This is a genomic window from Wolbachia endosymbiont of Tribolium confusum (assembly GCF_020405475.1).
In the GTDB taxonomy this organism is placed as follows: Bacteria; Pseudomonadota; Alphaproteobacteria; order Rickettsiales; family Anaplasmataceae; genus Wolbachia.
Map to the genome: position 1 here is coordinate 115,343 of NZ_JAIZNT010000001.1, position 230,686 is coordinate 346,028.

Below are 230,686 nucleotides of genomic sequence, written 5' to 3' on the forward strand. Positions count from 1 at the left end.
TTTTGCAATATTGTAAACTATGTTTTTTGAATCAGCCGAAAGTTCTGATTTTTCTACAAGATAACGTACGTGACTTTTTTCATCAGCACGATAAAATGCCTGCAATCGTTTTCGTAATGCGTTAGGTTCTTGTATAGAACTGATCATAATTATCTACAAAACACCCTTTACCATATGTAAGGTAAGATTATATCATAACTTTGCATCGAATAAATTATTATTTAAATAAAGAGCCAGAATCGATTCAAAAAACCTAGTTAATGACTGTGATAGCTCAAAAGGACTGCGCAAGTATATAGCTCAACACTCCACCACTCATCAAGTACTTAACCTCAGTTGCAGTTTGTACACAGCACTTGAGTTGAATGGATTGCTCTGAATCATCCTTTCTTTTAATGATACATTCTAGATTTCCATTTGGTACTACTTCACCTTTTATGCTCACTATCTCACTACCATCAAATATCTTCCTCGTTACTCCATCCTGAAATGCAAGTGGAAGAACACCCATACCGACCAAATTGGACCTATGTATGCGTTCAAAACTTTCTGCAATCACAGCTTTAATTCCCAGCAATGCAGTACCCTTTGCTGCCCAATCCCTACTTGAACCTGTACCATATTCTTTTCCTGCAATGACAACTAATGGAACAGCTTCTCTTTTATATTGCATTGCTGCATCAAAAATTGACATAGTTTCTTGAGAAGGAATATGTTTCGTATAGCCACCTTCAGCGCTCACCATTTTATTTCTTATTCTGATATTAGCAAAGGTTCCACGCATCATTACGTCGTGGTTACCGCGGCGAGATCCATATGAATTGAAATCTTGCGGTTCAACTCCAAGACCTTTCAAATATATGCCTGCAGGACTATTTGAGGCAATATTTCCAGCAGGGGAAATGTGGTCGGTAGTGACGCTATCGCCAAACATCGCTAGTATTTGCGCATTCTTTATATCAACTATGTTGCTTTTATTGTTCTTAGTTGATAAATTATCAAAATAGGGAGGGTTTTGTATGTAAGTGCTTTTCGCGTCCCAATCATAGATCTCACTTTTCTCACACTTTATCTTTTGCCAATGCTCATCACCAGAAAAAACATCCTTATACTTTTGTATGAACATTTCACGCGTCACAACACTTTTAACACAGCTCTCAACTTTATTATTTGTTGGCCATATATCTTTGAGATAAACATCACTTCCATTCTTATCTTTGCATATAGGATCTTTTGTCAGGTCAATTTGTACAGTACCTGCAAGTGCATAAGCAACGACAAGTGGCGGAGATGCTAAGTAATTAGCTTTGACTGAAGGATGAATTCTCCCCTCAAAATTACGATTACCAGATAAAACCGCAGCAACGGTTAAATTTTTGTTTTTAATATCATCCTCTATATCTTTATTGAGCGGACCGGAGTTTCCAATACAAGTTGTGCAGCCATATCCAACTAAATTAAAGCCCAAAGTATTTAGATCTTCTTGTAATCCTGACTTTTCTAAATATTCTGTTACAACTTGTGACCCTGGAGCAAGAGAAGTTTTAACCCAAGGCTTTGATTTTAATCCAAGGTTGACTGCATTACGCGCTACAAGTCCAGCAGCAATCATTACGCTTGGGTTTGAAGTATTAGTGCAGCTTGTTATTGCTGCAATAACTACACTTCCATCTTGGAGTTTATCGCTTTCCTCTGACTCATTAACTGGAAATGATTTAGAAAAAGATTCTGCCACTTGCGAAAGAAAAACCTTATCTTGCGGTCTTTTTGGACCGGCCATTACTGGCTCCACACTCGATAAATTAAGTTCCAGTGTATCAAAGAATGCCAATTCGTCATCGCTACGCCACAGCCCTTGCTCTTTTGCATAGATTTCAACCAATTTAACCAACTCTTTTGGCCTTCCGGTCAAGTTTAAATAATCTAGCGTATTCTGGTCAATTGGAAAGAATCCACAAGTTGCACCATACTCTGGAGCCATATTAGCTATGGTTGCTCTATCTGCCAAAGATAAACAATCTAAGCCATCACCATAAAATTCTACAAATCTGCCAACAACGCCTTTTGCTCTTAGAATATTGGTAATCGTTAGCACTAGGTCAGTTGCGGTTACTCCTTCTGAAAGTCTTCCAATTAATTTAAATCCTACTACCTCTGGAATCACCATACTAATTGGTTGACCAAGCATCACAGATTCAGCTTCTATTCCACCAACGCCCCAACCAAGAACCGATAAACCATTCACCATAGTAGTGTGACTATCCGTACCAATTAAGGTATCTGGATATACAACTCCGTTATCGTTACATACAACTTGCGCTAAATACTCAAGATTCACTTGGTGGCAAATTCCAGTACCTGGTGGTACTACTCTAAAATTTGTGAAGGACGATTCTCCCCATTTTAAGAATTGATATCTCTCCAAATTTCTTTTCACTTCCAATTCAACGTTTTTACCAAATGCGGAAGTGCTCCCATAACTATCCACTTGAACAGAGTGGTCGATCACAAGATCAACAGGTACAGATGGATTTATTTTGCTTGGGTTGCCCCCGTTTTTCTTCACATAATTACGCATTGAAGCTAAGTCAACAATAGCAGGAACTCCCGTGAAATCCTGCATCAACACCCTTGCTGGTTTGTAGCTAATTTCGTGATTAATGTGTTTCTTGACGCAATTTGCTAATATCTTTATGTCATCTAATTTAACGCTTACTCCATCTTCGTTGCGCAATAAATTTTCAAGCAATACCTTGAGTGAACAAGGCAATTTAGTTACATCTGTCCCTAAAAATTTACTAGCAGTGCTAAGGCTAAAGTATTTGTATGACTTTCCGTCAATGTTTAAAGTTGTTTTTGCGTTTAAAGAATTATTCATCGTGTGTAACCATTTTTAAGTGAAAAATCAACTAATGATGTCATTCCAGTGCATGACACACAACTGTACGAACGTCCCGTGTTGCAGTAGAGTAAGCATAACTACCAATGTCATCCCAGTGCCCAGACACTGGGATCCAGAAAATTTGATTGCAAATAAGCACGCTATACAACACTTTTGATGAAATTGAACAACGAAACTGGATCCACAACTGTACGAACGTTGTGATTTGAGAATAATCTCCGCCAGGAAGGGTGTCATCCCAGTGCTTTGGCACTGAGATCCAGAAAACTTAATTTTAAATAAGTACACCAGATAGCTGTATAATAAGAACTGGATTCCAGTGTCACGCACTGGAATGACATCATTTATTATGCAACATCGTGCCACATTGCAACATTCGTACAGTTGTGAACTAGATCCCAGTGTCACGCACTGGGATGACAAGAATAATTTGCACCTGGATGACAAGGATGAAGTACATTTGGATGACAACTGGATATATAGATCACATTCAAAATTATTATGCATATTCTGCTTCATTTCAGATATTTCCTTCTTTGGTACCTCAGTAGCACAGCTATTTTTAGCTATATTACACTGTATTAGTTAAATTTGGAATTACTAGCGCTACTTTTTTGTTGTTGACTTTGCTGCTGATACATAGTTTCAAAATCTATAGGATCTAGCATAAGTGGAGGAAACCCACCACTACTTGTAGCTCTTGCAATTATCTCTCTTGCAAAAGGGAAAAGAAAAGTAGGTCCACCAATAAATAAAGCTTGTCTCACCTCTTCTTCACTTAGCTTTGTAAAGTTTTCTATTGAAAAAATACCGCAATACTTTACCTCGCAAATGAAAGCTATATCATTTTTTACATCTTCATCTTTTACCGTTGCTTTGGCTTCTATATGCAAAGTAATTTCATGAAAAGGCTTTTCTTCACTTATTCCTTTTTTATTTTCTGTTCCTTCTAATTTTGCTGAATTAATATTAACCATTACATTAATATCAGGAGCTTTACTAGAAGGAAGGAATGGCGAATTTGGATTCTCAAACGAAAAATCTTTGACATACTGACCATGAATTTTCATTTTGTGTTGTGACATTTCTTACGTCTCCTTTAATTAAGTTGAGATGTTTAATACTTTCTTATATAATATATCCATTTACAAATGAATAGTAAACCTAACTATAAGTTAATATGAAAAACATATTTTTATCAATAATTAATAATATTTAGATATCTTATGTATCAAGGGGTTCAGTTACCATGATAGAGCTTGTAATATACGCTTTACTAGCGGCGTTTATTTTTTCACGCTTATATAATTCTTTAGGAAGATCATCCAGTCTCAATCTAAAAAAGCTAACAGGTGTATTAGATGTAAGTCAAAGTAAAGAGGATGTGGTAGAAAATATCGAAGATTATACTTATAGCAATGACAAAAGTTCAATAGAAGCTACTTATGAACAAATATTACAAAAAAACAGAGAGTTCTCTATTTTCAATTTTATAGAAGGTTCAAGCATAGCTTTTGAATTAATAATTAAATATTTTAACCAAGGAAATTTACCTCAATTAAAATCCCTTCTGGACAAAGATTTGTATAACAGCTTTGTGGACAAAATTAAACATCGTAAAGAGATACACGAGTCTATAATTGTTTCTATTGTTTTACAAAAAATCTTAGAAATAAGGCTAGTAAAAAACGTAGTATTTATTGCAGTATACTTCCTTTCAGAGCAAATTAATTTTGTTAAGAATAATAAAGGAGAAATCATATCAGGTAGTATGTCCACTATTAACAAAGTTGAGGATGTATGGCAATTCAAAAAAAATATTAATTCATCAGATCCAACTTGGTTGCTTGTTTCTATTAACTACAAAAAGACAAGTATTGATAAAAATTTAACAACAAACGATAAGTAAGGTTGTTGCACTGATGGAGAGCAAGCTACGCGAAATAGTACTTGATACTGAAACTACAGGTCTTGACACTGAATCTGGCCATCGAATTATTGAGATAGGATGTGTGGAACTAATTAATCGTATTCCAACAGGTAAAACATTTCATCGATATCTTAATCCAGAAAGAGACATACCTTACCACTCATTTAAGATTCATGGTATTAGTGAGGAGTTTTTGGAAGATAAACCACTATTTTCAGATGTTGCACTTGAATTTCTTGACTTCATATCTAATGACATTTTGGTAATTCATAATGCTGAGTTCGATGTTAAGTTTCTTAATATGGAGTTAAGTAAGTTAAATGCTGGATTAATTTCCTCAGATAGAGTGCTAGATACATTGCCACTTGCAAGAAAAAAGTTTGTAGGATCACCTGCTTCCTTAAATGCATTATGCAAGCGTTTTGATATATCGCTAGAAGGTAGAGAGTTGCACGGAGCATTAGTTGATGCTCAATTGCTTGCAAAGGTCTATGTTGAACTTACAGGAGGATTGCAAACCTTTTTATTTAACAGTGAATGTGATCAGAGCAATAACTCCACGTTTATTCAGCATAAAGTGCGTAATTTAGCTCGCAGAGAACACTCACCAAGTAGTAAAGAAATTGATGAGCATAAGAAACTGTTAGACAAAATTAATAGTCCACTTTGGAAGGAATATATTGAGTCAATCAACTAATCAATATATAATTTAATTTTTTGGGAACGCTTTAATGATAAAGTCTATAAGGTTATTATCTAGTTTATTGATAGCATTAGCAGCCATTTTTCTTGGTTATTGTTATTTCACTAAAAAGGGTATATTTGCTCCAGCTGTGGTTCAAAACGTAGAAGTCAAGGTAGGTGGGGATTTTTCTTTGATTAATCAGGATGGACAAATAGTACGCAGTGGTGATTTTAAAGATAAGTATATGATGATTTTTTTCGGGTTTTCCTCATGTAAAAAAATTTGTCCTATGAATCTTGGAATAATTTCAGAAACACTTGCAAAATTAGATGAGAAAACTAACAACAAATTACAAACATTGTTTATTACAGTCGATCCTGAGCGCGATAACATAGAAAGGCTTAAAGAATTTCAGCAGCAATTTGACCATAGAATACAAATGCTAACTGGTGAAAGACAGAAAATAGATGAAGTAGTTGCAAAGTATAAAGTATATGCAAGCAAAGTAGGTGGAGAAGAGGAAATTAACCATTCTTCAATAATATACCTTATTGGCCCTGAAGGAAAATATGTCACACACTTTGTAGCTGATTTAAATTCAGATGAAAGTCAATCTGATAAGATTTTGGCTGAAGTAAGAAAATATGTAAGCTGAACTAAAGGGCTATTCGCCTACTTTAAGTTTATGTTAATGGCTATTCTGTTTAAATCGAGTTGTTTTTTCTAATTTTTTCTAGCATCAACTCAGCAGCTTTTTGTTCAGCAATTTTCTTACTAGGAGCGCATGCAGAAACTTTGTCATAACTCTCTATGCAAACTGATATAGTAAATTCAGGATTGTGTGCTGGTCCAGTTTGTTTTACAAGCTCATACTTTGGTAAAGGTAATTTATTTCTCTGAGTCCATTCTTGCAGTGAAGTTTTAGAATCTTGAGGAGGATCGAGGATGTCCTTAGCTAGCTTTTCCCAATGTCGGATAATAAATTTCTCAACACTCTCAAGTCCGCCGTCAATATAAATTGCACCTATTAGTGCTTCAAGCGAATTTTCTAAATTTTTTAAGTTACATTTTCCTCCGTTACAACGTTCACTATTATTCATGATAATAAAGTTACCTAACTCTATTTCTTTAGCAACATTAGCAATGGTACTGCCACAAACTAAATCCGTTTTTCTTTTTGCCAATGCTCCTTCTTTTTCTTCAGGAAACATTTTAAACAGCATAACAGATACAACCATATTCAAAACACTATCGCCCAAAAACTCTAGCCTTTCGTAGCTTACAACCTGGTCTTCGCTATTTCTCTTATTTACGCTTGGGTGGGTTAATGCCTCTTCTAATATTGCATAATCTGTAAATTTATAATTAATAACTTTAGATATTGTATCGTTCAAAACTCTCATATTAATCATTCAATAGAAAAGCACTTTCTACCACCTTTATACCAGAGAATTAGTTTTATTTTATTAAAATAATACCACCACTTCCAAAATTAATGTATACAACCCACCGCTTCAGTAACGTTACTAAATCCATCCCTTCTTACTAGTTCCGCAAGCTCCAGGTTAATTTTGTTCACAACTTGATGCCCCTGGTATACAAGAGCAGTGTATAGCTGGACTAAAGAAGCTCCTGCCTTTATTTTTTCATATGCATCAACACCACTTGAAACTCCCCCACATCCTATCAATAAAATTCTGCTCTTAGTAAGCTTGTACATATCACTCAATAACTCGGTTGAAAGTTGAAACAATGGTCTACCACTCAACCCACCGCTCTCATTATAGTAAAAATCTCGACTTATCGTAGTGTTGCTTACTATTAAGCCGTCAATCTTATATTCTAGTGTAAGCTCAGCGATATTTTCTTTTGTTTGCTGGTCTATATCTGGAGAAATTTTTAATATTATCGGTATGGATTCAGAACTATCGATTGATCTCCGGGTTAGAGTGATAGATTTCAACAATTCAGATAATTCTTGTTTATTGTGCAAATCGCGTAAGTTAGGTGTGTTTGGGGATGAGATGTTCAGTACTATATAATCGCTCTTTCCATATACTATCTTTATTAAGTCAACATAATCGCTTATTTGATCCTTTGATGTACTGTTTTTTCCTATGTTGATGCCAAAAATACAATCATCAAGCTTAGTTTCACTTATCTGTTTAAGAAAATAGTCTACCCCTTTATTATTGAATCCCAATCTATTAATTATTCCTTCATCTTTAATTAACCGAAAAATTCTCGGTTTTTTGTTTCCATATTGGGGATGTTTAGTTACAGTACCAGCCTCAATAAATCCAAAACCAAATGAGAGCATCGGCTTTACAACTTCCGCATTTTTATCAAAACCTGCAGCAAGACCTACAGGACTCCTAAGTTTATTACCAAAAAAGTTTACATTTAAAGACTTCGGTAGCTCTATAGGTTTCCTACAGGGCATCTTTTTTAACGCTGTGATTACCAAGGAGTGAGCAATTTCAGGCGGCAGTAAAAACAATAAATTACGTAATATCATTTTGTAAAACACTTTGCTTATTTTTAGTTTATTTTTTACCATGCAACAAGAATAACTTAGAAAGCTTGAGGTTTATCGAGATAGTAAGTATATAGTTTCTATGAGCAAAAACTAATTTTTCTGAAGGGAAACTACAACTTGATCAGTATTTTTATCTAATAATTCGAGATAGCCAAATTTGTTAATTTGAGATTTTATTAGTATAGGAATCTTATTCCGATTTAAATAAAATCCCTGTTTTGATTGTTTATTAATCCGTAACCTTACATCCCCATTTTTCCAAGCAAGCATCTTATTTATTCCAGATTTTTCTTTACAATTATCTTCATTTATAAATCCTAAGTATTCATCTTCTGAAGAATATATCGCAATCTTGCATATTCTATATCCCACCCAATTCCCTAGATATGGATCAGTATCATCTTTTTCGTAAAGCTCGAACTCTCCTTTGATATATTCCCATGGAGCTCTTGCATCACCTATTTTTTTTAGAAAGAGTACATCCTGATCAAAGTTTATAATGGTCCTTGTATGAAATGTTGTTAAGCTTGTGTCGAATAATAATTGTTCTGTGATGCTAAAATTCTCTTTATCCTTCTGCATATTTTGAAATGATACGATTATCACATCTGCTCCAACTTCTCTTCCATAATTAACATACTGACTAGCACGTCCATGTTTGGCTGTGAACGATGACTTACCTATTAACAGAAAGTCATTAAATAATGCATTATATATAGTCTGTGCACTGTAAGCTGTACCAACGTAAACCGGTTGTTTGTTAGATGCAGGATACTTTTCTGGTGCAAGATGAGTATAAGAGCTCTTTAATAAGTAGTGGAAAGTGCAACTGGTAAGCAAGAAGGACAAACTAATCAATAATAAAACTTTCGTTAGTCTTTTTGGCATTTTACTGCTTATATTTTGAATATAGTATCTTATTTTTTTTAATATTTCATTAAAAGCCACACCTCTTGCCAAAACCTCAGAAGAAAAAACGATTTAACTAAAGTAAGAGGCCGGGACCGGAATTGAACCGGTATAAAAGGATTTGCAGTCCTCCGCATAAGCCATTCTGCCACCCAGCCATTTTTTTATGCGTAGATATTAATTATACCTTTTAGCATAGATAAAGCATCCTCTTTTTTTCTCTGAAAAGTGTTGCGCCCGATAATTGAACCATTACCACCGCCTTGCTTAATTTCTTTTACCTCACTACTTATATCACCCACTGACTTTGACTCACCACCAGAGAAAACTACTATTCTTTTTCCTGCAAAGCAAGACTTTTTAATATATTCAATTCTTTTAGATAATGATTCAATATTTTCTATTTTTTCTCTTTCCAGATGGTTGGTTGGAAGTTTTACTTTTATTATGTTGGCACCAAGCAAAGCCGCTATATGCGCAGCATAAGCAATTACATCAACTGCTGTTTCACCTTCTTTGGAAATCCCTTCACCACGTGGATAAGACCATAGCACCACAGCAAGTCCGAAGGACTTAGCCTCAGCTATAATTTCGCGAGCTTCTTCCATCATATCAAAACATTTAGCAGAACCAGGATATATAGTAAACCCAACAGCCGTACAGCCTAAACGCAGTGCATCTTTTACAGAAGCAGTTATTGCTTGATCAGAAGTTAAGCTTTTTGAGTGTAAGGAGTTGGCACTATTAAGCTTCAAAATAAGTGGAAGCATTCCAGCATATGTTGAAGCACCAGCTTCAATCATACCAAGCGGAGCAGCATATGCACTTACTCCTGAATCAACTGCAAGTTGAAAATGATAATGTGGATCGTAAGCATCAGGGTTAACTTCAAAGCTTTTTATTGGTCCATGCTCAAATCCTTGATCTACAGGGAGGATTACTAACTTGCCAGTACCGCCGAGTTTTCCATGCATGAGAATACGAGTAAGATTTGCTTTTACCCCAGGATTTTCACTTTCGTAGTAACTTAGGATTTGTTTTACTTCTTCACTCATTAATATCTTCAAATTTACTTAAAGTGTAGCAAAAATCATAATTGGAGCAAAGATATTTTTATAATCTTGCTCCAACACCTACACCTATATTTAAAGGTGTAACTTTAGGATCAGTGGTATGCTGTTGTGGTTTTTCTTGAATCAAATCTTCAAAATACATTTTGACAATAGGAAGAACGAGCGGCATAAGTACTAATTTGTAGTCATACCATGCAAATTTTTCCTTATAACTAAATTTTGCATCTTCTTCGTATAAACGCTGAATGCAGTGTTCACTATACAGTTCCGAGGCTTTTATAAAAGTCCTAAGTAAAGCAATAAGTAATAAGTCTAATGCTAAATTAACTATTAGCATCGTTCCATGTTGAGTAGGCCAGCCCTTTTATGCAACTTCCGATATTAAGCTGCACACAGCAAACACTGCTGCAATGCACATCACATAATTATCAGCAGCAATAAGTAGATTGTATCTACGATTTAACCTATCCAGATTTTCTTCTTGTAGACCTCTTTGTTTACTTGCTGCATAAATAATACTACAAAAGGATATAATGAATAACCATGGCCAAATGCATAAAATTTATAAGCAACATTTTGTACCTTACCACTACTCGCAAGCTGTGATAAGCAATATTTGACTTTATGCGATGGCTTAAGTATCAAATCTGCTAATACATAAAATAAAGCCACTCTAATTATAGCCTGCCCTCTACGCGATAGGATCTTATTGATTTTTTCTTGTTTTTCCCCTACTCCTTCTGGTGAAATTGTGTGCATAGAAAAAATTCTTCCTGCTTTTAAAGCATTAAGATATTGCTCTAGCCTATTTTTATCTGCACTAAGTTTTTTAAACTTTTCTTCAGCTGTTTTTTTCTCTTTCTCTCCTACTACTTTATCAGGGTGACATTTTAATGAAGCTTTTCTAAAACGCCGTTCAACTAACTTGAGTATATCATCAAACTCTTGGCTTATTACTTCTTCCGCTTTTATTCCCAGTCTTGAAAATAAATTTTGTAAACTTTGATCACTGTAGTATTGATTTCTTGTTAGACTTGCCACTATAGCCTCATTAAAAAAGGCAAGTATACTGTAAGTTTAATGTTAAAACAAGAATTTTAAGTTATATCAAAAGCAATTCCTTGTTTACCAATATAAATCCTTAGTTTCTTTCCTTTAATCAGTCGACGATTCAATATTTCTTCAGCTAAGTAACTTTTTATTTCTTTTTCAATTAGTCTCTCTATCGGGCGTGCTCCCATTTCTTTGCTATAACCTATTCGTGCAAGATAAGATTTTACTTCTTCTTCCACTGAGCAGCTTATGCCCTTTTGCACAAGTTGTTTTTTCAATTCCTGAATAAATTTATCCACAATGTGCAAAATGACATCCGTATCCAAATCAGAAAAGGAAATAACTGCATCAAGACGATTACGAAATTCAGGGCTAAAAACCCGTTCCATTGCTTTTTCGCTGTCACTAATGTTAAAGTTTTTATACCCAAAGCCAATAGAACTTTTGTTACGTTCAAATGCCCCTGCATTGGTTGTCATAATTAAAATCGTATTGGAAAAATTAACCTTACGTCCGTAAGTGTCTGTAACACATCCATAATCCATGATTTGTAGTAATATATTATAAATATCACTATGAGCTTTCTCAATTTCATCAAGAAGTACTACGCTATATTGATTATTAGATACAGATTCTGTAAGCAATCCGCCTTGGTCGTAACCCACATATCCAGGAGGGGAACCAATCATTCTAGATATTGTGTGAGGTTCCATATACTCAGACATATCAAACCGAATAAGGTTCATACCCATATTTTGTGCTAGTTGCTTCGCAAGCTCAGTCTTACCTACACCAGTTGGCCCTGCAAAAAGATACTTTGCCAAGGGTTTATTGTAACTTCTCAGACCAGATTTAGCAATTTTAATAGAATTAACGAGAAACTCTATCGCTTGCTCTTGACCAAAAATGGCCCTATTGAGATTTTCTTTCAAAGATTTTACTCTTTGCATATCATCAAACCCGCAAGGTACGTTTGTAATCCTAGCGATAGTACTCTTAATGTCTCTACTGTTTATAATTTTTCGCCTGCTTTTTTGTAACTTACAATATGCCCCTGCTTCATCTATAACATCAACTGCTTTATCAGGTAATATTCGCCCAGTAATATACTTGTGTGAAAGTTCAGCTGCAGATTTAATGGCATGTTTCGTGTAATATACTCCATGATACCTTTCATAGTAATGCTTTATACCATCTAGTATCTTTACTGTATCATTAATAGAAGACTCTTTTACATTAATTTTTTGAAACCTCCTCGCTAATGCTTTATCCTTTTCAAAGCTATTGCTATATTCTCTATATGTAGTTGCACCTATACAACGCAACGCACCTCTTGCAAGTGCAGGTTTGAGCAGATTGCCAGCATCAAGAAAGCTGCCACTTGTTGAACCCGCTCCAATAATAGTGTGTATTTCATCAATGAAAAGAATAGCGCCAGGTTTTGCCTCAATTACTTTTATTATAGATTTTATTCTCTCTTCGAAGTCACCTCTATAGCGTGTTCCTGCAAGAAGTGATCCTAAATCCAAAGCATAAATTATGCTGGATCTCAGTGCACTCGGAACACTACCTTCAATAATTTTCAATACCAAGCCTTCAACTATTGTTGTTTTACCAACACCTGGTTCTCCGACATATAAAGGGTTATTTTTTCTGCGTCTTAGTAAGATTTCTATAGTGCGATTTAATTCATAATCACGACCAATGACATAATCTATTTTTTTGCTTCTTGCATAATCATTTAAATTTCTACAATAACTTTGTAGAACTTCTTCATCTTTTAATAATTCACCTTTATTTGCTACAGTAGAGATATCGTTATTCTTATCAAGTTTTATCTTGCGATTAGTTACATATTCTTCTATATCACCTGAATATTTTATATTGGATATGTTATAAATCAAATTAGAATCCTTTGCATTCTGTTTGCGTAATAGCTCTTCAATGTATAAATCTTGCTCAGACAGAATCTCTAATAGAATACTTGCTCCATTTATTTCTTTTCTTCCCAGACGATGAGCTCGTATCATGGCTTTATGTATTATGCGTTGAAATAGCACATCAGGCTCAACTTTATTGACAGTTAATTCGGAGTTGTCTTGTAAAAAACCTTTTGTATTATTACCACGACCATTCCTTAATATAATATTATCTATATTTATGATTTCACCAGCTCTGATGTTACATCTTGATAAAACATAATTTACATCCACATCTTTGGTTAATGCTAGCAACAAATGTTCCACTTTTGCATATTTAAGCTTACAATCAGAAGCAATCTGTAACGCTCTATTTAAACTTGCCTCTAAATTTTTAGAAATCATCTATTCTCTTTAAAAGTGTAAATTTATATATAATTAGTAGCACACAATTATTAAAAAAACTGAAATCTAGCAGCTCGTTGTAGCCAAATTGAATTAAGCTACAGATTATAGTCCACACAACCTAACATTATACCGTTGTGATAATCTCAAAACGTTATAAGCAGCAGAATGAAGATTATCAAATTGTAGGTAAATCTAATTTGGGCTAGCTATATATTCTTTCTACCATCCTCCAATCACTTCACTTTGCAGCAAGTTTACTGGAGCTTTTAAAGAATAGAAGAATAGTTAAGTACATTAATACGCTTTTTCTAGTACTCCGCTTTTCTTCTTAAATACATTGATCTTTTTTCTACCGTATTTAGCCTTTAACGTACTTGGCCTTTTAAAGATCTTTTTGCTGTTACGTTTTTGAGATTGCATACTACAATCAAAATTTGGCTCTCCTTCTTTATCTGCTAGTGCAGGCAGTCTTCTCTTATCTTGAGGTGTAACAAAAGATAATGCAAATCCTTCAGCTCCCGCACGTGCAGTTCTACCTATACGATGAACATAATCAGCTTGCGATTGTGGTACATCATAATTGATAACATGTTGAATGTGCGGAATATCAAGGCCGCGAGAAGCAACATCTGTTGCAACCATGATTTGATTGCGGCCACGACGAAAAGAATTAATGACTCTTTCACGCTTGTGCTGCCTTAAATCACCATGAATTGCCAAAGCGCTATAGTCATCTTTGTGCAATTTGTCAGCCAGCTGATCCGCTCCTCGCTTTGTTTTGACAAAAATAATGATCGATCCTTTGCGCTGACATAATTGTGTAACAAGTTTTCCATATTTTTCTGATTCTGATGCATAAACAACTTCTTGCTTAATTTTTACAGAAGTTGTAGCCTGGCAATCAACAGAAACACGCTCTGGTTGATTAAGATATTTTTCAGTAAGTTTTACTATTTCTCCAGGAAGAGTTGCAGAAAACATAAGAGTTTGCCTTATTTTAGGCAAATGCTTCATAATTTCTTCAATCTGAATTCCAAAGCCCATATCAAACATACGATCCGTCTCATCAAGCACAAGAATACTAACATTCCGAGTAACTAAAGTTTTACGCTCAATATGGTCTATAATACGACCAGGAGTACCTATTATGATTTGTGGTTTTTTCTGAATCTGATTTAGCTGCCTAAAAATAGGCTCACCTCCAATCAACAAAGCGACTCTTAGTACAGAATTTTGAGATAAGAGTTTTCTTATCTCATTTGTTACCTGATGAGCAAGCTCTCTGGTTGGCACGATGACTAAAGCTGAACCAATGCTTGGCTCATTCAGCAATTTAGCAATCAATGGAATAGCAAATGCTAAAGTCTTTCCAGTGCCCGTTTGAGCAGACCCAAGAATATCTTTACCTTGGAGAGCTAAAGGAATCGATTGTATTTGAATTGGAGTCGGGACAAAAAGATTATTTTTATCTAAAGCTTGTATAAGAGAAGCTGGAAGCCCCATTTCATGAAAATTATTCACAATACATTACCCTATTAAAAAGCTTCACGATAGACTAATCTTCCAATCTTAAATTTATTGCAGATTTTTTATCTTCTCCGTTCCTACCACGCTCCTCTTTAAGCTCATAACTTACTCTTTCCCCTTTCATTCCTCTCTTTTTATCCTCTCCGTGAAGTGAATCAGGTTTTATTCCTGAACGTTCTAATGTACTAACATGTACAAAAACGTCCTCACCTTTACCTTCTGGCTTGATGAAACCATAGCCTTTTTCAACATTAAACCATTTTATATTACCAAATTCCATATGGATAACTCCTAAACTACTAACTAATATTATTAATGTGATGAAAAACTTTGAAATTACGATTTAGAATGCCTTAAGCTTAGTTATTGCAACTAAACTTCTATACTCCATAGTCTATTCTTAACATTACATAGTAATATAGTACACAATTATTGTACTTAATGCAACTAAAATTTTTAATCACTAAGTGAACCTGCTACTGTCATTTCGCTAACTTTAATCGTTGGTGAATTAAACTGCCCACAGAAAGTTAGGTCATTTGCAACAACTAAATTGCTAAACATATTTTTCAAATTGTCGGCAACAGTAATCTCGTGTATTGGATACGTTATTTTACCATTTTCTATAAAAAATCCGCATGCACCTTGACTATAATCGCCATTGATTAAATTAACACCAAAACCAAATAAATCAGTTACATATATTCCTTCTTTTACTTCCTCAATTAATTCCTGAAACGATCTATTACCATTTTTGAAATAGAAATTACTAGCTGAAGGAATAATTGCAGCATTACTTGCACGAGTTGCATTTGCGGTCGTTTCCAAGTTTAATTTCCTAGCCGAATATAGATCTAAAATCCAGTTTTGCAGTACTCCATTTTTTACAAATTCATTTCTTCTGCTCATTATTCCTTCCCCGTCAAACGGTCTTGATGTTATACCCCTTGGTAACAATGGGTCATCAATAATGCTAATCTCAGTATTAAAAATTTGAGTATTTAAACTATTTCTCAAAAAAGAGCTATTATTTACAATATTGCTACCATTTATGGCAGAAGCAAAGCTCTTTACTAGCTCCTTTGCTGCTCTTTTTTCAAAAACAACCGGAAATTTGCCTGTCCTGATTGTACATGAACCCAATTGATCTATTGCTCTTTTTGCTGCTTCTTTCCCTATTGACTCCGGTGTTTTTAAATCACTGAAGTTGCATGCTACATCGTAATCGTAGCCTATTTTCATTTCACTCTTTTCTCCAGCAACAACAGAAACCTGATTAACAAAAGTTGACTTACTAAATGAACCAACAAAACCAGAAACGGTTGATAATACTGTATTTACTGAAGTATGTGAAGATGAAGCTCCTTCGGAATTAATAATATTTTTATGTGCAAGAGCTGAATTTTCTGTAGATTCAGTAATTTCTTTTAATTTATCAATTGTTACAACATTATTATCTGAGATATTTAAATCTGCAGAAGAGATATAATTACTGCCATCTACAGCAAAACTAATATAAGGATCTTCCTGGGCATTCTTTGCCATTTCCACCACTTGGCTCACTGCACTACTAAGATTATTCAAATCGTTTGTGGAAATATACGCAGCTTTGTTCTTACCTGCTATAGCTCTAATTCCGACAGTACAGTTTTTAGATTGTGATATTTGTTCAATTTTTGATAGACGCTGAGAAACCGAGGTCTTATTAGTTTCATATATTGTAACTTCTGCGTCTTGATTCTGCTTTTTTATTAGTTTAGTGATATCTGCTGCAATATTTAATATATTCATTTTTCATTCCTTGAGTTTCTATAAAGATTCTGCACCACCTATAACTTCAATCAAATCAGTTGTAATTGCTGCTTGACGAGAACGATTATAAAGTAATGCTAGTTTATTTAGCATTTCTTTTGTATTTCTGTTTGCTGATTCCATAGCAACCATCCTAGCACTATTTTCACTTGCTGCACTTTCAAGTAAAGCAGAATAAAGAGCAGCTGTAACATAATCTTGAGTCAAAGATTTTAAAATAAACTCAATATTTTGTGGTTCATACTCATAGCTGTAATCTGTTAGAGGACTAACTATAGAATTATCAATTAATAATGAGTCTTTACTCCATGGTTTTATCGTTTCTAATATTGGCTTTTGCATGAAGGTATTATAGAATTTACTGTAAAAAACCTTAACTTTATTGTATTTACTTAGATCTATATCACTAACCAAGGCTTCCACACGCTTTAGTGTGATTCCCTTACTATTTTCAACCTTCAAGATATTTTTAGAATTAAATCTATTTTTGCCTGTCTCAAAAGCTTTCTTACCAAAAAAAACAATGTCTACTTTCTTATCATTTGCAATTAATTTGTTTATATGCTCCTGACTGAATTTAACAACAGAGGAGTTAAAGCTGCCACATAAACCACGATCAGATGCAATAATAAATACTAGGAAAGAATCTTCATTATTGATATTTAGAATTCTTGCTAGTAACTCTTGATCCGCTGATAGCGCTAGTGAAGAAATAATGCTATGCAGCTTAGATATATGCAACTTTGAATTTGATAATTTCTTTTGGCTTTGTAATAATTTTGCTGCAGAAACCATTTGCATTATTTTCGTGGTTTTCTGCACAGACTTAATATTTTTAATTCTTAAGGATAATTCCTTTAAGCTCTTCATTTTGTATATAATTCTAATTTATTAAAATATATAACTGGTAATGTCTAAAAACAAGTTTTTTTGACATTGGAGTCAAACCTAACTAAGAAACTCACAGATTTACTGTTTTGAGATAAAGATTATATTAAAGCAATCTCGATGTAAAAGTATCACACCTTATGGAATCTTATAATATAAGGTAAATACAATTAAGACTATTGCAACTTGAGCACTTATAATCCCATTGCTTTAGCTCTTTATTACAATCAGCACATTTCCAACCTGGATCAGGCACAGCTTCTGAGTCCATCTTGTTTAGCCAGTAAATTGCTTGATCATACTCTTGTAGCATAATCTTGAGCTGTACCATAACAAGGTAGATTGATATGTAATGAGCTTTTTTCATAGCAATATCTAAATGCTGACTTGCAAGATCATATTTCCCTAAGCTAATTGAAGACAAAGCAAGCAAGCAATAACTAAAATAATAATCAGGGCGTAAGTTATATAGTCTTTCAGCGCCTTTATTATTTAACTTGATATACATTCTAGCTGATTGAGGAGTAGGATTTACTCTATACTCTTCCTCTAATACTGTGGAAGCTTTTCTGATTTTTTCAAGCTTGATATACAATTCTGCCTTTAAATAATTGATAGGCTGAAAAGTTGCATAATAACTTTGTGCTTTAGCTAAATAATCTATAGCTTTGTAAAAACTTCCTTTACTTTCGTATTGCTTTGCTAAAGCGCAATAAAAAACCGCTAACATCTTTTTACGATCAAAGGGAAGAAAAATATTGAATTTGATAGCTTCCTTTAACTTTGAAATTGCATTTATCCAATCTTCTTGCAATATATAATGCTCTATTTGAAAGGGAATAGACAAAATTTTGTCATTAATTGAACTAGAGCAATATTCTATAAATTTTTGAAAGACTAACCTTTCTTGCTTTAGGTGAATAATCAGTTTATTGATCAGAAGTAGAGCTAAGTTGCGATTTTTACTTGCAATACTCGTTAAATTATGGCTAAAAAAGCTGTAATTTCCCGTTTTACCTGAATTAAAGAGCTTTACTAAAGATAATTTATCACTTTCTTCATTTAGATTTTTAATTAGCTTATTGGTGTTCTCTATATTACCTAAGTCTAAGCTAAAGAAAGCTTCAAAGAGAAGCAATTCTTCCCTACTTCTTCTTCTATTTTTTATGTTAGCAAATGTTGATGAAATAGAAGAACAAAAACGTGCAACTGCAATCAATAAAAATAATAAGACTACGCAAGCAAGAATAACGAAATATAGATCAATACTTATAGTGTAACTGCCTAATTCCAATTTTATTACTTCACCACTTACCTTGATCCATATGCCAAATAAAAACGAAAAAGCAAAAATTATAAAATAAATCATGAGATGTATTGTAATAAGTGACGATATATTATTGAAGTATTCTTGAAAGCTACAATAAAATCATTCAATTTATTAAGCCATGGTTTGAATTCTGGGTATGTTAAGTCACTTATTGCGGTGGCTATGCTCTGCCAATCATTATCGCTTATTAATTCTTCAATTTCCGCAAGCTTTAACCTGAGTGGATCACTACGATCATCTATCTTTATCCAATTTGAAATGATTTTTTTAAACAAGTTACTTTTATTGTAGTTAATAACAGTCATGTTCTTCTCAAAAGACAATTTCAACCCGCGTAAAGTATCTACCTCTTTCAAATTTTCCAATTCATTTACTGCATTTTCTATCTCTGGATCGTCAAGCTCTGATATCAAAGGCTTTATTGAATTTATATGATTATCAAACTTGGCTTCTCGCAATAACGAATTCTTCATCTTAATCACAAGTAGCAGCAACTTTGCGAGGTTCTTATGCCTTAAACTACCATCACCTTGCTCACATTGAGTGTGCAGATTTCTCTTTAAGTCAAATATCCTTTTCTCTACCCTAGATTGATTCACTTCAAGCAATACTCTAAGTTCATCCATCTTTTCCGTTAAACCATTTATACTATTTTCACTTTCTTGCTGATTTATTTTGAAAAATATTATGTTATTTATTGCAATATGGCTAACAAATAACAATATAATTAAGAACCAACCTATGCATTTTTTGCGAGTATCATTCATAACGTAATATCTCCGCTGGGTCTTGTGCAGCTGCCTGCAATGCAGGAGGAATTGTTGCTAAAAATGACAAGAACAATGCAAGTGCAGAAATGTTCACTACATCTTGAGAAACTAATATCACTGGCAAACTTGAAAAAAAGTATATCATAGGATCAAATAGCTTGATGTTGGTAATGTTTTCTAAAAACACTCTAATATTTTCAATATTGAGAGAAAAAACAACCCCTATAATAGAGCCAAGACAAGTTCCTGTAAAACCAATGAGCAATCCACAAGCACAAAATATGCGCATAATGCTTCCGCTTGTTGCACCAAATGTACGCATAATTGCAATTGCAGATTTCTTTTCTTGCACTATCATCATCAAACTTGAAACAATATTGAATGCTGCTACAACTATAATTAAAGTGAGAATTAAAAACATCACATTTCTTTCAGTCTTTAAAGCATTAACATAATGGCTTTGCTGAGATTGCCAACTTTCAGCTCTCATTCCTGTTTCTTTTGCTATAGCGTTTGCTAGCTTATTAGCCATAGCAATATCATCTACAAACACTTCTATATTTCTCACATTATCTTTATAATTAAAAAAAGCTTGAGCTGACTTTATAGGCATATACATTAAGGTATTGTCGTACTCAAACATACCCATATCAAATATTGCTACAACTTTATATTCTTTCATTTTTGGTATTTCACCAGACAGTGCGTCAAATCCTTCAGGTGATATAAGCATAATGTTATCACCATAATCAATATTCAAAGCTTCTGCTAATCTTGCCCCTATTATGATACCTTCATCGAATTTTTCCACGTTACCCATAATTACATTATTCTTAACGATAGTATTATTAAGTAAGTCTTTAGTTGACACACCACGGACTACGCTACCCACAATTCCACCATTTGCTGCAACGATCACTTGATCATTGGTCATAGAAGTAGCTTTTAATACACCTGGGATTTTCTCAATAGATTTTAACACTGCGCGGTAATCTGAATTTATGCTTCTATCAAAGTAAACATTAATATGGCCATTAATGCCAAGTACAGAGTCGAGCAGCTTTGCTCTGAACCCATTCATTACAGACATTACTACTATTAGCGTTGCAACTCCAAGAGCAATACCAATAATAGAAAACAAGCCCATTATAGAGCAAAATCTAGAATTCTTTGCTCGCAAATAGCGAATAGCCATAGTAAATTCAAAGGCAATAGACATTATACTAAGATTTAAATATCATACTTTTTATGCTTCATATAACTGTAATTTTTCCTTTACCTCAAATTAGGTTGTCTAAATCTAGCAAGCTTATAGAATATATTCAATATTCTATATTAAGACCTTCCATATATATCGTCCAATCTTACTATATCATTATCAGATAAAAACTTTCCTACCTGAAACTCAACTATCTCAAGAGGAAATCTTGTACTTTTATTCTCAATTTTATGAAACACCTTCCTTGGAATCTCTATTACATGATTTTTCGTTATAGCATATGTTTTGTCATCTAAACTAACATATCCAACTCCTGATAGTATTATATGGTACTCATCTCTATAGTGGTGAAATTGCTTAGAAGTGCAGCTTAGTGGATTTATAAAAAGATATTTTATAAGAAAATCCTTGTCCATTAAAACTACACTATAAAATCCCCATGGCTTAATCTCTTTCCTTATTGGCTTTACTTCCTTAACTTTATTAATGAACAACATTAGGCTCTTACTTGGCCATTTATAAACTCTACCTAGTAAAATTTTTGCATCATTTTCTGTCATCAAAACTGGCTTTCTTCCTTTGGTTACAACTTGAAACGACTCAAAATTCTTATTAAATCTCTTACTTAACTCTAAAACTGAACCCCAAGTGCCAACATCCATCCAATCGAAATTGGCTTCTATCATTACAATCTTTTCTGCTTTTTCTATCACTAGGTGATCAATAGATGTATCACCCATTCCTGCACAATTTTGCTGTTCTAAATATAGAAATCTCTCTCGTGGTACAAAATGCTTCATACTTTCACAACATAAATTATAGAGAGTCGGAGCAATTTTTTTTATCTCATCTATATAGCGTTTTGCTTTAAACACAAATATTCCAGAGTTCCAATAATGATTATTGTCCAGCTCATATTCAGGCTTTTCTATAAAGCTCTCTACTATGTGATATTTCCCTTTCTGATCATAAACTGCATTTATATAACCGTATTCAGAATTGAATTCATAAGGCTTAACCCCAAAAGTAACTATAGAGTCAGTTTCAGAAGCTAACTTAGACGCTTTCTCAATAGAAACATAAAAACTATTCAAATCACCTATAAAATGGTCTGAAGGCAGAACTAAGATTGTCTCGTTCCTATCGCAGAGAAGCACAGCAATTAGTATTGCTGCCGCTGTCCCAATTTTAACTGGTTCAAAAACTACTTTACATTCTTGTAATGCATGTAATTCCTGCATCAATAATGACTCATATTGTATATTTGTAGTAATGATGGGTGGCATATAATCGCCTTTTAGCCTCAACAAAGTGTTGTGAAACATAGTATTCTGACTAAATATTTTCTGAAATTGCTTTGGCTTAGATAGAGGCCAAAGTCTGCTGCCACTACCACCACACAGTATTACAGGGCGCATTTAATTAAGATATTAATTATTTGATTAATATCTTATACTAACGGCAAAATGCATGCAAGTTTTTATTGTGAGATGATTAAAGTAAAAAGTAATTTAAAGTGATGGTTGACTACGAGCATTATGGAATCCCTACATTTCGTGATGAGTCTTGTCTTCTTTCTATCTCTCTATCAATATGAGGAGTGCTGCTTTTTTGATTAACGGCTGCAGCTATTTTTTTATCAGTTTTGTTTTGCGGCTTCTCCTTTAAGCTTTCTCCAACACCTGATTCTCTGGATTTATCTATACTTTCACTACTTTTATTCAGCGCCTTTTCCAAGTCTCTTTCAATACCTGGACTTCTAGCGTCAAGCTCATCCCATGTGCCCACTATACTGAGTGGCTTATGATCCTTCTTCTTCGGCTTTGGCCTTTCCCCATTTGTAACAACATTAAAGTCGCTTTTTATTTCTTTCCAACATTCTTTCAATTGGTGTTTCCACATAGTAAGATAAGCATCACCATACTTTTTCTCATTTGCTACAAATAATAAAATTGGAACCTTAAGTATTGTAGCTCCCATATTTACTAAATTTTTTACTACCACTGCAGAAGTGAAAAAAAGATAACCAAAAGATTTTGCAACTCGATTTTTTCTAGCTATCAAATTCTCTCCTAATTTTATAGGAATGAAAGTCAGCAGTCTAGCACAAATCTTAGCTAAACCCGCAGCAAAAACAATAGGAACAGATATCAGACTTTTATCTAGCTCTAGACTACCATTTTGATCTCTAATTTCTGAAAAATTAGTGCTTAATTTTTTATAATTACTAGTGTATAGTAATTCTTCATTTCTTCCCTTTTCATCAACAACTCCCTGAACTTTACCCTCTCCATTTTTTACCTTTTTCATTAGCACAGAAGAGTGAGTTAATTCAAACGGATATTTAGGATCATTAGTTTTTTTAGCTTCAAAAATTGGAATATGTTTTTCAAGATCGATTTTTGAAAACTCAAATGGTTTATAGTAGCCATCATAATGCTTAACATCCTTGTTTTTTTCCCGATCAACTAAAAAGTCAATGGTAAAATAGGACCTATCATCCGTTTTCTCGACAAGAGCTAATTCAAAATTTTTCTTGCCATACAAAAGTTTATATATAGTCTCACCATTACTATTCTTACTTTCTACAACTTTCCCAGATTTTACAATCTGATCGTAATTCTTTGGATATTTGCATTTTCTTCCATCTGTATATGTCATTACCTTTCTAAGATCCTTGACATAAATTTGAGATCCAGATGAAGCAAATAAACCTTTTGCTTTAAGCGTAAAATCTGCTACTCCTTTTTTTAACACTCCAAACATGCTGCCAAACCAAAATCGCTATAGTTCAATAATAAAATTAGTAAACTAATAATATATTAACACAGAACTAACAATTTTACAAGAAAATATGCCTATAAAAGAAAAAAGTCGTAAAAGCAAGGACTATATAAGTAATGCTTGATAAGTATTTTATACATGTAATTGTAAAAATCCTTAGAGGTACGCTGTCTATATAATCTTCACACACTACCTGCATTCCAAGAACTGCATGCCAAAAAATGCAAAATACCAGTATAACAAAAAACAAAAGCTCTAGTGGATGATTAATAGCCTGAAATAATTTTTCATTAAAAGATAAAGGGCTATCAACATAAAATGCGCAAGAAAATGAGTAAATAAACCAAGGAAATAAAAATAACAAAATCACCGCAGAAACACGCTGGATCCACCAATGATGTACTGAATTTACAGATTGACTCATATAAATATAAATAAAAAAGCCATAGTAGAAAGAAATAGCATTATTGTTAGTAACATAGCACTTTTTAAAACACTAGCAATTTCTAAATTAAGCCCAGCATCCCACAATAAATGACGAATACCATTAAGAAAATGATACATAAAGCTTACAAAACATAAGATATAAGCTAATTTAGCAACAGGAGTGAACAATAATACATTTAAGCACCTTACTATAATTAACTTAGGGGAGTAAACATATAATATAAAATACCAAGAAAGTATGACTAATAAAAGAAATAGCAAGATACCAGTCAATCTATGCATAATAGAAAAAAAACTAGTAACTTGTACTTTATATATTTGTAAATATGGGGAAAGAGGCCTATTACTCATAAAATTTCGTTATCAAGAAATTAAAAAATAAAGTAGAAGTAAAGACAGCAGTATAGTACATAATGACACTATTATTTGAAATGGCGAATTACGTACAAAGCCTAAGGAGGTAATCCAGCTGCAGATTCCCCTACTGCTACCTTGTTACGACTTCACCCCAGTCACTGATCCCACTTTAAATAACTCCTTCCTTGCGGTTAGGCCATTAGCTTCGAGTGAAACCAATTCCCATGGCGTGACGGGCAGTGTGTACAAGACCCGAGAACGTATTCACCGTGGCATGCTGATCCACGATTACTAGCGATTCCAACTTCATGTACTCGAGTTGCAGAGTACAATCCGAACTGAGATGTCTTTTAGGGATTAGCTTAGGCTTGCGCACCTTGCAACCCATTGTAGACACCATTGTAGCACGTGTGTAGCCCACTCCATAAAGGCCATGATGACTTGACATCATCCCCACCTTCCTCCAGCTTATCACTGGCAGTTTCCTTAAAGTACTCAGCATTACCTGATGGCAACTAAGGATGAGGGTTGCGCTCGTTGCGGGACTTAACCCAACATCTCACGACACGAGCTGACGACAGCCATGCAACACTTGTGTAAAATCCGGCCGAACCGACCCTATCCCTTCGAATAGGTATGATTTCCATGTCAAGAAGTGGTAAGGTTTTTCGCGTTGCATCGAATTAAACCACATGCTCCACCGCTTGTGCGGGTCCCCGTCAATTCCTTTGAGTTTTAATCTTGCGACCGTAGTCCCCAGGCGGAATGTTTAACGCGTTAGCTGTAATACAGAAAGTAAACTTCCCATATTTAACATTCATCGTTTACAGCGTGGACTACCAGGGTATCTAATCCTGTTTGCTCCCCACGCCTTCGCGCTTCAGCGTCAGATTTGAACCAGATAGACGCCTTCGCCACTGGTGTTCCTCCTAATATTTACGAATTTTACCTCTACATCAGGAATTCCTCTATCCTCTTTCAATCTCTAGATTAATAGTTTTAAAAGCAATTCCAAGGTTAAGCCTCGGGATTTCACTTTTAACTTATTAACCAGCCTACGCGCCCTTTACGCCCAATAATTCCGAATAACGCTAGCCCTCCCCGTATTACCGCGGCTGCTGGCACGGAGTTAGCCAGGACTTCTTCTGTGAGTACCGTCATTATCTTCCTCACTAAAAGAGCTTTACAACCCAAAGGCCTTCTTCACTCATGCGGCATGGCTGGATCAGGCTTTCGCCCATTGTCCAATATTCCCCACTGCTGCCTCCCGTAGGAGTCTGGACCGTATCTCAGTTCCAGTGTGGCTGATCATCCTCTCAGATCAGCTATAGATCATTGCCTTGGTAGGCTATTACTCCACCAACTAGCTAATCTAATATAGGCTCATCTAATAGCAATAAATTTTTCCCCCGTAGGGCGTATACGGTATTAGTTGACGTTTCCAACAATTATCCCGTACTACTAGGTAGATTCCTATACATTACTCACCCGTCTGCCACTAAGTTATACCATAGCAAGCTACAATATAACTCCGTTCGACTTGCATGTGTTAGGCCTGCCGCCAGCGTTCATTCTGAGCCAGGATCAAACTCTCAAATTTAGACTCCAACCCATAAAAGGTTGAGGGTACATCGGATAAATCCGACAAAAAATAATTTAGCTTAATACTGCTGTCTTTATTTCTACTTTAGAAATATTTTAATCTCCAACTATTCAAACAACTTTAAGAACATTATTATGTGATATAATCACTATGTCAATATGTTTTTGCAAATCAAAAGCATTAATGTATAAATATATAGCTATTTGGAATATTACCATGAAAAAATACATCTTTCTGCTTGCACTCGTGCCAATGTTAGTTGGCATCACATTATACTTATTGCGCAACATTGACAACACAAAACAATCTATAACTGCAACTGCAGGTGACAAGTTTTACGAAGTATTATTCTTAAAAAAAGATAATAAGTCGCTACTAGAAGAAATAGATTCAAATTGGGAGTATTTAGCAAATTTTGAACGCGCATTCAATCATATCTCAGATTCAATGCCAACAGACACAGCATCTATTATTTATAATGATTTGGCAGACGATAAAGATGCTCCTGATGTTTTGCGTGAGTTAGCACAATACTTAGAAGTAATGAGCTTACTTCACTCCAGCGGTGAAAAAACAAATAAAGATAAAATTAGTAATTTAGAATCAAATGCAGTGTACCCTTATTCAAGCCAAGAAGCTATCGCTATAGTAAAGATACACAGTAACGACATTAAAGGTGCAATTGAAATATTGCATTCATTATTAAATGATAGAGAATGTCCGACTCTAATCAAGGCCAATGCACAAGAATTACTTCGGATATACGAAAATTAAAAAACTTGCTTGCATAATAATTTGGCAGCGCATCTGATGAAATAAAGAACTTTACTTGACAAACTTCCCTATTTTATTATGGCACTAAAAGTATTTATGACTCAAAATTTGTTTTTGACTGTAGGATCAATCACAAAATCCAGTAAAAACTTAGGTGTTTATTGGTAGATTACGTAAAATTATAGCGGTTTTTTAAATTTTTTCTATACTCAGCCAAGTCGCGCTTGTTAGAACATTATTACAGCACCACTTACAGTAATATAGAGTCAAAATTTCACTACTCAGAGGTTCCTTTTACCTTTTTATTTAATAAGACTTCTCTATATTTATAGTTAATATATCAAAAAATAAACTTCACTAGCAGAATGTCATTCTAGCACTAAAATGACAAAAAGAGGATAAAATCGCAATAGCTATGTATCAAGCACCGTTGTATTTTCTCTATATTTTAGATTACTTTGTTTACCCCCCATTCAGCTACGCAGATAGTTACTACAAACCGTAAAGATGTTTCAAAGAAATCTAATTTTTTATCAACTCATACATTTCATTACCAACTTCACAATAAGGTTCTGCAGTTGGATAAAAATAATCAAAAAAGAAATAATCCTTGAGTATTTCTATGCTGCATCCAGAATTATAGTAAGTATCAAGCCTTCCTTTAAATATCAACAAGAGTATCTTTATACTTTTTCCAAATCACCCTCCCCCAAACTGGTCTACGATGTTTGATAGGTATGCATCTCGATCATTTAACCCTTTGCTCTTATATTTACCAAGCATACTTTTCATTTTAGAGTTAAGATCGAATGCTTTTATTTCAAGATCTGCACCTTTCTTCATATAATCTAAATCATTAGCTAATTTTGTATTGAAACTCTGTGTAAGCTTTGCTAGCCAGCTCTCTTGCTTTTCGTCTTTATTAAAGCTAGTACCAAACCAACCTCAGTCACATTTGCAACAATCACATGCTTTACACCATATTAATTTAGAACCAAATGCATTACATATTTCACTAACCGCTTTATTTCAATACTTTTTCTGCTTTAACATTGTTATAAGCAGTGGCACCCATAATATTATTTCCTCGATTATAATGAAAAATAAAATCTCCTTTACCTACGTCTGGATGATGTTTAATTACTGCGTTTAGCTGATTAACTAAACGAAATTTATTGAGGAAATAAGAAAAAATAGGGTTAAGAATTTCAGATGCTGTTGCATATAAAATCGCATAGTTATGACCTTGCTGTTCATAGTATCGATCAAAAAATGAGCATCTCCATGATGACTTAAATTCTTCTAAACCTAAATACTTTGCTACATATTCAACAACAGTAAGGCCATTGCTAAAAATCTTCCTTAATAAAAAGGGGCATTAAGTTTCACGTTTCTTACAAAGGATAAGTTATTAAAATTTCAATAATTACACCATTATCAGATAAACTATCACCCAGAACACAAAAATTTTTACACTTTGAATTAGAGTTATTATTTTTATTTGCCATAACATTCAATATCTAATCATACTGCTCTATGAAGCCTATAAAAAAAGAAAAATAGGGTAAAATTATAGAACTTTGGCTGAATTTTACCTATTTTTTGAGCAGCCCTTCTGCCTTAAAAGAAACCTCTAAGTTTTTTAGCACGGCTTGGATGTTTCAACTTACGTAGTGCTTTTGCCTCTATTTGCCTAATTCTTTCACGTGTAACATTAAAAATTTTTCCTACTTCTTCTAAGGTATGCTCCTTTCCATCTTTACCAAGGCCAAAGCGCATCCTTAGAATTCTTTCTTCCTTTGGTGTTAAAGTTGCAAGAACATTGGTCGTAATGCCACGCAAGTCGGCAAGTATTGCAGCATCCTCTGGTTTAGAAACTCGCTTATCTTCTATACAATCACCGAAGGTACTACTATCATCCTTTCCTGTTGGAGCTTCAAGACTTACCGGATCTCTTGCTATCTTCATAACTTTGCGTATTCTTTCTAGCGGCATCGCCAATTCTATACTCAATTCCTCTAATGTAGGCTCTCTACCCATTCCATGAGTCATCTTTCTTAATGCTTTGTTGATTTTACTGATAATTTCCACCATATGTACTGGTATTCTAACTACTTTAGACTGTTCAGGTATTGCCCTAGTGATTGATTGTTTTACCCACCAAGTACCATAAGTCGAAAATTTATACCCACGTTTGTAATCAAACTTATCCACAGCCTTCATAAGACCAATATTACCTTCTTGTATCAAATCAAGCAGATCAAGGCCTCTTTTTGAATACTTTTTAGCAATCGAAACCACCAGCCTTAAATTAGCCTTAATCATTTCTTGCTTTGCTTGAGAGACTTCTTGTTCATGTTTCTGTATTCTCTTGATTAGCTTCTTAAACTCCTGAACTTTATCTCCTTGTACATAACTCTTAATATTGCTTAAGGCACTAGCTATATACTCATAGCTATCGTTTATAAACCTTAAGAATTTATTTTTTAATTCACCTGTAAAAAGAGATTGATTTTCATTAATCTTGAGAAAACTTATTTCACTAAACTCGTGCTCTAAAAGCACATCATCATAAACATTATAAAAACTTTCTCTATCAATATCGTACTTTCTAGCTTCAGTAATAAGATTAGCTTCTTCAAACGTAATTAGTCTATTTATTTCGTAAAGTTTTTGTGTAATTCTGGTAATAGCAGCATCACTAAACTGAATTTGTAATGCTACAGACCATATTTGATTATATAAATTTTCTAGCTCATTAGAAAAATCTTTAGAATTTTTTTTCAATACCAATGCTTCATTTGTTAAAGCAATGATCTCATCCAATGCCGTGATAACCTTTGGCAATAAATCACTTTCCATTTCAAGAACAGAAATATTTAAGTTAGCTGAACTTATGTCTTCACTCTCATTTCCCTTTTCATCATTACCTTTTTCCTCATCATTAACACAATCTCTAACATCTTCAGCTTCACTTTCTTCTTTATCTACCATATTGAAATCAGAGTTATAAATTGCATCCAGATTTATAATTTCTCTCAGTAAAAAAGTTCCACCACTTAAATCATCACGCCATGTTTTTATCATGTTGAATGCCACTGATGTTTCAATTATTGCACGTAACATGTTATGCTTTTCAGATTCAATTTTTTTTGCTATCTTAATTTCATCTGCTCGTGACAAAAGCTTTACAGAGCTCATATCTTGTAAATAAATCCTTACTGGATCATCATTTTGCACTAAAGTTGTAGTAGTATTCAACGATGTCTCATCATCATCAAGCTTATTACCATCATCATTAGAAGGAGCTTCTTCCTCATCTTCACTACTTTCGAGTATGTTAATTCCAGAGTCTTGCAATAAAGCTATAGTATCATCTATAAAATCAGGTGGAAAACTTTCATCTGACAACTTATCATTTATATCATCAAAAGTGATAAAACCGCCCTTTCTTATACTTTTGGTTACAAGATCTTTGATGATCTTTTTCCTATCTTCCGTACCATTAATAGTTGACATCATTACCTTTACAGTTTATAATTTTATTTCTTATTTATCAAATAAACTTACAATTAGCAAGCTTATAGTTTTATTCTTAATTTATAGTTACTTGCTACTTCATATAGTTTAAGATACTGTCAATTTATTCACACTCTTCTTAATCAACTAATCTCTCCATTCTTACTACTATGGACAATCCAACTGAAAATGTTGCAATTCCAACCACTATAGCAGTAAGCATTAAGACGTGAGGTATAGGATTGGTATATAAGTGAAAATTTGAAGTCAATATAGGAGGTAAAGAACTTTTTACATACCCTAAAGATATGTAAAACAACAAAACAGATGCTTGTAAGACACTTAATCCCATCATTTTCTTGATTAAGTTTTTATCATTCACAATGATATAGAAACCTAGCACCATTAGTATAGTAATGCCTACATAATTATATAGAGTCATTGTTTTTTCTTGCGAGCAAAATTTATATATATGATTAACATGGAAGAAGAGACGGTAAGCAATACACCCAGCTCCACTAAGAAAATACCCAATTTTTGACCTGTTCTACTATCAGCTGACAATATACTATAGGATAAAAAATTTTGGCCAAATAAAACTGTTATAACACCAGCTCCTCCATAGGTTAAAATACCTAGTACGTTAGTAAATTTGATAATAGAGTAAGGTATTGCTTTTAAAGTTGTAGGTATATCAAATAACATAGAATATAACATCATCCCAGAAGCAATAATTATTCCCGCCTGAAAACCTCCACCTGGAGTATAGTCACCATGAAACTGTATGTATAAACCAAACAAAATGATAAAAGGTATCATCAAAAATGTTACTGCACTTAATACCGGATCTTTAATCACTTTCTTTCTCTTCTAATATTAACATTATACAAAGTGCAGCAGTAAAAACTACTATAGTTTCTCCAAATGTGTCATAGCCACGAAAGCTTGCTAAAACAGCTGTCACTATATTAGGAATACCAATAGCTTTTCCAGTATTTTCTACATAATAAGGAGCAACGTGCAAGTGAACTGGAGCATTATGACTGCCAAAATCTGGTAATTGAATCATAAAGTATGATAAACATGCAGTCAAAAATAACATAAAAAAAAGTGTTGTGGGGCTATGAGATAAATTTGCTTTGTAGTTCTTTACCAAAGAGAGTGCTGCAAACGTAAAGACTGTGCTCAATCCTGCACCAACAGAAGCTTCAGTAATTGCAACATCTGGCGCATTCATAATCAAGTACATAAGTGCAATAAGTGAACTAAATACACACATTAGAACAGCACTTACAACCAAATGCTTCGAAAGAACTATAAAAACTGTAACCGTGAGTAACAGCAAAAGTAATATTAGATTCAGTATTTCTAGCATCTTAACCTTCTTTAATAGTCTTTACTTTTATAATAAGTACGCGCTAAAATATAACTGTTAGTTGAATTGGCTATCCATATTATAAAAATCAATAATATAACTTTAATAGTATTGATTGAAAATTCATTTTGCCAAGCAAAACCAATCAACAACAACATTGCGCCACTAGAATCTGCAATACCTGCAGCATGTAGTCTAGTATAGAAATCAGGAAATACTACTACTCCTACGCTTGAAATGACTATTAAACAAACACCTAAAAATATGAGAATGGATGCTACCATAAATTATCAAAACAACATTAATCTCATTAGCGCTATAGTTGACATAAAGCTGATGCTAGCATATAGTAATGCTATATCAATTAAAAAAAAATCATTCAGAATAATCGATATTGCTGTTATGAGCAAAACTACTTGTGTTGATAAATTATTGAATGCTAAAATCTTATTGCACACATCACTTGACCTAAATACTATACAACATAACATTACACTCATACAGAACAAAAGCGCATAGATAGCAATACTAATCATTTGTAAGCTATTATAACCTCTGCAGATTCCTAAATCGGTACTTCTTCACCACTATCTTGATCATCTATTTCATCATCGTGGCTTTCTTGACTTACATCCAGACTTGTGTTAAGTTGATGATCAGAAAAATTTAACAAATTTGCTAGCTTACTTGGACTATTAATATAAGTATTATCTGCGTTTCCTTTCATGTGCTCCTTGCACCTTTTCACCAAAAGGCTAAACAACTCATGAGTATTCACCTTCTTTTCTGCTATTTCATATAAAGAAACTATCGTATCCTTATGATCTTGAAACTTAACCATTTCAACGGGATCACTTGCCCCTGTACTCAAATCATGCGTCCTTTGACTTGCTAGCAGAACCAATTTAAAACGGTTGTGTACCTGTTCTACACACTTTTCTACAATAGACTCAACCATAAAATACTACCTTGATAAACTTTATACTATATCACAAAAAATAAGATGTCAACTTCGGATCTATTGAGATCCAACTCTACATTTTACTTTTTCTTCTTTAGCTTTTACTGATTGATTTTCTGTTATTGTAATTGTTATTTCATGATCAAGCTTTTTCAAAAAACCTAACAGTCTCTCTAAAGAAAAACCACTTGTCTTACCACTTTTAATTTGTGACACCTTTGGTTGATCAATACCAAGTTTCTCAGCCGCACAAGCTTGAGTCCAAGTATTTTTTCCTATAATTTTACTTATTATGCCCAGCAATTTTTTTTTTATTGCTTCACTATCCAGATTGTTTAATGATATTGTTTCCATAATTTTTACTCTCACATACCAATTAGCTTTATTAAGTATTATATCATAATATTTAATATACCAATATATTAATACTATATAATTTGTCAATAACTATAATGATATACTGATACTCAAAATTTTAAATTGACTATAATTTTTATCAAAATACTAGTAATTTCAAACTATTATTTTGTAAAAAACTCACTATTAAAGAGAATAAGTTAAAATTGCAAAGTTTAAAATACAGAAATAATCATTTTACAAACTCGTTTTAGAGACTGTACATGATCTCAAGAAAGGAATAAAGCAGGAGATAGAGTATGTAAATTATGAAAACAGAGCAAGATGAGCAGGAGAAAAACTGAGTAGAGTTCTGTAGAAAGAAACAAAATCAAGAAGATTTAGGATATATTTTACATAGTGTTACAGGTTCTAAAAGTGGCCTTCAGTGAATCAACAATGTTTTCAAAATGGCAAGATTATTTTAATAAATGAAGTAAAAAACATAGCGGAAGTAAAGAAAGTGTTTTGAAACATATATAAAAAAGTAGTTGCAAAGAAACAAATAAAAGAATGTAACTGTCAAGATCTTTGCCGTATTGTCAAAAGGTAAGTCTCTAATACTCTTATAGAAAAGTGTAGACAATTGTGATAAGCAAAATTCAATACTAGTTTACAAATCGTCTTCTTGCTTCCACTGCTTTGCTTCTAAAAAGATTATGAATAGACCCTTATATCCGAAATTTATACCTCTATATTTTAATATAGAGATTCATTTCAATTTTTAAAGTTTCTATTTAATGAGAATGCTATATCATATTCGTAATTTAAATATTTGTTGCTTCTGAAATACTATTTGGTTAGTAAATAAAATCATGTCTAATACAGAAAAAATGAAAAAAGATGTTGCTGTAATTATGGGAAGCCAGTCAGATTATAGCACTATGGTTCATGCTGTTAATTTATTAAAAGAATTGGAAATTTCACATGATGTATTTATAATATCCGCGCATAGAACGCCAGAAAGACTCTTCAGTTTTGCTAAATCTGCTCAAGAAAAAGGCTTTAAGGTTATTATAGCTGGTGCAGGAGGAGCAGCTCATTTACCTGGTATGGTTGCATCGCTTACTTGTTTGCCCGTTATCGGCGTCCCTGTGCACAGTAAACAGCTAAGTGGGCTAGATAGTCTTTTATCCATAGTGCAGATGCCAAAGGGTGTTCCAGTTGCAACAATGTCCATAGGAGAGAGTGGAGCATGCAATGCCGCTATCACTGCTGCATCTATATTATCGATTTCTAACAGTAAAATTGCAGATAGATTAAAAAAATGGAGAGAGAAGCAGACTGAAGCAGTAAAAGAGAAACCAATATTACAATAAGCTTATGGCAATAGTTCTTTTAGATACAAAAACCATAAATCGTATAGCAGCAGGAGAGGTAATAGAAAGGCCTGCAAGTGTGGTAAAGGAATTAGTGGAAAATGCAATAGATGCAAAAAGCTCAGAGATAGAAATTAGAATAGAAAGTGGTGGGCGTAACCTCATTACTGTGATTGATGATGGTAGCGGAGTAAAAAAGGATGATTTAGAACTTGCGTTTATGCGCCATGCTACTTCAAAATTGAGTGACAGTGAATTGATAGAGATCAAGCATCTTGGCTTTAGAGGAGAAGCTTTGCCTTCAATTGCAGCAGTAAGCAGAATAAAATTATCATCTAAGGCAAGCAAAGCAGATCAAGCATGGTCTATAAGGTATGAGGGGGGAGAAAAAATAGGAGAGCTTGTTCCTTATCCTTTATCGATAGGAACATATATTGAAGTACGAGATTTATTTTTTGCCACACCAAATAGACTAAAATTTCTCAAAACCGAAAGGGCAGAAACACAAAGCATTGTTGATATTGTAAACAACTTAGCAATGATCAATTATGGAATTGAGTTTACTCTTATCTCCGATAATAAGAAGCTTCTTAAGTATGCTAAGCAGACCTCATTATTTAGCAGGCTATGCGAAGTAGAAGAAGAATTTCATGAAAACTCTTTGCAAATTAGTGAAGAAGAAGATGACATTAGACTTACAGGATACATCTGTAAACCGACTATCAATCGTGGCAATTCAACTCAAATCTATACATTTGTTAATGGTAGACCAATTAAAGATAATCTACTTATTGGTGCAATTCGTTATGCGTATCACGACCTTATTCCAAGCAATAGATATCCTTTTGCAGCGCTGCACTTAGAGATACCGTATGATCAAGTTGATGTAAATGTGCATCCAAATAAATCAGAGGTAAGGTTTCAGAACAAGAGGCTAATATATGAAATAGTGAGAAGAGGGCTAATAAAAGTGCTATCAAAGAGAATAGATCTTGCAGAAACTGTATTGGCCCAGAATGGAACAACAACGAATCATCTATCATCAGATCCTTTTAGTAAGTCTAGTCCTAAAAATGAATTTTATAGAAGAAGGTCAGATCCTTTTGAAAACCAATTAATGAGAGAATTTACTTCTCCAAATATAGAGACAAAAAGCTTATCAGAACATTCAAAATCGTTTGATTATACTGGTATGCAAAAATCTCCTCCACGAGCAGAAACTATAATTTTGGAAAGGAAACAAACCGATCTAATAAGGGACTATCCACTTGGGTTTGCACACTGTCAAATCTACAATACTTATATTATTGCCGAGGTAAGAGACAAACTAATTATAGTAGATCAGCATGCAGCCCATGAAAGACTAGTATACGAGTGCTTAAAGGAGGAATCAAGTATAAAAAGACAAAAACTTCTTTTGCCTGAAATGGTTGAAATCAAAAATCAAGCTGGAATGGAGATGATTAAAATTTATAAAGATAAACTTTTTGAGATGGGTTTTGAGATTGAAATTAAATCAGAAAATACGGTCTTAGTAAAAGAAATACCTGCAATCTTAGGAGCAATAGATGTAAAAGAGATGATCATTGATATAGTAGATAGGTTAATAGAAATAGAAGATACACTACCTATAGAGGATAAAGTGAATAAAATACTAGCTACAATTGCTTGTCATGGATCAATTAGAGCAGGTAGAAAGATGAAATTGGAGGAAATGAATGAGTTGTTGAGGCAAATGGAAAAAACACCATATTCTGGACAATGCAACCACGGAAGACCAACTTATGTAGAAATGAAACTAAGTGATATTGAAAAATTGTTTGAGCGTAGGTGAGAAGTTATCCTAAATATGTAGGTTAAACAATCTTAGTTTCGTCATCTCAGTGCTCGGGCACACAATAGTACGAACATTGCAATTTTTAGGTAAATTATATAGTAAATGCTATCATTCCAAACCTTGAAAAGGATTTATTATGCAGTTACTCGACTCAAATTAAGTTTCCTAGATCCTAGGCATTGTCCTTCATTTCAATAATTAACGTACAGCTAAAAGACTTGTCAAAAACGACAACAAAGAGTTTAAAAAAGCCAGAAAACTCTGTATAATCAACCGTACTACATAGAGAAAAGAAAGTGTATGATAATATTCTTCGTTTCGAAGATTAATTTGTAAACAAAATAGTTTTGCATTTTTCGATAAGATTAAGTAATATTAGCGTATTATTTATAAAATCAACAATTTTTATGGGCGAGCGTAATCCTTGGAATCTTGGAAAGAAATCGGCAGGTCCGGATAATGAAGATATTTTAAGTAAAGCTGTATCTGATATAAGATGCTTTTTAAATGGCTTAACTAGAAATAGAGGCAAAAAGCCTTATTTCATCATTTTCATTATTTTGCTGCTTTATGTTTGTACTGGCTTTTATATTGTTCACCCTAGCGAAGAAGGCATAGAACTTACTTTTGGTAAATACTCTGATACAGAAACATCTGGTTTGCGTTATCACTTCCCCCACCCTATTGGTAAGGTTTACAAAGTGAACGTTAAGGAAGTAAATCGTGAAGAAATTGGGATTAGTAGCTCTTATGGAAGAGATATAGATCGTGGTGAAGGAGTGATGCTTACTGGAGATGAAAATATAGTCAACGTTAACTTTGAGGTCCAGTGGCGAGTTAGAGACGCCAAAGATTATTTATTCAAAGTGCGGGATTATAAACCTGGTTTTAGCGTTAAAAATGCTGCTGAAAGTGCTATGAGAGAAATAATAGGTAAGAATACGATCTCTTTTGCACTCGAAGGTCAAGGCAGGGCTGAAATTTCCAGAGATACTAGAATTTTATTGCAACAGATTCTTGATGGATATCAAATGGGTATAGAGATTTTATCCGTTCAAATGAAAAAAATTGATCCACCAGAAAAGGTGATTAGCTCATTTAGGGATGTACAAAGTGCTCGCGCAGATAAGGAGCGTACCATAAACGAAGCATACGCTTACAGTAATGATATTATACCTCGTGCAAAAGGTGAAGCAATAAAGATAAAGTTAGATGCAGAAGCATATGAGAATGAAATAATAAATGAAGCGAAAGGTAACGCAAATCGTTTTTTATCTCTTTATGAAGAATATAGACAAAATCCTTCTCTTGTTAAGAATCGTATTTATCTTGAAACTATGGAAAATATTTTTAGCAAGGTAGATAAATTTGTTATAACAGACGATCTGAAAGGTATGTTATCTTATTTACCTCTTACAAATCTAGGAAAATAGTCATGAGTAGTAATATTAAAATTGTTTTTGCTTTTGTATTTGTTGCGTTATTGATTGCATTATCTAATTCAATCTTTGTTGTTCAAGAAACAAAACAAGCGATAGTTATACAATTAGGTAAAGTCGTCAGAGATGTTAAGGACAGTGGTTTATATTTTAAACTACCATTTATAAATAACGTAGAATTTCTTGATAAGAGAATTTTAGATCTAAGTCCTGATAAAACTCCAAGAGAAGTGATAACTGCAGATCAAAAGCGTATTATAGTAGATGCTTATGCAAAATATAAAATAATAGATCCTATTACTTTTTATCAAACTGTGAAAAATGAATCAGGGCTAGTTAGAAGATTATATCCTGTCATAGAAGCTCACATAAGGGAGAATATAGGAAGATTTTCATTAATTAGTTTGTTGAATGAAAAGAGATCAGAAGTTATGCAATTAATTCAACGTGGAGTTTATTCTGAAGCTGGAAAATTTGGCATAGAAATAATAGATGTAAGAATTAAGAGAGCAGATCTACCAGAAGAAAATAGTTCTGCAATATTCCGCCGCATGCAAACTGAAAGGGAAAAGGAAGCAAAAGAAATTAGAGCAGAAGGAGAACAAGCTGGACAAGAAATTAGATCAAAAGCTGATAAATTAAAAAGGGGAATTGTCTCTAGTGCAGTAAAAGAATCACATGAAATAAGAGGCCGTGGTTATGCTGAAGCAACTAGAATCTATAATGAGGCATTCAAGGTTGATGAAGAGTTTTTTAACTTTTATCGCTCTATGAAAGCTTACAGCAAATCATTTGCTGAGGATAATACTAAATTTGTGCTTTCACCAAATAACAATTTCTTGGATATCTTAAATAAGGGATGGAAATAATGAAAAGTAAGATTTTATTGATATTTACATGTTTTTTAATTTCACCTTTTTATCTATATGCTGCTAAGAAATTTAGTGAACCCACAGTAGAAGATAGATGCAGTAATAATCAGATTGCTGATTTGGTAGAAGAACTTATTCCTGCAGTTGTAAATATTTCAAGTGAGCAAATAGTTAAGCAAGAAAATAACAGTAGAACTAAAATTCCCTTTACGCCAAGAAATAATTTCTTTGATGACTTTAGAGAATTTTTCGAGCATTTTGATCAATTTTTTGATAGAGCTCCTAGCATTAATAGAGAAGTGACGTTACTTGGGTCTGGATTTATTATAGATAAAAGTGGAACCATAGTAACCAACTATCACGTTATTAAAAATGCCCAAGATATTACAGTTACTATGAACGATAATACTTATTTCAAAGCAGAAGTTTTAGGCTATGATGCAAAAACTGATCTTGCTGTGCTTAAGATTAATTCTGATAAAGATCTTCCTTTTGTTGAATTTGGTAATTCTGATAAAGCAAGAGTTGGTGATACAGTTATTGCAATAGGCAACCCTTTTGGTTTGGGTGGCTCTGTAAGTACAGGAATTGTGTCTGCAAGATCTAGAGACATTAGTATTGGTACTATGAATGAATTTATTCAAACTGATGCTGCAATTAATAGAGGTAACTCAGGGGGACCACTATTTCATCTAAATGGAAAAGTTATAGGTATTAATACTGCTATTTATTCCCCATCTGAGTCTGGAGGTAACGTGGGTATAGGCTTTGCTATACCATCTAATCTAGCTATTTCAATTATTGACACATTAAAAAGTGGTAAAAAAATAAAACATGGTTGGCTTGGCGTGCAAGTTCAGCCTATAACAAAAGAATTTGCTGAATCCTTGGGTTTAAAAGATATCAAAGGTGCATTAGTTGCAAGCGTAGTAAAGGGCAGTCCTGCAGAGAAAGGAGGAATCAAAGTAGGTGATATACTATTAGAGTTTGACGGCAAAAAAATTGATAGAATGACGCAATTACCTCATATGGTTTCACGAACTGAGCCTGGAAAGAAAGTACAGGTTAAGTTACTTAGAAAAGGTAAAGAAGTCAATATCAAGGTTGCAATCGAGGAATCTACAAATGATGATTCAGGTAATAATCAAGAAGAAAATAAATCAACATCTAGTTATATAAGTGGTTTAACCGTTTCAAATTTGCCAAAAGAACTAAAAAATAATGCACCCACAAAGGGTGTAGTAGTTACTAGTGTAGATAGTAGTAGTAATTCTACACTACGTGTTATTAAGAAAGGTGATATAATTATTCAACTAGATGGAATCGATATTGAAAATACTAATGATTTTCAAAAACAAATTGATTCAGCAGTAAAAAAAGACGGCAAAGATTCAGTAATGCTGCTTATTTACCGCAACGGCAATCAATTTTTCACCTCAATCAAATTGAAGAAGTAGCTATTTATCTAGCTGGTCATGAAAAAATTGCTTGACAAATTTAACTAGCTTCTTTATCCTGAGGGTAAGGGTATTTCTGTAGATTAATAAAATTTATCCCTATACTGAAAACGTTTCCAACGAGGTTATGAAAGAACTAGATTTCAGTATCAAGCACTGGAACGATATCATCTATAAGATGAAAGAGCTGGAGTGGTAAGAAATTCGATAATATAAAGCATTTTTATGCTCAGTTGTAAAAAAACAACTTTCTTTCACAAGTTAATTTATAATTAAATTAGTGTAAAATATAATTATATTTACTGGTCATCATTATTAATTAATAATTAATATCCATAAATTAATTATATCTAATCGCAAAGGGAGGTGGAGATGCGTTTTAAGCTAGAAAAGGAAGATGTTCCTCAAAAAGATTGCAGCAATGTAACTCGTTATGTGACAACTACTCAAATAAGAGTAAATGACAAAACAGCATTTAGCCTACCTAGTATATCTTACATTATCATTGAACAACCTATTAATCAGAATTTTCTAATTCTGGATTTGAAGTATCGTATGACAAGTGCACTAAGCAACTTATCTCAAGGGCTAAAATTAAAGCTAGAAAGGGTAGGAAACGATTACAAATTAGCTTTAGTCACTACCTCTGATAAACCTTATTATTATTACTATGATGGCAAAGATACTATTATAACTACTATTGATCTTATACCTCAAAATTACATAAACGGTATCTATGTTCACACATATAATCCTAACAGATGCAGCGCTGATTATGAACTGCTAGAAAATAGCAAGGTTTTAGTAGATCCAAAAGATATAATTACTAATGAAAATATAAAGCATATTTTAGAAAATCTTAAAAATTCACCTGATAAAAGGCTCGAAATACAAACAGGAGACTATTTTTTTAAGGAATCGCAATATATCTACAGATACTATAAAAGCGCTCAGGTATATGATGCCACTAGTGGCGAGGTTGGCATATTGAATAATGTCGTTCCAGAATTCGATCGTAGAGATAATAATTTCAAGTTATTCCCTTTTCATGAAATAGAGAGCTTGAAAGCACAAGATACCTATTTCGCAGTAAAAAAGTTAGGCAATAGTTATATTGGTTGCATATCGTATGAAAATAGCACATGCAAAAATTTTTATAATTTTAACCCTAATTCTTTTGGGTATGAGCACGATAATAGACCAGGTTCATATCCTTATTATTATAACTTAGAAAATTTTGATAACTTTTTGGAGGTTGATGTGAATATTCAAGAACATATAAATTTAGAAACAGAAATTGAACTTTTAAAACGCAGAATAGAAAGATTAGAACGCACTGGTGTACAAGGCCCTAAAGGTGAGCCAGGTGAAAGGGGACAAAAAGGTGATAGAGGCTTCGATGGAGCGCCTGGTCCTCAAGGTAACAAGGGAGATACTGGATCATCAGGTGCGCATGGATCAAAAGGCGATCAAGGCCCTAAAGGAGAAAAAGGAAATCAAGGCACTAATGGAATAACTCCAAGTATTAATCAAGTTGTTACCGAATTTTCTTCTAACAGAGCCCATCTATATCCTTTAGCAGCAGCTATAATGGAAGAAGATCAGCGTAATTCCATGGGATTTTCAGAAAGAATAGCACATTTTTTTGGTGAGCGTGTAAAGCGAGAAGATTCTTTAAAAGCGTTAGTTAAGGGCGTACAAGGTCCTCTAGGCCAAAAGGGTGAACCAGGCCGTAACGGTGAACCGGGATTAAAGGGCAAACAAGGTGATAAGGGTAACCGAGGTTTTCTTGGCCCTAAAGGTAACAAAGGAAATACTGGAACGTCAGGTGCACCTGGATCAAAAGGCGATAAAGGTATACAAGGTCCTCCTGGCTCTAAAGGAGCAGATGGAGTGCCAGGTGCACAAGGTCCTAAGGGAGAGCCAGGTCTGAGGGGCTTCAATGGTACACAAGGTCTTACAGGTAACAAGGGTGAGCCAGGTACAGGTGGATTAAAAGGAGATATAGGTCCTATAGGACCTCAAGGCATAAAAGGTGAGCCAGGTATAAATGGAACAAAGGGAGATATTGGTCCTAAAGGATTAGATGGAGCCATGGGAATAAAAGGTGATATGGGTGAGAAAGGAGAGATAGGTTCTAAAGGTGACAAAGGAGCAGATGGAGTACAAGGTATATCCGGTCCTAAAGGTAACAAAGGAAATACTGGAACTCCAGGTACAGATGGATTGCCAGGTGCACAAGGTCCTAAGGGAGAGCCAGGTATAAAAGGAGAGCCAGGTCTGAGGGGCTTCAATGGTACACAAGGTCTTACAGGTAACAAGGGTGAGCCAGGTACAGGTGGATTAAAAGGAGATATTGGATCTCAAGGTATACAAGGTCCTCCAGGCCAAAAGGGCGAATCAGGTCGTAACGGTGAACCGGGGTTAAAGGGTGACCGAGGTTTTCCTGGTCCAGAAGGTTCTAAAGGAGATACTGGATCAAAAGGTGACAAAGGTAGAGATGCAATTCCTGAAGAAGTTGCACAAAAATTAATTAATAATGGAACTATTGCTCATCAGGTGCTTGAATACCGTGACCAAGACGGGGATTTAGTGTTAGAGAAGCAAGTTGCAGGAAGAATTATTAGTGATCAAGATATTCAAACAGGAATAGCCATTGCATTAGCTGATAACAGAATGGAAGAGCTAGCAGATGTGTTACTAAGTGATGCTAATCATACATTAGTAGAAAACCTTGCAAATAATACTGAGCTAACACAAAGCATTGCAGAAGAACTAAGGAAAAATCCAGGAGAAGTCCAAGGTCCAAAGGGAGAAAAAGGAGATATAGGTCCTAAAGGATTAGACGGAGCCATAGGAATAAAAGGTGATATGGGTGAGAAAGGAGAGATAGGTTCCAAAGGTGACAAAGGAAAACCAGGCACGAATGGGTTGCAAGGTCCAGAAGGTCCTAAGGGAGAGCCAGGTCTGAGGGGCTTCAATGGTACACAAGGTCTTACAGGTAACAAGGGTGAGCCCGGTATAGACGGATTAAAAGGAGATATTGGTCCTAAAGGCATAAAAGGTGAGCCAGGTATAAATGGAACAAAGGGAGATATTGGTCCTAAAGGATTAGACGGAGCCATGGGAATAAAAGGTGATATGGGTGAGAAAGGAGAGATAGGTTCTAAAGGTGACAAAGGAGAACCAGGTGCGAATGGTTGCAAGGACCTAAGGGAGAGATAGGTTTGCAAGGACCTAAAGGTCAAGTTGGTAGATCTGGTCTTAAGGGTATGCCAGGTCCACAAGGTCCAAAAGGAGATACCGGAGCTCCAGGTGCGAATGGATTGCCAGGTTCCAAGGGAGAAGATGGAATAGGTGCTACATTAGCTGATCAGTTTTTACGTGAGATAAGAAAAGCAAAAAATGAAACTCTGGATGCTAAAAAAGCAGCAGAGGCAGCTAAAAATGCTTCAGAAGGTTTTGCCAAACAAGCTAAAGATACGGAAGATAAGGTTAAAATACTACACAATCAAACAGTGAATCTTACAGGAGAAGCTGAAGATTCTGCTGATCAAGCACTTCAATCTGCAGAAAATGCGGAAGCATTGCATAGTAGCGTAAGAGATATGTTTTGTACAACAAATCCTGCAGATCAAGTTTGCAGTGCACGCAGAAGAAGGAGGGAAACTAAAAAATCATCAGTGACAAGCGGAGCAAGCAGACCAACTTCATTTATATCTCAAGTAATAAATTTCTTTTACCCTGCGGTAGGACAGAACGAATATAAAGTAAAAAATGAAATACAGGAAGTGGCAAAAATAATAGATGCAGCAGATGTTGTAACAAAATTTGAAGAAGTATTGGGAGCAACAGCTGTGAAATGTGGCATTTCAAAGAAAAGTCTAAATTTTGATCCAGTGGAACTGCAGTCAACCATTATCAATAAGTCATTACTTAATGATGAAAATCATAATGAGTTGTTGAAGTTCTTGTGTGTAACTGCAAAAAAATCACTCCCTAATTACAAACAAACTAGTAAATGTTTGTTTACTTTTAAAGATCATATGGAAAAAAGATTAAAAGACAATGAGCAGCAAAGAGCTTTCGTTAATACTGAAAAAATAGTGGCAAATAATGAGCAGCCAAGGAGTTTTATGAGTTATGTCTCTCCTCCTAGTAGCCTAAGTGCCATTAATCAGCAAGTTGTTGGTTATTTAAGGTAATATCATGGAAAAACATATATTTAAAATAGAGGATAAAAATCCGCTCTATAAAAAATTGATTAAACTTCCTGCTGAATATTATATATTAAACAAAAATAGTAAGGTTATCCATTCACATATTGGTCCAATTAAAGTAGAGAATATTAATGGTTTAAAGTTAAGGAAGCAGGGAGATAAAATATCTTTATATGAAGGAAACTTACCCCTGCAAGCAGAAAGATCTCATGAAAGTGGAAACTCTATTAAAGAGGATCTTATTGTAGAACAAGAAGCTATAATAAGTACAAATAGAAACTATATTATAGAAAAGCTTGAATCAAAACCTATCTTGATTTCGCTTTACAACATAAAAGATAGTCCTGACTTTGGCCTCAAATTGTCTGGTAGAGATATAACTGGAGTACTCAATTTTATCAATTTTAACGATGAAAATGACCCAGTACTACAAAAAATTCAAGAAGAAAAAGGTGGACTTTATTTTACAATAGAAGGTGATTATATCTATATATCAGATGAAGAAGGAAAATGTCTTCCAGTATGTAAAGATGGTAGTTGCTATAAGTATCAATACACAAAAAATGAACATGATATATTAGAAATTAGTGAGATATCAACAATAATAAAAAACTTAACTAAAACTGAGCAATGCAGTGCACCAGCTAAGGCAGGGCAGAATTTTACTTTGCAAAAGGGAAAAGAATTATCGGATAATATCTATCAAGCAGATATCATGTTAAACGGTAAGCTTGTAGCTACTTTACCAAAAATAGGTTACTGCATGCTTGATGACCAATTGGTCATACATAATCACGTTACAGAAGAAGAGATAAAAATTCCTAGAGACTTTCATTATCTTAAAGTAGTCAAGTACAGTAGTAATGATGATTGTCAATTAACGTTTTGTAATTTCTTAGGTAATGAGTTTTTTGAACATAAAAAGTACGATTCTCAATACTCAAATGTTCCAAATAAATATCAATATATAAGTTTAAACTGTATGAAAAAGGAATATAAGCCAAATTTCTGCAAGTTACTTAACGATAAACCATCTTTTTTTATTGCAAAAGGAACTACTAATCAAGATTCTTCAGGCCACTGCCCAGCTGATGTATTTGAATTAACAAAAAGTGGAAAAGGTAAGAAAATGGCTACATTAATTGATCAATTTGGCTCTTTCAATAAAGAGGGTAAGTTTCAATATTGTGATTACCATACAAAAGCAGATTACGATATTTATGATTCTTATAAAATTAATAAAGAGTACAAAACAACAGATGAATTTCTCTTCAATGATGACATAGTTCTTTATACTATTCCAGAGCTATCTTAACCACGCACAAAGTATATTATAATTGCTTTTTAAAAGTGAATTTAGTAGAATTCAAAGAAGTGTAAAAATGTATTCTTTTTAGTTTAGATTCGCTACCACTTTGCCACTCGTTAGTACCACAGTGGTTTTGTAATAGAATGCAAGCTGCAAAAACTTACTTAGCAAAATGAGGTAGATGAGAAAAGACAACTATAGGAACAAATGGGTGTCAAGCACTGGGATGACAAGAAAAGAAACACTGGTTTCAATATTTGCATGCATCTGAACAGATACAGATGGCTAAAATATTGAAGAAAGCATACGCGTCAAGTTAAGAGCAACTAGCCTTCTTTGACTTGTCAAGAAAGGTCTTTTTTTCCCCAGATTCTATTATCACATGCTGAAATGACATCTCTTGCTCCTTCACGTTATTATGCAAAAAGCCCTTTGAATTTTTACAGCTTGAAAAATCTTTATAAAATTTACTTTCTTTAAATGCTTTAACCTTCTCCTCATTATTTAGTGAGTCACGTTTAGAAAAATATTCATCTGTAATATAAATATATAAACTAATCAACTCAGGAAAAGTGTAGTCAGTTTTGTTGGAAGACTTTAAACACGTAATGGGCAATTTATGTATATCTTTATCAGCTTTTTTAGAATCAATACATTTATCATTCTTTCTTAATATTATATGCTGCTTGAAAAATTCTTCATATTCCTCAAATCCTTCGAATACTTCTTTTTTTTGGTAATCTTTCCTTCTACCGCTTTGATCTATTTTTTCTATTTTTGTTGCAAGTTGTGCTGGTTGTTTTATCGTCTTGTCTCCCTCTTGATTAAAGTATAAGGTGTAAGGGGTAATTGCATTAATAATTTTGTGTGTTTTCCAATGGCAACCAAAAACCTTTAGTACTAATTTGATTATTGGAGCAAGAAAAATTTTTAATTTCGCTATGAATCCAAAATAATAAAGAGAAGCTTGTTTGAGTGAACTAGCAGCCTTATTAACTATACATCTTAGATGTATATCCTTATCTTTAAAATTTTTATGAACCTCTGCTGCTACATGTCCACCTAAGCAGTTTCCGAACAATATAATATCATCTGGTTTTATACCCTTTTCCAACAAGTTAGTTACAACTGCTATACCAGATTTAACTCTATTGCTACGTATCAGTGAGTTATTTTTACTTAAACCAAATCCAGGATAATTAAAAAGGTATACAGTAATACCTTGATCTGTAGCCCAATCGAAGTTTTGGAAATAATCTTTGCTAGGACTTAATGCTTTATCTCCGCCAATAAAGTATACCAGATGTTTTTCACTTTGATTATTTACATTTTTACCAGGAAGCGTAATTGTCTCTATTTTTATCCCGTTTTGAGTTTTTATAAACTCTCTCTCAGTTTACTCTCTTATTTCTTTCATATTTTAACTCTCACTATAATTATACAAAAAAATCTTAAAAAATCAACAAAATCTCAATTTTATGAACAATATAAACCTTCTCAAATTCATTGAATTATGCTTTCAAACGGTAGTGCCGGGGTGTGAGTATAATGATTATCAATATATAAAAGTCATAGCAGACAGGCTTGAAGCAGCAAGCGCTGGTGAAGCAAGAAGAATAATATTCAATATGCCGCCGCGTTCAATGAAGTCCATTTGTGTAAGTGTTGCATGGCCCGCATGGATACTTGGAAATCAGCCAACTGCAAGAATAATAGTTGCAAGTTATTCTCGGTTGCTTAGCGAAAAGCACTCACTCGATACCAGGTGCATAATGCAATCTGATTGGTATAGAGAGCTATTTCCGAAAGTAGAATTATGCAAAGATCAAAACACTAAATATAAATTTCAAACAGTGCAAAGAGGATGTCGAATTGCAACATCAGTTGGAGGAACATTAACCGGTGAAGGTGGAGATTTCATTATCGTGGATGATCCACTAAGTCCCGCACAAGCTTTGAGCGAAACATTTAGAAAGCGTGCTGCAAACTGGTTTGATCAGGCTTTAGTAACCAGGCTCAACGACAGAAAAAAAGGAGTTATCGTTCTTGTGATGCACAGACTCCATTTAGCATCGAACAAAATGAATCTGTCAAACCAGGAAGAAACTCATCAATTTAAGTTTCTAGTAGTTTTAAGTATAGTTGTGAAGGAAGCGCCTCATGCAGTTATAACCGGAATCTTCACTGGTGCCATAAGTGCCCGTCGTTTAGCATGGTTTTGGAGGAACGGTCAAATCATTGATGGAGTCCTTAGACTACCTCGGTTAGGAGATTGTATTATATCAACCGTCCCAAGCTGAAGCGTTTCCCTGCTATAAATTATATGAAGGAGTTACCATGAAAAAAACAAAAAGTAAATTAGAAATAATGAACCCTAACGCAGCAGGAATAGATGTTGGTTCAGCTATACATTATGTGTGTGTGCCAGAAGGAAGTGATGAACAGCATATACAAAAATTTAGCTGTTTTACAGAGGATCTTCATAACATAGCAAAATGGCTAAAAAAGTGTGAAGTTACTACAGTAGCCATGGAGTCAACCGGAGTGTACTGGATTCCTTTGTTTCAAGTACTTGAATCATATGGACTTGAAGTAAAACTTGCAAATGCAAGACATGTAAAAAATGTACCTGGAAGAAAGTCAGATGTCCAGGACTGCCAATGGCTTCAACAACTACACAGTTATGGGTTAATCGAAGGATCATTTAGGCCAGATAATCAAATGTGTGTATTGCGTAGTTATGTGCGGCAACGTAAAAACTTAATTGAAAATGCTGCTACACATATTAATCGTATGCAAAAGGTGTTGGTACAAATGAATATTCATTTACATAAAGTAATAAGCGATATCACTGGCGTCACAGGAATGCAAATTATTAAAGCAATAGTAGAAGGTGAAAAGAATCCCGAGAAGCTAGCTGAATTCAGAAGTGTGAATATGAAGAACGATAAAGCTACTATAGCAAAAGCATTAACAGGCGATTATAGAGAAGAACATTTATTTGTACTGAAACAAGAATATACAGCATATACTTTTTTTCAAGAGCAAATAACTGAATGTGATAAAAGCATAGAAAATTACTATAAAACATTTGAAACAAAGTCCGATGAGAGTAAAGAGTTAGGTAAGGAAAAAAACAAGTCTAGAAGAGGCAGACCAAACTTCACCTTGCGTGAGAAATTGTATAGGATAACCGGAATAGATTTTACTAAAATTCCTGGATTTGATATACTAACTGTACAAACTATTATTTCAGAAGTTGGCATTAACCATAATAAGTGGCAATCAGAAAAGCACTTTACTTCATGGTTAGGACTTAGCCCTGCTAACAAGATCACAGGAGAAAAAGTATTTGGGACAAAAACTCGTAAAGTCATTAATCGCGCTACAAATGCCCTGCGAATGGCTGCTTATGCTGTGGGAAATAGCAAAAGTGCATTAGGTGCATATTGTAGGAGATTAAAAAGACGGCTAGGAGCAATAAAAGCAATTACTGCCACAGCAAGAAAATTAGCATGTATTTTTTACCAAATGTTGAAATATGGACAAGAGTATGTGGAAAAAGGAATGAGTTATTATGAAACACGCTACAAAGAGAAAATTGTGAAAAATTTGATCAAAAAAGCGCAGGAGTTTGGCTACACATTAGTTCAACAAGAAGAGTTAATTAATGGAGTTTCTTAGGAGAAGATTTAACTGGTCACCTCCTCTGTAAACCAAGAAACATATGGCATCATGTCTGTTTACCAATAATAGCTGAAGATAAGGAGATTATTTATTCAGTTAATAATCATATTCCAGAGCATGAACAGGAAATATACTCAAGAAAAGAAGGTCAATTGTTGTATTCCCTAACTGAAGGAAAAGAAGAAATTGAGATGATAAAAGCTGAACTTGGGAGTTATGGTTTTGCTGCTCAATACCAACAAAACCCTCTACCACTTTCAAGTGGTATAATTAAACGAGAGTGGTTGAAGCGCTATAAAAATTTTCCTGATAGCCTCTTGCATGTAACACAAAGTTGGGATACTGCAATTTCAATAAACAATACAAGTGACTTTAGTGTCTGCACTACCTGGACAAAAGTAGATAATACATTCTATTTACTCGATGTATATCGCGCAAAACTTGAATATCCAAAACTTAAAGAGAAAGTTCTATCGCTGGCTGCAAGGTGGAAGCCACACGCAATTTTAATCGAAGCAAAAGCAAGCGGTCAGCAATTGGTTCAGGAGCTCAGGAAAAACAGTGATTTACCTATTATTCAAATAGTACCACATGATGACAAATTAACTCGATTTCACCGAATTGTCCCAATTATAGAATCTGAGCGGGTTTTTCTCCCTAACCAAGCAGTATGGCTTAGCGACTTTGAGTATGAGATTTTAATGTTTCCAGAAACCCGTCACGACGATCAAGTAGACAGTACCGTGCAATATCTTCAGTGGGTGAGAAACAATATTGCTAGAGTGGTAGCTATACGTTCATTGTAGCTTGAAAAGGTTCCTCGGAATTGTGTATAATTTTTTTAACTGAGCTTATTTAACTTATCCATTTTCTAAATGATATTTTAGGGTTTATTGAAATAAATACTACGCAAAAATTCTATCTCTGGGTGCTTAGATGAATATCTTTATATTAGACGAAAATCCTGTAACTGCAGCACAAATGTTATGCGATAAGCACATAGTAAAAATGCCGCTAGAAACTGCTCAATTGCTTAGCAGTGTTTTTTCAATAGCATTAAAAGAGCCAAATCCTTTAGTCAGCATTACAAACCAGAATATAGAAGTTCCATATAAACTTACTCACAAAAACCATCCTTGTTCTTTATGGGCTAGACAATCAAAAGGAAACTTTGATTGGTTAATAAAACATGGAAAAGAATTGTGTATAGAATATAGCTTGCGATACAAAAGAACGCATAAATCCGAAGAAGTTATAGATTGGTGCGATAATAACAAGGATTTGCTAATATTTCGATCAGCTGATATACAAGCTTTTACACAAGCGTTACCTGATCGATATAAATGTAGTAACCCAATAGAAGCATATAGAGAATATTACCTAAAAGAAAAGATGAGATTTGCTAAGTGGGAAAAAGGTAGAGAAGCACCAGATTGGTTGCTAGACAAAATGCTATAGGTTATAAAATTATCCAAATCGGTCATAAAAAAGGTAAATTGAAGCTACAAAAGCAATGCTGGCTGATAATGTTGATGTTTATCAAGTTTATTGATCTTTCTATTTGTGAGATTAAAGAATTCAGTAAACTGTTATTTCCAGTACATGATGGGCTGCTTGCACTGTAGAGTGTCATGTACACATCTGTACTAACAAGTAGAGGTAAATTCTAAGTCGTTTTAGACATAACACTTACTTTAAAAAACTTTACTTTACGCTGATATTCTAGCGCTTTTCTGTGGTATTTTGTTAGAGTATAATTTGCAAAACTATCTTCCTTGTAGGTTAAAGAATTACACTGCTTTATATGTAACTCTATCCACTCTGCGTAATCCTGATGATCAGTTGCAATAAATATTTCCCCTGTGACAAGTATTTTTTTTGCTAATAAATTTAAAAATTCCGTATTAATTAACCGTCTTTTGTTGTGACTTCTTTTTGGCCATGGATCTGGAAAGAGAATAAAGAATTTTTCAACACTGTTGTCAGGAAAATTGGCAATTAATTCTCTTGCATCTTCTGTCCATATTAAAATATTTTTTATGCTGTGTGCTTCTATGCTTTTTAGCAAGGAAGAGACCCCCTTTAAATAAGGCTCACATCCTATAAATAATAGATCAGATTCATTGAATGCCTGATGGAGCATATTTTCACCATTACCGAAACCTATTTCTACCCGTATTCTTTTTTGTAAGTCTACGATCTTTTTTATAGATTCCTTGCTGTTTTTAATAGAATACTTCTCCAGAACATTCAACTTCAACCTAGATCTTCTGGAAAATGACCTAATCCAATTATTATTCCTAGATAACATATCTTACATAACTTAATCTTTTATAGCTTAAACAATTCTCGAAATGAATTAATGAGAATTTACTTGTCACTAAATTATTAATATTATATAATATATGAGTTCTAATGAAGTTAAAGTTAAAAGGTATGGAAAATATAGTTGCTATCAGGAGGCTATTATCAAATAGGTTCATAGAAGGGATATTTCAAGATCAATTTGATAATCAAGATAATGACTTTTGTGAAGATTCTTTTGCTAACAAAATCAAAGAAGGAGATGTGGTAGAAGGTATAATCACAAGAAGAAATTCTAATGATATTGTGGTTGATGTTGGTTTAAAGTCAGACGGAAGAATTCTGATTAAGGAGCTCAGTTTTAATGATGATATCACTGTTGGTTCGAAAATTAGAGTTTATGTTGAAAGAATTGAAGATTACCATGGTAATGTTGTTCTTAGTCGTGAGAAAGCAATCAGAGACGAAAAATGGAATAAATTGGAAGAAAGCGCAGTTACAAAAGATGAAGTAACAGGAATCATTAAACGCTCAATTAAATGCGGTTTTATTGTTGATCTTGGTGATGGAATAAGTGCGTTTTTACCGCTGAGTCATGTGGATTTGAAGCAAATAAAAGATGCTAATCACCTTATTGAAACTGAACAAAAATTCATCGTTCTTAAAATGGATAAGAAGCAGGGGAATATTGTAGTATCAAGGAAGCTGGTATTAGAGAAATTGCATGCTGGTGAAAAAATTAAGTTTTTAGAATCTTTAAATGAAGGTGATGTAGTAGAAGGCAAAATAAAAAGCATCACTCACTACGGTGCATTTGTTGGCATTCATGAATCAGATACAGTGGGAGTTATAGATGGACTGCTACATATTACAGATATCTCTTGGAGTAATGTAAGTCATCCATCTGCAATTTTTTCTTGTGGTCAGCATATAAAAACTAAAATTATAAAAATAGATAGAGAAAATGGAAAAATCTCCCTGGGTGTAAAACAATTAGGAGACAATCCTTGGCAAGATCTAGAGTCAAAATGTCCAATTAACAGCGTACACAAAGGATGTGTAACGGGTATAAAAGATTGTGGATTCATTGTTGAGATTAAACCTGGGATTGCGGGTTTGGTACACTCATCAGAAATAACTTGGAGCAAGAGTAATTTACCAATTAGTAGTTTTGTAACAATAGGACAAGAAGTGGATGTAAAAATTCTCGGTATTGACATTATTAAAAATAAGATGAGTTTAAGCACAAAAAGGTGCGTAGAGAATCCTTGGCAAGTATTTATTGATAAATATCCTCTTGGTTCTATTGTTTCTGGTAAAGTTAAAAGCAACAATGGTTCACAAATATCTGTGACTTTTGATGATTCTGAGATATCTGAGGACGTAGAAGGAATAATTTATATGCAAAATCTAAGTTGGTCGAAAAACAATTCAGATGAGATAAAAAAGTATAATGTAGGTGATGAAATAGAAGCAAAAGTGATAAGGGCTAACGTAGATCGAACAAGAATTTATCTTGGAGTAAAGCAAATAGAGTATGATCCTCTTGAAGAACTGATAGAGAAAGTTAAAGTAGGGGATAAAATGCAGGTTACTGTAAATAAGAGAGAGGAAAATGGTCTAATCGTTGAAATTGAGAACAATGTAACCCTTTTAGTAGATCAAGAGCATTTACCAGAAAATAAAAAGTTTTCTATATCAGAAAAAATACAAGTTGAAGTAGTAGGTGTTGAAAAATATAATATAATATTATCTGCCAAATAACTTCTTGTGCTTCATATAAATGGCAACGAAATCTGATATAATAGCAAAAGTGGCAGAAAAACACCGTTTGTTAGATAAGGTCATTATAGCAGCCATAGTTGATAGTTTTTTTCGAGTGTTTTCAAACACGTTAAAATATCATAATAGAGTTGAAATCAGGGGGTTTGGTTCTTTTTCAATTAGAAGCTATAACTTGAAAGAAGCAAGTAATTTGACGTCACAGAAGGTTGCAAAACATCAATACTTTAAAACTTATTTTCGTAGCAGTAAAAAGTTATCCCTCTTGATAAATGAATGAAAATCTATATTGTAAATTTGAAAGTTGTACAATATAGCATCATATGCAAGTAGTAGAAATAGTTATACATAATAACACATATAAAATATCTTGCGAAAGTAAAAAGAAGGACCATTTATTACAACTTGCTAATAGCTTCAACAAGTTAGTTAGCTCCATATCTCAAAGAACTGGAGGTAAGGGCTCAGATGCATTAAATTTCTTACTTGCAGCATTGACTCTCGAAGACAAAATTTTAGAATTAACAAAGCGATTAGACGAAATAAATCAAGAATGCAAAAAGTATAGGGAGGAAAAAAGAGTAGAATATGCTGAAGTATTAGATAGGGTAAACAAGATTATTGGGTGCATAAGTGATTAAAGCAAGCAATCAAATCGACTACCTCACTACTCAAATCAGGGGGGAGAAGTTTCTTACGAGTTATGTAACAATATAATTCGCAATCATCAAGATCAACTATTTTTTCGTATTCAATTAGTTCACTTAAGGAAAATTTATCAAGATATTTCAATGCAAAATGCCCTAAAAGTATATCAGTTTCTTTACAACCCCTATGCCAACTCCTATACATCAGTTTTCTTCTTAATAAGGAGATATCTATCATTGTCATCAAACTTTTTTTTAATTTAAAGACTAAACTAAATACTTGTCAAGCAAGGCGCATTTTAATATACTCAACGTTTGATTAAGATTTAAAACATAGGTGGAATTAATTTCTCATCAACTTAGCGCTGGAATATATTATTTTTTATCGTTTTCTTTAATAATTTCTATTATAGTATTCGTGCATGAATGTGGGCATTATATTGTCGCTAAAGCATGCAAGGTTAAAGTTGAATCTTTTTCTATAGGCTTTGGTCCTGAAATTTTTGGTTTTAACGACAAGTCTGGAACTAGATGGAAATTAAGTGCCTTTCCATTGGGTGGCTATGTTAAAATGTTAGGGGATACTAATGCAGCAAGCGTTCCTGTTGATCAACAAAAATTAACTGAAGAAGAAAAATTATACTCATTCCATACAAAACCTCGATATCAAAAAGCAGCAATAGTTTTTGCAGGGCCTTTTGCAAACATGATATTTACCGTTATAGCTTTCACAATATTTTTCAGCGTGGCAGGTTATTATCGTACTCCACCGGTAATTGGTAATGTAATAGAAGAAAGTGCAGCGAAGCAAGCTGGCCTGTTGCCAGGTGACACTATTACACAGATCAATGAGTATAAAATAAAATACTTTGAAGATATTTCACGCGTGATAATGTCAAATCCTGAAACAAGAATTGAAATTAAGTATAGCAGAAATAACGAAGAGTACAGAACTATTCTAACTCCGTTTACAGTTGAGGATAGAGATATCTTTGGCAACATAATAGAAAGAAAAACTATAGGAATTACCTCAATTAATATGATGGGGTTAAAACAGTCATCTTTTCTTGGAGCTGCTAGCCTATCAGTGAGTGAAACCTACCACACTATGTGTTTAACAATCAAAGCACTCTTTCAAATTGTTATTGGCAAGAGAAGTATAAATGAAATAGGCGGGCCAATAAAAATTGCAAAATATTCAGGGCAATCAGCTAAAAAGGGACTTATTATGGTTCTATATTTTATGGCAATTATTTCAGCTAATTTAGCTGCAATTAACTTGCTGCCAATACCACTACTAGATGGTGGGCATTTATTTCATTATATTATAGAAGCAGTTATACGTAGAGATTTGAGTTTGAAATATCAAAAATATGCAGCCACTTTTGGTGCTACCATACTGTTTTTGTTGATGGCAGTTGCAATCACAAATGATATTAGGCATCTTTTTTAAGATACGTATGAAAAAATTATTCCACATGCTAATAATAATCTTTATCTCTTTTCCTACTTTACTTGTTGCTCTAGAAAGTAAGGAAAAAGTGCAGATAAAAGATATAAAGTATATTGGCAATGAGCGAGTAAGTGATCAAACAATAAGGTTTTATACAAAATTAGAACCAGGTAGCTATATAAATGATGATGATATAGATTCAGTTATAAAAAGTTTATATAAAACAAAGTTATTTACCAGTGTTAACGCATATATGGATGATGAAAAAAATTTAGTAGTAAAAATTCATGAGAATCCACTGATTAACAAAGTAATATTGCAGGGCAATAAGTTATTTAATAGTAAAGAGTTGCTAAATAACGTTATCCAGTCAAAATCACTAACTATTTTTACTGAAACAAAATTACAAAACGATTTAATAAATCTAGTTACTCTTTATAGGAACAGCGGTAAAATTGGTGTTAAAATTGTATATGAGCTAGATAAGCTTGGTAGCAATAGAATCAACCTAATTTTTAAGATAAAAGAAGGAAGAACCTCTAAAATTAAGAGTTTACGATTCATAGGCAATAAAAACTTTTCAGCAAATGAGCTAGAGCAAGTTATCAAAAGGTATAGCAATGATATATTTAGTAAGTTATTTAGAGCTATTTTTAAAAGCGGAACTCATTATTCACCTCAATATCTACTGATTAACACAGAACTGCTTGATCGCTTCTATTTATCTAGGGGGTATATTCAAAATAATATCCAACCAATTGTTGAGGTTGATAATAACAACCAAATAGAGTTAACTTTTTTGATTGATGAAAAGCAGCAATACTTATTTGGAAATAATGAAGTTGATATTGAAACTGAGATTCAGGATTTAAGTTTAAGGGAAGAAATATTAGAATTTATCAAAGAGGAAAATAATCAAATATTTAATAGAGTTAAAATTAACAATACAGCAGAAAAAATAAGTAAACATTTAAACGAAAAAGGATATATATTTGCAAAAGTTAATCCAGAATATACACAACATAACAATATTGTGGATGTAACTTACAAAGTGCTACCAGGTAAAAAGATTTATATAAACCAAATTACCATTGATGGCAATGACCGCACTTTAGATAAAGTAATTAGAAGAAAACTTAGCATGGCAGAAGGCGACGCATATAACACATCTGAGATTCAAAAATCACGTAGAAAACTTATATATAGCGATTTTTTTGAAACAGTAAAAATAAATAGTTATATAGTGGATGAAAATACAGTAAATCTTGATTTAAATGTCAAAGAAAAAAGAACTGCCTCGTTATCTTTAACAGGTGGCATGTCTCTTCCTGGTGGAGTATTTGTTAAAACCGATTTCACAGATCGTAATTTATTTGGTAGTGGTAAAGAGGTATCTTTTGCTCTTGAAAAAAGTCAATATGTTCTTTCTACTAGTATAGACGCTGTTGAAAATAATTTTAACGATTCTGATACTTCACTAGGCATGAGTATTTTTTATGAAAAACAAGACAAACCAAACACTACTTTCGATACCTGCAACTGGGGAGGAATAGCAAAAGTATCATATAAAATCTCAGAAAATCTAACCAATTCCTTTCAATATTCTTATAAGTATAATCACATACACATGGACAATAAGGGTGGAAAAGATGAGGATATCTCTGAGATAATAAGAGATCAAGAAGGTGAGTATCAGGTTTCATCAGTGGGATACACGTTAGCGTACAATAAACTGGATAACCTCTATACTCCTAAAGAGGGATATTTATTGCGTTTAAGTCAGGATATTTCAGGATTATGGGGAAATGTAAATTTCCTAAAATCTGAATTCTTATCTTTTTATACACACCCTATATTAAGCAAAATTGATGATGATATAACATTGCGCTTTAAAGTAGCAGCAGGTCATATTTTTTCCTATACTAATAAAGAGCTCAACATTGGCCAGCACTTCTTTAAAGGTGGCAATGAGATTAGAGGATTTGACCTTTCCGGCATTGGACCAAGAGCAGAAGACAAAAATCAAAGCTCATTGGGAGGCAAAACTTATTTTAATTTAACACAGCAAGTAGATTTTCCACTATCTAAATTATACGACTATGCTGGTATCAAAGGCTCACTATTTGTTGACTATGCAACACTTTTTGGTTTAGATGAAAAGAAGGGATATAGTGGGAAATATTACGATAGTAAGCTTATAAGAGTATCACCAGGTTTTGGCTTTTCAATGCCTTCTCCTTTTGGTAGAATTAGATTAGATTTTGGGTTTCCTTTAGTAAAGGAAGCTTATGACATAATACCATCGACAAACGTTAAAATTTCTATTGAAGCGGGGATTTAAATGAAATATATACAGTTATTTACATCAGTTATTGCCTTAATTATTTCCTTATTTGTGGGGTATAAGTTTGTAGGGTATCAACCTCAGAGCACGCTTAATACAAAGGCTGCCATTATTGATAGTGATAAGGTTATCAATGAATCTCTGGCTCTGCAAAATATACAACAACAAATAAAGGAGCAGAATTCTAGATTACAGAAGGAATTTGAAAATGAGTTAGAAAAATTTAAGCCATCGAAAGAAGAATTTGACCTTTTGTCAGAAGAAGCAAAAAAAGAAAAGACAGAACAATTTAGTAAGCATACTGTAAGTGTTAGGGATAATTACGCTAAGAAAATGTCACATTTAGAAGAAAATTATAGAGAAGCAGTAGAAAGTGTCTTTAACAAGATAAAAGAAGTTGCTAAAAAAACAGCAGAAAAAAACAACATAGATTTGGTACTATTTATTTCAAAAAAGAATCAAGTTTTATACTCTATGGATGAAGTAGATTTATCGGATGTAGTATTAAAAAATGTAAACAAGGAAATACCCGAATTTGCTTTGCAAAACATTGAATAGACTTATGCAATGTAATATCAATGATATTATAAAAATACTACCACATTCTTATCCTTTTCTCTTAGTAGATAGGGTTATAGAATGCGATCCTGGTATGAGTATAAAAGCAATTAAAAACGTGACTTTCAACGAGCAATTTTTTATTGGTCATTTTCCTGGCCATCCGATAATGCCAGGAGTTTTGATAATTGAGTCTTTAGCTCAGGCATCTGCTATATGTGTTCTCGGTAAAAAAACAGTAGAAAATAAAGTTGTATACTTTATGTCCATTGAAAACGCAAAATTCAGAAAGCCAGTCACTCCAGGAGATACCTTAATTCTTCAATCTAACTTTGAAGGTTTGCGTTTAGGTGTATACAAATTTAAGTGTGTTGCATCTGTTGGAAAAGAAGAGGTTGCAGGAGCAACAATCTTAGCAAAACTGCAAGATAAATAAAATCTTCATCTATAAGAAACAGTATGTACACTGTATAGTATAAAGATGCAACTGAATTTCAAAATCTCATTTTCAAACTTATACACTCGTAGTGAATTAATAAAGTTAGATAAGGCGTTTTTGGATTACATAAAATCGTGCGATGAAAGCTTGTTTTATTCATTAGTTGAAGCAAGAGAAAAAGCAGCTTCTTCTTCGATGTCATCCCAGTGTTCATCCCAGTGCTTGACACTGGGATCCAGAAAACAAGAAGGATGGATTCCAGCTTGGATGAAAGATGGTTGTAATAGCCAGTTAATAATGGATCTCTCACATTTACTTGATGAATTTATTGCAAAATTTTTCAATATTGAAAAAGAAGTAGAAGAGTTAAAGGAAAAACACAATGACTTTGCTGTAATATACAGATGCAAAAGATTATTTGTTCAGCGTTATGCATTGAAGAAATACACTGATGTAGCAAATATTGATTATGTCACTAACAAATTAAATAGTTTCATTACTTTACCGACAACAGAAAAAAACTTTTCTGAGCAGGTAATGAGTTGGCTTGAAAATAAAGAGGATCACAAAGAAGAAATAGAACTTGCGGCTCAATATGCAGTTTGGAGAGTGAAAAATAAACAGAGTATACTATTTAGCATACATAAGAAAATTGATTACGAAAATCTCGTATCATTCTTGAAAAAAGAAGTAGACGAGGTTGAGGTTCTGTATTCAAATGAGGTGAAAAGAAGATATGGTTTTGATCTAACAAGCAAAAAGGTGAGTTTGAATAAAGCACTAGATAATGCTCACTACTGCATATTTTGTCATAAGCAAAGTAAGGACAACTGCTCAAAGGGGCTAATCAATGATGACAACACTTTCAAAAAGTCTCCACTTAGAGTTGAGCTGCACGGCTGCCCACTAGAGCAGAAAATATCAGAAATGAATCTGGTAAAAAGCGAAGGATACAGCATAGCAAGTCTTGCAATTGTGATGATAGATAACCCATTATGTGCGGCTACTGGACACAGAATATGCAATGACTGCATGAATTCGTGCATATATCAAAAACAAGAACCCGTAAATGTGCCAGCAATTGAAACAAGGATTCTAGATGATGTGCTTAGTTTACCGTATGGATTTGAAATATATTCTCTGCTTAGCCGCTGGAATCCTTTAAATTTTCAGCGTCCATTGCCAAAAGGAAACACTGGAAAAAACGTCCTAGTTGTAGGCCTTGGTCCTGCGGGTTTTAATTTAGCTCATCATTTATTAAACGATGGGCATAACGTTATCGCCATTGATGGACTAAAGATTGAACCTTTGATCGATAATTTACAGCTAATTAAAGATTTTGAACACGAAAAATTGAGTGAACGCACGGCAGATGGGTTTGGTGGAGTGTCAGAATACGGCATTACTTCTAGGTGGAATAAAAATTACTTAAAGATTATTAGATTACTGCTGGAAAGACGTGAGAATTTTGCACTTTATGGAGGCATTCGTTTCGGCAGTACGATAACTGTTGATGACGCATTTAACTTGGGTTTTGATCACATTGCCTTGGCACTTGGCTCTGGTAAGCCACGAATGATCAAAATAAAAAACATACTAGCCCGTGGAGTGCGCATGGCATCTGACTTTCTTATGTCGTTACAACTGACTGGCGCTCTTAAATTTGATTCTATAGCAAATCTGCAAGTTCGTATGCCGATAGTTGTCATAGGTGCAGGACTCACTGCAATTGATACTGCTACTGAAGTTTTAGCTTACTATCCGATTCAAGTAGAAAAATTTCTTCTTCGTTATGAAATATTGGTTGATAAGTATGGAAAGAAATATGTCGAAAAAGATTGGAAAGAAGAGGAATATGAACTTGCAAATGAGCTGATATCGCATGCACAATTGATCCGAAAAGAGCAAGAATCAGCAAAAAAAGAGAATAGAGAAGCAAAAATATTGGAACTAATGCAAAGTCTAGGGGGAGTGAAAATTGTATATAGAAAAGAGCTAAAAGATTCACCAAGTTATCGATTAAATAGCGAAGAGGTGCAAAATGCACTATCAGAAGGGATTTACTTTATTGAAAACTTAGAGCCGATTGAAGTTGTAACAGATAAATATAACCACGCTGAATCAATAAAACTAATAGACACAAAATCTGATGAAATCAAGCATATAAAAGCACGTTCTATTTTTATAGCAGCAGGTACTAAGCCAAATACAGTTATTGCAACAGAAGATAAAAAGCATTTTAAATTAAGTAACGGATATTTTACTCATTTGAATTCATCGGGAAAAGAAATAGATCCTATCTTTTCTCCTAAGATGCGAGATAAAGATAGAATATTAGTATATAAGGAAGGCAATAAAACAATTAGCTTTTTTGGTGATCTTCATCCCTCGTATAGCGGCAGTGTAGTCAAAGCTATGGCAAGCGCTAAGAATGGTTACCCTATCATTTCTCAGCTTTTGAATAGAGTTAATAGCTTCACTTATATCATTCCGGCTAGAATCTCGGAGTCATATGCACAATTGTATGAATGTTGTAATATAAGAGTAACTTTCACCAAAAAAGATGTCATTCCAGTGCCCAAACACTGGAATCCAGAAAACTTAATTTTGAATGAGTACACCAGATGGTTATATAGTCAGAACTGGATTCCAGTGTCAGCTATTTGCACGACACCAACTGCTATGCGAATTACCTACAAATTGCAGCATTTGCACGCTAAAGCGTCACGCACTGGAATAATATCAGAACACCTAACTAACAAAGAATTTTTCAAAAAAATCAAAGAGCAATTCACTGCAAAGGTTATAAAAGTTCAATATTTAACAAACAAAGTTGTGGAAATAGTGATCAAAGCACCACTTGCGGCAAAGAATTTTAAACCTGGACAATTCTTTAGGTTGCAAAATTTTGAAACCAATAGCAGAAAAGCCAATAATACAAACCTTGCTATGGAAGGTATAGCAGTAACCGGCACTGAAGTAGACAAAAAAAAAGGATTTATTTCCACTATTGTGCTTGAAACTGGCGGTTCCACTAATTTATGTAAATGTTTTAAAAAAGGTGAACAAATAATTCTTATGGGTCCAACTGGCAGTCCTACTGAGATTGGTTAAACCTATTTTGTACTAATTATACCATAATGTATATTATTTATTAATAAATCTATACTACAATAATGATTTTTATTAAGGTAGTATTGTGACACATCAGTTAATATTCACACTTCCAAAAGAAAGCTACTCTATAGCTATAGGACCATGTTCTGCAAAAAGTAGAAAGTGTAAGGAGTTTATAGCAAAAAACGAAGACGTAGGTATGAAATTTCTTATTTCTACTAAAGATGATACTGGCAAAACAGGAAAAATGTCCCTTTGTAAAGATAATAACGGTCAAGATGAGTGTACAACATCCTACACAGTTCAATTTCCAGTAATTTATAATGATCTTTTTAATGATAGCTTGAGCTACGTAAGTGTTCTTTTGGATCATGATAAAGGACATTTAACTAGGATGCACAATGAATTCGATAAATATAATATTGATTACACAGTTATGGACAATGATACAACACAGAATGTGTTGTCAGAGGTTTTTATATAATCTAATTTTCATTATACAGCTACTCAGAGCTTTCTTGGTTCCATTATCTCTACTCGAATGCCGTCATTACAGTGCTTGATACAGGGATCTATAGCTAAACAATTTAATATTCCGCTACGTGTTAGCGGAACCTATCTATATCATTATCCAAAAAACATAAAAAACTAAATTAACGAAGAATTCTTTAATAGAATCAGATATTGCGAAGAGCATAAAAGTCGAATGAGTGCATTAAAAACTGGCAGCTCCATTATATTTATGCAAATACTGAAGAGAAAGCGAGTAAATAACTCTCAACTGACAGACTTAATGAAATTCTAGATACTAAAGTGATGCCAAACTTTATTTCAAAAAGTAAATAATTTACTAACGCTCGTGCACAAATTAAAAATAAATTATGCACGAGTGTAGCACTGTGAATTAGGAGTGCTATATTAAAGCTTACCTCACTATTAAAGCTATCGGTCAGATTAGATTAAAAAACTAATCTGACCGGTTTCTCTATAACCCTCTAAACCCTGATATAATTATATGGTAATTAGCTTAACTAGTGGTTAATATGCAAATTGATTTTATTTGTATGTTGAGGTAGCATAAACCATACTGTTTTACATCATTGTGCAACTTTATAAATTTTTATTGCTATTTCTATTGACTACATTAATAGTGATAGTCCTAATATTACCTGAAAATTTAGGTACTACACTGAATTGCTCTCATCCAGTTCTAAATTTTGATTTATCTTTTCGTACCATACTAATATCTTTTTTATCAGTTGCATTTTTAGCTGTTCTACCAGCACAAAATTTGACTTTTTCAGAGATGCTATCTTTTGCTGCTTACACTATTAGTTCACTTTATGCAGTTTTATCTGAACATATGATATTGGTTATAATATTCTGTGAATTAATGACCATCAGTGCATTTCTTACTATCGCAGCTGGCTGTAGAGATAGTGAACCTGCAATAAGGTACGCTTGTGTACACTTTTTCGTTGGAGTTATATTAATAGCAGGATTGGCACTTCAAAGCACTAACCTGATAATTTTGGGTTTATTGATAAACTGCGCTTGTTTTCCTTTTTCATTTTGGGTTGTTGATGCATATCCTGCTGCATCGCTACATGGCACCACATATCTCTCTTTATTTACCACTAAAGTCTCTTTTTTAGTGATGCTTTTACACACTTATAACCTATGGCAAGATTGTACTGAAATATTAGCGCTTGTAGGCGCCATCACTGCAATTTACAGTATTATATTTGCTTCTCTTGAGCAAAATATTCGCAGATTTTTATGCTATAACGTTGTAGGACAAATGGGCTTGCTGATTATTGCAGGAAGTTTGCTCAGTCCTTCGGAAAAAGCAATACCAATTTTGATACTGCATATAATCTTCTCTCTTGTTTATCAATCATTATTGTTTGTGGTCAGTAATTCGATTATTTTACAAACAAAAACAATTAGTTTTAATGGAGTGGGTAAACTGATGTCAGTGGAAGGCATGTGTGCTATAATCGCAATACTTACAATGGCTGCATTTCCTGGAACCGTTGGATTTATCAGTAAATCATATATCACAGCTGAAATTGAAATGAACACTGTTGCCTTAAAAGGGTACAAAAATTTATATAAGGTTCTAAATTTGCTGCTTCATTTAAGCGTTGGGCTAAAGTTTCTTTATTACTTATTTATTGCAAAAAGTAAGTCAAAACCTTTAGCAGAGAGGGGAGGCAAAATGACCATGATTGTTTTAGCATTTATATGCGTAATCGCTGGCAATCCTTACTTACCTATTTACAATAAACCTTCGATTTTCGATTTTGTGTACAACACAAAAAATATTTTGTCGCAATTTAATTTGTTACTATGTACCACTTTATTGTTTATTCCTTTACGCAAGTTATTTTACCCGAGAGTAAATTTTAAAATGGATGTTGATTGGATTTTTAGAGTTTTCATATCCTATATTGTCTTGCTGTTCAATCAGTTAGTCTCTAAAACTAGAGAAATGCTTGCCAGCGTAGTGCAAAACTTGACTAATTCACTTACTGGTTTATACTTTAATAATATTACTAAACTTAAAGAAGTGCTGGGTTATAACTCAGTGAGTTTTGTTTCAGCTTCTTCTCTCTTTTTAATGAGTATTCTACTAATGCTATTATGTTTAAATCGTTAACTGAAAGTTTAAATTCTGTATTTAGTAAACTGAGAGGAAAGTCAATCATTTCTGAAGATGATTTTAATCTTGCCATGCGTGAAATACGTATAGCTTTAATTGAAGCTGACGTTTCACTTGAAGTTGCAAAAAAATTCATCAACGACATTAAAGATAAAGTGATTGGGGAAAAAGTCATAAAAAGTGTTTCCCCAGCGCAAATGATAATCAAAATTGTGCAGGATAATTTAGTTGCAGTTCTCGGATCAGAGAAAAGCGACTTAAACCTAGCAACTAAACCCCCTGCTGTGATTATGATGGTGGGCTTACAAGGTGCAGGTAAAACAACTACCTCAGGAAAGCTTGCTTTAAAACTAAAAAAGCAAAAGAAAAAAGTGATGCTTGCCTCTTTAGACATTTATAGGCCTGCTGCCCAGAAACAACTTGAGGTGCTGGGTAAACAAATAGACGTACAAACTTTATCTATAGTAATAAATGAAGGGCCTATTGCAATTACAAAAAGGGCACTAGCAGCAGCAAAGAACGATAATTATGATGTATTAATACTAGACACCGCAGGCAGGCTTCATATTGACAATAATATGATGAATGAGTTGAAAGTCGTAAAGGAAATAGCTTCACCTGCAGAAGTTATTTTAGTAGCCGATGCAATGATAGGCCAGGATGCGGTCAACATTGCCAAATCATTCAATGAGGTAATAGGTGTAACCGGCATTATTCTCACCCGTGTTGACGGTGATGCACGTGGTGGTGCTGCTCTTTCTATGAAAATGATCGCCAATTGTCCAATTAAATTTATTGCTTGTGGTGAAAAATTAAGTGACCTCGATGATTTTTATCCCGATAGAATTGCAAAAAGGATACTTAGCATGGGTGATGTTGTATCATTGGTTGAAAAAGCTGCTGAGATTGTTGGTCAGGAAGAAATTGATAAGTTACAAAAGAAAGTAAAAAAGGGTAAATTCGACCTAAACGACCTAGTGGGAATGTTAAAAACTCTGAGTAAAATGGATGGTATTAGCAACATAATGAAATTCATCCCTAGTTCATTCACAAAAAAGCTAAGTAGCAGTGTGCCAGATGACAATAAAGTGAAAAAATACATAGCCATCATAAACTCAATGACCGAAAAAGAAAGGCAAAATCCAGATATTTTAAATGGCAAAAGAAGACTTAGAATTTCTAAGGGATCCGGAACAAGTGTAACTGACGTTAATCTTCTAATTAAGCAGTATAATCAAATGAGCTCTATGGTGAATAAGTTCAGTAAAGTTGACCATAGTAAACTCAAAGAATCTGATTTCATGGATATGCTGAGCAGAAAGTAAGTCAATAGGTAGTAGAATCAAATAAAATCATCAATTGTAATTGTTGTTGAGTAGTGAAGTATATTATTTTGACATAAAATAACAAATCTTGTTTATTATGTAGTTGAAATTAGCATAATAATAAAAACATGATATAAGTTACTTTAGCTATATTTAATGTGTCGTTTTATAGTTAACACATAACACTGCCTTAACGCTACACGAGTAATAGAACAACGGTTGTCGGTAAGCTCAAGTCAGGCTAGTTGTAGCATCTACAATATCGCTTGTAAGCCTATAGCTATATACAATGAATGAATTTTTTTATATATTCGTTCTTAGTATTTTGTATTTCCTGAACAGTTCCGTGAAAAATGATCTCCCCTTCATATAATACTGCTATTTTGTCAGCTATTTTAAATGCACTATGAATATCATGTGTAATTGTGATAATTGTAGGGCGAAGATCTTTAGATAATTTTATTATTATCTCGTTTACTACATCTGACATGATTGGGTCTAATCCTGAAGTTGGCTCATCCAATACAATAATTTCTGGGTTGTGTGCAATTGCTCTTGCAAGTGCCACTCTTTTCTTCATTCCACCTGATAGTTCTACTGGAAACATTTCTGCTATGTTTTCTTCCAGTCCAACGTCATTTAACTTCTCGATTGCTAGGCGTTTTGCCTCCTTTATGCTGATATTAAAGCGTTTTTTATAATTAAAAGATATATTTTCCCACACTGTAACGTAGTCAAACAAAGCGGAATTTTGAAATAAGACTCCAAATTTATTTTTGCTTTTACTATTTATTTTAATAGACCCTGAGTCTGGTGTCAGTAATCCAATAATTATTTTTGTTAATACAGATTTACCACTTCCTGAGCCGCCAAGTATGACTAATGATTCTCCTTGCGATATATTGAAAGTTATTTTGTTTAATATCGTTCTATCATCAAAGGATAAGCTTAGATTCAATATTGATATTATGGGGCTATGCATGTATTAAAGTAATTAAGTAATTTGCTAAAATTATCAATATAGAAGATATAACAACAGTTGATGTTGTTGCAATACCTACTCCTCGTGCACCTTCCCTACAATGGTAACCGTAATAACAACTTGAAACAGAAATTATGGCGCCAAAAGCAGTCGCTTTCATTAGCCCAACAATAAAATCGTACATATTAAAGAATTGAGCTGTATATTTTATGTATATATTTAAATTGTGGTTAAATTCAAAGACTGCGGTGACATACCCTCCAAATATTCCTATTAGATCTGCACATACTGTAAGTATTGGAAATACTATAACTGACGCTAGAATTCTTGGTACAATTAAATATTTGAAAGGATTGATGTCCAAAGTTGTAAGTGCATCTATTTGTTCAGTGATGCGCATCGTGCCAATTTCTGCTGCAATTGAGGACCCAACCTTTCCTACCATTATTAAGCTGATCAAAACTGGCCCTAACTCTTTAATGATAGTGATCGTAACAAGTTTAGGTACTACTTGTTCTTGATTAATCAATATACCACTTAAGCTACTCTGTAAAACTATCACTGCTCCTATAAAAACTCCAGTGAGCCCAACAATTGGCAAAGAGAAAAAGCCTATCTCTATAATTTGTCTTGCCACATTGCTAAAATAATATGGAGGAATAAAGCAGTGGTATAGAGATTGAATAAAAAATACAAATGCGTTACCAATCCTCAACAGAAAGTTCATAAAGCATCTACCGATTATTCTAACGCTGTCTATATTAAAGGAACTCACTTTACATTTATCTTAGCTAAAATTAGTTTTACTGATTTTATTAAAATTTTTATTAACTTCGCCAGAGTATAGTCAAGATATGTCTTAAGTTCAATATACTTTGATCAAAATGCTTGAGTTTAAGTTTATAAGAGTGAATTGTATAAGAAAACCTTACTTATTTCGCTATTTACTTCTTGTAAAAAACATGCTACTAATAAATTGTGTTATATAATTGAATTGGAGTAAGTTTTGGCAGTTCCGAAGAGAAAAAAGTCAAAGTCAAGGCGTAATATGCATCGTTCTCATCATGCTATTAAGCCTAAGAATATTGTGGTATGTGCAACAACTGGAGAATTCATGTTGCCTCACAACATAGCAGTTGACAATAGTTACAAAGGAAAACGTGTTTTCATTAAACAAAAGGCGGAGTAACTCATGATATGTTACCCACGGTTAACAACAACATAGTTATCGCACTTGATGCTATGGGAGGGGATTTTGCACCTCTTTCCGTAATTCAGGGTGCTAGTTTTTTCTTGGATAATCTTGTTGACCCAGGTGTTGAAGTTTTTTTTCATATTTATGGAGATCAGAAAGAAATATCTCCTTTGCTTTCAAAATACAAAAAAGTAAGCGATAACTCCGAATTTACCCATTGCTCTGATAATGTTCTTCCAAATGATAAACCCTCTTTTGCACTTAGACATCGCAAAGATTCAAGTATGAAGGCAGCTGTTGAAGCAGTGAAAAAAGGTAAAGCTTTTGGGATGGTGTCTTCAGGCAACACTGGAGCATTGATGGCTATCTCCAGATTTATTTTAGGAACATTACCCAATATCTATCGTCCGGCTATTGCATCTGTCTGTCCAACTAAGACAAAAAGCTTTGCATTGCTTGATCTTGGCGCAAATGTTGACTGTAATACTGACTCATTATTTCAATTTGCATTAATGGGGAGTATATTTGCAAAAATAGCATTAAAAGTTGAAAATCCTGAAGTCGCTTTGCTAAACATTGGTACAGAGGAAGTGAAAGGTACTGACTCAGTAAGAGGAGCTTTTGAGTTACTCAAAAATGCTCCAAGTATTAACTTCAAAGGATATATAGAGGCAAGTGAATTTTTAGATGGTAATATAGACGTAATTGTTGCTGATGGTTTTGTTGGTAATGTAATGCTCAAGACAGCTGAGGCAACTGCTGGTACTTTTATCAATCTAATAAAACAGGAAGTATTTAATTCATGGATGACAAAAATGCTTGTCGGCATATTGTTGAAACCCAAGCTAAATAAAACATTAGAGCGTTTTAATCCTAAAATTAGAAGTGGAGCTATGTTTTTAGGGCTAAATGGTATCATTATAAAGAGCCACGGAAATTCTGATGCTATTTCTTTTGCTCACGCTATAAAATTTGCAGTAAATGCAATCAGTGAAAATTTGAACCAGAAGATAATTAACGGGGTAAGTCATATTGAATAAAAGTTTCATATTGAGCACTGGTTCTTACCTACCAAAAAAAATTTTGAGTAATAACGAAATTGCATCGATAGTTGAAACAAACGATGAATGGATAAGGCAAAGAACAGGAATAGTTCAAAGACATATAGCAGATGAAGGAGAATTAACGTCAGATCTAGCTGTAAATGCAGCGAAAAATGCTATAGAAAAAGCGAAAATTTCAATAGATGAAATTGGTTTGATCATAGTTGCAACAACAACACCTGACAAAACTTTTCCTAGCTGTGCAACGATTATACAAAGTAAATTAAAGTGTAAAAACGCATTTGCTTTTGATGTACAGGCAGCATGCTCTGGTTTTATATATGCAGTTACAGTTGCTGATTCACTTATAAAGTCTAACGATAGAATTAAATACGCGCTTGTTATTGGTGCTGAAATAATGTCTAGGATTGTTGATTGGGAAGATAGGTCAACTTGTGTACTCTTTGGTGATGGTGCTGGTGCAGTGATAATGAAATCAGAAATGAGTAGCAGTAGCATTATATCAACAAACTTACACTCTGATGGCAATGTGGACTTATTATGTACAAACGGAGGAATATCCTCTACTTGTGATTCTGGAAAGATACTTATGAATGGAAGAGAAGTGTTTAAACATGCAGTAGAGAAATTGACAGCCTCAGTAGAGGAAACTCTAAAATGCAATAGTTTGAAGATTACTGATATTGACTGGTTAATTCCCCATCAAGCAAACATTCGCATTATTGAAGCAGTAGTAAAGAAATTAGATTTTCCTATAGAAAAAGTAATTAATACAGTTGATAAGCATGCAAACACCTCAGCAGCGTCAATTCCACTAGCCTTAGACTATGCAGTACAAGAATCAAAAATAAAGTCAGGAAATCTGATATTGCTGATTTCAATAGGTGCAGGTTTAGCCTGGGGTTCTGTGTTATTGCGCTATTAGACTTCCTATTACCCACGCTTCTTTTTTCTCAGTTTTATCGTTACATGCTGTACTGACAAAGTTTTGAGATATTATCACAAACATTATATTCACAAGAAATACTTGACTTCACGTGTACTAAGAAGCATTTTATATATGATGTGTGCCCGTAGCTCAGTTGGATAGAGCAACAGCCTTCTAAGCTGTGGGTCGTAGGTTCAAATCCTACCGGGCACATTCTTCTATCAATGCTTTCTATAAATTTTCAAGTATTCTGGTACCACATTTTCAATTGCTAGTGGTCTAATTTTCATTGTTTCGAGATCATCTGACTTTTCGATTGAACTACTCATCATAACTTTCACCTGATCTCGAGTAAGTATAGGGCTTGCATCTCCAGTTATAGGTTTTAACAGCACAGAAACAACTTTACTTTCTAAGAAGAAAGCTATCAATCTTGCCATTGGAAAAGATAAATTGATCAGTAAACACTTTCTGTTAGTAACATTCAGAATAAACTTTAATAAGCTTTTAAAAGAGTAAACTTTTGGTCCACCTATATTATAAATTTTTTTATCTTGCTTATTAAAACTGATAATACGATATACCACTTCAGCTAAGTTTGTTACACATATCGGCTGAAACTTCGTTATTCCACTACCGATTAACGGCAAAAAAGGAAGAATTGTTGCTAATCTTGCAAATTTATTGAAGAAACTATCTTCTTTACCAAATACAAGACTTGGCTTAATTATTATTGCTCCCTGAAATGCTGAAGCTACAGCTTTTTCACCTTCTAATTTACTTTGGGCGTATCTTGACAGCTTACTATTTTCTATTCCCATGGCAGAAAAATGTATCATCATGTATACACTTTTTATTTGTGCAGCTTTTGCTATTCTTTCAGCTACTCCAACATGAACGTCATAGAAATCGTGCTTTCTTGTCTCATATAGTATTCCTACTAAATTTATAACAACATCACACCCCTCCATACTTTCTAAAATTGACTTTTCATTAAAAAAATCTCCTTCAATTATTGATATTTGTCCTAAATTTCCACATAACTTCAGACAAGCAGCTTTTTCCTGATCACGAGTAAATATTCTTATTAAATACCTCGCCGCTGCCAAGCGTCTTACGATGTGTTTTCCTATAAATCCCGTTCCACCAAAAATAACTATACGTTTTATCACAGTTAAAACTTCCAATAACTTAACTTTAAATTAATACAATAGTTTTATTTAATATTCTATTGTGAATTCCTGCACTATAAGGTCCATTCTCATTCCATGAGAACCTTTAACTAAAATTACATCATTACCTTGAACAATATTAGCTAAATTACTTTTCAATTGGTTAGAATCATCGAAATGCATGCCTTTTATATTCTCCGGTAAAAGTTTATTCAATTCTAACATAAGTTTACCAACTGTATGAACTTTATTCACATTTTGTTCTACTATAGAGTCAAGCAATTCTGTATGAAATACTATGCTTTCATTACCAAGTTCTAACATATCGCCGAGTAGTGCCACTTTTCTTAAATTAGAATATGTACCTAAAGTTCTTATTGCAGCCTTCATTGAAGTAGGGTTAGCATTATAGGAGTCGTTAATCAAATGTACTAATTTTCCATTGTATTTAGCTTGATGAACATTGCCTCTACCTTCTGTTACAGTAAAATTCTCAAGTGCTAGTGGTAATTTCGATAAATCAAGTCCTAGACTTTGCACAACTGCTGTCACAACTAATGCAGAGTATGTAAAATGCTCACCCCGTACGTGTAAATTACAGTTTATAATTTGACCGTTGTGCGGTTTAATTTTTAAATTTATACCGCTATCGTTTCTTATTAGGTCTAACAAACGAACAGTAGCACTTTCATTCTTACCAAAGCTCACTACATTTCTGTCAGCATTTGATAAAAGATAATCATAATGTTTATTATCCTTATTCAAAACCAAAGTACCATTATTTTTCATACCATGTAGAATTTCTAATTTCGCTTGTGCAATATCAAGTAGAGATGAAAAATTTTCAACATGCGCAGGTTCAATGTTGGTAATAACTGCAATATCCGGATTGCTAATCTCCGATAACTCTTTTATTTCACCAGCTCTACTCATTCCTATTTCAAGGATTAAGTACTGGCAGTCTTCTGGCGCTTTTAGAATCGTAAAAGGTAATCCTATATTATTATTCAAGTTACCTTCATTTACATGAGATACTCCATAATGCAACAAAACAGTGTTAAGCATATCTTTTGTAGTGGTTTTCCCAACACTACCTGTAATTGTGATAACTTTAGCATTAACAAGAACATTTCTAATGTAATATGATGCCATATTATGCAAAGCTTTTAGAGTATCTTGCACAATAATTAGAGGAAAATTTCTATATTTATCTTCGCTTACTACCGCAGCAACAGCTCCTTTTAAAAATGCTTCATGTAGAAAATCATGCCCATCAAATTTCTTTCCCTTGAGAGCAATAAATAAATCACCTTTTTTTATGCTTCTTGTATCCGTTGAAATATTTGAGCTATATACCGAATTACAAACACCCTCCCCTCTTCCGCCAGTAGCATCAATAATATTATTTGCGTTCCATTTTAACATAATTTATCTTTAAAGGTAATTTGAACAAGAAAAGCAGCAAAAATACTACATACTTTGGTAATGTACAAATAATGATTGCTATCTCTATAATTTCATCTTATAATAGATATACAAGCTTAAATATTTTCGTCTATAGTTGTGTATTTTACTATCTGATTGTAGAAAGTGACTTGGAGGTATGTATGGCAAAAGATGAGTCAAATAAAAAGTCTATTTTGGCTAAGATAAAAGGCGTGTTTTTTCTTGTGCCTAAAGCACTTATTTATCCTATAAAGAAACCGTTTGCTTCAATTGATGAAATGAAGCATGATGCTAAAGTTTCATTAAAAAAGGCTGTGAGTGATGTACCTAAAGAAGAAGAGAAATATGACCCACCTATAGAAACCACAAAAGCTAGTGAGAATCTTGGTATAGAAATAATAAGCTATAAGGATGGGAAAATAAAATTTTTAGCATCAAGAACGCTTGTAGGCGATGTATCACACTTAAGCCCAAAACAATTGGGTCAAATAAAGGAAGTCTTGCCAAATATAGATGTTTTCAGAGAAGAAAACAAAGTTATAATTGAAGTTGATGTTGAGGAAATTACCAAAGAAATTAAAAATGCTTCTGAAAACAAAGGAAAGAGTCCAGAGGAGATAAAAGGGCTTATTATTGAACAAATTAAACAGAAAGTTGACGGCGACCTTAAGAAGCTGGCAAAAATTACTGGTGGAGAGTTGGAACGTCACACGGACCGAAAATTGCTGTATGGTATTGCAGAAAAGTTATATCGAGAATATGGTAACAGGTTGTCAGAAACTGCAATACCACTTAAAAAATCATCAGAGACTGTGGTGCCTAAAAAGTCGTTAAATACTGCAGAACCTAATAATGAAATTATTGTTCAAAATAATATGACTAATCCCCGGGAAATGTATCATCTACAGCCAGAAGTTATTGCTGGAAAGGCGAGTAAAGTGCAATCTTTCTCAAGAGAACAGCAGGTAAAGGAACAAGCAAGGGAGCTTGGAAGTATTTTAAATTTTGAAGATGTTTCCTTTGGTGAAGCAATAAAGCCGTTATCTACACCATCTACAAAAGGAGATGAAGGAAAAGGTCGCTCTTAAAATATGAGCAATGAAGTTTATGATAGCAATAACATCTTTGCTCGAATACTAAGAGGCGAATTATCTTGTGAGGAGGTATATGAAAATGAGAGTGTACTGGCTTTTCATGATAAGTATCCTGATGCACCAATTCACATTTTAGTTATACCAAAAAATCAATATACTTCATACGATGATTTTATCCTAAATGCTTCTGCAGAGGAGATAGTAGGTTTTTTTAAAACTATAAGAGAGATAACGCATAAATATACTTTGGAAAAAACAGGATATAGGTTAGTTACTAACCACGGTAAAGATGGAGAACAAGTTGTACCGCACTTTCACATGCATATTTTAGGTGGTAAAAGATTAGGAAAGCATGTAAATTCATAGTGTTATATGTTTTTTAAATGAGTGAATATTTAACCATATTAATTTTTATCTGTGTATCAATTGTAGTATCCTTTACTTTAGGTGTATTACCTATGTTTCTTGCAGTCAGTAACCCAGATGGTGAAAAGCTTTCTACATATGAGTGTGGCTTTAATCCTTTATCAAGAGCCAGAAAAAGTTTCGACATAAAATTTTACTTAGTTGCAATATTGTTCATAATATTCGATTTAGAAATTGCTTTTCTTTTCCCTTGGGCTGTTTCTTTATCTAAAATAAGCTATTGCGGATTTTGGTCTATGATAATATTCCTTGCAATACTTACTATAGGCTTTGTCTATGAGTGGTGTAAAGGTGCGTTAGAGTGGGAGTAGTTTATGACAAATCAAATTCTATCTAATGGCGACTGGAATCGTTACAAAAAAGAAGGTTTTCTTATCACTAAATTTGGCGACTTAATAGATTATATAATGAACTGGGCAAGGTCTGGCTCATTGTGGCCAATGACATTTGGTCTTGCATGTTGTGCAGTAGAGATGATGCATACTGCATCCAGTCGTTATGATCTTGATAGATATGGCATGATCTTTCGTGCAAGCCCAAGGCAAGCAGATGTTATGATTGTTGCTGGCACACTCACTAATAAAATGGCAGCAGCATTGCGTAAAGTTTATGATCAAATGGCGGATCCCAAATATGTCGTTTCTATGGGAAGTTGTGCAAATGGTGGTGGTTATTATCATTATTCTTACTCAGTAGTCCGTGGTTGCGATAGAATTGTACCAGTTGATGTGTATGTTCCTGGATGCCCTCCAACTGCTGAGGCGTTGCTATATGGAATGCTATGTCTACAAAATAAAATAAAACGAACTAAAAATATATAGCATGGATAAAACTGCAAAATACATACAAAAAAAGACTAAATGTGAATGTATTCAGAAAAATGATGATACTATTGTAATATATTCAGCTTTGAATGACATTGAAAATCACTTACTCTTTCTACGTGATGATGAAAAGTGTAGGCTTGAATTATTAGTTGACGTTTTTGGAGTTGATTACCCAGATAGAGAAAAACGTTTCGAGCTAATATACAATTTGCTCAGCGTTGTACACAATATCAGAGTGCACATAAAGCTTCAGTTATGTGAAGGTGATATACCTCTAAGTGTAGCAAAGATATTTAACGCAGCTTCGTGGTTTGAGCGTGAAGTATTTGATATGTATGGAATAGAGTTTTCTGATCACCCAGATTTACGTAGGATTTTAACGGATTATGGATTCAAAGGTCATCCAATGTTAAAAGATTTTCCTCTCACTGGCTACGAGGAAGTAAGATACGATATAGAGGCAAAAAAGGTTGTATATAATCCTATAGACTTACCACAAGATTTTCGTATGTTTGACAGCTTATCCCCTTGGGAAGGTAGTAAAGCCACAAAAGTAAATATAAAGGAGTAGAAAATGACAGCACAAAGAAAAAAAATATCTTTGATTGGTGCAGGAAACATCGGTGGGACTCTTGCCCATATGATTGCACTAAGAGAGCTAGGAGATGTTATTTTGCTTGATGTCAGCGATGGAATACCACAAGGTAAAGCGCTTGACATTACAGAATCATCTCCTATTGATCGATCTAATGTCAATATTACTGGTACAAATAGGTATGAAGATATAAAAAACTCTGACGCAATTATAATAACTGCTGGCATTGCCAGAAAACCTGGAATGAGCAGAGATGACCTTCTGCAAACTAATGCTGCAGTAATGAAAGAGGTTGGGGAAAATATTAAAAAACATTCTCCAAACGCATTTGTAATAGTGGTTACCAATCCTTTAGATGCTATGGTTTCAGTAGTATACAAATCTTCAAGCCTGCCAACTAATATGATTATTGGTATGGCAGGAGTGCTTGACTCTGCTCGTTTTCGTTATTTTCTTGCAAGTGAGTTAAATATTTCTGTCGAAGATGTATCTGCTTTTGTGCTTGGAGGACATGGTGACACTATGGTACCACTAATCAATTATGCTTCAATTGCTGGCATTCCACTTACCCAAATCATTGAGATGGGTTTGATTACGCGAGGAAAAGTTGATGAAATAGTTGAGCGCACTCGTAATGGTGGAAAAGAAATAGTTGATTTACTCAAATCTGGATCTGCATACTATGCTCCTGCATCTTCAGCCATATGCATGCTAGAGTCATACTTAAAAGACAAAAGGCGTATATTACCATGCGCTGCTTATCTCAGTGGTGAATATGGTGTGAAAGACTTATTCATCGGTGTTCCTACTATTATTGGCAAAAACGGAGTTGAAAAGATTCTAGAAGTTAAGATGGATGATAATGAACAAGAGATGTTCAATAAATCTGTAAATGCAGTGAAAGAGCTTTGTCAGCTAAGTTAATTGCTTTATAGAATTTCTTTGAGCTCAAGTTTTGTAAACAGCCCAAAAAAATTATTTGTAGTTATTTTTGCTACTTGTTCCGGCGATTCATTCCATAATTCTGCTAAATAATTCACAACATATTTCACCATTGCCGGTTCATTTTTTCTTCCTCTGTAAGGCTCAGGAGATAGATAAGGTGCATCAGTTTCAACTAAAACACGTTCACGTGGTACATTTTGTGCAATTTCTCTGAGTAAGCTCGCATTTTTAAAAGTAATAATTCCAGAAAATGAAATGTATAATCCCAAGTCCATAGCTTTATAAGCAAGCTCCTTAGAAGAAGCAAAGCAATGCATTACTCCACTAAAAGCGTCCTTCTTCATTTCTGAATTTAACATATCAATCATCTCACTATCAGCATTTCTAGTGTGAATAACTAAAGGTAATCCTGTTACTTTTGCCGCTTCTATATGTGATGCAAAACTTTTTTTTTGATTGCTTTTGTTATCAGATTTATAAAAATCTAATCCGGTTTCACCGATACTAATTACCTTTTGATTCTTGGCAAATTCAACTAATTCATCAACACGTATACACTCACCATTTTCTACATTAGCATCAAGCGGATGTACGCCAACGGAGTAGTAGACTTGATCATAAGATGAAGAGATTTTTAATAACTTAGGAATATCATCAATGCTTATGCATATGTTATGCAAAATCTTCACACCATTTTGCTCTGCCCTTGAAATTACCTTTGGTATTTCATCATCAGAAAAATAAATTAGATGACAATGAGAATCAACTATCATAAATAGATCCTTTTATGATAGAAGAAAACTCTTCTATCACTTTTTTATAAACTTCTTTTTTGAACGGTATGGCACTGGCTACCAAATCATCCACATTTTGCCAACGCCACTCTTTGAACTCTGGATGATCAGTATAGTTAATATTAATATCCTTATCCTTCCCACAAAATTTCATTAAGAACCATCTTTGCTTTTGGCCAGAATATCTCCCATTCCAGCATGTTGGTATAACTTCCTCAGGTAAGTTATAGTGTATCCACTCTTTATTTTTAGCCACAATTTCTGCTTTATCAGTACCAACTTCTTCCAATAGCTCACGTAGCGCTGCCTGCTCTAGCTCTTCACCATCGTCAACTCCCCCTTGCGGCATCTGCCAATAAGAGTCACTATCAAAGCGTTTTCCAATAAAAATATTCCCCTGTTTGTTAAATAGCATTATGCCAACACAAGGGCGATACTCTTTCTCCTGGCTAACCACAAATATTCTCTGTTACTAAATTATCTATCATAGAAGTTTCAACTACTTTTTTACCATTCATTCTTTCAACAATTTTTTTTGCAACTTCCTTCGCGCTTAGGTTTGAGTTATCAATTTCAAGTGAACCTTGAGGCACAAATAGTTTCTTTCCTTTAATTCTTCTCATAGCAAAATCTGAATCAGTAATTTTTCTCTCCTGCTCTCTTTCCTTTAATTGAACGCGCTTTACTAGTTCTCCACTATTACAATATAACACCACAGGGAGAATCTCCACGTTCATTTTTTTACTTAAATTCACCACTGAGTTGTATACTTTTTGATCATAGGAATCACCTTTTATCAATTCGTTTGTAAATATATAATGCTTTGATTCTATATGGTATTTTTCCAATATTGCTAACATATTCTCTCTAATCACAAAAATTTTTTCCCATATTTCACTTGTAACCTCAACGTTTCTGAAATCAATAATATCAAATATGATATTATTAAACAGGTTATTGTCTACTATCACCCCGTCAATAATATTACACAGCTCTTTTGCAATCGTAAGTTTGCCACTACCCGAAAATCCGATTAAGTAAATGATCATACCATCAGAAAACTATCATATATTACAAATATATGTATTATAAACGTTACACTAGAAACATATCAAAAATAGTTCATATTCAGAAATTTTGAGTGTATAATTACAGATAAATTATATAATTTAGAATAATGAATGGTGATACAGAATCAATAAAAAATACAATTGCAGATGTAATAGATCAAAACAAAGGTCAAGATATAGTTACTTTTGATGTGCAGAATAAAACTGTCATTGCAAAATATATGATCATTGCATCCGGTGATTCGAGCCGCCATGTAAAAGCATTAGCTGAGCACGTGATGAAAAATCTCAAACAATATGATAAAATAGATGTAGAAGGTATGGATGAAGGTAACTGGGTGATTGTGAATTTTCAAGGTATAATGGTTCACCTATTCAGGCCAGAAGTAAGAGAATATTATAAGATAGAAGAGTTATGGAATTGATTATCCAGGTAGCTGGTATACACTTGCTCAAATGTTGTAATTTTGAAGGCAACTCTTATGAAGTTGGTGGTGTCATTCCAGTGCTTGACACTGGAATCTAGAAAACTTAATCATAAACGAGCACACTATACAACATTTTTGATGAAATTTCATAATAAACTGGATTCCAGCGTCAAGCACTGGAATGACGCCATCGTTAACAACACCGTTTACACACAAAATAACATATTATGAAACATAAATCCGAGTTTTTAAACTTCATTCAAGAAAGAGGATACCTATATCAATGTACAAACATTGAAGGGTTAGACCAGCTATTATCACAAGATAATTATATAATTGCATACATTGGGTTTGATTGTACGGCACCAAGTTTGCATATTGGTAGTCTCATTCAAATTATGATGCTCCGCCACCTACAAAAATTTGGTTATAAGCCAATAGTTCTACTTGGAGGTGGCACAACAAAAATTGGTGACCCATCTGGCAAAGACAAAGCAAGAAGCGTCTTGCCGATAGAAGATATCAATCAAAATATAATTGGTATAAAGAAAACCCTCGAGAAAATGATATCTTTTGATGATGGAAAAATCGGTGCAATCATAGTAAACAACGCAGATTGGTTAGATAACATAAAATATATAGACTTTTTGCGTAATATAGGGGCACATTTTTCTGTAAATCGCATGTTAGGCTTTGATAGTGTGAAAATTAGGCTAGATAGGGAGCAAAATCTAAGCTTTCTCGAGTTTAATTACATGTTGTTACAAGCCTATGATTTTGTCGAGTTGAATAAAAAGTATGGCTGTCGTCTCCAGATTGGAGGGTCAGACCAATGGGGAAATATAGTAAACGGAATTGAACTTGGCAAAAAGTTAAATTTACCTGAGCTGTTTGGTCTTACCACACCTCTTTTATTAAACGCACAAGGAAAAAAGATGGGCAAAACTGAAAGTGGAGCAGTATGGCTTGATGGTAGCATGCTAAAGCCCTATGACTACTGGCAATATTTTCGCAATGTTGATGATCAAGATGTTGGTCGTTTTTTGAGACTTTTCACTGATTTATCAATTGATGAAATTAAAAAACTAGAGTCCTTGAAGGATCAAGAAACAAACGAAGCAAAAAAGGTCTTGGCAACAGAAGTGACAAAAATATGTCACGGTTGTAAAGAAGCGAAACTTGCACGATCTGCTGCAATCTCTGCTTTTGAAAATGAAGACAGTTCATTGCTTTCTGGTTACACTATCACAAGAGAACAAGTTGCAAATGGCATACTCCTGATAGACTTGCTTCATGACACCGGTTTTGAACCTTCAAAAGGTGCGGCAAAGCGTTTAATACAGGGCAATGGATGCAAAGTTAATGATAATACTATAAATGATGTTAACTATATAATAAATTCTGAGAGCTTCAAAGATCAGTCATTCATAAAATTGTCTGCAGGAAAGAAACGCCATATTAAAATTTTAGTGAGTGAAGTAAGAAAGTGAATTTGTATCTGTTCAGCAGAGTGGTAAAATAAGGTAGGCGGGAAAAGACAATTATAGGGACAAATGGATATCATTGAAGCTGCTGACACTGTGGCAGAATCGCTAAGCAACCCTACTATCGCTAGCAGTTTCTTGCTGTCGATTTGCTAAGATTGGTTTATCAACTTGAGTATCAGGCTTTGACAATTTATATATAGCATTGCCAACTATTAGTGCTGTTGCTGTAATTGCAACTACTGCTATAACTATAGGTATTGACTCAGCTGTAATTGCTCAGGCTGTAAAAAGTGCTATAGATATAGCAGTACCTAATAATGCAGTTACTCCACCGGCAATCCACCCTTTCTTAATTGCTGGACAATTAAGATAGTATAAAGGAGTCTCTCCCCACATATCTACTGCATTAACATTGACACCTCTTTCTACAAGAGCATCTATTATGGCCATACTGCGAAATAAAGCAGCATAGTGTAAAGGAGTCCTTCTCCATATATTTATTGCATTAACATCTGCACCTTTTTCTATGAGAGCGTTTGCTATGTTTATACTATCAAGATAAGTAGTATTATGTAAAGGAGTATCTCCTTTTACATCTTTTTCATTAACATTTGCCCTTTTTTCCATGAGAGCCTTCGCTATATTTTCTAGGTTAAAGGAAGCCACCAAGTGCAAAAGAGTCGCTTTTTCACCATCTTTAAACACATAATTTATATCAAAGCCAGACTTTTCCCACTCTTCATATTCCTTTGAATATCTTTTCAGCTCATTTTGTATTTTTTCAATTACGTTATCTTTGCTTAAATCTTTGTCAACATTAACTAAACTCAATAATTCGTGCCAATTTGAAATTTCCATTGCCATAACCTTACCTTTAATTTTCAATAATGTATTTAATTATATGATAAGAAGTCAATTTAAATAAATTACACATACATGGAACTTATCAGATAAATATATAATATGAACTAGATTCCAGCGGGCTTTGTTGCATCACTATCTATGAAAGGCTAACTATACAAGCAGCTTATTGCAAATCTTATTTTTTGCAATCAATCTGATCAAATTTAAGAATAGTAATTTATTGTTTGTACTAGTAAATTTAATTCTACTTAAAATAGCTAAAGCATTGAAATTCTTGAATTCTAGCTAGATTAGTAAATGATAGTAAAACTTCTTTTACTTAAATTTAGATATTTACTGACTGTCCTTACTATAAATGCTAGAATAATAAGCTATTGATATTCTACATTTTTATCTTTTATCCATCGTAGATAGCGATGCAACAAAGCCCAATGGCGTCAACTTAAGGAAAGATGTTAAGGAGTAAAATACTGTAAAAAATAGGACCTTTGGTTTCTATTTTATTTCAATAAAGAAGATATCAGTAAAGCTTATCTATTAAGGTGTCACATAGAGGAGTGCTATAAACGACTCAAAGTAGAAGCAGAATTAGAGAATTTTTCTGGGATAAATTTAGAAACAAGAATTTTGTGCAAACTTGGTCATGTGCAATACTTCATATGTGTGATGCACAAGAGCCTTGGAACCCAGATCAAATTGCTGAGTATCGTTTAAATTTTTCAGTTTTATTTGGTGTAATGAGACAGAAACTTTATCAGGTGCTTATTAGCACCAAAAAACTTTCAAGCCCTTTTTAAAATACGCACTAAAGTTAACGTGAAGATTGTATAGCCGCAATAAAGTAGATAAGCCTAAACGCCATAATGTCTTTAGGAGAGCTTGCTAATTTATTCTCTTAAATTAACGCCGTTGCCTGAACAGATACATAAAAAAGTAGTACTTGCAAGAAAGAGTTACTTAAGAAATTAATTAACTTTGCTATTTTCTCTAACATACCTAGAAGAAATAGATACATTATCTAATGCACTACTAATCCTAGTATTCCTTTCATTAATCGCCGCAGTTGGTTAAAAAGTGGCATAGATATATTGTGGTATGTCATTAATTCGTGCTATAATAGAACTAATGCACTCAATATTACCTTTATGTATAGCGATGCCAAGTGGCGTTAAGCTGTACGTCTGACCAGTTGGAGATATTACAGCATTGTGATTAGCAAGAATATCTTGCAATAAACCACTATTTTGAGCATGAGTTAAAATTGAATTAATATGTGCATGATTACCTTCATATATAGCAAAGCCAAGTGGTGTTAAGTTGTACTTCCAACCATCTGAAGAATACAAAGTATTTTTAGCAGTAAGAACTTCTTGCAATATACCACTATTTTGAGCATGAGTTAAAATCGAATTAATATGTGCATGATTACCTTCATATATAGCAAAGCCAAGTGGTGTTAAGTTGTACTTCCAACCATCTAAAGAATACAAAGTATTTTTAGCAGTAAGAATTTCTTGCAGCCTACCATTATTTTGAGCTTGTCTTAAAATAGAAATAACATACTCATTGTTATTTCTATATATAGCAAGGCCAAGCAATGTTAAAATGTATGTCCAATTATTCAGAATATCTTGCGATACAACATTATTTTGAATCATTGTTGAAATGTAGTTACAACATTCCTGATTATTTTCATATATGGCAAAGCTAATTGGTGTTAAAATATGCGTCAGACCATCTGAAAACTGTAAAATATTTTCAGCAATAAAAACGCCTTGCAGCATATCATTATTTTGAGCTTTTTCTAAAATAGAACTGATACATTCTTTCTTACCTTCATATATAGAGAAACTGAGTGGTGTTAAAGCATACCCCATAGTATTGAAATACTGTACAATATTTCTAGCAGCAAGAACATCTTGTAGTATTCCACTGTCCTGGGCTTTTGTTAAAATATCATTAATAAATCTTGGCTTATTGTAATGTATAGCAAAGCCAAGCGATGTTAAGGTGTACATCAGACCATCTTGATAGTGTATAATATTTTCAGTATTAATAATCTCTTGCAGTGTACCGTTATTTTGAGAATGTATTAAAATAGAATTAACGCATTCGTCATTACATTTGAATATGGCTAGGCTAAGTAGTGTTAAAGTGCGTTTCCCACCTCTTGGAAATCGTGTAGTATATCCAATTGTAAGAACTTTTAGTAAATCATTCTCTGAGGCTGCTTCTAAAATATTATTAATGCTCTTTCTATTCCATATGGCCCTTTTTAACTGAAAATATAAATTTTGTTGTTCTTGTGTTAAGTTTTGGCAGTTCAACATATTTCTTGTAACCTCGCTTTAAAGTCAGTGCAGTTTAATTATTCTATGTTAGTATACACCAATAGAAAAAATTTCATCATATGTTCCGGAAAATTTTTACACAGGTTAATGAGGAAATCGTAAGAGAGAGCCTAAAAAAGGTTATAGAGAAGAAAAGTGGTAAGAATGTTGGTGTAGTATCCTCAATTGTTATTAAGGGTAAAGATGTTGCTTTTGCTCTTGAAATTACTGAGCAAAATGAAGAATTAAGAAAAAATTGTGAGCAAGCTGTTAAGGCGATACCGGGAGTAGGAAAGGTTACTGTAGTTGCTACTGGTCAAAAACAAGCTAGGCAACAAAAAGCTAAACTTCATATCGAAGGAGTGAAAAATATAATTGTCGTTGCTTCTGGTAAAGGAGGTGTGGGTAAGTCGACAGTTGCACTAAATCTAGCTCTTTCGTTAGCAGAATTAAAACATAAAGTTGCGCTAGTTGATGCAGATATATATGGTCCTTCGATTCCTAAAATGTTGGGCACTGAGAAATTAAAACCAGAAATACAGAGTGGTAAAGTAATGCCTATAGAGAAACATGGTCTCTATACTATTTCAATTGGCTATTTTATTGATAAGGACCGCGCAGCAATATGGCGTGGACCTATGATCACAAAAGTACTTTACAATTTGCTAATGGGAACAAGGTGGTCTGATATAGAATATTTAATCATTGATACACCGCCTGGCACTGGCGATGTACATTTAAGTCTGATGGAGAATTTTAGTTTAACTGGAGCAATAATAGTTTCAACTCCACAGAAGCTTGCTTTAGTCGATGCACAAAAAATTTATGATATGTTTACAAAGCTCAGCGTGCCAGTTATTGGCATTGTGGAAAATATGAGCTATTTTGTTCAAGATAATTCAAAAATACACATATTTGGAAAAGGTGGTGCAAAAAAAATGTCTGAAGAGCTGGGAGTCAAACTCTTGAGCAGAGTTCCTCTAGATCCGCAAATATGTAGTGCTTCTGATTGTGGAAATCCTTCAATACTAAGTGAGGATTTAGTAAGGATTTATGAAGGCATTGCTAAAGATGTTAGGTCTTTTGTATGCAGTCTATAAAGTTTTTTAAACTACTTTTAAAATAGGTAGAATGTAATTTTAGGTGAATAAAATATTTCAAATGGCAGCAGCTACCTCGTATCTGAACAGACAATAGACTTCTTGGATAACTTAAGAAACAAGTAGTAGAAGCAATATCAGGGAAGGTATAAATTTTGAGCAGGTAAGTAAACTTGATGAAGAGAAGCTTCGAAGACTAAGAGGAGTAAAAAGAAAAACATTGGAAAAATAATAGAAATTTTAATAGAGGAAGAGGCCAAGAAAAAGGCAAGAGGAGGAAAACCAAATATATTTATTAATAGCACTCGAATATTTGTGTAAATACCGTACATATTTCCATATAGCGCAAAGCTATGGAATAAGTGAAAGTTCTTGCTAACGGCTTAATAGAAGATGCATTGATAAAACATCCAGATTTCAGGAAGATAAAGAGCTACTAAAGTTAAATAGCAGTATGCAAAAGTTTTATAAAAAGGGAATGTTCAACTCCCCCATAGAAGATCAAAAAATATCCTTAGGTTATCCAAGAAGGGAGTGTTAAATAAACTGTGTCAAACCACATTTTTAGCTCAACTGAATTTTCAATCTGTTGGGAAAGAAAATATCGAGCTGAGATATAGTTAATGCCCAATTAGGCAAAGCCATTACCCATTTTTGCTCTACTTTTTTTATAGCACAATATACCTGTTTGTACAAGGCGTTTGTGTTGGTAAATGAGCCCTTGGTTTTGGTGAATTTCCTAATTTGCCTATGTAGCCCCTCTATGGGATTAGTAGTATAGATTATCCTCCTAACTGGATCGGAATACTTAAAATAACCAGATAGGTTTTCCCAATTATTCTGCCAAGATTTTATAACCATAGGGTACTTTGTGCCCCATTTTTCATCTAATTCCAACAGATAATTCTCGGCAATTTCCTTACTTGAAGCTTGATATACCTTCTTTAAATCACTCAAAAAACTCTTTGCATCTTTACTAGCTACATACTTCAGTGAGTTACGTATCTGATGCACTATACACATCTGCACTTCTGCATTAGGGAACACACCGTTTATTGCTGCAGGAAAGCTTTTTAGCCCATCTACACATGCAATTAGAATATCTTCCACTCCTCTCTCTTTGAGATCATTTAGTACTCCCAACCAGAAGTTAGCTCCTTCACTTTCAGCTAAATAAAAACCTAATACTTCTTTTCTGCCATTTTGATCTATACCTAATATATTATACATACATTTACTTACACAATGCCCGTCCTCCTTGACTTTAAAAAATATTCCGTCCATGAAAACTATCGGATATACAGACTGCAGCGGACGACTACGCCATTCGTTGATTACTGGTAGCAGTTTGTCAGTAATACTTGATATCTCTGCCGCCGATATTTTGTGATCGTAAATTTCCTCAATATGTGACGCTATATCTCTGTATCCCATGCCACTGGCAAATGTGCTTAAGACCTTTGCTTCAAGTTCTGGATGTAGGCTTGTTTGTCTTTTTCTAACTATTTGGGGTTCAAAGCTTCCTTCCCTGTCTCTAGGTGTTAACAACTCAAATGAGCCTCCACTCGTGCGTAAAGTTTTTGCGTTTCTCCCATTTCTTCGGTTATTTTCTTCACTTTTAGCTGACATGTGGCTTTCTATTTCACCTTCCAGACTTGCCTCTAGCAACCTTTTTATAAACGGTGTTAATGCTCCATCTCTTCCCGTCAGCGGCCTTCCTTCTCTTATCGATGATAGAATATTTGCTTCCAGTTCTTTATAGTCTACCAAACCGGTAGTTCTGTTTACTTGACTCATGTCAAACCTCCATTTTTTTATATCAATTATATTTTTATTTCTTGGTTTGACACAGTTTATTTAACACTCCCTCCAAGAAGTCTATTGTTGGTAAACATAAAAGGCTATTTGCCTTTTTATCTAGTTTATGCAGGAGGTCTAATATTTATTGTTGAGTGTGATTTTAGGCATTTCTGCTAAAACGCAACTTTTAAATCGCCAAAATTTCTCCTTGCCTTTACTAATTCCGATTCTTGGAGTGCACACATAATCTGGTTTTAGGTGATATTCATAGAGACAAAATTCATGACTTATAGTAAGGTCTTGTTTATTATGTTCTTTTGTAATGTTTAATTTTTTACACAGTATGCCTGGCCCGCCTAAATTTGCTTCAAGCGGTTCAGTGAGCTTTAATCCTCGTATTAACACTGCTGCTGGGAATCCTTCTGCTTCTGTTACAATATTTAGACAATAGTACATTCCATATATAAAATATACGTACGAAAACCCTGGCGTACCAAACATTACTGAGGTTCGATTAGTATAGCCTCTTGCTGCATGACAAGCTGGGTCATCCATTCCTATATACGCTTCAACTTCAGTTATTATTCCACTAAAATTAGAAAATTTCAGCATCTTCCCTAGCAGCTCCCCAGCTACGGTTAAAGTTGGTCGTTCATAGAAATTTCTTGGTAATATTGTGTTATTCATCATAGAAGTACAAGTTACTTACATTTGTAAGCAAGTTATACTATTTTTGCTTTTTCTTATTTAGTCAAGAGCATCTCTGAGAAGTAGAAGTTGGTGTTGTTGTCACATTTGTTACATCTGTTGAAGGCTGCTGTAAAACCTTGACTGATTCAGAGCTCTTTTGTTGCAATTGCGGTACTAACGCTTCATATAAAGATTTTGGCTCACGTCTCTTACCTATTTTGACTTCTTTATTTGCACGCAACTGCTCTGCAGTAACACCGTTGCCTTCAAGGAGAGTTACACCATTCTTACCATCAATGTTAACTTTAATTTTGCATTCTCTTCCATTAGCACACCACTTTAAAGTCATTTCATATAACCCACTAATTATTTCATAAACTCTTTCCTCATTATCACTATCATTATTAATATAGCAACATGCCCCCCTCTTTTTTTCTTGATTAGGATGACAAAATGTAATTGTTCTTACACCATACTCTTTACATATACTACCGCCTAGAAGTTTAGCTATATCTACTCCTTCTTTATTGGCATGTAGCACAACTCTCACGGTGGGGTAAACAATATTACCTTCCCTTTTGCCTTCTTTTATCATTATGGACTCTATGGTATATACCTTCGATATCTCTGCTTTAATTTGGTCAGCAATTTTACCTATGATCTCTTTGCCATGATAGTGAGATTCTCCTTTCTTCGGAGAAAAAGGTTCTTTGTTTGTAGTATTAGTGAAAGGATCATTCTGTAAATCAAAGAATTTATCCCATTCTTCATCACTGTTTAATTTGATATATCCACGCTTGTTTTTGTCTAATGCTGCATTCTGAATACTAGACGATCCTTCTGTTACAGTTGTACCAGAGCTATTGCTTTTACCTTTTAGAAGAACAAGATGCTCTTCTGACCTTTCTTCCTTACTCAACTTTGAAGCTGCATCACCAAAAGAAGGTTTCTCTACTATATGCGTGTAAGAATTTTTAACTCTACTCTCATTATCAGGTACTGTAGTAGCCCACAAAAGCTTTTTAATATAATCTAACATATGCCACCTCTTACCATTAACAAAATATTAGTATGCAAACTTTGTCATAATTAATCAATAACTAATTTATCATAAATAAAATGAGCTGCTAAAAAGGTATAAATTGAGGTTAGGTAAAGCTTTTGGTATAATACCCAGTCAATTTGGATAGGCAAGTGATCTTAGCTACAAAGACGTTTTTTATCTCATTTATTTTTGGGTTTATTCTCTTGCCCTATTTTATAAAACTTCTAAAAAAGATAAGTAAAGATGGACAACCAATCAGATCATATGGACCAGAAAATCATTTAATAACAAAAAAGAATATACCACCTATGGGTGGAATAATAATACTCACTTCTGCTTTATTACCAATCCTGTTTTGGACTCAATTAACACAAGAAATTTTATTTTTAGTATTTATAACCCTATTTTTTGCTCTACTTGGATTTATTGATGACTATTTAAAATTGAAGACAAATCACCACCGAGGTTTAAGTGCAAAAACCAAAATACTTATTCAGTTTGTCGTTACTCTGGTCTGTATGTTTATACTTAAGCTACAATCTGCTGAAGGTTTTACAAAAATTTCTCTATTTAGAGAAGTAGCAATCGACCTTGGCTATCTATATCTTCCGTTTGCTGCATTTGTAATTGTCGGCTCTTCTAATGCTGTGAATCTCACAGATGGTTTGGATGGCCTTGCTGCAACTCAAGCCATTACTTCCTTTGCTTTTTTGGGGCTAATTGCATACATCACTCAGACAGATGTAAACATTACTTTATTCTGCATTGCATTTATAGGAGCTATTTTAAGTTTCTTGTGGTTTAACACACATCCAGCAAAAATATTTATGGGTGATGTTGGAAGCCTATCAATCGGTGCAGCTTTAGGACTCACTAGTGTTTTAATTAAAAAAGAAATGCTTTTTGCCGTTATTGGAATAATCTTTGTAATAGAGACTTTATCTGTGATTATTCAGGTATCATATTTTAAATATACAAAATTTAGATATGGAGCAGGAAGAAGAATTTTCCTTATGACACCAATACATCATCACTTTGAAAAGAAAGGGTGGTCAGAAAATACAATAGTTATAAAATTTTGGATAATTTCTATCGTTTGTTCGATTTTTGCTTTAACTTTCTTATTATAGGAACTATGAAATATCCAGATTTCACATTAGAAAATACATTATCAGGAATTATAGCAGGAGTAGATGAAGTTGGAAGAGGTCCGCTTGCCGGTCCAGTGATATCTGCAGCTGTAATATTTACTGATAGAGATACGGTTATTGATGGAATAAACGACTCAAAAAAGCTAACCCCTAAGTGTAGGCAAGTTCTATACGAAAAAATAACGTCTGTTGCAAAATTTGGTATAGGAATGGCAAGTGTAGAGGAGATAGACTCATACAATATCTTGCAAGCAACAAAGCTTTCAATGAAACGTGCGCTGGTAAATTTAGATTTAGAACTAGATTATGTGTTAGTTGATGGTAACCAACCACTTGAAGTGAAATGGCAAACAAAGTCTGTAGTGAATGGTGATAGTTTAAGTATATCAATCGCAGCTGCTTCAATCATTGCAAAAGTTACAAGAGATCGTCTTATGGAAGAATTGCATAATAAACATCCTCAATATAATTGGTATAAAAATAAAGGATATGGAACAAAAGAACACCTCAGCGCTATTGGCCTTCATGGAATTACGAAGCACCATAGAAAGAATTTTGCACCTATAAGAATACTATAGCCTTTAATCACTTACCTTTTTTGAAAGGTATGTTTTCATTAAACAGGCAGACTGTACTTGATCCGTTTCTTAAGGTAAATACCGAGCTTACTCTTTCAATTATCAGGTAGTCATCAACTGTACGAAAATTTATCAAGGACTCATATCCTGCAGAATCAACCATAAAAACTGCCGGGAAATCAGAGTTTATTTTATTAAATTGTAGATATGTAAATTTTCCGTCATCAAAAACCTTAATTGGTATTATTGATTGACTGCCTTTAACGTGCGAGATGGAATAGTTAAAATTCAAGCCTTTCTTTATAACCTCAATATCACTTATATCAGGAATAGTGGTATGACTAGCTTGCTCTAGAATATCACCGTTACTCGTTGAATAAATTTCATCACTGTTGAACAGTGGATAAAGAAACCTTACTTCATATGCTAACCTTGGATCATCTATCCCGTTTGCTTCTTCAGCATGAAACTCGAAATAATAAACTCTTTTATTGGTAATTATAGTTGCATTAGTATCGGCAATATCATCTATAGGCTTAATAAATAATCTATTACCTTGAGGAAGAAGTTGCCAACCGGTTGCATCACCCATTGAAAGACTCTCTATTACCTCCCCTGGCTCAAACAATATGCTGGATTGATAACCATAAAAGCCCGTGTACTTATGTATAGCCTGTGGATTATAATTCATTACCTTTATGTGGTTATCACCAGCTATTGGCCGTGGTTCCTGTTTTGCAAGTGCATCACCACCACAAAAAAATAATAGTGCAACAAAGAGTAACCTAATCATAGTATCAAAATAAACTGATCTTTATTTTATCATTGATAGACATGTACTGCAACTGTCAAGCTATCCCAGTAGTAAGCGACAGAAAATGCAAGCTTCATAATAATTCATTACTGCAGGAAAAAGGGGAGTGTTAAATAAACTACAGATTTTATGTCTAGGTTACTCCACAAAATTTTTCCTTTCCTTATCCAAGATTCAAATCTATAGTATCGAGTCCTTTTCATGAAATATGAAGCCATCTCAAGTTATAGTTAAGCCTATATTCAGTGAATTACTTTCACAAGTGCAATTGATTTTAGTGTTATACTGTTCTAACAGTAAAGAAGTCATATAGATAATAATGTCTTTTGTATCCAAACGAATATCATTTTTTTTTGTTAATTTGCTCACTAATAATGTACTTATTGATTTATGTTCATTTACTACTTTTATAGTGAGTAGTGTTTTATCTTCTGTTTTAGTCAGTAAAATAGACACTAATTCAATTTGTGCCACTGCACTGATTATAGTTATCACCATATTGGAAATTATCTTATTTATTTTTTCAATTAAGTTTTCTGTAAGACATTCACTTACTCTCCACTGAAGCTTTACTTTTTTTTTAATAAATAATTTTCTATATTGGATTTAGTCTTAACAAAGCTGCAATTATCTGATGAATGAGAATACGCTTGCTTCATAACTTTATATTTATATATTAAATCATCGGAGCTTTCTTTAAGCAATGACAATGCTTCGTTTTGCATATTAGGGTTGTTTTCTTCAAGCTCTTCCAATCCACCCACTATTCCTTGCATAGAACTAGCAAAATCATGAAGAATTCGTCCTGATAGGCACTCTGTTATTAACATTATGTTTTTATTCATTGGATAAAAGTATAAATGATTTAAGTTAACCCTATATTGGTAGGCACGTAGTAGTCAATTTAAGAGAAAGTTTCGTTGCGTTTTTTGTGTCAAAGCATTAATGTAGTATTAATAATTATACGATTTGTTAAGACGCTATGAATACTTATGCTAAATCTGGAATAGACCTTAAACTATATAATGAACTAATAAAAAAAGTTAAACCTATTATTGAAAAGACTAAAGGAGAAGAAGTAATTAGTGAAGTAGGATCATTTTCCGCATTGTTTGACTTTTCTTCGCTGAGTAAGAAATACGACCATCCAGTACTTGTTTCCTCAACTGATGGAGTGGGCACAAAACTATTAATAGCTCAAGAGGTGAATAAGCATGATACTATAGGTATAGACTTAGTTGCAATGTGTGTAAATGATTTACTTGCACAAGGAGCAACACCTTTATTTTTCCTTGATTACTTTGCAACAGGCGTTTTAAACAAAAACGTTTTATTGTCTGTAATCCAGGGCATTGCAGAAGGGTGCAAGGAATCTAAAATAGCATTAGTTGGTGGAGAAACTGCAGAAATGCCTGGAATGTATGGTAACAATCACTATGACCTTGCAGGGTTTGTGGTTGGTGTTGTTGATCGAAAGCAAATTCTTCCAAATTGTAGTATAATGAAAGCAGGTGACTGTGTAGTTGGTTTAGAATCAAATGGAATTCACTCAAATGGATTTTCTTTGGTGCGCCATATTTTTAAAAGCTTAGGTATAAATTATAATGATATATCTCCATGGGATAATAAATCTTGGGGTGAAATATTACTTAAGCCAACAAAGATATATGTTGATTCTTTGTTGCCTATTATGCCAAAGGTAAAAGGCATTGCGCATATAACAGGTGGCGGGTTAATAGACAATATTCCAAGAATTCTCTCAGGAAATTTATTTGTAGACATAAATATTAATTCTTGGAAATGGCCAGATATATTTTTATGGCTGAAAGAAGAAGGCAAAATAGAAAAGAGAGAAATGTTAAAAACATTTAATTGCGGCATAGGTATAGTACTGATTGTAGATCCCGATAATATGAAGGATGTGGAAAGCCATTTCCAAAAGCGTGGAGAAAAAATTGAGATTATTGGAAAACTTGATGAGGCATGTAACCCTCCACTTGATAGAGTAGTATTTAGTTAGTCTAACTTTACTGACAGTCTTTTTGCAACTTCTGAGTATGCTTCCTTTAAGTTTCCTAGATTTAAACGGAAAACATCTTTGTCTAGCTTTTTATGCGTATTTTTATCCCATAGCCTACAATTATCAGGGCTGATTTCATCGGCTAAAATGATTTTAGTGCTGTTGTTTATCAATTTGCCAAATTCTAACTTGAGATCAACTAAATATATATTTGCATTTGAAAATAGGTCGACTAAGATTTTGTTGATCTTTAAAGTTGTAGTTTTAACTTCTTCCATTTCTTTATGGGATAACCAACCAAAATATAGTATGTGATTTTCATTCACCATTGGGTCGGCTAGGTCATCATTTTTGTAAAAAAACTCGATTATAGGAGATGTAAGTGTCTCACCTTCTTTGATATTAAAACGTCTGCAAAAGCTGCCAGCTGCAATGTTTCTAACCACTATCTCAAGAGGTATTATCTTGAGTTTTTTGACTAGCTGTTCTCTTTCGTTTAGAGTGTTTATAAAGTGCGTGCTAATCCCTGCTTCTTCAAGCTTTTCCATGATAAAAGCACTAACATGATTATTAATTATTCCTTTGCCCTCAATAATTTCATATTTTTCCTTGTTGAGCGCTGTAACATCATCTTTAAAGTACTGTATAACAGTTGATGAGTCTTCAGTTTCAATAATGACTTTGGCTTTACCTTCGTATATCGTTTTATTCAGTGACATATTTAATTTAACTATGTATCATATCAATTTACTGTTCTTAGAGTATAGCCCCAAATAACTTAAAATAAACCTTAATGGCGTTCAATGTTACAATATTAACCATATTTCCAGAAATGTTCCCCGGATTTTTGAACTATTCTCTTGCTGGAAGAGCGTTGGAAAAAAAAATATGGAATCTTGAAATAGTAAATATTCGTTCTTTTGCTAAAGATAAACATTCAACTATAGATGATGTTCCATATGGAGGTGGAGCAGGGATGGTTATGCGCCCAGATGTGATTGGTAATGCAGTTGATAATGTGCTTTCTGCTCATAAAAATACTAGATTTATTTATATGACTCCATCTGGTACAAAATTTAATCAGAGCATTGCAAAGGAGTTAACAGAAATTCCTCATGTAACAATATTGTGTGGCCGATTTGAAGGTGTTGACCAAAGAGTAATTGATGTGTATACTCCTTATGAGTTAAGTATTGGAGATTATATACTTTCGGGAGGTGAGCCAGCTGCGATGGTGGTTCTTGATGCATGTATTAGGCTTCTTCCAGGTGCAGTAAATAATTTCGATAGCGTTGCTGAAGAAAGTTTTAGTTATAGTGGTGGTATGCTTGAATATCCTCAATATACTAGGCCTGAGCAGTGGAATAGGTACAAAGTTCCTGAGGTTCTGTTGTCTGGCAATCACAGAAAAATAAGTGATTGGAGAAGGGAACAGTCATATGTTAGAACAAAGGAACGTCGACCTGAATTGTTGAATGGAGATGATAAATGACAAACTTGCTTGAAAAATTTAACGAACAACAAATACAAAGATTAGCTAAAGAGATGCCAATCTTTCGTCCTGGTGACGATTTGAAGGTCACTTTTAAGGTAGTTGATAGTATGGGTGAGCGTATACAGATATTTGAGGGCGTATGTATATCAAAAAGAAATCGTGGATTACACTCTTCTTTTTCAGTTAGAAAGGTAAGTCATGGGGAAAGTATAGTATCACAATTTTTTGTTTACTCTCCTGCATTAATTTCAGTACAAGTGATAAGAAAGGGAAAGGTCCGTAGAGCAAAATTATATTATCTGTGCAAGCTATTTGGGAAAGCTGCAAGGATCAAAGAACGTACCACTTATGTTAAAAAAAAATCTAAGTAGATACAATAGGGAGTGATGTCAATTGTGTCATCTCAAAACTCTCTCTTATTATCCCAGTGTGTAACGCACAACTGTACGTTTGCCTCCCGCTGTGGTGTCATCCCAATGTTTGACACTGGGATCCAGCATTCATTATTCTCCTTTTGGTTTGTGCTTTCATGAGAAATATAAAAATTATTTGCAGGCAAAGCCTGCTAGATCTCAGTGTCAAGCACTGGAAAAAGGGGAAAGTTTTTTCAAATCCTCATATAAAGAAAAACTTCCTTAAGTTACTTCAATCTAAGCGCGTACATGCTCGTGTAAAAAGAAAAAATAAAAAGAACAACATTTTATGCTTTTGCTCTTTTACAGCACTGATTGTCTCAATTGGGTGTCCTATATGTATATTACTAAGTATATTAGTTAACTCTTATAGTGCTTTAACAGTAACGAAAATTTTATTGCCAGTTGAAATAAATGCTGATCTTATTTTAACTAATAATCCTGGTGATTTACGATATAAGTCCATTAGCCTACTCAATAACTCTTTACATAAAGTGTTTAAAGGAATTGACTTTAAAGACAGTGACGAAATTTTAAGTCGTAACTCTTACAAAGAGCTAGAGAGGTTTTTTCTTAAGAGAGTAAAAAATAGTGGTGAATATGAGATTTGGTTTACCGCATCGAGTGTGATCAATTCACTATATAAAAATAAATGTTTGAATGATCATTATGCTAAATTACTTGATTGGTTAAAAGAGAAGGGAAGAGTAAGAAAATTTTTTAATAAGTCTCTGTTTCTTAAGTCTGATTCTCGTGAGCCTGAGAATGCAGGGATTTTAGGGGCATTTATCGGTTCATTAATGACAATTATAGTATGCTTGGCGTTGGCATTGCCAATAGGAATTATGTCAGGTATCTGTCTTTATGAATTTATGCCTAGAAATAGGCTAATAACCAGTATTGTAGAAATTAGCATGAATAACCTTGCTGCAGTGCCTTCGATAATATTTGGTGTGGTAGGACTGACTCTCTACTTGGGCATATTTGGGTTACCCCGTTCTTCACCGTTTGTTGGCGGGATGACTCTTTCATTTATGATGCTGCCTAATATTATTATTGCAACAAAAAATGCCTTTACAAACGTTCCTATTGCAATAAAAGATGCAGCGTTTGCGCTAGGTGCACCTCACATCAAGGTGATATTGGATCACTCTTTACCGATTGCGTTGCCACGGATAATACATGGTGCAGTGCTTGCAATTGCAAGGATTTTAGGCGAATCTTCCCCTTTACTTATGATAGGCATGGTAGCATTTATTGCTGATACACCTACATCCTTCTTCGATCCGGCAACTGTTTTACCTGTACAAATATACATATGGTCAAGTAGTCCTGAGATTGCATTTATTGAGCTTGCTGCCATTGCAATTATAGCTTTATTGTTAATGCTATTTGCTTTGAATTTAATAGCAAATTTTGTAAAAAGAAAGTTCGAGTTTTTTGATTCATGAAAATTACAATCCTATCTGGTTATGGCTTAAATTGCGAAAAAGAAACTGCATTTGCATTTATGGAGTGCAGCAGAAAGCTTGGTATTAATAATATTGAAGTAAAAATCGTTCACATTAATGATATTATAGATAATCCAAGTGAACTGAAATTAAGCAATATACTTGCAATTCCAGGAGGTTTTTCCTATGGTGATGATACTGGTGCTGGTAATGCATTTGCTTTGCGTATAAAAAACAACTTGTTAGACGAATTTCAAAATTTCTTATCTCAGGATAAGCTTATTATAGGGATATGTAATGGTTGCCAGATATTAGTAAAGTTAGTTCCAGAATTCTCTAATCTAGCTTTAACCTCTAATGATATAGGTAATTACCAATGTCGTTGGATTAGAGTGAGAGTTAATCCGCAGAGTAGTTCTGTTTGGCTACGGGGCCTGAGTGAGCTATATCTTCCTGTTGCTCATGGAGAAGGCAGGTTTTTTATGGATCAAGATATTTTAAATCAATTGATTGAAAATAATTCCGTTGCACTGCGTTACGTTGATGAAAATGGTGACTATGCAAATTTACAATTTCCTTACAATCCAAACGGATCTATATACGACCTGGCAGCTTTGTCAGACAAAAGTGGTAGAGTTTTAGCTTTAATGCCTCACCCAGAGAGAGGAATATTTTTTACTCAGCAGGACAACTGGCCTCTTGAAAAAGAAAAATGTAAACGTTCAGGAGTGGCTATGCCAAAATATGGTGATGGAATGCTCATATTTGAGAATGCACTAAAATATTTTGCGTAAGTATTACAATACGTTACATACAACAAGCCATAAAAAGTCACTTTATCAGCCCCTTATCATGACAATAAATCCTTATTTTTGGGTTCAATGACAAAATTCAGTCAGAGTATTTATCGGCGAAATTGTAGCGGTTTTTTAAATTTTTCTACATTCAGCCAAAACGTGTTTGTGAGCACATTAAATTATTAAAACTCACTACCAAGGGGTCCTTTTGCCTTTTTTCCATTTGGTAAATTTCTTGATATTTATAGCTAAAAAATACCTGATTCAGAAATTTTAATAAGCTAGTGAATACAGCAAGCGTGAAAAAAAACTCAATGGATAAATATGCTTGCTTGAGTATTCATTATTTTGATATAGTATGCTTTTGTATATAATAGAGGGTAAACATGTTCAGTATAGGTCAATGGCTTTTAGATGAGAGTATTCCATTACATACAGCTGCTTTTCGCGGTGAAATAAGCAAAGTTAGGTCATTACTTAATGCAAAAATTGATATCAATATCAAGGATAGAGCTGAATTTACAGCCTTACATAAAGCTGCTTATTCAGGGCAGTTAGACGTAGTAAAGTTACTAATAAGTAAAGGGGCTGATGTTCATGCAAGAACTATTGAAGGCAGTACACCTTTGCACTCTGCTATTATGAGTGAAAACAAAACTACAGTAAAAGCTATAGTAGAGGAGTTGATTAAAGCAGGAGCTGATCCTGATATAAAAGACTATACTGATAGTAAAACACCTTTACATATTGCTGCTCAAAATGGACTTGCAGAAGTTGTAAAGGTGTTACTTGATACTCAAAAAATCGAGGTTGATGCTAAAGACAATACATTTGGTAACACAGCTCTGCAAGCAGCCGCTCAAAATGGACACACTAAAATAGTTGAATTATTGATTAGTACAAAAAAGGTTGATGTTAACACAACAGACAAAAATAATTTCACACCCTTGTATTCAGCTGCTCAGAATGGGCATAAAGCAGTAGCCAAGGTGCTTCTTGATAACGGTGCTAAAGTCAATGGTTGTGGTGTCGGTAGAGATCCCTTAAGTGTGGCTGTTAACAATGGCCATAAGGAGATAGTTGAGTTATTACTTAGTGTAGAAGGGGTGGATGTCAATATTAGCAATAGGCTTGGTAATACACCTTTGCATGTAGCAGCTATCAAGGGCCATGAAGAAATAGCAAGATTACTGCTAGAAAAAGGTGCTGATACTAATATTAAAAACCATTCAGGAAATACTCCTTTACAAGCAGCTGCTAAAAGCGCAAAAAACAGCAACTGGCGTAATGATGTCCCGGATCCACAAGGATTTCAGAGATTTCTTGGGTTAGTTGGTTTTGGAGATTTGGGAACATTACGTTCATCTCAGCAATCTCTTGGGCAGAAAAAAGTTATGGAGCTTTTGGTACAACATATGAAGAATGCCAGACCTAGCTCATCAGTAGATGAAGTTGACTTATCAAAAATTAATATATCCGGACCTAGCAAGTGATGTATATTAGTTAAGAGAGAGGCACTTACACAGTAGAGCTTTCCATACGTATCTGTTCAAGCAGAGTGGAAAAATAAGATAGGCGAGAAAAGACAATTATAGGAATGAATAGTGTCATGAAAGTAGATGATACTGATTCCTTTATGATGGTGTCATTCCAGTGCTTGACACTGGAATCTAGAAAAATTTTGAGCACAAAAGAGGCTATCTTATGTTAAGTTTTTATTGGTAAGAAAAGCTAGATTCCAGCATCAAGTGCTGGAATGACACCCATTCTACTTCATCATCTAATGATGAAAATCGGTGTCAGCTACTTGGATGACATTATGGAAGCTGAGATGACAAAAAAGGAAGCACTGGTTTCACATGCATCTGAACAGATGCTATTTTTTACAATTAAGGATATAGTTGCTCTATTTTCCAATTGCTTTTCTCAACAAGAGTGTATCTAAATCTAGTATGTCTCCTATGCTCACCTTCTTGCCAAAATTCAATTATTTTTGGAATTACACAAAATCCCACCCAAAAGTCAGGACGAGAAACTTGTGTATTGTGAAATTCTTTCTCTTTCAATTCTATAGCCTGCTCAAAATCTTGCCAATTTTTCAGAACTCTTGATTGTTTTGAGCACCACGCGCTAATTTGACTATCACGTGCTCGAGAAGAGAAATATTCGTCAGCCTTTTTGCCGCTTAGAAGCCTAACTTCTCCTTCAATTCGTACTTGTCTAGAAAATTCTGTCCAATGAAATACGAGTGCAGCTTTGGGGTTCTCAGTCAATTCTTTTCCTTTTCTACTGTTTACGTTAGTAAAGAACACAAAACCTTCTTTACTATATTCCTTTAGTAATACCACTCTTGCAGATGGAATGCAGTCTTTGCTACACGTTGCTAGCGTCATTGCAGTTGACTCTTTACACGGAAAATTAAGTACTTCTTGATACCACTTTGAAAACAAATCAAAAGGATCTTTTTCAGGTAAGAGTGTCATATGCAAAAATAAAATTTAATTCTGACATGCATTGCAAAAATAAGTGCTACGACCATTTTGTCGTATAAGTGTTATGATATTGTTGCAGATTCTGCAAGGTTTTTGCACTTTACCATATACGTAAAAGTTATTTTGAAAGTATCCAGCAGATCCAGATGGTTGTGCATAATCTTTCAGTGTTGAACCACCAGCAGCAATTGCATCACTCAGAGTATTTTTTATTTCGATAGCAAGTTTTTCGCACTCTATATATGTTAAATCTTGTGCTAGCCTAAGTGGTGATATGCGAGCTCTAAATAAGCTCTCAGAAGCATATATGTTACCTACGCCAACTATTAGCTTATTATTCATTAATACTGATTTGATATTTGCTTTTCTGTTCTTTAGCAACTTCTGTAAATAATGTCCGTCAAATTCATCTGTGAGGGGTTCTATTCCTAGGTTATTAAAAAAATTTAGTTCTTGCTCTCTGTTTAAAACAATCACTAATCCAAACCTTCTTGGGTCATTAAAGATTAGTGAAGTGTTGTCAGAAAATAAGAATATCACATGATCATGTTTGTTCTGTGCTTGATTGTCTTCAGCATATATAAGCTTTCCGCTCATGCCAAGGTGTATGATTACAGCCATACTAGCATCTATATTCGAGATTATATATTTACCTCTACGCTTGATATCATTTATAACTTTGCCCTTTAGCAAATCATCAATATTCTTCGTTATTGGTACACGCAAATTCCAATTATTGACTGTAACATTACTTATTTTTTTACTTTTGATTTTATCAAATAAGAAGTTAGAGATTACTTCCACTTCTGGGAGTTCTGGCATCTTGTCTACTCTGTTGCTGTTTTTTTCTTTTTAGAATATTTTGCTTTAAAGCTTTTGCCAATCTTTTTCTCTCTTCTTCTTTTTCCTTATTTTTTTTTATGTTATTCATTATCATAATACGTGAACTTGCCGTTGTAGCTCAGGTGGTAGAGTACGTCATTGGTAATGACGAGGTCCCAAGTTCGAGTCTTGGTAACGGCACACTGAATTGTACTCATGTTGTTGTATGTATTCAACGTTTATGATTGTGAGACATTGAAGCTGCCTGTATCTATTATAAAGTAATTAGTGAGGTCTAAAATAGGAAAACAAATGGTGGAAAATGTAATTGTAGATTTATCGCACTGGAGGCAGGATGTAGATTTTAAATTAGCAAAAGAAGATGGAATATTAGCCCTAAAAGACAGGAAAAACGACTTATTGGATAAGCTTTTTGCTAATTGGCAAAGTAAACAAAGACAACTTTTGTATATCTTTGTTAGTAGTGAGTATCTTACTTACATACTCTCACTTAAAGTCTTTTTCATAATTAGCTGACACAATTACGAGTATCTTTACTTAAAATCAACTACAAAGTTTAAAAGAACCAAGGTTATAGAAGTTTTCTATGTTCTTATCATCATAGCGCTGTTACTACAGTAATAACACTAAGAATAACTATAAAGTTTCTTTGAATGATAGTTGAATTTTGATTGAAATTTTGAGGCTATAAAAACCGCAGGTACCAGTTGGTTTTTATTAGCTAAAGTAAAGGTCAAGTATCTGGAATTCTGAACATAAAATCCCCCTGTGAAAAAAAGATTAGAAAAAAATGTAGTGTACATACGACAAAAATTAAGTATGTGTGTATACGCTGAAGAGGATACGCTACATTTTTTTATGAGTTTAATAAAAAAAGTCTGCAGACAAAGATAAATTTTTGAGCTCTAAAAGTATCTCTAATTGTAGTTATAATCAGATTTAAAATATGTGGAAGTAATTTTTAGCTAAAGTAAGAATATATTGTAGAAAAAAGAATCCAAAAGTTAGCGTTATTGGTAATCCAACTTGGTGTAACGGCACTGTAGACCTTACAATAAAGACTGAGAGGAAAGTTACAAAGGAAGATTATCATGCTTCTTCCATATTCTTTCTACTTTCTTGTTTTTAAGTAGCTCTAATGCTTTGTGAAAGTGATGCCTTGTTTTACTTGGCACTATAATGTCATCAATGTATCCATGTGATGCAGCAAAAAATGGATTAGCAAATTTCTCTTTATATTCTTTGATTAACGTTTGCTGGCCTTTTTCATGCCTAAATATAATTTCAACTGCACTTTCAGGGCCCATTACAGCTATTTCAGCGGTTGGCCAAGCATAATTTATATCACCTTTTAAATGCTTTGAGTTCATAACAATATATGCACCACCATACGCTTTTCTAGTAATAAGGCTAATTTTCGGCACGGTCGCTTCAGCGTAAGCGTAAAGCAGTTTCGCTCCGTGTTGTATTATATTATTGTATTCTTGATTTGTACCTGGCAGGAAACCTGGAACATCAATAAGTGTGATGATGGGAATGTTAAATGCGTCACAAAATCTTACAAACCTCGCAGCTTTTCTTGAAGAGTCAATATCCAAGCATCCTGCAAGGTGCATAGGTTGATTTGCAACAACACCAATAGTATTTCCTCCAATTCTGCCAAAGCCAATTATGATGTTACGAGCAAAATCGGGTTTTAGTTCAAAAAATTTCCTTTCATCACAAACTTTTTCAATAAGTTCATACATATCGTAAGCATTATTAGGATTATTAGGAACTAGAGTGTTCAAAGATTCATCAACATCATCAATTAAGTCACAGATTGTTACAGGTTTTGGCAACTCTTGATTGTTTGCTGGCAAAAAGGTAAAGAATTCACGCATTTCTAGCAACATTTCAACGTCGTTATTGAATGCAAAATCTGCTACTCCTGTTTTACCTGTATGAACTTTTGCTCCACCAAGATCTTCGTGGCTTACGTTCTCGTATGTAACTTTTTTCACTACATCTGGTCCGGTTATAAACATGTATGAGCTATTTTTTACCATGAAAATAAAATCGGTTAGCGCTGGAGAGTAAACTGCCCCACCAGCACATGGGCCCATGATTAGAGAGATTTGTGGTATAACGCCTGATGCATTTACATTCCTTTGAAAAATTTCTCCGTAACCAGCAAGGGAATTTACTCCTTCTTGGATCCTGGCCCCACCAGAATCGTTTAGTCCGATAATTGGAATCCTGGCATTAATTGCCATATCCATAATTTTGCATATTTTTTTTGCATGTGATGCACCAAGTGATCCACCAAAGACAGTGAAATCCTGAGAATAAACAAAAACTTTTCTGCCATAAATAGTACCATGGCCAATTACAACTCCATCACCTAAAAAATCAGCATTTTGCATGCCAAAATCAGTTGCGTGATGCTTCACAAACTTATCATACTCTTGAAATGAATTTTCATCGAGCAATATACTCAGCCTTTCTCTAGCGGTTAGCTTTCCTTTTTCATGTTGCTTGTTAACTCTGTCAGGACCTCCTCCTTTTTCGGCTTCTAATGTTTTGATCTTTAGAGTTTCTAGTATTTCAGAGTCTTGCATGTAGTAAAATAACTTTCAAATTGGTTGTAAACTTTATTGAGCTTACAAATCCTATTGATTATACACATACACCGTTGCTGCATGCAACGGTGTATGTGTACGATAATTAATGCGCTAGCAATTTCTATTTAATATTTTGAGAATGCTGAGACTCACTAACATTCTGTGCACTTGCACTTGTTACACCTGTTGATGGATTAATTGTTATAACTTCTCTTTCAATTCCTTGTAAGTTTGAAGCCAATGAGACCAATTTTGCTAGAGTCATGTCATTATATTTATCCATCTTCTTATTCTCATAATAGCCAATTTTTATTTTTACAGCTTTGTTTTCCTCGAAGTCCTCAGGACTTATATTATCACTTAAATCAGTACAAAATACGTTACCATTTTCACTAATATTTAAAGCAATACTGCAATCTCTATCACCCACTTTCCAGTTAAATTTAATTATACAAGACTCATTTAGTATTTGATAAAGCCTTACACCATCATCACTTTGTGAAACACGCACCAACCTTTTATCTTCTGGAGATACCAATGTAAAAGCTCCAATTTTTAGATTACTATCCTTCAAGGCTTTACCAGGAAATGAGTTATCAAATTTTAACTCACCTCTGCCTTCTTTTAACGATACCCATGCAGTAAATGATTTATCTTCTTTTCCTCTCAACCTCACATCTACAGAATCATTACCTGTATATTCAGCAATTCCTTTTCGAATTACACTCAGAAATTTCTTAGTTTCTTCATCATTGTCACTCAAAAAAAGCTCCTTATTTGCATGTGACCGGGATTGATCATTGAGATTCTCCAATGCTTTAGCTAAAGTTATATAGTTATATATACGTGTCCTGTTGTTATAAGGTGTCCCTAATTTATAAATTTTAGGAGTTAATTGAGCAACTTGATCGCAATTCATTATTAAAGTTTCATTTGCATTATGCATAGCGCCTCCAATTTTACATAATAAACTTAAGATAAAATATCCTAATTTTAGGATAGATATATAATCTATCAAGTCAATAGTTAAACTAAAAAATTTTGATTATAATCTATTATGTACAAAACATGCTCTTAAACTATGCTGAAAATAGTCATAATAGGCCTTCCAAATGCAGGCAAGTCAACTCTATTTAATAGGCTAGTAAGAAGAAAAGCAGCGGTAGTTAGTGACATTCCAGGAGTAACGAGAGATAGGCGTGAAGGAATTGGAAGAATTAGTGATTTAGAGTTTAAAGTTATAGATACAGGAGGATGGAATGACCAAACCAGTTTTTCACTACAAGTTATTGAACAAATAGAATTTTCTTTATTAAGCGCAGATGTAGTTTTCTTTCTTGTTGATGCAAAAGTGCAAAACGAGCAGAACAAAGAGTTTGCAAAGTGGCTGAAGAGAAAAACGAACAAACCTGTAATACTAATAGCAAACAAATGCGAAAGTCATAAATCGGAAAACGTTGATTATTTGCAGTTCTTCAACTTCATAGGTCCGGTGTACATCTCAGCCGAACATAATCTTGGTATGATTGATCTTTATGATGCATTAGCTGGTGTTATTGAAGATTTTAACAAAAAAACTGAGCTGCCTGAAAGTGAGTCCATTAGACTGAGGATTGCAATCATCGGTCGCCCAAACGTTGGAAAATCAACTTTTTTAAACAGTTTACTTGCAGAAAACAGACTAATAGTAAGCTCAAAACCCGGTACCACGCGTGACTCTGTGGATATTTCATACGACCATAATGGGAAATTAATCACTCTCATCGATACTGCGGGAATCCGCAGAAAGGCAAATGTTGTTGATAACTTAGAATCAAGATTTGTTGAAAAAAGTATAGAGTCAATAAAGCGCTCTCATGTAGTGATTTTAATGCTAGATTCCTTGCTTGGCGTTGAGCAGCAGGATTTATCAATTGCTGAAGCTGCAATTAAAGGGGGGAAGGGAATTATCATTGTTTTAAATAAGTGGGATTTAATAGGTAAGGATGACAGAAGTAAGTTAATAAAATTTGTCAAACAACAGGAAGTGACTCGGTTATTTTTGGAAGTGCCAACTGTAACAATTTCTGCATTGAAAGGTATGCGCTGCGGTGATGTGATAGATAAGTGTCTTGAAGTGAGTGAATCCTTAAACAAGAAGATCAGCACTGCAAAACTGAATAATTGGCTAATAGATGCCGTGGAAAAACATTCTCACCCACTTATAAAAGGTAGAGCAATTAAAATAAAGTATATTGCTCAAATTGGCACCAAACCTCCAGCTTTTTCTTTGGTATGCAACGTCCCGGAAAGTGTTGATGAGAGTTATAAACGTTATTTGACTAATGGTCTTAGAAAAAACTTCTTTGTTGAAGGTGTACCAGTCAGATTACTTTTGAAAAAGAACAAAAATCCCTATGTAAAGTAGGTAATCTTATTTAAGTAATATTTTTAATAAATAAACAATGTTACTTAAATAAGTACTAAATAAATTAATATTATATAGTAAAGTATTAACTTATTTAGTACTTTTGCTATGAATTATAAAGGACAAGATTTAAGGCCTGGATTTCCACATACTTTCACAGTTGATACACCTTTAGTATTTCAGTGACTTCCAAAAAGATATGGATATCCGATCCCAGAAAAATATTTGGAAAGATTGGGCAAAAAGGGAAAATACACGTGTAGTGAAATTAGTAATAAATGGATCTGGTTTTACTCCTGAGCAACGCAAAGAGTTGGAGAATAAAATATCAAACAGAAAATTTAACCCAAACAAAAATACAGAACTTATAGATTTTAATGAGCTGGATTTAGGAGAGTATGAATTCAGCTTTCACTTAAAACCAAATAAGAAAACAGAACTATCTAAATGTCCTTTATACACTGTATCTCAATATTTCAAAGATCTATACTCTATTCCAGAAAGTAAATTTGGTGTTGAGATAGACAGTATGCGTATATTTATGTTGTTAGCACTGAAGTCTCCTATGATCTATTTTGATTTTGATATCTTACCTAAAGAAGATAAGAAAGTTGGTGAGATTCAGGCTGTGCATGGCTTTTTGGTTGCTGAAAATGACAGAAAAGGTTATGACTATGATGGTATAGCAAGTATTGAAAATGCTATCATTGCTCTAAGCGATGCTGGTAGAGTAAAAATTATGGAAATTTACAATGAAGTAAAGAATAAGTTTTAAAAAGATTATCCTTTGTTTAAGCTATCAGAACATGAGATTTACAAAATTATGGAAGAGATAGTATATTTCACTCTTTCTAATGACGTTCTTCTTCTTATATCTAGCTATCAAGATTCTAACAAACGTTACAATAGACGTTTGGAAGAAGCAAGATTGCTTATGCAAGAAACATTTGGGTTTAAAACCAATGGAGGAGAAGTTGATATTCAATATGACAATAGCTGGACGAAAAATAAGGATGAATTGTATACCAAAGAAGAAATTGCAAAAATAGATAGTGATACTAGAGTTGCAACTGATATGAAAGGGCTGATTACTGAACCAATATACAACGGCGAGCATATGTATAGAGGTGTAAAAGTAGTAACATAGTACTTAGTGTTCTATCGTTACATGAAACGTTGTCAAACAAGAGTTGACTCTTCACAGATATTGTAGTAATTCATTAACTATGTCAGATGTAAATAACAGTTCTATAATTTTTCTCTTATCAAGCGCTGTCGCTTTAATTTTTGCATATGTGCTAGAGTATTTTTTCAATATGATACCGTGTAAGTTATGTATATACGAGCGAGTAGTTTACTATGTTACAGGGCTACTTGCAGTTGCGTACATGTTCAAAGACAACAAAATCCTAATCTATGCGATGTTTTGCAGCTATCTCATTGGTGCAATAATATCTTTTTATCATGTAGGTCTTGAACTCCACTTATTTCATGATGTTTTAGGCTGTACAGAGCAAGCAAGTGGTAACGTTAGCATAGAAGAGCTAAGAAATAATCTATTAAACCCTAACTACTCTCCATCTTGTGACAGACCTCATTATATTTTTGGTGTTTCGTTAGCAACATGGAATCTTATTTACCTTATAGTAGCCCTGTTTGTATCAGGTAAGATATATTATAAAGAAAGAAATTTAATTCACAATTGATACAAAAAATAGCAAGAGTAGATGCTGCATTTGTACACCGCTTAGTTGCCACCCAGTTTCCGCAATTTAAAGATTTATCTATCTGCCAAATTGTGCCCGGTGGATGGGACAATAGAACATTTCGTCTGGGTGATCACATGCTTGTGCGTATGCCAAGCGCTGCAAAGTATGCAATGCAGGTGGAAAAGGAACAAAAGTGGTTGCCCAGGTTGGCACCTTTACTGCCACTTTCAATTCCAAAGCCTTTGGCAATGGGAGAGTCGTGTGAGGGTTACCCGTGGCAATGGTCTATTTACCAATGGATTGATGGCAACATCGCTGCATCTGTGCACATAGCAGATCTGAATGACTTTGCAACCAGCCTTGCTCAATTTCTCACTGCTTTACAACGCATAGATACTACAGATGGGCCTCTCCCCGGACCACATAATTTCTATCGTGGAGGGGCACTAACAACCTATAATGCTGAGACAAAGCAAGCAGTTGCCATTCTGAAAAATAGAATGGATGCCAATGCTGCAATCGAGCTCTGGGAAGCAGCGCTGGCAAGCACTTGGCAAGGTTTGCCAGTGTGGGTCCATGGCGACGTTAGCGCTGGCAATCTATTGGTGCAAGAAGGAAAATTGAGTGCCGTCATTGATTTTGGAGGATTGGGGATCGGTGATCCCGCTTGCGATCTAAAAATTGCTTGGACGCTGCTTAGAGGAGAAAGCCGAAAAATCTTCCGTGCAATGCTTCCGTTGGATGCCAGCACTTGGACTCGTGGCCGAGCCTGGGCTTTATGGAAGGCTCTTGCTGATATCACCACAAACACGAACGCTGTTGAAGCTTGGCACACTATTGATGAAGTGCTTAGAGATTATAGACGCAATTCATAAAGTATATTTGTATGAACATTGTGATTTGAGAGCAATCTCCACTAGAAAGGATGTAATCTCAGTATTGAAATCCAGTTTTTATATCAAAATTATATTTTGATATAAGGAAGGTGTCATCCCAGTCACAGCTATACGAACATTGTGATTTGGGCTAAAAAGATGCGAGTAGCCCCTTCGGTGTCATCTCATGTTCCTGTCATCCAAGTGCGTGACACTGGGATGGCTTTGTTGCATCACTCAAGAGAAAAAAACTGTCAGTTACTAACAAAATTCATTATAGAATAGCCATTTAACCATTGAAGAAAAAATATGCCACAGCAAATGAAAGTCAGTAACTGCAATGAATATAACAAATTTCTCCAAGAAAGAGAGGAAATATTTTTCATTTTATTAATGAAGCAATAGAAAATTGGTACGAACATGGTCCAAAAGTATTCGGTGGCAACAATATTTACAGTGATAAAGTTGTGATTTTAGTGCATATAGTCGCTAGTCTCTTTAGAATTGGCTTAAGACAAACGGTAGGGTTTATAAAAGGATATTTGCAGCAAGTAGTTAGCAGTCATTAGCTATTCGCAGGCTTCAAGAAGGTTTAAAAAGCTCAATATTAAGATCAATGATTGCAGAGTTGACAAAAACAATATGGAAGATATTGAAATTGCCATAGACAGTACAAGTATCAGATAATACCTGGTCACAGTCAGGAAAATAGTAAAGATAGAAAGTATCGCAGCTATGAACAGACAAGAAAATTGCATGTAATGTTGAATATAAATAGCAAAAACGCCATAGCTGTAAAATACAGTAACGGTGTCTACTCTGATCACTTGTGATCTGCTAAAAAAAGTTGTTTCAGCATGTCGTAAAAGTACTATATGCCGATAGGGCGTACGATAGGCATAAACTTTATAAATTATGCAAAGAATATAATATAAAAGCAAAAATTCTACCAAAAACCTGTGCAGCAGAGCATTTAAAAATAGACTGCATGTCTGATAGGAACACTGCTATTAGGTTAATCAAATTACATAATGTAAGATGGTATGAAGAAGTGGAAAGAAAAAGTAAATTATGGAAAGAGGTCATATATTGAGTTTTTTTTCGCGACTAAAACAAACATTTGGGTTTAGCTTTAGAAATAAATCCGAAGTAAATCGTGAAAAAGAATTGCTAATAAAATGCTACTTACTCAATAAATTTATTGAAATTGGCGTCGCTAAATTTGAGATAGCTTCATGAATTTATTATACATTATCTACTATCCAAAGAGCGATGCAACAAAGTCATCCCAGTGCTTGACACTGGGATGACAAATAGGGGCTACTTGGATGACATCTTTCCTAGTGGACTCAAATCACAATGTTCATACAGTTATACGTTAAGCCTAAAGGTAGTTAGGTTTAATAAAAATTCACATACACAGGAAAGATTGGTAACATTACTTGAGTCGAGACTATTATTGTAATTATGCCAAAACGCACAGATATAGAATCTATATTAGTAATAGGAGCAGGCCCAATAGTTATAGGTCAGGCATGCGAGTTTGATTATTCCGGAACGCAAAGCTGTAAAGTATTAAAAAGTGAAGGTTATAAAGTCATTTTGGTTAACTCCAATCCTGCAACTATAATGACAGATCCTGAATTCTCTGATGCAACTTATATTGAGCCGGTACTGCCTGAAATCATAGAGAAAATTATAATCAAGGAGATGCCAGATGCAATATTGCCAACAATGGGCGGGCAAACAGCACTCAATTGCGCAATAAAACTTGCAGATGATGGAGTGTTAGACAAATACAACGTAGAATTAATAGGGGTAAATAGAGAAGCAATAAAAAAAGCAGAGGATAGAGAGTTATTCCGCCAATCCATGGATAGAATAGGACTGAAATACCCCAAAAGTATCATTATAAAAAATCAAGAACAAATAAAAGAGGCTTTGGACTACATTGGATTACCAGCAATCATCCGCCCATCATTCACTCTTGGTGGCGCAGGCAGTGGTATAGCATATAATAAAGAGGAGTTTTTCAATATCGCAGAAAGTGCTCTCAAAATTTCGCCAATAAATGAAGTTCAGATAGATGAATCAATTATCGGCTGGAAAGAATATGAAATGGAAGTTATCCGTGATTGTAAAGATAACTGCATAATAGTCTGTTCGATAGAAAATATTGATCCAATGGGAGTGCACACCGGAGATAGTATCACGGTTGCTCCTGCTTTGACTCTGCGTGACGTAGAATACCAACAGATGAGAAATGCATCTATAGCAGTGCTAAGAGAAATTGATGTTAGTGCCGGTGGTGCAAATGTTCAGTTTGCAGTGAATCCTAAAGAAGATGGAAGCCTCGTTGTGATTGAAATGAATCCAAGGGTTTCTCGCTCTTCTGCACTTGCTTCAAAAGCAACAGGTTATCCTATTGCAAAAGTTGTAACTAAACTTGCTATCGGCTATTCACTCGATGAGATACGTAATGATTGCGCTCTAGTTATACCTGCTGCATTTGAACCAGTGATTGATTACATCGTCACTAAAATTCCTCGTTTTGAATTTGAGAAGTTTAAGGGGACGAATTGTGAACTATCAACTTCCATGAAATCAGTGGGGGAAGTGATGTCTATAGGCCGCACTTTTAATGAGTCACTACAGAAAGCTTTCCGTTCACTTGAAACTGGTCTTACAGGACTTGATGAAGTGTTTTCTGAAGACACAGATGTTAAATCTCAATTAGCAAAATTGCTGCCAAACAGATTACTGATTGCTGCTGACGCAATGCGTCATGGAATAAGCATAGAAGAAATAAATTCGATTACGGGATATGACTTATGGTTTTTGCAGAATATACAGCAAATTATATTAGCTGAACAAAAAATCAAGGAAAACGGCCTTCCTGAGACTGCATATGAAATGTTAGAGCTGAAAAAAATGGGGTTTTCAGATGCAAGATTGGCAAAATTAAGCAATAAGAAAGTAGAGCAAATTGAAGAAATAAGAAAAAAATTTGGCATTAATCCAGTTTATAAACGCGTAGACACCTGTGCAGCTGAATTTGAATCGAGCACTGCTTATATGTATGGCTGCTATGAGGGTGATGTTGAAAATAAAACGGAATGTGAGGCGAATATTTCGGATCAAAAAAAAGTTGTCATTTTAGGAAGTGGTCCAAATCGCATTGGTCAAGGTATTGAGTTTGATTATGCATGCGTACATGCAGCTTCTGCCGCCAAAGAAATGGGGTATGAAACAATAATGATTAACTGTAATCCGGAAACCGTTTCAACTGATTATGATACCGCTGATCGTTTATATTTCGCCCCACTGATTGCAGAGGATGTGCTTGAAATACTAAGCAAAGAGCAAGAAAATGGCACACTGGTTGGTGTAATAGTTCAAATAGGTGGTCAAACACCTTTAAAGTTAGCCAAAGTGCTTAACGAGAGAGGTTTCAAAATTCTGGGAACTTCGTTTGATTCTATTGACCTTGCAGAAGATCGCATGAGGTTTAAAAACCTTGCTTTGCAACTTAATTTAAAACAACCTGAAAATTCTATCTGCCATTCAGTAGAAGAAGCGTTAACCAACGCAGAAAAGGTGGGGTTTCCACTAGTAGTTAGGCCATCATATGTCCTCGGCGGTCAGTCTATGTCGATTAGACACGATACTCAGAGCTTTAAAGAGTATGTCTTGAATCAAACCAAAATTTTTGAACACGGGTCACTGCTTCTTGATAAATTTTTAGTCAATGCAGTTGAGGTTGACGTTGATGCTGTATGTGATGGGAAAAAAGTTTTCATTGCAGCGGTCATGGAGCACATTGAAGAAGCTGGTATCCACTCTGGCGATTCAACATGCTCAATACCGACAAATACATTGAGTGACGAAGTAATAAAAGAGATCGAGCTCCAAACTGAAAGAATAGCTCTTGCACTAGAAGTGAAAGGTCTGATAAACATTCAGTTTGCTATTCAAGAGAGTGATGTATACATACTTGAAGTGAATTTAAGGGCTGGCCGTACAGTTCCTTTTATTTCCAAGGTAATCAATATTCCTATTGCAAAGCTTGCCACTCAGGTTATTTTGGGTAAAAAATTGAATCAGGAAAACAAGCCTTTCAATCATTTTGCAGTTAAAGCTGCTGTTTTTCCATTCACGCGTTTTTCGGGAATTGACACTTTACTTGGTCCTGAAATGAAATCAACAGGAGAAGTGATGGGAATTGACTTATCTTTCGGAGCTGCACTTGCAAAAGTGCACATGGCTGCAGGATACAAGTTACCAACAGAAGGAACAGCTCTGGTTTCAGTAAAAGATGATGATAAAGAGTATATGTTGCCTGTTGTACGAATGTTGAAAGAACTGAGTTTTGAAATATATGCCACTAAAGGCACAGCTTTGTATCTGAACAATAACGGCATTGCTGCAAAAGCTGTAAATAAAGTGAGAGAAGGCAGACCCCACATAGTTGATATGCTCAAAGATGGAAAAATAAATCTAGTAATCAATACTTCAAAAGGTGTGAAATCAGTCTCAGATAGCAAAGATATCAGGAGAACTGCTATTTTGCAAAATATAGCTTATAGCACCACAGCTTCTGGGAGTAAAGCGTTAGCGCTTGCAATTCAATATGTAAAGAATAGCAAATTGGAAGTGAAATCATTACAGCAGATACAAAATGTTTAAATATCAAGACTATAATAAATTATTACTTATTTCAAAATGAGGATCGTGTAAGCTAAGGCAAGAGAAATTTAATTAAAGGATTTTTGTGTCAGTATCAATATATAACTGCCTTAAGCGTTTGTTGAAAGGCTTTGTACTAATTTTCTTGATTCAAACAATATGCTAGACTTTAACTTAAAAATCTTTGTAAGTGATCACGACTGAAAGGTGTTTTCATGCATTTTTTACCTGAGTGCAATAAGTATAATTCATTGAGTTTCCAAAATTGATAATGAAGAAAAGCATTACTCGTCTAATAAAAGCAATTCAATACTCCTGTGAAGGAATAAAATCAGCTTTTGTATCAGAAGTTGCGTTCAGACAGGAGTTACTGCTTTTTATAATATGTGTTTCAACTTTGTTTGTTTTAGATGTAAGTAATTTAGAACGTGCAGTAATGGTAAGTAGCCTATTTTTGGTGTTAATTGTAGAAATTATTAACACTGCTTTTGAAACAACAATTGAGCGTATTTCCAGTGAACAACATATACTTTCAAAAAAAGTGAAAGATCTAGGTAGTGCGGCAGTTTTTCTCTCATTAATTAACTTCTTGATAACATGGATGATAATATTGATATGAATTTTATTAAGATATATTTTCAAATTCACCGATTAAGACCCGCATGTCTTGTGGTACATCAGAAACAAATTCCATGTATTCCTTACTTTTTGGGTGATATAATCCCAGCGTGTGAGCATGTAGTGCCTGTCTGTTGAAGCTGCGGATAAAATCAGAATTTTTAGCATATTTTGCACTTTTACTACTATTTTTTCCGTAAACTTGATCACCTACTACAGAATGTCCTATGTGGCTCATATGTACTCGAATTTGGTGTGTTCTGCCTGTCTCTAAAGTACATTTAACCAGGCTTGCTTGCCCTATAATTTTCTTCACTGAATAATGAGTGATTGCTAGTTTACCTGCTGTTTTTGTGACACACATCATTTCTTTATTACTGCGTTTTGGAGCAATATGGGTTTTTACTGTTCCTTGCAGATTAGGTAATGCTCCCCAAATTACTGCTAAGTATTCCCGTTTTATTTTACGATTTGATAGCAGCTCAGACAAGAAGCTGTGGGATTGTTCATTTTTTGCAATTACCATGAGTCCACTAGTATCTTTATCAAGCCTGTGAACAATTCCTGGTCTTGTATTTGTATATGGAATTTTGCCAAGGTGAGCGATCACTGCATTCAGGAGTGTATCATTGTTTGTTCCAGCACCTGGGTGTACTGTTAATCTACTTTGTTTACTCAGAACTATAATATCCCCATCTTCGTAGATGATATCAAGCTTTATATTATAGTTAGGTTCAATTGATGTGGATATGTCAGGTTGAACGAGATGTACTATATACTCTTCACCTGGTTTTACTATGTGGTCATTATTAATTATCGGCGTGCCAAGTAATGTTACCCGCTCATCTTGTATCAATCTTTGTGCTTTACTGCGTGATATGTTACACTTTTTAGCTATGTAGGTATCTAGCCTTTTCATTACTAACAATATCTAAGACTATATATCTATAGTAGCTACCTTGAATAAGCTACTTCAAATGCTGCATGAACATCTGGATCCACAAAATCAACTTTTGTGTTAGGTTGAGCTTGAAGCCCATCTTGTTTCTGGATATTAAAAGTCATTTGAGAGCCATCCTTCCAGTGGATTATTACCTTATTATCAAAATTTCTTAATGTTACCTCACTGACTTTTTCTCCCTTATCATCTTTTTCTTCCAACTTAATAGATTCTAATAAATAGAAGAAAAACTCACTTGCTTTGCCATTAACTTTTTTTTTCCATTCATCTGCTTTTTCTTGTTCAGATAATTCTTTTTCCAATTTTGCATTTTCTTTCTCCAGTTCTTTTGTCCTTTTTTTTGATTTTAATAGTCTATTTTTCTCTATTGCTTTTCTCTCTTCATCTTGCTGTTCTTCAAGAGGAGAAGGAGGAATAGCACTGTCTTCATTGCTAGTAGGTTCGTTTGTTTGTTTATTCTTTAATTCCTCTAGTTCATCTTTTACTTTTTTTAGTTCTTCTTCTAATTCGTTTTTTATCTTTTCTGTTTCCTCTTTTTGTTTTTCCAATATATCTATGAACTCAGGATCATCGCTAATTGTTCTTTCTCTAGGTTGAAAAAAGCCAACAAATCGGCTTGGTTCAAATCGCTCAATCTTATCTTCAGCAATTTTAATAGCATTCTCTAAACTAGACAAAATACTTTCAATGTTTAGTGAATTTGCTCTTCTTGTCAGCCCTTTAGCTTCACTTAAAATGGGCGAGATTTCCTTGTGCAACTCATCTAAATCTTTTTTTATGTCTTCTCTAATTCTTCGTAGATGAACAAGTGTTTCTTGAATTTCATTGTTTGCAGGTTTTAGAAGGCTATTATCAAGCAGACCTTCAGCTTCATCTAGGTGCTTATTAAGTGAGTCAACAATTTTATCTGTAAAATCAGTCAAGTGCTTATCAAGTAATTTTATCAATCGAGATATAGAATCATTTTCTTCCTCATCTTTTGTCTTTTTTTCCATTACCGACACAACCCCACCTCTTCTGAATGGAAAGAGAATATCCAAATTGTTAAACTTTTTAACAATATTATGATTATTATTTATCTCATTGTTTTTTAGCTTGCTGAATGTTATACATATCCCAACAATAGCAATGATACTAGCCAGTGCAACTATGGCCCATTCCAAATCCTGAACATTGGCAAAGCTAAATCTATTTTGTATTAATGCGCCAACTATAATTACAGTGCTAATTATATATGGTATGGTAAGAAAAATGGCCTTATTTTTATTCTCCTGTTTCTGACTATCTAATATCTTTTTCTGACTTTCAGAAATTGGTAAAACTATTGAAAAGTTTGCTTTTTTGTGACCTATAAGACTTAAATTTGGTTTTATCTCTATTTTTAGAGCATTTTCAGCAAGTTCACTTATCTCGTTGTCTTTGCCACCTCTAATTTTATCATTTATTAATTCCTCTATCAACTTTTCTCCTTCTTTTACCTCCTGCTTATGCATATATCTCATAGCAGAAGAGGCTACAAAAGTTGTTAAAAGAATAATAGAAACCAAAGTGTAAATTGGCATGAATGTTGGGTTAAAAATATCTGTAATAAACCTTAGATCATTATGGGTTATTATTATTGCAGCTACATAAGCCAAAGAAAATTGAAGCCAAGTATTTACAGCTGCTATAGGTAGAGTGTTGCTTACGGAATATTTCTTTGTTGCACGCCATAATCTAGGAAAAAAACCAATAGCATCATCTATTTTGGCAAAATTATGATCTACTTTAACATTAAAAGGATTTGTTGTATCTAAAGGCATAAATTTCCTTACATCCTAATTAAGTAATTATATATAAATGATACTTTAAAAACAAGTTTTTGGCTTATGCCAAGGACGATTAGAACGCACTTTACTAACCTTTATACCACTATCTGTTAGCCAAACAGAGTGTGTGCCATATGCCTCTAAGTCAGCATATTTGATGATTTTAGTATTGCAAGCTGGATAGTTAAACTTGCTTAACTGAATTACTAGATCGACATTGTTACAATTTTCTAAAATATCTTCTCTTTTGTGAGCTAGCAACGCTGACTTATTATTTCCTTTATTATATACGCAGCTGTAATCACTACAGTTTAGCCTTTTGTTTGAGTTGTTGTATTTAGCGTGATTCACAATTTGATTCTGCCCGTTTTGCTTTGCCCACGTTTTGACAACAAAATTTCTGTTTTTTCTAGTAAGGGAATATAGTAAATTGTCATCTTCTTTTACAGCAAGATTATCAATACTGACCAGGATGTCAGGGGTTCTATACATAGCGCTAGAGAAAATACCCAGCACAATAAAGAAAATTCCAAAAAAACGCCAATTCCTTTCCCACAAGCATAGCCACAATAACCCAAGTGTTATTATAATAATTGATGAGCCAGGAAAAGTGCGAATAGGAATAACCAAATACTGAAGACTGGCAATTGCGTTTGTTATATATAAAACGCTGTCAATTGGGCGTTCCATGAGAGGCGTTATAATCCACTGAGTACCTAAAGGAATCAATAAAACATAGATTATTCCAAATGGAATAATAATGAGTGTAACTATTGGTATAGCAACTAAATTTGTGATAATGCTGCTGATTGAAAAATAGTTAAAATTATATATTGTATATGGAACTGTTGCTAAACTTGCTATTATTGAGCTTATCATTATCGACACAAAATATTCTATTATTTTTATTTTTAAAAATTTTTTGGCATTGATCTGATAGCTGGCAACCAGTGCTAAGACAGCAGAAAATGACATTTGAAAGCCTGGCTTTAAGATTGCTTCTGGCTCCATTATGAGTATCATCGAAGCAGCAAACGCAATTGCTATTAATCCTCGATATTTCCTTTCTATGATTATTGCAATAAGTACCAAAATCACCATAATATACGCGCGCTGAGCGGAAATTTGCATACCAGTGATCAATAGATAAAACGTGGTTGGCAAAATGGTAAGGAATGCAGATATTTTCTTGGTGTTATACTTAAGAGTCAAAGTTTCAGATATTGCAAATAAATTACGGAATGCTATAAAAAATAGACCAGCAACAAACGATAAATGTAAACCAGATATAGCAAATAAATGTGCTATACCTGAATCTCGTATCGCATTCATAGTTTTTTGATCTATCCCGTCTTTTTTGCCAACTAATAATGCAGAGATTATGTCCGCGTGTGGCTTTTTGGTATTTTGCTGTAGGTTTTCATAGATATATTGACGGAAAGATTCTATATACTCTTGAAATTTTCTTGCTTCAGCCTTTTTGTATAGGACTATTTTGCTTGTTGCAAAGCCTGTTGCATTTATTTTCTGATAATATGCTATTCTTGCAAAATCATATGCATATTCCGAAGGCGCAATTTTTGGAGGAAAGAGTTTTGCTGATAATTTTACTTGATCCCCTATTTTAATGCCTTCTTCCGCTTTGGTTCTAACTGATATTCGTTATCTAAGTGAGGAAAGTCACCTCTCCTCACTCGACTTCAGAACCGTACTTGAAACTTTCACCTCATACGGCTCCTCTGTAATTTGGTGCTTGTCGTACTTTTGCCCTGTATGTGCTTGATCATGACAATGCCCATGTAACAAAGATAAATTCTCTATATTATTGTTATTTCTACTTTTATCTTGATGATGTACTTCTATAATATCATCATACCTAAAAAGTAGTTGACAATGTTTACATTTACTTTGTTGTATCTTCAGTAATTTTATTATTTTGGTGATTTTCTCGAGATTCTACTTAGCCGTTTTCCCCAATATAACCAATCTCCATCATATGGCGACTTGTCTTGCAAGACTTTGATGTGCCGTTTAATAGCATGGTCTCCGTGATTAATAAGATACATTCCGTTATTTGACATAAACCTCCAGTTATCGTTCTTATACCTTTAGTATTTATCTTTGATCAGAACTTTCCTTTGTTATTGTGCTAAATACCATTTTTATTTCCAAAGTTTGTTAAACATAATATTATCAAAGATTTAAAGATCTCCGCATTACTACTGAATTGTAATATCGACACCATCCACCGATGACCGGATTAAGATGCCTTATTACAGCTTCTTGAGTTATTCCAAGCATTCTTTTGAGTCTTTTGTTTAATATCTAATGTATTTCACAGATTTACAACCAGGTTTATTATTAGCTTGTATGGTCTCTTATGCCGTTTTCTTGGATAATGTCATTGTTATTGTAAAACCGAAAAATCAAAACCTGGGTTTCTCTCTATATTCAGAGTTTTAATGTATGCTTAATTTTGTTTGATAGGTTCAATTTTAATCCTATGGTTTTAACCATTTTCCAGCTAAAATCTTTTCTTCAAACAACTTCTTCACTCTCATGTAAAATTACAAATCATCAGCATACGCAATTATGCTTATTGTTTTGTGCATTTTATATGATAAGTGACCATATTTTGGCTGGTAGAAATTGGAAAAGTTCTTCCTTAAGTTTTTCTTTGATATTGCTGTCCCAACCCATGTGCAACATTTTAAGTAACGGAGAAATTGTCCCTCATAGTTGGCACCACATTTGGTAGGTTCAAACTTTCTATCTTCCACTCCTGCTCTCAGCCATCCTTTTTGTATTTTCTTCAAAGGGTGGTGTGGTATTGAGTTTTTCTAGCAGTGCGTTGTGATCAATGCTATCAAAGCAACTAGAAATATCAGCATCAGTAATGCTGTTTTCCTTCCAAGTGCGATAGACTGGCTTCTATCGCATCCTGACATGATCTACCAGGTCTAAAACCATAAGTGTTTGGCTCATTTGCCTCCCATTCTGGTTCTATTGCCATCTTAACAAGTGTTTTGCTTTGCTCGATCTGCTATTGTGGGTATCCCAAGTGGATGTTTGCTCCAGCAGTTTGCTAGGTTTTGGAATCAGACTCGTCTTGATGGTTTGCTTTTTCTCTAATATCTAAAGAATGTGCTAGTTGCAGCCTTTCTTTTGATTGAGATGCTTTTCCGTCAATACCTGCAGTCTTTTTCCCCTAATAAGGTTACTTTTCTGACAGCGAGCATTCTTGCACTTGTTGATTTTAATAATAACCTTTGAAGATTGTGCATCTTTTTTGATATTGTTACATTTTGAAGCTCAGTAAAATTCGCTTTGTAGCTTAAACGAAGATTTCTCCCCCAGCTTGCGCCAGGGGTTTCGTTCCATTCACCTAACATTTGTTGGTTCATAACATATTAACCACTACTTACAACTTTGCAATACCCGACTATAGTGTCCACGTCAGCATATCCTAAGTATTACCTTAGGCATTGGCTTTTTGGACAATCCTTTCACATAGAAGCTTGCGGTTAGCTACCTGCTCATTACACTAAAAGTGATAATAAGAACTTTTATGTGATTACCGTTTATAAAACCGTTTCATGTTAGACTTAGGTTCTTACTTTTTGCCGGGAGACAAGTTACATCTTGATCAATCGCATAAACATTGATCACCTATTTTCTCCGTACCTTTTGGTTTATGCGTATCAACCCTTTTCGCATATCTTCGATAACGACAATTCAAACATAAGTTCCTTTCGTAACCTTATCTAACTCTTCTTGAAGGGATTTACCATTGGGTTTGGTATTACCTCCTTTTAACCCATGCTTGCATCCTAAAGGTTGCCAATCTTTAAAATATGGGTTACAATTTCAACCAGATGTTATGGTGGATGGAATTTAACCATCACGATTTCATGACTCCCAGGTCGCACTTATGCTATCTAACTTAAACTTCGTGTTTTTTATTTCATAAAGCAAAAATTGCTCATACGAGCCCTTGTTATTAATATCCTTCACTGTAGCAACAATATCTTTCACATACCTTTCCTTATCAAGAATGTGAGTATTAACTGAATCTGTTCTGAATTTGCTGGCTGTAAATCCTACGAGCACTGCAATTAAAGAAATGCATAATATTGCGTATTTCCTGTATAATATTACAATCAGAATTAGTATAGGTGAAAGCAAGAGAAAAATAGATATAGTGAAAGCACAGCTTGGTTCAAAGCTTAGAGAAAAGTAGGTTAAGATCCCTATACACTGAAAAATAGGAACCCAAAGTATCAAGTTATATTTTTCATTGCACAGATTGTTATGTATATAATTTACTATCATGCTAAGAAAGGTTAATAGATATATAAATATATGTAATAGTGTGATTTTATTCTTTTATTTATTATTATTACGCATATAATAATAAATAAGCAACGACGCGGGATGGAGCAGCTCGGTAGCTCGTCAGGCTCATAACCTGAAGGTCGTAGGTTCAAATCCTACTCCCGCAACCATCTTTCAACTGTACAAACATTGTGATTTCGGATAGAAGAATCACTTGACAAACTTTACCAGTCTCTTATTATATCAATAAGAGTATTTATCCTTGTTTTTGGGCTCAACAACAAAATTCAGTAAAAAACTCAGACATTTATTGGCAAATTATATAAAATTATAGCGGCTGCATGTCTTTTTAATTTTTTCTACATTCAGCCAAAACCCGCTTAAAATAAGCGTTAGCACATTATTACAATGCCAATTTACATTATTATAGGATCAAAACTCGCTACACGAGAGTTCTTTTGCCTTTTTTTTATTTGGTTGGATTGTTTAATAAATTTATTAAAATATTCACAATATTGACTTTTTATCACAAGAATGCTATCATTAAGCTAATATTACTTTTAGTGAGGTGTGAGCAATAGTTGATGTAGCTTTTATTGGCGTAAATACAGTTATTGATAACGGATACAGAAGAAAAATAAAACTCGTTATGTCAGGATTATTTTTAGCTGTGTCAGCAGCAACTGCCGTCTGGTTTATCTTTCCTGAATCACAAAATGTACTTGCTCCATTCTTGCTTCCAGCTATATTCCTTCTCTTGACTCTGTCTATGGGATATTATACGTTTCTTTTTGGTTGTGAGAAAAGTCTGTAGTAGAAAATGTTCTAGGTATCTGCTGAGTCAGTTAAGAGAATGCGTTGCCAAGACGAGATCGAATCTTTGCTAGCAAAAACAAGAGATACCACAAAAAATAAATTTTGTAACATACTTTTGTTTTGAGGATCGTAGCAAAGCGCACAAACTTGCTTTATACGTAAAAGACATTGATGATATTGCATCTTTAATAAAGAATGAGGATCTTTTAAGTCACTTTGATCAATTTTTTACCATAACTGAAGTAAGCAATAAGAATAGTAGAAATGAGCTAATTAATTGCGCAAGAACATATAGAACAATAAGTGAAAAACCTAAAGATGAAATACAAAGTTTTTTAGCTAATCAAAAAGAGAATCTTTCATATGAAATAACGTCACCTAAAATTGATAATTTTTTACCACAAGTTAATATAGTGAATGTTTAAATTAGCAAAAGTTCAATAAGTATACCTAAGCCCTTGCAATAGTAATTTTATCAATAATTTCATTGTGTATGTGATTGTCACTTTTTGTTTCAATTTCAGTAATAACACTGCACCTGTTGGGTTCTTTTTCAGCTATTTCTTGAAATCCTTTTCGAACTTTATTATAAAAATCAACGTCCATCTCTTCATATCTATTTTTATCCTTTGCTCTGCTGAGCCCAACTTGAACATCAATATTTAGAATAAATGTGACATCTGGATATTTAATGCCCACTAATTTGTGTAAGTCTTTTATTAGCCTTAAGTCAACACCGAGCCCATATCCTTGATACGCAATAGTTGAATCGATAAATCGATCACAAATAACTGTCTTTCCCTCTTTAAGAGCTGGTAGTATTAATTCTTTCATATGTTCATATCTCATTGAGGTAAGTAATAAAAGTTCAGAGATGGGATCAATATTATCCTTAAGTAGTGATCCTCTTATTTTTTCTGCAAAATCAGTACCACCTGGTTCTCTAGTCAATACGACATTATTTTCATCTTGAATTTGCTTGAAATAATTTGCAAGTAACTCAGACTGTGTTGTTTTACCAGAACCATCTATTCCTTCGAAGGTTATGAACATAAATTTTATAATTACAATGCTAAATGCAAACAGTGTACATAGAAACCATTTGACATTTAAGCAATAAGATCATAAATTATATACGGTATACAATTCTCTATGAGCTATGGTTACGCTAGACACTCCTAAGATAGATTTAGACTTTACTGCAAAGAATTTCAATCTCTTGGGAGTGGATAACAAATATTATACATTAAGTGACTGCTATGGGGAAAATGGTCTTATTGTAATGTTTATATGCAATCACTGTCCTTACGTTCAATCAATTATTAGCAATCTAGTAAGCGATGTTAATTTGTTGAAAAAAGATTATCAGGTAAACACTGTTGCAATCATGCCAAATGATGTGAATAAGTACCCAGAAGACTCCTTTGAAAACATGATTAATTTTGCCGAGAAAAATAAGTTTACATTTCCATATTTAATTGACAGTAACCAAGAAGTAGCTAAAGAGTATGGTGCTGTTTGTACCCCTGATTTCTTTGGGTTTAACGCTGATTTAAAACTTCGTTATCGTGGACGTTTTAACAATGCAAAAAAAGAGAAAGTTCAAAATTATGAAATAGGAAGTAGTGATTTATTTCAAGCGATGAAATTTATTGCAAAAACTAGCAATCCTCCAATTGACCAAAAATCAAGTATTGGTTGCTCAATCAAGTGGTCTAATTCTACAGGGTAAATATCATGCACAGTGGCTCTCAGCATTTGTTTGATATTATAATTTTACTCTCTGCTGCTGTGTTTATAGTCATAGCGTTTTGGAAAATGAATATCAGCCCGGTGCTTGGTTACTTTGTTGCAGGTGCATTGATTGGTTCTCATGGATTTAATCTGATACATTCAGCTGAAATAATGGATAACTTTGCAGAATTTGGCGTGGTTTTTCTATTATTCATTATAGGTCTTGAATTGACATTTGAACGCCTTATCGCCATGCGTATGCATGTGTTTGGATTTGGTTCCCTTCAAGTTATAGTTACCATGATAGCAATATGGTGTATTGCTCTTGCCTTTGGAGTGAGTACAAACATGGCAGCAGTTATTGGGGGTGGACTTGCACTATCCTCAACAGCAATAGTGTTGCAGGTTCTGCAAGAAAAGGGTTCTCAAGCAAGCCAAGTTGGCAGATTGTCAATAGCAGTGCTACTAATGCAGGACTTTGCAGTGGTACCTCTAATAGTACTAGTGCCCCTGCTTACTGGCAATTCTGAACACAGCTTAATAAGCTCGTTGGCAGGCTCATTAGTGCAAGCAGCTATTGCATTGGTGTTGATATTTGTAACTGGTAGGTTATTACTGAGGCCATTGTTTTCGGTTATTGCCAAAATGGAGAGTAATGAAATCTTTATATCAACAACACTTCTGATAATATTAGGATCAGCATTTATTACTGAACAATTTCATTTATCAATGGCATTAGGCGCATTTGTTGCTGGGTTACTAGTTGCAGAAACAGAACACAGGAATTCGGTAGAACATGCAGTATTGCCATTTAAAGACTTATTTCTTGGTTTATTCTTTATGACTGTTGGCATGTCTATTGATATTGACCTTTTACTCAATAAGTTACCACTCGTTACTTTATTATCAATTATCCTTATCGTTTTAAAGACGTCCATTATATATACATTGTGTAGATTTTTTGGATTTAGAAGTGCACCTGCAATACAAGCTGGATTACTGCTTGCACAAGGCGGTGAATTTGCATTTATTTTATTCCGTTTAGCAGATGAATTAGATGTACTATCAAGTGAAATCGCTCAAGTGCTTATGATGGTAACTACAGTAACTATGGCTTTTACTCCTCTTTTATCGGGAATTGGAGACTGGATAGCAAATTCATTTAGCACTGAAAAAATAATACTAGACGATGAAGCAATCGAAACAGACACACAAGATCTTTATAACCACGTAATAGTTGCCGGGTTTGGTAGAGTGGGATATATGGTAACGAAAATGCTTACTGCGGAGCATTTAAGTTATGTTGTTGTAGATATTCAATCAAAAATAGTGAAAGAAGGAAAAAATGATAGTTTCCCTATATATCTTGGAGATGCTACAAGATATGAAATTTTAAAATCAGTAGGAATAGAAAGAGCTCAAGCTCTTGTGGTTTCAATAAAGAACGAAGTCACTATAAAGAAAATAGTTTCTCTAGTTGCAACAAACTTCCCGCATGTAAATATTATAATACGTTTACCAGATTTGAATAATGTGGAGGTTTATAAAGATCTAGGGGCTAGTAAAATTATTCCCGAAACGTCTGAAATTGGATTGCAGCTAGGTGGAGCAGCATTAAGTTTAAGTGGTATTAGCGAAAGCGGAGTTACATCTTTAAAAGGTAAATTTAGAAAAGGCAACTACAGTATGTTAAAAGACCTTGGTAGTGATAAAGATGAATAATCCTCTATCACTTCAATTAGTGACCAGAAAAACACATTTAATTAAGCAACTATACTCTCTAGAAAGGTGAAATTGACCTTATTGTAACTATGAACAAAATAATAATAAAAAAATTTGGTGGTACTTCGCTAACTGACTTAAATCGAGTTGCAAATCTAATAAAAAACGATATTGAAAAAGGTTATAATGTAATTGCTGTTGTATCTGCTGCTGCAGGATTCACTGACCAAATAGCTTTTCAAGCCAGGCAAATTTCAAATTTAAATTGTAGACAAGAGTTATCAGAGTATGATGTCCTGCTTTCAGCAGGAGAACAAATCTCTTGCGGGTTATTAGCTATCACTCTTCTGTCTGTTGGAGTTAATGCTAAATCATGGCTCGCCTGGCAGTTACCAATTCTAACGGATAATTTTTATTCTGAGTCTAAAATAAAAACGATAAAAATTGACCATGTAAAAAGATCTTTTGCTGAGGGTTATACTGTTGCAATCATTGCTGGGTTTCAGGGTATACACGGTGATAGAATCACTACTTTTGGTAGAGGAGGGTCTGACATCTCAGCAATTGCCTTTGCAGTAGTCTTTGGTATTAGAACTTGTGAAATTTTTACTGATATTGACGGAATATATACAGCAGACCCAAAAATTGTTCCAAGAGCACGCAAGCTTAAATCTATCTCTTACAATGAAATATTGGAGATGTCGTCATCTGGTGCTAAAATATTGCATAATCGTTCAGTACAACTTGCAATGAAGCATAATATTAAGGTGCAAGTGTTATCCACTTTTGAGGAAGTAGAAGGCACTACAGTACTACACGAAAAAGATGTACTGGAAAGATACTTAATTACTGGAATAACTTGTAGCACTCACGAAGCTCTTGTAACTTTTACTAACTTTGCAAATACTCTGGATACTTTAAGAGATATAGCAGGAGCAAACGTTAAAATTGACATGATACATGGGTCAAGCTTTTTGATTTCCAAATTTGATGTTGATTTAATGACAAAGTTATTGAACAAAAATGAAAATTATGTCGTAAACAATAATATAGCTAAAATTTCAATAATTGGTATTGGTGTTATGTCTAACACTGAAGTGATGTACCGCACACTCAAGGTTTTAAGCAAAAAAAAGATAGAAGTACTTGCTATCACAATGTCCGAAATCAAGATCAGTATAGTTGTTCAAAAAAAACACGCTGAGGCTTTAATTAGAGATTTACATACTGAATATGAGCTTGATGTATACCAGCACGCTTGAAATTTATTTACTTGATAATTCAAAAAACTTGAAAGAGCAAAGGTAGTTATTGAAATTATCTTGATTTACATCAGTTATCCAAGTTTGACATTGAATGCTTAACACCTCCTCCATTAACGCCTTTCTGTAATGTTTATCCAAGTGCGACATTATATCGTCAAGCAGAAGAAGTGGTGCCTTATTATAATAAATACACCTTGCTTTTACACTGGATAAAACAATAGAAAGCAACAATAACTTTTGCTCTCCAGTAGAACAAAGATTTACTGGCATGTCCCCTTTTTGGCAAAAAACCCGAAAATTATCATTATGTACAGAAAAGGTTACTCTACCAGTTAATGAGTCTTTTTCTCTGTTTTCCTTTAGACGATTCTGAAAATATTCTGCAGTATCGTTCAAAGTTAGCTGACTGCTAAATTTCAAACTTGCCTTTGGAAAAAACTCACAAGAATGGTTATCAATTGTGCCCTGTAGTATTTTTAAAACAGACAATCGCATACGTAAAATATCAATTGCATTGGTAGCCATTACGTTTTCAAGACTAGAGAGCCAACTTTCGTCCAAAATATTCTCTCTAAGCAATTTACTTCGCTCATGTTTAGCTTTTCTATATTGCATGTAGCAATAGGTGTAATTTTCTTCAAATAGTGAAACTATACGGTCTAAAAACTTTAACCTGTCGCTTGGAGAATTAAGAAGAATATAGTCCATTTGTGGAATTAGCCATATTACATTAGATATTCTATACAAAGATGAGTAGTTTGACTGCGTTTTCCCATCAATTTGTATTAATTTCTTATTAAAATTCTTTCCTATACCAATTGAGCTAAGCTCTGCTCCATTAAAAAAATCATAGTACACTACCCAATCTTCATTGCTGAGTCTATTTTGCATCTCACTGATTTTTGCTTTTTTCATTCCGTTGCTTTTAGCAAGCAATGAGATTGCTTCAAGTATATTAGTTTTTCCAATACCATTTTGGCCAGTTATCACAACTGGTCTATCGTCTAAATCCAGTTCAAAATTTGAATGACTACGGAAGTTATATAATTTCAGTTTTTTTATATAGCAATGGGTAGTCATTCTTTAATTTATATTCTCCTTACTTCCTCTAGAACCTCATCAACATGTCCACTAACTTTTACATTTTTCCAGATCTTCACTACTTTACCTTTTTTATCTATTAAAAAAGTAGTGCGCTCTATTCCCATATACTTTTTGCCAAACATACTTTTCTCTACCCAAGCACCATATTTTTCCAACATTTCAGCGTTTTCATCAGAAACTAAAGAGAACGGCAGAGAATATTTTGCTTTGAAGTTAGCGTGGCACTTAACACTATCTTTTGATACACCAATTATCACTGTGTCAAGAGAAGAGAAATTTTCTATTTTGTCCCTAAAGCCTTTTGCCTCCATTGTACAGCCCGGAGTATCGTCTTTAGGATAAAAATAAAGAACTACATTTTTTTTATCAAAAAATTCACTCAGTGATAAAATCTCACCAGAATCTGTTGGCAAACTAAAATCAGGTGCATTATTTCCTACTGTTAATTCCATACTTTGCTCCATTAATAACACTTTTATGGTACTATAGTATATTGTAATAAGAAGGGAGGATAAATGAAAGTAGCTTTTCAAATGGATGAAAGTATAAACTTTGAAACTGATACTACATTTGCATTAATAAAAGAAGTGCAGAGGAGAAAGCACGAAATTTTTGTCTATGTTCCTAATAATCTAGCACTCAAGTTAAACCAACCAATCGCTCTTGCTCAGAAGGTCAGCATTGATGATTTTGGTTTTACTTCTAAGAGAGATGTAGACATCGATTTGAATGAAATTGATATCATACTTATTAGGCAGGACCCACCTTTTGATATGCGTTACATCACAACTACCTATATCTTAGAAAAAACCAGTGTATTGGTAATTAATAATCCAACGGAGATAAGAAATTGTCCTGAAAAATTAATTACTTCACTATTTCCAGAGTTAATTCCTCCAACTTTGATCACTGAAAATATATCGATGATTAGAGATTTTTACTGCAACAATCATAAGGATATTATTCTGAAGCCATTATATAGCTATGGAGGAAATGACGTAATAAGGATACAGGACAAAAATAGTATTCAAGTAGTAGCAGAGCTCATGGTTGCAAAATATGAATGTCCTGTAATTGCACAAGCATTTTGCAAGAATATAGACAGAGACAAGAGGATACTATTGCTAAATGGTAAACCAATAGGAGCAATGAGGCGAATTCCAAAAGTAAGTGGAGAAATCAGAACAAATATGCGGCTTGGAGCAAGTTTTGAATCTATTGAAATGAATGATAGAGACACTGAAATATGTAATAAAATTGGTCCTGAGCTAAAGAAAAGAGGGCTAATATTTGTTGGTATTGATATTATAGATGACTTCCTGCTCGAAATTAATACTACCTCACCTACGGGAGTAGTTTATATCAATAAGTTGTATAGTAAATCACTAGAAAAAGAACTATGGGATGCATTTGAAGAAAAAGCAATTCGTCAACTAAGTTCTTGAGCTATTGCCTTAATAAATTCAGTAACTCCATTCCTTATTCTTGTTTTCTTAGTATTATTAGCCATATCACGCAATTTTTGACAATTTTGCAATAAATCAACTAGCAACTCTCCTAGATTCTTTTTCGCGTTACTATTTTGCTCAACCATTACAGTTGCTCCCGAATCTTCAATATGTTTTGCATTATAAAATTGATGGTTATCTTTTGAGTGAGGATAAGGAATATATACAGCAGGACGCTCAGCAAGAGTAATCTCTGCTATTGAAGTTGCCCCAGCTCTGCTAATTACCAAATGAGCATTGGCCAGTTTATTTTCCATATCATCGAAAAACTCACTTAACTCACAATCAATTTCTTCACTTTTGTATAGACTCTTGACCTTGTTTATATTTTTCTTCGTACATTGCTGCGTTACTCTAATCCTCTCTTTTACTTCAACAGGTAGATCACAAATTACGCTGCTCACTACATCATCAAAAAAATTTGCACCCTGACTGCCTGCTATTATTAACACGTTTAAAACTGTTTCAGCGCTAGAATAGCCTTGTGCTTCGATATCAACAAAATTTCCCGTAAAAATACATTTACTACTTTCTGCATACTTAGTTTCTGGAAAGCTAGTTGCAATTAATTTTGCACTCTTGAAAAAGAATCTATTTACCCTCCCTAAAACTATATTTTGTTCATGTAAAATTATAGGTATAGAAAGAATCTTTGCTGCAAGAAGAGTTGGAAAAGAAGCATAGCTACCAAAACCAATGATTAGCCTTGGTTTTAATTTCCTGATTCTATATATTGCTAGTGCACAACTATACATTAACAAAAAGAGAAATTTCAATTTGTTGCCGCTTGGCTTGCACAATGGTAAAATATAACTTTCTACATTGATGTTTTTTTGATCCGTAAATAATATACAATTGTATCCTTGTACCTTTAGTGCCCTTGCTAAGGTTATAGCTGGAAAAATGTGTCCACCTGTACCGCCTGTTGCTAGAATAATAGTCATCTGTAAGTAGTAATTTGATAATAGATTGTTAATTATTTTTTAATAATTTGCATGTAAAATTTTATTAAGCTTTATGATAGTCGAGTTAAAAATGCCTGAAAGCAGCAACAGTAAAAACGTGAAAAACAACCCTCAAAAACAAAGAGAGGGCAGAAGCGGAGGTTTTATAGGATCGTTAAAAAGCATAACAAAAGCTCTTTTTAACTCAGTTGTTGATCTACCTCAGCGAGAACAACTCAATAAAAATATTGATAGACAACAAGGTTTAGACAGTAAAAGAAAAAGCCCAGAGGATCTTAATCAGGAAAAAAAGCTTGAAGTGAAAGAAGCAGCTGAAGGGTTAAAAGAAAAGTTAGAAAAATCTGATATTGGTAATCAATCTATTAGAATTGAATCGCCTAATCAGGATACTTGTAGCTCTAAAACAATAAATCGTTAGCTTAACTATTTAACGATTCACCATCTGCAACAAGTACTGATTCGTGTATCATTTCTGAAATGGTTGGGTGAGGAAAAATCGTGGATTTTATGTCAAAGTCTGTTCCTTCTAGTTGCTTTGCAAGAGCAAAATTGCTAATTAACTCTGTTACTTCTGCTCCTATCATGTGAGCTCCAAGAAGTTCGCCTGTTTTTTTGTCTATAATTGTTTTCACTAACCCTTCAGTTTCGCCTAGTGCAATAGATTTACCATTAAAGTTGGAGTGAAATTTTCCTACTTTTATATCATATCCACTTTTTATTGCCTGTTCTTCAGTAAGGCCAACGCTTGCTATTTGCGGATGAGAGTAAGTACAATTTGGTATGCACTCTTTTTTTAACTTATGAGCATTTTTACCAGCAATCTTCTCAACACAGATCACAGCTTCATGACTTGCTTTATGCGCTAAACATGGCGGACCAGCGACATCACCTATTGCATACACACTTGTTTCACTTGTTTCATACCATTCATTCGTTTCAATAAAACCAGAAGAACTCAACTTAATTTTTGTATTTTCTAAACCTATATTTTCAGCGTTTGCTTGAACGCCAACTGCAACAATTACTCTATCGAATTCTTTATTATCACCACTACTTAGCTGCACTTGAACAGAGTCTTTATTTTTAGTGAAAGTTTTTACACTATTGCTCGTATATATTTTTATTTCTTGTTTTGTGAATATTTCTTGTGCTAAATTTGAAATATCTTTATCTTCCAGCGGCAAAATAGTGTCTTTTACTTCTATAATTGTTACATCAACTCCCAAAGTACTATAAAAACTTGCAAACTCTATTCCTATCGCACCAGAACCTATGATTAGTAGAGATTTTGGTAACTTCTTTGGAGTCATAGCGTGCTGCGCATTCCATATTAAATCTCCATCTACTTCGATTCCAGGAAGATTTCTTGCCCTTACACCTGTTGCTAAAATGATATGATTGGAAGAAATTTCCTCCTCCTTTTTGTCATTAAGAATTTTTACAGTACGATTACCTGCAAGTTTACCAAAGCCTTGATGAACTTTGATGTTATTTTTTTTCATCAAATATGCAACACCGCTTGACAATTTATCAACAACGTTTCTTGAGTATTTCACTATTGATTGTATATCAAAACTTGCATCCTTTACTTTTATGCCAAATTCTTCTGATCTTGTTATTAACCTATAAATTTCAGATGCTCTAAGTAGCGATTTTGTTGGTATACACCCCCAATTTAAGCATATACCACCCAAATTTTCTTCCTTTTCAACAATTGCAGTTTTAAACCCAAACTGAGCCGCTCTAATTGCTGCTATATAACCACCAGGACCGCTGCCTATAACTGTAATATCATACTCATTCATCAGCTTTCTTCGTATTCAAAAAGATTATATATAACAGATGGAACCCGTATGATCAATGCTCAGGTATATAGAAGCGGCTTGACAAACCTTCCCACTTTTCTTACCATATCAATAAGAGTATTTATCCTTGTTTTTGATATGCGCGGTTTCAACGACAAAATTCAGTAAAAAACTCAGGTATTTATTGGCAAATTACATAAAAATTATAGCGGCTGCATGTCTTTTAAATTTTTTCTACATTCAGCCAAATCGCGCTTGTTAGCACATTATTACAACGCCAATTTACATTATTATAGGGTCAAAACTCGCTATACGGGGGTTCTTTTGTCTTTTTTTTTTAGTAAATTTCTTAATATTTATAGCTAAAGTAATTTAAAAGAGCCAGCGCGTGACGCTGGTTCCTGGATCCCAGTATCGAAGCACTGGGATGAAAACAAAGGGTTACTTGAATGATACCCATATTCCAGCATTTGATGCTGAAATCCAGAAATTTTTACTATAAACAAGCATATTGAGCACAAAATTATGCTAAAACACAACGTTTGTGAGATTACGGAAAGCCAGTGTCAGCTACTTGGATGACATCAAAGATGAGGGTACTGGGATTACACAAAAAGGGCTACTTAAGTGACAAGATAGATAGAATTGGCATGAATTGGATTTGAGTAACTCAAATGACCAATGAAAACTGTAACCTTAAACATTGAAGCACTATTATGCACTAAATGATAATTTTCATACACTTGTCATGGTAGTCGTGAAAGAAATAATTCATACAATAAGCATGAATGAAATAATTGACATGATTTGGAAATTTATATATTATAAAGTATTAATAGTTAGTTAATTTATTAGGTGGAGATATGGGGTATAAGTTAAGAAAAAGAGAATATAATTATAATGAAAGTTTATTTAAAGAGATAGGTATTCAAGTACAAGAAGTAGAAGGTCGTAACTTCTGAGAAATATCTAATATAATAGCAAAAAATTATAGAAGGTTATCAATAAAGTGTCACCCAGATAAACCAGGAGGTAGCAATGAAAAAATACAGGCCCTTAACAGAAATAAGGCAGCACTTTTGCAATATATTAAACCACTAAGTGAAAAGAATCAGGGATTAATCATTCCTGAGGAATGGAAAAGGTATTTACAATCAATTCAGCAAGGTCAGAATGATAAGCATACAAAATATTATGTTGTTTTTAGTCTGGTAAACTTCCTACTGTTCATCTCGTCATTAGTGTCGCATATTTACTTGGGGTTTAAGCTATATAAGGCTGCTAATTTTACTGATGCACCTGGCATTTTGTTTAGTGCGAGCCTAATAACATTTGTTACAACTTTTTTCTTATCTGTTTATTTGATATCTTCTGTAGTTAAAGAGGCTATGGATTTGCAAAATTCTCGACAGAAACAAGGTGAAAATTTAGGTCAAGAAGAGCTAAAAGATGAAATGTTCAAAAGATTTAAGTATCTAATTCTTACTTCCCAATGTTCAGGTCATCTTCCCCCTATTTTATTAGTAGCAGGTCTGGCATTACAGTATCAATCTAGTTGCGTAGACAGTAAAATACTCATTGGATTTGCTGCGGTACTAGGTTGTGGTTTATTATTACACTTAGCAAGTGAAATCTACGAGAGAAAAGTTGTAAATCTTGTAAAAATTGAAGGAATAGGTGATGAACAAAATGTACCTATAGGAGCATCAACCGAAAAGCCAAGCAGCATTGTAAATCCTGATGGTGCTTTTAACGTCTCGGCTCATCAAGTAGGTTGATTATTCTCCATACTCAAATCTCTGGCTAAAAATAGCGAGCCACAGATTAGTATGGTTTTGACGTTTTGAATAGAGGCTTTCAATATGTAATTTGATATTGCATCACTGATTGATTCACATTCGATAGCATTGATTCCTATATTATGAGCTCCTTCTCTAATTAAATCCGTACTTGTTGCTTGAGGTTCAGATTTAACACAAACTGCGCATAGTAGTTTGATATATGGCTTTAAGTGCTCTAAGAACTCTGCGACGTTTCTGTTACGAGTAACACCAAAGATCATATAAACACCTTCAGCAAAATTGTCTTTTATCCACCTAGCTAACACTCTGGCACCATCATTGTTGTGCGCGCCATCTAGAAATAATTGCCAATCTTTTGGTAATAAAGAAATTAAATTACCTTCTTTTATAGACTCTAGCCGCGCAGGCCAATAAGTGCGCTGTAAACCTGAAGCAATCTCCTCTTCTCCAATGTTAAATCCATATTTCCCACTTAAAATGCTACATGCTGCAATGGCGTTTCCTGCATTGATTATTTGGTGTTCACCCTTCAGAGATGGCAAAGGAAATTCTATTGATTGAATAGTCGATTGAAAGACCATCCTGTTATTCTGTTTTTCGCAATTCCATTCAAGTCCTCCTCTATACAGAGGAGATTTCTTATTTATTGCATGATGTTCTAATGTGTTCGTTATAGATTTTTCTTGTGGTGCTATTACGCAAGGAACATTAGGTTTCATTATTCCAGCCTTTTCACCTGCTATGGTTTCTACGGTAGGACCAAGATATTCTGTATGGTCAAGTGCAATGGAAGTGATGATCGTTAGGATCGGATTATCTATAACATTTGTTGCATCAAGCCTTCCACCCATACCCACCTCAACTAAAGTAATATCCGCTTTATGACGAGCAAAAGCTAAGAAAGCTGCAATTGTTGTGGCCTCAAATAGAGTGATAGGTTGTTCCGCAACTGCTATACGGCATTCTTCCAGTAAGTTGTGTAATTCACTATCATCGACATCAGTGCCTGCAACAACTATTCTCTCATTAAAATTCACTAAATATGGAGAGGTGTACGTATGAACTTTATACCCTGCTGCTTGCATTATATATCTTATAAACGATAGCGTTGATCCTTTGCCATTAGTGCCAGCTATGTGAATTATTGGCGGTATTTTTTTCTCGGGATTACCCAATTTATTTAGAAAGCTTTTTATGCGATTAAGAGAAAAATCCTTTGGCCTACTGCCAATCGGCTTAGGCCAATGAGGCATGTATATCATAAATTATTGTTACGTTTTAATTCATCTATTACACTTGCCATGCCATTCGTGTCGATCTTTTCACTAAATTGAGAACGTTGATTAATAGCAATACTTATTCCACTCATTACAACATCGTTTATTAAGAAAGAACTGTCACTTTTAGTAACTTTAAAGTCAATATTTGTAAATTCCTCATCACCATAAGAAAATCTTGTTCCTATCAGACAAGTTTCATCGTCAACTGCTTTTGTACTCATTATGATCATTTCACTATTATTTATGTATTTATACAAAATTTTAGCGCACAAACGCGCGAGATATACTTCATATTCTTTTAGAAACTCTTCTTTTTCTTTCTGAGTAGATAAATTCCAATATTTCCCTATTACAAATCGAGATATTTCTTTGAGGTTAACATTATTCTGAATGATCTTCCGAAGCTTTTCGTGTATATGTTCTGAATTTTTTCTATTCCCTTTCATAGACGTATTATCTACTTGCTGCTTCATGGCAAGCACAAAAGTTCTGTGACCTATACAACTCGCGTAAGCACTTGAGGATATTAAAATAAAAATGGTTAAGAGCTTAATAACATTCATAAGATATATTTATTAGCTATGATACTTAAAATGCAAAATTTAACAAAGGTAAAATAATAGTCGTTAGCTCTAACATACCTATAGACATACTCTATATAAATAATCTATAATTAACTGGGGTCTGTGCTATACGTTATGAGTTAAGTTAAATTTCCCGAGCGATAATTTCTGATCAAGGGGATTGCCTCTGTTAATTTCATTGAAATTAGTACGTGATGCCCACCTTAACTTTAGGTCTCAGGAATCTACTAAGACTGACGGTAGATATGGATCCCATTTTTATTATTCAGGTTTATGTTACACCAATATAAAGAACAAGGTGTTTTTTTCTGTTCATCTCATAAGGTGTTTCAAGTTGTAATTGACGTTGAGAAGTATCCTGATTTTGTTCCTTGGTGCAAAGCTGTTTATATAAAAGAAAAAACTGATAGCCAAATGATTGTGAATCTCCTTGCAGCTTTTCATGGCATTAAAGGAAGTTACACATCAGAAGTGACCTCCCTTGCTCCAAATGGAATAAATGAAAGTTGGATAAAAGCTGTGTCCTCAAATGGAATATTTAAACATTTATACAACGAATGGAAATTCACTCCTATGAGCAAAAATAAAACTATGGTAGAATTCTATATAGAGTTTGAATTTAAATCCAACTTGTTTTCCACTTTATTAAACTCAGTGTATAAATATGCACAAAATAAAATAATTACTGCATTCAAAGACAGAGTAGAAAGCCTTGCTAAACAAAAGTTATCTTGACATTGTTTGTATAAATGCATAAATTTTTTAATAAGTTCAGTATTTCCATTGTAATGATTTTTAGATTATTGTTCTTACTTATTTTTATAAGTGTTAGTTCTTATGCAGCTATTGAACAAAACTTACCCAACACTCAAAAAACTGATGAAATAACACCAAAAGAACTACTGTCCCTATTGCCTGATGATAAATTATTAGGAGATCGAAAAGCACCAATTTTAATGATAGAATACGCCTCGCTCACTTGTTATCACTGTTCTCTTTTTCATAAGAAAGTTTTTCCTAAAATCAAAGAGAAGTACATAGATACAGGTAAGCTGTTATACATATTCCGTCATTTTCCTCTAGATTACAGAGGATTAAAAGCTGCAATGCTAAGTTATTGCTATGAAAAAGAAGAAGACTATTTTAATTTTAACAAAGCTGTGTTTAATGCAATAGACTCGTGGAACTACTCTAATTTTAGTGATTTAACTATACTACAAAAAATTGCTGCACTAAGCAATTTGAAGCAAGATGCATTTAATCAATGCATTAATGATAAAAAGATGATGGACAAAATTATAAATGATAAATCACTGGCAATTAATAAACTTGATATCACAGCTACTCCGATATTTTTCATCAAGCTTAATGATGATAAATCATACGTAGATCATAGTAAAATTAAACACGAAGGATATAGAGAGCTGGAATACTTCGCTAATGTAATAGATGAGCTATATGGAAAAGCTATAGTGAAGTAATAACACTGTAGCTTACCATATAAAAACCCTATGCTGAATCATTATTTTTTGATACTGTTTGTTGCTTTTTACGCTCAAACTCTCTTTTTTTACTGTGCCAAGTATAATAATACATAGCAATTTTATTCTCTATTAATACTATCGTTCCATCATAAAATTGGACCATATCCATAACTTTTTTCTGAGCTTCGTTAAAGCGTTCTTTGTACTTCTCGCGATAAGCTGGATTGTGCAGTAATTTCACTCCTTCATTATTATTAGACTTCTTGCTTAACGTTTCAACTTCGTTAGCAATGTTATAAGACATATAACCCCCTCTAATTGATTAGAAAAATTACATTTTAAGAGAGATGTAAATAAACGATCCCTTAATTCTAGTATAACAATTGGTTATTATACTAGTTAATCATAGTAAAATATATAATAATCTTTGTCACTTAAAATTTTACTTTATAAAATAACAACTTAAAATAAAAAATTTTATTATTCTTAACTCTATTGTTATATTTATAAATCTTATATAGATTAAACCTCCTTAGTTTATATTATAAAACTTAATGCGTCATAACTTTAGCAGAAAATCGTTGTACATAAGAAGCTTATTTGCAAAAGAGTATAAAAAAATAGAAGAACATTGTACTCTTGATAAGAAACAACGTATTCAAATCACTCCTGAAGAAGGAAAATTATTAAATTTATTTATCAAAATCCATAAAGTTAAAAGCATAGTTGAAATTGGCACGTTATATGGTTATTCGTCAATTTGTATGGTAAAAGCTTTACCGAAAGATGGTCATATATATACAATAGAAAATAATCCTCAACACTCAAGAATAGCAAAAAAAAATTTTAGTGCTTTTAATCTAAGTGATAAAATTACTCTAATAGAAGGTGATGCACTGGAAAAAATCAATAAATTATCAGCAAAGGCACCATTTGACATGATATTCATCGATGCTGACAAAAGTAGTTATCCTAAGTATTTAGATTGGGCAGAGTCATACATTAAACAAGATGGGCTAATCGTTGCAGATAACACTCTATTATTTGATACAGTATTTTTAGAATCTCCTCCAAAAGAAATATCAGAAAAGTCATGGCATGCTATGAGAGAGTTTAACGATAGATTGTCAGATGAAAAAAAATATTTCTCCATATTGATTCCTACTGATGAAGGAATGACTGTAGCTTTAAAACTAACGCAAGTTAAAAATCAAGGTCAGCGTAATGTCTAGGGGGAGTTAAGCCAAAAATTCTCTCTAATAATATTTCGCGAAAACAAGGCCTTGATTTAACAATGGAGTACCATTCTTTTAAAATCTTACTTTTCTCCCATGGGAAACTATTTACGTAGTCTATTATAGAAATATGTGATGCTAAAGTAATATCGGCTAAAGTGAACTTATCGGTTGCAAGCCAAACGTTCTTGTTAATTAAGTGTTCGATGTATTCCATATGGCAAGGCAGGTTATGCTGAGCTGCATGAAGAAATCTAGAGTCAGGGCTGCGGTTAGTAATTACTTTTTCATTCATAATATACTTAGTAACTTCATTGTAAAATTTGCTATCGAACCAATTGATTAAAGCGCGTATTTTAGACTTAATAATAGTGGATGAACCAAGTAATTTGACGTCGCTATTGTAAGTCTCTTCTATATATTCACAAATGGCATTACTATCCGCTATTACAAAGTTATTATCTATTAATACTGGTACTTGCCCGATTGGATTGATCTTCATGAATTCATTCCGCTTTTCCCATGGGTTTTCATATACCAAATCACAACTCAGCTTTTTTTCCTTGAGAAGAGCTCTAACTTTTCGTGAAAACGGACAAAGAGGAAAATGATATAAAATCATAATATTCCTCTTTTGTTATTCCAATACCTATATGTTGTCATTCCAGCACGTGACATTGGAATCCAGTTCTTATTATACAACAACCTAATGTATTCATTTAAAATTAAGTTTTCTGGATCCCAGTGTCTGGGCACTGGGATGACAGAAGAAGAGTATTTTAGGTAACAGCTGTTTACTCCAAAGTAATGTTGCAAAAGGTCTAACATATAAATTATAAGACTAATATAGAATATACCTTGCTAAAAAAAAAAAAAAGTATAACCTTTTATAAGGTATGCAGGCAAAAATTCTGTAACTTGGTCAGGTCAGAAATGAAGCAACCATATCAGAATCTTTTTGGGTTGCATACCTATTTGTACTATTTGTTTTATTCTAGGCTATGAACATAGCATTAAAATATCGTCCTAGTAGCTTTAAAGATTTAGTAGGTCAAGATATATTGGTGCGTATACTAGAAAATGCTTTTACTCTCAACAAAATTCCACAATCTATACTGCTTTCTGGTAGCAGTGGAATTGGTAAAACCACCACTGCAAGAATAATAGCTTTATGTTTGAACTGCTCATTAGGGCCAACTTTTGAACCTTGTGGATCATGTACAAGTTGTCTGGCAATAAAAAATTCAAGCCATCCAGATGTAGTTGAAATCGATGCAGCAAGTCACACTAGTGTTGAAGATGTTAGAGCGATCTTGGGAGATATTTGCTATTTACCAATAAGTTCTAAATTTAAAGTTTACATTATAGATGAAGTACACATGTTATCTAGTAGTGCATTTAATGCATTACTTAAAACTCTAGAAGAACCACCATCTAGCGTAAAGTTTATTCTAGCAACTACAGAAATAAAAAAGATACCAATAACTGTTATTGCACGTTGTCAAAGGTTTGACTTACATAACATTCCTTCAGCTAAGATAATGGAGCGTTTAAATGATATTGCACAAAAAGAAAATTATTTTATTGAAAAAGAAGCATCGGAATTAATTGCTCACCACTGCAATAATTCAATGCGTAACGCTTTATTTTTGATGAATCAAGCAGTGCTATATAGCAAAGATGGTACAATATCCACTCAAAGTGTTACAGACATACTTGGTCTAGTAGATAGAGACGTTATATTTGATCTACTGGAAGCAGTATTAGATAGTGATTTACAGAAGGCTTTGTCAGTATTCGACAACGCGGTAAAGACAGCAAATCCGCTCAATATTTTTGAAGATCTGCTGCAAACCCTCCAGTTAGTATGCCGTTTTTTAATTACAAAAGAAATTGATACAGAATATGAGAAGAGCAGAGTAAAAGATTTGAGTGCAAAAAAGTCTTTAATATTTTTTTCGAGATTGTGGAAGGTGCTGCTTAAGGGTATTCAAGATATAAAGGTTTCAACATGCAATGAAATTGCCGCTGAAATGATATTAATTAGCCTTTGTTATCTTTCTGATTTACCTTCTCCGGAACAGGTGATCAAAAAAATTCTTTCACAGAATGTAGAGCAAGGAAATAGACAGGGCAGACCTGTTGCACCTTCCCCCTCTGTCATCCAAGTAGCTGACTACTCGGATCCAAAAAAATATGTGGAAAACCCCCACTCTGTCATCCCAGTGCGTGACACTGGGATCCATGTGAAAAATAAACAACAAAATTACGATTTTGATAAGATTTTGCAACTATTAAGGCAGAGTAACCAAATTTATCTTTACAAACAACTGTGTAGTAATCTACAATTAATAGATTGTAGATTTGGGTATTTAAAATTAAAAGCTGTATCTAACTTGAACAGTAATTTTTGTAATGACTTGAAAAATTATTTAAGTCAAGCTACTAAGCAGGAGTGGGTTATTATAGTTGATACGAGTTATATGAATAGGGAAGTGAGTAATTTAAATTATGCACCTGCAGTTAAGGATATATTAAATACGTTTAAAGGTGCAAAGGTAGTTAATATAGAAAATAAGGAGTAGGTTGTGGATTTCAGTCAAATAATGAAGCAAGCGCAAGAAATGCAAAAAAAGCTTGCGGAAGCTCAAGAAAAGTATATTGGAAAAGAGTTTCAAGGTATTTCTGGTGGTGGTAAAGTTTCTGTATTAGTGGAAGTAATAAAAATAGGTAGCTATAAAGCTAAAAAGGTAAATATAGACTTAGAGCTTATGAGAAATGAAGAAAAAGATATAGTAGAAGATTTAGTGACAGCAGCATTCAATGATGCCATCAAAAAAGCAGAAGAAGATATGGCAAATGCAACTTCTGATCTTGCAGGTATGATGGGTTTACCGCCTGGACTTAAACTTCCTTTTTAAATTTACTACTGAAGTTTGCCTTAATGCAGTAACTAAGTGTTTTCCTTTTATACTAGTACTTCCATGAAGTACATTCATATTACTGCATGAATATGAAGCAATTCACAATGATGAATGCAGATCAGAAGATAAAAAGACATTAGTGAAATAGGTGTCAGAAGATCAAGAGTAAAAAAAGTAGAGTAACTCTATTTATTAATTAATAAAATCTTTGTATTTTCCTAAAAGTTAGTTAAGATACAGAAGGTTTTGTGTTATTAAGTTAGCACTTGACTTAACTTTAGTTATTATTTAGACTGCTAAAGTGGAATTTTAATTTTTTTAACGAGGGCAATTATGCATTATAAAAAGTTTTTTTCGGCAGCTGCTTTAGTGACGTTGCTAAGCCTATCAAACTCTGCTTTTTCATCAGATCCTATTGGTCCAATAAGTGATGAAGAAACTAGCTACTATGTTCGTTTACAATACAACGGTGAAATTTTACCTCTTTATACAAAAGTTGAGGGTATTACAAATGTAACAGGTAAAGAAAAAGATAGTCCCTTAACAAGATCTTTTATAGCTGGTGGTGGTGCATTTGGTTATAAAATGGACGACATTAGAGTTGATGTTGAAGGGCTTTACTCACAATTGGCTAAAGATACAGCTGTAGTAAATACTTCTGAAACAAATGTTGCAGACAGTTTAACAGCATTTTCAGGATTGGTTAACGTTTATTACGATATAGCGATTGAAGATATGCCTATCACTCCATACGTTGGTGTTGGTGTTGGTGCAGCATATATCAGCAATCCTTCAAAAGCTGATGCAGTTAAAGATCAAAAAGGATTTGGTTTTGCTTATCAAGCAAAAGCTGGTGTTAGCTATGATGTAACTCCAGAAATCAAACTCTTTGCTGGAGCTCGTTACTTCGGTTCTTATGGTGCTAGTTTTGATAAGGCGGCTAAGGATGATGCTGGTATCAAAAATGTTCTTTACAGCACTGTTGGTGCAGAAGCTGGAGTAGCATTTAATTTCTAGTCTATCTCAGTTTTATTATCCCAGTGGGTTTTTCTTGTCATTCAAGTAGCATGACACTGGGATCTAGAAAAAAGAAATGTGAATTCCAGTGTTTGAGCACTGGAATAACACATTATTTATTTAATGTAGTTTTTATCGTTACACGCTAGCAATTTTAATGCTACATTTAGGTAGCTGTTGTTAAGATCTCAACTAGATATAAAGTTATGCTTTTTTAATTAAAGCTTGAATTTTTTGCTGAAAATCAATATATTATATACATGAAGTTTTAATTTAAGTTGTTATGTTGGCCCCAGTAGCAAATTTATGTGTTAATAGTAGCACTAATCTCATGCAATATATTGCTGAAGTGCGAAAATTTCCTATGCTTTCCCAAGAAGAGGAAGTGCGATTAGCAAAAAATTGGCAAGAATACCAGGATATTTCTTCTGCTCACAGGTTGATTACTAGCCATTTGAATTTGGTAGTAAAAATTGCAATGAAATTTAAGAATTACGGGCTATTGTTGATGGACCTGGTCATGGAAGGAAATATGGGTTTAATGCATGCAGTGAAAAAGTTCAATCCCGATTTAGGGTTTCGTTTTTCAACTTATGCAGTATGGTGGATTGAAGCTTCAATGAAAGACTTTATATTAAAATCTTGGTCGCTTGTAAAAATAGGTACAACGCAAGCACAAAGGAGATTGTTTTTTAGTTTACGTAAAATAAAAAAAAGAATTTTACAATACACAAACAGAGAAACTTTGAGTAACGAAGAAATAAAAGCAATATCAAATGAGCTTTCTGTATCTGAAGAAGATGTTGTACAAATGAACTATCGTTTGGCTTGTAAGGATCAGTCGTTAAATAATTGTATAAAAATAGGTGATGACTCTAAAAAGGAGTTACAAGATATGATTCCGTGTAATTTAGTTAGTCAAGAAGTAGCTTACCAGAATCATGAAGAAAAGGCATTAAAAGAAACAATTTTAAGCAATGCGCTGGCAAGTCTTAATGAAAGATCAAGAGACATTTTCATTAGCAGATATTTATCTGAAAGTACTCAGACTTTGGATGAGCTTAGCAAAAAATATTGTGTTTCAAGAGAAAGAATAAGACAGTTGGCTGAGCAAGCAATGAGTAAGGTAAAACAACATGTAAAATCAGAGAGTTTGAAACTTGGTTTACATGCGTAGTCTTTTTGTATTTCTAATATTTTTTTCAATAGGTACTCTTGCATCGGTTAGTAACGTACAACTGAACGAAAAATATAAAGATTGGCTTGTGTATACTGCATTGGAAGATGGTGAAAAAGTGTGTTACATTGTATCTCATCCTAAGAAAAAAAGTGAACATTATACAGCCGACCGCAAGCCGTATGTAATGGTCAGTTACGTTGATAAAAAAGCAGATGAGGTGAGTGTCACTTCTGGCTTTCAGTATAATAATGAGCCTGTAGTTCTCAATATCGATAAAAAAATTAAATATCAATTGCCAATAATACAAGGAAGTCTTGCGTGGACAGATGATACAAAAATGGACCAAGATTTGATTCTAAAAATGAAGCAGGGATTATCAATGGTAGTTAATGGAAAAGTAAAAACAGCAAATGTTGATGATACTTATTCCTTGCTTGGCTTTCAAAAAGCTTACCAAAAAATGCATGACTTATGCCATACAAAGTAAATTATTGATTACTAAAGTATAAGATAGGCTGTTTTGTCTCTCAGACAAAAATATGGATATCACTTTACATAGAATATGAATATCATTTAAAATATATTTTTGAGAATTAATATGTCAAAAATTGTAGATATAGGAATCAAAGAACAAAGTTCTGTGTGTGAACAAATGCGTTTTAGTGTAAGTCGTGCAAGCCTTTTAAATACGCTATCCAGGGTAAGTGGAGTGGTTGAAAGGCGCAACGCAATAGATGTTTTAGCGTGTATAAATATCAAAGCACAATATGGTAGCATAAAACTAAAGGCTACTGATCTTGACATTTCAATATTTGCCTCACTTACTGCAAATGTATCAGCAGAAGGAGAAGTGAAAATATCAGCACATACTTTACATGACATAGTGAAGAAGTTGCCAACTGATTTGGATGTTAATTTCGAAATGAATAATCAAGGAAAATTATTGATATCCTGTGGGAATGCAAACTTTTCTTTACCGAATGTAGTTTCAAATAACTTTCCTGTCCTTGAAGAAGGTGATCATCAATACGATTTCACTCTACTAAGTGCAGATTTGGTAGACTTGTTGACTAAAACGAAGTTTGCTGTGTCGCTGGATGATACAAGGTATAATTTAAACGGGATATATCTGCATACAGATGAGCAATTTCTGTACTGCGTTGCAACTGATGGCCACCGTTTATCATGTATAAAAAGGCCTAAATCTAAAGATATCAACGGCGAATTTGGTGTGATCATTCCACGTAAAACTATCATGGAATTACTGAAAGTATTGGGTGATTGCAGTGAGGTTAATATAAAACTTTCAGATAGAAAAATCAAATTCACATGCGGTGAGTATATTATAATATCAAAATTGATAGATGGGACTTTTCCAGATTACAAAGCCGTTATTCCGACGTCTCAAGATAAACAAATGATTGTTGAGAGTAGCAAACTTGCTAGTGTTATAGACCGAGTTTCCGTTGTTGTGTCCGATAAAATAAAATCAATTAAATTTTCATTGCAAGAGAATTTATTAACTCTACATTCAAATTCCCAAGAGTGCAGTGATGCAACTGAATCTATAGAGGTGGATTACGATGGAGCTCTTATGGAAGTAGGATTTAATTCTCGTTATTTGCTTGATGCTTTATCTTGTATAAAAAACAAATGTAAGGTCAGCTTATCAGATGGTAATAGCGCTACAATTATCACTGATGAAGATGATCCAAGTGCACTATATATAGTGATGCCAATGAGGACTTAAGCTCTAGTAATCTATCTTTACTAAGTATAAGCCGTGAGGCGGTGCTGTGATTCCAGCGGCGTTTCTTTTGCATTGACTTAATATATTTAACATTTCTTGTGGATTAGTTCTATTTTTTCCAAATTCAACTAAAGTGCCAACAATAATCCTCACTTGGTTATGTAAAAAGGAAATCGCAGATATTTTGATGTATATATGACTTTCACTTTGTACTATATCAATATCATCGATTGTTCTGACCGGATTTGTAGCTTGACAATCTTTTGAGCGGAAGCTTGAAAGATTATGTTTTCCAAGCAGATATTTAGCAGCTCCACGCATGACATTTACGTCAAGTGGGTTAAGCACCCGCCACACATAACCAGTTTCGAGAGCTGTAGGAGCGTAGCGATTAATTATTCTATATTCATAATATCTTTTTTTTGCTGAAAATCGCGCATGAAATGCATCATCTACGGCTTCTGCACTAAGCACAACTATAGGAATCGCTTTTAAGTGATAGTTTATTCCATTTCTTATTCTGTAAAGCTCAAATTGCCTTTCCATATTGAAATGAGCAACTTGCCCTAAAGCATGAACCCCTGTGTCAGTTCTGCCACCACAATGCAAAGAGACTCTCTCGCCACTGAAATTAAATATAGCGTTTTCTATAGTCTCCTGAATTGAGTTAGCGGAGTGTCGTTGCTTCTGCCATCCAGAGAAACCACTACCATTGTATTCTATCGTTATTTTGTATCGCACTACAAAGTCTATCTATCTTAATATAATTTACACTAACGTTCTTCGTTATTAAAAAACCCTTGGCAGATTGTTTACGTTCAATTACCATGGAGACTATACAAGTTAATAAATGATCCATGGCACATAATCCAGAAGAAAGAAATAATGATAAGCAAAAAGCACTAGATAATGCAATAAGCCAAATTGAAAAAGCTTTCGGTAAAGGTGCAATAATGAAGCTGAAGCAAAACCCTATAGAAAAAATAGACACGATATCCACAGGGTCGATTGCACTTGATTCAGCTCTAGGTGTTGGGGGACTGCCAAAAGGACGTATAATTGAGATATTTGGCCCTGAGAGTTCTGGTAAAACTACTCTTGCTTTGCATGTAATTGCTGAAGCACAGAAAAAAGGAGGATTATGTGCATTTATCGATGCGGAACACGCACTGGATGTTATATATGCTCGTAAACTTGGAGTAAAAACTGATGATTTGGTAATTTCACAACCAGACACTGGAGAGCAGGCGTTGCATATTGTTGAGTATTTAGTGTGTTCTAGTGCAGTTGATGTAATAGTTATTGATTCTGTTGCAGCACTAACTCCAAGAGCTGAAATTGAAGGGGATATGGGCGATCAGCACATGGGATTGCAAGCAAGGCTTCTAAGCCATGGACTCAGGAAACTAACTTCTGTAGTTTCAAAAGCAAACTGTATATTGATATTTATCAACCAAATCCGTATGAAAATAGGAGTAGTATATGGAAATCCTGAAACTACCACCGGTGGAAATGCGTTAAAATTCTATACTTCTATAAGACTTGATATAAGAAAAGTTGGTGCGATAAAGGATAAGGAGAATATCACGGGCAATGAAACGAGAGTTAAAGTTGTAAAAAATAAAGTCGCTCCCCCATTTAGAGAAGCAAAATTTGATATAATGTACAATGAAGGTATATCAAAACTTGGAGAAATAATAGATATAGGAGCAAAACTTGGTGTCCTTGAAAAGGCAGGCGCTTATTATTCATATAACAATACGCGTCTTGGGCAAGGAAGAGAAAATGTAAAAAGTTACCTCAAGGCAAATAAAGAAATTGCAAATGAAATAGAAACAAAAATCAGAGATTTATTTAAAAATCACGATAATTCTATCGCAATAGAGGAAGAGCGCGAACAACTTCTAGAAGAATCAGTATTCTAATCTAGATTAGGGTGAAGTTTTAGTATCCATTCAGATGCATGGCTAATGTGCAAATGTTGAAATCAGTGCTTCTTTTCTTGTCGCCTAAGTAGCCCTTTTGGTGTCATCCCAGTGCTTGACACTGGGATCTAAGAAAATTCACAGGCAAACTAATTCGGTAAGCTTATGCTAAATTAATGAGCTTAAATGAAAAATTGGATCCCAGTGTCAAGCACTGGGATGACACCATTTGTTACGCAAATTGTCACAATGTTCGTATAGCTGTGTGTTTGCACACTGACTATTTGTTCCTATATTTTTGTCTATCTTATTTTGCTACCCTGCTGAACGGACAATGGCGTCAACTTAAGAGCCTCGATTAGCAAACTCTCCTAAAGACATGATGGCGTTTGGGCTTATCTACCTTATCGCGGCTATACAATCGTCCTGGTCGGATTTTGACTTTAGCGCGTATACTTGCTCTATCAAAAAGGGCTTGAAAGTTTTTTGGCGAACAATTTCCAATAAGCACCTGATAGAGTTTCTGCCTCATGACACCAAATAAAACTGAAAAATTTAAACGATACTCAGTAATTTGGTCTGGGTTCCAAGGCCCTTGAGAATCACACATGTGAAGCGATAATATATTACACATAACTAAGTTTGCCCAAAATTCTTGTAATATAGCCTCTAAATTTATTCCAGAAAAATTCTCTAATTCTGCACCTATTTTGAGTCGTTTATAGCACTCCTCTATATGCCACCTTAATACATAAGCTTTGCTGATATCTTCCAAAGTAAATTTTTCTCGTTCAAAAAGTGAAGTAATCAATACCTCTGTTTCCCCATTGGCTAATGTAATCACTATTACTCTTACTTTTTGGCTTTCCGTTTTATTTTCTAGCACAAAATCAAAATCTAATTCACCAGATGAAATTCGTTCCCATAGCTTGCTATAATTTCTTTTTTGCAAGCGAAAAATAAAGTCTACTTTCAATTCATAATGCTGCTGAATGAACTTTAATGAAGGATAGCCACGGTCGTAGATAAATAATAATCTATCTTGATTTAATGAATGCATTTGAGTAACAACTTCAGGTAATTGTTCTTCTGCTAACGTTTGCTCACCCACATTCCAAGCCGCAAGGCGAGCACTGCAAATCAGCGAAGTACATAAATCAACAAACAAAGAAACCCTTGCTAATGGTGGCATTATACCTGTTGTTCCATTTGGTTTAAAACGGCCAAACTCGGATACAATTTCTTCAGAGCTCGGTAATCGAATACCAGAACCATCTGCTGCAATAAGCCTATAGCCTCTCCAAGTTCCATACTCAGGCTCATCTTGATAGGCTGTTTGGATGCTTAGCTCTAATAATTCTTTAAAACCTGTATTTATATCTTGCTTTAGAAAAAGCTTGCTTTGAGGGTGGAACTTTACAAGTCAATGAGCTCACATTCTATTCCTAAACTTTTCTTAATTAACTTTAAAATCATAGAAAATACTGTCGTAAAAGGGAGTTTTCTTGTTCGCGTGAAACTGTTTTTTCCAACACAATGGATTCTCTGAAAAGCTTTCGAGTATATTATATTTTTAATTTGTAGAATAAGATTTTTTCCTTTCTGCATGTTTCACCTAAAAAGGATACATTCTAGACTTCTTTGTTGAAATAAAACAGAAACAAAAGTACTGTTTATTGCAGCTTTTGGGTGATTTAATGGTAAAAACTTTAGAGAGAAATTTTATACACTATCGCTGATATTTTTCCTTAAGTTGACACCATTGGCTGAACGGATACAAGTTTTATATTGAATAGGATGTCCTGTTCAATTGCTATATTTCACACTCTCCCAACTGAGTTGATAAAAGCTGTGGTATCTCCTTGCAGCATTAGGTGTATATTCTTTGCTATTTTTTCCACTAAGAGGATAACATTATCAAAATTTTCAAATTTTGATAATACATAATCTGCTAAGCTTTTCCGATTTTCAGGCCTACCTACTCCAAATCTCAAACGCCAATAATCATTACCAATAAGGCTATCTATAGACTTAAGTCCATTATGTCCGGCTGAGCTACCACCTTTTTTTACTTTTATTCTTCCAAATTTCAAATCAGCATCATCATGTATGACAACAATATTATCTAGCGATAATTTGTAAAAATTTTTTATTTTTGCAACAGGAATACCTGAATTATTCATAAATGAATAAGGCTTTATCAACATAATTTTATTATTATTAATTATGCCGGAGGTTATCAAGTAATCGGCTTTCTTAGAAAATGACTGAAAATTCCAATATTTGTAGATTGCGTCAATAACGATAAAACCAATATTATGATGAGTTAACTCATATTGACTACCAGGATTACCAAGCCCAGCTATTAAATGCACTACTCCTCTGTTTTTGTTTGAGGCTCTTCAACATCACTATCAGCAGCAGAGATTGTTACAATGGTGAAATTTTCTTCCTCATGAGCTACAAACTTAACACCTTCGGGTAGTTTTACATCATTGATATGTATAGACTGACCAATCATTTTGCCAGACAAATCAATTTCTATGACTTGAGGTATTTTCTCAGGAGAGCATTTGACAGTAATAGAACGACACAAAACATTAAGCACTCCACCTAATTTGATTCCTGGTGATTTACTTTCATTGATGAATGATAAAGGTATATCTATTTTTATTTCACTACCTTTATCAACAAACTGAAAATCAACATGTTGCACAGTATCCTTTACTACATGCCATTGAATATCACGAACAAGAGCATATTCTTTTTTCCCTGAAATATCTAGTTCTATTAAATGTGCAGAAAGAGCACCTGATTTATATTGTTTAGTAAATTCCTTTGCAGACAATGTCAAATTTACGTTATCATGCCCTTTACCATATATAACTGCAGGTATACTTCCCTTCTCCCTCAGAGCCTGCATCGCTTTCTTTTTTTTTACATCACGTAACTCTGCATTAATTGTTACCATTTCTTGCTGTGCCATCGATTACTCCTATTCAGCTAATCCTTTTTATATAATTTAATAATATAACATAAAAATATTTATTTCAAACTTCATTCTTTCACACTAATTCTTTGTGGAAAAATTTATTTAGATATATACTTAAGATTACTTAGTAAGAGCTATGAGTATTGACGATCAAGTAGTTTTTAAGATTTATAAGCCAACAAAAACTGCAACACAATCTGGCTTAGGTAATACAAAATTCTGGTACCTAAAAATTGAGCCTTGTTCTTACTATATTGAACCTTTGATGGGTTGGGTTGGCTCAAAAGACCCAAAAAAACAGATTGTATTAAAGTTTGATTCTCTTGAAAAAGCAGTATCTTACGCAAAGAAACACAACACAAAGTACACAATTGAAATGCCAAAAGATGTTAAAAGACTGCCAAAATCTTATGCAAATAATTTTATACTAAAGTAAATTTTATTGTAGTGTGTTTACCTAAAAGCTTAAATCTAAGAACATATCTTGAAAGGACTTAAGTGGTTAAGCATATATTAAAGAGTTCTTGCAGTAAGGAGAGCACGCTCATACGTCAAGCAAATAATGTTTACCTAAAATTCTTTGACATTAGCAGCTTTCTTGCTCCGTTTTCAGTAAACAGTGATTTTGTAATTCTTCTATATATTAGAAAAATTTTTATTTTAATTAGCGTTAAACAATAGGCGCCTATTGGTTTTTAGCTAAAGTAAAGGTCAAATATCTGGAATTCTGGACATAAAATCCCCCTGTGTAAAAAAGATTAGAAAAAAGTGCAGCGCACATACGACAGAAATTAAGTATACGTGTATACACTGAAGAATACATTTTTTAATTAATTTGATTGTTTAGTAGAAAAAGTCTGCAGACAAAGATAAGTTTTTGAGCTCTAAAAGTATCTCTAACTATCATTATAATCAGATTTAAAATATATGGAAGCAATTTTTTACGTTAATATTTCAAATTAGGCCTCTTGCATAACTATATTAAACTCCCTCATTATATATTTTATCGCATTAATAATTGTTCTGATATTATGTTTTTGCTCTCCCTATTGCTCCTTGTGCAACATTTGGCCTTGTCACTTATATCACTTGTTACCCTCCTATTTTTTGCTTTATTCTTTTCTTTTTTTCCTTTCAAGATAGGTTCTAATTGTTACTCTGGGTTTTAAATTGTGCTAACGCACTGCGGCTATTTAGAGAGTTGAACCTGGCTAGCTAGTATCAAAAAGTTATTTTTTAGGTATTTCTCCATAAGACTGCAAGTTTTTTTGAATTGCTCAAATAACTCCACTCTGCTCGCAGGACTTTTATGCCGCTTTGCACTAAATTAATTTCACGTTTTATTTATGTTAGCTCTTTATTTAGTGACTGGACATGTAATTTTACCTTAAATAACCCTATAATAAAAACATAGTTATTGAAATAATACAGAAGGTTCTCATGACAACCTCTGTATAGCTCTTAATTTTGCTGAACGCGCACGTGGATTTGCATTTATTTCTTCTGCACTTGCTTTAATCACTTTTTTATTTAAAAGGGAGAATGTTTTAGTAGATCCTGATTCACATAAATCTTTAAAAAAAGTTTTGACTATGCGGTCTTCTAAAGAATGAAAAGTAACTACAATTAATTTGCCGTTTTCACTTAAAATCTCAGATGCAGCTTTAATACCCTTTTCAAGCTCTCCTAGCTCATCATTTACCCATATTCTGATTGCCTGAAATGTCCTAGTTGCAGGGTCAATCTTGCTTTTTCCACGAAACACTACAGAACGTACAATATCCGCAAGTTCAAATGTAGTTTTGATAATTTTCTTCTTCCGCGCATTTACTATCGCTCTTGCGATTCTACGAGAATGACGCTCACCCCCATAATTATATATAGTGTTCGCAATCTCTTCTTCACGTAAAGCGTTAACAAACGTCGAAGCATTCATATGAGAATAGTTATCCATTCTCATGTTAAGTGGGCCATCACGTAGAAATGAGAATCCTCTATCTCCATTATTAAGCTGCATAGATGAAACTCCAACGTCAAAAACCACTCCATCCACTCCACTTGATGTCATTCCAGCGCGTGACCAGTTATCTTTTTTCTGGATCCCAGCTGGGATGACAGGAGGTGGCCCAACGCTACTTAGTATGCTTTTAATATTACTAAACTTTTCAATAAATAATTTTATTCTATCAGGGTATTTAATGTTCAGATCATCATAAAATTTGGTAACTGTTTCATCCCTATCAATTGCATACACTTTGCAATCAGCGGATTCCAATATTGCTTTGCTATATCCTCCAGCTCCAAACGTGGCATCCACATATATACCACCACTTTGTGGTGCTAATTGCAGTAGCATCTCTTTTAATAAAACTGGAATATGTGTCATATCAAGAGACTTTGTGCACTTAAATTAAAATAACTTTCTCGCCAAAAAATATATGGAAATATATAGGTATAGTATAAGAATATTTAAATATAATCAATGATATAAAAATTTAATAAGATAATATTATTAATATAACATTTACATAATTCACGTTTGAAAAAGTAAGTAATATTACTATAATACCAAACAAATTATAGAAGATTTTGTGCAGCAAATAACAAAAGTAATACTATCAAGTTTAATTTGTAATACTTTGTTATGGTATGATCATATGCTTTTTAGTCATCTAATAAGCATAATTGGAGGTGTGTTTTTTCCATCAGATGATAAATTAGTCAGCATACTTAAAGCTTTTGGAGTATTTGCGGTAGGATTCCTAATAAGACCAATTGGTGCTGCTATATTTGGCCACATCGGCGATAAATATGGAAGAAGGATTGCTCTCTTTCTCTCTATTATATTGATGACTCTATCAACTGTACTCATTGCCTTTGTTCCGGGTTATCAAAAAATTGGAGTACTAGCATCAATACTGGTGGTATGTTTAAGATTATTGCAGGGTATATCTCTTGGAGGAGAGGCAGGAAATGCGCCATTTTTAATAGAGCATGCTCCTCAGAATAAAAGAGGATTCTTTGGCAGTATTGAAGTATTGAGCGCAATTCTTGGCTCAATATTAAGTCTTATAGTGGTGCTTATATGCAAAAAAGTATCCGATTTTGAATCTTGGGGATGGAGATTGCCTTTTATTTTCAGTTTTGTAATAGGATTAATTAGTATATATATGAGATATATACTCGATGAAAGTCCAGAATATAAAAAGCAGGAAAAGCCACATGAATTACCGTTAAAAGAACTGTTAAATGGCTATAAAAAACCTTTTCTAATATCAATTGGAGTTGACATAGTTGAAAATGCATCTCTTTACATATATTTAGTGTTTTTTAATCTACTTGCATCAACAATAAACACTCACTTTAATCACGCAGTAGAAATATTGAATCAGGTTGCACTTGGAGGACTAACTGTACTATTTGCAATACTTTCTGATAAGATAGGAAGAGAGAAAGTCATGAAATTTGCATTTGTAACTTTTATAGTAGTAAGTTATCCAGTTTTTTCAATGATACTAAGTGGTAATAATTCTCTAGCAATAATGGCACACGTTCTTTTTATAATCCCAATAGCTGCTTCTCTTGGTCCTGTTAGCGCGTTTATGTGCGAATTATTTCCAACAAAGGTACGATACAGTGGATTTGGTTTATCAAGAAATATAGCTTCGGGATTTTTTGGTGGCCTTGCACCATTTATATGCACAACTATTATCAAAGTTACAGGGCAAGGAACTTTAGCAAGTTTTTACATGATTTTCTGTGCACTAATTGGGTTGGTTGCTATATCACAAGTTAAGAGTTAGATTTTTTCGAAAATCAAAAAAAATCTAATCATAAGGTGGAAAATGCCAATTCTTAGGTGATAACGTAAATATTTCAACGCCATCTTTTGTTACTCCAAGCGTATGCTCAAACTGTGCAGAAAGTGAAAGATCACGTGTTGTCACTGTCCAGCCATCTAGCTTGCTGAGCAGAGTTTCATGTTTTCCAGCATTGATCATTGGTTCTACCGTAAAAAACATGCCTTCTTTTAAGATAAGATCCTCACCTTCATCATAAAAATGTACTACATTTGGTGGTGCATGAAAGGTTTTTCCTATGCCATGTCCACAATAATTGCGTACGATAGAATATCCAAAATCTTCAATATATTTTTCTATAGTAAGTCCTATTTCATTTAACTTATTGCCTGGCCTGACTTGTTTTATTGCTTCCATTAGCGCATTATAAGTAGCATTACACAAACGCTTTGCTTTTATTGAGGGTTTACCAGCCCAAAACATGCGACTTGTGTCACCATACCAGCCATTTAAAATCACTGTAACGTCAATATTTAAAATATCTCCATCTTTAAGAGGTTTATCATCAGGAATACCATGACATACAACAGCATTTTTTGAAGTGCAAATTGATTTCGGATATCCCTTATAGTTCAGTGGCGCTGGAATTGCACCTGCATTAATTATAAAATCATGACATAGATCATTTAACTCATTAGTTGTCACTCCTACCTTTACATACGGTGCAATGAAATCAAGGGTTTCAGCTGCAAGTTTGCCAGCTTTGCGCATGAATTCGAAATCCTCTTGTGAATGTATAGTTACGTTCATGTTTCTTACGTTTTTATTGTAATTTTCTGCTTCTCTTACGGATACATCAGTGTAATAATACTATAAAAATAAGCTCCTAGATCAAGCAATTTGTATATTAAGAGATAAAGACAAAAATCTAGACTGTGACTTTTGATTTAACCCAATTATACAATTTACTCATTTTACCATCTTGACCGAGCATTCCAGAGTTGTTTTTATAAAAGGTATCGACTATTAGCTTTATAGAACCTATGGCAGCAGAAAATACAGGGTTTTTATCATATTCACCATCAAGACCGTTACAAGACTCAGGGCATCCAATACGGACTTGTTTGTTGAATATATAACTTGCAATTTCTTTCATGCTTGTGAGTTGACTAGCTCCACCTGTGACCACTACTTTATTGATTGGATCTTTTTGTTTTTGAAATTGCTCTCTTACTAGTTCAAATATCTCCTCAACCCTAGGTCTTATGATGTCAATGAGTTCGGACTTGAGTACTCGAGTTGGTTCATCATTTTCATTGTTTTGCAGTGTAATATATTCATTTTCATCTATTGAAGTTACGATAGTGCTACCGTATAGTATTTTTATGCGTTCAGCATGCTCTATACTTGTGCATAGTCCATAAGCTATATCTCGAGTGATGTGAATGCCACCAATTGGAATGCTGCTTGTGTACACAAGTTTTCCTCTCTTAAAAATTCCAATTGCAGTGCATCCACCTCCTATGTCAACAATGGCAGTCCCTAGCTCTTTTTCATCTTCACTTAGACAAGCAAGACCTGCAGAATATGCAGAAGCAACACAACCAACCATACTTATCCCGCTATTATTAGTTATACAATTTTCAATATTGGTAAGGGCTGGACGCGAAGCAGTGACGACATTAACGTCAGCAGATAATCTTTTTCCATATAATCCACTAACCTCCTTTATGTCAGTCATGTCATCTAGGTGATATTTAAGTGGTATATTATGAATTATAACATTTTCTTCGATATATTTCTCAAATGTCTGAAAGACTACACGTTTTATATCTCGGTCTGAAATTTCGTGATTAGCTGCAATTATTTCGTTATGTACGTTAAAAGATGAGATTCCACATCCGGCCACATTCACATATATCTGGTCTATAGCTTCTCCTGATACTTGCTCAGCTAAACCTAGAGTTGATGAAATAGAGTAACTTGCATGCTTTGCGTCAGTTATTGATCCACCACTTATACCTTCTGCACTTTTATAACCCACTCCTATTATTTCATAGCTAAAATTGCTATTGATTTTAACAATGAGACAGATAATTTTTGTTGTACCTACGTCTAAAACAGCGAAAACATTCTGCTTTGGTTTTGTTATTACTGCAGAGTACATTAGTTAACCTTATGATGCGATTTCATTTAAATTGTAGCTTCCTTTAATAATTTATATTTCTATTAAAAATACAGCAACATTTTAATATACCTGGACAAAGGGAAAAATAAAACATAAAATCAAAATTTTATGTCTAAATTGCCAATTGTAATTGCACCCGATGAAAGGTTAACTACACGTGCCAGTGAAGTAACAGATATAAACGATAAAATTAAAGAATTAGTAAACGACATGTTCGAAACTATGTACGATGCGGAAGGTCTTGGTCTTGCTGCCGTTCAAGTGGGAGTACTGAAGAGAATTTTTATCATGGACGTTAGTCCAGAGAAGGAAGAAGATGAGCTAGTAGGGTATGATTCAGTTGGCAAGTTTTGCATGATTAATCCTGAAATTAAGGAATTATCCGATGAACAAGTGATTATGAGCGAAGGGTGTCTTTCAATTCCAGAGCAAAGCCATGAAATTAAGCGTCCAAAGTATTTAACTGTGAAATATAAAAATTTAAATAATGAAGAACAGACGCTAAAAGCTAGTGGTTGGCTTGCAAGATGTATTCAGCATGAATTAGATCACTTAAATGGTATATTATACATTAGACATTTGTCTAAATTGAAATATGATATGGCTATGAGAAGGGCACAGAAGGTTAAAAAGAACTATGAGTAATGAAGACCTAGAATTGTTGAAGTTCTATCATGAAGTAGGAGTTGATTGCACACTAACTGAAAGTGAAGAGGAAAAAAAAATGGAAAATGAGAGAGCTGCACAATCTTCTGTCATCGAGCAGAAAAAAGAACAACAAACCATGTTCCCAAGTGACTGGATCATTGAAGCAAGGAAGCTTGCAAGTGAATGTAGTAGTGTAGACGAACTAAGAAGTGCAGTTAAGTCATTTGAGGGTTGTGAAATAAAAAAAACTGCAACTAATACTGTTTTTTCTGATGGTAATCCGAATGCAAAAATCATGCTTATTGGTGAAGCACCAGGAGCAAATGAAGACCTGAAAGGCATACCATTTTGTGGTGCAAGCGGAATGCTACTCGATAAGATGCTCGGTGCAATTAATCTGGACCGCACTAAGGTATATATAAGCAACACCGTGTTTTGGCGTCCACCTGGTAACAGAAAGCCAACTGATCTGGAGCTTGATATGTGCAGACCATTTGTTGAGAAGCACATTGCTCTTATTTTACCGCAAATTCTGATTTTTGTCGGAGGAATTGCATGTTATAGCCTTCTTGATAACACAAAGACTATATCGAACTTGCGTGGCAGATTTCATACTTATACTAACCAATATTTATCTCATTCAATTACTACAGCCGCTATATTTCATCCAGCCTATCTACTTCGTCAACCAGCACAAAAACGCTTAGCTTGGGAAGATTTGAAGAAGATTAGAGAATATCTTGATAATACCAATAACTACACGGACGTTTAGCTTACTACTCATTATCATCTCAGTACTGGCTAATTGAATTAAATATTGAAAAATCTACTAAACAGAGAAAAAGGCAAAAGAAAATCTATCAGCTACTACCTATTTTTTTTATTGGCGTTTTTCATTGTGTTAAATCCTTTGATAAGCGCATTTTAGCTTATGTGGGTAAAAGTTTTATAAAGACATAGAGTGCACATAGTGCAAAAAATTAAACATCAAGTATATTGAGCTTTTTGTCGTTTTATCTGCACAGACTGAAGATAAATAATATATCTTCACCCTTACTTTAAGAAGAATGGCAGAGTCCGTCAATTAATTCTTGCCGTTGCTATAGCTGCTTGAGTTCCTGTAATCACAATGCTGGTGCAATGCACGCATGGAATTTTGTTTACTCTACAATATGTTAGTTTATAGTAGTACTGATGCAGAAATAAATGGAGGAGACATTGGAAAACAATATAAAAAAATTGAAAGGAAATTTTTTAGAACAAGCAATTAGAGTAAATCATGCTGGCGAATATGGAGCCATTTGCATTTATTCCGGTCAAAAATTTATTCTTAAAAAATCTTCCATAATTGACAAAATAATTGAAATGGAGGAACAGGAAAAAAAACATTTCCACTATTTTAATGAGAAAATCAAGGAGCAAAGAGTTCGTCCTACTGTTTTGTTGCCAATTTGGCATGTTTTAGGGGTGTCACTTGGTGTTGTAACTGCCATAATGGGTAAAAAAGCTGCTATGGCTTGCACTGCTGCAGTTGAAGAAGTGATCGGAGAGCACTATAAGGAACAAGTCTTACATTTAGAAGATGGGGAATTAAGAGAAACTATAAGTAAATTTCGCGATGAAGAGTTAGAACACAGAGATATTGCAATTCAGCACAATGCTGAAAGCGCACTTGGCTACAACGTTTTATCTTCATTCATAAAAACAAGCTGTAAAGCTGCTATTTACTTATCCAAGTTGATTTAATCAATCACTATTTTGACAATCACATTTAGTTCTTGTGCTAATTGCTGTCTCACATCCTCTGCTCTAATTCAATGCATATGAATATTTATAATTAGTTTCTTGTTTGAAAAATACATTAATTTAATCCCCTACCTGAGTTTTCTTGTTGCTGCAAACACGTTTGCATAAGGCTAGTAGATGGAACATTCTCAAAACTCTTGCCTATGACTTCTGAAATACTTTTCCCTTCTATAAAACAATTTCCTCCAAAGCTTAATTTATTTTCTAACTTGCTAAACCTTATTTTACTTTCCTCATCAATTTCTACTACCATTTTGTTACCATCTTTCCGTAGATAAATACTAATCTCTCCTAGTTTAGTAGTAAAAAATATTTCAATACCACCTTTTAAGATATCTGTGTAATTTCTTTTTCCATCTTCTGTAATTTCAACTTTTACTATACTTTCCTCAATCTGAAATATGCCAACTTCTAAATCCTTAGCTTTTTCATTATTTAAAATTCTTGCAGTTTCAACAATACTACCTTGTGGATACTTAATATAAAAATATTTATTATCTACTTCTACTTCAAGATCATATTCATCAATTTGCTTATTATTTTCTTTCACAATACCTTCATATGCTAGACCCTCTAGCATTTTTTTCTTACTCTTACATTGTTCGTTAAGATCATTTAAATAATTAGAGCCGTAATATCCGCCTTCAATATCGCTATAAAAAGATAATCCTTTTTCTACCCCACCTTTTAACACTAAATTACGAGTGATCTTTTGTATGATATTTTTTGTAGTTGAATTGTGTGGATTTGCATGAAAGCGATTAATTAATTCTTCCATTTTTTCAAATATAAAATTTGTTACAGTCTTATTATCCTTACCGTAATATGAGTTTAATCTTATTCCTTGATTTAAATAACCCTCTATTATGCGTTCCATGTACTTTAAAACGCTTTCTTGCTCATCGTGTTCTGTTATACCTTTTATCATCTCATCACAAAATTTTTTAACTAGAATTTGCTCATCTTTAGTCAATGGTATTTGCAATTTCGTAGAAGATGAGTCTCGCTCAAAAAGATAAATTATTGACAATTCCTCTGCTCTTTTAATAAAATCATAACTCCTTAGATATTCTGCAACATCTTTGTTTCTTGCGTACCTTTTCTTGGTTAAATCCATATGCCTATCTTTACGACTTATAGTCGGTAATTTTGGATTTGATGAACTACTCTGTTGACTATTGAAGAAGCTGTTAGAGAACTGTTCAGGCTCTAAAATAAGATTACTTTCACCTTGTTTACCTACTTGCTTAGACATATTATATACCATAACCACTAAAACTTTTTAGTGATTACTTCAATACATAGATAAGTCAATAAAAATATCTTTTTCTCTTCAGTGCTAAAAAATTGTCAAAAATCTCAAAATTGGTTAATTGCATATAACCTACTTTCTGGTATACATCAAAACTACCGTAGAAAGCTTCAACTTTGAAAGGGATTAACAAATAAAATTCTTGTACTTTGCCTCTACTAAAGTACAATCAGGCTTTATTTAATATTTTTCATGCTTGATGAAGTACATGAGGAGTGTGGGGTATTTGGCATAAGTTGCAACCAAAGTGCTGCTTTTAACTCTATACTTGCTCTCCACGCTTTGCAGCATAGAGGTCAAGAGTCTTTTGGTGTAGTAACCAGTAACAACGATAAGCTGCTCTCTTATCACTTTCAAGGTCAAGTGAGCAGCGTATTTGATGATATAGATGAAATAAAGAAATCCTTACCTGGAGATTGTGCAATAGGTCATGTTCGATACTCAACCAGTGGTAGTAAATTTGGAGTGCAGCCCATGTTTGGCAAAAGTGGCAAATTTGGGGATTTCGCCATAGCACATAATGGTAATTTAATTAATATTTCTCCGATACGCGAACAATTAATTAAACAAGAGTGTGTTTTTCAGTCAGATATTGATACAGAAGTAGTAGTGCATCTGACAGCAAGCGGTGAAAAAGATAGCTTTTTAGAGAGTTTTATATATGCATTAAAGCAAATACAAGGTGCTTATTCTTTTGTGGCAATCAATCAAGAAGTAGTTATTGGAGTACGTGATCCATCTGGAATCAGGCCTCTTGTTTTAGGAAAGTTAAACGGTTCTTACGTTCTTGCATCTGAAACTTGTGCTCTTGATATAATAAATGCAGAGTTTATTAGAGAAATAGAACCAGGCGAATTAGTTACCATCAGTTCGGATAGTAAGCTAGCCTCAATGTTTCCTTTCCCAAAGCAAAAATCAAGTTTTTGTATTTTTGAATACGTTTATTTTTCAAGACCAGACAGCATAATGGAGAATAGGTCTATATACGATACAAGAAAAGAAATAGGAAGAATACTTGCAAAGGAAAGTCCACCAAAGAACAATGTAGATATGATTGTACCAATACCTGATTCTGGAATACCTGCAGCTATTGGATATGCAAAGCATTCAGGATTACCTATGGAACTGGGGATAATTCGTAATCATTATATAGGAAGAACATTTATACAGCCAATCCCTGAAATACGTAAGGTTAGAATAAAATTAAAGTTCAATGCTAATAAGCATATTTTAAAGGGTAAAAACATAATTTTAATAGACGATAGTATAGTGCGTGGTAGCACGCTCAAAAGTATAATAGTTATGTTAAAAGATGCAGGAGTAAAAGAAATTCACCTAAAGATTTCATGTCCACCAATTAAGCACTCTTGTTTTTATGGAATAGATACGCCAGAGTGCAAAGATTTAATTGCTGCAAATAAATCTGTAGAGGAAATTAAGGAAGTTATAGGAATAGATAGCCTAGCCTTCTTGAGTATTGATGGCCTATACAGGGCTGTTAAAGAAGAAAAACGTAACAACGCTACACCGCAATATTGTGATGCTTGTTTCACTGGTGACTACCCAATTGGTAAGTAATCTATTATTAATAAAGGTGAGGTTTTTTCTATGTTATATTAACAGTTTTAAAAATAGATTTTTTGCATAACCATATAGTTTTTGCCTGGGCGCCATTTGAGTGAAAACTACTTTACAAATTTCGTCATTCCCTTTACTATGATACCAAGAGTATTTATCCTTATTTTTGACCTGCAGGTTCAATTACAAAATCAGTAAAAAACTCAAATATTTATTGGCAAATTACACAAAAATTATAGCGGCTGCATGTCTTTTTATTTTTTCTACATTCAGCCAAAACGCGCTTGTTAGCACATTATTATAACGCCAATTTACATTATTATAGGGTCAAAACTTGTCACACGGGGATTCTTTTGCCTTTTTTCTTCATTTGGTAAATTTCTTAATATTTGCAACTAAAGTAATTTTAGAGAGGCGTTATGTAAGTAGTTGACACACAACTGTACGAGCATTCATTTTTGAAGATAGCAAAGGTGTTATTCGAGTAGCTCCTTTTCTGTCATTCCAGTAGCTGACATTGATTCCTTTATGATGTTGTCATCCCAGTGCGTGACACTGGGATCCAGCCTTTACTTACCAACAAAAACTTAGCATAACTTTCATGCTCAAAAAATTCCTGGATTCCAACATCAAGCACTGGGATGACAACATCATAAAGGAATCAATGTCAGCTACTGGAATGACAGAAAAGGAGCTACTCGAATAACACCCCTCATGGCGAAAATTGCCTTAATCACAAGTTCGTGCAGTTATGCAAACACAAAGGCAGCGCGTAATACTGGAATCCAAACTTTAACTGATATGGTTACAGAAAGAGAATTTATTAGGTAATTATAGATACTGAAAGTGGCCATTTTAGCCACTTTCAAGTGAAGAGAATCTCAACAAAGATTTATGTTATAATGTAAAAATAGTGCTTAAAAGAAAGCACTATTTTTACTCTACTGTCTCAAATCACTAAACACAATTCCCGCTTCCATCACGTCGTTTACCTTGAGGACATTTTGCAACACATGTACTACCGTACATTTCCTGACCACTAGGACAACTCATGCAAGCTCCTGCTACACCTGGTGCTATCACGTTTACAATTTTGGGTGCACCAAAAAACACAGCAGTGAATGCGCCGAGTGCAAAGAGTGCTGGCCATGGCATTCTGCCAAATATTGCCAGCAATGCTGCACCTATTATCACTACCGTGATCATTGGCCCACCTATACTTTGAGTATAGTCCACTATTTTACATATCACTGCTGATGTTTCATCAGCATGTACATCAAACGCAAAGGAAAGAATTAAAGCTACAAGTAAAAGAAAATTTTTCATATGCCTCCGATAATTTCTATTTAACGCTGGATTATCTATCATTTTGATTAAATTTAAGTAAATGGTGAGGATTTTTTTGCTTAAAGGTATGCTTTATTTCATTTAGAATACTTTTCTTAGTTTATTTATATTACAAGTGCTACAGAAATTTTATAGTATCGTTTATTGCCTTTATCGTGCTTTAATTGACACAATTTATAATGATGGAGTGGAGCACGCAGGGTATCTATCATTTTTAATCCTGTTATCAATATTTCCTTTTCTTATTGTTTTAATAGCCATGGCATCAACGTTCGCAAATTTCTTAGATCAATACAATGTCGGCTGGGCATTTATTATTGATAACATGCCACAGGATATTTTATCATCTTTGATGCCACGTATTAGGGAGATAATATCAGGCCCTCCGCAAAGCTTATTAACCTTGGCAATTGTAGGCGCTGTTTGGACTGCCTCATCGACAATTGAAGGATTTAGAACGATATTGAATAAGGCCTATAAAGTTCCGGTTTCATCGCCTTATATATGGAGAAGGGTGCTCAGTATATTACAATTTTTAGTAATTACGCTTGTTACAACTCTGACTATAGTATTTTTTGCATTAGTGCCAATGTTAATTGATTTTTCTTACCAAGGGCTAAGCTATACTAGATATTTACTTATTGAGTTTGTGCTTTTTACTATAGTATCTTGGCTATATTTCACATTGCCAAACATAAAACAAAACTTATCAGACGTATTTCCCGGATCTTGTGTGGCTGTTATTCTTTGGACGATCTCTGCTTCAGCTTTCAAGCAATACTTAAAAGCTTCCTTTGACCAACTGAATTTGATATATGGAAGCTTAGGTGGTGTGGTAGTATCGTTACTATTTTTTTATGTGCTAAGTTTGATTTTTATATATGGAGCAAAATTTAATTTTCAGCTAAAATATTTCAATGGATCTTGCTAAGGAGAAAGAAATGGGTGACTTAGAAGGTAAAATAGCTTTAATTACCGGAGCTTCAGGTGGAATAGGCTCTTCTGTTGCAAAAAGATTTGTAAAAGAAGGTGCATGTGTAATTCTGATTTCCAGATCTCTTGATAATCTCAAGCCATTGTATAACGAAATTGAAGAGCTTAAAGAAGGCTCTGTGAAACTAATTCAGCTTGATCTTTTAGACTTTGAAAACGTAGAAAAACTGGCAAATATGATAGAAAGCCCAAAATTATCAGAATCTGGAACACTTGATATACTGATTACATGCACTGAAATTTTAGGTAAGTTGAGCTCTGTTCATGATTGTGAGCTTGAAGATCTACAGAACGTAATGAATACAAATTTTACTGCCAGTTGGTACTTGCTAAAAAATTTGGGTCCAATACTAAAAAAGTCTAATGCTGGAAGAGCGATATTCATGACCTCAGAGATAACACTTTCTCCTTCCTCTTATCCATATTGGGTACCATATGCTGCAAGTAAGGCTGCACTAGAAGCAATGGTGAAGATATATGCATCTGAGACAAAACATACGAACTTATGCATAAATGCCGTGTATTCGGAAGAGCCTATCGATAGTGAAATGTATAAGCAAGCATTTTCGGGAAAAGATATATCTGAATTGGTGCCACCTGATAAACTGACAGACAAATTTGTGGAACTTGCTTCTGAAGATTGTAGCATATCAGGACAAATCTTACCACTTAGCAAATCTCCCGAATAAATTACCATAGTATCTGCAAAGATACCGTTAAGCCCACAACTGTATGAACATTGTGATTTGAGTCCACTAGGAAGGATGTCATCCCAGTGCCTCTATGGTGTCATTCCAGTGCTTGACACTGGAATCTAGAAAAAAAGAAGCTGGATTCCAGTGACCATCTACTATATAAATAGTACCTTCAAAAATAAACGTTAGTGCGGTTGTGTGTCCCACGCTGGCTCTTTTAAATTACTTTAGCTACAAATACTAAGAAATTTACTAAATAAAAAAAAGACAAAAGAACCCCCGTATAGCGAGTTTTGACCCTATAATAATTTAAATTGGCGTTGTAATAATGTGCTAACGCTTATTTAAAGCGCGATTTGGCTGAATGTAGAAAAAATTTAAAAGACATGCAGCCGCTATAATTTTTATGTAATTTGCCAATAAATATCTGAGTTTTTTACTGAATTTTGTTATTAAATCCGCGGAGATTAAAAACAAGGATAAATACTCTTGCTATCATAGTAAGGGGGATGGCGTAATTTGTCAAGTTAAATAAGCTAACTTATTAACATGTAATAATCAGGCAGCTATTGCAGATTGAATGTTCAAATGATCACTAACTTTGAGGTTTTGGTTTCATCTATTTGCGGCTGACTAATCATAGTTCGAATGAAATTGGTTGCCATAAAGGTACAACCTAGAATAAAAAAAGCAACGGAAATAAAGGGGGTAATAGGAAATTCAATAGGTAATATAGATATAATTCCTCCTATTAAAAATGAAGCACTGGATGCAATATCAAGACAGATCTTCATTAATTTATCTTGCCAAGAGGTATCGAGTTGCTTATTAAGGCCACACTGCCTAAAATGATCAGTTAATGACCATATATTTAAAGCAAGCGAAAGTGCACTTAGCATAGTGCTGACAATAGTACAGTACAAGCTTAAGGAAGAAATATTTAGGGCTAATGCTGCTGTATACCCCATCAAAGAAGCAATAGATAGTGCAGTAACTAAGCGTTTTGAATAAGTTCGTATTTTTTTCCTGTAAATAAGCCTCTCTTTCTCATAACCCATAAACTTAGCAGTAAATTCATATTATATCATAACATTAATTGACTTGAAAATCAATACAGAGTGCCCGAGAGAAGACTTGAACTTCCACAACTTGAAAAGTTACTAGCACCTGAAGCTAGCGCGTCTACCAATTCCGCCACCCGGGCTTTTTGTGATTTACTATGTTAAAATAAAATAATATACTCAAATAGTTTTTAGCTCAAAGGTAATGCCAAATCTAGATCAAATATTTTTTGCTCAGAACAATGTTAATATTAATAATGTATATAAAATAGTCAACAACGCTTTGAGCAATAGTGATGGTGGTGAGCTATTTTTAGAGTTTTGCCAATCAGAATCCCTAATTTTTGATGATAATATATTAAAACATATGGATTTAAATATCAGAAGAGGATTTGGTCTAAGGTCTTTTTGTGAAGATAGTACGTCTTTTGTTTGCTCTTCTGAGATTAGCGAAAAAGAAATTAGTAAAGCTGCTTCTATGGTAAAAAGTTCAGCATCTTTAAGCAAAACAAATTCAGTAAACTTAAATGAGGAGGCAAAAAGCCTGTATTCAACGATTAATCCCATAAATGAAATGGATCTGAGCTCAAAAATTAAACTACTCAATGAGGTTAATGAGTATGTAAGGTCGAAGAATAACTGCGTGAAGCAGGTAAAAATAACTCTAAGTGGAGAATGGCAAGTTGTACAAATAATAAAAGATGATCACAGGTTAAGCGATATTAGGCCTTTGGTACGTTTTAATGTACTAGTCATCGTAGAAAAAAATGGCCGAGCGGAGAAAGGTTCTGCAGGGCATGGTGGAAGAGACGCTTATAGTAAGTTTGTTTCTGAGAAGAAGTGGAAAGAAGTTGCAAACCAAGCGTTAGAGCAAGCGCTAGTAAATCTTGAGGCAATTCCAGCTCCGGCTGGAGAGATGACAGTTGTTTTAGGTTCAGGTTGGCCAGGAATATTATTGCATGAAGCTGTAGGTCATGGACTTGAAGGTGATTTTAACCGTAAAGGAATCTCGGCATTTTCAAATTCTATGGGTAAACAAGTGGCAGCCAGTAACATTACTGTAATTGATGATGGAACTCTACCTAATTTGCGTGGTTCTATTAGCATAGACGATGAGGGTACTTTACCTGGCTATAATGTGCTTATAGAAGATGGAATTCTAAAAGGATATATGCAAGATCATATGAACGCTAAACTTATGGGTGTAAATCCAACTGGTAATGGTAGAAGAGAAAGTTACAAAGAAGTTACTATGCCACGCATGACAAACACCTATATGTTGCCAGGAAAATATACACCAGAAGAAATAATATCCAGTGTAAAGAGAGGCCTATATGCAGTAAATTTTGGTGGTGGACAAGTTGATATAACATCAGGAAAATTTGTTTTCTCATCTTCGGAAGCTTACCTAATAAAAAATGGTAAAATTACACAACCAGTCAAAGGAGCAACGCTAATTGGTGATGGGCCAACAGTGCTAAAAAAAGTATCAATGATTGGTAATGATCTAAAGTTAGATCCTGGTGTTGGTACGTGCTCAAAAGACGGACAAAATGTGCCTGTTGGAGTTGGTCAGCCAACACTCAAGGTCGATGCAATAACTGTTGGTGGAACTGAATATGTAGATAAGGGCTAAGCGAACTCAGCTCATGCTGTACAATTGTACAAATATTGTAACCATTATTCAAGTAGCTCATATAGATGCAAAAACTACTTAACAAATCTCTTTGCCTTCCTTGCCATAACGTGTATAACAATCTCACAAAAAATAATATCATAGAATTCAATAGGTGATCTTTAAAAAATCCTTAAGGAAAGTAAAATACTGTTTAAATAAGCCGATATAGATGGTTTTACGATATAATAAAATTATTATAAACAAGAACTTACAAACTCTAGCAAATGAATTTGTGAGTTTAGTGGTGTTAGGAATACCTGGCTCTTTTATGTGGATTGACATTCTCAATAACCTGCTCTAGAGATAGATTATATAATTTTGACAAGGTTCTTGGCATGTGATATTTTTCTCGAATATAGGGAACGGTATAAATGACTTTATATCTATATCCAGCTCTAGGGAAAGATCTTCAATGTTTACGTCCATCCCTGATAAAGGATATTCTATGTCCATGTGCAGCTTTGGGGGATAGTTCTACTTTGAAGATTTCTTTCACTTTTACTATTGCGACTCCCGATTCCACTGAAATCACTCTTTCCCTTAATTCATATTGATATGGTGACTCCATTTATTCCCTCACTTTCAGCTTTTTCTTGCTTTACCATATCTCTTCTCCTCTTGTCTCTATCTTTATGTAGTTATCTAAGTGAGGAAAGTCACCTCTCCTCACTCGACTTCAGAACCGTACTTGAAACTTTCACCTCATACGGCTCCTCTGTAATTTGGTGCTTGTCATGCACACTTCTTATGTACTTGATCATGACAATGCCCATGTAACAAAGATAAATTCTCTATATTATTGTTATTTCTACTTTTATCTTGATGATGTACTTCTTATACATCATCATACCTAAAAAGTAGTTGGATACGTTTACATTTACTTTGTTGTATCTTTCAGTAATTTTATTATTTTGGTGATTTTCTGAGATTCTACTTTAGCCGTTTTCCCCAATATAACCAATCTCCATCATATGGCGACTGTCTTGCAAGACTTTGATGTGCCGTTTAATAGCATGGTTCCGTGGATTAATAAGATACATTCCGTTATTTTAATATAAACCTCCAGTTATCGTTCTTATACCTTTAAAGTATTTATCTTGATCCAGAACTTTCCTTTGTTATTGTGCCTTAAATACCGCCCATTTCCAAAGTTTGTTAAACATAATATTATCCAAAGATTTAAAGATCTTACTTGATACTACTGAATTGTAATATCGACACCATCCACCGACCGGATTAAGATGCCTTTATTACAGCTTCTTGAGTTATTCCAAGCATTCTTTGAGTCTTGTTTAATATCTAATGTATGCTGTTTCACAGATTTACAACTTGGGTTTATTATTAACTTGTATGGTCTCTTATGCCGTTTTCTGATAATGTCGTATTGTAAAACCGAGAAAATCAAAACCTGGTTTCTCTATATTCAGATTTTAATGTATGCTTAATTTTTGTTTTTGATAGGTTCAATTTCTTAATCCTATGGTTTTTAACCATTTTCCAGCTAAAACCTTTGTTTTCAAAAACAACTTTCACTCATGTAAATTACAAAATCATCAGCATACGCAATTATGCTTATTGTTTTTGTGCATTTTTATATGATAAGTGACCATATTTCATTTTTGCAAATTGAAAGTTCCTGTTTTTCTTGATGTGCTGTCCCAACCCATACGTAACATTTGCAAGTAACGGAGAAATTGTCCCTCCTTTTGAATTGTACCCACACATTTAGTGGGTTCGTCCCCTTTCTATCTTCCATAACTCCTGCTCTCAGCCATCCTTTTATTATTTTCTTCAAAGTTGGTGTGGTATTGAGTTTTTCTTAGCAGTGCGTTATGATCAATGCTATCAACAAGCAACTAGGAAATATCAAAGCATCAAGTATGTATGCTGTTTTCTTCCAAGTGCGATGAATATGGCTTCTATCGCATCCCGACATGATCTAATTTCAGGTCTAAAAACCATAAGTGTTTGGCCCAAATTTTGCCTCCCATTCTGGTTCTATTGCCATCTTAACAAGTGTTTGCCTCGATCTGTTATTGTGGGTATCCCAAGTGGACGCTGCTCCAGCGGTTTGCTAGGGTTTTGGAATCCAGACTCGTCTTGATGGTTTTGCTTTTTCTCTAATATCTAAAGAATGTGCTAGTTGCAGCCTTTGGATTGAGATTAGCTTTTCCTGTCAATACCTGCAGTCTTTTTTTCCCTATTGTCTTGCCATTTTTCTGACAGCGAGCATTCTTGCACTTGTTGATTTTTTAGTAATAACCTGATTGTGCATCTTTTGATATTGTTACATTTTAGCTCGGTAAATTCGCTTTTGTAGCTTAAACGAAGATTTCGCTTTGCGCTAGGGGGTTTCGTTCATTCATACCTAACATTTTGCTGGTTCATAACATATTAACCACTACTTACAACTTTACCTTTCCAAACTATAGTGTCCACGTCAGCATATCCTAAGTATTACCTTTAGTATTTCTTCTTGGACAACTTTTCACATAGAAGCTTGCGGTTAGCTACCTGCTCATTACACTAAAGTGATAATAAGAACTTTATGAGATTACCCTGTTCCATAAAACTGTTTCATGTTAGACTTAGGTTCTACTTTTTGCCGGGAGACAAGTTACATCTTGATCAATCGCATAAACATTGATCACCTATTTTCTCCGTACCTTTATTTATGCGTATCAACCTTTTCGCATATCTTCGATAACGACAATTCAAAACATAAGTTCCTTTCGTAACCTTATCTAACTTCTTCTTGAAGGGATTTACCATTGGGTTTGGTATTACCTCCTTTTAACCCATGCTTGCATCCTAAAGGTTGCCAATCTTTAAAATATGGGTTACAATTTCAACCAGATGTTATGGTGGATGGAATTTAACCATCACGATTTCATGACTCCCAGGTCGCACTTATGCTATCTAACTCAAAATCTTGATAAAATGCAGAAAAGTTTTTTTAATTTCAGCTCCATCCTCGAAGAGTTAGAAAATAACTTTAAGCAAGTTAGTCAGAATTTTTCTGACGCAAAGGAACAAGTTTTAAATTTAGCTGTCAACTCTGAAGATTTGGTAGGCAAGTTTCTTAATTATCACCCGAATATGTGTATAGTATAAAATTAGCTTGATAGACTTCAAGAGCTTTGCCTATGAAGTCAGTGTGCTTCTTGAAATGCAATATACTTTTATTACTTTAATTATGAAAATCCGTTAAGCCTTCTTGCCAATTACTACAATATTTTCACTTGGAAAAAAGTAGTCAGGTATAGCCATGTTTTTTGGTGCAGGACCGCCAATTACTCGGCCTGATGTGTCATAATATGAACCGTGACAAGGGCAGAACCAACCGTTGCCGTCTTTTGTAGCGTGATCAACTGGTACACATCCAAGATGGGTGCATATTCCAATCATAATTAACCATTCATCTTTCCCTTTGTATACTCTTTTTTCATCTGATTCAGGATCTCTCAAATTTTCTGCATTTATGGCTCTTGCAGCCTCAATCTCTTGTTTTGTGCGCTTGCGGATAAATACTGGCTTACCTTGCCATTTTACCTTTTTTCCTTGTCCTTCTTGAATATCAGATAGATTAACCTCAACCGTAGACATCGCTAAAACCTCAGCAGAAGGATTCATAGACTTAACCAATGGCCAAAGACCGCTTGCAGCTCCTATACCTGCCATGGCACACGTAGTTAATGTGATAAAATCTCTTCTACTCTTATTTTTGGCAAAATCTTTAACAAGAGATGTTTTTTTATTCTTCTCATTCGTCAATGATTTTTTATTTTTAGTTAACTTCTTATCCATCAATCTCTACTTGAACATAGACATATATTTTAATTTAAATACTATAGATTAATCAATAGAAATTTGCACTATTTACTTAACCTTTGCTATACAGTTAAGAAGAAACAGAGTTTTCAATTTCGGAAATACTATCTTCAGTGGAATCAGGATCCTCAATTTTCGCTACTGACACCACCTTTTCTCTACTCTCTGTTTTAAACAGAGTAACTCCCTGAGTACTACGTCCTGCAATTCTAATTTCATTAACCGAAATGCGAATTAACTTTCCTTTATCTGTAATAAGCATCATGTTATCATCCTGCTCAACTGGGAAACTAGCAACAACATTGCCATTTCTGCTGGTAGTAAGGATATTCGTAATACCAACACCTCCCCTACCTGTTACCCTATATTCATACGCAGAAGTTCTTTTGCCAAAGCCATTTTCAGTAATAGTTAATATGAATTCCTCATTAAGTGCGAGTTTTGAGAATAATTTGTTCTCTATTCCTAAATCATTCAAAGTTTTTTCTAATTTAGAATCAATTGAGTTGTTGGTTGCAGCTTCCAGCCTTTTTGCAAGCGGAACTCTTAAGTAAAGTTCTTTTGTTTCTGTTGCAATACCTATGCCGTTTAGTATGGTCATGGATATCACGCTGTCATTTTTTGCAAGTTTGATACCTCTTACGCCATCTGAATTGCGACTCTTAAATTGACGCACATCACTTACAACAAATCTGATGCTTTTTCCAAGTGTTGTTGAAAGTAGAACATGATCAATTTCGCTACATACTTTAACTGATATTAATTTATCCCCTTCATCAAGCTTTATTGCTATTTTTCCATTGCTTGGAATATAGTGAAAATCCGCCAAGGAATTACGCCTTATGTTCCCATGAGCAGTAGCAAAAACTATATTTTGATTTTCATCATTCTCACTTGGAAGCGGCATAATGTTAGTTATAGTTTCACCATCGCTAAGTGGAAATATATTAACAAGCGCTCTTCCACGTGCAGTTGGTTCTGCAAGAGGCAGTTTGTAAACTTTCAATCTGTAAACTCGACCGATATTAGAAAAGAATAAAAGGCTAGTATGAGTATTTCCAACAAATAATTTTGTGATTACGTCCTCCTCTTTTAATCCCTGTCCTAGCTTTCCCTTTCCACCACGATGCTGGGTTTTATAATGAGAGAGTTTCACACGTTTGATGTAACCATTCATAGTTACGGTCACTACCATATCCTCTTGTGGAATTAGATCTTCAGCTTCGATGTCCATATCTGATTCTTCTATTGAAGTTTTTCGCGGCACAGTAAATCTGTTCTTTATTTCTTGTAGATTGTTTTTTATTTCTTTCATCAACTTCTCTACTGAGCCAAGAAAAGCGATATATTCTTTTATCAGGTTAATCATTGAACTTAGCTCAGCTTCTAATTTGTCTTTTTCAAGGCCTGTTAAACGTTGCAATTTCATGTCAAGAATAGCTTTCGTTTGCAGCTCAGTTAATCTATATACTCCGTCTTTCAAAAAGCTCGTGCTGTCTGAGATTAATCCAATAATTGTGCTTATCTCAGCTGAAGTTTTCCATTCTTTATTTAAAAGTTCTCTACTTGCTTCCGCAGGATCTTTTGCACCACGGATGATTTTCATCACTTCATCTATGCTCAAGACCGCAATGTAGAGCCCTATATATATATGAGCTTTTTCCCTCGTTTTTCTCAGACGAAACTCTGTTCTCCTGATTAATACTTCTTTTCTAAAATCAATAAAAGCAGCTATAATTTCTTTCAACGACATCAAAGCAGGCCTGTTGTTGTTGAGGACTAAAGTGTTAACACTAAAACTACTTCTTAGTGGAGTTAGTCCCAATATTTGATTAAGTATAAAACTTGCTTCAGCATTTCTTCTGAGGTCAATTACTACCCTAATACCAGACTTATCAGATTCATCCCTAATTTCTGTTATGCCATCAATTCTTTTTTCTTTTACAAGCTCACCTATCTTCTCAATTAATTTTACTTTATTTACCTGGTAAGGTATTTCATCAATCACTATTGCTTGCCTATCTTGTGGCAGGTCTTCCATGTGAGTCTTGCCTTGCACAACAATTGATCCACGACCCGTTGCAAATGCTGATCTTATTCCAGACCTTCCAAGAATTGTTCCCCCAGTTGGGAAATCCGGTCCTGGTATCACTTCAAGTAACTCATCCAAAGTAACTTCAGGATTATCTATATATAACATACAAGCATCTATTATTTCTCCAAGGTTGTGAGAAGGAATATTGGTTGCCATACCAACTGCAACACCGCTTGCACCATTTACCAATAGATTCGGAAATTCTGCAGGCAGTACAACAGGCTCTGTTTCATTTCCATCATAGTTTGGCCTAAAATCAACTGTATCTTCGTCAATATCATTTAGTAAAAAATGCGACACTCTGTGGAGCCTTGCTTCTGTATATCGCATTGAAGCTGGCGGATCTCCATCTATCGAACCAAAGTTACCTTGCCCATCAATAAGTGGTAAAAGAAGAGAAAAATCTTGAGCCATCCTGACCAAGGAGTCATAGATAGCCATGTCACCATGTGGGTGATATTTTCCCATTACATCCCCAACTATACGAGCTGCCTTTTTATATGGCTTACCTGCATCGAACCCAGCCCTCGACATTGCATATAATATGCGCCTATGAACAGGTTTAAATCCATCTCGCACATCAGGTATAGCTCGACTTATGATCACACTCATTGCGTAGGAGAGATAAGAATCCTCTAGCTCTTTCACTATTGAAACTGGTACTATGTTGTCTTGCATTTTCTATACTTTGATTGAAATAATTGTAATATTAATATTCAACTAGGCTAATGGGCAATGACAGACTTGAACTGCCGACCTCCTCGGTGTAAACGAGATGCTCTACCAGCTGAGCTAATTGCCCCTCTAGATATAATTCTATAGTTCAATGTTGTTGTTGTAAACAAAAATAGCGATACAAGCAACTCTTATGGAATCGCTGGGTGCGCACTATGGAGTTGTATAAATTTTAGTCTTTCTGCTACTTTATATAAAGGTATTCTTTCACTTGCATTGTTTGACATGTTCAACAACTTTGAATAAAATACTGTAGCATTTTTAAAATCTGAGAGCTTATCTAGAATAATAGCTAAATTATAGGTATAAAAAACATTGTTTTGATCTAGAGAAATTGCTGCCGTCATATATTCTTTAGCTTTTATGTAATCCCCTTTTTTCATATAGATCAAACCTAAATTTGCTGATAAAGAGGCGCTATTTCTGAGTGTATCATACAATTTCAACATTTCACTCAATGCTAAATTAGGATCATATTGTGAGATTATCGTCAGAAAATTCTTTAATACATAAGGGTTGCTAGGATATTCTTTTAACAGTCTTGTGTAAATCTCTACAGCTTTTTTAAATTCTTTGTTAGCGTAATAGATATTCCCTAGTCCAATTAAAGCACTTTCATGATAAGGAAATTTTGCGATAATCTGATTGAGGAGAGAAGTAGCTGTTTCACTATCTCCTAACTCAAAGGAATCTTTTGCTTTTTTTAAAATAGAGTATATGTCAAAATTCTTGCCAGAATTCTGCGAAATTTTGATATTAAATTTGTCACTTTTTCTCTCGATAACATCAAGATCTTTATATTTTTTATCAGCTTTTATATGCTTGACAACACTACCAAAGACCTTCTGTATCTCCAAATTTTCACTAGCATAGATAACAGAAGACCTCCATAAAATCACAACGCAAATTAACATGCAGACAAACATAGATCCTAGTGTTGTGGCATTGGCTGCAGCGCGTAACCAGTAAATCTTATTTCTTTGAACTATACGCAACACATTACAAATTCATAAATGCTAAATTACTTATCTAATATAATAATAAAGATATTATTAATTGGCAGATACTATTTAGAATGAGTTAAAAGAGCACTTCTACACATTCCATATGATTGCCAATTACACTCCTCACATGCGTAGTCAAATTTCTCTAAAGACATTTTCTTTCTAATTCTTTTTACTGCTTCACTCCAGGTCAAAATCTCGCCAATTTTTATTCCTAAAATTTCCATATGCCTTCTATCTAGCTCTAAAACTTTAGCTTGTGTGGTACATTTACCTTGTTTAGTCTGGTTTGGGCAAACACTACAAATAGTGTCAAGATTATCAACTACTTCAATTTTAGTATTAGAATCACTAATTACTTTACTTGCTATCTTTTTGTAATTTTCTACAAAGCTCTGAGAATATCCATACCCTTGAAATGCAAGAGTGCACATAAAATGATGAGGACGAAACCTTATCACTTTTTCAAATACTGCAAAGCTGCTACAAGTAGAAAAATTTTTACCAAACCAGGAAGGATGAATGGTAAAACACCTACCATTATTGCTTGTTTCAGACCCACGTAAATAGTAAGCCAACTAATACCACAAATAAAGATTACGACTGTACCCGCCAGACAACTTAAAGAATTACACATAAATGATTTATATTTAGAGTTCAGTAATTCATTTACTCTGCTCATTATTACAACAGCAACTAAACAGCCAATCAAATATCCACCTGTTGGCCCGAGAAAAATGTGATGACCACCAGAAAAATTCGCAAAAACAGGAAATCCTGCTGCACCAAGTGATAGATATGTAAGCACAGAATAGAATGCTGTTCTGCGGTTAAATTTAAGCCCAATAAGCATCACTCCTAAAGTTTGCAATGTGATAGGCACAGGCTGCAATGGTATGCTTACTTGAGCCATTAGAAATAAGAGTAAAGTACAAGAGAATATTTCAATCAGTATTAATTTGCTGCTAGATTGTGTTATGAACATACCTTACTCAGTAAAAATAATTCTAGGTATAATATATACATATATGCTAAGAGGTTTTGCAATTTAAATTTTGCTTATATTGTGCTACAATAAATTATTTATAAATTAAAAATGATAAGCAAACGGGATCTGTTATTATTGATGAAAGCAAGGCACAGCGGACGTTCATACGATCCTACAAGAGCAGTATCTCAGAAAGAAATGGATATTCTAATAGAAGCTGTAAGGCTGACTCCTTCATGTTTTGGTGATGAACCTTGGAGATATGTGATATGCAATAAACAGAGCAATAAAAACGCATGGGAAAAATTGCTTAATTGCCTTGATGAATCTAATCAAAAATGGGCAAAAAATGCACAAGTATTGATTATCTCCCTAAGTGCTAAGAATTTTCGCAAGCCTGAAAAAGGAGAAAATTTTTGGGCTAAGCATGATACTGGCGCAGCAAATTATGCATTAATGCTACAAGCTGCATCGATGAACTTGATGGCACATCAGATGGGTGGTTTTGATAAGGATAAAATAGTAGAAAGATTTAACATACCTGATGATTTTAACATAATGTCAGTGATAGCAGTTGGTTATGAGGGAGAGGGTGCTGAGGTCAAAGAAAAAAAAAGAAAGCCAATAAAAGAAATATTCTTTTATGACGAATGGCCAGCGAGCTGACTTGACCACTCTCCTCTTAATATCTTAAAAATTGAATTATTTGGCAAATAATTTTTTTTCATCCTACCCTCTTCAATTGCTTGCCAATCTTTCCACGATAATTTCTTACTTCCAAGTTCATAGTCCATACCATCCCATGTATCTTCTCGAAAGCCATAAACAGCAAAATGCCAATTATATTCATTAAAAATAGAAGTAAGATCTCGAAAATAGTGCTCTAATCCTTTTGAGCAGCGGTGCCCGCCAAACTCTCCAGCAAGGATCTTATAATCTGGTATATTATACCTCTTTTGGAAAATTTTTACAGGTTCTATATATGATTTTAACTTATCTTTATTCCAATATTCTACTTTTTTTGCATCAAAAGATTGAACATGTCCAGGGTAGGCAAAGTTACCTTGGTTTAATTTTAAGTTTGTATAAGCAAAGGGCTCATATATATGAAATGAATAAAGAACATTTTTATCACTAACTGGTTCAAATTTGTTAAAAGTATTAGAGTCAGCATAACTGCTGCTATCAAGTATTATTGGGGTCTCTGAGTCAACTTGGCGGACACTGTTTACCACGCTGCTATAAAAGCCAAATAGATTCTTCTGAACTTTGCTTTGTTCTACGTTATAAATAGCCGAATCTGCAGTATTATAAAGCCTTTCTGGATGTGGTTCATTTAAGATATTATATCCAACAATAGCAGGATGATCTTTAAGCTCTTTCGCAAGATCTTGCCAAAATTTTGCTGCTTGTTTTTGAAAAGCTTGATCTGACCATAAACGTAAATCATCTTTATCGTTATTATTTTGCTTCCATCTAGATCCAGGTAAGCTAAGCATCGTTAATACTACTGGTATTTTTTGTTGATGAAAAGCATCTAAAACATCTTTCAGAACTTTCAGGTCTTTGGAAATCAGGCCCGGATAATTGTCTGCATTGCCTAAGAGGAAGTCACGTTGCGTAGTTTCAAATTTGTCAGGAGCAAGACGAATAAAACCAATTTTGTATTCCTTTGCTGCTTTGATTAAGTCACTATCAACTTTTCTATTGAAAACATTTGCTCCCTTTCTAACTCCAGTTTGCCAAAAGAGCATTTTGCTGTTCTCCGGTATTGACTTAGCACTCACATTACAGAAAACTATAGAATACAAAACAGCTGTAATTAGAAGAAAAATTTTCACTTATATAATTTTGCTATAATGGTAAGTAACCTAACAGATAAGATCCAGTTTGTAAAGATGCACGGTACTGGCAATAGTTTTGTTATCATAGACTCACGTTCAGCAAATAATTTAGACTGGAATTATAGACAAATTGCTGATCAAGGCAGGTGTGATCAAGTGATAATTATAACAATGTCTAATGCTGCAAACTGCTTTATGCATATCTACAATGCTGACGGTAGTCGAGCTGAAATGTGTGGAAACGCAGCACGCTGTGTTGGATATTTGATAATGTTAGAAAAAGGTACTGAATATATCACTATTGAGCTGATAAATAATCGTATCTTAGAATGTTTTAAAGTAGGTGATAAATCAATAAAGGTCAATATGGGTAAACCACTGCTTAAATGGAATGAAATTCCTCTTTCTTGTGAATGCGATCCCCTTTATCTACCTATAGAGCTTGAAATGCTGAAAGAGCCAGTTGCAGTAAATATTGGTAACCCTCATATAGTTTTTTTTGTTGATAACATAAGCGAAATACCATTGCAGAATTTAGGACCAAAGCTAGAAAATCACAAATTATTTCCTCAGAAAACAAATGTTAGTATTGCACAAATAGAAAAATCTGGAGAAATAAACTTAAGAGTTTGGGAAAGAGGAACAGGTATTACTGCTTCTTGTGGTAGTGCGGCTTGTGCAGCATTTGTTGCATCTATACTTCGTAAGTGTTTGGCTACTAAACAAACTTCAGTACATTTACCAGGAGGTCAGTTACTGATTGAGTGGTCAAAAAATATACTGATGACTGGGGATATAGGGTTTTTATGACCTAGGCTAGGCACTGACACTCATTACTTCTAACACCTTTTTACCAATCACAGCAGGGGTTTCTGCAATCGCAATCCCAGCACTGCGCATAACCTCTAACTTTGCACCAGCACTTCCACCACTAGAGGAGATAATAGCCCCAGCGTGCCCCATACGTCTTCCTGGAGGTGCTGTTTGACCTGCTACAAAACCAACGATTGGCTTTTTAGTTTTTTCTGTTTTCACAAAATGTGATACATCCTCTTCTTCGTTTCCACCTATTTCACCAATAACTACAATACCATGAGTGTCATTATCTTTTAAAAACAACTCCATACAATCAACAAACGTCATACCATGGACAGGATCCCCTCCAATTCCTATACATGTTGACTGACCAAGACCAACAGCGGTTGTTTGCGCTACCGCTTCATAAGTTAAAGTTCCAGAGCGAGACATAATTCCTATATGTCCACGTTTGTGAATATGTCCTGGCATAATCCCTATTTTGCATTCTCCGGGTGTAATAACCCCTGGACAGTTTGGGCCAATCAATCGACTGTTTGAACCAGCGAGAGCGTGCTTTACCTTTACCATGTCAAGTATAGGAATGCCCTCTGTGATGCAAACTATTAATTCTATCTCTGCATCTATTGCCTCAAGTATTGCATCAGCTGCAAATTTAGCAGGTACATATATCACAGTAGCATTCACGTCAGTTTTTTCTTTAGCTTCTGCTACGGTATTAAAAACTGGTAAATTAAGGTGAGTGCTTCCACCCTTGCTAGGAGTTACACCGCCAACCATTTTGGTTCCATAGCTAATTGCTTGTTCTGAATGAAATGTACCTTGTGCACCAGTAAAGCCCTGGCATATTAATCTTGTATCTTTATTTACTAAAACAGACATATTCTACTTCACCTCTTGTACTATTTTCTGTGCAGCCTCGTCAAGTTCGTCTGCAGCAATAATATTTAGCCCTGACTCTTCTAAAATTCTTTTTCCTTCTTTGAAGTTAGTGCCTGATAATCTAACCACTAAAGGGACCTTAATATCTATTTCTTTTGCAGCTTCAACTATTCCATTTGCAATGATATCACAACGCATTATACCGCCAAATATATTAACCAAAATCCCTTGTACATTACTATCAGATAATATAATTTTAAATGCTTCAGTGACAGTTTCCTTACTTGCTCCACCACCAACATCTAGAAAGTTAGCAGGCTCTGCCCCATAGTACTTTATTATATCCATTGTTGCCATAGCAAGACCTGCACCGTTCACCATGCAACCAATATTGCCATCCATTTTTATATAACTGAGACCATGCTTTGAAGCTTCTATTTCTTCTTTGACTTCTTCATCGTAATCACGTAGGCTCACGATTTCTGAATGACGGTATAGAGCATTGTCATCAAAATTAATTTTAGCATCAAGTGCAATAAAACCTCCAGCATTCGTTTCAACTAGTGGATTAATTTCTATCTGGCTCGCATCAGTTGTAATAAACGCATCATATATATTTTTTGCAATATTCGTTACCTTTCCTATTTGTTCTGAACTCAGATTAAAGCTATTGCAAAGCTTATTGTTATCAAGACTTGTAAAACCAGTAGCAGGGTCAATATCAAACTTCACAATTTTTGTAGGAGAATTTTTTGCCACTTCTTCGATATCCATTCCACCTTCTGAAGAAAATATAAATACTAGCCTGCTAAGCTTTGGATCGACTACTAGACTCAAATAGTACTCTTTCTTAATGCTTGAGCCTTCTTCAATGTACACTTTTCTTACTTGCTGCCCGCTTGGCCCTGTTTGATGAGTAACTAAAGTCATACCAATCATGTCCTCTACAAACTGTTGAGCTTCTTCAACTGACTTTGCTAGCTTTACGCCACCGGCTTTACCCCTACCACCTGCATGAATTTGAGCTTTAACCACAAACACATCAGATTTTAGTTGATTTATTTGAGTTTCTACTCCTTCTGCAGATGTAGCAACAAAACCCTTTGGTACCGGGACATTAAACTTGTGTAAAATTTCCTTTGCTTGATATTCGTGAATATTCATAAGATAACTAATTATTAACCTTAGTAAAAACTACCAACCATAACGCTGTCTTCTGCATTCTTGCTGATACCTCTTTTTCCTTGCTTCAGCTTTTTTTTTAGCTGTTTTCTCTGATTTCTTTTCGTGATATTTTTTTTTCATTTTGAGCCCTCTTCCTTCCTTTTGAATTATTTTTTTCAACACTGGAAGAGCTCTATCTACATCACCATAATGGACTGATACTTCAATCAAACTCTATACCTCCTTCGGTAATCACTTCAAAATCCATTTATAAATTAGAAAGTTAACATTGTCAATTATTTTATAAACTTGAGCAATAGAATATGATATGCAGTGATTTATATGAAAAAAGCTTCATTTTGTTGTCAATCATTTACTTGGTGATAAAAATTGCTCTTAGGTTACAGTGCTCTTGTAATTTTTCTAATCTCGGGGCGGAGAGATTTGAACTCCCGACCCTTTGGTCCCAAACCAAATGCGCTACCAGGCTGCGCTACGCCCCGACTTCTTTACTAAGAGTATCGATAGTTCGGAAAAATGCAAGTTTCATTTATTTCTTTTAGGAAAAATATAATGCAGATTTCTTTATATAGAGTGTCAAGTTGCACTAGCCATATTAAAAAATCTAGCTATACCAATTGGTGAAGGTTAATGCAGCAACTACAGCAGTATCAACTCTCAAAATTCTTTTTCCTAGACTCAGTTTCTGACAAAATTTATTGGCAGAATCAAGTTCGTAAGACGAAAAACCACCTTCGGGGCCAACAATAATAGCAACGTTTTTCTTGCCTTTTAGAACTTTATTAGGAGGTTGTCCTTCACCTGTTTCATCACACAAAACAAAATTTTTATTCTGGGAATCGGATAATTCACAAAAATTAATAGGAAGAAAAATCTGTGGTATACTTGTCCTACCTGATTGTTCCGCAGCTTCAATTGCCTGTAATTTTGCTCTACTTAGGTTAATGTTTTTTACTACTGTACGTTTTGTTGAAATAAATTGAATGCAGGTTACTCCCATTTCAGTTGCTTGTCTTACTATGTTGCTTAAGGCGCCGCTTTTTACCAGAGCACAATACAAATATAGATTTTTTTCATGTTGTTGTTGTCTAGTGCGTTCTTTTATTATAATTTTTGTCGATTTACTTGATATATTCACTACTTCTCCTAACCATTCTCCATCCTTTCCATTAAAAAGATAGATATTATCATGCTTCTTAAGCCGCATTACATTGTAAATATAGTGACTTTGTCGTGGATGAAGCGCCAAACTTACATTTTGTGATAAAGCTTCTTCAACATAAAGCCTAATTTTTTTCATTCAAAACTTTAGTTATTTTCATTCTGTTTGAGTGACTCTTACGGGATTTGAACCCGTGTTGCCACCGTGAAAGGGTGGTGTCCTAACCACTAGACGAAAGAGTCAACTTGAATCTAACTGAGTTATATCGATTATACATATAAAGTCAATTCAATTATTTTGAATCACACAGTTAGAGTGATATATCAGTGATTTTATATCGACAGCCTCCTATTACCCCATGTTCAATGCTTACTGAACCTATCTCAGATTTAGGAGCTTTAGATCCTAATTCTAATTTTTGTTCAACTTTTGTATCTGAATCATAGCCAGAATCGTATCCAGAATCTCTACGCTCATATTTATGCTTTATTTCTTCTACATTGAAACCAGCTTTGGTCCAAATTTTTCGGTCATGGGTCCGTTGCTGATTGACAAATCTACCAGAGTTTTGTTCATTTAGTTCCATTTGTTCTTGCCACTTCTTTACTTTATCTTGCACTAGCCCGTGATAAGTCCCAGTATTAGCCTTTATATCCTTTACTTTCCTTCCTGCTCTTTTTTTGAGTAAATCTACTTTAGCATAAATAGGCTCTGATTGCTCTTTATGATTTAAGTTAGCGGACTTTTTTTGCTCTGAGAAATTATCTACATCTTCATAAATAGGTTCTCCTGATATACTAGAATAACCACTATCTTCCAATGATAAATTTTCAGTAGATCTTTTATGTGAATCATATACTTCAGCATAAATGGATTCTTCCGATACGCTCAACTCTTCTAATGAGTTACTAACCTTAGCGTCATACACCTCAGCATAAATGGGCTCTTTTAAAAGTAAAATATCATCATGCTCAAAAATTCTAGGAGGTTTTTGAGGTTTGAGTTTTCGCTCTACCACTACCTTAAGCCCATCAAAACCTTTCGTTTGTTTGAAAATTTCCGATATTTCCTTCCTTTCTTCAGCATTTTGAGGAATTGCACCATTTATTATTAACTCACCAAGAACGAGACAACATTTTTCTCTACGATCCTTTAGACTGTCCTTATCTCCGTACGGCATAGCTTCTGATACTATTTTGTATTGAAGAATTACATTTCCTATACTACCTTTTTCTATTTCATTAACATTTGCTCCAGCACTAATAAGTAACGTCATTACATTATGATCAAGATTTGTTACTGCATACTCTAAAGCTCGATTTAAAGTTTGATCATTATTCAAGTCAAATGACCCCTTGTTCCTAAAAGGATTAATTCTAGAAAAGAGTTTTTCAAAACTGTTTACTATATTATGAAGACTTAAAGCTAGCCTCACGCCTCTTATATTGCTATTTCTAGCGGATTTAATTAAAAAACTATCTACTATACCCATGATTGTACCCCTCTATATAAAAGCTCACCATTGTGGTACAATTTTAAACTACAACGATTTATTTTATATTAATAACCGCTTTTCACACCCACTTAACAAGAGGCGGCATCGACATCATAATTGCATCGGGGTTACCATTAGTCATTAAACCAAACCTTGTACCACGATCATAAAGAAGATTGAACTCCACATATCTGCCACGTTTTATCAATTGTTCTTCTCGTTGTTCTTTTGTCCAAGATTTTTGCATATGTTTGTGTATGATGTGTAAGTAAATTTCTAAAAAGGCTTCACCTACTGCTTTTGTGAACTCAAAATCATTTTTCCAGTTGCCAGAAGTTAGATTGTCATAAAAAATTCCACCAATACCACGTGGCTCTTTTCTATGTTGTAAAAAAAAGTAATCATCACATTGCTTTTTAAATTTCGGATAATATTCGATGTTGAACTCATCGCAAGTTGCTTTAATTGATTCGTGAATGTACTTGCAATCTCCCTCATCTTTATAAATTGGAGTAAAGTCCATTCCTCCACCAAACCATTGTTTTGAGGTATATATCAGCCTTGTGTTCATATGTGCTGCAGGGATAAGGGGAGATTGCATGTGAGACACTAAAGATATACCGCTTGCCCAAAACTCTCCATTGCTTTCACTTGCACCAGGAATTTCATTAATGGCTGAGTCTGCGAGCTTTCCGTATACTCTTGAAACGTTTACTCCAACTTTTTCAAAAATATTACCAAAGATAATTGTAGATTCACCACTTCCACCACCTGGTCGGTCCCATTTTCTTTTTTCGATCTTTGGTTCTGTGAATGACTGTGCCTCAATTGATAAGAAAGATTCGGTGATCTTGTTTCTTAGTGAGCAGAACCATTCAAATGCTTGTGTCTTTTGTTTTTCCATAATGCCTTCTTGTCGGCTTGTTAATATTGTTATATCCTATATTTACAGGACTTAATTAGACTGGAATAGTAATTACCCATCAAGGATGTTAATAAATCTATAATAATTAAATCAATATAGTAGAATATTTTTATATGTGCAAGAATGCCAAACAATAATAATGGGTAAAAGATACATAGATAACAAAAAAGAGAACAGAGTTGACTTCATACTAAGAAATTATGGGATGTCAATTATTGTGATGGCAGTCATTATGTTCTTACCTCCAATAGCAATATCAGTACTCTATTTTTCTAATGTATATAGTCAGCATGTTAATATAGAGATTAATTTATTAATTAGTACTCTAATGACTTTCTTTGTGGTATATAATATAAAACGTTACAAGTATCTACTTAATATCATAGAGTTTCAAAATGCAATATTTGCAAATGCGCTGAATCATAATACAGAGTTTTGTCTCATTTTACATAAAGATGAGGGTATTATTTATGCTGATGCGAGGTTCTACGAAAGGTTTAAAGATCACATAAACGATGATGTTACGCTAGATAAAATTCTTGAAGCAGGAGATGTTCCAGAAAAAGACAGAAAATCACTCTATCATGCGTTAAGAAATAACACTTCTGTAAAAGTATGTATTTCCTTAAGCAAGAAGAGTAGAATATCTAACTTTCTTTTGCTCTCTGAACCAATACCGGATAATCCACAAATTGCTATAAATAGTAATAAGACTTTAAATTTATCATTAGCCCCAATAGCAAGACCAAATGGGTATTTTGTACTGAAGGCAACACAGGTAAACAAAGAGCAGGTATATGAAGAGTTGATAGAGAAACACAATATAGCAACTTACGTTGCAAATACAAAAGGAGGTATCTTATCTGTAAATAAAAGATTTTTAGACATGTTTGAACTAAAAAAATTGGAAAAAGGTAGCTCAATCAATGATTTTATATCTCAATCTAAGTATGACGATACAATAACCAAAAATGAAATTATGTTTTTTACTATAAGCGGTGCTCCATTTAAGGCTTATATGAGTACTGCTATATTTTGTGATAAATACAATCATAGCTATATACACGGCTTTATAACACCAACTGAATCAAATATTGTTGATTATCAACTACACCCTTGTTTTATAAATTCGTCAATTGCTATTGCACAATGCGACATAAATGGCAATTTTATAAAGAAAAATATAGCATTAGTAAAACTTGCGGGGTCAAATAATGGTTCTATCTTTGCATTGATATCAGATGGTTATCATATGAAAGTGCGTGAATATTTTTTAAGTAATAGGATAAATAATGCGTCCTTTGATGTGCAGCTCAATGGCGGTAATAACATGAAAATATATTTTAATAAGTTTCTTCATAATAAAGTGATGTTCATACTTTGTTATTTTATTGATAATACTGAACGTAAAAAACTAGAGATAAAACTTGAGCATTATCAAAAGGTGCAAGCTATAGGGCAGTTAGCAGGTGGTATTGCACATGATTTCAATAATATATTAACCGGAATAATAGGATTTTGTGATTTGCTTTTACTCCAGCACTCAGCTAGCGATCCATCTTTTGGAGATATAATACAGATACAGCAAAATGCAAAACGTGGATCAAATTTAGTAAGACAACTGCTTGCTTTTTCAAGAAGACAGACTTTGCAGCCAAAGATTATTAATGTAAATGGTACGATAGCTAATCTTTATGAAATGATCAAAAGATTAATAGGTGAAAATATAAAATTTAATATTTATTATGGTAGCGATTTGGGTGCTGTTAGGGCTGACCAAGGACAATTAGAGCAAGTTATGCTTAACTTAGCAGTCAATGCTGGTTCTGCTATGGAAAAGGGGGGAGAGTTAACTATACGAACCTTTAATCAAAAGGTTGATTCATTAAATTCTACACCTCAGGATATGTTTTCTCCAGATAAGGAAACTATTGAACATGGGAATTATGTTGTGATTGAAGTGATTGATACTGGATGTGGAATGACGAGTGATATAATTGAAAAGGCATTTGATCCATTTTTTTCTACCAAAGATATTGCTTCTGGTACAGGTCTTGGCCTCTCTACTGTATATGGCATTATCAAACAAACCGAAGGATACATCTATGTTGCTAGCAAAGTGAATCATGGAACTAAATTTAGCATATTTTTGCCCATAGTTTACATATCGGATGAAAATGATAAAGAGGAAGATAGTAAAGAAATAGAGAAACCGGTAGAGATTAAAGGTAATGGTATAATTTTATTAATTGAAGATGAAGATTCAGTAAGGGAATTTACTGCTAAGGCTCTTACAAGAAAAGGATTTAATGTAATAGAAGCGAGTATAGGCAGCGAGGCACTAGAGATCATTAGAAAAAAAAATCGACACATAGATCTAATAATCACTGATGTAATCATGCCAGAGGTGAGTGGTCCAGAAATAGTTAAAGAAACATTGATACATAGGCCAAACATCAAAGTTATTTTTATTTCTGGGTATGCAGAGGATGCTTTTTTAAAGAGCGATGAAATCAATATAGAAGACTTCCATTTTTTACCCAAACCATTTACTCTGAATGAGCTAGGAAATAAGGTTCAAAGTGTGTTACACAAGACAAAAAAAGGCAGTTTACTTTGAGCATGATTGGCAACAAAAAAATTTTTCTAATGCAAAAATTTCTTGCATATATACAATAGAGTTATTTTATACATAAGATAAAAGGCGTGAGCAAGATCATTGCAATAGTAAATCAAAAGGGTGGAGTTGGTAAAACTACAACTAGTATAAATTTATCAACAGCCTTTGCTGCTGTGGGAAAAAGTACTTTACTGGTAGATCTTGACCCTCAAGGAAATGCTAGTACAGGACTTGGGATTTCTTATCGTAGCAGGGAAGAAAAAAATATATATAAAATACTGCTGAGCAGCGAAAGTGAATTGGTGGAATCGGCAATTTTCAATATAAAGGAAATTCCAAATCTATCGCTGATTTCATCAGTGGTTGACTTATCAGCCGCAGAAATTGAGCTATCACAACTTGAGCAGGGAAAATTCGTACTAAAAGATATGCTAGAGAAAGTACGTAATAATTATGAGTACATAATTATCGATTGTCCTCCATCACTTGGTCTGCTTACTATCAATGCTCTGACTGCTGCTGACTCGATTATTGTTCCTCTTCAGTGTGAATTTTTCGCTCTGGAAGGATTGAGCCATTTAGTTAAGACTGTAGAGCTGATAAAAAGAAATAACCTAAACCCTTTCCTGTTAATAGAAGGAATATTGCTCACAATGTATGACAGACGCAACAAACTTAGTGAGCAGATTAAAAATGATATTTGCCAATATTTAAATGATAAAGTATATAAAACTATTATCCCCTTGTATGAGACCATTATTCCACGTAATGTACGGTTATCAGAAGCGCCTTCTCATGGAAAACCTGCTATTGTATATGATCTTAAGTGTCCTGGTGCACAAGCATATATAAGTTTGGCAAAAGAAATTTTAAAGAAACACATGAGCATCTGTAAAGAGAAAAAGCTGATAAGTGAGGATGCAGCGTGAGGGACAATAGGCGCTTAGGTAGAGGTCTTGCTGGCCTCATAGGCGATAATTATGATAATAAAGAAGATCGGTTACCTATTTCATTACTACACCCGAGCAAATTTCAGCCGAGAAAATATTTTGATGAGGAGTCATTAAAAGAACTTGCAGGTTCGATAGAGAAAAATGGTATAATACAACCTGTTGTGGTGCGCAAAGATCCAAATAATGAAGGTTACGAAATAGTAGCAGGGGAACGTCGTTGGCGAGCAAGTAAGGTCATAAATCTTGATAGTGTGCCGGTTATCATAAAAGATTTAAATGACAAGGAATGCTTAGAAGTATCGATAATTGAAAACATACAGAGGCAAGATATTAATCCAATAGAAGAAGGTGAGGCGTACAGAAAACTAACAGATGAATTCTCCTATACACACGAAGAATTAGCCTCAACTTTAGGTAAAAGCCGCAGTCACATAACCAATATGATACGAATGCTGTCACTCCCTAATGGGGTAAAAACAATGATCAACGAGAAAAAATTGTCTATGGGTCATGCAAGAGCATTGATTAATGTTGAAAATGCGGAAAGTATTGCAGAAAGAATAGTTTCTCAGGGCCTGAGCGTTAGACGAACTGAAAAATTGATAAAAGACTTACAACAAAATAACGACCGAAAAGAGCATAAGTGTACTAAAAATCAAGATATGGCAGCATTAGAAGGAGCTATATCTTCTCAGCTTGGTTTAAAGATCAAAATTAATGACAGTAATTCTAAGGGTAAAGTCATGATACGTTATAACAACTCAAATGAATTGGATTTTATATTGAAAATTTTGAATAGAAGACTTGAATCAGCTATTAATGTTGAAAGTAGCTCATAGAAATTTCTTGACAAACCTTCCCACTTTCCTTGCAATGGAAGTGAAATGGTGGAGTTTGTCAAGTAAGTTATTTCGTTTCTACCTTCAATAAAAATTTGCACGCAATAGCACAGAAGCATACGTTGCTATTCCCTCATTTCTTCCAATAGAACCTAATTTTTCCGCTGTGGTTGCTTTGATATTTACGAATTCACCATTAATTTCTAATATTTTTGATATGAATTCCTTCATTCCTGCTTTGTAAGGCGATATTTTAGGCTCTTCACAAACTATAGTAATATCTAAATTAGACACGCTATATCCTTTTTCCTGTGCTTTTTTAGCAGCAAAGTCAAGAAAATGAGATGAATTGCAATCCTTCCATTTAGAGGAATTAGGAGGAAAATGTTCTCCTATATCGCCACATCCTAGTGCTCCGAGTATTGCATCAACGATTGCATGTATTGCAACATCACCATCGGAATGTGCCTCTATTGCCATATTATGCTCAATTTCCACACCGCAAATTTTTATAAAGCTCTTAGCATCATTTTGAATTTTAACAAATTTATGTATATCATAACCGGCTCCGACACGGAATTTTGACTCTCCAAAGAGAAGTTTTGCCATATTGATATCCTCTTTTGTAGTTAACTTAAAATTCTTTTTCTCACCTTCAATAATCGCAACATGTTTTTTATGCTCCACCATTAGTGATGAATCATCAGTAAATTCTTTGACTGATTGATGGCACGATAATAATTCTCTGAAATTAAAAATTTGAGGAGTTTGCATAGCTCTAAGTTTTTCTCTTGAAATCGTAGATTCAACGAAATTATTACTCACCAACGATATAGTATCCTCGACTTCTATTGCTGGAACTACTCCTGTATATTGACCACTAATCATAGATTCAATCAAGTTGTTTATTAGAATATTTGATACAAAAGGCCTACAAGCGTCATGTATAATAACAAAATCTGGATTGATCTTTTGCAAACTCTCCAGTCCAAGTTTAACTGAACTCTGCCTGCTTTTTTCTCCATATACTGGACTCAGCAATTTAGTATCTATAGTTGATGACGTAACTTCTTTATAGAAATCTTTTTGACTTTCATTCACTACCACTCTTATGTAACTTATGTACTGATTAGCTAAGAATTTTCTAATTGTGTGAAATAAAACAGACTTACCTGCAAATTTTACATACTGTTTAGGGATTTTGGCATTGCATCTACTGCCTACTCCTGCTGCAACTATTAATGCTGCTATCTTGTATTCCTCAAGTCTGTTAGTGTGCATGCTTATCATTTTCGTTGTTAATACAAGTTATCTAGCATTTTAAAAAAGTTTGATCCAATTCTCAAAAAAGAATATTCTTTTACTAGGTGTAATATATGTTAGAGGGAAATAATGCATGTTGCTAAGTATAATAAAGAAAATGAGATACATCTTATATTTTTTCATGGAATAGGTGATAATTATAAAAATGCGTCCAGGTAATACAAGATAGATCTACATATCTCCATAGGTCTAATTTCTACACTCATGCACATAAATACCCAATTGCATTTCAAAACTATATAACTTACGCAATAGCTAGTTTCTTGTTTTTAGGAACATCAATACTATTACCAGCTTTAATATTACTTACTAATCCAATGACATCTAGGACAGCAAGTTTAGCAATCTTAGCAGCTTTAACTTGCATCTTTTTATCTGTACCACCACTCATGATTCCGTTTATAAATAAGAATCAAAGCTTGTCTCAGCCTTCAATAAAAGAAATCAGTAAATTAATTGACAAGGGTGTAAAATCTGAAAACATTATACTTTTTGGCCATTCCTTTGGAGGAGCAGTTGCATCAGAAGTACTAAAGAATTTTGCAGATAGAAATGTTAAGCTTGGAGGTGTTATTTTTTACCAGCACTTTCAGCTCTTTTCACAATGCAATAAAGCATTTTCCAATTCCTCAAGCGAAAATTCTAAGTGTACTGCCCTCTTGTTTGTTAAAAAAAATGCTCAAGGTTCTAAATCTATACTTTGACATAGTAAACAATATACGAAAGCTACAAAATGAGAAAATACCAATAGTGGTCATTAACCATGAAAGAGACACTTTAATACCATACCCTGCACAATTAGCAAAAGGACTAGAAGATAATCAATTGTTAAATAAAAATCTGATGAAGATCGTTAATCTGAGAGGTTTTACAGTTGATCCACACAACGGAGTTTTATTTAGTTGGGAATTGGGTAAAAGTTTGGCTGATTTCATACCTAATAAAACAATGAATAGATAATATTTACAAAAAACTGTATATTTTTCGGTAAATTGATTATGCTAAACACATGCAAAAACGTCATATAACTATTTGTTGTGTACTGCTTTTCATAATAGGGGCATTATTTTTGATGCGTCCTATGATTGTTCCGTGTCTAATATCCGTTTTTGTTGCGTATTTATTTAATCCACTAGTAATAAAGTTTGAAAAATATAGAATACCACGTTCATGTTCTGTAGTTTTTATAATACTTGCCTTATTGATAGCTTTTATATTAGCTATCACATTTGTTTTACCTATTATATATGTTCAAATTACTTTAATATTAAATTTCTTAGTGAATAAGGTACCTTCATTAAAGCTTAAAGTGATTCCTTCTGTATTAGAATTTCTTAATATAAAAACTGAAGATAGTTTATTTGATCACTTGTCTAAAAATCTAGTAGAAAATTACAGTGATTATATATCTTATTTTATCAATGCTCTTAGCATGGGCAGCGATCTTATAATTCAAGTGTTAAGTTCAAGCTTTAGCTTGATTTACATGTCGTCATTAATAGCTATTACGCTTATGGTGTTTTTCTATGTATTACGTGATTGGCATTTAATTGTAGAAAAAGCTAGTAAACTAATTCCCATTCCTTACAGAGAAAAAGCTGCAGATTACTTTTCCAAAGTAGATTTTATTATATCTAATTACCTAAAGGGACAGTTAAACGTATGTATAGTCATGATGATCTTTTACTCCGTGAGCCTTAGCATAATTGGGCTGAAGCATTCCGTCGCTATTGGAATTTTGTCAGGAATATTAACATTTATACCCTACATAGGGCCATTATTATACACTATTATCGGGTTTCTGAGCGCCATTACTCAATTTAGTGGCTGGTTTGAAAGTGCTGCTGTTTTGCTGTTATTTAGTGTTGGACAATTAATGGACTCAAGCATATTAGTTCCTTTATTAATAGGAAAAAAAGTTCATATACATCCAACTATCATTATTTTGGGAGTTGTCATATGTACCTCATATTTTGGGTTTATAGGTATATTATTTTTTATTCCAATAATAGCAATGTTCAGTGTGTTAGTAGAATATACAGTCAATAAATATTTTGAAAGTGAGCTTTATAAAAATGGCTAATTAGTTCATGATAAAAAGAACCTCTGATACATTTGAGAAATGTAAGTAAATTTTTATGCAAAAATTATTATCAAAAAGTAGCAATGTAAGAGGATTTACGTGCAATTAAATTTATTTAACAATAATCAAGTTGATTATTGTTGGCAAAATTACATCATCTTAGACGAAAACAAGCAGGTATACAACTCGATAGTTAATGATTTATCTTGGAAATGCCTGATTCTTTTTGGACCTAAAAGCTCTGGAAAAACTCACCTTGCTCATATTTGGCAATCAATAAACGATGCAATTTTCATCAATGTGAATAATTTTGTAAGCGAGATTAGGTATAGCAATGCGTTTATTTTAGAAGATGTACAAAACATTAAAGATGAGGAAATGTTATTACATTGTTACAACTACATGAAAGAAAATGACAAAAGACTGCTAATTACTTCTTCAATTTTACCGAAAAAGCTTAACTTCAAACTAAAAGATTTAAGTTCGCGAATATTATCAACTATCAGCGTAAAAATTTTACCTGCAAGCGAGGAATTATTAAGAATTATGCTAATAAAACAATTTTCAGATAAACAGTTAAAAATTGATCTAAAGGTAATTGATTATATTCTAGCAAGAATAGAACGTTCTTTCCACAGCATTAATAAAGTTATAGAAAAAATAGATAATGAATCTATAGGATCAAATGTAACCATTCCTTTTATTAACACTTTATTAAAAAAAAGTGCCAATTGATTCCTTTTTTTGTAAGGTATTTATTATATATATTAAAAATTTATTAATACCCATACAATAATGAAGTTGAAATCACTATTTCTTTATGTTAAAATTACAATAAATACTATGATGTAATAAGAATAAACAGACATAGCTAAGGGATATTTTATACGATAGTAAAACTTACTTTACAGGATGTTTTTTATAGATTTAATGTTATAATTGAAATATGGTAAAAATAAGATCAAATTTAAAAAAAAGGTTAAAGCAAAGGTTTGTAGTACTTACTTTATTGATAGGTGCCTTGTTTATCTCATATTTTCTTATAAAAAACACAAAAAATACTTTCAATCAAATTATAGTCAAAGAAATAAATATAGGAGCTGATAATGAAAAATAAACAACTACAAAATAAAAAAGAGAATCTTTACATAACGTATTACATAGATACTTTGGTTTCCGAAAAATCTTCTACACAAAATACTTTGGAAAGTTATCGTTCAGATTTACACCAACTTGAAAAATTTTTATTAGAAGGAGGCACTACCTTAGTTGGTGCAAGTAAAGCTAATATTAAAGATTATGTAAACTTTTTACGTACACAAAAGAAATATAAAACTAGCTCTATATCAAGAAAAATATCTGCTATCAAAAATTTCTATAAGTGCCTATTTAATGATGAAATAATAGACTTTAATCCAGCACCGGCTAATGATAATGAATTAAGAAATCCAAAGGTTTCCCGTCCTTTGCCTAAGTATTTAAGTGTTCAAGAAATATTTTTGCTCATGGAAACAGTAAAAAAATCAGCAAGCGGATCAAATAAAAAGATAAGCAGTAAAAGGCTATGTGCAATTTTAGATATCCTTTACTCTTCCGGGATGCGTATTTCTGAACTAATTAATATGAAGTTATGTGAAGTATCACATTTAGTAAACAGTAACGGTAAAGAAGGCTATATAATAATAAAAGGAAAAAGTGGCAGAGAAAGGCAAATATTTTTTAATGAGCAAGCATTACAAAGCCTTAAAGATTATTTATCAATTCGTGACAATCTGCTCCCTAACAACAAAAAATCTGATTGGCTATTCCCAGGTGATAAACCTAATAAACCAATTACAAGGCAAAGAGTTGGTCAATTAATAAAGGAATTAGCAAGAAAGTGCGATATTGATGAAAATAAAATCTCTCCACATGTGATTAGGCATTCTCTTGCTACCCATCTACTGAATAGCGGAGCAAATATTGTGCTGATACAAAAAATTCTTGGCCATACTAATCTTTCTACAACACAAATATATACTCATATTGCTAACGAAAAGTTAAAGGACAAATTAGCTGATTCTCATCCTATTACTCAGATGATCAATAATTAAACTTATTGCTTTTAGTTTTGTAGTAAAGTTAAATTCAAATAAGTTTACGTGTGTTTGTGATTGCAAGTTTATTGTTTAATTTACTCCTTATATTATGGGAAGTATTCTATACTTTAATTACTCTCCCTGTAATTTTCTTTCCTGAGTGTGTAATAACCATTTTCCTTGTTTGCTCGGTGAGAGTTGTATTATTCATGTTGCGTTTATTATGTGGCATTAAATATGAAGTGAGGGGAATGGAAAACATTCCTAAGCAACCTTTTATAATTGCATCTAAACACCAATCTCCATTTGAAACATTTATTTTTATACTACTCTTTAGAAAAGCAGTTTTTATTTTAAAACGTGAATTGAAATGGATTCCATTTATTGGTTTGCATCTCATGGCATTAAAAATGATTTTTATTAACCGCTCAGATGGTATTAGTTCTGTGCGTCATATCATGAAATTAGCAAAAGTGTGTATAAAAGAAAATAGAGGCATAATAATATTTCCTGAAGGTACAAGAACAACTATAAACCAAAATATAAAATATCAATCGGGTATTGCTGCTTTATATAGCGTATTATCTGTTCCTGTGTTACCGATTGCTTTAAACACTGGTTTGTTTTGGCCAAAAAGCATACTTTCTCTGAGAAAGAATCCCGGAAAGGCGGTAATAGAAATATTACCTCCCATATATCCTGGGTTAAACAAAAATGAATTCTTGCAAAGTTTAGAAAAAATCATTGAAGAAAGAAGTAGTAGATTAATTGCAGAAAAAACTGATATTGCAAATTAACAAAAAAACTTTATAATTAAAAGAAAAGTACAGGTATTAATATATGGCAAATCATAAGAGTGCTAAAAAAATGATGAAGGTAATAGCAAAGCGTACTTTAGTAAATAAGATGAGAAAAAGCAAAACTCGTACTGCTATTAGAAGATTAGTTGATATAATCAAGTCTGGTGATAAAGAAAATGTTGTTTTGGCATTTCGGAATGCTGAATCCAATTTACACAAATGTGTAAATAAAGGTGTCATTCATAGGAATACCGCTGCGCGTAAAATAAGTCGCTTAAATGCAAAAGTAAAAGCATTGATAACCGCTTAATACGGTTAATGTAAAGTTAGCTGTATTAATATATACTCTTCAGTTTATATATTCTGTATAAAATTAAGTAGCTTAAGTGATGGATAAAAAAGTGCTATTAGAACTAAGTAATGGGTTAAAAGTTGAGCTACCCATATTAAGTGGAACAGTAGGTCCTGATGTGTTAAATATTAAGGATTTATATAAGAAGACAGGATTATTCACTTACGATCCAGGGTTTGTTTCTACAGCTTCATGCTCTTCTACAATTACATTCATTGATGGAGATGAAGGAGTTCTTAAATATAGGGGACATAATATAGCTGATTTGGCAGAGAATAATAATTTTACTGCTGTGATTTATTTATTGCTCTATGGTGAATTACCCAGTTCAGAGCAACACAAAAAATTTCTTCTCAAAATACAAGAATCATCCAAAGTATCAGAGCAAGTTACAAATGTAATCAAAGCATTTCCAAAAACTGCTCACCCTATGTCGATTTTAGTTGCATGTTTTGCAAATTTGTCAGCGTCTTACCATGAAATGCATGGCAACAATGTCAATGGTGAAGATTTAGATTTTGGAATTTCTGCAATAGCAAAAGTTCCTGCAATTGTTGCAATGATTTATAGACATATCAACAATCAGGAATTCATAAATGCTAATAATAAATTAAGTTATAGTGAGAATTTCTTAAATATGGTATTTGGCAGTGCTGTTAATAATACCCTTTTTGTAAACGCTCTGGATAAAATATTTACTCTCCATGCTGATCATGAACAGAATGCTTCTACAGCAGCTGTCAGATTGGTAGGGTCAGCTGGTTCTAATCTATTTGCAAGCCTGTCTGCAGGAGTTGCTACACTTTGGGGTCCAGCACACGGTGGAGCTAATGAGGCAGTTATAAATATGCTAAAAGAGATAGAGCAAAGTGGAGATATAGATAGATTCATTGAGAAAGCTAAAGATGATAAAGATCCATTTAAGCTAATGGGATTTGGACATCGTGTTTATAAAAACTATGATCCGCGCGCGCTTATATTAAAGGATGCTTGTCATGAGATTTTAAGCAAACTAGAGCAAAACAATGAATTACTTGAAGTTGCAAAAAAACTTGAAGAAATAGCTTTAAAGGATGAGTATTTTATTACACGTAAGTTGTATCCAAATGTTGATTTTTACTCAGGTATAATAATGAATGCTATCGGTATCCCTTCAAGTATGTTTACACCCATTTTTGCACTTGCAAGAACCACTGGTTGGGTTGCCCAGTGGTATGAAATGGTAAACGATGAAGAAACCAAGATTTGTAGGCCAAGGCAGCTATACCTTGGCAAATAAACTTTCATTCACAATTCGTCCTCAAATAGTCTAATTTTCTTTAGCTATAAAATACAACAAGTTGATTTTTTACTAATAGATGTACGCTTTTTTTCAGAACATTGGTCAGGCTGTGATATAGAAGGTTGGTTAAATGTTGTTTTGGGCTTATTAATAAAAGAAGATCGTGCTGAAGATCGTGCTGAAGAAGGGCCAAAGCCACTATCTTTAGCCGAAGCATCATCCCCACCTTTACCTTCACCATAGTAGTCGGGCCTAAGGAATTTGCTTGAGTTTCCAGTACGTGATTTACCTATAACTGAATTCTTAGGTGAATCACCAAAACCACTATCTGCACTTGGCCCATCCGTCCCTACTTTTTCTTCAGAAGGGGCAAGAGTTTGTGGTTTCATAGCTGGCACACGCGCAGGATCAATGGATAGCTTATATTTAACTTTATCTTCACCTGTATCTTTATCTTTAACTTTATATTCGCTGATTAAAGAGCTCTCTGTGATCTTATCCATCACACAGTAAGCAATGTCTGGGTTAGCAAAATCTATTCCATACACTCCTTTACTGCCCAATAGCGATATCTGTGAAGTCCGACCTTCAAAGCTATTTAGTATATCCATACCAAACATATTATTAACGTGATTCACTTCTTCTCTTGTTAAATATCCCTCCTCATTATTATAACTTACAATAGGAATTAAAATTGATTCTTCGTCACTGTTCAAGTAAGAGTCACGCAATATACGATTAACTGGTATGTTTGCTTCACGAAACAAATTAACCACTGCAGATTTCAGCATGTCAATAGCTCCAACCTCGCCTTTTGGAGTATCAAAACAACGACACACCGATGATACTCTACGCTTTACTATGTCTTGAACAAACTTAAGATCATCAAAAACGCCTTTCTTTAAATATACATCATTCCCCTTCTCTTCTAAAAAACCCTTAAATCTTTTAGGACTATTTTCATAACTTTCCATTCTCGATGAGAATGATTTTACAAAAGAGTCTTTTAATTCTCGATCATCAAAGCCCTTACAGTATAAATAAGATTTTCTTTCAAAACCCACATCGTATACATTTTCACTCACATAATCTGGACCTTTAGGATGAACGTCCATAATACGTGCTATTGTAAACCGTATAAGTTCATTAGCTAGCAAATATTTTAGATTACAAACTACCTCTTTTTCAATTGGCACTGAAAACCTATGTCTGCTACTATCTGTAATCCATTTTACTTGCTTAAAGTTAAAAGGAAAAGAGTCTGTATAAAAAAGATCATTGGCAGCCTTTTCGACAAAAACTTTTTCATCCTCATCTTCATTATCTCCACAAAACTTTCCTACTATACTCTCTCTCATATTTTTCAAGTAGTCTTTGCGCTGACCAATATTCATATCTTTATCAAATGAGAGAACAATATGATCTTTTTCTACAGTGAGATTAGTAATAACAGTCTCATCAGAAAGAAGAACACTATTAAACGCTTTTACTAATTCTCGATTTATTTTACTTTTATTAGGCATAACGCCACCCCCCTAAACTAATATAATTATTTACTGCTGCCCTGACCACTAGATTGATTTTTCTTTCTTTCCTCTTCACGTCTAATCATGTCTCTAAAATCATCTATTTTCTTTGGATCTATTTTGCTCAGATCAATCTTTACTCTCCCTGAATCAGGTACTTTTTTATTTGGATCATTATTGCCATGCATATCAACCTCTAAATTAAATTATTATGTAATGAGTATATTAAGAATCAACTACTAGCACAAGCAGTTTTTTAACATAAATTTTATTCACCATTTTTATACTCCTGGATTCCAGACTGGGATGACAAGAGAAGAAGTACTGGAATAACAACTTTTTAAATTAAGTTTTCTGGATCCCAGTGTCAGCTACTTGGATGACAACGGAGGGGCCACTTGCATGACAGCCTTTTAAAATTGGTATGACACCTTTTTGGTACACAACCTTTGGTGCATTATGCACTCAAGACAATGTCATTCCAGCACTTCCTCTCTTGTCATTCAAGTAGCCTCTTTGGTATCAAAGAATAGCCTCTTTGGTGTCATCAAGTAGCTCCTTTAATGTCATTCCAGTCTGGAATTCGGTAAATTTATTTATTATATATGAAAAGTTATTATATTTATATACTTGCAAGTGAACGCAATGGAACCCTATATACAGGTATAACATCAAATTTGACTAAACGAATTTGGGAACACAAAAGCAAAGCCATCTCTGGTTTCACGTCAAAGTACAATGTTTGTAAACTAGTCTATTTTGAAAGACATAAATTTAGCAATTAGTAGAGAAAAACTCCTAAAAAGTTGGCAGAGAAAATGGAAAATAAACTTAATTGAAAAAACAAATCAAGAATGGAAAGATTTATATGATGAAATTGTGTCTGGATGACAGTGTCTGAGTACACAACTGTACGAACATTGCAATATGGCGCATCGTTGGCACTGGCTTCCATTCAAGACGGTGTCATTCCAGTCTGGAATCTAGAAGAGAAAATGGATCCTAAACTGAAATAACAACTCTTTTAAACTAAGTTCTCTGGATCCCAGTGTCACGCACTGGGATGACAAGAGAGGAGGTAATGGGATGACATCAAAGGAGGCACTGGAATGAAAATGAAGGGCTACCTGAATGACAGACCGGTTTTCATTCAAATTTTATTCAAGACGATGTCATTCCAGCGCGTGACGCTGGAATCTAGAAGAGAAAATGGATCCTAGACTGAAATGACAACTTTTTTAAACTAAGTTCCTGGATCCCAGTGTCAAGCACTGGGATGACAAGAGAGGAGGCACTGAGATGACAACAAAGGGGCTACTGAAATGACAAGAGAGAGCTACTTAGATGACATTCCGCCATGTCATTCCAGCACTTGATGCTGGAATCCAGATAAAAAACCAGTCTGGAATGAAAAAAAGAGAGAGAACCTTTACACACCTCTCTCTTTGACTGAAGAAGCATGATTTTCAACTTTTATGTCCTCAGTTAATCTTCTTGGCAGTTCCACAGCAGCATTAGCAGCTTTTTGCTGACTATTGGCAGAAGGTTCTTTTCTATTGTATTTCTTCCCTAAATCCTTCTTTTCTGTGTTGTTCCTTTTCACTCTCCTATGTCGCTCTGGAGCGGGTGGACAGACAGCTAATTTTGGTTTTTCAGTTTTCTCTTCTTTTGCTTCTTTCTTTTCTTTATTCATTTTTTCCAGTTTTTGTACTTCACTATTTTTGTGACTTATAACAGGTTTAGGTAGAGTGTCTACTAATTTTTCTATAGGCTTTGGTAAAATAGCACGTTCTTGCTTATTCAGAGTGATTGGCATTGGAACTTGAGATGAAAAATTAAAGAGAGAAATTGGTGTGATTTCATTCACTTTTGTTTCTATTTCTTGACGAACTTCTTTTGATTCTGTTTTTTCTGCTTTTTTGTCTCTTTTTTCCTCAGTTACATATTGCTCTACTACTGCTGCTAAATCAACTGCAAAAATTTCTGCAAACATTGCAATGACTGAGCCCACGAGAAAAGTTTGAAGCTTCAATTTTAAATTTTGCAACGCTTGCAAACGTTCGAGTATTGCTATTTCCTCTTCCGGAGATAACCCACCACTGAGTAATTTCTCCTGCAATTCTTTTATCTCTTTGTCTAGCCTTTTATCCCAACTTAAATCTAAATCTTTTTTGAAGATCTTTTTAACTAATTCCTTAAGCTTATCACGCAAAAACTTAATTATCGAAAGAAGCAGATTTTTCTCTTTCTTCTCCTTGAGCATTTTGTAGACTTTCGGATCTACATTTACTTCAAAAAGATTAAAGAGGGATTCAAAGAAATTTGCGAATACCCCTTGATTATTATCAGTAAAGTAATCCTCATTATCTTGTATCTGTAGCTCTACTTGAGATAATGTTTCATCAATGCAACTCGCAGCCTGACGCTCAAGCTCTATTCTCTTGAGCTCAGCTTTCCTAGCAAGCTCCTCCATGAATCCTTTTAATTCATTGAGCTTCTGCTCTGCAGAGAGATCTTGCTCCCTGACTCGATTAATGAAGATTGAGCTACCGTCCTCCTCGTTGTTATTGATTAAAAAATTTTTCATTGCTTTTTCTCCATTAATTGAATTACTGTTTCTATAATTGTTTAGAAAGCTTTTTACCATTTTATCTTAAGTCTATAAAATACAATAACTCAATCTTACAATATGAAGTATTTAATAAGTATTAATCTTAAAAAATATCAATAAATTATTGATATTTTTACATTCATACTATATACAGCCTAGCATATATTACGTAATTTTTCAAGAACATATTCACTATAACAGAAGACTTTCTTATTTGCCTCTAAAACACCTGCAAATCATATAATAAGAGAATATTATAATGTTTAGTGTAATACTATACAATGTTATAAAATATAGTATAATACTAGCATACCACTGAATTAATGCTGAGATATTCCCTTGCTTGATCAGTTAAAACACGTCCTCTTGGTGTGCGCTTTACGAAACTGACCTTGATTAAATAAGGTTCTACTGTTTCTTCAATATTGCCAACATCTTCAGATAGTGCAATAGATATGGTGTCAATTCCAACAGGTCCTGAGGTGTTAAACAAAAATCTCAGATAATCCATATCTAATTTATTTAGTCCCATTTTATCTATACCCAATTTTGATAGTGCAGAACCGGCAATTTCACAGGTAATTTTTTTATCATCTTTTACTTCAACAAAATCTCTTATTCTTCTGAGTAATCTCAAAGCAATTCTTGGAGTACCACGGGCGCGGCAGGCAATTTCCTGCACAGCATCCTTTTCGATTTCAGCACAAAGAACTCTTGCACCTCTTTTTATAATATCAACCAGTTCCTCAAAAGAATAAAACTCAAGATGCAGGGGAATACCAAAACGATCCCTCAGCGGTGCAGAAAGCAGTCCAAGCCGTGTTGTTGCCCCAATCAGTGTAAATGGTGGTAAATCTATTCTTAAAGTTCTGGTAGATGGGCCCTCACCTACTAGTATATCTAGGCAAAAATCTTCCATAGCAGTATATAAAACTTCCTCAATGCTACGATTTAATCTATGGATCTCATCGATAAATAGAACATCTTTTGCATTTAAAGTAGTGAGCACTGCAGCTAAGTCCCCAGCTTTACTAAGCAATGGACCAGAAGTTGCACGAAAGCTAACCCTTAACTCCTTAGAGACAATTTGTGCTAAAGTTGTTTTACCAAGCCCTGGAGGACCATAGAGCAATACGTGATCCAAAGCTTCAGCTCTAGTCTGTGCAGCATTTATAAACACTTTTAAATTTTGTATTAAGTCTTTTTGCCCGACAAAATCATCAAGTTGTTCAGGCCTGATATTTAAATTACGTACATCTTCAGAATATTCCTTACTACATGATATTGACTTCATATTGTTTTAAGCGCCATGCGAATAATATCTTTAGTGTCCAAGTTTGGTGATTCATCTTCTATTTTTTTTATTGTATCATAAGCTTTTGTTCTTTCATATCCAAGATTGATCAAAGCTGAAAGAGCATCTTCACTAATTGGATGAAAATTATTGTTATTTATCTCTAGTTTACTTACTTTGCCACTCAACTCAGTGATAATTCGATTTATGAGTTTCAGGCCAAGTCCACTCACCTTAAGTGCTAGTTTATCCTCATTTATAATTGCCAAAAACAGTTGCTCTGGAGTTAATTTGCTCAAAATTGACATTGCGGTTTTATAGCTAACACCGCTCACTTTAACTAATAAACGCAGACACTGCTGTTCTTCTTTACTTATAAAGCCATATAGCTGAGCAACGTTTTCTCTGCTATTTGCATAAGTGTCGATAAGTAATTTTACTCTACTTCCGATTGAACAAGCACTTAAAATTTTGGCTGAAAGATATACTATATAGCCAACATCATTCACATTCAGGATTATGTGATCGCTGCACACTTCATCAACTATTCCGCTTAGATTTCCTATCATTTTTAGTGCTGTATAAAGTTCAGTTTAAATGCTCCTGAATCTTAGGTCAAGCAAATGAGCATATAGCAGTGGCTCCAGTTGCAATCATTGTAGACAAGTTTGCAGGAAATCTATTTGAATATATTATTCCAGATCAGTATGTAACTGGACCACGAGTTACTTCATCAGCAGAATTGCGGTCTATTAACTAAGTAGTAGAAATTTCCATCTTTGGTGAAATTAAGGTAATTGTTTGCTGTTTGCGAAAATATTTGCATAATTTAAGTAACATTACTTGATAAGAATTAACTATGGAGCTTAATAAGATTGCAGCATCAATTTTACTTTCTGGATTAATAATTATGATAGTTAGTAATGTGGTTGATACGCTCTATAACCCAGAGAATTATAAAATTGAACACCAAACAATAGTAGCAGCCAGCAATGAGCCTCAGCAAAAGATTGAACAAGTGGCACTTGATATTGGGGAACTCATGCAAAATGCTAGCTTTGAAAAAGGCAAGTCAGCAGCAAAAAAATGTATAGCTTGCCATAGTTTTGAGAAAGGTGGAATGAATAAAGTAGGACCAAATTTGTGGAACGTAGTTGGAAATGAAAAGACTCATCTTGGCAATTCATTCAATTACTCAAGAGCACTACTTGAAAAAGGTGGGAAATGGGGGTATGAAGAGTTATTTGCTTTTTTAAGAAATCCAAAAGCCTACATAAAAGGTACACGTATGGCATTTGCAGGCATTTCCAATCCAAAAGAAATTGCAGATCTAGTTAGCTATTTGCGTCAACTGAGTGATAGCCCGGTTGCTTTGCCAAAGTAGTATGGATTATTGTAAATTACTTGATGGAAGTAATGATCACATAGCATATCGAAAGCTACAAGGAAGGAAAGCTTCTATAGTTTTTTTTGGTGGTTTTGCATCCAATATGGATGGGAGTAAAGCAACTGCCATTTACAAATTTTGCCAGGAAAATGATATAGCACTTGTGCTCTTTGATTATTTTGGTCACGGTAATTCAAGTGGTGATTTTACTGATTATACAATAAGTGACTGGCAAAAAAATTGTGCTAAAGTGATAAGCGAGTTAACTAGAGATAAACAAATAATTATAGGCTCAAGTATGGGGGGGTGGCTGATGCTGCTCACTGCACTTCAATTTCCAGAAAAAATTGCAGCATTAATCGGTATATCGTCTGCTCCTGATTTCACTGAAGATTTAATATTTAAGCAATTGTCAGATAAGCAAAAAGAAGAGCTAGTCTCTAAAGGTGTAATAGATTTTACTTCAGAGCACTGTGTATACAAAATAACTAAAAATTTGATCAAAGATGGCAGAAAGAACCTTCTTTTAAATAAAGAAACAATAGATATAAACTGTCCTGTGCGCTTGCTGCATAGCATTAATGATAAAGATGTTCCTTACAAAACTTCATTGAATTTAGCTGAAAAAGTCAAATCAACCGATGTTGAAGTATACTTGATAAAATCAGCAGAGCACAACATGTCTGACAATCATTCACTGGAAGTCTTATTTAAGACCATTAGAGAATTTTTGCCAGGAGAAACATATAGTTAAAGTAATTCAGATGTATTTGTAGTAAGGGCTGCAGTTATAGCTTCAACAGTAGGCGCTACTCTTTATCACCTCAACATTTTCTCTTGGCAGTTCTTTAATAAATCGAGAAGTGCGCATTGGTTGCCACTGATTATTAATTTCCCTTCTATCTGCACATGAAATGATTAACCTTTCTTTGGCTCTGGTTATGCCGACATATGCGAGTCTCCTTTCTTCTTCTAAAGCTTTACCACTTTTATCTTCAAAAGATCTTTGATGAGGGAATAATCCTTCTTCCCAACCAGGTAAAAACACGCACGGAAATTCGAGCCCTTTAGCTGCGTGAAGAGTCATAACATATACAGTGTCATCGTTATTCATATTATCCACTTCCATCACTAAACTTATGTGCTCCAAGAAGGTTGTAGCGTTGTCAAAATTCTTCAAAGATGAAATGAGCTCTTTGACATTTTCTATTCGTGCTAAACCTGTTACTCCTTCATTCTCAAGCATTTCCATATATCCTGATTGATTTGCTACGATTTTAACGAATTCATGCAGTGGTTTTACGCTTACTATTTCTTCCCAAGCTTTAATTTTATTTAAAAAATCATTTAGTGAGAGTTTAATTCTCTCAGTCACTTGATTACCATCAACTAATATTTTTGCTGCTTTAAAAAAAGAAGTGCTGTTGTCCTGAGCAGTTGTGTATATCTTCTTTAGAGTTGTAGTTCCTATGCTTCTCTTTGGCCGATTCACTATCCTTTCAAAAGCAAGGTCATCATTATTATTTGTAACAAGCCTTAAATATGCAATTATATCCCTTATTTCTTGACGTTCATAGAATTTTACGCCACTTATAATCTTGTAGGGAATTGAATATTTTATAAAATACTCTTCGAGAACTCTAGTTTGAAAAGTAGCTCTGACCAGCACTGCAATATCACTAAATCTATACTTATTGAGCTTTAATATCTGTTCGCTTATGAATCTTGCTTCAGCTTTCCCGTCCCACAATTTGATTAGATTTACCTTTTCGCCTTCAACGTTTGTTGTCCACAACTTTTTTTCTAAGCGAGTCTTATTATGATTGATAACATATGATGCAGTTGCAAGTATGTGGGATGTTGACCTGTAGTTACACTCCAGTTTAACGGTTTTTGCATTTTTAAAATCATCGGAAAATTTCAAAATATTTTCAACTTCTGCACCACGCCAACTATATATCGACTGGTCATCATCTCCTACACAGCAAATATTTGAATGCTCTTTTGCAAGGTATTTTAGCCAAAGATATTGTATTGCATTTGTATCTTGGTACTCATCTACCATGACATACTTAAACTTGTTTTGGTAGTAGGACAGAACTTCGGTCTTTTGATTAAAGAGTTGTATATTATATAGCAATAAGTCACCAAAATCGACAGAGTTAAGGAATTTTAACCTTTCCTGATACTGGCGATAGACTTTGAGTGCAGTTACGTACACTGGCCTAAATGATTGAATATCTTCCACTTCAGATGGCAATAAGCACTTCTCTTTCCATTGCTGAATAATATTCATAATGGTCTTACATTTTTCTGGTAGGTAATCAGGGCTTATTTCATTAATAATATTTTTTATTACCTGTAATTGGTCATCCATACCAATGATTGTAAAATTGGAATTTAAGCCCACAATTTCAGCATGATAACGTAAAATTTTTGCTGCAATTGCGTGGAAGGTGCCAAGCCACGGTATATTTGTGCCCGTAAGTTCAAGCACTCTTGATATCATTTCATTTGCTGCTTTGTTCGTGAATGTAACTGCTAAGATCTCATCGGAGTAAGCGTAACCATTTCGAATTATGTGCGCTATTCTTGAAGTGATCGTTCTTGTTTTTCCCGTTCCGGCTCCTGCCAGTATTAAAACTGGTCCATCTATGTTAGTTACAGCTGATTGTTGTTCTGGATTTAGCAGTGAGAGATAATCGTTCATTGCAGCCCTATAGATTATAACTTCGTAAAGTTAAACCTATGATCGAAATATTGTAAAGATCTTATTGAACATAACAGTCAACTCATTCAAGTACTACATATTTAAGCGTAGGGCTTTGTATCTATCTTATTTGAGTAGTTAGTGTATGCTGAGTAACAATAACTTGATTTGAGATATTGGCATCAAAACTTCTGCTTGTTGGATGAATAGGTGGAGTTTGAAATGGCTTAGACTTATGATTCAGTTCCTTCATCATTTCCTCAGCTTTAATAGGAAGTTTTTCTGGAATATAGAAGTTATGCATTTCAGGTCGTTCAGTGAAATTTTCATATATTTCTTTCAACCAAGCTCCAATATCATATATAAAACCATATGCTTTTTCTTTAAATTCTCTCCATGATCTGCCTAAACTGGCTAGTGTATTTATTGAAGTAAATTGTCACATAATCTCTTGTGGTGTATTGATAACTCTCTCTATTTAATTTTTCACTTTGCTTGTCACAAGTTTTGAAGTAACCAAATATGTTATACATTTTGAGCTATCACTAACTATTAATATACATATATTATGCGTTAATAAATTAAAACTGTCAAGAGTGTTTATTGCATTACTGAGAAAATGCTCTATTTAAAATGGAGCTGAAGCTTGTAGTAGAATGTTTTCAAACGTTTAATATAATATTGACTTTACAGCAATAATTACTTTAAGTTAGTAGCTATTGTTGCAGTTAAAGTATCGATGCCTTTTTTCTTTTATTTTTTTGCAATTCTCAGCATTTTATCTGCTGTTTGTGTAATTAGTGTAAGAAATCCTGTGCATGCAGTATTATTTTTAATTTTTACTTTCGTTAATTCTGCAGTTCTTTTTATTCTCCTTGGAGCTGAATTTATTGCTATGATGGTATTGATAGTATACATCGGTGCAGTTGCAGTGTTGTTCCTCTTTGTAGTTATGATGCTCGATATTGACTACATAAGATTGCACCAGGGTTTTGCAAAGCATTTCACTCTTGGTGCTATATTATGTGTTGTGTTTTTTCTAGTCATCAGCTTTGTAATCCGCAGCTCAGCACCCGATATAAGCAATGTTATAAACTATAATACTAATAACGTGAAAACTATCGGTAATTTGCTGTATACCGACTATATGTACGCTTTTCATCTTTCTGGTATTCTGCTGCTTGTTGCAATTGTCGGTGCAATTGCTCTTACTTTGCAGGACAAGAAAAAAGGAGTTAAAAAACAAAATGTATTAAAGCAATTGACACAATCTTCATCTGTAAAATTGATTAAGGCTAAATTTGGAAAAGGAGTAGAATGGAAATAGGATTAAATCATTTTTTGATAGTTGCTGCTGTTTTGTTCACTATTGGGGTGTGCGGTATTTTCATTAACCGTAAGAGCATAATCAATATACTGTTATCAATAGAAATATTATTGCTGGCGATTAACATCAATCTAGTTGCTTTTTCTGCCTTTATGAATGATATAGTTGGGCAAATTTTTGTGATGTTTGTGTTGACTGTTGCGGCAGCAGAGTCAGGAGTTGGACTTGCAATATTGGTTGTATATTATAGAAGCCGTGGCAATATAGACATTGAACAAGCAAATTTAATGAAAGAATGAAAGTATGATGGATATACTGAAATTAATAGTATTTTTGCCACTCTTTGGTTCGCTATTTGCAGCACTTTTTAGAAAAAATCAGTTAGTTACAACGGTAGGGATTGGAATATCTGCAGTTTTATCTTGGTATGTTTTTCTCACCTTCTCTGAAAATTATCACTTGAGTTTATTTCCTCTATTTTCATTAAGTGTATTAAAAGTAAATTGGGCAATTAGTGTGGATGCTCTCTCATCCTTAATGCTTATTGTTATTACCACCGTTTCACTATTAGTCCACCTCTATTCTATCGGTTATATGGAGCATAACAAAGGGAAGTCGAGGTTTTTTTCTTACCTATCGCTGTTTACGTTTTGCATGATTGTGCTGGTTGTAAGCGATAATTTCGTGCAGCTTTTTTTTGGTTGGGAAGGGGTTGGCCTATGTTCTTATTTACTCATAGGATTTTGGTTCCAAAAATATTCTGCAAATAATGCAGCAATTAAAGCATTTGTTGTGAATAGGGTAGGAGATTTTGCACTATTGATTGGGATCTTTCTCATTTATTATACATTTCACTCTTTGAAATTTACTGAAGTTTTTGACACAGCTGATCTTCTTGGTGCGCAAAACATTAGAGCATTCTGCTGTGAATTTAAAATAATTCATATAATATGCATATTACTTTTTATTGGCTGTATGGGTAAATCTGCACAGCTTGGTTTACATGTTTGGTTGCCAGATGCAATGGAAGGGCCAACCCCTGTTTCTGCACTCATTCACGCAGCAACGATGGTAACAGCAGGTATATTTTTAGTAGCAAAATGTTCTCCATTGTTTGAGCTATCAAATGTGGCACGAGAATTAATAGTTATTGTTGGGGCACTTACTGCTTTTTTTGCAGCTACAGTTGCAATTACTCAGAACGATATAAAAAAAATAATTGCTTATTCAACCTGCAGCCAACTTGGTTATATGTTTATGGCATGTGGGCTTTCTGCTTACAATGTTGCTATTTTTCATTTAATGACACACGCTTTTTTTAAAGCTCTACTATTTCTTGGTGCTGGCAATGTAATTCATGCAATGCATCATGAGCAAAACATTCAGAAAATGGGAAATTGCTGGAAGAAAATCCCTTGCACTTATGCTCTCATGTGGATTGGGTCTCTTGCGCTTTCTGGAATATTTCCATTTGCAGGTTTTTACTCAAAGGATTTGATCATTGAACATGCTTATAGCACGGATAGCTTTGCTTTTGTAATAAGCTTAGTTGTTGCATTCTTCACAGCGTTTTACTCTTGGAGGTTATTGCTTCTTGTGTTCCATAGCCAAAAACAAAGCAAAATTAATATACATGAAGCACCGAAGATTATGCTTATACCATTACTGATACTTGCTTTTGGATCGGTATTTTCTGGAGTGTGGGGAGCAAATATTTTGAACATAACTAGTAATGCGTTTTGGAAATCAAGTTTAATGGTGATTGATGAGCATGGAGTTCATAATTTCTTTATAAAATTACTACCAACCTTGGCGAGCCTAAGTGGAATAGCACTTGCGTACCTAATTTACCAATATCAAGTAATTAGGCAAATTAAGAGTAAATTTTTACTTAAGTTTTTGCAGAATAAATGGTACTTTGATGAGGTGTATGAGTTTGTTATAATTGTACCAATAAGATTTATATCTAGGCTTCTATGGAAGTTTGATGTTAAGGCTATTGATTCATTTGGACCAAATGGTGTTGTAAGGTTGGTTAATGAATGTTCAAAAAGTTCTATAAAGTTACAAACTGGTTATATATTTGATTATGCATTTATTATGTTTGTTACTTTAATAATCGGTGCTTTATATATTATTGGAATTAAATAGAAGGTGTTGTTACTTAGTATATTCTTGCTTCCACTGATAGGAGCGTTGATTTTATCCTCGATCAGGATTAATCATCAATCTATACACCTAAGATTCCTTGCTCTATTTTTTGCTATACTTCCATTTTTGCTTAGCATTGTAGCTTGTATAGAATTTGATTATAACAATGCGGACTTTCAGTTTGTCAGCTATCCAGTAAGAGATATTGAAATAGGGGTGGATGGAATATCGTTGCTTTTCCTTCTACTTACGACCTTCTTGTTTGTTATTTGTATGCTCTATAATTGCAAAATGAGTTATACGACCCTAAAAGCCTATATGGCATTATTTCTGCTGCTTGAGAGTTTTGTAGTTGGTTTTTTCGTTTCACTGAATGCTATAGGCTTTTATGTATTTTTTGAAGCTGTCTTAATACCAATGTTCTTTATTATTGGCATTTGGGGAGGGAAGCAAAGGATATATGCAACGTTTAAGTTATTTCTTTATACACTTACCGGTTCATTGTTATTTTTGCTTGGGTTAGTGTACATTTATAATATCTTTGGAACATTTGATATACAGGAATTAGCCACATTAACTCCAAGCCTTGATCTTGGAGTACAGTCATTGCTGTGGATTGCATTTTTTATTTCTTTTGCAATAAAAGTACCGATGTTTCCATTTCACACTTGGCTTCCTGATGCACATGTGCAATCACCAACTTCTGGATCTGTGATTTTAGCTGGCTTGCTTATTAAAATGGGGGGATATGGATTTTTAAGATTTTCTATTCCAATGCTTCCTCAGGCAAGTTTGTATTTTTCAAATTTCGTTGTTGTGCTAAGCATTATTGCGGTGATATATGCTTCTCTAGTTGCGTTTGCTCAAGATGATATAAAGAAGTTAATAGCTTATTCTTCAATAGCACATATGGGGATTGTTACCGCTGGCCTCTTTTCATTTTGTGAGGAAGGAGTACTGGGTAGTATATTTCAAATGATTAGTCATGGCATTATTTCTGCTGCTTTATTTTTATGTGTTGGAATGCTATATACTCGAACTGGGACTTTGGAGATTGCAAAATATTTTGGCATAGTAAACACAATGCCAAAATTTGGTTTTATGTTCATTTTATTTTCAATGGCTTCAATAGGTCTACCAGGAACATCTGGATTCATAGGTGAGTTTTTGGCTATGGTTGGAATGTTTAAGAGCATAGGTTTTTTTACAGGATTTATCGCACTTGGCACTATTTTAAGCGCAGTTTATATGCTGAATTTATGTAAGCAAATAATATGGGGAGTTAGTGATTCTAAATTGTTAAATCATCACCTGGATAACATAGAATTTTCTGTCTTAATTCTGCTTGCAGTGTTTGTTGTTTTGCTTGGATTCTACCCAACCCTTGCACTGAATTATTTGAAGCCATGTATGGCAAGTTTGTTAGTCAAATATAATGCGCTATGAATTATATACAGATATTGCCGGAAACGTTCTTTATTATCTCCTCGTTAGTGTTGCTACTGCTTGGAATTATATTTAACCGCCGAACTATCAACTTATTAGTACTTGGCTGCACAGTGATAACTTTGATTATTTTAATTATTTCGGCAGAAAACAATGAAATTTTTCTCTTTAATTCGTTGTTAAAACTCAATTTATACATCAGGTCAGCCCAAGGGTTAATTCTCAGCACAGGAATTTCAATACTTTTGATACTGAATTTATCAAAATATGAATATAAGTGTGAGCTTTCAATAATGGTTCTTTTTGCACTGTTTGGAATGATAACTTTAGTTTCAGCAAATAGTCTGATTTCTTTTTATTTAGCTTTTGAGTTGATGAGTATATCTTTATATGTTCTTGCGAGCTTTAATAAGGATTCAGCTTATTCATGTGAAGCCGGAGTGAAATATTTTACACTTAGTGCTCTATCTTCGTGCATTATGCTGTATGGTATGTCATTACTTTATGGATATACAGGACAAATTAATTTCTCTGAGCTCGGTTCATTCTTGCAAAACCATCAGATAACTTATGGAATAGTTTTTGGGTTAGTTTTTATCCTTATTGGTTTGTGTTTCAAGCTTGCTATTGCTCCTTTTCATATGTGGGCTCCAGATGTCTATCAAGGTGCACCTACCATAGTAACTGCTTTTTTTTCTACAGCCCCAAAAGCTGCACTTGTGACGTTTTTAATTCGGTTGTTTATGAGTGAAGAGCTAGTAGGTATAGAAAAGTATTTTCAGCCTGTTTTTTTATATATTTCAGCGATATCTGTACTTATCTCAGCTTTTGGGGCTTTACGCCAAAGAAATCTAAAAAGACTCCTAGCTTACAGTTCAGTTGGTCACATTGGTTTTATATTTGCTTCACTTTCTATTTTTACACAAGCAGGAACAGATAGTGCCTTAATGTATTTGGTGATATATATCATCACAAGCATAGGACTATTCTCATATCTCGTACAAATTGACGATGAAGATTGTGATATTGCAAATTTATCTGGTATAGGGAAGAAACACCCAATTGTAGCATTTCATCTTTCTGTACTGTTACTCTCGATGTCGGGAATACCTCCACTTGCAGGTTTTATCGCTAAATTTTTTATATTCAAAAGTTTAATAAATTCTGGCTTTATCAGCCTGTCCTTGATCCTTGTAATAGCGAGTGTGATATCATGCTACTATTATTTAAATATCATGAAAGTTATGTATTTTGATAAAGCTAGTGGTAATAAGGTTGCTTATTCTAAGGGTCTATTCATTATCACTTCAGTGGCTTCACTGATCAACCTCGTTCTTTTCTTGTATGTAGAAGATCTTTACTCACTCATTGAACTAAAGGGCTGACAAGGTGATCCCTGAGGGCTTTCATATTCATCATTACAAAGAAGTTTCAAGCACTAATAAAGAAGCGTTGGATTTAATTGATAAAGGAATATCAAATGAAACCGTTATTATTGCCGATAAACAAACAGAAGGCAGGGGGCGCACCGGAAAAAGTTGGGTTTCTCCAGAGGGTAATTTTTATGCGAGTTTGGTGATAAACCTCTTTAACGATTATCTGAATGAAAGCCAGCTTTCGGTGTCATTCCAGCGCGTGACGCTGGAATCTAGAAAAAAAGAAGAATGGTCAAGCACACAACTGTACAAACGTTGTGGTATTCCCACCAAGGATGATGTCATCCCAGTGCCCAGACACTGGGATCCAGAAAACTTAATTACAAATGGGCACATCAGGCAACTGTGTAATAAGAACTGGATTCCAGTGTCACGCACTGGAATGACACCACATACCACCTGCAAATTGCAATGTTCGCATAGTTATGTGTCAAACACTGGGGAAAATACTGGGATGACAGAAAGAGGGTTAATGAATCAAGTTAGCAAATTAACAGAATTGACTTTTGTGACTGCTCTTGTTGTAGGGAATACTTTACTGTCATTTATGGATGATAGTAACATTCAATATAAATGGCCAAATGATGTCCTAGTTGATAGTAAAAAAATCAGTGGAATATTGCTTGAAAAAAGATCCAATTCGAATTGGCTTATTGTAGGAATTGGAATTAATGTCAATCATGCACCACTTCCAGGAACAACGTGTATTAGCAATTACGGTGAATCTGTGTCTAACATAGATCTATTAGAGAAATTAATAATAAATTTTAATAAGCTAAGAAAGCAATGGCTGTTTGATGGGTTTTATGCTATAAGAAAAATGTGGCTCACAAGAGCATTCAAGATGAACGAGCAAATCAGTGTAAAGTTAGCTGACAAATTGTATGAAGGAATTTTTGCTGATATAGATAAAAGTGGTAAATTGGTGTTGCAGCAAAAGGATGAAAGCTTAATTTATTTTGATGCAGGTGAGTTATTTATTAACGATATATTATGAACACGTATGTGATTTTTGCTTACCTTATTAGTCTTACATTGATTACCGGAGAACTGATTTTTACCATTTCTTGCTATATCAAAAGTAAAAAAATTCTAGAAAGCCTGAAAGATAATAATGAAGAAGAAACATAAGCGATTACTTATAACTTCAGGAATTCTCTGCTTTTTAAGCTACATAGTCTTTTTTATTCTAACAACGCTCAAAGAAAATATCTCATTTTTCTATACAGTAAGTGAAGCAATAGTTTTACCAAATAATCAAAAGCCAATACGTGTTGGTGGAATGGTTGTTGAAGATAGTGTGATACGGAGCGAAAGCGAAGTGATTTTTCAAATGACAGATTTTAACAAAAGCGTTGTGGTAAAATATCAGGGAATACTTCCACCAATGTTTTCAGAAAAAAGTGGTGTTGTTGTGCAAGGTAAAATGTTTGATAATAGTACTTTTCTTGCAGATACGGTGTTTGCAAAACATGATGAGAATTACAAGCCGAAAGTTTTAAAATAGATTCCCTAATTCAGCTATATTGAAACGGTGTATGGAGAAAGCAACAATCTGCTAGCAAGCTGTTACTTTCCTAACTACTACAATATATCAAAGTGAGTTGGTGCCTCCTCAGGTAGCATACTATTTACCTTACCTGCTAACTCACTTAGATCTTTTTTCAATCCTGCATCATCGTTGCCTATAATATCTTCCAAACTTTTAACTTTAGCTTGCTCTTCTCCTAACTTAGTATTCAAGCTACCAATAAGTTGTGTGTTTATATTCAGAACTAATTCATCAACTGCTTTTTTAACAGTATTACCACTTACCATTTTTTTAAGGTCTTGTATATCCTTATCAGTACCTGTCTTAAGTTTAATAAGACCAAGAGCGCTTATAAGTTGTTCTTCATTATTAGCACTTTGTAAAAGGTTTTGTGAGTTCTCACTCATATAAATTACCTCCATAAATTATTAAAGTTAAAATTATTTTTTAGTTTCACATGCACACTGTTGATTTATCAATATCCAAGTTCACAATAAATGATCTGTTACTGCAAACTCAGCATTAACATCTTGAAGAACGTAAGTTGATGGATGTGCATCATTCCAATTTGCTTCACTCTCCTCAGGAAGCATTCGTTCAACCTTACTCATAAGGTCTTTCATTTTTTCATTTTGCTCGTTAAATTTCTCCTTCAATGCATCAATAATAGCACTAGACTGATCTTTACTACCAAGATCACCAATCACAGATATAACTCTCTCGTGAGGCAATTTGTGAATAATATCTTTAAGCTCTTCTGCACCTAAATTATCCAAAAGTTCTTTAAACTGCTCATGAGACATACTATGAGCAAAAGCTTGAAGTTTTTCTGAGTTGTTAGCTAAAGACTCAATAATCATCTGAATCTTATTAGTATCAGTTAAATCTCGAGCTACTATTGAAAGTTTTTCATGGTCTAGCTTATTAATTAAGTTATGTAATTTATCTCCTTCTAAAGCGTGTACTAGGGTTGGAAGTTGCTCAGACCACAATTCCTTGGAAAGAATGGTCAAATGGTGCTCATCTAAATCTTTTGCTAATTCTACAAGCTGATAATCGTCTATATTATTGATAAGTGCCTTGAACTGATCGACTTTTAAGTGAGGTAAAATTTCTCTTACTTGCTCTGGATGTAAGTCTCTCACTAGGGCTCCAAGCTGATCATCATTTAAAATAGGAATAATTATTTGTAATTTTTCTGGATTTAATTCCTGAGCAAGAGTGTGCAATTGGTGGTCGGTCAAATGATCCACTAAAGCTCGAAATTGGTTATCTGTTAAGCTCTCTGCCAAGACCTGTATTTGCTCATTATTAAGAGTATGGGTAAAAGTTTCTAACTGATTGTGTGTTATTTTCTCAACAAAAATTTTTGCAAATGTTTTTGATAATATTATATCCTCTGGTATTTTAGATGATATTATATCTTGTATTACTTCTTCCTTAACATGCCGTTCAATATATTGGAGTGCCTGATTGTCAGGTGAATCAATAATATTCCCTTGATCATCCGAGAAATAATATTTGTAGGTATTACCTGACTCCTCCCATGTTACATATTTATATTCCACTGGTTGTGCCTTAAGAACGTAAATATACCTTGTGCTATAATCAGAAAGTTTTGATATTTTGTAGTCAATTGATATCTTCATTAATTCTTCATTAAGATACACAAAAGAATGCAAGTTATTTTCATAACCGAGTTTAGCGTTTCTAAATGGCGCAACTGGAAATTTACAATTTGTGATTAGACCTTCTTCTTTATTACAACGGTAAGATGTTTGTTTCAAATCTTTTCCATTCTCCTTTATGCATGCAACAATTGTAAAGGAACCATCGCTTGAAGCGTTGCAAAATTTTATAGGTAAATCTAGTACTCTACCATCTTCATCATCCAGTGGAATAAATCCAATTTTATCAAAACTATTCCAAGTTAACTCTTCACCACCTACGGAACCTTGAAATATCCTCATTCTAGTCTCGTTAAATACTCTTTGTCCAGGTACCATTTTAAAAACATGTTTCTTTCCACTCATAAATATTACCTAGTCAACTTAATTATATCTATTCTAACATTTATTGATTAACTTATTACTAAGTTGGTATGTATTGGAATTATAATAACAAACATCACTTGTGTTAGGAAAAGTTATAAGAAGAAATAGGGATTTTTGGAAAAATAGATTAAAATAAGCTGTTTTGACAGGATTTATAGCATCCTAGGGACAATATAGATTGGTGGAGGCAAGCGGGATCGAACCGCTGACCTTCTGCGTGCAAAACAGATGCTCTACCAGCTGAGCTATGCCCCCAATTCTTGCTTAAAGCATAAATCACTCACGCTGAAATGCAAGAAATATTTATCTGTTATGCTATTACTCAATAGTGCGCAAACTCTGCAGTTATGTAAAATTCTCTATCTTTTTAGAGTTGTATCTCAGCTTTGCCAAATAAATCTATTAATTAACAAGAAATTTTCCTTCAAAAATTTTTAATTAAATTATCACTAACGCAGTATATTATATAATTTATTTAACCACGCATGAAAATTTTAGTTTGATTAAAACAGATAAAAACTATATTACTGTTTAGTATAGCTGAAAAATAAAATGATCCCGTAGCTCAGCCGGTAGAGCAACTGACTTTTAATCAGTGGGTCACGCGTTCGAATCGCGTCGGGATCACTTAGAATCTTAAAAGTATGCTAAAAGAACAGGACAAAATATTCACAAACTTAAATGGTAAAGAAACACCATTACTTGAGGGTGCAAAAAAACGTGGTAGTTGGCAAAAAACAAAGGAATTACTGGATTTAGGATCAGAAAAAATCATTGATGAAGTAAAGAAATCTGGCTTGAGAGGTCGAGGGGGTGCAGGATTTTCTACTGGCCTTAAGTGGGGCTTTATGCCTAAAAATCCTTCAAAAGCGTATTTAGTAGTCAATGCAGATGAGTCAGAACCTGGTACGTGTAAAGATAGAGATATATTACGATATGAGCCACATAAATTACTTGAGGGAATTCTTCTAGCTGGCAGAGCGATCAGCGCATCAGTTGCATATATTTATATCAGGGGTGAATTTTATAATGAATACTTAGTTCTAAAAAAGGCACTTGAGGAAGCCTATAAAGAAAACTTAATTGGAAAAAATGCCTGCAAATCAGGTTATGATCTTGATGTATTCATTCACAGAGGTGCAGGAGCTTATATATGTGGAGAAGAAACAGCTCAACTTGAATCAATTGAAGGAAAAAAAGGCTTTCCTCGCATGAAACCTCCATTCCCTGCGGTTGTTGGACTTTTTGGCTACCCAACCACAATAAACAACGTTGAAACTATAGCCATGGTTCCAGATATTCTAAATCGCGGAGGAGAGTGGTTTGCATCTTTGGGTAAACCAAATAATACTGGCACTAAGGTCTTTTGCATTTCAGGGCATGTAAATAATCCATGTAATGTTGAAGAAGAGCTCGGAATTTCACTGCGTGAATTAATTGAAAAATACGCAGGTGGAGTGAGAGGAGGTTGGGATAATTTACTTGCTGTAATACCTGGTGGGTCTTCAGTTCCACTAATTCCAAAATCTATATGTGATACTATTGAAATGGATTTTGATTCATTAAGGGCTGCACAATCAGGGCTTGGTACTGCTGCTGTAATAGTGATGGATAAATCAACTGACATAATAGCTGCAATAGAAAGATTATCACATTTCTATATGCATGAGTCCTGCGGACAATGTACACCATGCCGTGAAGGCACTGGATGGATGTGGAGAATTATGAGAAGAATGGTAGCAGGGAATATTAAACCTGGTGAAGTAGATAAGCTACTTGACCTTACAACTCAAATAGAAGGGCATACAATTTGTGCACTTGGCGATGCTGCAGCTTGGCCAGTTCAAGGATTAATCAGACATTTTCGTCATATAATTGAAGAGAGGATAGTAACTTAACTTATACTTTTAAATGATTTTACTACTTAGCAGCTAAAGTTAAAGAATATTGATTTCCTTCCCTTTTAGGTGCTAATTCTACTTTTGCAATATCTTCAGCATCTCTAATTAGCCGTTCTAATTTTTCCAGTCCAACTTCAGTGTTTATAAGCTCTCTCCCTCTAAATCTCATTGTGACTTTAATTCTATGTCCATGCACAAGAAAATCCCTTGCTTGACGCAATTTTGTTTCGTAATCGTGATCACCAATATTAGGACCCAGTTTAATTTCTTTTATAGTTAATGCTTTTTGTTTCTTTTTTGCTTCACTTGCCTTCTTTTTTATATCATACTTTTGTTTACTATAGTCTAGAATTTTACATACTGGAGGAGTTGAATCAGGTACAATTTCTACTAAGTCTAAATTGACACTTTGAGCAACTTCCAAGGCTTGTCCTAATGGCACAATTCCAACCATTTTACCATTATGATCAACTAAGCGTACTTCCTTAGCTGTGATGAATTCATTAATTTTGTTTTTATTATTTTTTTTAACTTGCAAATTTTTCTCCTTTAACTCAAATTAATACTTTTTAAAAGCAATTCAGTAGCCTTTTCCAGAGAAAAGGACTCCTGTTTTTCTGATCCTAAATTTCTCACTGACACAGTTTTATTTGTAACTTCATTTTTACCCATGATCCATAATATAGGTACCTTACTTGAACTATGCAAACGTATCTTATAGCTAATTTTTTCATTGGTCAAATCAGTTTTGATTCTCACACCTTGTGCTTTTAAAACGTTGCTGATTTCTGTAGCATAACCGTCAGCCTCATTTGTAATGGTCAGAATAGCAAGCTGTGTTGGAGCAAGCCAAACTGGAAATTTTCCTGCATAATTTTCTATTAAAATTCCAATAAAACGCTCAAAAGTTCCAAGAATTGCCCTATGTAACATGACAGGGTGATGCTTGTGCCCATCTACTCCTATATAAAAAGCTCCCAGACGTTCTGGTAAAATAAAATCAACTTGTAATGTTCCACATTGCCAATTTCTTCCTATTGCATCTCTCAAAACAAACTCTAACTTTGGTCCGTAAAATGCACCTTCACCAGGATTAAGTTCATAACTAAGCCCTGCTTCTTTAACTGCTTCAAGCAGTGCTCTTTCAGCTCTATCCCACACTTCATCATTACCTGATCTAGTATCTGGACGGTCTGAAAATTTCACAGAAATTTCATTGAACCCAAGTTCTGAATATACTTCTTTTAAAAGGTCACAAAACTTTACAGTTTCAGAATTCACTTGTTTTTCCATACAAAAAATATGTGCATCGTCTTGCGTAAAACCACGCACTCGCATTAGTCCGTGCAATGAGCCTGAGCTTTCATTTCTATGGCATGTGCCAAACTCTGCCATACGTATCGGTAAATCACGATAGCTTCTGGTGTGAGAATTAAAAATCTGCACATGACAAGGGCAATTCATGGGTTTTATTGCTAGCTTTTTACTTTCAGATTCATCAATAATGAACATATTTTCACGAAACTTATCCCAATGTCCCGATTTTTCCCACAGCTCTTTGCTTACTAAAATAGGGGTTTTTACCTCAAAGTAGCCATTGTTCATTAACTTTTTTCTGATGTAAGACTCAAGAACATTATATAAAGTATATCCCTGTTCATGCCAAAAAATCTGCCCAACAGCTTCTTCTTGAATGTGAAATAAGTCCATATCCTTAGCAATTTTGCGGTGGTCGCGTTTTTCTGCTTCCTCCAGACGTTTAAGATAAGTATTTAATTCATCCTTATTTCTCCACGCAGTACCATATATTCTTTGCAACATTGGGCCCTTAGAATCGCCACGCCAGTATGCACCTGCTACTTTCATAAGTTTAAACGCTTTAACTCTGCCAGTTGATGGTGAGTGCGGACCACGACATAGGTCTACAAAGTTGCCTTGTTTATAAACAGTTAGGTTTTCGTTTTCTGGTATTGATGAGACAATATCAACCTTGTATCTTTCACCTATATCACTAAAGAAATCAATTGCCTGCTTACGAGTCCAAACTTCTCGGACGAATCTGTGGTTACTTTTTATAATTTCCTTCATTTTTTTTTCTATTGCAGCAAGATCGTCCGTGGTAAAGGCACGATCTGTAGCAAAATCATAGTAGAAACCATCTTGAATTGTTGGCCCGATAGTAATCTGAGTATTAGGAAAGAGCTCTTTTACTGCCTGCGCCATTATATGAGCAGCATCATGCCTTATTATATCTAAACCCGCTTCGTCACTCAGTTGTATTACCTCTATCTCTGTATCAGATTCAATTTCATGTGAAAGATCATATAATTCACCATCTACTTTCAATGCAACTGCTTCTTTCAAAGCATCTGGTTGTAATATATCAAAGCCAGTGACTCTACCACTGTATTCTTTTACTTTTTGTTCGGTTGAAAAGGTAACTTTTATCATTCATCAGACCTTTTGTCATCCCAGTGCGTGACACTGGGATCCATGTTTCTTTTTTTTCTAGATTCCAGCGTCACGCGCTGGAATGACACCAAAAGGTGAGCTACTGACCCTTCACTCCAATAACAGTTGTACAAGAGATACATTACATACTTGCTGTAAGAAATTTTAATTATTGACATACCTAGTTAATAATAGGGTCTATTCTTTTTTAACCTGAGTGCAATTGCGTCCTCCCAAATTTCACCATTACACAATAATTTTTCCTTATTGTATATTAATTCCTCTCTTGTTTCTGTGGCAAATTCAAAATTAGGCCCCTCAACAATTGCATCAACAGGACACGCTTCTTGACAAAGCCCGCAATATATACACTTTGTCATATCAATATCATAACGTGTAGTGCGGCGACTGCCATCTTCCCTTTCCTCTGCTTCAATAACTATTGCTTGAGCAGGACAAATAACTTCACATAATTTACAAGCTATGCAGCGCTCTTCACCGCTTGGGTATCTGCGCAATGCATGCTCACCACGAAACCTTGGACTCAAAGGACCCTTCTCCATAGGGTACCTCAGCGTGACTTTCGGCTTGAACATGTATTTCAATGTAATGGTAAACCCTTTAATCAACTCTATAAAGGAGCAATACCAAGCTAATTTCTTTAGCATAAAATGTCCAAAACCTACGTTGATAATTATAAATCATATTGTCAGTTTTCAAAATAAATATTTTTACTTGGTAGTTTTTCTGTACAATATATTTACTAATATGACAGCATTACATTAACATAAATTAGCAAAATAAGTAAAAATTTCTTAGATTAGGTATTTTAAATTGCTAAGCAGTTTATATAAATAATGACAAACACAAGTGAAACTATCTTTGCCTTATCAACTGTATTTGGTAAGTCAGGAGTTGCAATAATTAGAATTTCAGGCAACGATGCGCTTAAAGCTTTAAACCATTTTAACATTAAGAAAGAGGTTAAACCAAGGCTTGCTACTTTAGTTGACCTATATGACAACTCCAACCAGTTGATAGACAATGGAATAATTATTTATTTCCCTGCTCCAAATAGCTTTACTGGTGAAGATATCATAGAGTTGCAGGTACACGGAAGCAAGGCGGTCATAAAAATTATCTTGGAAGAATTATCAAAAATTTTCGTTATGGCCAAGCCCGGAGAATTCTCACTTAAGGCTTTTCTAAATGGTAAATTCGACTTAACACAAATAGAAGGGATTGCAGATTTAATTGATGCTGAGACAAAAATGCAAGCCAAACAAGCAATTAAGCAGATGTCAGGAGAATTGGAGAGAATATACAGCAATTGGAGGGAAAGACTAATAACGATACAATCTCAAATTGAAGCATATATAGACTTTCCAGAGGACATTTTAGAAAAAAAAAGTCAATTGGAAAAAATTAATAATGAAGTGCAACATCTCATGCAGTTGATACAAGAGCATTTAAATGATAATAGACGGGGCGAAAGGTTGCGTGAGGGTTTACATATTGTAATAACTGGTGAACCAAATGTCGGTAAATCAACTCTGTTTAATTTCTTAGCCAAGCGTGATATTGCTATTGTTTCTGAATATGCAGGCACAACAAGAGACGTGCTTGAAGCTCATATTGACATTGGCGGATACCCAGTCATTCTATCTGATACTGCTGGAATTCGTGAAAGTTCAGATCCAATAGAATCAGAAGGTATAACTCGAGCAAAAAAAAGATCCTTTGAAGCTGACTTAAGAATAGAACTACTTCCTTTTGAGCAGCGTTATAATCTCAATTATAATGCTATAAATAATGATACTATCTATGTATTAAGTAAAGCTGACAATGCAATTAATGAGAGAAGTATACTAATTAACAGTGTAAATTTTCTACCTATCTCTATTCTAAAGGGAATAGGTACAAATAAATTGATCTCCCTTATAAAAGAGAAAGTCGAAGAAAAATTTGGGCATGATACAGACACTCCTATAATTACTCGGCAAAGACATAGGAGTCACATGCAGAAGGCGCTAGAACATTTACAACGTTTTAACATCGATAACTCAATTGAATTGATGTCTGAAGATTTGAGACTTGCTGCATTTGAACTTGGCGCAGTGATTGGAACTATTAATGTTGAGGAAATACTGGATAGTGTGTTTAGCAGTTTTTGTGTAGGTAAGTAAGATTTTTATAGATTGCTTGCAATTAAATGTTGTGGTACAAAAGAAGTGGACGGATGGCCGAGTGGTTTAAGGCACCAGTCTTGAAAACTGACGTACGTGATGAGCGTACCATGGGTTCGAATCCCATTCCGTCCGTTCCAATACTTTACTATTTTAGGCAATTTTTAGAGTTTATCTAAATTATGTATGCTTCATCTAATTTAGCTATATCTTTTAAAAACTTTGTAAATTGACCTTGTTAGCAAAGCCAATTAATATCTATAGATAGATTACCATCTGAACATGGAAACTGATATAGTAATAATAGGTGCAGGACCTATTGGAATATTCACTGCTTTTCAGGCAGGAATGCTTGATATGAAATGTCACATAATTGATATTTTGGATCAAGCAGGTGGGCAATGCACTGCTCTTTACCCAGAAAAACCAATATATGACATACCTGGTTATCCTGTGATTACTGCTCAAAAATTAATTGAGCAACTAATGGAACAAGCTTCACCATTTAAGCCTATTTACCATTTAAGTCACAAAGTGGAAAAGATTTCGCACAACTTTGATCAAAACTTTACTATCACAACCAACGCAGGCACAGAGGTAAAATGTAAAGCTGTTATAATTGCTGCAGGTAATGGAATATTTGAGCCTAATCGTCCACCCCTTAGTGATATATTAGAATATGAAAATAAATCTGTGTTTTATAGCGTAAATAAGATTTCTGATTTCCAGGGTAAAACTATAGTAATTGCAGGAGGAGGTGACTCTGCAGCTGATTGGACTGTAGAACTCTCTAGAATTGCAAAGAAAATTTGTGTGATACATCGAAGAAAAGATTTTCGTTGCACTCCTGAAACTAGAAATAAATTAGAATTACTTGAAAATGATGGAAAAATAGAACTTGTAGTGCCATATCAATTACATGAATTAGTTGGAAATAGTGGACATTTGAGCGCAGTGATAGTAAAAAACATTGCCTCTAAGGAAGAAAGAGAAATATCCGCTGATTTTTTATTACCATTTTTTGGACTATCAATGAATCTAGGTCCAATAAATAATTGGGGTATAGAGTTAGAACATGGTCGCATAGTTGTTAATTCAGCTACGCTTAGAACTAGTAGAGATAGGGTATATGCGATTGGAGATATAGCTACTTATGCCGGTAAATTAAAGTTGATACTAAATGGTTTTGCTGAGAGTGCAATGGCTTGTTATGACATATACAAAGTAATTCACAATTCTCCAGTTAATTTTCAATACTCAACTTCAAAGGGAATTCATGGAAATAAAGAGTAAAGAGATCCATGAACCTGCATGCAGTTATCTCAAGCATAAGGGAATACAAACGAAAAAGATTACTTTACAAATTCCCCCAACTCCCTTATTATGATAATAAGAGTATTTATCCTTGTTTTTGATACGCGCGGGTTCAACAACAAAAATTCAGTAAAAAACTCAGACGTTTATTGGCAAATTACATAAAATTATAGTGGTTGCATGTCTTTTTTATTTTTTCTACATTCAGCCAAAACGCGCTTTAAATAAGCGTTAGCACATTGTTACAATGCCAATTTACATTATTATAGGGTCAAAACTCGTTACACGGGGATTCTTTTGCCTTTTTTTCATTTGGTAAATTTCTTAATACTTGTAACTAAAGCTTCAGGCCAGCACTTGATGCTGGAATCCAGAAATCTTTTGAGCACAAAAGTTATGCTAGGTTTTTGTTGGTAAGAAACCAGTGTCAGCTACTCGGATGACACCAAAGGTGCACTTGGATAGAGGCTACTTGAATAACACCATCATTAAAATTGGATACTAGTGTCTTGGCGCTGGAATGGCAGGAAAAGGAGTACTGAGGTAACACTATAGGAGACTAACATGAACTTTTTAAAATTTATCGAACTATGCTTTCAAACGGTGATGCCGGGGTGTGAGTATAACAATTATCAGTATATAAAAATCATAGCAGACAGGCTTGAAGCAGCAAGTGTTGGTGAAGTGAAGCGAATAATATTCAATATGCCTCCGCGCTCAATGAAGTCTATGTGCGTGAGTGTTGCATAGCCCGCATGGATACTTGGTAATCAGCCAACCGCAAGAATAATAGTTGCAAGCTATTCTCAGCGGCTTAGCGAAAAGCATTCGCTTGACACCAGGTGCGTGATGCAGTCTAGTTGGTATAGAGTGCTATTTCCAGAGGTAGAACTATGCAAAGACCAGAACACTAAATATAAATTTCAAACAGTGCAGAGAGGATGTAGGATTGCAACATCTGTTGGTGGAACACTGACTGGTGAAGGTGGAGATTTTATCGTCGTAGATGATCCACTGAGTTCCTCTCAAGCTTTGAGTGAAACGTTTAGAAAACGTGCCACAAACTGGTTCGATCAGACTCTAATAACCAGGCTTAATGACAGGAAAAAAGGAGTTATCGTTGTTGTAATGCACAGACTACATCAGGAGGATTTAACCGGGCATCTTCTTTCCAAACCGAAAAATATATGGCATCATGTTTGTTTGCCAATGATTTCTGAAAATAAGGAAATTATCTATTCAATCAAAAGATCAATTCTCCCTTCTCCTGTTCCTATTATTCAAGTAACTACAAATGAGTGCAAAAGCTCAACAGGCGCTACATCTTCAAGGATTTTATACTTAAAAAAGGAAGATCAGCTGCTATATCCACTCGATGCAGGAGAAATTGAAATGATAAAGGCTGAACTTGGGAGTTATGCTTTTGCTGCTCAATATCAACAAAACCCTCTGCCACTTTCAAGTGGTATAATTAAGCAAGAATGGTTGAAACGCTATAGAAATTTTCCTGACAATCTCTCACATATAACTCAGAGCTGGGACACTGCTGTTTCAACAAACGATTCTAGCGGCTTTAGTGTCTGCACCACCTGGACAAAGGTGAATAATAAGTTTTATTTACTCGATGTGTACCGTGCAAAGCTTGAGTATCCAAAACTTAAAGAACAAGTTCTATCACTAGCTGCAAGATGGAAGCCACACGCAATTTTAATCGAAGCAAAAACAAGCGGTCAGCAATTGATTCAAGAGCTCAAGGCAATATCTATTATCGGGATAGTGCCACACAGTGGCAAACTTGCTCGATTCCACCAGATTGTTCCGATAATAGAATCTGGCAAGGTTTTTCTGCCACACCAAGCAGTATGGCTCAGCAATTTTGAGTATGAAATTTTAATGTTTCCAGAAACCCGCCACGACGATCAAATCGACAGCACCGTGCAATATCTGCAGTGGATGAGAGATAGTAGCTCGCGAGTTGCAGCTATACGGACATTGTAATTTAAGAGACAATAAGAGCGTATCCAAGCTTAATTATTATCTTATTTAAAATAAATATTGATTTCTTATTATAATTTTACAAAAATTAAATATATATTTAAGATTAGAGGTAAAAGTTATGACAATAAATTATAAGCAGTGGTTGGAAATATTAAGTACGGTTAATAGTGATAATAAATTAGATAAAAGGAACGTAATTGAAAAAGTAAAAGAAGAGCTAAAGGCAAGCAATGAAGAGGTATTTAAACAGTGGGAAAAGAGTAATTTTTATGTAAATTATAAATTTGAAATTGGAGATAATGAATTCACATTATTACATTTAACTGCTAAGTTAGGCTATACGAGCTTGACAAAGGCTTTAATAGTAACAAAAGGGATAGATGTTAATATAAAAGATAAGAATAAAAAGACACCTTTACATTTAGCTCTTATGAATGGCCATGCAGACGTGGTAGAATCTCTCGTAAGAAACGGTGCGAATGTTAATATAAAAGATGACTATAGAGTGACACCTTCATCTTTGGCTATTCAAAGAGATTATGTATTTACTCCGCCAAAAAAACGTGAAGGCTCCTATGTTAATGTGAAAAATCATGCTAGAACTGCTTCTAGGAATTTAACTAAAGAGGAAAAACAACGCACATCAGCAATTGCGAAAGGTTTTTTTGCCGGTAGTGCAACTGCATTATCAGGTGTTTTAATAGCGAAAGCACTTTCTGCAACTGGAATAGTTACAGTTGAGTCAAAACCCTCTACACCAATAGCAGTGGCTAAAACTGCAGCTATAGCGTTAGTAGTTGGCAGTGCTATATATGCATTGTCAAAACCTGATACTCAAATTGATAAACCAGTCTCAACAAATGGACAGCAAGAAGCTGCTAGCGCTGGTAGGTTTGCCTAGCGCGTATTCGACCTACCAGTGTCAAACACTGATCATAGGGAATGACATTACAGGGACACTGGAATAACTTAGGAGAGAGCGCTGACAACTTTCGTTTAGGCAAGATTATACCTTGAAAAAATTAAGCTTTAGTGCTATTAAATAGTTGTAAATTTTGTCTCTGTGGTAGCTTTATGAATGTTGAAAGTAAGAAAATACATGATACTAAAATAAAATTACCAATATTTCTCGATTATCAATCTACTACTAAAGTAGATCCTCGTGTTTTGGAGGTGATGATACCTTATTTTGGTGAGTTTAGTAATGCACACTCTCGTAGTCATTCATTTGGTTGGACAGCTGAGGAAGCAGTAGAAAAAGCAAGGAAGCACATTGCTGATTTAGTGAATGCAGACAGCAAAGAAATCGTCTTTACCTCGGGTGCAACCGAATCAAATAACATGGCTATCAAAGGTGTTGCTCATTTTTATAAGAATAAGGGAAATCATATAATAACTGTCTGCACGGAGCATAAGTGCGTTTTAGATTCTTGTCGACATCTGGAAAATGAAGGCTTTAAAGTTACATATTTGTCCGTTAAGCAAAACGGAATTATAGATTTGTTGAAACTTGAGGAGGCAATTACTGATAAAACAATTCTGATTTCAGTGATGATGGCAAATAATGAAATCGGAGTAATGCAACCTGTCAAAGAAATTGGTGCAATGTGTAGAAAGCATAATATATTTTTTCATACAGACGCTGCTCAAAGCTTTGGAAAAGTTCCAATAGACGTAAATGAAATGAACATTGATCTTATGAGCCTTTCTAGCCATAAAATTTATGGACCTATGGGAATAGGTGCATTATATGTCCGTAGAAAAAATCCTCGTGTTAGGTTGACGCCACTAATTAGTGGTGGTGGACAGGAGAGAGGCATGCGCTCTGGAACAGTTCCTACTCCCCTTGCAGTTGGTTTTGGTGAAGCGGCACGTATCGCTAAAGAAGAAATGGAAATAGAAGCAAGCAAATTAGAAGAGTTGAGAGATATTTTGTACAACAAAATAAAAGAGGCATTTCCTGATGTTGTTTTAAATGGTGACTACGAAAATAGGATTCCAGGTAACCTTAACTTAAGTTTTCCTTATGTTGAGGGTGAGTCTCTTATCATGGCAATCAAGGATTTAGCAGTAAGCTCTGGTTCTGCATGCACATCCGCATCTCTTGAACCTTCTTATGTCATAAGATCACTAAACAATGGCCACGATCTTGAGCATTCATCAATTAGATTTGGCCTTGGCCGATTTACAACTAAAGATGAAGTTCTATACGCGGCAGATCTTGTTACTAAAAATGTTGGACGGCTAAGAGAGATGAGCCCACTTTTGGAAATGGTACAAGAGGGAATAGATTTAAGCACGGTAAAATGGGATTCTCATTGAAGAATAAGACGTTAGCCATTAGCAGAGTGATGGTTGTCTAAGCTCTTTCTATGGGTGAAATCGGAAACTTAGCTTTAAGTCCTTTGTAGATGTCACGGAACTAAGTAGCAATCCTATACATATTAAGCTCGCAGCAGTTGTGCTTCCGCCATAGGATAGAAATGGAAGTGGGTCACCTATTATAGGTAATAGGCCTATTGTCATTCCAATGTTTATAAAGAAATGAGCACCAAAAAAGGCGAAAACCCCGATAGATATTAACTTAGAAAAGTAATTTTTTGACCTGTAAGCAATGGAAAATATTATAGCAAGCAATGTGGTATAGAGTAAAACCAAAGCCATGCTGCCTAAGAACCCCCATTCCTCACTAAGTACCGCAAAAGCAAAATCTGTGCGTTTCTCTGGCAAAAATCCAAGTTGAGTTTGACTCCCATTAACAAATCCCTTACCAAACAAACCTCCTGAACCAATAGCTATTTGAGATTGCTGTGCATTATAACCTATTCCAAGTGGATCTACTGATGAATCCAAAAATGATAATATCCTTTGCTTGTGATAAGGGCGCAAAAAAGGCCAAATAGCTGGTATTGCGAAAATGCCAAGAGTTCCAAAAATTATTAAATGAGGTCTCTCCATTATTGCTGTGAATATGATTGATGCTCCTATAAAAAACATTATCACAGCTGTGCCTAAATTAGGTTGCTTCAATACCAGAAATACAGGTAAGAAAATAATTATAAGTGGCTTAAATAAGCTTTGAAATTTCATCATTTTATACACACTTTGTTTATTAAAATAACAAGCAAGTGCAAGTATTAAGCCCACTTTTGCAAATTCTGATGGTTGTAAACTAATTGACCCAATTCTTATCCATCTCGTTGCACCCATTATATGCGAGCCAAAAAAATTTACTGCTAACAGCGCAATTACTGCTGCTATGTAAAAAAAATAAGCGTGCTTCAAATAAAAATCTAGCTCTATAAATGACATAGCTATAGCAAGCAAAAGGAAGAAAGAGAATATGACCAATTGGTGAATTGCAAATGGAGCCCACTTTCCTCCAGCAGAAGAATATTGCACAACAATGCCAACGCAAAACAGAGCTATTACGTTAATGACTAATAATAAGTGAATCTTCTTCAGCTTATCCACAGCGAAAACTTTACAGACTTTGAGATACAATAAAACATAAGAAAATCAAAAATCAAATTTATTAATTACCAACCGAATTGGACTACTATATATCCCAGTTATTACCGTTAAAATTGCCATAAATAATAGACAAAAGAGCATAAGCAATGGTACCTCATTAAGTGTCATTCCAGCGTTTGATGCTGTACTGTTTTCAAAATATATTTTCTCAACCATTCTCCACATATATATTAGTGCAAGAAAAGAGCCAGCAGCAAAAACTGCAAGGGAAATCCATGCATGAGATTCGATAATTGCTTTCATCATATACCACTTACTTACAAAGCCATTTGTCAAAGGTACACCGATTAATGCGAAACTAAGTAGAGTAAATGCAAGTGTTGTATAGGGCATTGACTTTTTTAGTCCTGATAAATTTTCTATTTTTGTCATACCAAACTTATAAGAAATACACCCTGCAGTCATGAATAAAGACGTTTTTATCATGCTATGATTTACTATGTGAAGAACTGCTGAAAACAAACCTGCTTTTGAATTTAAACCCAGCATTAAAATTATATAGCCAATCTGACTGATACTGGAGTGAGCAAACAGTCTTTTTATATCTTTTTCGATCATTGCAGATATTGATCCAAATACAACAGCACAAAGCGCAAGGATGATCATCACGGTGCTTAGTGGTAAGAAAAATTTTTGCTGAAAAACAGTGTAAAAGATTCTGATAAAAACATATATCATCACTTTGGTTACTGTACCTGAAAAAAATATGCTAATGAAGCTAGGTGCTTCACTATATGCGTTAACCAGCCATCTGCTGAGTGGAAACAGTGCCATTTTGATTGAGAGACCAACAAAAATGAATAATGTACCAAGTCTTATGATGTTATTATCGTATAATGGTACTATTCTTTCAGCCATGTCAGACATGTTGAGCGTTCCGGTCATAGAGTATAAAAGGCCGATGCCAAACAAGTAAAATGTTGCTCCTAGAGTACCACTAATGAGGTATTCAAATGCTGCAACTAAAGCTTTCTTATCCCTTCCCATTGAAACTAAAACATAAGAAGAAAGAGATGAAATTTCTAAAAAGACATAAAGGTTGAATATATCGTTTGTTACTAAAATTCCGAGTAATCCACTTAGGCACAGTAGAAATAGAGAGTAAAAACCAGAGATTTTGTTTTTGCTAATCTCTTTTTCATTAATATGAAAGCTATAAAGCACACTAATCAGCGCTATAAAATTCACCAAAGTTAGAATCAAGGAATTCAATATGTCAATTCTCAACTCTATTCCGTATGGAGGAGCCCAATCTCCAAGATAATAAGTTATAATTTCACCATTGTATGTTTTCACTAGCAACATTAATGAAATAAAGAAAGTAGCTGCCGTTGTAAAAAAAGAGATAAACCAGGACACCCTATGTTTCCTAGTAAGAAAGCAGAACATCGACGCAATTATTGGTATAATAACTTGTAGAATTGGTAATTGCATTAAACTGTTGTTAATACATCGTTAAAGTATTAGTATATATAATACTTTTTGTTTTAATACCTTTATGTTATCTAAAATTTATAATGTAGTAACAAACTTATTAAGGAGAAAAGGTAAACTTATAGGTAGGGATGAAAACGGAAATTCTTACTATGAGTCAAATAAAGGGAAAAGATGGGTAATATATGGTAATGTTTCTGACTCCACAACAATTCCTCCAGAATGGTATATATGGCTGCATCATACTAATAATGAAATACCAATTAACAATAACAAAAGAAAAACTCCTAATTTAACGGGTACAAAAGATGCGTACTACCCAAAGCAAAAGGTGAAAAACTACTATGAAAGCTGGAATCCTAATAATTAAAGATGCGAAGGTCAAATATACTTGAAATAATTGCTGGATCATTTGTATTAATTTTCACTATTTTTCTTGTCTTCTTAGCTATTAATAAGCTATCTTACATAAAGAGAAACTACAAGGATTGCTATAAAATACATGGCCTTTTTACTGATGCTAACGGTGTAGGGGTTGGTGATAGTGTCAAGATCTCTGGTGTAGAAATCGGAAGCATAACTGGTGTATCGCTTGACAAAGGTACCTACATAG

Annotated in this window: 220 protein-coding genes, 11 tRNA genes, 1 rRNA gene, 2 other RNA genes and 13 pseudogenes (2 of these 247 cut by a window edge); 126 read left to right on the forward strand and 121 right to left on the reverse strand. The window is 34.1% G+C overall.

The genetic code is table 11. From position 1 onward, the window contains the following. Positions 1-147 carry the 5' end (the start) of a bifunctional proline dehydrogenase/L-glutamate gamma-semialdehyde dehydrogenase PutA gene (putA, locus tag LEM02_RS00500; RefSeq protein WP_226079267.1) on the reverse strand. It extends 2,994 nt beyond the left edge of the window, so only the first 147 of its 3,141 coding nucleotides appear in the window; it begins with the start codon at positions 145-147; the stop codon falls past the left edge of the window. A 127-nt stretch (positions 148-274) separates the two neighbouring features. Continuing rightward, positions 275-2,878 carry an aconitate hydratase AcnA gene (gene acnA, locus LEM02_RS00505; RefSeq protein ID WP_226079268.1) on the reverse strand — a complete coding sequence of 868 codons (2,604 nt, stop codon included), beginning with the start codon at positions 2,876-2,878 and terminating at the stop codon, positions 275-277. Between the two features lie 19 nt (positions 2,879-2,897). Between acnA and LEM02_RS00510 the strand changes: the two genes are divergently transcribed. Both LEM02_RS00510 and LEM02_RS06860 read left to right on the forward strand, forming a co-directional pair. Next, positions 2,898-3,059: a WPE palindromic element domain-containing protein gene (locus tag LEM02_RS00510; RefSeq protein ID WP_156488163.1), complete on the forward strand. Its 162-nt coding sequence runs from the start codon at positions 2,898-2,900 to the stop codon at positions 3,057-3,059. Positions 3,060-3,158: 99 nt separating this feature from the next. Beyond that, positions 3,159-3,287: pseudogene (locus LEM02_RS06860) on the forward strand (WPE palindromic element domain-containing protein); the annotation flags it as partial. A 196-nt stretch (positions 3,288-3,483) separates the two neighbouring features. Here LEM02_RS06860 and secB read toward each other — a convergent pair. Beyond that, entirely contained in the window at positions 3,484-3,987 is a 504-nt protein-coding gene (gene secB, locus LEM02_RS00520; RefSeq protein WP_226079269.1) for a protein-export chaperone SecB, read from the reverse strand. 164 nt (positions 3,988-4,151) lie between these two features. On the opposite strand from secB, the gene LEM02_RS00525 reads away from it, so the two are divergent. The 3 genes from LEM02_RS00525 to LEM02_RS00535 are packed head-to-tail and all read left to right on the forward strand — an operon-like array spanning position 4,152 to position 6,172. Then, a complete protein-coding gene (locus LEM02_RS00525) occupies positions 4,152-4,811 on the forward strand; it encodes a Tim44/TimA family putative adaptor protein (protein ID WP_226079270.1) in 660 nt (219 codons plus the stop codon). 13 nt (positions 4,812-4,824) lie between these two features. Beyond that, positions 4,825-5,529 carry a DNA polymerase III subunit epsilon gene (gene dnaQ, locus LEM02_RS00530; protein ID WP_226079271.1) on the forward strand — a complete coding sequence of 235 codons (705 nt, stop codon included), beginning with the start codon at positions 4,825-4,827 and terminating at the stop codon, positions 5,527-5,529. A gap of 34 nt (positions 5,530-5,563) precedes the next feature. Beyond that, positions 5,564-6,172: an SCO family protein gene (locus LEM02_RS00535; RefSeq protein ID WP_226079272.1), complete on the forward strand. Its 609-nt coding sequence runs from the start codon at positions 5,564-5,566 to the stop codon at positions 6,170-6,172. Positions 6,173-6,221: 49 nt separating this feature from the next. On the opposite strand, the gene rnc is transcribed toward LEM02_RS00535, so the two are convergent. From rnc to LEM02_RS00635, 20 genes are all read right to left on the reverse strand, one after another. Then, positions 6,222-6,920 carry a ribonuclease III gene (gene rnc, locus LEM02_RS00540; RefSeq protein ID WP_226079466.1) on the reverse strand — a complete coding sequence of 233 codons (699 nt, stop codon included), beginning with the start codon at positions 6,918-6,920 and terminating at the stop codon, positions 6,222-6,224. Positions 6,921-7,009: 89 nt separating this feature from the next. Beyond that, positions 7,010-8,077 (reverse strand): quinone-dependent dihydroorotate dehydrogenase, encoded by a 1,068-nt coding sequence (locus LEM02_RS00545; RefSeq protein ID WP_226079273.1) that lies wholly within the window; start codon positions 8,075-8,077, stop codon positions 7,010-7,012. Positions 8,078-8,146: 69 nt separating this feature from the next. Next, complete coding sequence (locus LEM02_RS00550) at positions 8,147-8,944, reverse strand: hypothetical protein (RefSeq protein ID WP_226079274.1); 798 nt, start codon at positions 8,942-8,944, stop codon at positions 8,147-8,149. A 107-nt stretch (positions 8,945-9,051) separates the two neighbouring features. Continuing rightward, positions 9,052-9,123 (reverse strand) — tRNA-Cys (locus LEM02_RS00555). 6 nt (positions 9,124-9,129) lie between these two features. Continuing rightward, positions 9,130-10,020, reverse strand: coding sequence for a class I fructose-bisphosphate aldolase (locus LEM02_RS00560; RefSeq protein ID WP_226079275.1), 891 nt, complete (start codon positions 10,018-10,020; stop codon positions 9,130-9,132). 58 nt (positions 10,021-10,078) lie between these two features. Beyond that, positions 10,079-10,375 (reverse strand): hypothetical protein, encoded by a 297-nt coding sequence (locus LEM02_RS00565; protein ID WP_226079276.1) that lies wholly within the window; start codon positions 10,373-10,375, stop codon positions 10,079-10,081. A 122-nt stretch (positions 10,376-10,497) separates the two neighbouring features. Beyond that, positions 10,498-11,079 carry a hypothetical protein gene (locus LEM02_RS00570; RefSeq protein WP_226079277.1) on the reverse strand — a complete coding sequence of 194 codons (582 nt, stop codon included), beginning with the start codon at positions 11,077-11,079 and terminating at the stop codon, positions 10,498-10,500. Positions 11,080-11,135: 56 nt separating this feature from the next. Next, entirely contained in the window at positions 11,136-13,415 is a 2,280-nt protein-coding gene (locus tag LEM02_RS00575; RefSeq protein ID WP_226079278.1) for an AAA family ATPase, read from the reverse strand. A gap of 297 nt (positions 13,416-13,712) precedes the next feature. Continuing rightward, positions 13,713-14,939: a DEAD/DEAH box helicase gene (locus LEM02_RS00580; protein WP_226079279.1), complete on the reverse strand. Its 1,227-nt coding sequence runs from the start codon at positions 14,937-14,939 to the stop codon at positions 13,713-13,715. Between the two features lie 34 nt (positions 14,940-14,973). Next, the gene (locus LEM02_RS00585; RefSeq protein ID WP_226079280.1) at positions 14,974-15,225 is read right to left on the reverse strand and encodes a cold-shock protein; all 252 of its coding nucleotides are present in this window, start codon (positions 15,223-15,225) and stop codon (positions 14,974-14,976) included. Between the two features lie 176 nt (positions 15,226-15,401). Then, positions 15,402-16,736, reverse strand: coding sequence for a TldD/PmbA family protein (locus LEM02_RS00590; RefSeq protein WP_226079281.1), 1,335 nt, complete (start codon positions 16,734-16,736; stop codon positions 15,402-15,404). 18 nt (positions 16,737-16,754) lie between these two features. Then, positions 16,755-17,627, reverse strand: a complete 873-nt coding sequence (gene atpG / locus LEM02_RS00595; RefSeq protein ID WP_226079282.1) for an ATP synthase F1 subunit gamma — start codon at positions 17,625-17,627, stop codon at positions 16,755-16,757. Positions 17,628-17,793: 166 nt separating this feature from the next. After that, on the reverse strand, positions 17,794-19,014 hold the full coding sequence (locus LEM02_RS00600) for a tetratricopeptide repeat protein (protein ID WP_226079283.1): 1,221 nt from the start codon (positions 19,012-19,014) through the stop codon (positions 17,794-17,796). Further along, entirely contained in the window at positions 19,011-19,742 is a 732-nt protein-coding gene (locus LEM02_RS00605; protein WP_226079284.1) for a hypothetical protein, read from the reverse strand. Before LEM02_RS00605 ends, LEM02_RS00600 begins: the two co-directional genes overlap by 4 nt. After that, positions 19,735-20,964 carry a lipoprotein-releasing ABC transporter permease subunit gene (locus LEM02_RS00610; RefSeq protein WP_226079285.1) on the reverse strand — a complete coding sequence of 410 codons (1,230 nt, stop codon included), beginning with the start codon at positions 20,962-20,964 and terminating at the stop codon, positions 19,735-19,737. Before LEM02_RS00610 ends, LEM02_RS00605 begins: the two co-directional genes overlap by 8 nt. Positions 20,965-21,080: 116 nt before the next feature. Further along, a complete protein-coding gene (locus LEM02_RS00615) occupies positions 21,081-22,382 on the reverse strand; it encodes a sugar phosphate nucleotidyltransferase (protein ID WP_226079286.1) in 1,302 nt (433 codons plus the stop codon). Positions 22,383-22,500: 118 nt separating this feature from the next. Then, on the reverse strand, positions 22,501-23,730 hold the full coding sequence (locus tag LEM02_RS00620; protein WP_226079287.1) for a hypothetical protein: 1,230 nt from the start codon (positions 23,728-23,730) through the stop codon (positions 22,501-22,503). Between the two features lie 76 nt (positions 23,731-23,806). Beyond that, on the reverse strand, positions 23,807-24,172 hold the full coding sequence (gene sdhD, locus LEM02_RS00625; protein WP_226079288.1) for a succinate dehydrogenase, hydrophobic membrane anchor protein: 366 nt from the start codon (positions 24,170-24,172) through the stop codon (positions 23,807-23,809). Further along, positions 24,169-24,546, reverse strand: coding sequence for a succinate dehydrogenase, cytochrome b556 subunit (sdhC, locus tag LEM02_RS00630; RefSeq protein ID WP_226079289.1), 378 nt, complete (start codon positions 24,544-24,546; stop codon positions 24,169-24,171). Before sdhC ends, sdhD begins: the two co-directional genes overlap by 4 nt. 102 nt (positions 24,547-24,648) lie before the next feature. Continuing rightward, positions 24,649-26,152, reverse strand: a 16S ribosomal RNA gene (locus LEM02_RS00635). A gap of 153 nt (positions 26,153-26,305) precedes the next feature. Between LEM02_RS00635 and LEM02_RS00640 the strand changes: the two genes are divergently transcribed. Then, positions 26,306-26,929: a hypothetical protein gene (locus LEM02_RS00640; protein ID WP_226079290.1), complete on the forward strand. Its 624-nt coding sequence runs from the start codon at positions 26,306-26,308 to the stop codon at positions 26,927-26,929. 522 nt (positions 26,930-27,451) lie between these two features. Here the strand turns inward: LEM02_RS00640 and LEM02_RS00645 are convergent. From LEM02_RS00645 to LEM02_RS00690, 10 genes are all read right to left on the reverse strand, one after another. After that, positions 27,452-27,604 (reverse strand): GDSL family lipase, encoded by a 153-nt coding sequence (locus tag LEM02_RS00645; RefSeq protein ID WP_226079291.1) that lies wholly within the window; start codon positions 27,602-27,604, stop codon positions 27,452-27,454. Positions 27,605-27,628: 24 nt separating this feature from the next. After that, positions 27,629-27,772 carry a hypothetical protein gene (locus tag LEM02_RS00650; RefSeq protein WP_029237693.1) on the reverse strand — a complete coding sequence of 48 codons (144 nt, stop codon included), beginning with the start codon at positions 27,770-27,772 and terminating at the stop codon, positions 27,629-27,631. A gap of 777 nt (positions 27,773-28,549) precedes the next feature. Beyond that, the gene (rpoD, locus tag LEM02_RS00655; protein WP_226079292.1) at positions 28,550-30,448 is read right to left on the reverse strand and encodes an RNA polymerase sigma factor RpoD; all 1,899 of its coding nucleotides are present in this window, start codon (positions 30,446-30,448) and stop codon (positions 28,550-28,552) included. 139 nt (positions 30,449-30,587) lie between these two features. After that, positions 30,588-30,890 carry a cation:proton antiporter subunit C gene (locus LEM02_RS00660; RefSeq protein WP_010404276.1) on the reverse strand — a complete coding sequence of 101 codons (303 nt, stop codon included), beginning with the start codon at positions 30,888-30,890 and terminating at the stop codon, positions 30,588-30,590. Next, on the reverse strand, positions 30,887-31,306 hold the full coding sequence (locus LEM02_RS00665) for a Na(+)/H(+) antiporter subunit B (protein ID WP_226079293.1): 420 nt from the start codon (positions 31,304-31,306) through the stop codon (positions 30,887-30,889). Before LEM02_RS00665 ends, LEM02_RS00660 begins: the two co-directional genes overlap by 4 nt. After that, positions 31,299-31,823 (reverse strand): DUF4040 domain-containing protein, encoded by a 525-nt coding sequence (locus LEM02_RS00670; RefSeq protein WP_226079294.1) that lies wholly within the window; start codon positions 31,821-31,823, stop codon positions 31,299-31,301. Before LEM02_RS00670 ends, LEM02_RS00665 begins: the two co-directional genes overlap by 8 nt. Positions 31,824-31,834: 11 nt before the next feature. Then, the gene (gene mnhG, locus LEM02_RS00675) at positions 31,835-32,107 is read right to left on the reverse strand and encodes a monovalent cation/H(+) antiporter subunit G (RefSeq protein ID WP_012481981.1); all 273 of its coding nucleotides are present in this window, start codon (positions 32,105-32,107) and stop codon (positions 31,835-31,837) included. 6 nt (positions 32,108-32,113) lie between these two features. Continuing rightward, complete coding sequence (locus tag LEM02_RS00680) at positions 32,114-32,359, reverse strand: monovalent cation/H+ antiporter complex subunit F (protein WP_369409574.1); 246 nt, start codon at positions 32,357-32,359, stop codon at positions 32,114-32,116. 29 nt (positions 32,360-32,388) lie between these two features. Beyond that, the gene (rpoZ, locus tag LEM02_RS00685; RefSeq protein WP_226079296.1) at positions 32,389-32,781 is read right to left on the reverse strand and encodes a DNA-directed RNA polymerase subunit omega; all 393 of its coding nucleotides are present in this window, start codon (positions 32,779-32,781) and stop codon (positions 32,389-32,391) included. 60 nt (positions 32,782-32,841) lie between these two features. Beyond that, positions 32,842-33,138: a helix-turn-helix domain-containing protein gene (locus LEM02_RS00690; protein ID WP_226079297.1), complete on the reverse strand. Its 297-nt coding sequence runs from the start codon at positions 33,136-33,138 to the stop codon at positions 32,842-32,844. Positions 33,139-33,995: 857 nt separating this feature from the next. Between LEM02_RS00690 and purE the strand changes: the two genes are divergently transcribed. The 8 genes from purE to LEM02_RS00730 all read left to right on the forward strand — a co-directional run bounded on the left by purE (position 33,996) and on the right by LEM02_RS00730 (position 45,639). Continuing rightward, positions 33,996-34,499 carry a 5-(carboxyamino)imidazole ribonucleotide mutase gene (gene purE, locus LEM02_RS00695; protein ID WP_226079298.1) on the forward strand — a complete coding sequence of 168 codons (504 nt, stop codon included), beginning with the start codon at positions 33,996-33,998 and terminating at the stop codon, positions 34,497-34,499. Positions 34,500-34,503: 4 nt separating this feature from the next. After that, the gene (gene mutL, locus LEM02_RS00700; protein ID WP_226079299.1) at positions 34,504-36,333 is read left to right on the forward strand and encodes a DNA mismatch repair endonuclease MutL; all 1,830 of its coding nucleotides are present in this window, start codon (positions 34,504-34,506) and stop codon (positions 36,331-36,333) included. A 410-nt stretch (positions 36,334-36,743) separates the two neighbouring features. After that, the gene (gene hflK / locus LEM02_RS00705) at positions 36,744-37,769 is read left to right on the forward strand and encodes an FtsH protease activity modulator HflK (RefSeq protein ID WP_226079300.1); all 1,026 of its coding nucleotides are present in this window, start codon (positions 36,744-36,746) and stop codon (positions 37,767-37,769) included. 2 nt (positions 37,770-37,771) lie between these two features. After that, on the forward strand, positions 37,772-38,644 hold the full coding sequence (hflC, locus tag LEM02_RS00710; protein ID WP_226079301.1) for a protease modulator HflC: 873 nt from the start codon (positions 37,772-37,774) through the stop codon (positions 38,642-38,644). Continuing rightward, entirely contained in the window at positions 38,644-40,104 is a 1,461-nt protein-coding gene (locus LEM02_RS00715; protein WP_226079302.1) for a DegQ family serine endoprotease, read from the forward strand. Before hflC ends, LEM02_RS00715 begins: the two co-directional genes overlap by 1 nt. A gap of 372 nt (positions 40,105-40,476) precedes the next feature. After that, a complete protein-coding gene (locus LEM02_RS00720) occupies positions 40,477-43,329 on the forward strand; it encodes a collagen-like protein (protein ID WP_226079303.1) in 2,853 nt (950 codons plus the stop codon). Positions 43,330-43,331: 2 nt separating this feature from the next. Beyond that, positions 43,332-44,309, forward strand: a complete 978-nt coding sequence (locus LEM02_RS00725) for a hypothetical protein (protein ID WP_226079304.1) — start codon at positions 43,332-43,334, stop codon at positions 44,307-44,309. Positions 44,310-44,313: 4 nt separating this feature from the next. Continuing rightward, the gene (locus LEM02_RS00730) at positions 44,314-45,639 is read left to right on the forward strand and encodes a hypothetical protein (RefSeq protein WP_226079305.1); all 1,326 of its coding nucleotides are present in this window, start codon (positions 44,314-44,316) and stop codon (positions 45,637-45,639) included. Between the two features lie 310 nt (positions 45,640-45,949). On the opposite strand, the gene LEM02_RS00735 is transcribed toward LEM02_RS00730, so the two are convergent. Beyond that, complete coding sequence (locus LEM02_RS00735) at positions 45,950-47,014, reverse strand: alpha/beta hydrolase family protein (RefSeq protein ID WP_458695371.1); 1,065 nt, start codon at positions 47,012-47,014, stop codon at positions 45,950-45,952. Positions 47,015-47,111: 97 nt separating this feature from the next. On the opposite strand from LEM02_RS00735, the pseudogene LEM02_RS00740 reads away from it, so the two are divergent. The 5 genes and pseudogenes from LEM02_RS00740 to LEM02_RS00760 all read left to right on the forward strand — a co-directional run. Further along, positions 47,112-47,702 (forward strand): annotated as a pseudogene (locus LEM02_RS00740) (phage terminase large subunit); the annotation flags it as partial. A 268-nt stretch (positions 47,703-47,970) separates the two neighbouring features. After that, positions 47,971-49,317: an IS110 family RNA-guided transposase gene (locus LEM02_RS00745; protein ID WP_226079207.1), complete on the forward strand. Its 1,347-nt coding sequence runs from the start codon at positions 47,971-47,973 to the stop codon at positions 49,315-49,317. Positions 49,318-49,319: 2 nt separating this feature from the next. Continuing rightward, positions 49,320-50,126 (forward strand): annotated as a pseudogene (gene terL / locus LEM02_RS00750) (phage terminase large subunit); the annotation flags it as partial. Positions 50,127-50,256: 130 nt separating this feature from the next. Further along, positions 50,257-50,778, forward strand: a complete 522-nt coding sequence (locus LEM02_RS00755) for a pyrimidine dimer DNA glycosylase/endonuclease V (protein WP_006013204.1) — start codon at positions 50,257-50,259, stop codon at positions 50,776-50,778. Next, positions 50,754-50,945, forward strand: a complete 192-nt coding sequence (locus LEM02_RS00760) for a hypothetical protein (protein ID WP_226079307.1) — start codon at positions 50,754-50,756, stop codon at positions 50,943-50,945. The genes LEM02_RS00755 and LEM02_RS00760 overlap by 25 nt, the downstream gene beginning before the upstream one ends. A 41-nt stretch (positions 50,946-50,986) precedes the next feature. Here the strand turns inward: LEM02_RS00760 and trmB are convergent, their stop codons facing one another. Further along, a complete protein-coding gene (trmB, locus tag LEM02_RS00765; RefSeq protein ID WP_226079308.1) occupies positions 50,987-51,631 on the reverse strand; it encodes a tRNA (guanosine(46)-N7)-methyltransferase TrmB in 645 nt (214 codons plus the stop codon). A 104-nt stretch (positions 51,632-51,735) separates the two neighbouring features. Between trmB and LEM02_RS00770 the strand changes: the two genes are divergently transcribed. From LEM02_RS00770 to LEM02_RS00785, 3 genes are read left to right on the forward strand one after another with little or no spacing between them, the layout of a single operon-like run. Next, entirely contained in the window at positions 51,736-53,388 is a 1,653-nt protein-coding gene (locus LEM02_RS00770; protein ID WP_226079309.1) for a 30S ribosomal protein S1, read from the forward strand. A gap of 19 nt (positions 53,389-53,407) precedes the next feature. Beyond that, positions 53,408-53,686: an HU family DNA-binding protein gene (locus LEM02_RS00775; protein ID WP_226079310.1), complete on the forward strand. Its 279-nt coding sequence runs from the start codon at positions 53,408-53,410 to the stop codon at positions 53,684-53,686. Positions 53,687-53,729: 43 nt separating this feature from the next. After that, positions 53,730-54,047: a cell division protein ZapA gene (locus tag LEM02_RS00785; protein WP_010404232.1), complete on the forward strand. Its 318-nt coding sequence runs from the start codon at positions 53,730-53,732 to the stop codon at positions 54,045-54,047. Here the strand turns inward: LEM02_RS00785 and LEM02_RS00790 are convergent. Beyond that, positions 54,025-54,291, reverse strand: coding sequence for a succinate dehydrogenase assembly factor 2 (locus LEM02_RS00790; RefSeq protein WP_010404229.1), 267 nt, complete (start codon positions 54,289-54,291; stop codon positions 54,025-54,027). The genes LEM02_RS00785 and LEM02_RS00790 overlap by 23 nt on opposite strands. Before the next feature lie 99 nt (positions 54,292-54,390). Between LEM02_RS00790 and rseP the strand changes: the two genes are divergently transcribed. The 8 genes from rseP to ffh all read left to right on the forward strand — a co-directional run bounded on the left by rseP (position 54,391) and on the right by ffh (position 65,954). Continuing rightward, positions 54,391-55,506 carry an RIP metalloprotease RseP gene (rseP, locus tag LEM02_RS00795; RefSeq protein WP_226079311.1) on the forward strand — a complete coding sequence of 372 codons (1,116 nt, stop codon included), beginning with the start codon at positions 54,391-54,393 and terminating at the stop codon, positions 55,504-55,506. A gap of 7 nt (positions 55,507-55,513) precedes the next feature. Then, a complete protein-coding gene (bamA, locus tag LEM02_RS00800; RefSeq protein ID WP_226079312.1) occupies positions 55,514-57,847 on the forward strand; it encodes an outer membrane protein assembly factor BamA in 2,334 nt (777 codons plus the stop codon). Beyond that, positions 57,848-58,408, forward strand: a complete 561-nt coding sequence (locus LEM02_RS00805) for an OmpH family outer membrane protein (protein WP_052264996.1) — start codon at positions 57,848-57,850, stop codon at positions 58,406-58,408. 4 nt (positions 58,409-58,412) lie between these two features. Further along, complete coding sequence (fabZ, locus tag LEM02_RS00810; RefSeq protein ID WP_006014455.1) at positions 58,413-58,844, forward strand: 3-hydroxyacyl-ACP dehydratase FabZ; 432 nt, start codon at positions 58,413-58,415, stop codon at positions 58,842-58,844. 45 nt (positions 58,845-58,889) lie between these two features. Then, positions 58,890-61,961 (forward strand): WPE palindromic element domain-containing protein, encoded by a 3,072-nt coding sequence (locus LEM02_RS00815; RefSeq protein ID WP_226079313.1) that lies wholly within the window; start codon positions 58,890-58,892, stop codon positions 61,959-61,961. A gap of 85 nt (positions 61,962-62,046) precedes the next feature. After that, the gene (locus LEM02_RS00820; RefSeq protein WP_226079314.1) at positions 62,047-62,448 is read left to right on the forward strand and encodes a hypothetical protein; all 402 of its coding nucleotides are present in this window, start codon (positions 62,047-62,049) and stop codon (positions 62,446-62,448) included. 618 nt (positions 62,449-63,066) lie between these two features. Next, complete coding sequence (locus LEM02_RS00825; RefSeq protein ID WP_226079315.1) at positions 63,067-64,626, forward strand: proton-conducting transporter transmembrane domain-containing protein; 1,560 nt, start codon at positions 63,067-63,069, stop codon at positions 64,624-64,626. Then, on the forward strand, positions 64,611-65,954 hold the full coding sequence (gene ffh, locus LEM02_RS00830) for a signal recognition particle protein (RefSeq protein WP_226079316.1): 1,344 nt from the start codon (positions 64,611-64,613) through the stop codon (positions 65,952-65,954). The genes LEM02_RS00825 and ffh overlap by 16 nt, the downstream gene beginning before the upstream one ends. 280 nt (positions 65,955-66,234) lie before the next feature. On the opposite strand, the gene LEM02_RS00835 is transcribed toward ffh, so the two are convergent. Beyond that, positions 66,235-66,936 (reverse strand): ABC transporter ATP-binding protein, encoded by a 702-nt coding sequence (locus tag LEM02_RS00835; protein ID WP_226079317.1) that lies wholly within the window; start codon positions 66,934-66,936, stop codon positions 66,235-66,237. Next, entirely contained in the window at positions 66,929-67,711 is a 783-nt protein-coding gene (locus tag LEM02_RS00840) for an MlaE family ABC transporter permease (protein WP_012481974.1), read from the reverse strand. The genes LEM02_RS00835 and LEM02_RS00840 overlap by 8 nt, the downstream gene beginning before the upstream one ends. Before the next feature lie 231 nt (positions 67,712-67,942). Between LEM02_RS00840 and rpmF the strand changes: the two genes are divergently transcribed. From rpmF to LEM02_RS00860, 4 genes are all read left to right on the forward strand, one after another. Beyond that, the gene (gene rpmF, locus LEM02_RS00845) at positions 67,943-68,125 is read left to right on the forward strand and encodes a 50S ribosomal protein L32 (RefSeq protein ID WP_006014434.1); all 183 of its coding nucleotides are present in this window, start codon (positions 67,943-67,945) and stop codon (positions 68,123-68,125) included. Positions 68,126-68,133: 8 nt separating this feature from the next. After that, positions 68,134-69,171: a phosphate acyltransferase PlsX gene (gene plsX / locus LEM02_RS00850; protein WP_226079318.1), complete on the forward strand. Its 1,038-nt coding sequence runs from the start codon at positions 68,134-68,136 to the stop codon at positions 69,169-69,171. Then, entirely contained in the window at positions 69,164-70,120 is a 957-nt protein-coding gene (locus tag LEM02_RS00855) for a beta-ketoacyl-ACP synthase III (protein WP_226079319.1), read from the forward strand. Before plsX ends, LEM02_RS00855 begins: the two co-directional genes overlap by 8 nt. 142 nt (positions 70,121-70,262) lie before the next feature. Next, positions 70,263-70,336 (forward strand) — tRNA-Arg (locus LEM02_RS00860). A gap of 8 nt (positions 70,337-70,344) precedes the next feature. Here LEM02_RS00860 and LEM02_RS00865 read toward each other — a convergent pair. Together LEM02_RS00865 and LEM02_RS00870 are read right to left on the reverse strand one after the other, a co-directional pair. Further along, the gene (locus tag LEM02_RS00865) at positions 70,345-71,295 is read right to left on the reverse strand and encodes a complex I NDUFA9 subunit family protein (protein ID WP_226079320.1); all 951 of its coding nucleotides are present in this window, start codon (positions 71,293-71,295) and stop codon (positions 70,345-70,347) included. Between the two features lie 48 nt (positions 71,296-71,343). Further along, positions 71,344-72,720 (reverse strand): UDP-N-acetylmuramoyl-tripeptide--D-alanyl-D-alanine ligase, encoded by a 1,377-nt coding sequence (locus LEM02_RS00870; RefSeq protein ID WP_226079321.1) that lies wholly within the window; start codon positions 72,718-72,720, stop codon positions 71,344-71,346. Between the two features lie 182 nt (positions 72,721-72,902). On the opposite strand from LEM02_RS00870, the gene LEM02_RS00875 reads away from it, so the two are divergent. The 6 genes from LEM02_RS00875 to mdh are packed head-to-tail and all read left to right on the forward strand — an operon-like array spanning position 72,903 to position 76,607. Then, the gene (locus tag LEM02_RS00875) at positions 72,903-73,829 is read left to right on the forward strand and encodes a hypothetical protein (RefSeq protein ID WP_226079322.1); all 927 of its coding nucleotides are present in this window, start codon (positions 72,903-72,905) and stop codon (positions 73,827-73,829) included. A 3-nt stretch (positions 73,830-73,832) separates the two neighbouring features. Further along, positions 73,833-74,201 (forward strand): HIT domain-containing protein, encoded by a 369-nt coding sequence (locus LEM02_RS00880; protein ID WP_226079323.1) that lies wholly within the window; start codon positions 73,833-73,835, stop codon positions 74,199-74,201. A 17-nt stretch (positions 74,202-74,218) separates the two neighbouring features. After that, complete coding sequence (locus LEM02_RS00885) at positions 74,219-74,572, forward strand: NADH-quinone oxidoreductase subunit A (RefSeq protein WP_226079324.1); 354 nt, start codon at positions 74,219-74,221, stop codon at positions 74,570-74,572. Between the two features lie 3 nt (positions 74,573-74,575). Beyond that, entirely contained in the window at positions 74,576-75,082 is a 507-nt protein-coding gene (locus LEM02_RS00890) for a NuoB/complex I 20 kDa subunit family protein (protein WP_226079325.1), read from the forward strand. Between the two features lies 1 nt (position 75,083). Beyond that, on the forward strand, positions 75,084-75,659 hold the full coding sequence (locus tag LEM02_RS00895; RefSeq protein WP_226079326.1) for an NADH-quinone oxidoreductase subunit C: 576 nt from the start codon (positions 75,084-75,086) through the stop codon (positions 75,657-75,659). Between the two features lie 3 nt (positions 75,660-75,662). Continuing rightward, positions 75,663-76,607 carry a malate dehydrogenase gene (gene mdh, locus LEM02_RS00900; protein WP_226079327.1) on the forward strand — a complete coding sequence of 315 codons (945 nt, stop codon included), beginning with the start codon at positions 75,663-75,665 and terminating at the stop codon, positions 76,605-76,607. Between the two features lie 5 nt (positions 76,608-76,612). On the opposite strand, the gene LEM02_RS00905 is transcribed toward mdh, so the two are convergent. The 3 genes from LEM02_RS00905 to LEM02_RS00915 are packed head-to-tail and all read right to left on the reverse strand — an operon-like array spanning position 76,613 to position 78,471. Continuing rightward, on the reverse strand, positions 76,613-77,401 hold the full coding sequence (locus LEM02_RS00905; protein ID WP_226079328.1) for a TatD family hydrolase: 789 nt from the start codon (positions 77,399-77,401) through the stop codon (positions 76,613-76,615). Next, positions 77,391-77,879 (reverse strand): RNA pyrophosphohydrolase, encoded by a 489-nt coding sequence (locus LEM02_RS00910; protein WP_226079329.1) that lies wholly within the window; start codon positions 77,877-77,879, stop codon positions 77,391-77,393. Before LEM02_RS00910 ends, LEM02_RS00905 begins: the two co-directional genes overlap by 11 nt. Continuing rightward, positions 77,872-78,471: a hypothetical protein gene (locus tag LEM02_RS00915; RefSeq protein WP_226079330.1), complete on the reverse strand. Its 600-nt coding sequence runs from the start codon at positions 78,469-78,471 to the stop codon at positions 77,872-77,874. Before LEM02_RS00915 ends, LEM02_RS00910 begins: the two co-directional genes overlap by 8 nt. Before the next feature lie 128 nt (positions 78,472-78,599). Between LEM02_RS00915 and rsfS the strand changes: the two genes are divergently transcribed. Further along, positions 78,600-78,917 (forward strand): ribosome silencing factor, encoded by a 318-nt coding sequence (gene rsfS / locus LEM02_RS00920; protein ID WP_226079331.1) that lies wholly within the window; start codon positions 78,600-78,602, stop codon positions 78,915-78,917. A 230-nt stretch (positions 78,918-79,147) separates the two neighbouring features. Continuing rightward, positions 79,148-80,410: a tyrosine--tRNA ligase gene (tyrS, locus tag LEM02_RS00925; RefSeq protein WP_226079332.1), complete on the forward strand. Its 1,263-nt coding sequence runs from the start codon at positions 79,148-79,150 to the stop codon at positions 80,408-80,410. A 273-nt stretch (positions 80,411-80,683) separates the two neighbouring features. Here the strand turns inward: tyrS and LEM02_RS00930 are convergent, their stop codons facing one another. Then, entirely contained in the window at positions 80,684-81,271 is a 588-nt protein-coding gene (locus tag LEM02_RS00930; RefSeq protein WP_226079333.1) for an ankyrin repeat domain-containing protein, read from the reverse strand. 504 nt (positions 81,272-81,775) lie between these two features. Between LEM02_RS00930 and LEM02_RS00935 the strand changes: the two are divergent. Then, positions 81,776-82,157 (forward strand): annotated as a pseudogene (locus tag LEM02_RS00935) (IS4-like element ISWosp8 family transposase); the annotation flags it as partial. A gap of 181 nt (positions 82,158-82,338) precedes the next feature. On the opposite strand, the gene LEM02_RS00940 reads toward LEM02_RS00935, so the two are convergent. Beyond that, positions 82,339-83,601 carry a WD_0033/WD_0034 family tandem repeat-containing protein gene (locus tag LEM02_RS00940; RefSeq protein WP_226079334.1) on the reverse strand — a complete coding sequence of 421 codons (1,263 nt, stop codon included), beginning with the start codon at positions 83,599-83,601 and terminating at the stop codon, positions 82,339-82,341. An 80-nt stretch (positions 83,602-83,681) separates the two neighbouring features. Between LEM02_RS00940 and LEM02_RS00945 the strand changes: the two genes are divergently transcribed. Both LEM02_RS00945 and LEM02_RS06755 read left to right on the forward strand, forming a co-directional pair. Then, complete coding sequence (locus LEM02_RS00945; protein ID WP_226079335.1) at positions 83,682-84,701, forward strand: Mrp/NBP35 family ATP-binding protein; 1,020 nt, start codon at positions 83,682-83,684, stop codon at positions 84,699-84,701. Between the two features lie 148 nt (positions 84,702-84,849). Continuing rightward, positions 84,850-85,120: pseudogene (locus LEM02_RS06755) on the forward strand (transposase family protein); the annotation flags it as partial. Between the two features lie 145 nt (positions 85,121-85,265). On the opposite strand, the gene LEM02_RS00955 reads toward LEM02_RS06755, so the two are convergent. The 3 genes from LEM02_RS00955 to LEM02_RS00965 all read right to left on the reverse strand — a co-directional run bounded on the left by LEM02_RS00955 (position 85,266) and on the right by LEM02_RS00965 (position 88,230). Then, positions 85,266-86,498 (reverse strand): IS256 family transposase, encoded by a 1,233-nt coding sequence (locus tag LEM02_RS00955; RefSeq protein ID WP_226079221.1) that lies wholly within the window; start codon positions 86,496-86,498, stop codon positions 85,266-85,268. Between the two features lie 138 nt (positions 86,499-86,636). Next, a complete protein-coding gene (locus LEM02_RS00960) occupies positions 86,637-87,188 on the reverse strand; it encodes a DNA-3-methyladenine glycosylase (RefSeq protein WP_226079336.1) in 552 nt (183 codons plus the stop codon). A gap of 64 nt (positions 87,189-87,252) precedes the next feature. After that, entirely contained in the window at positions 87,253-88,230 is a 978-nt protein-coding gene (locus LEM02_RS00965; RefSeq protein ID WP_226079337.1) for a hypothetical protein, read from the reverse strand. Positions 88,231-88,385: 155 nt separating this feature from the next. On the opposite strand from LEM02_RS00965, the gene mraY reads away from it, so the two are divergent. After that, entirely contained in the window at positions 88,386-89,366 is a 981-nt protein-coding gene (mraY, locus tag LEM02_RS00970; RefSeq protein WP_226079468.1) for a phospho-N-acetylmuramoyl-pentapeptide-transferase, read from the forward strand. A 5-nt stretch (positions 89,367-89,371) separates the two neighbouring features. Next, positions 89,372-89,965, forward strand: a complete 594-nt coding sequence (locus LEM02_RS00975) for a ribonuclease HII (protein ID WP_226079338.1) — start codon at positions 89,372-89,374, stop codon at positions 89,963-89,965. A gap of 7 nt (positions 89,966-89,972) precedes the next feature. Here LEM02_RS00975 and virB9 read toward each other — a convergent pair whose 3' ends face one another. The 3 genes from virB9 to LEM02_RS00990 form a co-directional block, all read right to left on the reverse strand. Then, complete coding sequence (gene virB9 / locus LEM02_RS00980; protein WP_226079339.1) at positions 89,973-90,758, reverse strand: P-type conjugative transfer protein VirB9; 786 nt, start codon at positions 90,756-90,758, stop codon at positions 89,973-89,975. 240 nt (positions 90,759-90,998) lie between these two features. After that, positions 90,999-91,364: a histidine phosphotransferase family protein gene (locus LEM02_RS00985; protein WP_369409591.1), complete on the reverse strand. Its 366-nt coding sequence runs from the start codon at positions 91,362-91,364 to the stop codon at positions 90,999-91,001. Next, on the reverse strand, positions 91,349-91,624 hold the full coding sequence (locus tag LEM02_RS00990) for a hypothetical protein (RefSeq protein WP_012481935.1): 276 nt from the start codon (positions 91,622-91,624) through the stop codon (positions 91,349-91,351). The genes LEM02_RS00985 and LEM02_RS00990 overlap by 16 nt, the downstream gene beginning before the upstream one ends. Before the next feature lie 137 nt (positions 91,625-91,761). Here LEM02_RS00990 and purM point away from each other — a divergent pair, with 137 nt between their 5' ends. After that, positions 91,762-92,799 (forward strand): phosphoribosylformylglycinamidine cyclo-ligase, encoded by a 1,038-nt coding sequence (gene purM, locus LEM02_RS00995; protein WP_226079340.1) that lies wholly within the window; start codon positions 91,762-91,764, stop codon positions 92,797-92,799. On the opposite strand, the gene purC is transcribed toward purM, so the two are convergent. Then, positions 92,796-93,518 (reverse strand): phosphoribosylaminoimidazolesuccinocarboxamide synthase, encoded by a 723-nt coding sequence (purC, locus tag LEM02_RS01000; RefSeq protein ID WP_226079341.1) that lies wholly within the window; start codon positions 93,516-93,518, stop codon positions 92,796-92,798. The two genes, purM and purC, sit on opposite strands and share 4 nt — an antisense overlap. 74 nt (positions 93,519-93,592) lie before the next feature. Here purC and trmD point away from each other — a divergent pair, with 74 nt between their 5' ends. The 5 genes from trmD (at position 93,593) to LEM02_RS01025 (ending at position 98,448) form a co-directional block, all read left to right on the forward strand. Continuing rightward, a complete protein-coding gene (trmD, locus tag LEM02_RS01005; RefSeq protein WP_226079342.1) occupies positions 93,593-94,291 on the forward strand; it encodes a tRNA (guanosine(37)-N1)-methyltransferase TrmD in 699 nt (232 codons plus the stop codon). Then, complete coding sequence (gene rplS / locus LEM02_RS01010) at positions 94,288-94,665, forward strand: 50S ribosomal protein L19 (protein ID WP_226079343.1); 378 nt, start codon at positions 94,288-94,290, stop codon at positions 94,663-94,665. Before trmD ends, rplS begins: the two co-directional genes overlap by 4 nt. 158 nt (positions 94,666-94,823) lie before the next feature. Further along, positions 94,824-96,158, forward strand: a complete 1,335-nt coding sequence (locus LEM02_RS01015) for a PstA family ABC transporter permease (RefSeq protein ID WP_226079344.1) — start codon at positions 94,824-94,826, stop codon at positions 96,156-96,158. Further along, the gene (locus LEM02_RS01020; RefSeq protein ID WP_064085770.1) at positions 96,155-96,952 is read left to right on the forward strand and encodes a phosphoribosylformylglycinamidine synthase subunit PurQ; all 798 of its coding nucleotides are present in this window, start codon (positions 96,155-96,157) and stop codon (positions 96,950-96,952) included. Before LEM02_RS01015 ends, LEM02_RS01020 begins: the two co-directional genes overlap by 4 nt. Before the next feature lie 389 nt (positions 96,953-97,341). Next, positions 97,342-98,448, forward strand: a complete 1,107-nt coding sequence (locus LEM02_RS01025) for an ankyrin repeat domain-containing protein (RefSeq protein ID WP_226079345.1) — start codon at positions 97,342-97,344, stop codon at positions 98,446-98,448. A 396-nt stretch (positions 98,449-98,844) separates the two neighbouring features. Here the strand turns inward: LEM02_RS01025 and pdxH are convergent, their stop codons facing one another. Genes pdxH through LEM02_RS01040 form a run of 3 tightly spaced genes read right to left on the reverse strand, consistent with a single transcriptional unit; the run spans position 98,845 to position 100,378 of the window. Continuing rightward, entirely contained in the window at positions 98,845-99,438 is a 594-nt protein-coding gene (gene pdxH / locus LEM02_RS01030) for a pyridoxamine 5'-phosphate oxidase (RefSeq protein WP_226079346.1), read from the reverse strand. A gap of 15 nt (positions 99,439-99,453) precedes the next feature. After that, a complete protein-coding gene (gene mutM, locus LEM02_RS01035) occupies positions 99,454-100,269 on the reverse strand; it encodes a bifunctional DNA-formamidopyrimidine glycosylase/DNA-(apurinic or apyrimidinic site) lyase (RefSeq protein WP_226079347.1) in 816 nt (271 codons plus the stop codon). Beyond that, a complete protein-coding gene (locus tag LEM02_RS01040; protein WP_164741535.1) occupies positions 100,235-100,378 on the reverse strand; it encodes a hypothetical protein in 144 nt (47 codons plus the stop codon). The genes mutM and LEM02_RS01040 overlap by 35 nt, the downstream gene beginning before the upstream one ends. Before the next feature lie 19 nt (positions 100,379-100,397). Here LEM02_RS01040 and LEM02_RS01045 point away from each other — a divergent pair. Both LEM02_RS01045 and LEM02_RS01050 read left to right on the forward strand, forming a co-directional pair. Continuing rightward, positions 100,398-100,470: transfer RNA gene (locus LEM02_RS01045), tRNA-Thr, on the forward strand. 87 nt (positions 100,471-100,557) lie between these two features. Next, positions 100,558-100,806 (forward strand): hypothetical protein, encoded by a 249-nt coding sequence (locus LEM02_RS01050; RefSeq protein WP_226079348.1) that lies wholly within the window; start codon positions 100,558-100,560, stop codon positions 100,804-100,806. 557 nt (positions 100,807-101,363) lie between these two features. Here LEM02_RS01050 and LEM02_RS01055 read toward each other — a convergent pair. Further along, positions 101,364-102,890 (reverse strand): acyl-CoA carboxylase subunit beta, encoded by a 1,527-nt coding sequence (locus LEM02_RS01055; RefSeq protein ID WP_226079349.1) that lies wholly within the window; start codon positions 102,888-102,890, stop codon positions 101,364-101,366. 124 nt (positions 102,891-103,014) lie between these two features. Next, positions 103,015-103,839 carry a hypothetical protein gene (locus tag LEM02_RS01060; RefSeq protein ID WP_226079350.1) on the reverse strand — a complete coding sequence of 275 codons (825 nt, stop codon included), beginning with the start codon at positions 103,837-103,839 and terminating at the stop codon, positions 103,015-103,017. Between the two features lie 135 nt (positions 103,840-103,974). Here LEM02_RS01060 and der point away from each other — a divergent pair, with 135 nt between their 5' ends. The 8 genes and pseudogenes from der to LEM02_RS01105 all read left to right on the forward strand — a co-directional run bounded on the left by der (position 103,975) and on the right by LEM02_RS01105 (position 113,189). Further along, positions 103,975-105,300 carry a ribosome biogenesis GTPase Der gene (gene der / locus LEM02_RS01065; protein WP_226079351.1) on the forward strand — a complete coding sequence of 442 codons (1,326 nt, stop codon included), beginning with the start codon at positions 103,975-103,977 and terminating at the stop codon, positions 105,298-105,300. 199 nt (positions 105,301-105,499) lie between these two features. Continuing rightward, complete coding sequence (locus LEM02_RS01070) at positions 105,500-106,075, forward strand: hypothetical protein (protein ID WP_226079352.1); 576 nt, start codon at positions 105,500-105,502, stop codon at positions 106,073-106,075. 48 nt (positions 106,076-106,123) lie between these two features. Beyond that, positions 106,124-106,447: a hypothetical protein gene (locus LEM02_RS01075; RefSeq protein WP_226079353.1), complete on the forward strand. Its 324-nt coding sequence runs from the start codon at positions 106,124-106,126 to the stop codon at positions 106,445-106,447. Between the two features lie 79 nt (positions 106,448-106,526). Next, entirely contained in the window at positions 106,527-107,006 is a 480-nt protein-coding gene (locus tag LEM02_RS01080) for a disulfide bond formation protein B (RefSeq protein ID WP_226079354.1), read from the forward strand. Further along, positions 107,003-107,884, forward strand: a complete 882-nt coding sequence (locus tag LEM02_RS01085; protein ID WP_226079355.1) for an aminoglycoside phosphotransferase family protein — start codon at positions 107,003-107,005, stop codon at positions 107,882-107,884. Before LEM02_RS01080 ends, LEM02_RS01085 begins: the two co-directional genes overlap by 4 nt. A 309-nt stretch (positions 107,885-108,193) precedes the next feature. Beyond that, positions 108,194-109,123 (forward strand): annotated as a pseudogene (locus LEM02_RS06865) (IS5 family transposase). A 228-nt stretch (positions 109,124-109,351) separates the two neighbouring features. Further along, positions 109,352-112,570, forward strand: coding sequence for a carbamoyl-phosphate synthase large subunit (gene carB, locus LEM02_RS01100; RefSeq protein WP_226079357.1), 3,219 nt, complete (start codon positions 109,352-109,354; stop codon positions 112,568-112,570). 271 nt (positions 112,571-112,841) lie between these two features. After that, positions 112,842-113,189, forward strand: a complete 348-nt coding sequence (locus tag LEM02_RS01105; protein ID WP_007302306.1) for a diacylglycerol kinase — start codon at positions 112,842-112,844, stop codon at positions 113,187-113,189. A gap of 6 nt (positions 113,190-113,195) precedes the next feature. Here LEM02_RS01105 and LEM02_RS01110 read toward each other — a convergent pair whose 3' ends face one another. The 8 genes and pseudogenes from LEM02_RS01110 to LEM02_RS01140 form a co-directional block, all read right to left on the reverse strand. Continuing rightward, complete coding sequence (locus tag LEM02_RS01110) at positions 113,196-114,107, reverse strand: RluA family pseudouridine synthase (protein ID WP_226079358.1); 912 nt, start codon at positions 114,105-114,107, stop codon at positions 113,196-113,198. A gap of 35 nt (positions 114,108-114,142) precedes the next feature. After that, the gene (locus LEM02_RS01115; RefSeq protein WP_226079359.1) at positions 114,143-115,951 is read right to left on the reverse strand and encodes a coiled-coil domain-containing protein; all 1,809 of its coding nucleotides are present in this window, start codon (positions 115,949-115,951) and stop codon (positions 114,143-114,145) included. A 45-nt stretch (positions 115,952-115,996) separates the two neighbouring features. Further along, positions 115,997-117,619, reverse strand: a pseudogene (locus tag LEM02_RS01120) (ComEC/Rec2 family competence protein); the annotation flags it as partial. Positions 117,620-117,888: 269 nt separating this feature from the next. Beyond that, the gene (locus tag LEM02_RS01125) at positions 117,889-118,038 is read right to left on the reverse strand and encodes a hypothetical protein (protein ID WP_226079360.1); all 150 of its coding nucleotides are present in this window, start codon (positions 118,036-118,038) and stop codon (positions 117,889-117,891) included. Between the two features lie 112 nt (positions 118,039-118,150). Continuing rightward, complete coding sequence (locus LEM02_RS06760; RefSeq protein WP_226079361.1) at positions 118,151-118,258, reverse strand: group II intron maturase-specific domain-containing protein; 108 nt, start codon at positions 118,256-118,258, stop codon at positions 118,151-118,153. 589 nt (positions 118,259-118,847) lie between these two features. Further along, entirely contained in the window at positions 118,848-118,970 is a 123-nt protein-coding gene (locus tag LEM02_RS06695; protein ID WP_255586129.1) for a hypothetical protein, read from the reverse strand. Positions 118,971-119,142: 172 nt separating this feature from the next. After that, positions 119,143-119,361, reverse strand: a complete 219-nt coding sequence (locus tag LEM02_RS06765; protein WP_369409584.1) for a reverse transcriptase N-terminal domain-containing protein — start codon at positions 119,359-119,361, stop codon at positions 119,143-119,145. Positions 119,362-119,866: 505 nt separating this feature from the next. Then, positions 119,867-120,067, reverse strand: coding sequence for a hypothetical protein (locus tag LEM02_RS01140; RefSeq protein WP_226079362.1), 201 nt, complete (start codon positions 120,065-120,067; stop codon positions 119,867-119,869). 318 nt (positions 120,068-120,385) lie between these two features. Here LEM02_RS01140 and LEM02_RS01145 point away from each other — a divergent pair. Further along, positions 120,386-120,462, forward strand: a tRNA-Met gene (locus LEM02_RS01145). 1,096 nt (positions 120,463-121,558) lie between these two features. Here LEM02_RS01145 and tmk read toward each other — a convergent pair. After that, positions 121,559-122,161: a dTMP kinase gene (gene tmk, locus LEM02_RS01150; RefSeq protein ID WP_226079363.1), complete on the reverse strand. Its 603-nt coding sequence runs from the start codon at positions 122,159-122,161 to the stop codon at positions 121,559-121,561. Positions 122,162-122,267: 106 nt separating this feature from the next. On the opposite strand from tmk, the gene LEM02_RS01155 reads away from it, so the two are divergent. The 3 genes from LEM02_RS01155 (at position 122,268) to LEM02_RS01165 (ending at position 125,826) form a co-directional block, all read left to right on the forward strand. Next, a complete protein-coding gene (locus LEM02_RS01155; RefSeq protein ID WP_052264880.1) occupies positions 122,268-122,840 on the forward strand; it encodes a thioredoxin family protein in 573 nt (190 codons plus the stop codon). 5 nt (positions 122,841-122,845) lie between these two features. After that, the gene (locus LEM02_RS01160; protein WP_226079364.1) at positions 122,846-124,564 is read left to right on the forward strand and encodes a monovalent cation:proton antiporter-2 (CPA2) family protein; all 1,719 of its coding nucleotides are present in this window, start codon (positions 122,846-122,848) and stop codon (positions 124,562-124,564) included. Positions 124,565-124,653: 89 nt separating this feature from the next. After that, positions 124,654-125,826 carry an aspartate kinase gene (locus LEM02_RS01165; RefSeq protein WP_226079365.1) on the forward strand — a complete coding sequence of 391 codons (1,173 nt, stop codon included), beginning with the start codon at positions 124,654-124,656 and terminating at the stop codon, positions 125,824-125,826. Positions 125,827-125,829: 3 nt separating this feature from the next. On the opposite strand, the gene recF is transcribed toward LEM02_RS01165, so the two are convergent. Next, entirely contained in the window at positions 125,830-126,909 is a 1,080-nt protein-coding gene (gene recF / locus LEM02_RS01170; RefSeq protein WP_226079366.1) for a DNA replication/repair protein RecF, read from the reverse strand. Between the two features lie 8 nt (positions 126,910-126,917). Further along, on the reverse strand, positions 126,918-127,385 hold the full coding sequence (gene bcp / locus LEM02_RS01175) for a thioredoxin-dependent thiol peroxidase (RefSeq protein ID WP_226079367.1): 468 nt from the start codon (positions 127,383-127,385) through the stop codon (positions 126,918-126,920). A 63-nt stretch (positions 127,386-127,448) separates the two neighbouring features. Between bcp and gshB the strand changes: the two genes are divergently transcribed. Next, positions 127,449-128,378, forward strand: coding sequence for a glutathione synthase (gene gshB, locus LEM02_RS01180; protein WP_226079368.1), 930 nt, complete (start codon positions 127,449-127,451; stop codon positions 128,376-128,378). On the opposite strand, the gene murG is transcribed toward gshB, so the two are convergent. Continuing rightward, positions 128,363-129,385 carry an undecaprenyldiphospho-muramoylpentapeptide beta-N-acetylglucosaminyltransferase gene (gene murG, locus LEM02_RS01185; protein ID WP_226079369.1) on the reverse strand — a complete coding sequence of 341 codons (1,023 nt, stop codon included), beginning with the start codon at positions 129,383-129,385 and terminating at the stop codon, positions 128,363-128,365. The two genes, gshB and murG, sit on opposite strands and share 16 nt — an antisense overlap. Before the next feature lie 73 nt (positions 129,386-129,458). On the opposite strand from murG, the gene LEM02_RS01190 reads away from it, so the two are divergent. Beyond that, complete coding sequence (locus LEM02_RS01190) at positions 129,459-129,824, forward strand: hypothetical protein (RefSeq protein WP_226079370.1); 366 nt, start codon at positions 129,459-129,461, stop codon at positions 129,822-129,824. Position 129,825: 1 nt separating this feature from the next. Here LEM02_RS01190 and lpdA read toward each other — a convergent pair whose 3' ends face one another. Both lpdA and LEM02_RS01200 read right to left on the reverse strand, forming a co-directional pair. Next, positions 129,826-131,211: a dihydrolipoyl dehydrogenase gene (gene lpdA / locus LEM02_RS01195; RefSeq protein WP_226079371.1), complete on the reverse strand. Its 1,386-nt coding sequence runs from the start codon at positions 131,209-131,211 to the stop codon at positions 129,826-129,828. A 362-nt stretch (positions 131,212-131,573) separates the two neighbouring features. Beyond that, on the reverse strand, positions 131,574-131,717 hold the full coding sequence (locus LEM02_RS01200) for a hypothetical protein (protein WP_226079372.1): 144 nt from the start codon (positions 131,715-131,717) through the stop codon (positions 131,574-131,576). 573 nt (positions 131,718-132,290) lie between these two features. Here LEM02_RS01200 and LEM02_RS01205 point away from each other — a divergent pair. Next, positions 132,291-132,989, forward strand: a complete 699-nt coding sequence (locus LEM02_RS01205) for a molecular chaperone DnaJ (RefSeq protein ID WP_226079373.1) — start codon at positions 132,291-132,293, stop codon at positions 132,987-132,989. Here LEM02_RS01205 and LEM02_RS01210 read toward each other — a convergent pair. Further along, the gene (locus LEM02_RS01210) at positions 132,977-134,275 is read right to left on the reverse strand and encodes a bifunctional folylpolyglutamate synthase/dihydrofolate synthase (RefSeq protein ID WP_226079374.1); all 1,299 of its coding nucleotides are present in this window, start codon (positions 134,273-134,275) and stop codon (positions 132,977-132,979) included. The genes LEM02_RS01205 and LEM02_RS01210 overlap by 13 nt on opposite strands. Next, a complete protein-coding gene (locus tag LEM02_RS01215; protein ID WP_179947083.1) occupies positions 134,272-134,856 on the reverse strand; it encodes an MlaC/ttg2D family ABC transporter substrate-binding protein in 585 nt (194 codons plus the stop codon). The genes LEM02_RS01210 and LEM02_RS01215 overlap by 4 nt, the downstream gene beginning before the upstream one ends. 115 nt (positions 134,857-134,971) lie before the next feature. On the opposite strand from LEM02_RS01215, the gene ssrS reads away from it, so the two are divergent. From ssrS to LEM02_RS01230, 3 genes are all read left to right on the forward strand, one after another. After that, a non-coding RNA gene (gene ssrS, locus LEM02_RS01220) (6S RNA) lies at positions 134,972-135,133 on the forward strand. A 17-nt stretch (positions 135,134-135,150) separates the two neighbouring features. Next, positions 135,151-135,612 (forward strand): type II toxin-antitoxin system RatA family toxin, encoded by a 462-nt coding sequence (locus LEM02_RS01225; RefSeq protein WP_226079375.1) that lies wholly within the window; start codon positions 135,151-135,153, stop codon positions 135,610-135,612. 53 nt (positions 135,613-135,665) lie between these two features. Next, positions 135,666-136,358, forward strand: coding sequence for a thioredoxin domain-containing protein (locus LEM02_RS01230; protein WP_226079376.1), 693 nt, complete (start codon positions 135,666-135,668; stop codon positions 136,356-136,358). 28 nt (positions 136,359-136,386) lie between these two features. Here LEM02_RS01230 and LEM02_RS01235 read toward each other — a convergent pair whose 3' ends face one another. Then, positions 136,387-136,665 carry a DUF2671 domain-containing protein gene (locus LEM02_RS01235; protein ID WP_226079377.1) on the reverse strand — a complete coding sequence of 93 codons (279 nt, stop codon included), beginning with the start codon at positions 136,663-136,665 and terminating at the stop codon, positions 136,387-136,389. Between the two features lie 250 nt (positions 136,666-136,915). On the opposite strand from LEM02_RS01235, the gene LEM02_RS01240 reads away from it, so the two are divergent. Continuing rightward, a complete protein-coding gene (locus tag LEM02_RS01240) occupies positions 136,916-137,593 on the forward strand; it encodes an O-methyltransferase (RefSeq protein ID WP_226079378.1) in 678 nt (225 codons plus the stop codon). On the opposite strand, the gene LEM02_RS01245 is transcribed toward LEM02_RS01240, so the two are convergent. Together LEM02_RS01245 and LEM02_RS01250 are read right to left on the reverse strand one after the other, a co-directional pair. Then, on the reverse strand, positions 137,565-138,218 hold the full coding sequence (locus LEM02_RS01245; protein ID WP_226079379.1) for a glutathione S-transferase family protein: 654 nt from the start codon (positions 138,216-138,218) through the stop codon (positions 137,565-137,567). The two genes, LEM02_RS01240 and LEM02_RS01245, sit on opposite strands and share 29 nt — an antisense overlap. Next, a complete protein-coding gene (locus LEM02_RS01250; protein ID WP_226079380.1) occupies positions 138,215-138,424 on the reverse strand; it encodes a WPE palindromic element domain-containing protein in 210 nt (69 codons plus the stop codon). Before LEM02_RS01250 ends, LEM02_RS01245 begins: the two co-directional genes overlap by 4 nt. 58 nt (positions 138,425-138,482) lie before the next feature. On the opposite strand from LEM02_RS01250, the gene ffs reads away from it, so the two are divergent. The 7 genes from ffs to dnaN all read left to right on the forward strand — a co-directional run bounded on the left by ffs (position 138,483) and on the right by dnaN (position 144,467). After that, positions 138,483-138,581: signal recognition particle sRNA small type (gene ffs / locus LEM02_RS01255), an RNA gene on the forward strand. Between the two features lie 16 nt (positions 138,582-138,597). Further along, complete coding sequence (dnaX, locus tag LEM02_RS01260; RefSeq protein ID WP_226079381.1) at positions 138,598-140,181, forward strand: DNA polymerase III subunit gamma/tau; 1,584 nt, start codon at positions 138,598-138,600, stop codon at positions 140,179-140,181. Positions 140,182-140,202: 21 nt separating this feature from the next. After that, positions 140,203-140,517, forward strand: coding sequence for a YbaB/EbfC family nucleoid-associated protein (locus LEM02_RS01265; protein WP_211908748.1), 315 nt, complete (start codon positions 140,203-140,205; stop codon positions 140,515-140,517). A 336-nt stretch (positions 140,518-140,853) separates the two neighbouring features. Then, positions 140,854-141,537, forward strand: coding sequence for a P44/Msp2 family outer membrane protein (locus LEM02_RS01270; protein ID WP_226079383.1), 684 nt, complete (start codon positions 140,854-140,856; stop codon positions 141,535-141,537). 283 nt (positions 141,538-141,820) lie between these two features. Continuing rightward, on the forward strand, positions 141,821-142,714 hold the full coding sequence (locus tag LEM02_RS01275) for an RNA polymerase factor sigma-32 (protein WP_226079384.1): 894 nt from the start codon (positions 141,821-141,823) through the stop codon (positions 142,712-142,714). After that, positions 142,707-143,204: an invasion associated locus B family protein gene (locus LEM02_RS01280; protein WP_226079385.1), complete on the forward strand. Its 498-nt coding sequence runs from the start codon at positions 142,707-142,709 to the stop codon at positions 143,202-143,204. The genes LEM02_RS01275 and LEM02_RS01280 overlap by 8 nt, the downstream gene beginning before the upstream one ends. A 111-nt stretch (positions 143,205-143,315) precedes the next feature. Further along, a complete protein-coding gene (dnaN, locus tag LEM02_RS01285) occupies positions 143,316-144,467 on the forward strand; it encodes a DNA polymerase III subunit beta (protein ID WP_226079386.1) in 1,152 nt (383 codons plus the stop codon). 3 nt (positions 144,468-144,470) lie between these two features. Here dnaN and truA read toward each other — a convergent pair whose 3' ends face one another. Next, the gene (gene truA / locus LEM02_RS01290; RefSeq protein WP_226079387.1) at positions 144,471-145,208 is read right to left on the reverse strand and encodes a tRNA pseudouridine(38-40) synthase TruA; all 738 of its coding nucleotides are present in this window, start codon (positions 145,206-145,208) and stop codon (positions 144,471-144,473) included. Positions 145,209-145,324: 116 nt separating this feature from the next. On the opposite strand from truA, the gene recA reads away from it, so the two are divergent. Then, positions 145,325-146,392 carry a recombinase RecA gene (recA, locus tag LEM02_RS01295; protein ID WP_226079388.1) on the forward strand — a complete coding sequence of 356 codons (1,068 nt, stop codon included), beginning with the start codon at positions 145,325-145,327 and terminating at the stop codon, positions 146,390-146,392. A gap of 358 nt (positions 146,393-146,750) precedes the next feature. Here recA and LEM02_RS01300 read toward each other — a convergent pair. The 3 genes and pseudogenes from LEM02_RS01300 to LEM02_RS01310 all read right to left on the reverse strand — a co-directional run bounded on the left by LEM02_RS01300 (position 146,751) and on the right by LEM02_RS01310 (position 149,378). Further along, a pseudogene (locus tag LEM02_RS01300) lies at positions 146,751-148,000 on the reverse strand (IS4 family transposase). Positions 148,001-148,212: 212 nt separating this feature from the next. Next, entirely contained in the window at positions 148,213-148,767 is a 555-nt protein-coding gene (pth, locus tag LEM02_RS01305; protein WP_226079389.1) for an aminoacyl-tRNA hydrolase, read from the reverse strand. Then, positions 148,767-149,378 (reverse strand): 50S ribosomal protein L25/general stress protein Ctc, encoded by a 612-nt coding sequence (locus LEM02_RS01310; RefSeq protein WP_211907644.1) that lies wholly within the window; start codon positions 149,376-149,378, stop codon positions 148,767-148,769. Before LEM02_RS01310 ends, pth begins: the two co-directional genes overlap by 1 nt. A 142-nt stretch (positions 149,379-149,520) precedes the next feature. Between LEM02_RS01310 and LEM02_RS01315 the strand changes: the two genes are divergently transcribed. Continuing rightward, the gene (locus LEM02_RS01315; protein WP_226079390.1) at positions 149,521-149,820 is read left to right on the forward strand and encodes an ETC complex I subunit; all 300 of its coding nucleotides are present in this window, start codon (positions 149,521-149,523) and stop codon (positions 149,818-149,820) included. Positions 149,821-150,822: 1,002 nt separating this feature from the next. Here the strand turns inward: LEM02_RS01315 and rsmH are convergent. Next, complete coding sequence (gene rsmH / locus LEM02_RS01320) at positions 150,823-151,770, reverse strand: 16S rRNA (cytosine(1402)-N(4))-methyltransferase RsmH (RefSeq protein ID WP_226079391.1); 948 nt, start codon at positions 151,768-151,770, stop codon at positions 150,823-150,825. Positions 151,771-151,975: 205 nt separating this feature from the next. On the opposite strand from rsmH, the gene LEM02_RS01325 reads away from it, so the two are divergent. After that, positions 151,976-153,187: an MFS transporter gene (locus LEM02_RS01325; RefSeq protein WP_226079392.1), complete on the forward strand. Its 1,212-nt coding sequence runs from the start codon at positions 151,976-151,978 to the stop codon at positions 153,185-153,187. A 24-nt stretch (positions 153,188-153,211) separates the two neighbouring features. Here the strand turns inward: LEM02_RS01325 and map are convergent. Next, positions 153,212-154,009: pseudogene (gene map / locus LEM02_RS01330) on the reverse strand (type I methionyl aminopeptidase); the annotation flags it as partial. A gap of 103 nt (positions 154,010-154,112) precedes the next feature. Further along, positions 154,113-155,351, reverse strand: a complete 1,239-nt coding sequence (ftsA, locus tag LEM02_RS01335; RefSeq protein WP_226079394.1) for a cell division protein FtsA — start codon at positions 155,349-155,351, stop codon at positions 154,113-154,115. Positions 155,352-155,480: 129 nt separating this feature from the next. On the opposite strand from ftsA, the gene def reads away from it, so the two are divergent. The 3 genes from def (at position 155,481) to LEM02_RS01350 (ending at position 157,766) form a co-directional block, all read left to right on the forward strand. Then, entirely contained in the window at positions 155,481-156,017 is a 537-nt protein-coding gene (def, locus tag LEM02_RS01340) for a peptide deformylase (RefSeq protein ID WP_226079395.1), read from the forward strand. Next, a complete protein-coding gene (locus LEM02_RS01345) occupies positions 156,010-156,792 on the forward strand; it encodes a uracil-DNA glycosylase (RefSeq protein WP_214241785.1) in 783 nt (260 codons plus the stop codon). Before def ends, LEM02_RS01345 begins: the two co-directional genes overlap by 8 nt. Positions 156,793-157,226: 434 nt before the next feature. Continuing rightward, entirely contained in the window at positions 157,227-157,766 is a 540-nt protein-coding gene (locus tag LEM02_RS01350) for a demethoxyubiquinone hydroxylase family protein (RefSeq protein WP_410543378.1), read from the forward strand. Positions 157,767-157,881: 115 nt separating this feature from the next. Here the strand turns inward: LEM02_RS01350 and LEM02_RS01355 are convergent, their stop codons facing one another. Then, positions 157,882-159,081, reverse strand: a complete 1,200-nt coding sequence (locus LEM02_RS01355) for a hypothetical protein (RefSeq protein ID WP_226079397.1) — start codon at positions 159,079-159,081, stop codon at positions 157,882-157,884. Positions 159,082-159,330: 249 nt separating this feature from the next. Between LEM02_RS01355 and purF the strand changes: the two genes are divergently transcribed. After that, positions 159,331-160,716 (forward strand): amidophosphoribosyltransferase, encoded by a 1,386-nt coding sequence (purF, locus tag LEM02_RS01360; protein ID WP_226079398.1) that lies wholly within the window; start codon positions 159,331-159,333, stop codon positions 160,714-160,716. Positions 160,717-160,882: 166 nt separating this feature from the next. Beyond that, positions 160,883-161,020: a DUF2109 family protein gene (locus tag LEM02_RS06770; RefSeq protein WP_226079399.1), complete on the forward strand. Its 138-nt coding sequence runs from the start codon at positions 160,883-160,885 to the stop codon at positions 161,018-161,020. 653 nt (positions 161,021-161,673) lie between these two features. On the opposite strand, the gene LEM02_RS01370 is transcribed toward LEM02_RS06770, so the two are convergent. After that, entirely contained in the window at positions 161,674-162,042 is a 369-nt protein-coding gene (locus tag LEM02_RS01370; protein ID WP_226079400.1) for a TrbC/VirB2 family protein, read from the reverse strand. A 136-nt stretch (positions 162,043-162,178) separates the two neighbouring features. Between LEM02_RS01370 and LEM02_RS01375 the strand changes: the two genes are divergently transcribed. Both LEM02_RS01375 and LEM02_RS01380 read left to right on the forward strand, forming a co-directional pair. Further along, positions 162,179-162,994 carry a YihY/virulence factor BrkB family protein gene (locus LEM02_RS01375; protein WP_226079401.1) on the forward strand — a complete coding sequence of 272 codons (816 nt, stop codon included), beginning with the start codon at positions 162,179-162,181 and terminating at the stop codon, positions 162,992-162,994. Beyond that, on the forward strand, positions 162,981-163,745 hold the full coding sequence (locus LEM02_RS01380) for an SDR family oxidoreductase (protein ID WP_226079402.1): 765 nt from the start codon (positions 162,981-162,983) through the stop codon (positions 163,743-163,745). Before LEM02_RS01375 ends, LEM02_RS01380 begins: the two co-directional genes overlap by 14 nt. A 590-nt stretch (positions 163,746-164,335) precedes the next feature. Here LEM02_RS01380 and LEM02_RS01385 read toward each other — a convergent pair. Beyond that, complete coding sequence (locus tag LEM02_RS01385) at positions 164,336-164,809, reverse strand: hypothetical protein (protein ID WP_226079403.1); 474 nt, start codon at positions 164,807-164,809, stop codon at positions 164,336-164,338. Between the two features lie 61 nt (positions 164,810-164,870). Further along, a tRNA-Leu gene (locus LEM02_RS01390) sits at positions 164,871-164,955 on the reverse strand. A gap of 62 nt (positions 164,956-165,017) precedes the next feature. On the opposite strand from LEM02_RS01390, the gene tldD reads away from it, so the two are divergent. Further along, entirely contained in the window at positions 165,018-166,448 is a 1,431-nt protein-coding gene (gene tldD, locus LEM02_RS01395; protein WP_226079404.1) for a metalloprotease TldD, read from the forward strand. A 451-nt stretch (positions 166,449-166,899) separates the two neighbouring features. On the opposite strand, the gene LEM02_RS01400 is transcribed toward tldD, so the two are convergent. From LEM02_RS01400 to LEM02_RS01440, 9 genes and pseudogenes are all read right to left on the reverse strand, one after another. Then, on the reverse strand, positions 166,900-167,058 hold the full coding sequence (locus tag LEM02_RS01400) for a hypothetical protein (RefSeq protein ID WP_226079405.1): 159 nt from the start codon (positions 167,056-167,058) through the stop codon (positions 166,900-166,902). 550 nt (positions 167,059-167,608) lie between these two features. Then, positions 167,609-167,722: pseudogene (locus LEM02_RS06775) on the reverse strand (group II intron maturase-specific domain-containing protein); the annotation flags it as partial. Between the two features lie 1,396 nt (positions 167,723-169,118). Beyond that, on the reverse strand, positions 169,119-169,262 hold the full coding sequence (locus tag LEM02_RS01410) for a hypothetical protein (protein WP_226079406.1): 144 nt from the start codon (positions 169,260-169,262) through the stop codon (positions 169,119-169,121). A gap of 435 nt (positions 169,263-169,697) precedes the next feature. After that, the gene (gene petA, locus LEM02_RS01415; protein ID WP_006014178.1) at positions 169,698-170,297 is read right to left on the reverse strand and encodes a ubiquinol-cytochrome c reductase iron-sulfur subunit; all 600 of its coding nucleotides are present in this window, start codon (positions 170,295-170,297) and stop codon (positions 169,698-169,700) included. 94 nt (positions 170,298-170,391) lie between these two features. Continuing rightward, complete coding sequence (gene gyrA, locus LEM02_RS01420; protein ID WP_226079407.1) at positions 170,392-173,094, reverse strand: DNA gyrase subunit A; 2,703 nt, start codon at positions 173,092-173,094, stop codon at positions 170,392-170,394. Positions 173,095-173,145: 51 nt separating this feature from the next. Further along, positions 173,146-173,218 (reverse strand) — tRNA-Val (locus tag LEM02_RS01425). Positions 173,219-173,282: 64 nt separating this feature from the next. After that, complete coding sequence (locus LEM02_RS01430) at positions 173,283-174,149, reverse strand: tetratricopeptide repeat protein (RefSeq protein WP_226079408.1); 867 nt, start codon at positions 174,147-174,149, stop codon at positions 173,283-173,285. Between the two features lie 68 nt (positions 174,150-174,217). After that, positions 174,218-174,616, reverse strand: coding sequence for a DUF1284 domain-containing protein (locus LEM02_RS01435; RefSeq protein WP_369409589.1), 399 nt, complete (start codon positions 174,614-174,616; stop codon positions 174,218-174,220). Then, entirely contained in the window at positions 174,613-175,140 is a 528-nt protein-coding gene (locus LEM02_RS01440) for a biotin transporter BioY (RefSeq protein WP_226079410.1), read from the reverse strand. The genes LEM02_RS01435 and LEM02_RS01440 overlap by 4 nt, the downstream gene beginning before the upstream one ends. A 111-nt stretch (positions 175,141-175,251) precedes the next feature. On the opposite strand from LEM02_RS01440, the gene LEM02_RS01445 reads away from it, so the two are divergent. Further along, a complete protein-coding gene (locus LEM02_RS01445; RefSeq protein WP_226079411.1) occupies positions 175,252-175,809 on the forward strand; it encodes a nitroreductase family protein in 558 nt (185 codons plus the stop codon). Here LEM02_RS01445 and LEM02_RS01450 read toward each other — a convergent pair. After that, positions 175,785-176,930, reverse strand: coding sequence for a glycoside hydrolase family 5 protein (locus tag LEM02_RS01450; RefSeq protein ID WP_226079412.1), 1,146 nt, complete (start codon positions 176,928-176,930; stop codon positions 175,785-175,787). The genes LEM02_RS01445 and LEM02_RS01450 overlap by 25 nt on opposite strands. A gap of 72 nt (positions 176,931-177,002) precedes the next feature. Between LEM02_RS01450 and dapF the strand changes: the two genes are divergently transcribed. Then, positions 177,003-177,797 (forward strand): diaminopimelate epimerase, encoded by a 795-nt coding sequence (dapF, locus tag LEM02_RS01455; RefSeq protein ID WP_226079413.1) that lies wholly within the window; start codon positions 177,003-177,005, stop codon positions 177,795-177,797. A 6-nt stretch (positions 177,798-177,803) separates the two neighbouring features. On the opposite strand, the gene sucD is transcribed toward dapF, so the two are convergent. The 8 genes from sucD to hemF form a co-directional block, all read right to left on the reverse strand. Next, positions 177,804-178,685 carry a succinate--CoA ligase subunit alpha gene (gene sucD, locus LEM02_RS01460; protein WP_226079414.1) on the reverse strand — a complete coding sequence of 294 codons (882 nt, stop codon included), beginning with the start codon at positions 178,683-178,685 and terminating at the stop codon, positions 177,804-177,806. Positions 178,686-178,688: 3 nt separating this feature from the next. Continuing rightward, on the reverse strand, positions 178,689-179,849 hold the full coding sequence (sucC, locus tag LEM02_RS01465) for an ADP-forming succinate--CoA ligase subunit beta (protein WP_226079415.1): 1,161 nt from the start codon (positions 179,847-179,849) through the stop codon (positions 178,689-178,691). 30 nt (positions 179,850-179,879) lie between these two features. Then, entirely contained in the window at positions 179,880-180,080 is a 201-nt protein-coding gene (gene rpsU / locus LEM02_RS01470; protein ID WP_015588134.1) for a 30S ribosomal protein S21, read from the reverse strand. 198 nt (positions 180,081-180,278) lie between these two features. Further along, positions 180,279-180,352, reverse strand: a tRNA-Pro gene (locus LEM02_RS01475). A gap of 122 nt (positions 180,353-180,474) precedes the next feature. After that, positions 180,475-181,170 (reverse strand): 16S rRNA (uracil(1498)-N(3))-methyltransferase, encoded by a 696-nt coding sequence (locus tag LEM02_RS01480; protein WP_226079416.1) that lies wholly within the window; start codon positions 181,168-181,170, stop codon positions 180,475-180,477. A 32-nt stretch (positions 181,171-181,202) separates the two neighbouring features. Further along, positions 181,203-181,274, reverse strand: a tRNA-Glu gene (locus LEM02_RS01485). Between the two features lie 68 nt (positions 181,275-181,342). Continuing rightward, positions 181,343-182,524 (reverse strand): hypothetical protein, encoded by a 1,182-nt coding sequence (locus tag LEM02_RS01490; RefSeq protein WP_226079417.1) that lies wholly within the window; start codon positions 182,522-182,524, stop codon positions 181,343-181,345. Between the two features lie 82 nt (positions 182,525-182,606). Continuing rightward, complete coding sequence (hemF, locus tag LEM02_RS01495) at positions 182,607-183,431, reverse strand: oxygen-dependent coproporphyrinogen oxidase (protein ID WP_226079418.1); 825 nt, start codon at positions 183,429-183,431, stop codon at positions 182,607-182,609. A gap of 160 nt (positions 183,432-183,591) precedes the next feature. Between hemF and LEM02_RS01500 the strand changes: the two genes are divergently transcribed. The 3 genes from LEM02_RS01500 (at position 183,592) to LEM02_RS01510 (ending at position 187,864) form a co-directional block, all read left to right on the forward strand. Continuing rightward, positions 183,592-186,072, forward strand: a complete 2,481-nt coding sequence (locus LEM02_RS01500; RefSeq protein ID WP_226079472.1) for a response regulator — start codon at positions 183,592-183,594, stop codon at positions 186,070-186,072. A gap of 86 nt (positions 186,073-186,158) precedes the next feature. Continuing rightward, positions 186,159-187,001 (forward strand): ParA family protein, encoded by an 843-nt coding sequence (locus LEM02_RS01505; RefSeq protein ID WP_226079419.1) that lies wholly within the window; start codon positions 186,159-186,161, stop codon positions 186,999-187,001. Then, entirely contained in the window at positions 186,998-187,864 is an 867-nt protein-coding gene (locus tag LEM02_RS01510) for a ParB/RepB/Spo0J family partition protein (RefSeq protein WP_226079420.1), read from the forward strand. The genes LEM02_RS01505 and LEM02_RS01510 overlap by 4 nt, the downstream gene beginning before the upstream one ends. An 84-nt stretch (positions 187,865-187,948) precedes the next feature. Here LEM02_RS01510 and ispD read toward each other — a convergent pair whose 3' ends face one another. Then, positions 187,949-189,154, reverse strand: coding sequence for a 2-C-methyl-D-erythritol 4-phosphate cytidylyltransferase (ispD, locus tag LEM02_RS01515; RefSeq protein WP_226079421.1), 1,206 nt, complete (start codon positions 189,152-189,154; stop codon positions 187,949-187,951). Positions 189,155-189,256: 102 nt separating this feature from the next. Here ispD and LEM02_RS06870 point away from each other — a divergent pair. The 8 genes and pseudogenes from LEM02_RS06870 (at position 189,257) to LEM02_RS01565 (ending at position 195,779) form a co-directional block, all read left to right on the forward strand. Beyond that, positions 189,257-190,147 (forward strand): annotated as a pseudogene (locus LEM02_RS06870) (alpha/beta hydrolase family protein). Positions 190,148-190,196: 49 nt separating this feature from the next. Further along, complete coding sequence (locus tag LEM02_RS01535) at positions 190,197-191,270, forward strand: AI-2E family transporter (RefSeq protein ID WP_226079425.1); 1,074 nt, start codon at positions 190,197-190,199, stop codon at positions 191,268-191,270. A 99-nt stretch (positions 191,271-191,369) separates the two neighbouring features. Next, the gene (locus tag LEM02_RS01540; protein ID WP_226079426.1) at positions 191,370-192,005 is read left to right on the forward strand and encodes an HdaA/DnaA family protein; all 636 of its coding nucleotides are present in this window, start codon (positions 191,370-191,372) and stop codon (positions 192,003-192,005) included. Positions 192,006-192,216: 211 nt separating this feature from the next. Beyond that, a complete protein-coding gene (locus LEM02_RS01545) occupies positions 192,217-192,387 on the forward strand; it encodes a hypothetical protein (RefSeq protein ID WP_226079427.1) in 171 nt (56 codons plus the stop codon). After that, positions 192,377-193,363, forward strand: coding sequence for a tyrosine-type recombinase/integrase (locus LEM02_RS01550; RefSeq protein WP_226079428.1), 987 nt, complete (start codon positions 192,377-192,379; stop codon positions 193,361-193,363). The genes LEM02_RS01545 and LEM02_RS01550 overlap by 11 nt, the downstream gene beginning before the upstream one ends. A 56-nt stretch (positions 193,364-193,419) precedes the next feature. Then, entirely contained in the window at positions 193,420-194,145 is a 726-nt protein-coding gene (locus tag LEM02_RS01555) for a lysophospholipid acyltransferase family protein (RefSeq protein WP_029237643.1), read from the forward strand. Positions 194,146-194,188: 43 nt separating this feature from the next. Further along, positions 194,189-194,458, forward strand: coding sequence for a 30S ribosomal protein S20 (gene rpsT / locus LEM02_RS01560; RefSeq protein ID WP_226079429.1), 270 nt, complete (start codon positions 194,189-194,191; stop codon positions 194,456-194,458). 79 nt (positions 194,459-194,537) lie between these two features. Beyond that, positions 194,538-195,779 carry a citrate synthase gene (locus tag LEM02_RS01565; protein WP_226079430.1) on the forward strand — a complete coding sequence of 414 codons (1,242 nt, stop codon included), beginning with the start codon at positions 194,538-194,540 and terminating at the stop codon, positions 195,777-195,779. Positions 195,780-195,823: 44 nt separating this feature from the next. Here the strand turns inward: LEM02_RS01565 and LEM02_RS01570 are convergent, their stop codons facing one another. Beyond that, positions 195,824-197,305: a hypothetical protein gene (locus LEM02_RS01570; protein ID WP_226079431.1), complete on the reverse strand. Its 1,482-nt coding sequence runs from the start codon at positions 197,303-197,305 to the stop codon at positions 195,824-195,826. Positions 197,306-197,331: 26 nt separating this feature from the next. Then, a complete protein-coding gene (locus LEM02_RS01575) occupies positions 197,332-197,496 on the reverse strand; it encodes a hypothetical protein (protein ID WP_010404042.1) in 165 nt (54 codons plus the stop codon). Between the two features lie 417 nt (positions 197,497-197,913). Between LEM02_RS01575 and LEM02_RS01580 the strand changes: the two are divergent. Next, positions 197,914-198,199 (forward strand): annotated as a pseudogene (locus LEM02_RS01580) (GIY-YIG nuclease family protein). Positions 198,200-198,737: 538 nt separating this feature from the next. Here the strand turns inward: LEM02_RS01580 and LEM02_RS01585 are convergent. The 3 genes from LEM02_RS01585 to ruvA form a co-directional block, all read right to left on the reverse strand. Then, positions 198,738-199,955, reverse strand: coding sequence for a hypothetical protein (locus LEM02_RS01585; RefSeq protein WP_226079432.1), 1,218 nt, complete (start codon positions 199,953-199,955; stop codon positions 198,738-198,740). 268 nt (positions 199,956-200,223) lie between these two features. Continuing rightward, positions 200,224-201,213 (reverse strand): Holliday junction branch migration DNA helicase RuvB, encoded by a 990-nt coding sequence (gene ruvB / locus LEM02_RS01590; protein ID WP_007302374.1) that lies wholly within the window; start codon positions 201,211-201,213, stop codon positions 200,224-200,226. Further along, positions 201,210-201,782, reverse strand: a complete 573-nt coding sequence (gene ruvA, locus LEM02_RS01595) for a Holliday junction branch migration protein RuvA (RefSeq protein ID WP_226079433.1) — start codon at positions 201,780-201,782, stop codon at positions 201,210-201,212. The genes ruvB and ruvA overlap by 4 nt, the downstream gene beginning before the upstream one ends. 290 nt (positions 201,783-202,072) lie before the next feature. Here ruvA and LEM02_RS01600 point away from each other — a divergent pair, with 290 nt between their 5' ends. Both LEM02_RS01600 and LEM02_RS01605 read left to right on the forward strand, forming a co-directional pair. Continuing rightward, positions 202,073-202,597 (forward strand): c-type cytochrome, encoded by a 525-nt coding sequence (locus LEM02_RS01600; protein WP_226079434.1) that lies wholly within the window; start codon positions 202,073-202,075, stop codon positions 202,595-202,597. Position 202,598: 1 nt separating this feature from the next. After that, positions 202,599-203,354, forward strand: a complete 756-nt coding sequence (locus LEM02_RS01605; RefSeq protein WP_226079435.1) for an alpha/beta hydrolase — start codon at positions 202,599-202,601, stop codon at positions 203,352-203,354. A gap of 42 nt (positions 203,355-203,396) precedes the next feature. Here LEM02_RS01605 and LEM02_RS01610 read toward each other — a convergent pair whose 3' ends face one another. Together LEM02_RS01610 and LEM02_RS01615 are read right to left on the reverse strand one after the other, a co-directional pair. Continuing rightward, entirely contained in the window at positions 203,397-205,310 is a 1,914-nt protein-coding gene (locus LEM02_RS01610) for an ATP-dependent helicase (RefSeq protein ID WP_226079436.1), read from the reverse strand. A gap of 121 nt (positions 205,311-205,431) precedes the next feature. Next, the gene (locus LEM02_RS01615; protein ID WP_458695372.1) at positions 205,432-205,737 is read right to left on the reverse strand and encodes a WD_0964 family protein; all 306 of its coding nucleotides are present in this window, start codon (positions 205,735-205,737) and stop codon (positions 205,432-205,434) included. 312 nt (positions 205,738-206,049) lie between these two features. Between LEM02_RS01615 and LEM02_RS01620 the strand changes: the two genes are divergently transcribed. Genes LEM02_RS01620 through ccmE form a run of 8 tightly spaced genes read left to right on the forward strand, consistent with a single transcriptional unit; the run spans position 206,050 to position 213,177 of the window. Continuing rightward, positions 206,050-206,637 (forward strand): NADH-quinone oxidoreductase subunit J, encoded by a 588-nt coding sequence (locus LEM02_RS01620; protein WP_226079438.1) that lies wholly within the window; start codon positions 206,050-206,052, stop codon positions 206,635-206,637. After that, positions 206,628-206,936: an NADH-quinone oxidoreductase subunit NuoK gene (gene nuoK, locus LEM02_RS01625; protein ID WP_226079439.1), complete on the forward strand. Its 309-nt coding sequence runs from the start codon at positions 206,628-206,630 to the stop codon at positions 206,934-206,936. The genes LEM02_RS01620 and nuoK overlap by 10 nt, the downstream gene beginning before the upstream one ends. A gap of 4 nt (positions 206,937-206,940) precedes the next feature. Continuing rightward, entirely contained in the window at positions 206,941-208,788 is a 1,848-nt protein-coding gene (gene nuoL, locus LEM02_RS01630) for an NADH-quinone oxidoreductase subunit L (RefSeq protein WP_226079440.1), read from the forward strand. Between the two features lie 3 nt (positions 208,789-208,791). Further along, positions 208,792-210,234: a complex I subunit 4 family protein gene (locus LEM02_RS01635; RefSeq protein ID WP_226079441.1), complete on the forward strand. Its 1,443-nt coding sequence runs from the start codon at positions 208,792-208,794 to the stop codon at positions 210,232-210,234. Continuing rightward, a complete protein-coding gene (locus tag LEM02_RS01640) occupies positions 210,231-211,619 on the forward strand; it encodes an NADH-quinone oxidoreductase subunit N (RefSeq protein ID WP_226079442.1) in 1,389 nt (462 codons plus the stop codon). The genes LEM02_RS01635 and LEM02_RS01640 overlap by 4 nt, the downstream gene beginning before the upstream one ends. Positions 211,620-211,623: 4 nt before the next feature. Then, the gene (locus LEM02_RS01655) at positions 211,624-212,667 is read left to right on the forward strand and encodes a biotin--[acetyl-CoA-carboxylase] ligase (RefSeq protein WP_410543379.1); all 1,044 of its coding nucleotides are present in this window, start codon (positions 211,624-211,626) and stop codon (positions 212,665-212,667) included. Continuing rightward, entirely contained in the window at positions 212,664-212,801 is a 138-nt protein-coding gene (locus tag LEM02_RS06875; protein ID WP_458694835.1) for a CcmD-like small membrane protein, read from the forward strand. The genes LEM02_RS01655 and LEM02_RS06875 overlap by 4 nt, the downstream gene beginning before the upstream one ends. Further along, positions 212,785-213,177, forward strand: coding sequence for a cytochrome c maturation protein CcmE (gene ccmE / locus LEM02_RS01660; protein ID WP_226079443.1), 393 nt, complete (start codon positions 212,785-212,787; stop codon positions 213,175-213,177). Before LEM02_RS06875 ends, ccmE begins: the two co-directional genes overlap by 17 nt. Positions 213,178-213,254: 77 nt before the next feature. On the opposite strand, the gene LEM02_RS01665 is transcribed toward ccmE, so the two are convergent. The 3 genes from LEM02_RS01665 to LEM02_RS01675 all read right to left on the reverse strand — a co-directional run bounded on the left by LEM02_RS01665 (position 213,255) and on the right by LEM02_RS01675 (position 215,510). Then, positions 213,255-213,608: a hypothetical protein gene (locus tag LEM02_RS01665; protein ID WP_226079444.1), complete on the reverse strand. Its 354-nt coding sequence runs from the start codon at positions 213,606-213,608 to the stop codon at positions 213,255-213,257. A gap of 81 nt (positions 213,609-213,689) precedes the next feature. After that, positions 213,690-215,234 carry a magnesium transporter MgtE N-terminal domain-containing protein gene (locus LEM02_RS01670; RefSeq protein ID WP_226079445.1) on the reverse strand — a complete coding sequence of 515 codons (1,545 nt, stop codon included), beginning with the start codon at positions 215,232-215,234 and terminating at the stop codon, positions 213,690-213,692. Between the two features lie 200 nt (positions 215,235-215,434). Beyond that, positions 215,435-215,510: transfer RNA gene (locus tag LEM02_RS01675), tRNA-Ala, on the reverse strand. Between the two features lie 299 nt (positions 215,511-215,809). Here LEM02_RS01675 and LEM02_RS01680 point away from each other — a divergent pair. Continuing rightward, a tRNA-Lys gene (locus LEM02_RS01680) sits at positions 215,810-215,882 on the forward strand. A 17-nt stretch (positions 215,883-215,899) separates the two neighbouring features. Then, positions 215,900-217,153 (forward strand): NADH-quinone oxidoreductase subunit NuoF, encoded by a 1,254-nt coding sequence (gene nuoF, locus LEM02_RS01685; RefSeq protein WP_226079446.1) that lies wholly within the window; start codon positions 215,900-215,902, stop codon positions 217,151-217,153. A 22-nt stretch (positions 217,154-217,175) separates the two neighbouring features. On the opposite strand, the gene infC is transcribed toward nuoF, so the two are convergent. The 3 genes from infC to nuoI form a co-directional block, all read right to left on the reverse strand. Then, positions 217,176-217,694: a translation initiation factor IF-3 gene (gene infC / locus LEM02_RS01690; protein WP_226079447.1), complete on the reverse strand. Its 519-nt coding sequence runs from the start codon at positions 217,692-217,694 to the stop codon at positions 217,176-217,178. An 11-nt stretch (positions 217,695-217,705) separates the two neighbouring features. After that, positions 217,706-219,607, reverse strand: coding sequence for a threonine--tRNA ligase (thrS, locus tag LEM02_RS01695; RefSeq protein ID WP_226079448.1), 1,902 nt, complete (start codon positions 219,605-219,607; stop codon positions 217,706-217,708). 185 nt (positions 219,608-219,792) lie between these two features. Next, a complete protein-coding gene (gene nuoI / locus LEM02_RS01700; protein ID WP_226079449.1) occupies positions 219,793-220,275 on the reverse strand; it encodes an NADH-quinone oxidoreductase subunit NuoI in 483 nt (160 codons plus the stop codon). Positions 220,276-220,464: 189 nt separating this feature from the next. Here nuoI and mnmE point away from each other — a divergent pair, with 189 nt between their 5' ends. The 6 genes and pseudogenes from mnmE (at position 220,465) to LEM02_RS01730 (ending at position 227,427) form a co-directional block, all read left to right on the forward strand. Then, positions 220,465-221,793 carry a tRNA uridine-5-carboxymethylaminomethyl(34) synthesis GTPase MnmE gene (mnmE, locus tag LEM02_RS01705; protein WP_226079450.1) on the forward strand — a complete coding sequence of 443 codons (1,329 nt, stop codon included), beginning with the start codon at positions 220,465-220,467 and terminating at the stop codon, positions 221,791-221,793. Between the two features lie 47 nt (positions 221,794-221,840). Continuing rightward, positions 221,841-221,928: transfer RNA gene (locus tag LEM02_RS01710), tRNA-Ser, on the forward strand. A gap of 147 nt (positions 221,929-222,075) precedes the next feature. Continuing rightward, positions 222,076-223,086 carry an NAD(P)/FAD-dependent oxidoreductase gene (locus LEM02_RS01715; RefSeq protein ID WP_226079451.1) on the forward strand — a complete coding sequence of 337 codons (1,011 nt, stop codon included), beginning with the start codon at positions 222,076-222,078 and terminating at the stop codon, positions 223,084-223,086. Between the two features lie 585 nt (positions 223,087-223,671). Next, a pseudogene (terL, locus tag LEM02_RS01720) lies at positions 223,672-225,105 on the forward strand (phage terminase large subunit). Positions 225,106-225,223: 118 nt separating this feature from the next. After that, a complete protein-coding gene (locus tag LEM02_RS01725; RefSeq protein ID WP_226079452.1) occupies positions 225,224-226,006 on the forward strand; it encodes an ankyrin repeat domain-containing protein in 783 nt (260 codons plus the stop codon). 173 nt (positions 226,007-226,179) lie between these two features. After that, positions 226,180-227,427 (forward strand): IscS subfamily cysteine desulfurase, encoded by a 1,248-nt coding sequence (locus tag LEM02_RS01730; protein WP_226079453.1) that lies wholly within the window; start codon positions 226,180-226,182, stop codon positions 227,425-227,427. Positions 227,428-227,475: 48 nt separating this feature from the next. On the opposite strand, the gene rodA is transcribed toward LEM02_RS01730, so the two are convergent. Both rodA and LEM02_RS01740 read right to left on the reverse strand, forming a co-directional pair. Beyond that, positions 227,476-228,579, reverse strand: a complete 1,104-nt coding sequence (gene rodA / locus LEM02_RS01735) for a rod shape-determining protein RodA (protein ID WP_226079454.1) — start codon at positions 228,577-228,579, stop codon at positions 227,476-227,478. 45 nt (positions 228,580-228,624) lie between these two features. Next, positions 228,625-230,073, reverse strand: coding sequence for a proton-conducting transporter transmembrane domain-containing protein (locus tag LEM02_RS01740; protein WP_226079455.1), 1,449 nt, complete (start codon positions 230,071-230,073; stop codon positions 228,625-228,627). Positions 230,074-230,137: 64 nt separating this feature from the next. Here LEM02_RS01740 and LEM02_RS01745 point away from each other — a divergent pair, with 64 nt between their 5' ends. After that, positions 230,138-230,443: an NADH-ubiquinone oxidoreductase subunit NDUFA12 family protein gene (locus LEM02_RS01745; protein ID WP_226079456.1), complete on the forward strand. Its 306-nt coding sequence runs from the start codon at positions 230,138-230,140 to the stop codon at positions 230,441-230,443. Between the two features lie 2 nt (positions 230,444-230,445). Continuing rightward, positions 230,446-230,686, forward strand: the 5' portion of a protein-coding gene (gene mlaD / locus LEM02_RS01750) for an outer membrane lipid asymmetry maintenance protein MlaD (protein ID WP_226079457.1). It continues 215 nt past the right edge of the window; the window shows 241 of its 456 coding nt (coding positions 1-241); the start codon lies at positions 230,446-230,448; its stop codon lies off the right edge, out of view.

Coding starts and splice junctions, on each gene's coding strand:
- acnA (WP_226079268.1), bottom strand. CDS start 2,878: ATGAATAATTCTTTAAACGCAAAAACAACTTTAAACATTGACGGAAAG.
- secB (WP_226079269.1), bottom strand. CDS start 3,987: ATGTCACAACACAAAATGAAAATTCATGGTCAGTATGTCAAAGATTTT.
- LEM02_RS00525 (WP_226079270.1), top strand. CDS start 4,152: ATGATAGAGCTTGTAATATACGCTTTACTAGCGGCGTTTATTTTTTCA.
- dnaQ (WP_226079271.1), top strand. CDS start 4,825: ATGGAGAGCAAGCTACGCGAAATAGTACTTGATACTGAAACTACAGGT.
- LEM02_RS00535 (WP_226079272.1), top strand. CDS start 5,564: ATGATAAAGTCTATAAGGTTATTATCTAGTTTATTGATAGCATTAGCA.
- rnc (WP_226079466.1), bottom strand. CDS start 6,920: ATGAGAGTTTTGAACGATACAATATCTAAAGTTATTAATTATAAATTT.
- LEM02_RS00545 (WP_226079273.1), bottom strand. CDS start 8,077: ATGGTAAAAAATAAACTAAAAATAAGCAAAGTGTTTTACAAAATGATA.
- LEM02_RS00550 (WP_226079274.1), bottom strand. CDS start 8,944: ATGCCAAAAAGACTAACGAAAGTTTTATTATTGATTAGTTTGTCCTTC.
- LEM02_RS00560 (WP_226079275.1), bottom strand. CDS start 10,020: ATGAGTGAAGAAGTAAAACAAATCCTAAGTTACTACGAAAGTGAAAAT.
- LEM02_RS00565 (WP_226079276.1), bottom strand. CDS start 10,375: ATGCTAATAGTTAATTTAGCATTAGACTTATTACTTATTGCTTTACTT.
- LEM02_RS00575 (WP_226079278.1), bottom strand. CDS start 13,415: ATGATTTCTAAAAATTTAGAGGCAAGTTTAAATAGAGCGTTACAGATT.
- LEM02_RS00585 (WP_226079280.1), bottom strand. CDS start 15,225: ATGGAATTTGGTAATATAAAATGGTTTAATGTTGAAAAAGGCTATGGT.
- LEM02_RS00590 (WP_226079281.1), bottom strand. CDS start 16,736: ATGAATATATTAAATATTGCAGCAGATATCACTAAACTAATAAAAAAG.
- atpG (WP_226079282.1), bottom strand. CDS start 17,627: ATGAAGAGCTTAAAGGAATTATCCTTAAGAATTAAAAATATTAAGTCT.
- LEM02_RS00600 (WP_226079283.1), bottom strand. CDS start 19,014: ATGATTTATTTTATAATTTTTGCTTTTTCGTTTTTATTTGGCATATGG.
- LEM02_RS00605 (WP_226079284.1), bottom strand. CDS start 19,742: ATGAATGATACTCGCAAAAAATGCATAGGTTGGTTCTTAATTATATTG.
- LEM02_RS00610 (WP_226079285.1), bottom strand. CDS start 20,964: ATGTCTATTGCCTTTGAATTTACTATGGCTATTCGCTATTTGCGAGCA.
- LEM02_RS00615 (WP_226079286.1), bottom strand. CDS start 22,382: ATGCGCCCTGTAATACTGTGTGGTGGTAGTGGCAGCAGACTTTGGCCT.
- LEM02_RS00620 (WP_226079287.1), bottom strand. CDS start 23,730: ATGTTTGGAGTGTTAAAAAAAGGAGTAGCAGATTTTACGCTTAAAGCA.
- sdhD (WP_226079288.1), bottom strand. CDS start 24,172: ATGAGTCAATCTGTAAATTCAGTACATCATTGGTGGATCCAGCGTGTT.
- sdhC (WP_226079289.1), bottom strand. CDS start 24,546: ATGAGTAATAGGCCTCTTTCCCCATATTTACAAATATATAAAGTACAA.
- LEM02_RS00640 (WP_226079290.1), top strand. CDS start 26,306: ATGTCAATATGTTTTTGCAAATCAAAAGCATTAATGTATAAATATATA.
- LEM02_RS00650 (WP_029237693.1), bottom strand. CDS start 27,772: ATGAAGAAAGGTGCAGATCTTGAAATAAAAGCATTCGATCTTAACTCT.
- rpoD (WP_226079292.1), bottom strand. CDS start 30,448: ATGTCAACTATTAATGGTACGGAAGATAGGAAAAAGATCATCAAAGAT.
- LEM02_RS00660 (WP_010404276.1), bottom strand. CDS start 30,890: ATGACTCTATATAATTATGTAGGCATTACTATACTAATGGTGCTAGGT.
- LEM02_RS00670 (WP_226079294.1), bottom strand. CDS start 31,823: ATGCTAGAAATACTGAATCTAATATTACTTTTGCTGTTACTCACGGTT.
- mnhG (WP_012481981.1), bottom strand. CDS start 32,107: ATGGTAGCATCCATTCTCATATTTTTAGGTGTTTGTTTAATAGTCATT.
- LEM02_RS00680 (WP_369409574.1), bottom strand. CDS start 32,359: ATGATTAGTATTGCTATCTATGCGCTTTTGTTCTGTATGAGTGTAATG.
- rpoZ (WP_226079296.1), bottom strand. CDS start 32,781: ATGGTTGAGTCTATTGTAGAAAAGTGTGTAGAACAGGTACACAACCGT.
- LEM02_RS00690 (WP_226079297.1), bottom strand. CDS start 33,138: ATGGAAACAATATCATTAAACAATCTGGATAGTGAAGCAATAAAAAAA.
- purE (WP_226079298.1), top strand. CDS start 33,996: ATGTCTAATACAGAAAAAATGAAAAAAGATGTTGCTGTAATTATGGGA.
- mutL (WP_226079299.1), top strand. CDS start 34,504: ATGGCAATAGTTCTTTTAGATACAAAAACCATAAATCGTATAGCAGCA.
- hflK (WP_226079300.1), top strand. CDS start 36,744: ATGGGCGAGCGTAATCCTTGGAATCTTGGAAAGAAATCGGCAGGTCCG.
- hflC (WP_226079301.1), top strand. CDS start 37,772: ATGAGTAGTAATATTAAAATTGTTTTTGCTTTTGTATTTGTTGCGTTA.
- LEM02_RS00715 (WP_226079302.1), top strand. CDS start 38,644: ATGAAAAGTAAGATTTTATTGATATTTACATGTTTTTTAATTTCACCT.
- LEM02_RS00720 (WP_226079303.1), top strand. CDS start 40,477: ATGCGTTTTAAGCTAGAAAAGGAAGATGTTCCTCAAAAAGATTGCAGC.
- LEM02_RS00730 (WP_226079305.1), top strand. CDS start 44,314: ATGGAAAAACATATATTTAAAATAGAGGATAAAAATCCGCTCTATAAA.
- LEM02_RS00745 (WP_226079207.1), top strand. CDS start 47,971: ATGAAAAAAACAAAAAGTAAATTAGAAATAATGAACCCTAACGCAGCA.
- LEM02_RS00755 (WP_006013204.1), top strand. CDS start 50,257: ATGAATATCTTTATATTAGACGAAAATCCTGTAACTGCAGCACAAATG.
- trmB (WP_226079308.1), bottom strand. CDS start 51,631: ATGTTATCTAGGAATAATAATTGGATTAGGTCATTTTCCAGAAGATCT.
- LEM02_RS00770 (WP_226079309.1), top strand. CDS start 51,736: ATGAAGTTAAAGTTAAAAGGTATGGAAAATATAGTTGCTATCAGGAGG.
- LEM02_RS00775 (WP_226079310.1), top strand. CDS start 53,408: ATGGCAACGAAATCTGATATAATAGCAAAAGTGGCAGAAAAACACCGT.
- LEM02_RS00785 (WP_010404232.1), top strand. CDS start 53,730: ATGCAAGTAGTAGAAATAGTTATACATAATAACACATATAAAATATCT.
- LEM02_RS00790 (WP_010404229.1), bottom strand. CDS start 54,291: ATGATAGATATCTCCTTATTAAGAAGAAAACTGATGTATAGGAGTTGG.
- bamA (WP_226079312.1), top strand. CDS start 55,514: ATGAAAAAATTATTCCACATGCTAATAATAATCTTTATCTCTTTTCCT.
- LEM02_RS00805 (WP_052264996.1), top strand. CDS start 57,848: ATGAAATATATACAGTTATTTACATCAGTTATTGCCTTAATTATTTCC.
- fabZ (WP_006014455.1), top strand. CDS start 58,413: ATGCAATGTAATATCAATGATATTATAAAAATACTACCACATTCTTAT.
- LEM02_RS00815 (WP_226079313.1), top strand. CDS start 58,890: ATGCAACTGAATTTCAAAATCTCATTTTCAAACTTATACACTCGTAGT.
- ffh (WP_226079316.1), top strand. CDS start 64,611: ATGTTTAAATCGTTAACTGAAAGTTTAAATTCTGTATTTAGTAAACTG.
- LEM02_RS00835 (WP_226079317.1), bottom strand. CDS start 66,936: ATGCATAGCCCCATAATATCAATATTGAATCTAAGCTTATCCTTTGAT.
- plsX (WP_226079318.1), top strand. CDS start 68,134: ATGTTACCCACGGTTAACAACAACATAGTTATCGCACTTGATGCTATG.
- LEM02_RS00870 (WP_226079321.1), bottom strand. CDS start 72,720: ATGTTAAAATGGAACGCAAATAATATTATTGATGCTACTGGCGGAAGA.
- LEM02_RS00875 (WP_226079322.1), top strand. CDS start 72,903: ATGGCAAAAGATGAGTCAAATAAAAAGTCTATTTTGGCTAAGATAAAA.
- LEM02_RS00880 (WP_226079323.1), top strand. CDS start 73,833: ATGAGCAATGAAGTTTATGATAGCAATAACATCTTTGCTCGAATACTA.
- LEM02_RS00885 (WP_226079324.1), top strand. CDS start 74,219: ATGAGTGAATATTTAACCATATTAATTTTTATCTGTGTATCAATTGTA.
- LEM02_RS00890 (WP_226079325.1), top strand. CDS start 74,576: ATGACAAATCAAATTCTATCTAATGGCGACTGGAATCGTTACAAAAAA.
- LEM02_RS00895 (WP_226079326.1), top strand. CDS start 75,084: ATGGATAAAACTGCAAAATACATACAAAAAAAGACTAAATGTGAATGT.
- mdh (WP_226079327.1), top strand. CDS start 75,663: ATGACAGCACAAAGAAAAAAAATATCTTTGATTGGTGCAGGAAACATC.
- LEM02_RS00905 (WP_226079328.1), bottom strand. CDS start 77,401: ATGATAGTTGATTCTCATTGTCATCTAATTTATTTTTCTGATGATGAA.
- LEM02_RS00915 (WP_226079330.1), bottom strand. CDS start 78,471: ATGATCATTTACTTAATCGGATTTTCGGGTAGTGGCAAACTTACGATT.
- rsfS (WP_226079331.1), top strand. CDS start 78,600: ATGAATGGTGATACAGAATCAATAAAAAATACAATTGCAGATGTAATA.
- tyrS (WP_226079332.1), top strand. CDS start 79,148: ATGAAACATAAATCCGAGTTTTTAAACTTCATTCAAGAAAGAGGATAC.
- LEM02_RS00930 (WP_226079333.1), bottom strand. CDS start 81,271: ATGGCAATGGAAATTTCAAATTGGCACGAATTATTGAGTTTAGTTAAT.
- LEM02_RS00940 (WP_226079334.1), bottom strand. CDS start 83,601: ATGTTGAACTGCCAAAACTTAACACAAGAACAACAAAATTTATATTTT.
- LEM02_RS00945 (WP_226079335.1), top strand. CDS start 83,682: ATGTTCCGGAAAATTTTTACACAGGTTAATGAGGAAATCGTAAGAGAG.
- LEM02_RS00955 (WP_226079221.1), bottom strand. CDS start 86,498: ATGAGTCAAGTAAACAGAACTACCGGTTTGGTAGACTATAAAGAACTG.
- LEM02_RS00960 (WP_226079336.1), bottom strand. CDS start 87,188: ATGAATAACACAATATTACCAAGAAATTTCTATGAACGACCAACTTTA.
- LEM02_RS00965 (WP_226079337.1), bottom strand. CDS start 88,230: ATGTTAGATTATATTAAAAAGCTTTTGTGGGCTACTACAGTACCTGAT.
- LEM02_RS00975 (WP_226079338.1), top strand. CDS start 89,372: ATGAAATATCCAGATTTCACATTAGAAAATACATTATCAGGAATTATA.
- virB9 (WP_226079339.1), bottom strand. CDS start 90,758: ATGATTAGGTTACTCTTTGTTGCACTATTATTTTTTTGTGGTGGTGAT.
- LEM02_RS00990 (WP_012481935.1), bottom strand. CDS start 91,624: ATGAATAAAAACATAATGTTAATAACAGAGTGCCTATCAGGACGAATT.
- purM (WP_226079340.1), top strand. CDS start 91,762: ATGAATACTTATGCTAAATCTGGAATAGACCTTAAACTATATAATGAA.
- purC (WP_226079341.1), bottom strand. CDS start 93,518: ATGTCACTGAATAAAACGATATACGAAGGTAAAGCCAAAGTCATTATT.
- trmD (WP_226079342.1), top strand. CDS start 93,593: ATGGCGTTCAATGTTACAATATTAACCATATTTCCAGAAATGTTCCCC.
- rplS (WP_226079343.1), top strand. CDS start 94,288: ATGACAAACTTGCTTGAAAAATTTAACGAACAACAAATACAAAGATTA.
- LEM02_RS01015 (WP_226079344.1), top strand. CDS start 94,824: ATGAGAAATATAAAAATTATTTGCAGGCAAAGCCTGCTAGATCTCAGT.
- LEM02_RS01020 (WP_064085770.1), top strand. CDS start 96,155: ATGAAAATTACAATCCTATCTGGTTATGGCTTAAATTGCGAAAAAGAA.
- LEM02_RS01025 (WP_226079345.1), top strand. CDS start 97,342: ATGTTCAGTATAGGTCAATGGCTTTTAGATGAGAGTATTCCATTACAT.
- pdxH (WP_226079346.1), bottom strand. CDS start 99,438: ATGACACTCTTACCTGAAAAAGATCCTTTTGATTTGTTTTCAAAGTGG.
- mutM (WP_226079347.1), bottom strand. CDS start 100,269: ATGCCAGAACTCCCAGAAGTGGAAGTAATCTCTAACTTCTTATTTGAT.
- LEM02_RS01040 (WP_164741535.1), bottom strand. CDS start 100,378: ATGAATAACATAAAAAAAAATAAGGAAAAAGAAGAAGAGAGAAAAAGA.
- LEM02_RS01055 (WP_226079349.1), bottom strand. CDS start 102,890: ATGCAAGACTCTGAAATACTAGAAACTCTAAAGATCAAAACATTAGAA.
- LEM02_RS01060 (WP_226079350.1), bottom strand. CDS start 103,839: ATGCATAATGCAAATGAAACTTTAATAATGAATTGCGATCAAGTTGCT.
- der (WP_226079351.1), top strand. CDS start 103,975: ATGCTGAAAATAGTCATAATAGGCCTTCCAAATGCAGGCAAGTCAACT.
- LEM02_RS01070 (WP_226079352.1), top strand. CDS start 105,500: ATGGATATCCGATCCCAGAAAAATATTTGGAAAGATTGGGCAAAAAGG.
- LEM02_RS01075 (WP_226079353.1), top strand. CDS start 106,124: ATGGAAGAGATAGTATATTTCACTCTTTCTAATGACGTTCTTCTTCTT.
- LEM02_RS01080 (WP_226079354.1), top strand. CDS start 106,527: ATGTCAGATGTAAATAACAGTTCTATAATTTTTCTCTTATCAAGCGCT.
- carB (WP_226079357.1), top strand. CDS start 109,352: ATGCCAAAACGCACAGATATAGAATCTATATTAGTAATAGGAGCAGGC.
- LEM02_RS01105 (WP_007302306.1), top strand. CDS start 112,842: ATGAAGAAAAGCATTACTCGTCTAATAAAAGCAATTCAATACTCCTGT.
- LEM02_RS01110 (WP_226079358.1), bottom strand. CDS start 114,107: ATGAAAAGGCTAGATACCTACATAGCTAAAAAGTGTAACATATCACGC.
- LEM02_RS01115 (WP_226079359.1), bottom strand. CDS start 115,951: ATGCCTTTAGATACAACAAATCCTTTTAATGTTAAAGTAGATCATAAT.
- LEM02_RS01125 (WP_226079360.1), bottom strand. CDS start 118,038: ATGTCAAATAACGGAATGTATCTTATTAATCACGGAGACCATGCTATT.
- LEM02_RS06760 (WP_226079361.1), bottom strand. CDS start 118,258: ATGCTTGGAATAACTCAAGAAGCTGTAATAAGGCATCTTAATCCGGTC.
- LEM02_RS06695 (WP_255586129.1), bottom strand. CDS start 118,970: ATGGCAATAGAACCAGAATGGGAGGCAAATGAGCCAAACACTTATGGT.
- LEM02_RS06765 (WP_369409584.1), bottom strand. CDS start 119,361: ATGAACCAACAAATGTTAGGTGAATGGAACGAAACCCCTGGCGCAAGC.
- tmk (WP_226079363.1), bottom strand. CDS start 122,161: ATGTTCATAACCTTCGAAGGAATAGATGGTTCTGGTAAAACAACACAG.
- LEM02_RS01155 (WP_052264880.1), top strand. CDS start 122,268: ATGGTTACGCTAGACACTCCTAAGATAGATTTAGACTTTACTGCAAAG.
- LEM02_RS01160 (WP_226079364.1), top strand. CDS start 122,846: ATGCACAGTGGCTCTCAGCATTTGTTTGATATTATAATTTTACTCTCT.
- LEM02_RS01165 (WP_226079365.1), top strand. CDS start 124,654: ATGAACAAAATAATAATAAAAAAATTTGGTGGTACTTCGCTAACTGAC.
- recF (WP_226079366.1), bottom strand. CDS start 126,909: ATGACTACCCATTGCTATATAAAAAAACTGAAATTATATAACTTCCGT.
- bcp (WP_226079367.1), bottom strand. CDS start 127,385: ATGGAATTAACAGTAGGAAATAATGCACCTGATTTTAGTTTGCCAACA.
- gshB (WP_226079368.1), top strand. CDS start 127,449: ATGAAAGTAGCTTTTCAAATGGATGAAAGTATAAACTTTGAAACTGAT.
- murG (WP_226079369.1), bottom strand. CDS start 129,385: ATGACTATTATTCTAGCAACAGGCGGTACAGGTGGACACATTTTTCCA.
- LEM02_RS01190 (WP_226079370.1), top strand. CDS start 129,459: ATGATAGTCGAGTTAAAAATGCCTGAAAGCAGCAACAGTAAAAACGTG.
- lpdA (WP_226079371.1), bottom strand. CDS start 131,211: ATGAATGAGTATGATATTACAGTTATAGGCAGCGGTCCTGGTGGTTAT.
- LEM02_RS01210 (WP_226079374.1), bottom strand. CDS start 134,275: ATGATATACATGCCTCATTGGCCTAAGCCGATTGGCAGTAGGCCAAAG.
- LEM02_RS01215 (WP_179947083.1), bottom strand. CDS start 134,856: ATGAATGTTATTAAGCTCTTAACCATTTTTATTTTAATATCCTCAAGT.
- LEM02_RS01225 (WP_226079375.1), top strand. CDS start 135,151: ATGTTACACCAATATAAAGAACAAGGTGTTTTTTTCTGTTCATCTCAT.
- LEM02_RS01230 (WP_226079376.1), top strand. CDS start 135,666: ATGATTTTTAGATTATTGTTCTTACTTATTTTTATAAGTGTTAGTTCT.
- LEM02_RS01235 (WP_226079377.1), bottom strand. CDS start 136,665: ATGTCTTATAACATTGCTAACGAAGTTGAAACGTTAAGCAAGAAGTCT.
- LEM02_RS01240 (WP_226079378.1), top strand. CDS start 136,916: ATGCGTCATAACTTTAGCAGAAAATCGTTGTACATAAGAAGCTTATTT.
- LEM02_RS01245 (WP_226079379.1), bottom strand. CDS start 138,218: ATGATTTTATATCATTTTCCTCTTTGTCCGTTTTCACGAAAAGTTAGA.
- LEM02_RS01250 (WP_226079380.1), bottom strand. CDS start 138,424: ATGTTAGACCTTTTGCAACATTACTTTGGAGTAAACAGCTGTTACCTA.
- dnaX (WP_226079381.1), top strand. CDS start 138,598: ATGAACATAGCATTAAAATATCGTCCTAGTAGCTTTAAAGATTTAGTA.
- LEM02_RS01265 (WP_211908748.1), top strand. CDS start 140,203: ATGAAGCAAGCGCAAGAAATGCAAAAAAAGCTTGCGGAAGCTCAAGAA.
- LEM02_RS01270 (WP_226079383.1), top strand. CDS start 140,854: ATGCATTATAAAAAGTTTTTTTCGGCAGCTGCTTTAGTGACGTTGCTA.
- LEM02_RS01275 (WP_226079384.1), top strand. CDS start 141,821: ATGTTGGCCCCAGTAGCAAATTTATGTGTTAATAGTAGCACTAATCTC.
- LEM02_RS01280 (WP_226079385.1), top strand. CDS start 142,707: ATGCGTAGTCTTTTTGTATTTCTAATATTTTTTTCAATAGGTACTCTT.
- dnaN (WP_226079386.1), top strand. CDS start 143,316: ATGTCAAAAATTGTAGATATAGGAATCAAAGAACAAAGTTCTGTGTGT.
- recA (WP_226079388.1), top strand. CDS start 145,325: ATGGCACATAATCCAGAAGAAAGAAATAATGATAAGCAAAAAGCACTA.
- LEM02_RS01310 (WP_211907644.1), bottom strand. CDS start 149,378: ATGGCACAGCAAGAAATGGTAACAATTAATGCAGAGTTACGTGATGTA.
- LEM02_RS01315 (WP_226079390.1), top strand. CDS start 149,521: ATGAGTATTGACGATCAAGTAGTTTTTAAGATTTATAAGCCAACAAAA.
- rsmH (WP_226079391.1), bottom strand. CDS start 151,770: ATGACACATATTCCAGTTTTATTAAAAGAGATGCTACTGCAATTAGCA.
- ftsA (WP_226079394.1), bottom strand. CDS start 155,351: ATGTACTCTGCAGTAATAACAAAACCAAAGCAGAATGTTTTCGCTGTT.
- def (WP_226079395.1), top strand. CDS start 155,481: ATGTCTAAATTGCCAATTGTAATTGCACCCGATGAAAGGTTAACTACA.
- LEM02_RS01345 (WP_214241785.1), top strand. CDS start 156,010: ATGAGTAATGAAGACCTAGAATTGTTGAAGTTCTATCATGAAGTAGGA.
- LEM02_RS01350 (WP_410543378.1), top strand. CDS start 157,227: ATGGAGGAGACATTGGAAAACAATATAAAAAAATTGAAAGGAAATTTT.
- LEM02_RS01355 (WP_226079397.1), bottom strand. CDS start 159,081: ATGTCTAAGCAAGTAGGTAAACAAGGTGAAAGTAATCTTATTTTAGAG.
- purF (WP_226079398.1), top strand. CDS start 159,331: ATGCTTGATGAAGTACATGAGGAGTGTGGGGTATTTGGCATAAGTTGC.
- LEM02_RS01370 (WP_226079400.1), bottom strand. CDS start 162,042: ATGAAAAATTTTCTTTTACTTGTAGCTTTAATTCTTTCCTTTGCGTTT.
- LEM02_RS01380 (WP_226079402.1), top strand. CDS start 162,981: ATGGATCTTGCTAAGGAGAAAGAAATGGGTGACTTAGAAGGTAAAATA.
- LEM02_RS01385 (WP_226079403.1), bottom strand. CDS start 164,809: ATGGGTTATGAGAAAGAGAGGCTTATTTACAGGAAAAAAATACGAACT.
- tldD (WP_226079404.1), top strand. CDS start 165,018: ATGCCAAATCTAGATCAAATATTTTTTGCTCAGAACAATGTTAATATT.
- LEM02_RS01400 (WP_226079405.1), bottom strand. CDS start 167,058: ATGGAGTCACCATATCAATATGAATTAAGGGAAAGAGTGATTTCAGTG.
- LEM02_RS01410 (WP_226079406.1), bottom strand. CDS start 169,262: ATGGTAAATCCCTTCAAGAAGAAGTTAGATAAGGTTACGAAAGGAACT.
- petA (WP_006014178.1), bottom strand. CDS start 170,297: ATGGATAAGAAGTTAACTAAAAATAAAAAATCATTGACGAATGAGAAG.
- gyrA (WP_226079407.1), bottom strand. CDS start 173,094: ATGCAAGACAACATAGTACCAGTTTCAATAGTGAAAGAGCTAGAGGAT.
- LEM02_RS01440 (WP_226079410.1), bottom strand. CDS start 175,140: ATGTTCATAACACAATCTAGCAGCAAATTAATACTGATTGAAATATTC.
- LEM02_RS01445 (WP_226079411.1), top strand. CDS start 175,252: ATGATAAGCAAACGGGATCTGTTATTATTGATGAAAGCAAGGCACAGC.
- dapF (WP_226079413.1), top strand. CDS start 177,003: ATGGTAAGTAACCTAACAGATAAGATCCAGTTTGTAAAGATGCACGGT.
- sucD (WP_226079414.1), bottom strand. CDS start 178,685: ATGTCTGTTTTAGTAAATAAAGATACAAGATTAATATGCCAGGGCTTT.
- sucC (WP_226079415.1), bottom strand. CDS start 179,849: ATGAATATTCACGAATATCAAGCAAAGGAAATTTTACACAAGTTTAAT.
- LEM02_RS01480 (WP_226079416.1), bottom strand. CDS start 181,170: ATGAAAAAAATTAGGCTTTATGTTGAAGAAGCTTTATCACAAAATGTA.
- LEM02_RS01490 (WP_226079417.1), bottom strand. CDS start 182,524: ATGGGTATAGTAGATAGTTTTTTAATTAAATCCGCTAGAAATAGCAAT.
- hemF (WP_226079418.1), bottom strand. CDS start 183,431: ATGGAAAAACAAAAGACACAAGCATTTGAATGGTTCTGCTCACTAAGA.
- LEM02_RS01500 (WP_226079472.1), top strand. CDS start 183,592: ATGGGTAAAAGATACATAGATAACAAAAAAGAGAACAGAGTTGACTTC.
- ispD (WP_226079421.1), bottom strand. CDS start 189,154: ATGATAAGCATGCACACTAACAGACTTGAGGAATACAAGATAGCAGCA.
- LEM02_RS01535 (WP_226079425.1), top strand. CDS start 190,197: ATGCAAAAACGTCATATAACTATTTGTTGTGTACTGCTTTTCATAATA.
- LEM02_RS01545 (WP_226079427.1), top strand. CDS start 192,217: ATGGTAAAAATAAGATCAAATTTAAAAAAAAGGTTAAAGCAAAGGTTT.
- LEM02_RS01550 (WP_226079428.1), top strand. CDS start 192,377: ATGAAAAATAAACAACTACAAAATAAAAAAGAGAATCTTTACATAACG.
- rpsT (WP_226079429.1), top strand. CDS start 194,189: ATGGCAAATCATAAGAGTGCTAAAAAAATGATGAAGGTAATAGCAAAG.
- LEM02_RS01565 (WP_226079430.1), top strand. CDS start 194,538: ATGGATAAAAAAGTGCTATTAGAACTAAGTAATGGGTTAAAAGTTGAG.
- LEM02_RS01570 (WP_226079431.1), bottom strand. CDS start 197,305: ATGCCTAATAAAAGTAAAATAAATCGAGAATTAGTAAAAGCGTTTAAT.
- LEM02_RS01575 (WP_010404042.1), bottom strand. CDS start 197,496: ATGCATGGCAATAATGATCCAAATAAAAAAGTACCTGATTCAGGGAGA.
- LEM02_RS01585 (WP_226079432.1), bottom strand. CDS start 199,955: ATGGTAAAAAGCTTTCTAAACAATTATAGAAACAGTAATTCAATTAAT.
- ruvB (WP_007302374.1), bottom strand. CDS start 201,213: ATGAAGTCAATATCATGTAGTAAGGAATATTCTGAAGATGTACGTAAT.
- ruvA (WP_226079433.1), bottom strand. CDS start 201,782: ATGATAGGAAATCTAAGCGGAATAGTTGATGAAGTGTGCAGCGATCAC.
- LEM02_RS01600 (WP_226079434.1), top strand. CDS start 202,073: ATGGAGCTTAATAAGATTGCAGCATCAATTTTACTTTCTGGATTAATA.
- LEM02_RS01605 (WP_226079435.1), top strand. CDS start 202,599: ATGGATTATTGTAAATTACTTGATGGAAGTAATGATCACATAGCATAT.
- LEM02_RS01610 (WP_226079436.1), bottom strand. CDS start 205,310: ATGAACGATTATCTCTCACTGCTAAATCCAGAACAACAATCAGCTGTA.
- LEM02_RS01620 (WP_226079438.1), top strand. CDS start 206,050: ATGCCTTTTTTCTTTTATTTTTTTGCAATTCTCAGCATTTTATCTGCT.
- nuoK (WP_226079439.1), top strand. CDS start 206,628: ATGGAAATAGGATTAAATCATTTTTTGATAGTTGCTGCTGTTTTGTTC.
- nuoL (WP_226079440.1), top strand. CDS start 206,941: ATGATGGATATACTGAAATTAATAGTATTTTTGCCACTCTTTGGTTCG.
- LEM02_RS01640 (WP_226079442.1), top strand. CDS start 210,231: ATGAATTATATACAGATATTGCCGGAAACGTTCTTTATTATCTCCTCG.
- LEM02_RS06875 (WP_458694835.1), top strand. CDS start 212,664: ATGAACACGTATGTGATTTTTGCTTACCTTATTAGTCTTACATTGATT.
- ccmE (WP_226079443.1), top strand. CDS start 212,785: ATGAAGAAGAAACATAAGCGATTACTTATAACTTCAGGAATTCTCTGC.
- LEM02_RS01665 (WP_226079444.1), bottom strand. CDS start 213,608: ATGAGTGAGAACTCACAAAACCTTTTACAAAGTGCTAATAATGAAGAA.
- LEM02_RS01670 (WP_226079445.1), bottom strand. CDS start 215,234: ATGAGTGGAAAGAAACATGTTTTTAAAATGGTACCTGGACAAAGAGTA.
- nuoF (WP_226079446.1), top strand. CDS start 215,900: ATGCTAAAAGAACAGGACAAAATATTCACAAACTTAAATGGTAAAGAA.
- thrS (WP_226079448.1), bottom strand. CDS start 219,607: ATGATAAAAGTTACCTTTTCAACCGAACAAAAAGTAAAAGAATACAGT.
- nuoI (WP_226079449.1), bottom strand. CDS start 220,275: ATGCTAAAGAAATTAGCTTGGTATTGCTCCTTTATAGAGTTGATTAAA.
- mnmE (WP_226079450.1), top strand. CDS start 220,465: ATGACAAACACAAGTGAAACTATCTTTGCCTTATCAACTGTATTTGGT.
- LEM02_RS01715 (WP_226079451.1), top strand. CDS start 222,076: ATGGAAACTGATATAGTAATAATAGGTGCAGGACCTATTGGAATATTC.
- LEM02_RS01725 (WP_226079452.1), top strand. CDS start 225,224: ATGACAATAAATTATAAGCAGTGGTTGGAAATATTAAGTACGGTTAAT.
- LEM02_RS01730 (WP_226079453.1), top strand. CDS start 226,180: ATGAATGTTGAAAGTAAGAAAATACATGATACTAAAATAAAATTACCA.
- LEM02_RS01740 (WP_226079455.1), bottom strand. CDS start 230,073: ATGCAATTACCAATTCTACAAGTTATTATACCAATAATTGCGTCGATG.
- LEM02_RS01745 (WP_226079456.1), top strand. CDS start 230,138: ATGTTATCTAAAATTTATAATGTAGTAACAAACTTATTAAGGAGAAAA.